Here is a 223,874-nt window from a genome sequence, read left to right as displayed (position 1 = left end):
GCAGGGGCTCACGGAGCCCCGCCAGGTGGTCGCCCGTTCCGTCGTCGCCCTGGAGGGTGACCAGAGCGAGGTCTCGACGCCCCTGATGCGCCGCGCCGTCCGCGCCGAAATTCACCGTGAGGCCAGCACCGCCGCCCGCCGCCGCCGCCGCATCCTGCTCGGCCTGGCTGGCCTGACCGTTGGTGCCGGTGTGCTCGTCGCCCTGGACCAGGTGGCTTGGTACGCCCCGGTGGTCCCGGCTGTGCTGCTGCTGGTCTTCCTCGGCCTGTGCCGCTACAGCGTGGTGAAGCTCAATGCTCGTCTGGACGAGCGCCTGGCCTCCCTGGAGCCCGACTGGCGCGAGGACACCATCAGCTTCGAGGTGCCGGCCGGCCTGCGCTCCGCCGCCGGAACCGAGGACTCCCGTGAGCTGTCGATCGAGATCAGCGCCCCGGTGGAGGGCCTCAACGGCAGCCTGTGGGATCCGATCCCGGTGACCATGCCCACCTACGTCAGCAAGCCGATGGTGCCGCGCACCGTGCGCACCATCGATCTGTCGGCGCCGGAGCCGACCCAGTCCTTCCGCCGCAACCCCGTCGTGGCCGAGGCTCCCGAGCAGGAGTACGGCTCGCTGGCCGAGCAGGTCGACGAGCGGCCGCGGGTCGTGGGGGAGTGAGCGCCGGTTTCCCTGCCCCGCCCGACGGGTGCTAGGCTGTATCCGCTGTTCACGCAGCAACAAGTTCACAAGGGGCATTGGCGCAGTTGGTAGCGCGTCTCGTTCGCAATGAGAAGGTCAGGGGTTCGAATCCCCTATGCTCCACCAGCAAGAAACCTCGCTGACTAGGAAGAACGGTTCCGGTCACGCGGGGTTCCTTCGTGTCCGGGGTCATTTCGCCATCTCTCGCGGACCCCCGGCGGACCCCAGGGCTAGACTCGCTCAGAGAGCGGGACGACCTTGAAGGTGTCCAGTAGATGCGGTTCACCGTCCTGCACAAAGGTGATCGTGCTGACAAGCTCGTGAGTCTCAGGAAGATGCTTAAGCACCTCCGAGCGCGGGTGATCGTCGATCCCCATGACCCAAGTGTTCTTGTAGATGTACTCGATTTCTTCATAGCTCATACGTCCAACTTAGATGCTGTCGCGGCACCTGTCTGGACAAACCCCGCCGAGATCATGTTCAGCTTTTCCAGCCCCGCAACGTCGGCGGTCGTGCCCAGGTAGTGGAGGTAGCGGTTCGTGGTCGCGATGGACTCGTGCCCCATCCATGCCTGCACGGTTCCCGGGTCGACGCCACGGGCCAGCCACAGGCAGGCAGCGGTGTGCCGCAGGTCGTGGATGCGACGGCCCTTGCCGGTGGTCTTCCAGTGCAGCGTCCGCACCACGGCATTGCGGTGCAGCTGGGCGCCCCGGGCGGTGGTGAGCAGCAGGTCGTCGGGGCCCTTGCCAGCGGCGAAGGCCTTGACGATGGGCAGCAGCCGGTTGGCCACCGGCACGCGACGCGAACGCCCACCCTTGGTCGACTTCACGCCCACGCCCTCGGGAGCCGAACGACGCACCCGCAGGGCAGCGGTGGGCAGCTCGACGAAATCACTGACGCGCAGTTCACGAGCCTCGGCCCAACGCAAGCCGGTCCAGCCGAGCACCAGCATCACGTCGGCCAGGGTGCTGTCGAACGCCTGCCAGTCTCGATAGGCGGCTTCCAGCTCGTCCTCGGTGAAGGGCAGCATCTCGGTGGCGGGGACGGAGCTCTTGGGCACTCGCACGTCGGTCACCGGGTTGCGGGCAATGAGCTTCTCCCGCACGCACCAGGCGAAGAAGGTCGACAGGCTGGCCCGATAGCGCACCACGGAGTTGTGGCTCAGACCGCGGGAGAGCAGCGCCTCGAAGGAGCGCGCCACCTCACGACCGGACACGGCCGACACCTGCAGCGCCATCATGCTCGTGGGGATGCGGTGCAGCAGCTCGCGGTCGGTCTGCCAGGTCTTCACGGCCACCGTCGTGCGACGGATCTCGAGCCAGCGGGGGAGCAGGTCACGCACGCGCTCCTTGCCGGCGCGAGGGTCGATGCCGCCGTCCAGGGCGGCACGTTCCCTGGCGAGCCAGGCCGTGGCCTCCCGGCGGGTGTCGAAGGTGCGGGAGGCGACCTTCACGCGTCCGCTCTTGAGGTGGGCCCGCCAGCGTCCGTTCGGGGTCTTCTCGATGCTCACGCGGCAGCCCGCCGCAGCCAGGCCTCGACGTCGGCGCGCAGGTAGCGGGGGCAGGTGGGCGACAGCCAGGTGCAGCGCTGGCCCTGCCCGGTCTTGCGCCAGCGGCACAGGGTGGACGGGGAGACGCGGATCCACGCGGCCAGCTCCTCGCTGGTCAGGTAGTCGGACACGATGCCGGCGTCCGGCTTGGTGAGGGTAGTGGTCATGCTCATGGTTCAGCTCTCCTTGGTGTGGGGGTGGGTGGTTGTGGCCTTCCACTGCGCGTACTCCCGAGCCCGGGCGGCAGCGGCCAGGGCGAGCGCCTCGTCGGCGGCGGTGTCCCAGCCGGTGCCGTCGTAGGCCCAGTCACGCAGCACAAGGGTGGTGTCGTCGTCCTCGTCGTCGGCGAGCAGGTCGACGGTGGCCCAGTCGATGGGTCGGCCGGTGCGCTGCTGGTCGGCCATGAGCGACTGGAAGCGGGCACGGGCCCGTCGCAGGGCGCCCAGGGTGATGGAGTAACGGCGGCTCTTGGTGGAGAAGTGGCCGCGGAAGCCGAGTTCGTGCGACCACTTGCCCAGGTGCGCGTACACGTCGAGGCCGTCCTTGCCGACAGGTTCGGTCAGGACGTGGCCGGTGCGGCGGAGGGCGTCGCGGCTCTTGGCGTGGCCGGACCAGATCCGGCACAGGGAGACGAGCCGGTCGAGGTGCGGGTTCGAGGCGTCGGCCTGCTTGGCAGCCGACGAGTCCTTGGTGGCGTACTTCGCGAGGTAGCCGGCCACCTGGGCGGGCTGCAGCTCACGGTCGGGATCGTCGGGACGGTGGCTGGTGCGGACGGGCTTGGCATCGATCTGCGAACCGAACACGAGCAGCACGGGGCGGATGGACGGGTGGGGCGCCGGGGCGACGTAGGAGACGGCCGCAGCCGCATCCCGGGCGATCTGGGCAAGGATCTCTGAGGCGATGCCCGGCGGGGCCGGTGCGCCAATGCCCTGGGCGGCAGGGCCGTCGAGGCGGATCAAGGCGTGGAAGTGGATTGCGCCGCGGGTCTGCATCTCGGCGACCTTGGCGAACTGCACCGAGCACGCGTCGTTGATCATGGACGGAGCCACACCGAGCGCGGTGGCGAGGTGGCGGCGCAGGGTGATGGTGAAGCGCCGCCACAGCTCTGGCGCCCACCACTGCCACATCAGGTGGTGGTCGTAGCGGTAGCAGTCGGGGCAGATCGGCTGCCCAAGCAGCGTGTCGTTCTCGTCGTGCCGCAGGTTGCACCACATGGGCCTGCCGTGCGGGCAGAGCCGTCCTTCATGGCGCGGGTGACAGGGCTTGCCGCCGCGGGTGCCGTGGACGGCGCCGAAGGACGGGGCGGTGAGAGTGAGGAAGACCAGGGGATTGTCCGCCACGGTCTCGGGGATGTTCTTGCCGCCCTGGACGCCGCAGCGGATCACCTCGAAGGTGTCGCGGGCATACAGGCGGGAGCACGACGGGCACACGCTTTCGCGACGGTTGCCGCAGCGCTGGAACAGGACGCCGAGGGGCTGGTCGGCGGAGCGGAAGACGCTCAACACCTCGCCCGTGTGCGCGTCGATGCGAGTGGTGGAACCGGACAGACGGATGGGATGGGCGCAGTGCCCGACATGGGCGGCAGCGGTGGCGAAGGCATCGAAGGTGCCGTCCTTGATGCGGTCGAGCATCTGGGTGGCCATGCGGGGGCTCAGGTCGAGGTCGAGAGGGGATGCCTCACCGAACCCGTCGAAGCGAGCCCCCGCAAGCGTGGTCATGCTGCCTGCTCCCCGAGCTTGTCGAGGGGCTGGCCACAGTCATTGAGCCTGTCGAAATGACCATCCATGCCACCGCTGCGTGGCTGGCGGGGCTTGCGCGGGGCCCGGGGCTTGCGTGCCTTGGGCATGGCGCCCTGGGATGCAGCGTTGCCGTCAGGAGCGTTGGTGATTTTGGGCGCCGGCGGCAGCGCTGCTTCCGCAACCTGCTGTTCGGTGGGCAGCTCGACCACCACGGGGGACGGATACCGGCGGGCCACCTCGCGGATGGTCCTGTCGGGCCAGTAGTCGGCGCGAACCTTGTCGAAGGTGCCGTCCTCGTCCTGGATCCAGCCGGTGCCCTGCTGCGAGCGCAGGATGCGGTGGGCGGGTGCCACGCGGGTGGTCTCGTCACCCAGCACCATGCGCGTCTCGGTGGAGCTGTTGAGGCGCAGCGCGAGGGCCTGCGTGAACAGGTTTCGCATGCCGACGATCTCTTTGCGCGGGTCCTGCACGGCGGCGAGCACGACGACGCCGAGGGCGCGGCCCTGGGTGAGCACCTCCGACAACAACCGGAAGGCCTCCTTCACGACCTCGGGCGGACCGTAGGAAGTGAGCACGGCCAGCTCGTCAATGACCAGGACGTGTAGCGGGTCGCCGGGGCGGGGCTGGTGCAGGCGCGAGACACCGGCCATCACCGCGCCGCGGGCCTCGATGACCTGCATCAACTGGCGCAACACCCCCAACGCCTGGGCGGGGGTGGTGGCCATGCAGCAGAACAGCTGCTTGCCCATGGACAGTTCGAGTCCGTGCTTGAGGTCGATTCCCCACAGCTGCACTTCTCCCGTGGGAACGGCCGGGGCCAGGTTCCCGACCACTGACCACATGGGCGAGCCCTTGCCCGACCCGGACGCACCCACGATCAGCGTGTGCCGCCCGATCACCTGCAGGCGCCACGTGGTGCCCGCCTGAGTGCGGCCAGCAGCAACGACGCCCAGGGTGTCGATCTGGTCGCGGGTGATGATCGACGCTTCCCGGCCCGTGGCGAGGGCGTTGCGCATCATCAGCTGCACCTCGACCTGGCACTCGGAGACGAACGTGCACCGGCCCGAGGTGGCCGCGGCGGCGACCTGCAACGCGGGGACCGCTGCCTCGATCTCCTCCAAGGTCTGCCCCATGCGGGCCCGGATCCGGAGCACCAGCAGGTCGTCACGCGTCTCGACACGCGACAGGTACGGCGCGACCCAGTGCGACACCTGCTGGGGTTCGCGGACGTACTCGGTGTGGTCGCCCGCGCGGACCTTGCGGGTCACCTTCTCGATGCGGGTGCGCTGCACCGACAGGCCACACTCTCGCGCCAGCTCGTCCCAGTTCTTCCGCGCCCACCGCCGCCAACCCCGCCGACGCCGCGGTCCGGCGACGAACCTGTCGAAGGTGAACGGGTTGGCCAGCGACCACCAGGCCCCACCCACCAACGGCATCAACCATGCCGCAACAGCGACCCCGAGGCCGAGGTGGGTGGTGCGGGAGTCGATACCGCACACGATGGCCAGCACGAACCAGGCGATGTAGCAGGTGGCGAACCACCACCGGCCCTGCCAGATGCCGCGCAGCAGGCGCCCCACGAACACACCAGACACCCGGAGTGGGCGCCACACGGCCCCTGCCACGGCCGCGACGTGAAGACGCCTGCGGTCGGGGCTGGGCAGCGTTGCGACGGTCATCGTCAGGCCCCCTGGGCCTCGCGCGCAGAGGTGGAACGCACGGTGCCGACCTCGGCGAAGTCGGTGGCCTTGATCGACCAGGCGAGCTTCGGGAACGAGCCGTTCTTGTCGACCCACGCCGTCACGGTCAGGCCCTCGAAGGCGACCGGGGTGAACGGCAGCCCCGAGGTGTTCTCCGGCGGGACGGGCTGGTGCTGGGCGGCGATCTTCACCACCACGGCCTTCTCCTTGCCGCGCGCCTCCGGGTCGTTGTCGAAGACCGTGATCGACCACATCGGCTGGCCCGTCTCGGCGTCGACCTGCTGCGGACGGCTCCCGTCGGGGCGCTGCGGGGCGTTGAAGTCGAAGACCGGCCGCACCTCCTCACCGGCCGGGAGGAAGGCCCCGAACGGGAACACCGTCTCCATCGACGCGTTTTGCCTGCGCTGCACTGCCATGACTACCTCCTGATGACTGATCCGGCCACCTACCGGACTCATAAGTCATCTAAGACCACCTGAAGATGTCCGGCAAGTCTTTTCAGTCATGTTCTGATTGGCGAGTTGGTCAGGTTGAATTTCTGGCGCAGAAAATAGGCTGTTTCTGTCCAATGCCATCCGGTCCCCCTGTAGACAGGGATCCGGTCCCCTACAGACAGGCAGGTGCCCCACGTGGACATGTCAGACGTCATCCGCGCGCGCCGTGCCCGACTGGGCATGTCCCAGGCGGAGCTGGCTCAGCACGTCGAAGTGGCCACCCGTCAGATCGCTCGCTACGAGGCCGGCGAACAACAGCCAGCCTTCAACGTCGCGCAGAAGATCGCCCAAGCGCTCGACCTCACCCTGGACGAGCTGGCTGGCAGCTACAGCGACGGCCTGGACCTTGCCGGGGATTGGTACATGTCCTGGCAGACGTGGAAGGACGAGGTGGAGTACTACACCGTCCAACGCGTCCACGTGGCCCAGAAGAACGACCGCCTCCTCTTGGTGGCTGAGCGCGGCGATGGAGAACTCGAAGAGGGCTACTACGCCTGGCGGGGCGAGATGCGGCTGTGGGACAACGACACACTGATGGGTTGGTACGCAGCAGCCGAGGGCGCATCCCGCTCCAAGGGCACCCTGATCTTCACCCTCAACCCCCAGGGCCTGCACGCCCACGGGCTGTGGACCGGAATCAGCTACGACGGGTTGCTGACCGGTCGCGGCGGCATGGCCCGCGACCAAGACAAGGCACTCAGCATCGCACGGAGGGGAACAGATCATGACTGACACAGACTTCGTGACCGTGACTATCACAGGGCCCAGCACCGAGCAGCTGGCCAAGCTCGTGCGGTTGCTCGTGGAGGCACGGCTGGCGGCGTGTGGAAATATCATTCCCGGCGTGGTCTCGATCTATCGCTGGCGGGACGCTATTGAGCGCGAGCCCGAAGCGTTGGCCCTAGTCCACACGCGGGCGAGACTGTTCCGACAAATAGAGAACCTCGTCACTCAGCTCCACCCTTACGAGACCCCGCAAGTCACGGCAATCCCTATCTCGGCAATCAACGAGACCTACTCGAACTGGCTGCGAGACAATACCCAACTACCTGGGTGAACACGCGCCCTCACCAGCGAGGGGGTGATCTCTACCCAAACAGCACCACGCCAGCAGAGAAGAAGCACAATGACCAAACCTGACCTCCCCAAGAGTCCAAACAGACCTGACGGGGCAGCACTCGCCGCTTCCGCCGCCGCCCTGATGACTCTGCCCCAAAATGCCGCCAACTTAGTGCGTCTCCAACGCTTGGCGGCCTTGGGATCATCTGTTCGGGAGGCCCATGAAGGGTCGGTCAGTGCGCGGACACTGACTCAGATTCTACAGGAACCCGAGTTTTCAGATCCACGAATTCTCGGAATGGAGGATCCCTTTGAAGACATCTTTGTGCAGAGTATTGCATTCACGGGGGGACCGTACTTGGCATCCCCAGGCATGGGACTATATTCGACAGCAAACGTGAAGTCTCTCCTGCAAGTCATTGCCGCAACGCAGGACTTCTCAAACGAAGATCGACAATGGGCTTACGCCTACACGCGCGCCATCCTCCAATTGAGCGACCATATTTGGCGTAAGGTCGGTTTGAGGCGCGGGACGTTACCTCAATCTCGTCCAGGCGACAAAATTCACATCCCCTCTGACGCCGAACTGACTCGCCTCCGCCAGGCTGTCACGTTTACAACGGCAGAGCTCGGGGGCATATCACCATCTCTATCCGCATTTGTCGACGCACACTCACATAACCCGGGCGACCTCACACGACCCTGCAAAGAAGACATTACTGATGATCGTCTAATTCTCAGCCCCTTCCTGAAAACAAGTCAGGGATACGTCGTCGTTCTGCCAACCGAACTCTGTACGACGCTCCGATACTATCTAATGGGTATCATCGCGAAGAATTCCGGAATTCCCTCGCTTGCGGCCAACTTTGCAAGAGTTGCGGCGGGACAAATCTCGGACGAGTTTTCCGTAGATTTGAAGTTCCGTCGCGCGGGAGGCAGCAACACAACCCCCAATTGGACGGCAACAACTGCTGATGGTCTCAAAATCAATCTCGTCTCGGCGACAGACAGGCTTGAGGGCTGGAATCAGACGGAGGTCTGGCCGCAGATCTCCACAGACCAACAGATTCGCGAAGTCACCGAAATCCTCGCTGCTGAGGACGCGACGGCGGAGGCAGCCGGAACGAAACTTCTCCACATGATCGCCATCGACAGCCCCGGACGAGAAGGTTTCTGGGGAATCCCCACCGGGTCGACCTCAAACCCCGTTCTTCTCGGAAGATCTGAGGACTTGGCACTCATTATCCGTCACCAGGAGCGCAACCCAAACGCACTATATCTCTTTGGGCAGGCACTTCAGAGACGCAGCTATTCCACGCTGTCGGCTGGTATATTAGACGACTACTCGATCTACACGGAGAATCAGAATTCTTTCTACTTGAGTGACGATGGAGTACCCACCTTTGCTGTCACGCCTCCGGGTGCTGCCCTGGCGATTCGGGCTGCTGACTTCGAGTCTCACGATTTACATGTCGTTCACACGACAACCCAGCCGCGCATGCTTACATGGGTATCTCGAGCCCTCCCTTATGATGCCCCGGAAATCTATCGTACCGATCCCCGGTCGAGCTGCTTCGGATACACTGTAGAAGACGGAGACACTTGCATCTTTATCACTCTCCATGAGAGCGTCACGCCCGACACCTGGCTCCAGCTCGAGCTGCTCCAAACAACCTCCTACTGGATCTCGCAGGTAACACAATCACTCGGCGACCTATTTTATGATCTTCCATGTATAGAAATCGAAATCGAAGACGCAATAATTTGGCTGGACCCCCATCTGCCAGTCACTAGCGATCCGCCAGTGCGCGTGCGGTCCACGAGTCGGGGTAAAAGCATCTGTTTCACACGAACATTTGCACACATGCTTAGAAGTCGAGATAACGCCGCAGAACGTGAGCTGGTGGATTGCCTTTTAGGCTCTGTCTTCGGCCTGAAAGCGAGCGATAGAGTACAAGCGCTTGATCGAATTGCACCTACCGGCTCCAAACGGATGATGCATACCTTTGCGGATCAGGATGCCCTTGAGCTGAACCCTGGACTATTGCCGGAGCCCGTCTACATTCACGAGCAGGCCGAAGCGCTGGTTCTCGACGAGTTGGGGCAGTGGCTCACCAGTCCAAGCGGTGCAGCGATGTCTGCGGGCAAGGTCCAATCGGAAGAGCGGGGCGCTGTATTGAACGCCGCCGTGGAACACCTCTTCGCCAAACTCGAACACGAGATCTCTCGCTTTGACACCAAAGATCTTCTGGGTGCTCTAATCCGCGGTAATGAATCGCTGATCAGAAGATCGAAGATCGACAGTCTTTTGCTCCCCTCCCGTCTTGCCTGTTTTGGCGCAAACTCGCGCGCCGCGACTCGCCTGGTCGAAGATCGCTCCAATAGCTCCACTGCACAACGAGCCACACGCTTTGTCATCGAATACGTCGCCGCGACTCAACCGCACGGAAATGAACGGAGCGACGGTCTGTCGTATATGAGGATTCTCTCGATCGCCAGTGAGATATGTAATCGCGGCGCCACGTCGGATCTAATTCATTACGGACTTGCTGACTATTCTGTTGAGATTCTCAACTCTGGGCGATTGGGGGTTTCACGTGAAGATCCGATGAATCGGGCGATATCGGATCACAGTCATGCAATTGGCGACCGCCTCATTCGTTCTGCCTTGGGAGAACCGATCCCTAAGGTTGACAGCAGTATCGACGTGGAAGTCTTCCTAGAGGAAAATGAGGAGGCCTTTCGCGCTGAGTTTGGCTTTTCAATGCCAGAACTGGCAGTCGTCTGCGGAGAACTGCTGTCAAAAGCGGCGCCAGATCAAATGAATACGTGCGAAGTTGATGAGTTCATCCACTCGGTGATCAATGAGACGGGACTGAAGGCCGATATAGTCAGAAACGTTATCGCTCACTTATCTCTAGAGTCGCGTGATTCATTCATGTCAATCGGCAGCGACGCATTTCCTTGGCGGTTCAACCGAGACGCCTCTTATGTGCGGCGACCGCTTGTGCGTGTTGGAAATGAGATATTCTATGGCTACAGATCAATTTTGGGGGTGGGTCCATACTGGCTCGATGGTGTGCTCTCTGCTCGACTGCAGGCCAAGGCTAAGACAAAGCAGATGAAGGCGTGTATATCTAATGTACGGACACAGATTAACGCCGATTTTGCTCATGCGGTTGCCAAGGAGGCACGCGCTCAGGGTGCGGAGGTAAAGGAGAGCGTCAAGAAACTCAATGGGCAACGCATTGTTGGCCCCACTAACCAAGATCTAGGCGACGTCGATATACTCGCCTGGGACGAGCGGGCTCACGTCGCCTATGCTATAGAAGCGAAAGACTTTGAGTTGGCGCGGACCCCCAACGAACTGTCTATGGAGATGCAGAAGATCTTCTCGGGAAAGAAAGGGAAGAAGACCACCGAGCAGCTACATTATGAACGCGTTGAGTGGTTGAAAACTCACTCCGAGGACATCAGAACGGCATTCGGATGCGATTGCACCCGGCTCGATGTTCGCGTCGTGGGCGCTATCGTCACGAGTGAGACTTTAGTCACTCCGTTCATGGCCCACAGTCGTTATCCGGTCATCGCGCTTGCAGACCTCAGTCTGGACCTGCTCATACCTCCCGCACGCGCAGTGCGAAACCCCCGGGCGGCCCGCCGAGTCTCGCGCTCACAGCGGAAGCGTAGGAAGTAGCACTGAGGTTTTCTCATCAGGGCTGCCTGTAGAACATCGGCAGTGATGCTCTGGCAAGGGGTGATGGTCGACTCGGGTGGGTTCATGCGGGTCGGGTGGTGCAGGATCGGTTTCTGCCAAGACACCCATCGTCCACCAGAATCCGAGCCCGCATGCTGTCCTATCGTGCCACCCTTGACCTTCCCGAGACCATCGTGCGCCGCATCGCAGCGTGGCTGTCGGCCCACCGACGCCGACATGACCGGCGCCCATGGCAACGAGCCGCCACCTGCTGGACCCAAGCGATCCTGCTCTGCCGCTGGATGTGTGATGCGACCCCCATCCACCGCCTGGCGCGTGACCACGGCCTGTCGCAGGCCACCTGCTACCGCTACCACCCGCGAAGCTCTCGACGTGGTCGCCGGCNTGCCACCACCGCCGTCCACACCCCTGCCGGACAAGGGAAAACCACCGATGCCTGGTACTCAGGAAAACACCACCGTCACGGCGGCAACGTCCAAGTCCTCACCGACAGCTCCGGTTTTCCGATCTGGACCTCGCCAGTGTCCCCGGGCGCGACCCACGACCTCACCGCCGCCCGCCAACACGTCCTCCCCCCGCTCTACCCAGCCGCCGCACAAGGACTGAAAACGTTGACCGACAAGGGCTACCAAGGCGCCGGGATCGGCATCTGCCACCCCATCAAAGGCCACCACCTGGCACCCGACACCCTCGCCCGCAACCGACTCATCACCCAACTCCGCGCCCCAGCCGAACGAGCCAACGCCACCCTCAAACACTTCAAGGCACTCCAGAAGGTCACCCTCGACCCCTGGCGCATCACCGCCATCGTCCGCTCAGCCCTCGTGATCGCCACCCACATGCGAGGAGCCTGGTGAGAAAACCTCACTCATCAAGTGACGCATCGGCAGTGGCGAAAGGTATTCGATGCCAAGGCGGTGTGTTGATGAGATTGTGAGAACTTTCCCGGCTCTTCACAGATGAGGGTGTAGTTCGGTAGCGGGACCCTGGTGGTGACAGGGATCGAGGTCCTTGGATGATGGAAGTTCCTACACAGCCATCGCCAAAGACCTCGACATGGACAACGCTACCTTCACCACCCCTGATCTGACCACGTTTTGCTGCCTCGACGACCTCGGCCTGGCCGTCATCGGTCAGCACCTCACCGGCAAGCGCGCGGTCCTGTTGTGTCGCCCGGTCGAGCCTGATGACTGGTGCCACCGCTGCGGCTGCCACGGCCAGCCGCGTGACAGCGTGGTCCGGGACCTGGCGCATGTCTCGTTCGGTTGGCGCCCCACCATATTGCGGGTCCGGCTGCGCCGCTACCAGTGCACCGGTTGCGGGCATGTCTGGCTGCAAGACCTGTCGAGCGCGGCGCAGCCGCGTTCCTGCTTGTCACGCGGCGCACTGCGGTGGGCACTGGAAGCGCTGGTGGTCAACCACCTGTCCATGACCCGCATCGCCGCCGCGCTCGGGGTGGCGTGGAACACCGCCAACACTGCGGTCCTCGCCGAAGGACAGCGACGGCTGATCGACAAGCCCGGCCGCCTCACCGGCGTCACAGTGGTCGGCGTTGATGAGCACGTGTGGCGCCACACCCGCCGCGGCGACAAGTACGTCACCGTGGTCATCGACCTCACCCCGGTCTCCACTGGCACGTGCCCGAGCCGGTTGTTGGCGATGGTCGAAGGCCGCTCCAAACAGGCGTTCAAGACCTGGCTCGCCGAACAACCCCAGACCTGGAGAGATGGGATCCGGATCGTGGCGATGGACGGGTTCACCGGCTCCAAGACCGCCGCCGCCGAAGAACTCCCCAAAGCGGTGACGGTGATGGACCCCTTCCATGTGATCCGCCTCGCGGGAGATGCCCTCGACGTCTGCCGACGTCGGGTCCAGGTCGAACTCCATGGCAGTCGGGGGCGCAAGCACCATCCGCTCTACCAAGCACGGCGAACGCTTCATACCGGCGCTGATCTACTTACTGACAAGCAACAACGCCGATTGGATGCGTTGTTCGCTGATGATCGCCACGTTGAGGTCGAGGTCACTTGGGGTGTCTATCAGCGGATGATCTCGGCCTACCGCGCCACCAGCCGCAAGGAGGGCAAGAAGGGCATGACCCGGCTGATCGAGGCGATCGGCACCGCAGTTCCCAGCGCCCTGGTCGAGGTCTGCAAGCTCGGCCGGACCCTGGCCAAGCGCCGATATGACGTCCTGGCGTTCTTCGACCACCAAGGTTCCAGCAACGGCCCCACAGAAGCGATCAACGGCCGCCTCGAACACCTACGCGGCACCGCCCTGGGCTTCCGCAACCTCACCCACTACATCGCCAGGTCCCTGCTTGAGGCCGGCGGGTTCAGACCCGATCTACACCCTGGATTGTGAAGAGCCGCATTCCTTGCAGTCTCCCCAGGTTTCGCTCGCCTGATCGCTGCTGAATTGACCTCTTGTGAATCAAGGCGCGGCTTCGCCGCGACGCCCGGCGTACGGGCAAGCTCCGGTCCGTGTCCTCGCTACGCTGCGGGCCGGTCCTCGCTTGCCCGTACGCTGGGCGCGTGACGATCCCGGTGATGTCCCTGGTGCATTCAACTGAAGAGGGCACGCAGCAGATGCCTGCTCGCGTGTTTCTGGCCGAGCTAGCTAGGCAGGCGGAGATCGCGTCATCTGCCATGGAACGCGCTTGGCTGCGCGCTTCCGACCCGAGGACGCCCGTAGACGATTTCCAGGTGCTTGCCGATCTGCAAGCCGCGCTCTTTGCGTGCATCGTCATCTCTCGGATCCTGAAGCCCACGGGGGTGCGCGCACATAGCGGACTCACGAAGGGGGAGGCTGTGAGTCGGGCGACTCGTCGCGGGGAGGAGCTGCGGTCCTTGTTGGGGGTGAGTGAATCCTCTCCGCTCCTCAACGTCTCCACGCTGCGCGACTCGTTGGAACACTTTGATGAGCGAATTGACGCCATCTTCGCCGAGGACTGGATGTCAGTGTCTGCCTGGTGGATCGTCCACGGTCTGTCGGTCGTCGAAATCTCTGACGAACCCGGAGGACCGGGTGGACGTTCGAGGACGTTGCGCTCGTTCTTTCCGGGGGCGGGTGTCCTGTACTTCGGAAGTGATGTCCTTGATCTGTACGCTCTGGACCTTGCGCTTGTCGAACTTTGTGCAGTGGCGGTCCCTAGGGCCTCGGCGGGTTTGGACGAGGTGCTTCCTCACGGTCTGTCGGCCTACGGTGGCATGCGCTTGGTATATCCGATGACCCTGGAGGCTGTCGGTGCTCGGCGCCAGGACTGGCTCACGCGGCGGGAATCGCTGGGCCGTGGAGTCTCAAGTCCACCGCCGTTAGCTTGGCAAGAGCATCGACGTGAACCAGACGCACCCCCGGCGCACCCCGGTGGCGCAGCCTGTGCGTCTCACTGATGTCGGATTCACCGCGTGAAACGCATGAAATGGTGGCTCTGACTACCCCTTTTGCCTTCGCAATGAGAAGGTCAGGGGTTCGAATCCCCTATGCTCCACCAGATTGGATGTACTGGAACACCTGACATCGGTTGATGTGGGTGCGAGGGCGGCGAACGGCTCGTTGAGCTGGATCGCCGCTTTTTCGTCTTCGGTGATGAGGATGCGGTGGTAGAAGGCTTGGTTGGCCAGCCGTTTCCCGTGGTCGTCGGTGCGGGCATACATCTGGGCGCAGTCGGCGAGGAGTCGTAGGGCGATGGAGGTGGGGCAGGAGGTTTCCTTGTCTGAGTGGCTAATCGGTGCCTGCGCCCCGCATCTGAGCGCCCTGATGCTCGCTCACCCATAATGGTTGTGGCAGGATTGTGCGTCGCCGAGTGTCGTTGCACGCTCTGGTTCTACGGTTGGCTGGGCCTTCGGTCAGGGCCGTGGAGGCAGTGGTGATTGATTGCGCCCTGGTGGTCCGCGTGATGGTCCGGCGGGCTTGTGGTCGGACGCTTCGGAGGGACTCCGGTTGCCCACCCACCTAGAGGGCTGTCGACCAAGCGAAGGGTGGATCCCCGCCCCCCACGTTCGGGGTTTCGGGGCACCCGGGGCCAGTGGGGCCCTGGGTGGTTCATTCGCCTCCCGGGAGCTCTCCGATTAGTCCTGTGAGACTTTCGCGCGGAACTCTTGACTCCTTCAGAAGTTCGTGATTCCTTTGCTGCGCAGGGATTCAGAGGCCTCACTGGCACCCTGTCACCCGTGCCCCAGCGACTCGTATCGTCCTTCTTCGCCTGTGCGCTTCCCAGCTGCGTGTCCCCACCACCTGAAAGGGTCATGATGTTCCCGTCGCGAAGCCATAGGTTACTTGCTACCGCCCTCGTGGGCACCTTGATGCTCAGCCCGCTAGCGAGTACGCCAGCACGCGCAGACGAGCCCGGTTCCACGATCGATACCTCCGTCATCCAAGCAGCGGAGTCTGCCGTCCTCAACACCGGCCAATACCAGCCGCGAGAGTCCGTTGCGGGGGATGGCGAGACGCTGATCAGCGCAAACGGTGAAGTGTCGATCAGTGCCGAGGGCGTCTCCATGTCTCTCGGTGACGACTCCTCCCTGACCGTCGAGATCTCCGATGCCGTCGGAGACCCGAGGCTGGATGAGTCTGGCAGCGCGCTCGTCCAGTCCGAGCGAGAGGGGCTCATGCATGTCGTCGAGCCAGTGGAGGGGGATGTGGCACGAATCCTCAACGTGGCGGAACAATCCTACTCCGACAGCCCCCTACACGAGTACGCCTACAAAGTCACCCTTCCTGAGGGAATTGATGTGGTCACCCTCACGGATGGAACGCTCGCGATGGTTCGGGATGCAGAGCCAGGCCTGGGTGAGGCCGAAGCTGCGGAGGTCCTTGCAGCGACACTCCCGGAATCGGCTCTGGTCGACCAAGCAGAGCTGGCAGAGAATGAGGCTCCAGCAGAGGTGCTGGGGGACAGCAGCCCCGATGTTCCCGATGGAAAGGTGGTCGTGGGGGGCTTCCAGAAGCCTTGGGCTGTCGACGCGGCGGGTAACCCCCTGCCCACGGAGCTGACGGTCGATTCGGCGGGGGTTGTGGTGCAGCACGTCGACACGACGGGCGCCGTCTTCCCCGTCGTCTCGGACCCATTGCCGATCATCGCTATTGCTCTGGGTGCTGCCGCCCGGGCACTCGCGCCCCACGTCGCCCGAGCCTTCGTCACGCAGGCGATTCGTGTCGGCGCGTCCGCCACCACGCGCGGAGGGTTCGCTTCCTTTGCCCGCTTCAAGGCAGCCGCTGGCGCGCCGCGCGCCGGCTATCAGTGGCACCATATCGTTGAGCAGTCCACGATCGCCAAGCGGGGGTTCAACCCATACTGGATTCACAACCGCAACAACATGGTTCAGATCCCCCGGGCGGTCCACCAGAAGTGTGTGAATTCTTGGATGGCTCGCAAGGGGGTGCGGAGCTTCGGTGCGAAAGCTGCCAGCAACCAGACCATGCGCCAGTGGGTCCAGGGGCAGAGCTTCTCCACCCAGCACCGGGTCGGCGTGAACCTGCTTCGCCACTGCGGTGTCAAGATCTGAGTACCACCTCGGGTGGCCCGACCATCGCTGGGCGGGCCACCCATCACGACCGACAACATCACTCTTGGAGGGTGGACGATGAGTTTGACCGAGCCCGAGATTCCCGACATCCGCACGCCGATCCACAGCATGCTGCCGCAGGTCCTCCTCTGGATGCAGAAATCGGGAGTGGACCCTGCAGTGGCAGCGCCGGTGCTCACACCGATGCTGAGTGAGCAGTCCTTCGACCCCGGCGACGGCGAGCTTCGCGAGCTGTGGCAGGGGGGCATCGTCTCCTCGTGGTTCGGTGGCCCCGCAATCGCGGTGGGGGCTTGGCCCTCGGACAGGTCTGGTCGTCCATTGACGCATGTCGCGTCGATCTCCTTGGCCGAGGCCCGGGGGATCGTCGACGAGGAAGGTGTCGCGAGCTGGGCCGGTGTGCAGGTTCCTCCGGCGAAGGTGTTCCCCCTGCTCCCCACGACCGGATCGCTCGAGGTCTTCCATGACCTGACGACCTGGGGTTTCGAGCCAGGCGATGCCGAACTCAACGGCTGGCTGGTGCGCTGGGTGGATGACCCCACGTCGCACGAGCTCGTCGAGGGTGGCGAGCCGCCGGAGCCGGTGTGCCAGCAAGTTATGGCTTTGCCGGGATTCTCGCTTCGTTCGTGGGAGGACGTGGCAGCCGTCGCGCCCGGCACGGATGCAGAGCGCTACCTCGACGCCTATGAGCAGTGGCAGCTCGACTGGTTGGTGCAACGTTTCCAGCGTGCGCCGCAGCACCCCGTCCCCACGTCACACGTGGGTGGCCACCCGTCGCACGGGAAGGCGGTAGCAGATGAGATCCTCGCCCTCGGGCTCCCGTTGGCCGAGGATGACGAGCACCTGCTGGTCGTCGAGATCGAGTCTTGGACGTCGCTGGCCGGATGGTTCGGCGACGCCGGCTCGTTGGAGGTCTGGATGCGACGATCCGACCTGGAAGCCGGCGCCTTCGACCGGGCGTGGTGCCTCGTCCGCACCGACTGAGGACGCCGGTGGGTCGATCCTTGGGTGCTGCTCCCACCAACGGATCACCCGCCCTCACCGTCGCAGCCCCAGCACGACCACGAGACTTGATCTCGGCCTGAGCCATGCTGACCACCCCATCCCGCCCGACCCACCATCGATGCCTCTGCAAGGGAAGGGCGACAAGATCACGTGCACCACAGGGATGAGAGTGATGTCACGCACCTCCACGAGTCGTGAGAACTTTCCCTACTGACTCATGGCGCCTTCGGCGCACGTGACCGGAGGCAGCGGGGCCCCGCGGCAGGGCCCCGCGCTCCGGTCGCTTCGCTCCCTGCGCGCACCCCATCGCACCCCACCACCACCGGTCACGTAGAAGAAGGGGACGCCCTGAGCCGTCAGGTCCAGGGCGTCCCCTTTGCTTGCAAGCTGCGGCAGCATGTGTCGGTGGGGCTTGACCCCGGGTTGTGGACACGTGGAATCCAGCATGGGCTGGAGGAAGCGAGATGATCATCACCATGGCCCAGAAGTTCTACTCGATGGAGTTTCGTCAGCAGGCCGTTGACTTGTACGAGACCACGCCCGGTGCGACGTTGAAGCAGATCGCTGGGGAGTTGGGCGTCTCCCGCGGGACCCTGTCGTTGTGGGTCAAGGACTTGGTCAACGGTGTCCGCACCAACGACGGACCGACCCCAGCCACGCCCCCTTCCGGTGAGTCACCAGTAGCGAGGATTGCCCGGCTGGAGGCCGAGAATGCCCGGTTGCGGGCGGACAAGGCCCGGGTGGAGACCGAGCGCGACATCCTGGGCAAGGCGGCCCATTATTTCGCCGGGGAGACGAGCTGGCCAACCGCTTCTGGTTCGTCGCCGACCACCAGACCACCTATCAGGTGAAGCGGTTGTGCCAGGTGTTGGAGCTGTCCCGCTCGGCGTTCTATGCCTGGCAGAAAGCCGGCCCGGCCCGCCGGCAGCGCGCCGAGGCCGACGCTGTCCTGGCTGCACGGATCTGCGCCGTGCAGGACCCGAAAGCTGGTGGGGACCCGGCCTACGGGGCGCCGCGGGTGACCGTCGAACTGAACGACGGCGCCGCCCGCGAGGATCGTGTCAACCACAAGCGCGTCGCCAGGGTGATGCGTGCCCACCAGCTGGCGGGGATCCGGCTGCGTCGCAGGGTTCGCACCACTGTCCCGGAACCGGCCGATGAGAAGTTCGGTGACCTGCTGCAGCGGGACTTCACCGCAGAGAAGCCGAACCAGCGTTACGTCGGTGACATCACCTACCTGCCACTGGCTGGTGGCGGGAACCTGTACCTGGCGACGGTGATCGACTGCTACTCCCGCACGCTGGCCGGTTGGGCGGTCGCGGACCACATGCGCACCGAACTGGTCGAAGACGCGCTGAAAGCCGCCCATGCCGAGCGGGGCAGTCTCCGGGGTGCGATCTTTCACAGTGACCATGGGTCGGTCTACACGTCGAAGGCCTACGCCAAACTCTGCAAGGGTCTCGGGATGACCCAGTCGATGGGGGCCGTGGGGACGAGCTCCGACAACAGTCTGGCCGAGTCGTTCAACGCCACCCTCCAACGCGAACTCCTCGCCGGGCAGACCACGTTCGCTGGGCCGCAGTTGTGTCGCCGTCAGGTCTTTCGCTGGGTCACCCGCTACAACACTCGCCGCCGCCATTCCTGGTGCGGCTACCTGTCCCCGAACACCTATGAGGCCTGCCGGGCCGCTACGCTGCCAACCGCAGCGTAATCAACCACCACCGTGTCCACGATCCGGGGCGAAGGCCCGGTGCCTACCAGGTCATCGATCGGACCACCAAGCCATTTGACTGCCGACCACACACATCATCGACATGCTGTCCTTGGTCCATCCGTCGTTGTAGAGCTTCCCTCCCTGAGCCTCGCAGCGGGCTACGTCCTCATCCTCGCCCCCGTTGTACGCGTACACCTTGAAGATCTTGCCCTGGGGGTCTCGGCAGACCGTGAACAAGTCATCGAACTCGCCGCCGACGTGGTCAGTGCGGCCACCTTGTGCAGAGTAGTCGCGGGAGTCATGTAGGTCTCCCAGAGCCAAGACGCCCAGTGTGATGGCCAAGACCACCAAGGCACCAATCACATTGCCAACCCAACGGCGCCGCCATCCCCGGCCCGGGGGAGCGGTCCCCTCTTCAGTGCTGGCCTCATTCCCTTCGGTCACCCAAACAGAATCGCAGGTCGCAGCTCCAAGAGACTCACGAACCCAGCGACTCGACAGGATTGGAGTGGCGCGGTGGCCCTCGCTCCGGGGGTCGACCCGCAGAGCAAGCTGGGGGTACAGCCCAAACCGGTGGGGTTCGCGAGTAGCCGCACCACCTCTCGCGGGCACCCGGCGGTCTCCAGGGTGGCGCTGAGCCTTGCCAGACCGGGAAGGTCACCGCGCCCATGACCTGCGGACCCGCATCAGTTGGGACGGCTCACTCACCAGGCACGGCGGCATGGCTCGGACGCGGACAAGACATCAGGTTCAGGAACCTTGGTCCCTTGTCGACTCCGTCTACTCCCGCTTGACCTTGATCGGGTAGACCTCCGCTCGCAACTCCTTCACGGCTTGCGTGCAGGCCTCCTCGTACTGCGTCTTGACTTCAGGCGGGTCGAACCGCCCGTCGAAGTCCACGCACTCCCACAGCACACCGCATCGCCGCAGCAGGTTGACGAGCTCGGGGGAGAGGCCATGGTCCTCGGGCGTCATGGCGTACTCGTCCATGTGGTTCTCCCTCAGGGGCCACGGGTGGCCGTGATCGAAGAAGAACCGGATCTGGCGATCCTCGGCCGGGTACTCACGTGCAGGCCACGTTGGTCCGCCCTCCCACTTCACCATGCGCTGCAGCCTTCGAGTTCCGACCGTTCCCGGCACCCGGATTGCGTTGCGAGCCCGTCGCCACCACAGCCCGTACCGGCAGCACCCGACCTGGTGACGTTCTCTCGGGTCCTTGCCGGACCCACTTCATATACCCACGCCGAGCAGCAGGGATTGACTCGGTGCGGGTTTGATTTGGTGGATGGTGACAGGAGTGGCGGCTGCGCCCCCCGGTGGACACCAACCCCAGCACTTCGAAGGCCACCTCCAGGTCCATTCTCCGGACTCCGGGCCGTCTCCGTCCATCCTTCGCACCAACCACGTCCGGGGCAGTAGCGGGCTCAATGCCCACATACTGCCCCGGACGATTTGGTCTCAGGCGTTCACCAGCTGCGCCGCCCGTGTGCTCGTCCTTCCGCTCCTTGGCGTCGCAGTGGACTCTGCGGTCTTGCGCAGCAGGCGCATCGCGTTGACGATGACCACCAGCACGGAGGCCTCGTGGACGAGCATGCCGACCGACATGGTCACCCCGCCGGCGAAGACGCCTGCCAGCAGCAGCACGACGGTGACAAGGGCGATCGCGATGTTCTGTCGCATCACCGAGACGGTCCGCTTGGCCAGACCGATGCCCTCCGGCAGCTTGAGCAGGTTGTCTCCCATGAGGGCGATGTCCGCGGTCTCCACGGCCACCGCCGAGCCGGCCGCTCCCATGGCCACACCGATGTTCGCGGTGGCCAGGGCCGGGGCGTCGTTGACGCCGTCGCCGACCATGGCGACAGTGTGACCGGCGCGCTGCAGCTGCGTGACCACGTCCAGCTTGTCCTCGGGAAGCAGGGAGGCGTGGATCTCGTCGATGCCGGTGGCCTTCCCGACGGCCTCGGCCACCAGCCGGGTGTCGCCGGTGAGCATGACCACCTTCTCGACGCCGGCCCGGTGCAGACGGGAGACCATCTCGGGCGCATCCTGCCGGATCTGGTCGGCCACGGCGACGACGCCGATCGCCGTGTCGTCGACGGCCACGATCATCGGAGTCCTGCCAGCGGCGGCCAGGCCCTGGGCGGCGCGGCTCGCCTCGGCCGTCTCGGCGATGCCGTACTGCTCCAGCAGCGGCGCGTTGCCGATCAGCACCCGACGGCCATCGACCTCGGACACGATGCCCTTCCCGGGCACCGGGGTGACGGCACCGGGGACACCCTGCGGGCCAACCCCCTCGGCGTGGGCGGTCTCCAGGATGGGACGGGCCAGCGGATGCTCCGATCCGCTCTCGGCGGCCGCCGCCCAGCGCAGCACCTCGCGGCGATCCAGCGCAAGATCCAGGACGACGACGTCGGTCAGCTCGGGACGTCCCTCGGTGAGGGTGCCGGTCTTGTCGACGGCGACGGCGGAGATCTTCGCGGAGGTCTCCAGGTACTCGCCACCCTTGATCAGGATGCCGTTGCGGGCAGCACGACCGATGCCGGCCACGATCGCCACCGGGATGGAGATCACCAGGGCACCCGGGCAGCCGATGACCAGCAGCGTCAGGGCCAGGACCACATCACCGGAGACCAACCCGGCCACCAGTGCCAGCACCATCACCGCGGGCGTGTACCAGCGGGAGAAGCGGTCGATGAAGGCCTGGGTCTTCGCCTTCGCGTCCTGGGCCTCCTCCACCCGGTGGATGATGCGGGCCAGGGTGGTGTCGGCACCGATGCCGGTGGCCACCACCTGCAGGAAGCCGCCGCGGGAGACGGTCCCGGCGAAGACCTCGTCGCCCTCGGTCTTCTCCACCGGGATCGACTCGCCGGTGATGGAGGCCTCGTCGAGGGCCCCGGTGCCGGCGACGACCGTGCCGTCCACCGGCACCTTCGCGCCGTTCTTGACCAGGACGACCTCGCCCGTCCGCACCTGCCCGGCAGGAATCTCCTGCTGCTCACCGTCGCGCATGACGACTGCGGAGTCGGGGGCGACGGCGACGAGTTCGGCCAGTGCCGAGCGCGTCTTGTTCAGCGTCGCGGCCTCCAGCGCGTGCCCGATCGCGAACAGGAAGGTGACTGCCGCGGCCTCCCAGAAGTTGCCGACGATGACGGCACCGATCGCGGCGACCGACACGAGCAGGTCGATGCCGACCACCCTGGCGGTCAGCGCCCGGATGGCCTTCGCCGCGATGCCGTAGCCCGCCACCACGGCGGCAGCGAGCATGAAGACGTCACCGAGGGTGAAGGCCCCGCCGGTGTGGGTGGCGTGGGCTCCGGCGTCGAGCCACCACTGGGGGCCGACGCGGATGTTGGCCGCCCCTTCGCCCAGCCACTTGATGGCGAAGGAGATGGCGATGAGCGCGCCGGAGGTGACGGGAACCGACCAGTTCCCGTGAACCCATCTGTGGAACTTGTTCATTTTCGCCCACGTCCTTTCTGGGCTTGTTGATTCTTGGGCTTGTTGATTCTTGGGCTTCGTGCCTTTTTGGGATCTGTGCCGAAGAACCGGCACGGATGAAATGCGGCCGGGCGGAATGCGCACCGGCCGCGGCGTCCTCAGAAGGCCGAAGGGGCGGCCTTGTAACCGGCCTTGGCAACGGCGGCGACGAGATCGTCGACGGAGACGCTGTCCCCGTCATGGGAGACCTCGATGCGGGCAGAGGCGAAGTGGACCTTCACGCTCTCGACGCCCTTGAGACGGCCGACCTGCTTCTCAATCTTGGAAACGCAGGAGGGGCAGGAGAATCCTTCCGCCCGAAGAACGGTGTGGGTGGTGGTGGAGGTGGTCATTGGCTCTTCCTTTCGTGACGGTTACTTCTTGACGACCCTCACGCTAGGTTTTTGCCGCCCGGAACTCCTTGACGCAGGTCAAGTACCGGCTGCGCGGCTGGAAATTCCCTTGCCAGAGGCTGCGACGGTGCCCCCGATGCCGGCTCCGGTAGCCTTCGGGTCATGCCTGCGAACGATTTGTGTGTCACTCGCGTCCCGATCTTCAAAGGACTCACCCACGACCAGCAGCTGCACGTCGCCGAGTTCGCCCACCCGCTGCGCGTGGACAAGGGCGAGATGGTCTACGGTCCCGGAGACCAGGTCCCGCGCGTGCTGGTCATGCACCGCGGACAGCTCAAGGTCAGCCGCACGGCCGCCAACGGACAGGAGCAGATCCTGCGCACGGTGACCGACGGCGATGTGGTGGGAGACCGCGCCTTCCTGACCGGTCACCGTTCGAACGAGCTGGTCACCGCACTCGAGGACAGCCAGATGTGCGTCTTCGACCATGCCGACCTCGCCGCCCTGCTGCGCGCTTATCCCGACATCAGCCAGGCCATGTTGCGAACCCTTTCCGACCGGCTGTCGTCGGTCGAGCGACTACTGGCCGCGATTACCTCCCACGACGTCGGCGTCCGCGTCGCCGCCTACCTCCTGGACCTTCCCGGCAGCATGCGAGACGGCCTGCCGAGCGTGCGGCTGCCGATGGCCAAGCAGGAGGTCGCCGCCTACCTGGGCACCACGCCAGAGACACTGAGCCGACGCCTCGCCGCGCTCTCCGCGTCGGGCGTCATCGAGCTGCACGGGCGGCGGGACGTCACCATCCTCGACATCGACGCCCTCGAACGCGTCGCCGCGCCCTGATAGGCCGCTGCGGGGGCACTCCGTCACGACGGGTGAAATTCCCCACCGGCGCGTGCCGCAGCTCGACACGTTCCGGGTGTCAGGGGAGTGTCGCGGGGGTCGCTCCAACCCCCGAGAGCCGCCGGGATTTCCTCCTGGCAAGCGGTGCAGCCGTTTCCGCTCCTGTTCACGAGGCCCGCCGTATACACCCTGCACCCTTCACACCAACAAGCACCCCCGCGATTCGCCACTTGAAAGAGGGTCCTATCGTCGTCCGGGTTGGATCCCATTCACCACGTTGGAAGAGGGTAAGCGCAGAGATGGACACGTCATCGCCACTGGTCGAGAAGGCAGTCGAGTGGGAGGGCTGCACCGCCGGCCCGTGGCAGGAGGCCATCGACGTGCGCGACTTCATCCAGCGACTACACCCCCTACGAGGGTGACGCCGCCTTCCTCGCCGGCCCCACCGAGAAAACCCAGCGCACCTTCGAGACCCTCGAGAAGGACTACCTGTCGGTTGAGCGCGCCAAGCGCGTCTACGACGTCGACACCGTCACCCCGGCCGAGGTGGACGCCTTCGGCCGCGGCCGCATCATCGGCGACTACCGCCGCGTCGCCCTCTACGGTGTCGACGCCCTGATCGCCGAGAAGAACCAGGCCAAGGACTCCGTCGCGGACAAGCCCTTCGACGAGCACTGGGCCCGCTTCCGCGAGGAGCACTCCGAGCAGATCAAGGCGCTGAAGAAGCTCAAGACGATGGCCGCCAGCTACGGCTTCGACATCTCGCGTTCCGGCCGCACCGCGCAGGAGGCCGTGCAGTGGACCTTCTTCGGCTACCTGGCCAGCATCAAGAGCCAGGACGGCGCCGCGATGAGCTTCGGCCGCCTGTCGGCCTTCTTCGACATCTACTTCGAGCGCGACCTGGCCGCCGGGACGCTCACGGAGGAGGGCGCCCAGGAGATCGTCGACGCCTGGTGTTGAAGCTGTGCATCGTGCGCTTCCTGCGCACCATCGACTACGACCAGATTTTCTCCGGCGACCCCTACTGGGCCACCTGGAGCGATGCCGGCCTGGATGAGGACGGCCGCACCCTGGTGACCAAGACCTCCTTCCGCCTGCTGCAGACCCTGCGCAACCTCGGCCCCGCCCTGGAGCCGAACATCACGATCTTCTGGGACCCGGCGCTGCCGCAGGGCTACAAGGACCTGTGCGCGGCGATCAGCATCGAGACCTCCTCGGTGCAGTACGAGGCCGACCGCCAGATCCGCCAGCACTGGGGCGACGACGCAGCCATCGCCTGTTGCGTCTCCCCGATGAAGGTCGGCAAGCAGATGCAGTTCTTCGGCGCCCGCGTCAACGCCGCCAAGAGCCTGCTGTATGCCATCAACGGCGGACGCGACGAGATGACCGGCACGCAGGTCGTCGAGGGCTTCGAACCGGTCACCGGCGACGGCCCGCTCGACTTCGACGACGTCTGGGCCCGTTACGAGCAGATGCTGGACTGGGTGGTCGGCACCTACGTCGAGGCGCTCAACATCATCCACTACTGCCACGACCGCTACGCCTACGAGTCGATCGAGATGGCGCTGCACGACTCCGAGATCGTGCGCACCATGGGCTGCGGCATCGCCGGGCTGAGTATCGTCGCCGACTCGCTGAGCGCCATCAAGTACGCCACCGTGACCCCTGTGCGCGACGAGACCGGCCTGGTGGTCGACTACATCACCGAGGGCGACTTCCCCGTCTACGGCAATGACGACGACCGCGCCGACGAGATCGCCGCCGTCGTGGTGCACACCGTGATGGAGAAGATCCAGCAGATCGAGATGTACCGCGACGCCATCCCCACCCAGAGCGTGCTGACCATCACCTCGAACGTTGTCCACGGCAAGAACACCGGCTCCTTCCCCAGCGGCCACACCAAGGACACCCCCTTCGCCCCGGGCGCCAACCCGGAGAACGGGGCCGACAACCACGGCATGGTCGCCAGCATGCTGAGCGTCGGCAAGCTCGACTACGAGGACGCCCTGGACGGCATCAGCCTCGCCAACACCATCACCCCCTCGGGCCTGGGCCGCACCAAGGACGAGCAGGTGACCAACCTGGTCGGCATCCTCGACGCCGGCTTCGAACCCGCACTCTGACCCACCACCCACCGAAAGGCACACACCATGAGCACCAAGACCTTCGACGAGCGCCTGGCCGACATGAACGCCAACCGTGCCAAGCGCGGCACCCGGCCGGGGCTCTACCACGCCAACATCAACGTGCTGAACCGCGAGACCCTCGAGGACGCGATGGAGAACCCGGACAACTACCCGAACCTGACCGTGCGCGTCTCGGGCTATGCCGTGAACTTCGTCAAGCTCACCAAGGACCAGCAGCGCGACGTGATCAGCCGCACCTTCCACCAGAACTCCTGACGCCTTGGCATCGGGCAACAACACCCACCCCGCCACCGGGCCCGTCCCGGCCCCGGCACCCGGATGACCGTCTTCATGGCCGGCTGCGAGCTGCGCTGCCAGTACTGCCACAATCCCGACACCTGGTTCACCGCCAAGGGCACCCCGGTGATGCTCGACGAGATGGTGGCGAGGATCTCGCGCTACCGCGGCATCTTCCGCGCCACCGGTGGCGGCATCACCATCAGCGGCGGTGAGCCGATGATGCAGGCCCGCTATGTCGGCAACCTGCTGCACGCCGCCCACGAGATGGGCATCCACACCTGCATCGACACCTGCGGCTTCCTGGGCGCCGATGTCACGGACCAGATGCTCGACGACCTCGGCCTGGTGCTGCTCGACATCAAGTCCGGCGATCCGGAGACCTATCGTCGGGTGACCGGGCAGGAGCTGGAACCGACCCTGCGCTTCGCCCGTCGTCTGGCCGAGCGGGGAATCGAGACCTGGGTGCGCTATGTGCTGGTGCCGGGGCTGACCGACGAGGTGGCCAATGTGCAGGCCGTCGCGGACTTCGTCGCCACCCTGGGCAATGTCTCGCGCGTGGAGGTGCTGCCCTTCCACCAGATGGGCCGCGACAAGTACGACTCCCTGGGCATCGACTACCCGCTGGCCGACGCCTCCCCGCCCTCGGCGGAGTTGCTGGAGCGGGTGCGGGGCCAGTTCCGCGATGTGGGCGTGACCGTCTACTGACCCCGACCCTGTGCGGCGGGAGGCCGAAATGTCCTCCCTCTGACGCCGAAGGTCAACCATCTGGCTGACATGGCGCGAACCCTTGCCGTGATGGGCTGGAGCCATGATCGAGATCGACCACCTGACCAAGCGCTACGGCGGTTTCACCGCAGTGGACGACGTGTCCTTCACGGCACTGCCCGGCCGCGTGACCGGCTTCCTCGGCCCCAATGGCGCCGGGAAGTCCACCCTGCTGCGCATGGTGTGCGGGCTCACCCCGCCCACCTCGGGCCGGGCCACCGTGCTGGGCGTCGCCTATGCCGAGCTGCCCAACCCCATCCAGCACGTCGGGGTCATGCTGGATGCCGCCGCCCAGCATCCCGGACGCACCGGCGCGGAGGTGCTGCGGCTGGCGGGCCTGATTGCCGGCGTCTCCAAGGACCGGGTGACCGAGATGGCCGAGATGGTCGGCCTCACCCAGACCGAGACCAAGCGTCGGGTCAAGGACTACTCGCTGGGCATGCGCCAGCGCCTCGGCATCGCCGGTGCCCTGATGGGCGACCCGAAGGTGCTCATCCTCGACGAGCCGGCCAACGGGCTGGACCCCGCCGGCATCCACTGGATGCGCGAGCTGCTGGCCGACTACTCCTCGCGCGGCGGCACGGTGCTGCTCAGCTCCCACCTGCTGGGCGAGGTGCAGATGATCGCGCACGACCTGGTGATGATCGGCCACGGACGCATCGTCGCCCAGGGCTCGCTGCAGGAGATGCTCGCCGCCAAGGAACTCGGCTCGGTGGTCGACTCCACCACCCGTCAGGACCTGGTGGATGCCGTGCGCAGCAGCGGAGGGCGGATCGACCAGCGCCCCGACGGCACCTTCAACGTCGACCTGCTGCCCGCCGCCATGGGCCAGCTGGCCATTGAGCGTCGTATCCCGCTGGTGCTGCTGCGCGAACGCGACCAGACCAACCTCGAGGAACTCTTCCTCTCCCTCACCCAGGACACCGCCCGCCAGGAGATCCGATGAGCACCATCACCGCCACCCACGCTGCACCCGTGACCGAGCGCCCCACCGGACGTGGCCTGTCCTTCGGGCGCCTGCTGCACGTCGAGTTGCGCAAGCAGGTCGACACCCGCGCCGGCCGCGGCCTGCTGGTGGCCATCGCCGTGCTCAGCCTGGGCGCCCTGGCAGGCGTGCTGTGGTTCTCCCGGCACGACGGAGCCGGCTTCACCACGCTGGTGCAGACGGCCGCGATCCCGCAGGGCATGCTGATCCCCGTGCTGGGCATCATCACCGCCTGCAATGAGTGGTCCCAGCGCACCGCCCTGGTCACCTTCACCCAGGAGCCGCGACGCTGGCGGGTCATCGCAGCCAAGACACTGGCCGCGATCATCTGGGCCACCGGCTTCCTGCTCCTCGCCTGGGGTGTTGCTGCCCTCGCACATGCCGCCTCGATGGGTGCGGCAGGCAATCCGGTGCACTTCGACCTGACCGGCAGGGACTACCTGGCGGGCTGGATCGAACAGGTGGTCGGTGTGCTGATGGGCCTGGCCTTCGGCTTCCTGGTCCTGGTGACCCCGGCGGCCATCGCCGCCTATTTCATCGTCCCCTCGCTGGTGACTGGCCTGGTGATGGGCGTGCCTGCGCTGCGACGCTTCCAGGAGTGGGTGAGCACCACGACGCCGCCGATGTCGGCCGACCCGATCGACCCCGTCACGGACCCGTGGGCGAGGTTCGCCACCTCGATGCTGTTCTGGGTGGTCATTCCCTTCAGCGTCGGCGTGGTGCGGGTGCTGCGCCGCGAGGTGAAGTGAGCGGGTTCACCGCTCCAGGCGGCGCTCCTGCTGCAGGAGCTCCACCGCGGTGATGCCCAGGCGCTCGATCGCGCCGCCCAGCGTGTCGTTGAGGGCGCCCTCCAAGGAGTCGAGGGCGTCCTCGCCGCCGCTGGTGGCCAGCACCTCGCGCTCACCGCGCGGTTCCAGCGCCGCACCACCGTGCAGGACGGCATCGCCGTAGCTCAACCGGCCGCGGGCGGCCTCGCGCAGCACCGCGTCGCGGCTCTCGCGCGAGTCGAAGGCCACCACCACGGTGTAGACGAGGTCGCTGGAGGTGTGCTCGTCGAGCCACTGGACGCCGGGCTGCCACAGGATCATGTGTCGGATCGTACTGGGGGTTGGGCTGCGTGGGGCTTGGTCCACGTCGGCCCAGGCAGGGATTCTCAGGCGCCGGTGAGCTCATCGACCAGCGCCGTGACGCGAGCATCGAGCTCGTCGCGGACCAGGTCCATCCGCTCCTCGCCCCCGATCCCGCGCAGCGAGGGCTCGTCGGTGAGCCAGGTCTCGACGGTGCCGCGCATGCCCTCAACCGGCTCGATGGTCGCCTCGCCGCCGATCACCACCACCCGGTCGACGCGGCGCAGCAGCTCGGGGTCGATCGGCTTGGGGTGCTCGCCCTCGACGCCGGCGCCGATCCGGGCCAGGCTGGCCACCGACTCGGCATTGAGCTTGGTGCCTGGGATGGTTCCGGCCGAGTGCACCTCGAGCCGGTCGCCAGCGCGGTGCCGGGCCAGGGCGGCGGCCATCTGGCTCTTGCCGCCATTCTTCACACAGACGAACAGGACGCTCGGACGATCGCTCACGGTAGTTCTCCCAGGAAGGTTCGCAAGGCCTCGAGGCCTTCGGGTCGGGGGGTGTAGTGGGCCCAGCGGCCTCGCATCTCGCGGTGCACCAGGCCGGCCTGCACCAGCTTCTTCAAGTGGTGCGAGAGCGTCGGCTGGCTCACGCCGAAGACCTCGGGCAGGTGGCAGGCGCACACGCTGGAGCAGGAATTGGCGGCGATGTGGTGGAAGATGCGCAGCCGCACCGGATCGGCCAGGGCCTTGGTGATGACCACGAGGTCGTCGACTCGCCCGGGTGGCAGGGGAGTGCTCGAGGGCGGGCACTCGTCGATGGGGTCGGCCTCGGTCATGGTGGCATCCTAGAGGACCATATTGACGGTTCTCGATGTGCAGCGAGGGGCCTGGCGCCCCTCCATGGGATGATGCCCCTCCAGCGTGAAGGAGCCCGGATGCTGACCTCGCCACCCGACCTGCCCATCCCCGACGGCGTGCTGCGCATCGGGGACGTCTCGACCCTGACCGGACTGAGCCTGCGCTCGATCCGCCACTACGAGGACCTCGGTCTGGTCCAGCCCGCCCGACGTACTGCGGGCGGTTTCCGGGAATATGACGCCGAGGCGGTGCAGAGGCTTCGTCTGGTGATGCACTTGCGGCTTGCCGGGCTCGGGCTGGAGGAGCTCGGGGCCGTGGTCGACCTGTGCCGGCAGTTCGAGCTGGGGCACGAGGGCGTCGATCCCGCCGCCCTGGACAACTGCCTCGACGTGGTGGACCAGGCTGCACGCGAGCTGGAGCTGAGGCTCGAGGCGACCCGCCGGGTGCAGCAGCGGCTTCGTCGCGCACGGGGCGGTCGCGCCACCACCTGAGGCGGCAACCCCCCCTCCGAAACCTCACATCGTGTGAGGTTAGGATGGGCGCTTGCGTCAATCTGCCCTGGGTCGGCCTGTCCTGGGGCAACTTGCCCAGGGTCAATGTGTCCTGCGCACAGCTGCCCGCGTGAGTCTCCCGCGGCATCGAACCTGAACGGAGTCACGTGCCCCACCACGTCCCTGCCCGCGAGGGCCACGCCGCCCCGGATGCCGACCTGCGACGCCAGGAGCAGGGCTTCCCGCTTGTGCCCGAGGCCGGCGGGGGAGCCGATTCGGTGATGGCCGCGCTGCGCGACCCGCGCCGGCTCAGGACCGAGGTGATGGCCGGCCTGGTGGTGGCGCTGGCGCTGATCCCCGAGGCCCTCAGCTTCTCCATCATCGCCGGAGTCGATCCGCGCCTGGGCCTGTTCGCCTCCTTCACCATGGCCTGCACCATCGCCATCGTGGGTGGGCGTCCCGCCATGATCTCGGCCGCGACCGGCGCCATCGCGCTGGTCGTCGCACCCATCTCTCGCGGACATGGCGTCGACTACCTGATCGCCACCGTCCTGCTCGGAGGCCTGATGCAGGTGGCCATGGGGCTGCTCGGCGTCGCCAAGCTGATGCGCTTCATTCCCCGCATGGTCATGGTTGGGTTCGTCAATGCCCTGGCCATCCTGATCTTCATCGCGCAGCTCCCGCAGCTGGTCGGCCCGAACATCCCCTGGATCGTCTACCCGATGGTGGCGCTCGGACTGGTCATCATGGTGGGCCTGCCCCGGATCACCACGGCCGTGCCGGCGCCGCTGGTGACGATCGCCGTCGTGATGGGGCTGGCCCACGTCGCCGGCTGGACGATGCCGACGGTGGGCGACCAGGGTGAGCTGCCCACCTCGCTGCCCAGCCTGGTGCTGCCCACTGTGCCGTTCACCCTGGAGACCCTCGAACTCATCGCGCCCACCGCCGTCGCCGTCGCCCTGGTGGGGCTGCTCGAGTCCTTGATGACGGCCAAGCTGGTCGACGACGTGACCGACACCCATTCGAACAAGTCCCGGGAGGCCTGGGGGCAGGGCATCGCCAACATCGTCACGGGCCTGTTCGGCGGCATGGGCGGCTGCGCGATGATCGGCCAGACCATGATCAACGTGAAGGCCTCGCGGGCGCGCACCAGAATCTCCACCTTCCTGGCGGGCCTCTTCCTGCTGCTGCTCGTCGTCGGTGCCGGGCCGCTGGTGGCACGGATCCCCATGGCGGCGCTGGTGGCGGTGATGATCATGGTCTCGGTGGGCACCTTCGACTGGCACAGCATCCACCCCGCCACGCTGCGGATGATGCCCTGGAGCGAGACGATCGTCATGCTGGTGACCGTCGTGGTCACCGTGGGAACCAACAACCTCGCCTATGGCGTCATCACCGGCGTCAATGTCGCCTTCGTCGTCTTCGCCCGCCGGGTGGCGCACTTCTCGCGTGTGGAGAAGGTGGACGAGCGGGACGTGGACGGTGACGGGGTGCTCGACCAGCGGGTCTACCGGGTCCACGGGGAGCTCTTCTTCGCCTCCAGCAATGACCTGGTCTACCAGTTCGACTATGCCGGCGATCCGGCCCATGTGGTGATCGACCTGTCCGGCTCCCATGTCTGGGATGCCTCCACGGTGGCGGCGCTCGACGCGATCCAGTCGAAGTACGCCAGCAAAGGCAAGAGCGTGGAGATCATCGGCCTGAACGAGGCCTCGGCGGCCCGCCACGGCCAGCTGACCGGGCGTCTGGGCGTGGGGGACTGAGCCACGGATTGACGCGTGTCGGCGTGCCCTGCGATGCTTCATATCGACAACCGTCAATCCATCTGGAGTCGTCATGAACCCACCCGAGAGCACCCCCGTCGCTGCCAGGCTCTCCACCCTGGACCGCTTCCTGCCCGTCTGGATCGGGGTGGCCATGGTGGCCGGGCTCCTGCTCGGACGCCTCGTGCCCGGTCTGGGCGACGCGCTGGCCGCCGTCGAGCTCGACGGCGTCTCGCTGCCCATCGCCATCGGACTGCTGGTGATGATGTACCCGGTGCTCGCCAAGGTGCGCTATGACCGCCTCGACACGGTCACCGGCGACCACCGGATGCTCGGCGCCAGCCTGGTGCTCAACTGGCTCGTCGGGCCCGCCCTGATGTTCACCCTCGCATGGCTGCTGCTGCCCGACCTGCCCGAGTACCGCACCGGGCTGGTCATCGTCGGCCTGGCCCGCTGCATCGCCATGGTCATCATCTGGAATGACCTCGCCTGCGGCGACCGCGAGGCAGCCGCCGTGCTGGTGGCCATCAACTCGATCTTCCAGGTGGTGGCCTTCGCCGCCCTCGGCTGGTTCTACCTCACGGTGCTGCCCGGCTGGCTGGGCCTGGAACAGACCGGCCTGGAGGTCTCGCCCTGGCAGATCGCCCGCAGCGTCCTGGTCTTCCTCGGCATCCCCCTGCTGGCCGGCTACCTCACCCGACGACTGGGGGAGCGCCGCTGGGGCCGCGAGGCCTATGAGCGCTCCTTCCTTCCCAGGATCGGGCCCTGGGCGCTCTACGGGCTGCTGTTCACCATCGTCATCCTGTTCGCCCTGCAAGGGGAGCAGATCACCACCCGCCCCCTGGACGTCGCCCGCATCGCCCTGCCGCTGCTGGCCTACTTCGCCCTCATGTGGGGGCTCAGCTACCTGCTGGGGCGCGGCTTGGGCATGGGCTACGAGCGCACGACGACGCTGGCCTTCACCGCCGCCGGCAACAACTTCGAGCTGGCCATCGCCGTGGCCATCGCCACCTTCGGTGTCAGCTCCGGCCAGGCCCTGGCCGGGGTCGTCGGACCGCTGATCGAGGTGCCGGTGCTCGTCGGCCTGGTCTACGTCAGCCTGTGGCTGCGCCGGCGATTCCCGCACGCCGCCGACGCCCGGTGAGCTGCCTGGCCAGCGACGACCCAGCGCCCGGCCCGCCTCGCGAAGACCGGCAGATCGGGCAGGATGACTGACGTGGACGACGCACTCTTCCCCTTGCCGCAGGACCAGCCCGGCACCGCGTCGGCCGGCCTGCCCGAGGGCGCCCACCACCTGTCCGGCTTCCTCGACCTGCAACAGCAACGCTGGCTGGTCGCACGCTTCCACGAATGGACCGACGGCCCGGTGCCGATCCGCGCCGCCAGCATCCGCGGCCACCAGATGAGCGTGCGCACCGTCTGCCTCGGCTGGCACTGGCGGCCCTATGCCTACAGCCGCGAGGCCGTCGACGTGAACGGCAACCGGGTGCTTCCCGTGCCCGACTGGATGGTGCGCCTCGGCCGCCGGGCGCTCGCGGCCGTCGGGGACCCCGACGCCGGCCAGTACACCCCCGACACCGCCCTGGTGAACTTCTACGAGGACACCGCCCGGATGGGGATGCACCAGGACAAGGACGAACGCTCCTTGGCGCCGGTGGTCTCACTGTCCATCGGGAACTCCTGCACCTTCCGGCTGGGCAACACCACCAACCGCAACCGGCCCTGGACCGACCTGCGGCTCGACTCCGGCGACCTGTTCGTCTTCGGCGGTCCGGCACGTCTGGCCTACCACGGCGTGACGAAGGTGCACCCCGGCACCGCCCCCGAGGGCTGCGGGCTGGCGACGGGCAGGATCAACATCACCCTGCGCGTCACCGGCCTGGACGGCTGAGGGCACCCGGCGTGTTGGCTGGGACAGGAGCTCAGCGCGCCGGGCTGGCCAGCAGCCGGTCGACCACCGCGCTCAGGCGCCCATGGGCCACGCCCAGACAGGTGTCGGCGGCGCCGTAGTAGAGTCGCAGCTCGTCACCGTGGACGGTCAGGCCGCACGGGAAGACCACCCCTGGGACATCGCCGGTCACCTCATAGGGTTCCTGCGCCGAGAGCAGCCACTCCTCGCAGCGGTGCGTCACCACCGTCGGGTCATCCAGGTCCAGCAGCACCGCCCCGGCACGGTAGAGGTCACCCGAGACGGCCCTGCGCACCCCGTGGTAGAACATCAGCCAGCCATGCTCGGTCTCCAGCGGGGGAGCGCCGGCACCGATGCGCAGGCTGTCCCACCAGTTGCCCTCGCGCGGGGCCATCACCCGATCGCCCTGCTCCCAGGTCTGCAGGTCATCGGAGTACTGGGCCCAGACCGACGGTTTCTCGTCGGCGCGGGCCGGTCGGGTGAACATCACGAAGCGCCCACCGATGCGGCGAGGGAAGAGCACGGCATTCTTGTCGTCCGACGATCCCACCACGGCGATCCGCTCGGCGCTGCGGAAATCGGTGGTGCGCGACAGCGCCACCCGCGCCCCCGTCGGGCCGTAGATGGTGTGGGTGATGACGAAGGCGTCCAGCTCGTCGACCCAGGTGACGCGCGGGTCCTCGACGCCCCACTCGGCGCCCGCATCGCCACCCTCGAGCAGCGGCTCGGGATCGACCTGCCAGCCGGTGGTGCCGTCATCGCTGCGGGCCACCGCCAGGTGGGAGAAGCCACGCCGGTCCTCCACCCGGCAGACCAGCACGGTCTGCCCCTCGTGCACCACCGCGCCCGCATTCATCACCGCATTGACCCGGTAGGGCCACTGGCTGGCGACCAGGATGGGATTGTGGGCACTGCGGACCAGCAGGTCCTCGTCGTCTCGCTCATGCGGCATGGCTGTTCCGTCACCTCGGGGGTGCGAGCCCCGCCTTCTCCAGCGCCACGGCGGCCTGCAGGAAGGCCAACGTCGACTCGGCACCCTGGTTGTCATTGAGAACTTCGACACCGAGCCCGTCATGGCACCCGGCAGTGACCGAATCGTACAACGACAAGCCCAGACGGTTGCCGCCGAGGAACCAGTCGAAGGCGCCGACGGCGGCCTCGGCGCGCCCGGCCTGCCCATCGCAGACGAACTCCGCCAGGCATTCGCACAGCGCCGCGACGTCGATCGGCTGCTCGTCGCCGGTGAAGCCGCTGGAGTCCTGCCCGGGGAAGAGCCAGTGGTTGCCCACCGCCTGCACCTGTTCGTCCTGCCAGAAGTGCGACTGCAGCCAGTCCAGCACCACGGTGGCGCGCTCCACCAGGTCCTCGCGGCCCAGGACGCGCCCGGCAGCCAGCAGCGCCTGCGGGAAGCGGGCATTGTCATAGCTGAGCCGCTCCAGGGGCCACGGCCAGTCCTCGCGCTCGTGCGCCGCCCAGTGCTCATCCAGGCGCTCCAGCACCCGGCCGAGCGCGGCGCGCACCTCGGGCAGTTCCTGCCCCTGCAGGGCACGGGCCAGCCCGAGGGCCCAGTAGGCGCACTCGTGCGGCGAGAGCCCGGCAGCCGCCAGCGGCAGCAGGGCCTGCAACTGGAGCCGGGCCGGGGTGCGCATCGCGGGCGTGTCGCCGAAGGCGGCCAGCACCTCGCCCAGTGCCCACACCGCCCGGCCGATGTGGTCGCCGGGGTGGGGGTCGTCGAGCCAGCGACGCTCGAAGTCCATGAAATTGCGCAGCCCCCGGCCGTCGGAGTTCTCAGCGGCGGCCCGCAGGAAGGCCAGCCCCTGCAGCACCATCCTGCGGCTGTCCCGACTGGGACGGCGACGGTGCAGGCCGCAGCCCACCACCACCATGCGGGCGACGTCGTCGGTGCAGTAGCCGGTGCGCCAGGCCGGCACCGCGCCGTCGGCGTGCTGCACGATCCCGGTCGAGTCCTGCAGGTCCAGCACATGGTCGGGGCGCAGGTAGTGCTGCCAGTCGCGCGCCACCTCAGGCCTGCCCGTCCGGATCGCCCAGCAGGTCGAGCACGGTGCGCCCGACCGTCGGCCAGGCCATCTCGGAGCCGATGGCGCGCGCCGCGCTGCGGGCGGCGGCCAGCTTCTCGGGATCATCCAGGGCCACGTTGACGGCCCGTGCGATCGCCTGTGGGTCGTCGAAGTCGACCAGCCAGCCGGCACCGCCGGCGAGCATGTCCTCGGCATAGAGGTAGCGGGTGGCCACCACGGCGCAGCCGGCGGCCAGGGCGAAGGTCAGCGCGCCCGAGACGATCTGCTCCCGGCCGCGATAGGGGGTGACGAAGATCTGGGTGCAGCCCAGCAGGGACTGCAGCTGCTCGTCGCTGAGGTAGCCGTCGGCGAAGGCGATGTGCTCGCCCATCCCCAGTTCCTCCACCAGGGCGACCAGCTCCTCGCGGTAGGCCTCCCCGTGGCGTCGCACGATCTCGGGATGGGTGCGTCCGGCAATCACGTAGAGCACCTCGGGATGGCGCTCGACGATCGTCGGCATCGCCCGGATCGCCAGCTCCAGTCCCTTGCCGGGCGAGAGCAGGCCGAAGGTGGACAGCATGGTGCGGCCCTCGGTGTCCAGGCCCATCTCCTCGCGCAGCACCCGGCGCTGTTCGTCGGAGTCGACGCCCTCGCCGGGCAGCAGCTCGGTGGGCGCCCCGTGCGGCACCACGTGGATGCGCGGCGCCAGTTCGGGGCGGGCGGCGGTGAGGATCTGCTGGGCCCGCGGGGAGAAGACCAAGATCCACCTGGCCTGGTCCAGCAGCGCGTCGAGCACCTCGCGCTGGTGGGGGCTCGGCTCGCTGAGCACGGTGTGCAGGGTGACGGCCAACGGCACCTCCAGCCGGCTGGCCAGTTCGACCACGTCCTGCCCGTCGGGCCCGCCGTAGATGCCGTACTCGTGCTCGATCACCACCGCATCGGGGCCGAGCTCGTTGAGCTTGCCGGCGACGGCGGGGTAGTCACCCGACTCGGCCTGCCAGAAGGTGGCGAGCACCTCCTCACGCTGCTGGTCCGGGTCGGCGTCGGGCTGCAGCGAGGCCACCAGGTCCACCGTCGCCGCCGGGTCGGCAGCCAGCATTCCGCGGCGCAGGTCGCGGGAGAAGGTGGCGATCCCACACTGTCGGGGCGGGTAGGTCGAGATGATGATGACGTGCATGTGGTCCCCTTCGTGCATGGTGTGCCGCGGGTGCGGTGGACACATTGTCCTACACCGCAGCCCGCGGCAACACACACTAGGGGGTTGATGCGCCGGCCCGGAATGACCGGACCCGTGCGACCTTGGTCAGGCCAGCGCGTCCTCGATCGGCGTGGAGCCGTCATTGAAGGGCAGCTCGCGCCCGGCCAGCCCGGTGCCGCGACGCACCGTCTCGGCCAGAACGGCGGCCACATTGGCACGGCTGACCTGCCCCGCCTCGGCGGCGCCGAGCTCGATCGTGCCGGTCGGCTCGTCGAGGGTCAGGGTGCTCGGCATCAGGATGGTCCAGGCCAGTTCGCTGCCGCGCAGGTGCTCGTCGGCGGCCGCCTTGGCCTCGGCATAGGCGAAGAAGGAGTTGTCGGGGCTGATCCCGTGGTCCTTCCTCGCGCCGAAATAGCTGACCATCACGTAGTGGCCGACCCCGGCCTGCTGGGCGGCCTCCATGGAACGGATCGCCGCGTCCTGGTCGACGGCCCTGGTGCGCTCGGGGCTGCCCCCGCCGGCGCCGGCTGACCAGACCAACACATCGGTGCCGGCGAAGAGCTCGGCCAGCTCCTCGGTGCCCAGCTGCTCCACGTCGGCCACGACCGGCTCGGCGCCGGTGGCGGCCACGTCCTCGGCCTGCTCGGGATTGCGGATCAGGCTGCGCACCTGGTGGCCGGCCTCGACCAGCAGGGGAGCAGCGAGCAGGGCCACCTTGCCGTGGCCTCCGATAATGGTGATCTGGGACATGTGGTGCCTCTCTTGTGGTCGGGCTACATCTGTCCTGTGGACAACGCTGACGGGCCCATTCCTATTCCCCGGCGGCCATCCGGCTCAGGCCCAGACGCCGGAGCTGCCGCGTCGCCAGGAGCCCACCAGGTGGGTGTCGACGATGCCCACCGCCTCCATCAGTGCGAACATCGTCGTCGGGCCCACGTGCGCGAAACCCGCCCTCTTCAAGGCCTTCGACAGGGCCAGCGACTCCGGCGAGGTGGTGGGCACCTCGCCGGAGCTCCGCGGCGCGGGCGTCCGGGAGGGCTGGAAGCCCCAGACGAAGTCCGCCAGGCCACCCTGCTCGCGCAGCGCCACCGTCGCGCGGGCATTGGTGATGGTCGCGTCGACCTTGCGGCGGTTGCGCACGATGCCGGCATCGGCCATCAGGCGCTCCCGGTCGGCGTCGCTGAAAGCGGCCACCGCGTCGGGATCGAAGTTCGCGAAGGCAGCGCGGAAGTTCTCCCGCTTGCGCAGGATCGTCGCCCAGCTCAACCCCGACTGGAAGGCCTCCAGGCTCAGCCGCTCGAACTTGCCGCGCTCGTCGCGCACCGGCAAGCCCCACTCGGTGTCGTAGTAGTGGCGCAGCAGCTCGTCGTGCGCCGCCCATGCCGGACGTGCCAGGCCGTCCTCACCGGTCACCAGGTCACCCATGCCCCCATGGTGACAGGCGGCACCGACAATTTTCGTCGGTCAGCGACGACGGTTGCGCAAAGCCAGCGCGATGCCTCCGGCCACCAGCGCCAGTCCGCCGGCACCGAGAACGACGGGCAGCGCCGACGAACCCTGCTCGGCCGAGGCGGTCTCCGAGGAGGTCTCCTGTGTGGCAGAGGATTCCGCGGAGGCGGACGCCGAGCCTTCGCTCGAAGGCGCCGGACTGGTGGTCTCGACGTCGCTGGGGCTCGCGCTGGACGAGGGCGCCAGCCCTTCGGCGGCGTACTCGGGTGCCGGGGTGATCGAGCCGGTCACGTCGGTGGCGAAGGCGAAGGGCACGGCGGGGGTCTTCTTGCCCGCGGGGCCTTCAAGGCTGACGACGACGGTGTAGTAGCCGGCCAGCCAGTTGTCCGGCACATTGTTCGCGAGGTTGCGGGTGGCTACCGTGCCGGTGCCGACCTCGGCCGTCGCGTCGATCGATCCGAGGTAGAGGGTGACATCGCGGCCCACTCGCCTGCCGTCGGGGGAGAGCACGGTGATGGTCGAACGCCATGACTGATCCAGGGGGAGGTCATTGAAGGGGGCCGCGAGCTGGTCGGAGATCTTGGGGAACTTCAGAGTGGTGGCCAGGCGCTGCCCATTGCCCACCGGCACCTTGAAGGTCTGCACGTCATTGCCGGCGATGGTGCCGGAATAGGTCTTGCCCGCCTCGACGGCGGCCGCACTCGAGAGCGACTTGCCTCCCGTCATCGGCGTCGGCGTGCCGATGGCGGGCGCCTTGGCCAGACCATCCCGTGGCGCCTCGGGGAGTGGGGAGATGTTGGTGACCGGGGGGACCTCCGTCACCTTGAGCTGCACCTTGCGGGGCTGTTTGGCCGCGTAGAGCTCGTCATGGGAGACCTCCACCACCATCTCGCCGCCGGCGCACCCCTCGTCGCGCAGTCCGGTCACTGCGGTGGCGGAGGAGAAGGCCCCCGACTGGTGGTATCCAGTCCCGGAGGCGCAGACGCGGCCGTTCGCGCTGGTCAGATCGACGTCCGCCATGTCCTCTACATTGGTCTCGGGCTGGTAGATGGCGGAGACGGCCATGGTCGAGCCGGGGATGGTGCGCTTCAGCCGGTAGTACTTGGTGGCGTCCTTGCCGCCCTTGGGGCCGACGGTGTCCGTCCAGTCGCCGGCCTGGATGGTGGGGGCCTCGGTGGAGACCAAACCGCCCTTGACCGGTTTGCCCTCGAGCTGGGCCGGGTGGCGGTGTGCTTCTTGGTCTGCTCCAGGGCAGTGCTGAGCTGGTCTGAGTTCTTCACGTCGTAGTACTTGCCCTTGCCCGCGGTGGCGATGCACTGCAGCTGCTTGCGGGCCTGCTCGTCGACGCTCATCCCCACCACGTCGATGGTGACGTCGACGCCCTGGGCGGCCACCTGCTTGGCCGCCTCGCACGGGTGCGGCTCACAGGTGGCCACACCGTCGCTGACCAGGACGATGGAGCGCTTGCCCTTGTCTCCCAGGTCCTTGGCAGCCTCGGTCAGGGCGAAGCCGATCGGGGTCTCGCCGTAGGGCGTGTAGGTGGAGACCGCCGCCCGCAGCGCCGCCCGGTTCCCGGTGCCGGCCGGGACCACCAGCTGGGAGTCGGTGCACGCCCCCGCATCACCCTGGTTCTCGACGGTGGCACCGAAGACCCGCAGCCCAACCCCGGTGTCGACGGGCAGGCCACCGACCAGCGACGTGAGGGACTTCTTCGCCGCGTCGATCTTGGTCATGCCGCCTTGGGCGGGTTCCTTCATGGAGCCCGACGAGTCGAGCACGAGCATCATGGTGCCGCCCTGGTCGTCCCCCTCGCCGCGTGCCGGTGCGGACATCGTCGTCGTGCCCAGTACGGCGAGGACGGCCAGTGCTGACAGGGTCCTGGTGGTGTTCATGCTGCATCTCCCAGAGGTTGACCGCGGGGCGGTGTCAGGGCTTTTCAGGCCAGGGTCGGGTCGTCCGTTCATGACTTTGCAATAGCAAATATTGCACAGTGGTGGGTCTCAGTCAAGAGGCGTGCCGCAGTCAATGAGCGCCTCTCCAGGTGGCATGCTGGTGCCGACATGGGACAGACCTTCGGCGCGCGCCACGAACTCGTCGACCCGATCGCCGCAGGGGCATCGGGTGCCGTCTGGCGCACCTGGGACCACCGTGAACGCGCCTACCGGGCCGGGAAGGTCCTGCGACAAGCCGATTCGGTCTCGTTGCTGCGTTTCATGCGGGAGAGTGGCCACCGCATCGACCATCCGCACGTCGTCGCCCCGCTCACCTGGACGGGCGAGGACGACCGTGTCATCTTCGCCATGCCGCTGGTGCGGGGCGGCACCCTGGCCACCGTCATGGCCGACCATGGCCCGCTGCCCGTCTGGTTCACCGCCGCCGTGGCCGACCAGCTCCTCGACGCCCTGGCCGCCGTCCACGCCCACGGCCTGGTGCACCGCGACGTGAAGCCCGGCAACGTGATGCTCGAGCCGACCGGCACCGGCAGGCCCTTCGTCCGGCTGGGTGACTTCGGCATTGCCGTGCCAGTCGGGGATCCCCGTTTCACCGCCGTGCACCACGTGGTGGGAACGCCCGGCTACCTCTCACCCGAAGCCTTGGCCGGCGCCGATCCCGACCCACGCCAGGACGTCTACGCCGTCGGGGTGGTGGTGCTCGAGATGCTCACCGGCCGGCGCCCCAGCGGCCCCGAGATCCCCGTCGATGGGCTCGACTCCCCGCTGGCGCAGTGGGCGCTCGGCCTGTTGCAGCCGAGCGACCTGCGCCCCGACGCCGCGCAGGCGCGCTCCCGGTTGGCGGCGCTGCGGCTGCCGCTGGTTCCTTGCATCGGCGACGAGCCGGTGGAGGTCTTCGACCAGCTGGGAGACCTCCCCGACGGGTGGGGGCCGGACGGCCCCCGGCCCGGCCTCGAGGAACCGTCCGGGTCCAGGCCCGACGAGGTGGTCGCGCCAACCCTCGTCGGTCCTGCTCAGGTGCCGAGTGGGGCGACCCCGGCTGAGCCCCCGGCGAGCCGCTCCGTCGGGCTGCTACCCGCGGCGCTGGTGGTGCTCGGTCTGGTGCTGCTGGCCGTCGCCGTTCTGTTGTGGTGATCTTTGCAGCTGCAAACTTGTTAGCCTGTGGGCGTGGATGACGTCAGTGCGAACCGGGCCCAGCAGGCAGCCCTCTACGGTGCCCCGCTGGGCGAGGTGATCGGCCACTGCGCCGGAGTTCTCGGCTTGCGGCAGCAAGAGGTTGCTGCCCTGCTCGGCCTGTCGGCTCCCATGGTCAGCCAACTGATGAGTGCTCGTCGCATCAAGATCGCCAACCCGGTGGCCGCCGAGCGCCTGCGGATGATGGTGGAGCTCGTCGCCCAGGTGGACGACGGACTGCTCGACGTCGAGGAGGCCATGGCACGGATGAACGAGCCCACCGCCCCGCTCACCAGCACCACCCGTACCGGCACCCGCGCTGCCCAGACCAGCGACGAGGTGCAGGCCCTCTTCCGCGCCACCGCCCCGGCCGCCGACTACCTTGAGGCCGCCCGACGCCTCGACGACGACTTCCCGGGCATCGCCACCCTGTTGCGGGTCTACGGCACCGAACGCGCCGACCGGGCCCAGGAGCACACCCTGCACCTGCTGCAGGGCTGACTGGAGCCCGTTCACCCGGCTGCCGGCGCGCGAGCCCCGGTGATGGGATCATCGCCGTCGTGCTCGGCCAGCCAGCGCGGCGGGATGTAGGCACAGGTGGGATCAGAGGCCAACAGGTCTCCCGTGACGGCGTAGGCATGTGAGCGAGACCCACCACAGACCTGGTTGAACGGGCACACCCCGCACTTGCCGTGGAATTCGTCGGGGCGTCGCAGCGAGAGCATCACCGGCGAATTGCGGTAGATCCCGCGGAAGGATTCGGATTTCACGTTGCCGCAATGGTGGGGCAGGAATCCAGAGGGGTAGACGTCGCCCACATGGTCGATGAAGACGAAGCCGCGCCCGGAATTGGTGGCCAGTGGCGGCCGCGGGCGCCGATTCTCCAAGTCTGCGGGGGTCACCAACTCCAGCGTGCGGGCCATCAGCTGGTCATAGAGCGCGCCGTGGGGTGGGGCGTCGTCGGTGTCGCGCTGCATCGCCACCCGCCGGTAGGCCTGTGCCTCGGTGGTCTTGATCGCGATGTAACCGCTGACGTCGTGGGCCCACTGCAGCACGTCCTCGTTCTCCTGCGCATCCAGCGCCTGCAGGGCCTGGCCGCGTCCGGTGGGCACCAGGAAGAACAGCGACCACAGGTGGGTACCCATCTGTTTGACCTGCACCATCAGGTCTGGCAGTTCGGTGACGGTGCGACGGGTGATCGTGGAGTTGATCTGCAGCCGGAATCCGGCCTCGTTCACCACCAGTGCGGCCGCCAGGGTGGCGTCATAGGTGCCGGAGAAGCCGCGGAAGGCATCGTGCAGTTCGGCGTGGGCGGCATCCAGTGACAAGGAGATCGCCTTGCCGCCCGCCGCACGCAGGCTCGCCAGCCGCTGGGCGGTGAAGTTCGCGGTGACCGAGGGTGACAAGGCCATCGACAGGCCCAGTCGGTTGCCGTGGGCCACCAATTCCTCCAGGTCGGTGCGTTCGAAGGGGTCTCCGCCGGTGAGGATCACGATGGGGGTCGGCTTGCCGAACTGGGCAATGTCGTCCAGCAGGGCCCTTCCCTCGGTCGTGGTGAGTTGATCAGGGTGGAAGCGCTGCTGGGCATCGGCGCGGCAATGGGCACAGGCCAGCTGGCAGGCCCGAGTCACCTCCCAGATCACGATGAAGGGCCGGTCGTCGGGATCGTGACGCAGCTCCCGCACGGGGGAGCGACGGGCCCCGGTGGCTCGTGTCGTGACCGGGGAGGTGGATTGGCTCATGGCTTTCCTGACGAGATGAGGGAAGGAGGGTTGGTCGTGACGCTCAGGCCCGGGCGTGGATCTCCTCCTCCAGCTGCAGCACCTGGGGGAAGAGCACGTTGTTCTCCTTGTGGATGTGAAGGTGGAGGTCCTGTTCCATCTCGTCCAGCCCGGAAAGCATGGCCCGGTAGGAATTGCAGGCGCCTTCGGGAGGGGTGAAGCCGTCGGTGAGTGAGCGCATCTCCTTGAACAGGTCGCCGACTACGTCGTGCTCGGCCATCATCTGGCGAATGGGATTGGCCAGGTTGCCGAAGGGGAATGCGACTGGCGCCTGGGTCTTCTCGAGCTTGCTGATGGCCGGGAAGAGCACTCGCTCCTCCTTGGTGAGGTGTGGCTCCAGATCGGCGACGGCCGCGGTGTAGGCCTCGCGGACCCGTGCCAGCTCGGGATGCTTCTCGCCGTGCACCTGGAAGACCTTGTCCACCAGAGCCTGCAGCCGGGGCATCTCCTGCCACAGATAGGCGTGGTGGGTGTCGACGATGTCGTGGGCCAAGGCGGCATTGGCCAGTGGTTGGGTGGTGTGGGCTGTGGGGGCCTCGGGCAGGTCGAGGTCGCGGGCAAGGGCGTCTACGTCCAGTCCCGCTTCGGCGGCGGCCTGGGCCAGGCTGCGCTGACCATTGCAGCAGTAGTCGAGCCCGTGCTGCTCCAGGAGGCGAGCTCGCCTCATGTCCTGTGCGACGAGGTCTCCGAGGGTGGTGCTGGTGTCGATCATGGCTCTCCTCGTGTGTGGTTGCTGGGGTTGGGATCCCCAACACCTCCGACTATACAAGGAATATTCCGTGTAAAAACGTTGGGGTGGTCGTTCACCCTCCCGTTGCTCGAAAGCCCTAGCCTGCCGCGCATGACCAGCGCTTCCCCCGCCCTTGCTCGTCGGCTCGGCCTGACCGACGCCGTCGCCATTGGCCTGGGCTCCATGCTCGGTGCCGGCGTCTTCGCCGCCTTCACCCCGGCGGCACGGGTCGCCGGTCAGTGGTTGATGGTGAGCCTGGCCATTGCTGCAGTGGTCGCCTTCTGCAATGCCACCAGCTCGGCCCAGCTGGCCGCCCGCTACCCGACCAGCGGCGGCACCTACTTCTACGGACGTGAGGAACTCGGGCCCTGGCCGGGCTTCCTGGCCGGTTGGTGCTTCGTGATCGGCAAGACCGCCTCCTGCGCCGCAATGGCACTCACCGCGGCGCACTACCTGGTGCCACACGCCTGGCAACGTCCGGCCGCAGTGCTGCTGGTCTGGGCGCTGGCGAGCGCCAACCTGCGGGGCATCACCCGCACCGCGAAACTGACGCGAGCCCTGGCCGCGGTCGTGATCGTGGTCCTGGCGCTGGTGGTCCTTCTGGGCTGGACGGCAGAGGCGCCGGTTACGTCCGACGCGCCGCGGCAGATCGGCGCCTTCGGCGTGCTGCAGGGCGCGGGACTGCTCTTCTTCGCCTTCGCCGGTTACGCCCGCATCGCGACGATGGGTGAGGAGGTCACCGAGCCCGAGCGCACCATTCCCCGCGCCATCGTGCTGGCACTGGGCATTGCCTTGCTCATCTACCTGGCCGTCGCGCTCACCCTGTTGCACGTGCTGGGTGCCGGGGCCCTGGCCAGCAGCAACGCACCCCTGGCCGCCGTCGTGCAGACGGTGGGGGCCTCCTGGGCGAGCCCGGTCGTCCGTTTCGGGGCCGGAGCTGCCGCGCTGGGGGCCCTGCTGAACCTGATGACCGGCATCGGCCGCACCTCCTTGGCGATGGCTCGCGGGGGCGACCTGCCCCGAGCCCTGGCCACGATCGAGCCGAAGCACCAGGTGCCACGCACCGCCGAGTTGACGCTGGCGGTGGTGGTCACCGTCCTGGTGCTCACCACCGACCTGCGTGGGGCGATCGGCTTCTCGAGCTTCGGGGTCTTGCTCTACTACTTCGTCGCCAATGCCGCTGCCTGGCACCAGAGCGAGGGGCGTCGCTATCCGCGAGCCCTGCAGGGATTGGGCATGGTGCTGTGCCTGGTGCTGGCGGCCGCGCTGCCTGTCGGCTCGGTCGTCGCTGGCCTGGCGGTGCTGGCCATGGGCGTCGGGATCCGGCTCGTGGCCCGGCGCTGACGTCCTCAGCGGTGCTCTGAGGAGTCCCCTCCCGGCTTCCACTCCGTCTGGTAGGGCAGTCCATTGCCGGACGGGGCCGCATCGGGCCGGTTCCTGCGGCGCCGGGTCAGGCCGAGCACCACTCCGCAGGCGGTCAGGATGATGCCCAGGACGCCCAGCAGCACCGGCCAGGGGCTGATCCCGTGCGACTCGGTCACTGGTGCCGGTCTGCGAGCCAGCCTTGTCCTGGCTGGTCTGGTCCGAGCCAGAACCACCGGCGACCGCAGCCGGGCTGCCGGAATCACCCGACGGCGCAGCCGTCGCGCTCGCGGACGGGCTGGGGGAGACCCCGGCCACCGTGCCATAGGCGGGTACGCCCTGCACCTTGCCGTCGACCTTGGTCACGAACTGGTAGGGCACCTCCACCTTCGGCGCATCGGCGGGGCCGCGCACGCCGATCGCCACCCGGTAGTGGCCGGCGACCCACGGGTGCTTGAGCGGCTGCCCCTCGGGGAAGTTGAAGGTGACGTCTGCGGCCTGCATCTTGCTGGAGTAGCCGTACTGGGTGAGCCGGATGGGGTGCTCGGCCACCTTGCGCCCGGCCGGGTCGAACAGTTCGGCGTCAAGCACCATCCGCTGTTCCCGGAAGAGCTTGGCCAGCTGCGGCCCGGGCTTGGGCGACTGCACCTGCACCGACAGGCTCTGCCCCCACCCGACGGGGACCTTGTAGGTGTGCATCTGGCCCGGCGCCAGGACGTGCTCGTAGGTGGCACCGCCCACGATCGGTGCCGCGGCCGCCAGGGTGCCGCCGGGCTGGACGCTGGTGCCCGGCCCGAAGGCTGGCGCGGGCAGGGTGCGCCTGGCTGGCGCCTCGGGCAGCTGGTCCAGGTTGGTCACCGGCGGGACCTCGCTGACCACGAGCTGGAGCGGGGGGTGCCGGTGCCCTTGCGCACGCCCTTGCGCTTCACCTGGAGGACCAGGTCGGTTGCCGAGGCGCAGTCCTCGTCGCGCTGGTCGGCCACGGCCGTGGCGGAGACCATCATCTGGTCGCCCCCGGGGTGGCCGTTGGCGGTGTCGACGCCACACTGCGTCTCGCCCGCGCTCAGCGTCGCCATGACAGCGTCCTGCTGCTCGGCATTCGGGTGGACGATCGCGGTGGCCAGCAGCGTCGAGCCGGGGATGGTGCGGCGCAGGCGGTAGAAGCGCACACCGTCCTCGGAGCCGTCGGGCCCGATGTCGTCGATCCAGTCGCCGACCCGGATGCTGGGTGCCCCCACGATGGTGCGGGTGCCCTTGACCGGTTTGCCGTCGACCATCTTGGGCGGCAGCAGGGTGCGCTGGGCCCGGTCGACGGCCTCGGCGAGCTGGGTGGCGTCCTTGGCGTCGTGGTAGGTGCCCTTGCCCTTGTCCGCGATGCACTGCAGCTGCTTGCGGGTGGTGGCATCGACGCCCAGCCCCACCACGTGGATGGCCAGGTCGACCCCCTTGCCGGCCAGCTGTTCGGCGACATCGCAGGGATCGGGCTCGCAGGTGGCGACGCCGTCGCTGACCAGCACGATGGAGCGCTTGCCGCTCTCGCCGAGGTCCTTGGCGGCCTCCTGCAGGCCGTGGCCGATGGGCGTCTCGCCATAGGGCTTGTAGTTGGCGGCGGCGGTCTCGAGTGCGGCGCGGTTGTCGGTCCCCACCGGCACCACCAGCTGGGAGTCCTGGCAGGCGCCCGGGTCGCCGGCATTCTCGACGCTGGCGCCGAAGACCCGCAGGCCGGTCGCGGTGTCGACGGGCAGGTCTGCGATCACCGAGCTGAGCGCGGTGCGGGCCGCCTCGATCTTGGTCATGCCGCCCTGGGCGGGTTCCTTCATGGAGCCCGAGGAGTCGAGCAGGAGCACCATGCGGGGCTCGTCGGCGGGGGCGGTCGCGGTGGTGGTGGGCTGGGCGACGGCCAGGGCGAGGGTGGCGGTCGCCAGCAGTGCGGCGCCACGGCGTGCGGTGGTTACGATCGATCCTCCAGGACGACGAGGTTTGCAGTTGCAAACTTTGCACAGGGTTGGACGACTGTCAAGGTCCCCGTCATCATCGCCCACACCACCCCCGGCCGACACATCCGGGTGGCATGCTGGGGCTCGACATGGGACAGATGATCGGTGGCCGGCACGAACTGGTGGACCTGCTCGGCCAGGGCGGTTCCGGCGCCGTCGGGCGCGTCTGGGACCACCGCGAGGGCGCCTACCGGGCCGGCAAGCTGCTGCAGCAGGCCGACGCCGCCAGCCTGGTGCGCTTCGTGCGCGAGACCGGCTGGCGCGTCGACCACCCGCACGTCGTGGCCCCGCTGGGATGGGTGGCCGAGGACGACCGCGTGCTGTTCACCATGCCCCTGGTGCGCGGCGGATCACTCAGCACCGTCCTGGGGGACCACGGCCCGCTGCCCGTCGGCTGGGCCCTCGACGTCGCCGCGCAGCTGCTGGAGGCGCTGGAGGCCGTGCACGCCGCCGGGCTCGTGCACCGCGACGTCAAGCCCGCCAACATCCTGATGGAGGCCACCGGCACCGGCCCTCCCACCATCCGGCTGGGCGACTTCGGGATCGCCGTCGCCATCGACGAACCCCGCCTGACCAGGACCAGCCAGGTGATCGGCACGCCGGGTTACCTGCCACCCGAGGCCTTGCACGGTGCCGACCCCGACCCCCGGCAGGACCTGTGGGCCGTCGGCGCCGTGGTGCTGCGCATGCTCACCGGCGAGCGCCAGCCCTACCCGCCCCGGGTCCCCGAGGCCTGGCGGCACACGACCCTTGGCCGCTGGGTGGGCTCCCTGCTGGCCGAGGTCGACGCCCGCCCCACCTCGGCCACCGCCGCCAGAGCCCGCCTGGCCGCCGTTCAGATCGACGACCTGCTCGGCACCGGCCTGGTCCTCGACGAGGTCGTGGAGGTCTTCGACCAGGTCCCCGAACTGCCCGCGGGCTGGGGGCCGGACGGTCCGGCCCGCCCCTTCCAGCCTGCTCCCTCCGTCCAGCCCACCCGGTCCGCACGGCGCGACTGGCCCGATCTCGCCGAACCGTCCCATCCCACCGAACCGTCCCGGACGGCAGGGTTCCCCGTGGAGGCAACGATCCCCGCCACGACGGTGGCGCCCGTCGCGCGCGTGGTTCCCCGGGCCGGCGCGAACACGCACCCCGGACTCCTCGACGGCATCGGCGCCCTCCCGCTCGTCCTGCTCGGCCTCGGGCTGCTGCTGCTCGCCCTGGCACTGGCCCTGTGAACGCGAGACGAACTTTGCACCTGCAAAGAAATGGCTAGTCTTCTCCCCATGGACGAGACCGAGCACACCCGGGCACAGCAGGCCGAGCTCTACGGGGCGCCGCTGGCCGACATCCTGGGGCACTGCGCCGCCGTGCTGGGGCTCAACCAGGGCGGCATCGCCTCGCTGCTGGGCATCTCGGCCCCCATGGTCAGCCAGCTGATCAATGGCCACCGCATCAAGATCGCCAACCCCACCGCCGCGGCCCGGCTGCGCCAGGTGGAGGAGGCCGTCGCCGAGGTCGAGGCCGGACGACTGACGGTCGAGCAGGCCCTCACCCAGCTGCGCTCCCAGCCCGCGGCGGCCTTGACCGGGACCCTCACCCGCAGCCGGAGCCTCGGCGCCGAGGTGCAGGAGCTCTTCCGGGCCGCGGCCCCGGCCACCGACTACCTGGCCGCCGCCGAACGGCTCGCCGAGGACCTGCCCGCGGTGGCCGAGCTGCTGCGCGTCTACGGCGCGGAGCGCACCGACAGGGCAGAGGCCCTCACCCAGCGCCTGCGCGCCGGTTGAGGGCCCCCGTCCGGAATGCCCGGGCCCGGGGCTTGCCCCGGGCCCGCAAGGGCTCAGTTGCGGTGCGAACGCTTGGCCGGGTCGTACTTCTCGTAGGGCTGGTCCTGCTCCCCGTCGACGGTGTAGATGCCGGGGGCGTCCAGCACCAGGTTGGAGCCGCCGGCGGTGTCGGAGAGGTAGCGCGGGGCGACGGCGCGCGCCACGTGCCACAGGATGACGGTGGCCATGGTGCCCAGTGCGATGCCGCCCAGGGTGAAGTTCTCGCTGAAGCGCAGCGAGACGTCGCCCACGCCGATGATGATGCCGGCGGCCACCGGGACCAGGTTCACCGGGTTGCCGAAGTCGACCTGGTTCTCCTTCCAGATCTTGGCGCCGAGCAGGCCGATCATGCCGTACAGCACCACGCAGATGCCGCCCAGCACACCACCCGGGGTGGCCGAGATGACGGCCCCGAACTTGGGCGAGAAGCCGAAGCCGATCGCCACGAGGGCGGCCACCACATAGGCGGCGGTGGAGTAGACGCGGGTGGCCGCCATCACGCCGATGTTCTCGGCATAGGTGGTGGTGGGCCCGGCGCCCGCGCCGGTGGCGATCATCGAGGTGAGGCCGTCGGCCATGATCGCGCGGCCCATGGTGTCGTCAAGGTCCTTGCCGGTCATCTCGGCCACCGCCTTGACGTGGCCGGTGTTCTCGGCGATCAGGGCGATCACCACCGGCAGCGCCACCAGGATGTAGGACAGGCCGAAGTGCGGCAGGTGGAAACCGAGCACATTGTCGGCGGCACCGTGGCTCCAGCCAGCCAGGTCGGTCACCGGGGGCAGCCCGAACCAGTCCGCCCGGCCCACCGCGCTCCAGTCCACCCGGTAGGCGTGGCTGACGGTCCCGTCGGCTGCCGTGCGGGCCACCGGCCCGAGCAGCCGGTCGAGCACCGCCGAGAGCAGGTAGCCGAAGACCAGCGACAGGAAGATGGCGATGCGGCCCAGGAAGCCACGCAGCCCCACCGACAGCAGCACCACCACGAGCATCACGACGAAGGCCGTCCACTGGTCCTGCGGCCAGTAGGTGCGGGCCACCACCGGGGCCAGGTTGAAGCCGATCAGCATCACCACCGCGCCGGTCACCACCGGCGGCAGAACCCGGTGGATCACGCGGGCACCGGCGACGTGGATCACCAGGCCGACCAGCAGCAGTGCCAGGCCCACCACGAGCAGGGCACCCGAGACATCGGCCGGGTTGCCGCCCATGGTGTAGATGGCCGTCGCCACCCCGACGAAGCTGGCCGAACTGCCCAGGTAGCTGGGCACCCGGTTCTTGGTGAGGAAGAGGAAGAGCAGGGTGGCGATGCCGCTCATCATCACCGCCAGCTGCGGGTTGAGCCCCATCAGCAGCGGGAAGACGAAGGTGGCGCCGAACATGGCCACCACGTGCTGCGCCCCCAGACCGACGGTCTTGCCCCAGCTGAGGCGCTCGTCGGGGGCCACCACGGCCCCCGGTGCCAGTTGTCCGTTGCCGTGCAGCTTCCAGATCACGCGATCGTCCTTTCGTCCGGCCAAGTCTACGAGCCGGACGAGGGACTCAGATCCACGAGCGGAACCACATGCGCGCCATCCACTGCTTGCGGGTGAGCAGACCGTCAGTGAGGATCGGGTAGATGAAGGCGAAGTTGGCCGCCACCAGCGCGACGGCGCTGCCCGCGATCCACGCCCCGCGCCGGCGATGGGGGCCGTCGGCCGGCCCGATGATGCGGCCGAGCCACAGCGCCAGGATCGTGACGGTGAAGGGGATGATGCAGATCGCGTAGAAGAAGAACAGGGGACGGTCGGCGTACTTGAACCAGGGCAGGTAGGTGCTGGCCATCGCCACGATCGGCAGCCCGAAGCGCCAGTCGCGCCCGGCCACCCACACCACCAGGCCGGCCAGCAGCGCGACCAGCGCCATCCACCACAGCACGGGGGTGCCGGCGCCGGAGATGACCCGCAGGCAGGTGTCGTTGACCGCCTGGCAACCGTCGACACCGGGCTTGATGTCGTTGACCGCGTCGATGCCGATCGGGCGCTGCATCACCAGCCAGCCCCACGGATTGGCCTCGTAGGTGTGGGTGGCGGTCATCATGCCCTCGCCGGTGTGGAAGTCGTACATCTCGGAGTGGTAGTGCATCAGCGAGGCCAGCGGCGCACCGAAGACCCTGGTGGTGAAGGCATCGGGATTGTCCGCGCCCCAGCCGCGGCTCCAGCCGCCGTGCGTGACCAGCCAGCCGGTCCAGGTGACCAGGTAGGTGGGCACGGCCAGCACCACCATCTGCACGAAGGCGGGGATACCGTCGCGCAGCAGCGCGCTCCAGCTGCGGGAACCGGCGCCGGCCAGGCGTCGCGCGTCGACGTCCCACAGCACCGACAGGATTCCCATGGCCGCCAGCATGAACAACGAGTTCCACTTGACCGCCGTCGCCAGCCCGAAGCTGAGCCCGGCCAGGATGCGCCACGGCCGCACGTACAGTGCCGGGCCGAAGGCCCCGCCCAGATCGGTCAGCCCGGCACGCTGCAGGTGCAGACCCAGGCGGTTGCGGAACCAGTCACGGTCGGCGGCCACACAGGCAACGCCCGCCACCAGGAAGAAGGCCTGGAAGATGTCGAGCAGGCCGATCCGGCTCATCGTGAAGGCCAGCCCGTCAAGGGCCAGCAGCACCCCGGCGATGGCGCCCACCAGCGTCGAGCGGCTCAGGCGCCGGGCCAGGCGGATGGTCGCCAGCACCAGCAGGCTGCCGAAGACCAGCGAGCTGAAGCGCCAGCCGAAGGAGTTCATGCCGAACAGGTGCTCGCCCGCCGCGATCAGCCACTTGCCCAGCGGCGGGTGCACGACGAAGGAGGCATTGGCATTCCAGCCCTCGACCATGCCCTGCGCGATGGCGTCATTGGCCTTCAGCTTGGTGCCCGGCATGGTCTCGGGCCAGGTCCCCTCGTAGCCCAGGTGCAGCATCGTCCAGGCCTCCTTGGGGTAATAGGTCTCGTCGAAGACCAGTCCCTTGGGGCGGCCCAGGTCGACCAGGCGCAGCACGAAGGCGAAGGCGGTGATGCCGAGGGTCACCAGCCAGCCGGTCAGCCGGTCGGCCGGAGGGGCGTCGAGCAGGCGGTCGACGACGGTGCGCTCGGCCCTGAGCTGGGCGGCGGCGGAGGGGACGAGGGCGGTGCTCACCCGCACATCCTAGGTCTCGGGGGACAATGGGTCGGTGAACCACGACACCAGCCCCGCCGCCACCCCTGCCGTGGGCGGCCCCGAGGCCGCCACGCCCCGCCAGCTCGAGCCCGACTCCCGCGGCCGCGGCCGGGTGGTGCTGGCCGCCACCCCGATCGGTTCCTCGCTGGATGCGTCGAAGAACCTGCGCAATGTGCTCACCGATGCCCGGGTGATCGCCGCCGAGGACACCCGCCGCCTGCAGACGTTGCTGCGGCGCCTGCACGTGACCACTGGTGCCCGGATCGTCAGCTACTTCGAGGGCAATGAGAACTCCCGCACCCCCGAGCTGCTCGAGGAGCTGCGCTCGGGACGCAATGTGGTGGTGGCCACCGATGCCGGCATGCCCTCGGTGAGCGATCCCGGCTACCGGCTGGTGCAGGCCGCCGTCTCGAATGACTTCGAGGTGACCTGTGTGCCCGGCCCGAGCGCCGTGCTCACCGCGCTGGCCGTCAGCGGGCTGCCCGTGGACCGCTTCTGCTTCGAGGGTTTCCTGCCCCGTCAGCAGGGGCCGCGCCGCCGCCGGCTGGAGGCACTGGCCGCCGAGGAGCGCACCATGGTCTTCTTCGAGGCGCCGCACCGGCTGGCCGACTTCCTGTCCGACTGTGCGGCGGCTCTCGGTGACGACCGCCCCGCCGCTGTCTGCCGCGAGCTCACCAAGCCCCACGAGGAGGTCCGCCGCGGCGGGCTGGCCGAGCTGGCCCAGTGGGCCGCCGAGCACGCCCGCGGCGAGATCTGCGTGGTGGTGCAGGGAGCGGAGCAGGCCGTCGACGCCGAGGATGCGCTGGCGCTGGTACAGCGGCGCATCGGCGAGGGGGAGAAGCTCTCGGCGGCCGTCGCGGAGGTGGCGAAGCTGACCGGGGCCAACAAGAAGCAGCTCTACCAGGCGGCACTCGACGCGCGCTGAGCCGATCGCAGGTTCTGGTCAGGGTTGTGTTGCACCGGCGCCACACAAGTCTGACCAGGACCGGCGCAGTCGGGGACGCCGCGTCGACAGCCCCGCCGAACGTGCAGGACAATGTGACCCATGGACATCGCCGCACGGCTCGCCGAGCTCAACCTCCCCCCGCTGCCAGACCCCCTGCCCGGCCCGACCGTCGACTCGCACACCCACCTCGACTCCACCCGCGAGTACTCCGGGCTCGACGTCGAGACGAACCTGGCGGCCGCCCGCGCCGTCGGCATCGACCGCCTGGTGGAGGTGGGCTGCGATGTCCCCAGTTCCCGGGTGGCCGTCGAGATCGCCCGCCGGCACCCCGAGGTGGTGGCCGCCGTGGCGATGCACCCCAATGACGCCGCCCGCAGCACCACGCTGGATGCCGACATCGCCACCATCGACGAACTGGCCGCAGACCCGGTGGTGCGTGCGGTGGGGGAGACCGGGCTGGACCACTATCGCACCACCGACGAGCGCCTGCAGTCGGTGCAGGAGGAGAGCTTCCGTGCCCACGTCGAGATTGCCCGGCGACGCGGCCTCACCCTGGTGATCCACCACCGCGACGCCCACGACGACCTGCTCCGCGTGCTGCACGAGGTCGAGCTGCCCGAGCGCACCGTGATGCACTGCTTCAGCGGTGACGCCGACTTCGCCCGCGACTGCCTGGCCGCGGCCGGCGCCCAGGACATGTGGCTCAGCTTCCCCGGGGTGCTCACCTACCAGAACGCCCCCTACCTGCGCGAGGCCCTGCAGGTGGTGCCCCGCGAGCGCCTGCTGGTGGAGACCGACGCCCCCTACCTGACGCCGGTGCCCGCCCGGGGCAAGGCGAATGCCCCCTACCTGCTGCCGCACACCCTGCGCTTCATGGCCGACCAGCTCTACAGCAGCCTGGACGAGCTGTGCCTGCAGGTGCGCAGCAACACCTTCGAGGCCTTCGGCGGAAGCTGGGGAGAGGACGACCATGCCTGAGACCGGACTGCTCGACCCGCGCAGCGTGCGCGCCCTGGCCGACGAGCTCGACCTGAAGCCCACCAAGCAGCGCGGGCAGAACTTCGTGATCGACCCCAACACGGTGCGCCGCATCGTGCAGCTGTCCGGGATCGGCGCCGACGACACCGTGCTCGAGGTGGGCCCCGGCCTGGGCTCGCTCACCCTGGGCCTGCTGGAGACCGGCGCGGCCGTCACCGCCATCGAGATCGACGAGAAGCTCGCCCCCCGCCTGGCCCGCACCGTGGCTGAGCGGATGCCAGAGGCCTCCGGCCGGATGGCCGTGGTGCACTCCGATGCCCTGCGCGTGGACAGCCTCGACGGTGATCCGGTCACCGCCCTGGTGGCGAACCTTCCCTACAACGTCTCCGTGCCGGTGCTGCTGCACCTGCTGGAGTGTTTCGACTCCTGGCGCACCGGCCTGGTGATGGTGCAGCTGGAGGTCTGCGACCGGCTCGTCGCCCAGCCCGGCAGCAAGATCTACGGCGTGCCCAGCGTCAAGATGGCCTGGTATGCCGAGGCCACCCGGGTGGGCACGGTGCCGCCGCGGGTCTTCTGGCCGGTGCCCAATGTGGACTCGGGCCTGGTGCGGATCATCCGGCGCGAGCCGCCGGCCACCACCGCCACCCGCGAGCAGGTCTTCGCCGTCGTCGACGCCGCCTTCGCCCAGCGACGCAAGATGTTGCGCGCCGCCCTGGCCGGCATGTGCGGGTCCTCGGCCGCTGCCAGTGCCGTGCTGGAGGCTGCCGGGGTGGACCCGCAGGCGCGCGGTGAGGTGCTGGGCATCGAGGACTTCGCACGAATCGCCGAACAGCTGCCCCAGATGTCGCCGGGGCAGCCGGTGGGATAGCTTCGGCGGGTGCAAGCAATCGACCAGACCGCGCCGGTGCGGGTGAGGGTTCCGGCCAAGGTGAACCTGGCCCTGTGCGTCGGGGACCTCGACCAGGACGGCTACCACCCGCTGGGGACCGTCTTCCAGGCCCTGGGCATCTACGACGAGGTGGTCGCCAGTCCCGCCCCCGACGGCCACACCTCGCTGACCATCTCGGGCGAGGGCGCCGACGAGCTCCCCACCGACGAGCGCAACCTGGCCTGGCGGGCCGCACGCCTGCTGGCCGGGCGCCACGGGGACCCGGCGATGGGCGTCGCCCTGCACCTGAAGAAGCAGATCCCGGTGGCCGGCGGCATGGCGGGCGGATCGGCCGATGCCGCCGGTGCGCTGCTGGCCTGCTCGGTGCTGTGGGACCTGGACACCACGCCCGACGACCTGCACTCCCTGGCAGCGGAACTGGGCTCCGACGTGCCCTTCGGCCTGCTCGGCGGCACCGCGATCGGTCGGGGCCGGGGCGACCAGCTGGTGCCGATGATCACCCGCGGCACCTACCACTGGGTGCTGGCGATGGCCCACGAGGGCCTGGGCACCCCCGGCGTCTTCAGGCGCTTCGACGAGTTGCAGGCCCGCCCCGGTGCCCGGCCGTCGAGCACCGACATCCCTTCCGGAGTGACCGCCGCGCTGGCCTGTGGCGACGTGCGGGCGTTGGGAGCGGCACTGTGCAATGACCTGCAGGAGGCTGCCCTGGACCTGCGCCCGGAGCTGCGTGAGACCCTGCAGGCCGGGCTGGACGCGGGCGCGCTGGGCGCACTGGTCTCCGGTTCCGGCCCCACCTGTGCCTTCCTGGCGGCCAACGAGGCCGCCGCGATGGACCTGCGTGCCGCCCTGGGCCAGGCGCCCACCGTGCGGGCCACCCGGCGCACCACCGGGCCGGTGCCGGGCGCCAGCCTGATCGGCTGAGGCCGGCCGCCGTCCGGATTCGTGGTGCAGCGGTGGGGCCGGGATCTGGTTTGATTGCCTCCATGACCACCTCCTCGCAGGCCGACCCGACGGCCCCCGGCGACGAGGTCGACGAGCTGTTGGAGGCCTGGCACCGCGAGCGCCCCGACCTGCCCGTCGAGCCGATGGGCATCTGGTCGCGCATCCTGCGCCTGGCGCAGCACCTCGACCTGGCCCGTCGCCACGCCCACGACAGCTCCAGCCTGGAGGGCTGGGAGTTCGACGTGCTGGCGGCGCTGCGCAAGGACGGCGAGCCGTACACGATGAGTCCCGGCCAGCTGCTCAAGCAGACCCACGTCACCTCCGGCACCATGACCAACCGGGTGGACCGTCTGGTGGCCCGGGGACTGGTGGAACGCCAGGCCGACCCGAGAGACGGGCGCTCGGTGCGCGTCGTGCTCACCGCCGACGGCAAGCAGGCCGTCGACGCCGCCCTGGAAGGTCTGCTCGAGACCGAGGACCGCCTGCTGGGAGACCTCGACGAGGACGAGCGCGAGGCCCTCTCGGCGGCGCTGCGGCGGTTGCTGGTGGCCCAGGAGCGGCACCAGCACGACTAGGGCACGGGCCTCTTCACAGCCCCCTCTTTGCCTGGCTGTCTAGTCTGAGCCGGACGGATCACCCCTACGGACGGACCAGCATGCACCTCGGCCCCATTCTCCTGCAGACCAGCGTCATCTCCCGCTTCATGGACTGGCTGACGGGACTGATGTCGACGATCGGCGCGCCGGGCGCTGCCCTGGCCGTCTTCCTGGAGAACGTCTTCCCGCCGATCCCCAGCGAGGTCATCCTCCCGCTGGCCGGCTTCACCGTCGCGCAGGGCCATTTTGGTTTCCTGTCCGCGGTGCTGTGGACCACCGCCGGCTCGGTGGCCGGCGCCTGGCTGCTCTACTGGCTGGGCATGGCCCTGGGCGTCGATCGTCTCAAGGCGATCGCCGACCGGATGCCGCTGGTGGACTCCAATGACGTCGACACCGCCGTTGGCTGGTTCGAGCGCCACGGCGGCAAGGCCGTCTTCTTCGGCCGCATGATCCCCGGGGTGCGCTCGCTGATCTCGATTCCCGCCGGGCTGGACCGGATGAACCCGGTGCGCTTCACCCTCTACTCGGTGGCCGGCACGCTGATCTGGAACACCCTGTTGATCTACGCCGGCTACGCGCTGGGCGACAACTGGACCCGCGTCGAGGGCTGGGTGGGCAATGTGCAGAACGTGGTGATCGTGCTGATCCTGGCCGCCATCGCCTGGTTCGTCATCAAGCGCGTGCGCAACCGCAGCGACAAGCAGTACGCCGATGCCGCCTCCACGCAGGAGCCGCACGAGCGCGGATGAACATGCGGGCCCGATAGGCTCGGGCGCGTGAGCGAACCCATGACAGTCCTCGTCGTCGGCTCCGGCGGCCGTGAGCACGCCGTGGCCCTGGCCCTGAGCAAGGATCCCGGCGTGGCCGCCGTGCACGTGGCCCCCGGGAATCCCGGCACGGCCACCTGTGCCACCAACCATCCGGTCGACCAGGCCGACGGTGCCGCCGTCGCCGCGCTTGCGGGCGAACTGGGTGCAGACCTGGTGGTCGTCGGGCCCGAGGCGCCGCTGGTGGCCGGGGTGGCCGATGTGGTGCGCGAGGCTGGGATCGCCTGCTTCGGACCCGGTCGGGAGGCCGCCCGCCTGGAGGGCTCCAAGGCCTTCGCCAAGCAGGTGATGGAGGACGCCGGCGTCCCCACCGCCGCCGCCCGCGTGTGCACCACCCGTGCAGAGGTGGAGGCCGCCCTCGACGAGTTCGGCGCCCCCTACGTGGTCAAGGAGGACGGGCTGGCCGCTGGCAAGGGAGTGGTGGTCACCGAGGACCGCGAGGCGGCTCTGTCCCACGCACTGGCCTGCCAGCAGGTGGTCGTCGAGGAATACCTGGACGGTCCCGAGGTGAGCCTGTTCGCCGTCTGCGACGGCACCACCAGCCGCTGTTTCGAGCCGGCACAGGACTTCAAGCGGGCCGCCGACGGCGACGAGGGCCCCAACACCGGCGGCATGGGCGCCTACACGCCGCTGCCCTGGGCGCCGGCCGACATCGCCGCACAGGTCGACGAGCTGGTCATCCAGCCCACCCTGCGCGAGATGGCCCGTCGCGGCACCCCCTTCACCGGGCTGCTCTATGCCGGCCTGGCGCTGACCCGTCGCGGCATCCGCGTGGTGGAGTTCAACGTGCGCTTCGGCGACCCGGAGACCCAGGCCCTGCTGGCCCGGCTCAAGACCCCGCTGGGCGGGCTGCTGCACGCCGCCGCCACCGGCACTCTGGACCAGGCCCCGTCGCTGGAGTGGGGCAGTGGTGCCGCCGTCGTGGTCGTGATGGCGGCCGGGGGCTACCCCGGTGTCCCCGTCAAGGGCGGCCGGATCGTGCTGGCCGAGGACACCGCCAGCGCCCACACCATCCATGCCGGCACCGCGCAGGGCCTCGATGGCGAGCTGGTCGCCGCGGGTGGACGGGTGCTGGCTGTCGTCGGCACCGGCGACGACCTCGCCGCGGCCCGCCAGGCTGCCTACGGCCAGGTCTCGGCCACGGATTTCGAGACCGGCTTCACCCGCACCGACATCGCCGAGCGCGCCGCCAATGGCCAGGTCGAGCTCGACAGCAGCTACACCGCCACGAACCCCACGCAGGAGAACTGACATGACCGTCCCCAATGTGCTCGCCAACCGCTATGCCTCGCAGGCCATGCGCGAGATCTGGTCGCCCGAGGCCAAGATCGTGATGGAGCGCACGCTGTGGATCGCCGTGCTGGAGGCCCAGCGCGATCTTGGCGTCGGCTTCGGCGGCGACGATCCCCAGGCCGTCATCGAGGCCTACAAGGCGCACGTCGACGAGGTGGACCTGGACTCGATCGACGCCCGCGAGCGGGTCACCCGCCACGACGTGAAGGCGCGCATCGAGGAGTTCAACGACCTGGCCGGCTTCGAGCACATCCACAAGGGGATGACCAGCCGCGACCTCACCGAGAACATCGAGCAGCACCAGGTGCTGGCCAGCCTGCAGCTGGTGCGCGAGCGCATCGTCACCGCCCTGGCGATGACCAGCGCCCTGGCGGTGCAGTACACCGACCGTGCCCTGACCGGCCGCAGTCACAATGTCGCCGCCCAGGTGACCACGTTGGGCAAGCGCTTCGCCTCGGCCGCCGATGAGATGCTCATCGCCCACGCCCGCATCGACGAGCTCATCAAGCGCTACCCGGGCCGCGGCATCAAGGGACCGGTGGGCACCAGCCAGGACATGCTCGACCTGCTCGACGGCGATGCCGACAAGCTCGCCCAGCTGGAGCAGCGCGTGGTCACCAGCCTCGGCTTCGCCTCCGTGCTCGACTCGGTGGGCCAGGTCTACCCGCGCAGCCTCGACTTCGACGCGGTCAGCGCCCTCTACCAGGTCTCGTCGGGCCCCTCCAGCCTGTGCACCACGCTGCGTCTGATGGCCGGCAACGAGCTGGTCACCGAGGGCTTCAAGCCCGGCCAGGTGGGCAGCTCCGCCATGCCGCACAAGATGAATGCCCGCTCCTGTGAGCGCGTCAACGGCTTCAGCGTCATCCTGCGCGGCTACGTGGCGATGACCGAGGGCCTGTCGGGCGTGCAGTGGAATGAGGGCGACGTCTCCTGCTCGGTGGTGCGCCGCGTCGCCCTGCCCGACGCCTTCTTCGCCCTGGACGGCATGTTCGAGACCTTCCTGACGATCCTGGCCGACTTCGGGGCCTTCGGTGCCGTGATCGACGCGGAGCTGGAGCGTTACCTGCCCTTCCTCACCACCACCAAGGTGTTGATGGCCGCCGTCCGCAAGGGCGTGGGGCGTGAGGACGCCCACGAGGCGATCAAGACCAATGCGGTGACCGTCGCGCTGGAGATGCGCGAGCAAGGCCTTCGCATCAATGACCTGTTCGACCGGCTGGCCGCCGAGCCCGCGCTGGGCCTGTCGCGCGACGAGCTGCAGGCCCTGGTCAGCCAGCCCCTGGAGCTCACCGGCGATGCCGGGACCCAGGTGGCCCGGGTGGCCGGGCGGGTCGCCGAGCTGGTCGAGGCCAACCCGCAGGCTGCCGCCTACCGTCCTGGCCACGTGCTCTGAGGCCAGTCGCCTGAGGCACCGGGGTCGGTGAAGGACCTTGCCAAGCCGACCCCGGCGTGGGAATCTGTGGAAAACCGCGAGGAGCCCACGATGACCAGCCCCAATGCCGTCTTCCTCGGTCTGACCACCCTCGACGTGGTGCAGCGCGTCGACGGGCCGCCCCGGCGGGGCATCAAACAGGTGGTGGAGTCCACCGAGCTGTCCGCCGGAGGCCCCGCGGCCAATGCCGCCGTCACCGCCGCCGCGATGCTGGGCGAGGCCACCCTGGTCACCGCCATCGGTCACGGGGCGGCCGCTGCCACCGTCCGCACCGACCTCGAGGCGCACGGCGTGCGGATCATCGACCTCGCAGCAGGCCACGGGCCCGGCGCGGCTGCCTTCTCCCTGCCGGTCAGCACCTGCGTCGTGGAACCCGACGGCACCCGCACCGTCCTGTCCACCAGCGCGCTGCGCTCCCGGCTGCAGCTCGACGACGCCGCCCGGCAGGCGCTGGCGGGCGCGCACGCCGTCATGCTCGACGGGCACCACCCGGTGGCGGCCGGCATGGCGCTGGGCCAGGTGGCCGACACCGGCTGCCTGCTGGTGCTCGACGCGGGCAGCGTGAAGCCGGCCGCCGAGAGCTGGCTGAGCTGGATCGACGTGGTCGCAGGATCTGCCGACTATGCCGCAGGACTGGGGACGGACCTGGCGGGGGCGGTGCGCCACGTGCTGGAGGCCGGCGCCACCTCGGCGGTGATGACCGACGGGCACCGGCCGACGCTGTGGCAGTCGGTCATCGAGCGGGGGAGCGTCACGCCGCCGCAGGTCCGTGCCGTCGACACGCTCGGTGCCGGCGACGCCTTCCACGGAGCGCTGGTCGCCAGCCTGCTGCTCGACGGGGGACAGCTCGCCCATGCGGTGGAGCGTGCCACCCGCGTCGCCAGCCTGCGCGTCCAGCATGCCGGCGCCCGCGGCTGGCTCAGGCACCTGCGCTGAGTCAGTGCTCTGGGGTCGCTGCTTTGGGGTCGCTGCTTTGGGGGCACTGCTTCGGGGGCACTGCTTCTCGGCCACTGCGCTGTCGGGCATGACCTCACGCACCCAGCCCCCCAGTGGTCACCCACCAGGTCGTGGCCCACACCCCACCGCGACGCTCCGCGAGCCGACCACCGTCGGGCAGGCCAAGGGCCACCCGACGGTGGAAGCGCCTCAGCCCTTCCAGCTGTAGACCAGCATCGCGTAGGGCGCCAGCTCCACCGTGGCAGAGTGCTCGAAGCCGTCGATGCCTTCGTCCTGCGCCGTCAGGTCGAAGGCATCGGCGCTGCCGAAGTTGGGGGAGTAGACGCTGGAGTCGGAGTTGAACTTCAGCTCCCAGTGGCCCCCGGCCGGCAGGCCGATGCGGTAGTTGCCGCGCACCTCGTCGGTGCCGTTGATCACCACGACGACGTCATCGCCGACGCCGTGCTCCTTCCAGCGGTGCCAGGCCATCACCTTGGCCTGGTCATTGCAGTGGAAGACATTGAGCCCGCCGCCGCGCAGCCCCGCGGTGTCGTCATTCCAGTTGCGGCGCAGCTGCGCCAGGTCTGCGTGCAGCTGCACGATGCCCTGGTGGTCCTCGCTGAGGTTCCAGTCGAGCGGCACCTCGTCGGTGAACCAGCCGCCCTGCAGGAACTCCTGGCCCTGGAAGAGCATCGGGATGCCCGGGCTGGTCAGCGCCACCATCGTCCCCAGGGTGGCTCGCTTGGTGGCATACCAGCCCTGCTGGTCGTGCGGGTTCACGTCGCTGACGGCGCGCTGCTTGCCATTGGCCACCTCATCATGGCTCTCGGTGAAGATCACCCGGCTGAAGGCCTCGCCGTCGTAGCCGTGCTCGATGGCGCCCTTCACCTCTTCGAGGCGGCGATCCTTGTCGGCGTAGGCCTTGATGAAGCGGCGCAGCGGATGCACGAACTCGGCATCCCACTGGGCGTGGAAGGCGGCCTGGCCATAGCCCTCGCCCACCATGTCGTCGAGGCCGTGCATGTCCTCGGCGATCATGATCGCGCGCGGGAACTTCTCGCGCACCTCGCGGTTCACCTCGCCCATCAGCTCGAAGCCCTCGGGGATGTCATTGGTGGAGGCGTCCTTGGAGCGGATGTAGGCCGTCATGTCCCAGCGCAGGCCGTCGGCGTGGTACTGCTCCAGCCACATCATGGCGTTGTCGCGGATGAAGCGTCGCACCTCCTGGCGCCCGTAGTCGGGCCGGGAATCGCCCCACGGGGTCTGGGAGCGCCAGTCGTTGTAGAAGTAGATGCCGCCCAGGCCGTTCTCGCTCCAGCCGTCGAACTGCCACAGGTCCAGGTCGCTGGGTCCGAAGTGGTTGTAGACGACGTCGATGATCACGGCGATGCCGTGCTGGTGGCAGGTGCGCACGAAACGCTTGAGGGCGTCGGGGCCGCCATAGCTGCTCTCGACGGCGAACAGGTGTGCCGGGTTGTAGCCCCAGGAGAAGTCGCCCGCGAATTCCATCACCGGCATCAGCTGGATGGCGTTGACGCCCAGGCGCACCAGGTGGTCCAGCCGCTCCAGGACTCCGTCGAGGGTGCCCACCTGGCCCTGCTCGGTGTTGAAGGAGCCCACGTGCAGCTCGTAGATCACCAGCTCGTTGTGGGCGGGGCACTCGAAGGAGTCGTCCTGCCAGTCGAAGGCGTCGTGGTCGTAGATGATCCCGTTGCCGATGGAATTGGTGACCTGATTGGCATAGGGGTCGATCCGGTCGAATGCCTGGTCACCATTGGTCAGGTGGAACTTGTACTCCTGTCCCTCCTTCGCGCCGGGCACGTCGACGTACCAGTAGCCGTCGCCCTCCTGCTGCAGGGGATGGGCCTCCCGGGACCAGTCGTTGAAGTCGCCGACAACACTGACCGTGCTGGCGTGGGGTGCCCACACCCGGAAGGCGACACCGCCGTCGTGGCAGGTGGCTCCCATGCCCTGGACTGTCTGGCTCATTGATTTCCTCTCACTGGCTCACCGGGCTGGACGGGGGTCCATCGATCGCCACAGGGTACCGGTTTGACAGCGTTCGACTCGATCCGGCGAGGCATTGTTAATTCTTAACCGCACCTGCCCCGGCCCATGGGGCGGGGCAGGTCCTTGCATGTGGCATATTCATATCTGTCCACTCCCCCGATGGACAGTGGTGCGACCCGAGTGGAAGCCGACTGGCTGCCCCGAGATCACTCGGGTCGCACCATGCACCTTCCTCCACACAGCCCGCCCCCGTGGCCATTGCCGCCCGGTCGGGCCGGCTGGCATGCAGGACCAGGTTGCCGGGGCAGTTCGGGACAACAGGTGGACGGGGGGACAGTGGAGGACCAGACCGCGGGCGGGGACCTGGCGGGTACCTTGAGCGAGGCGATCCGTGCCAGGGGGCTGAGCCTGGAGCGGATCAGGCACCGGCTCCAGCAGCTCGACGTGACGGTGAGCGTCGCGACCCTGAGCTACTGGCAGAACGGGCGCTCACAGCCCACCCGGGCCCATTCGGGGCGCACCCTGAGCGCCCTGGAGCAGGTGCTGGAGCTGCCGCCGGGTTCGCTGACCTCGCTGGCGCCGCTGGCACCCACCCGTCGGCGCAGTGGCAACGGGCGCGGGCCGATGCGGCTGCCGGAGACCGTCGAGCAGGTGCTGGCCCAGACCGGCCTTCGCCCCTCGGACCTGCGCAAGGTGAGCACCCACGTGCAGGTGGGTCTGGACGAGAACCGCTGCCAGCGCATCGAGGTGGTGCGCAATGTGGTGCAGTGCCTGCGGGCCGGCACCCGCAGCTTCCCCGTCGTGGCCCAGGCCGAGCGCGACGGTGCCTTCGCCGATGTCGTCACGGGCCTGAAGAACTGCAGGCCCGGGCGTCGCATGGTGGCCGAAGCCCAGGAGCTGGCCGTCACCGAGATGCTGCTGCCACGGGCGCTGCGCCAGGGCGAGCTGATGATGCTGGAGTACCAGACGGTCTTCGGCTCCCAGACGGAGGTCTTCGACCACCTGGGCATGGTGCTGCCCAAGATGCAGAACATGGTGTTGGAGGTCGCCTTCACCCCCCACGACCTGCCCAGCAAGGTGGTGGCCTGGTCCTCTCCCGACTCACACAGTGCCGCCGACGGCCGCGAGGATGCCGAGACGATCCCGGTCGACGGGTCCGTGGCCCAGTACGTCCTGGTCGACCCGCCCGCGGGTTTCCACTCCGTGGCCTGGCAGTGGAGCGAGGACCTGCCCGCACGCTGAGGCAATAGGCTGTCGGGCGTGAGCGACTTCGATCCCGGACTGCCCCTGATCCACCGCGGCAAGGTGCGCGAGCTGTACGCACTCCAGGCCGCCGACCGGCTGCTGATGGTGGCCACCGACGCCATCTCCGCCTATGACTTCGTGCTGGAGCCCGGCATCGACGACAAGGGCGTCGTGCTCACCCAACTCTCGCTGTGGTGGTTCGACCAGTTGGCCGGCATCGTCGACAACCACGTCATCAGTGCCGATCCCGCCACCGTACTGGCGCCCGAGCAGGCCCGGACGGTCGCCGGACGTGCCCTGGTCTGCGAGAAGCTCGAGATGGTGCCGGTGGAGTGCGTGGTGCGCGGCTACCTGACCGGCTCCGGCTGGGCCGAGTACCAGGTCAGCGGCACCGTGTGCGGCATCGCCCTGCCCAAGGGGCTGCAGGACGGCTCGAGGCTGCCCGAACCGATCTTCACCCCCGCCACCAAGGCGCCGATGTGCGAGCACGACGAGAACGTGGACTTCGAGTCCATGTGCCGCACCACCGGCCGGGAGCTGGGGGAGCGGCTGCGCGAGCTGAGCCTGGAGGTCTATGCCAGGGCCGAGCAGGTGGCGCGCGAGCGGGGGATCATCCTGGCCGACACCAAGCTGGAGTTCGGCCGTCGCGCCGACGGCACCCTGGTGCTGGGCGACGAGGTGCTCACGCCCGACTCCTCGCGCTTCTGGGACGCGTCCACCTGGGCGCCGGGCGGCAGTCTGGACAGCTTCGACAAGCAGTATGTCCGCAACTGGCTGACCCGCGAGTCCGGGTGGGACCGCAGCAACGACAATCCGCCGCCCTCGCTGCCCGCCGACATCGTCGAGGCCACCCGGATGCGCTACCTGGAGGCCTTCGAGCGCCTCACCGGCACCCCACTCGTCCTTCCCTGAGTGCTTTGCTGACGGGTGCGCCTGGTGTGCCTGGTGCGCCCGGGATCTGGAGCGGGATGTCTGGTGCTGCACCCCGCCGTGGCGGCCACCCCGAGCCAGCCCAGCACCACGAGGTTGCGTGGTTGGGTGACGAAGGTGAGGTCCTGCTGCAGCAGGGGCACCGCCAGGACAAGGGCTGCCACCAGGAAGATCCAGCTGCTCAGCACCAGCGGTTCGTCTCCCTCACTGGCTGCACGTCGACTCGCCACGGAGTAGCTGCCGAAGCTGATGCCGGCAGCCACGGCGAGCAGGAGACCCAGCACGTCGAGCGGTGCGGAGCTGCCGGATCCCAGGACCAGGAGCGAGGCACCCGCCAGGCTGGTCAGGGTGGCCGTCGTCCACCGGCGGGACGGGCGCCGTCCCTCGAGCCGCCAGCCCAGCAGCCCCGCGACCAGCGGCGTCGTGGCCAGCATGACCAGGGTTCCCACGGCCACCCCGGTCCGGGCGATGGCCGCGAAGAAGGTCAGCTGGTAACAGGCCACGGACAGGCCGGCAGGAAGGATCCACCGCCAGCTCCCGTGTCGCAGCGGCGCCACCCAGCCCCGAGCTCCGCCGGCCAGGGCGATGCCGGTCAGCAGGACGGCGGCCACCAGGGTGCGCAGGCCTCCCACGGCCACCGGGCTGTGCTGTCCGGTGAGCAGGGCCTGCTAGGTGCCCGTGGTGCCCCACAGACAGGCGCCGGCAAGGGCGAGCACGGCTCCGTGGCGGTGTCCGGAGTGCGCCGTTGAGGGGCTGGTCACGGCACGACGATAGGCGAGACCGGTTGGGTCGCCGGTCCCATCTTCCCGATCGAGCGATTGTGGGTCCTTGGCACGTTCAAGATGCGCTGGAGACCTGAACCCGCTCGATCGTGACAGGCTCGCTACCGGTGGGGTGGGTTCGTGGGCACCCGAGGTTCGATAGGATCACGAGCATGGCCCGTGTAGTCGTCGATGTGATGCCCAAGCCCGAGATCCTTGACCCCCAGGGCAAGGCTGTGACCGGAGCACTCAACCGCCTTGGATATGACGGTTTCACCGTGCGCCAGGGCAAGCGTTTCGAGATCGAGGTCGACGGTGAACTCACCGACGAGCGCCTGGACCAGATCCGTGACGCCGCCGAGAAGTTGCTGGCCAACACCGTGATCGAGCAGTTCGACGTGCGCGTCGAGCAGGGCGGGCAGGACCACTGATGGTGCGCATCGGTGTGGTGACCTTCCCGGGCACCCTGGACGACCAGGACGCCCTGCGCGCCGTGCGCATCTCCGGTGCCGAGCCGGTGCCGCTGTGGCACGCCTCCGACTCCCTCGAGGGCGTCGACGCGGTGATCCTGCCCGGCGGCTTCAGCTACGGCGACTACCTGCGCTGCGGCGCCATCGCCCGCTTCTCGCCGGTGATGAGCTCGGTGATCGAGGCCGCCAACCAGGGCATGCCGACGCTGGGCATCTGCAATGGCTTCCAGATGCTGTGCGAGGCGCACCTGCTGCCCGGCGCGATGATCCGCAACGAGAAGCGCCATTTCGTCTGCAAGGACCAGCGGCTGCGCGTCGAGACCAATGACACGACCTGGACCTGCGCCTTCGAGCCCGGTGACGAGATCACCATCACGCTCAAGAACGGCGAGGGCAACTACCAGGCCAGCCCCGAGACGCTGAAGATGCTCGAGGACAACAACCAGGTGGTCTTCCGCTACATCGACGGCAACCCCAACGGCTCCAACCACGACATCGCCGGCATCACCAATGGCCGCGGCAATGTCGTGGGCCTGATGCCGCACCCCGAGCACAACGTGGAGGAGCTGACGGCCTCGAGCCTCGACGGCCTGCCCTTCTTCGCCTCGGTGCTGCAGTTCCTGGAGTCCCGCGTCTGACGCACACCGGCAACGAGCCACGAGGGCGCCTCCCGGATGGGAGGCGCCCTCGTGTGTTGCTGCCCGGCAGGTCAGCTGCGGGGGCGGCGGGCGCGCTTCTTGTAGACCTGCACCACCGAGGGGCGGGCCACGGTCTTGTCGTAGTCGGGGAACTGGCTGTGCTGCTCGGCGAAGGAGCCGTCCTCACCGGGGTGTTGCACCGAGACGAAGACCGTCTGCTCCTTGTCGCGCACGATCGGGCCGCAGGTCTCGGCCTCGGTCGGCACCGACAGGAACTGGTCGACGCGGCCACGGGCGTGGCCCTCCAGCGTGACGCGGAAGAGGCCGTCGTTGTAGCCCATGCCGTCGGGCGCGCCGTCGGTGGAGATCCACAGGTTGCCGACCGAGTCGAAGGCCAGGTTGTCGGGGCAGGAGATCGGCGAGACGTGCTCGCGCGGGTAGCCGGCGAAGTAGGTGTTCTCGTCGGTGGCGGGATCACCGCAGACCAGCAGCAGGTTCCAGGCGAAGCGGGTGGAGGTCTGGCTGCCCAGCTCGTCGATCTCGACGACGTGGCCGTCGCGATTCTGGGAGCGCGGGTTGGCCTCGTCGACGCCCGCCTTGCCGGGCTTGGCGCGGTCGGCGTTGTTGGTGCAGGCGACGTAGACGCGGCCGGTCTTCAGCGAGGGCTCGACGTCCTCGCAACGGTCCATCTTGGTGGCGCCCAGCTTGTCGGCGGCCAGGCGGGTGTAGACCAGCACCTGCTCGACGCTCATGCCCTCCACCATGGACTGGCCGTCCTTGACCAGCGGCAGCCAGCGGCCGGTGCCGTCGAAGGCGCCGTCGCTGGGCAGGGCGCCGGTGCCGTCGATCTCTGCGGCAGGCGAGTTGCCGGAAAACTTGGCGACGTACAGGTCACCATCCTCCAGCAGGCGCATGTTGTGGCGGCGGTCGTTCTTGCGGTACTTGCGCTTGCTGACGAACTTGTAGAGGTAGTCGAACTTCTCGTCGTCGCCCGAATAGGCGACCACGTGCCCGTCCCGGGCGACGATGACATTGGCGCCCTCGTGCTTGAAGCGGCCCAGGGCGGTGTGCTTGCGGGGGGTGGAGGTGGGGTCGAAGGGGTCGACCTCGACGATCCAGCCGAAGCGGTTGGTCTCGTTCTCGAAGCCCTCGTTGCGGGTGTCGAAGCGGGGATCGCTGTGCTCCCAGCCGCGCACGGTCTCCTTGCTGGTGATGCCGTAGCGCTTGTCCTCGGCGGAGGTGCCCTTGCCGACGAAGTAGGAGTGGAAGTTCTCCTCGCCCGAGAGCAGGGTGCCCCACGGGGTCAGTCCGCCGGAGCAGTTGCCCAGGGTGCCCAGCACCTTGGTGCCCGAGGGGTCGGCCTTGGTCTTGAGCAGGTCACTGCCGGCGGCAGGGCCGGTCATGCGGTAGGCGTCGTCGATGACGATGCGACGGTTCAGGCGGGCGCCCTTGACGTAGCTGTAGGGGCTGGCCGGGTTCTTGCGCTGCAGCTCCACCACCGTCAGGCCGTGGTTGATCATGCCCAGCTCGCGCTTGGTCTCGATCGGCATGTCCTCGGGGAACATGATGTTCTCGTTGGTGTACTCGTGGTTGACGAACATCACCGCGCGGCGGCCGTTGCTGCCCGGGATCTCCTGGATCTCGGTGTAGTCGTTGTTGTAGCCGAACTGGCGACGGGCGGCCTTGGCGGTCTGCTTGTTGGCGTCGAAGGCGGGGGCGTCGTCGAAGAGCGAGTCGCCCCAGCGGATGATCGGCTTCCAGGCGTAGCCGGTGGGCACGTTGAGCTCGTCGACGGTGTAGTCGACCGGTGCGATCGGGTCGAAGTTGAGCGGGCTCCTGCTGCCGCGGCGGTTGCGACGGCCCTCGGCCAGCCCGGCGGGGGCGGCGGCGGCAAAGTCGGCGTGGGAGGCGCCGAACAGGGCCACGGCACCGGCGGAGCCGGCCAGCACGCCGCGACGGCTCACCGCGGCCGAGGCGACGTCACGGAAGTAGTCGTTGTCGGTGGTGTTGCAGGTCTCGCCGAGGCACTGGTTGTCGCACTTGAGGGCGCAGGTGACGGCGGAACGCTTGCCGCGCACGTGGTCGATCATCGGGAGCAGACGCTTGGAGTCCATGGGGTTCCTTTCGCACCGGCCCGGGGGCCGTTTCCTGTGGGGCCGCGGCCGTGGGGCCAGCGGGGATGCACGGGAGACTCAAACAGGCGCCGGTGGACTCCAACCGACGCCCGTCTGAACGCGACGTGAACGCCTCTCAGCTGGCCTTGCGGCTGGCCGACGGGCGCATGCCATGCTCCAGGCCCCAGATCACTGCCTGGGAACGGCTCGTGGCACCGATCTTGCGATAGGCGGAGCGGATGTAGGACTTGACCGAGTTGGGGCTCAGGAAGAGGTCCTGGGCGATTTGTTCATTGCTCAGACCCTGGCAGATCAGCGTGATCATCTCCGATTCGCGCATGCTCAGGCCCTCATTGCGCCCGGGCCAGTCGCGACCCTTCACGCCGTGGTCGGGGTCGAGGTCTGCCGCCACCGCCGAGGCGCCGCGCTCCACGACCCGGTGGCCCTGTTGGATGGTGCGCAGTGCGTGTGCGAGCTCCTGGGCGGTCAGGGCCTTGGACAGCACCCCGCTGGCCCCGGCAGCGAGGCTGTCGTGGACCAGGTCGTCGTCCACCTGCCAGGCGTAGACGGCCAGCCGCGAGGCCGACTGTTCGCTGAGTCGGCCCCGGACGGTCTCGTCGATCGGCAAGGACGAGGCATAGGTATCGAGCAGGAGGATGTCGACGGGGCTGGCGACCGGCACGAGGGTGTCGAGCTCCACCACCTCGATCCCCTCGGCATCTGCCAGCAGGCTCGCCAGACCCTCGATCACAAGGGGGTGGTCATTGACAAGTGCAACACGGACAGGTGGGTTCACCACTGCATTATGCACCCCGGACCGCCGCCGGACCGCCACTCCCGGCCCTGCCCACGTCGCGTCGCAGCGCCGAGCCCGGGGACAGCAGTGGCAGGCGTGCCGCACCGCGCAGGCCGTCGGTGGTGGTGCGCGTGGGCCAGGCGCCCACGCACTGCTCCTGCACCGTCCGTGTGAAGGACTCGCGCACGTGCGGCGAGTCGAAGACCTTCCCCACCATTCCCACCGGCACCTCGACGGTGCCGTCCAGACCCACCCCGTCCGAACCCACCCCGCTCAGGCCCACCCTGCGCAGTCCCGCCAGCGCCGAACAGGCGAGCTCCTGCCCGGCCCGCTCGCAGATGTCGCGGCAGACCTCGTCGTCGGCGGCCAGCTCGGCGACGGTGCGCGACCAGGCGGCGATGTGGCGCACCCGGTACGGATCGGCCTGCAGCACCATGTAGGCGCCCTCCAGATCGCCGTCGAAATGCTCCTGGACCGGCGCGGAGAGGGCCGTGGCCGGGCCCCGGCCATCGTGGGCGCGCATCACCGCGTCCAGGCCGGCGCGGCCGATCCAGTAGCCCGAGCCGGCATCCCCGATGAGGTTGCCCCAGCCGTCCACCCGGGCCACCTGCTCGTCCCCGACGGCCAGGGTCACCACGCCGGTACCGGCGGCCACCACCACCCCGGTCCGGTCGCCCAGCGCGCCCAGGTAGCTGGTGATCGAGTCGTGCGCCAGCAGGACCTCGTGCACGCCGACGCCGACCGCCTCGGCCAGTTGGCCGGCGTCCTCACCGGGGGTCAGGCCCGAGCTGCCAACGGCCAGCACCACCGGTTCCCGGCCCAGCAGACCCTGCGCCGTGGCCCGGTCGAGCACCTCGCGGGCCATGGCAGCCAGCTGCGGCACCACCGGCCGGTCGGTCACCACGCCCTCGCCCTCGTGGTGCAGCAGCACCCGGTCATCGACGGTGAGCTCGGCGCGCACGCCGGTCTGGCCGGCATCCATCACCAGTACCGGGAGGGGGGATGTCGTCGCCATCATGTCCCAAGCCTAGGCTGGGTGGTTGGTATGGCCGTGACAAGGGCCGCAAGTGCTTGCGCCCTGCGGCGAGCAGTGTTTGGCTGGCACGGTGACCACTACCAACATCGCCCGTGACGAGGCCGCCCGACGTAGTGCCGGCCTGACCGTCGAGAGTTACCACACCACCTTGGACCTGCTGGGGGCAACCGACCCCGAGCAGGCCCGTTTCGGGGTGTACTGCGTGGTGCAACTGGAGTCCAGTCTGGAGCAGACCTTCATCGACTTCGTCGACGGCGCCGTGAACCGCCTGGTCGTCAACGGCGAGGTTCAGAAGGTCGACTACGACGGCGCCCGGCTGCAGCTGTCCCTGGAGCAGGGGCGCAATGTCGTCGAGATCCACGCCGAGGGCACCTATTCACGCTCCGGGCAGGGCCTGCACCGCTTCGTCGACCCCATCGACCAGCAGACCTACCTGTACACCCAGTACGAGCCGGCCGATGCCCGTCGCGTCTTCCCCAACTTCGAGCAGCCCGACCTCAAGGCAGTGCACCACATCACGGTGCTCGCGCCCGAGGGCTGGCAGGTGCGCTCCAACCAGCCGCGGGTATCCGGCGGCCCGGTCACCAATGACGACGGAGTGACCGGCGTGCGCCACGCCTTCGCGCCCACCCCGAGGCTGTCGACCTACCTCACCTGCGTGGCCGCCGGACCCTGGGCAGAGCAGACCGACCGATGGAGCTCCGGCGACGGACTCGAGGTGGAGCTCGGTGCCCTGTGCCGCCAGAGCCTGGCCGAGCACTTCGACGCCGAGGCGATCTTCACCCTCACCAAGCAGGGCATGAACTTCTACCATGCTGCCTTCGGCTTCCCGTACCCCTGGGGCAAGTACGACCAGGTCTTCGTGCCCGAGTACAACCTGGGCGCCATGGAGAACCCGGGCCTGGTCACCTTCACCGAGCACTACATCCACCGCTCGGCCGCCACCCGTGCCCAGTACCAGAACCGCGCCAACACGATCCTGCACGAGATGGCGCACATGTGGTTCGGCGACCTGGTGACCCCGGCCTGGTGGGACGACCTGTGGCTCAAGGAGTCCTTCGCCGAGTTCATGGGCGCCCATGTCAGCGTCGAGGCCACCGAGTTCACCGACGCCTGGGTCGCCTTCGCCGGACGCCGCAAGGACTGGGCCTACAACCAGGACCAGCTGCCCACCACCCACCCGATCGTCGCTGACATCCCCGACATCGAGGCCGCCAAGCAGAACTTCGACGGCATCACCTACGCCAAGGGTGCTGCGGTGCTCAAGCAGCTGGTGGCCCACGTCGGCATCGACGACTTCTTCGCCGGCGCCCGCGACTACTTCCAGGCCCACGCCTTCGGCTCCGCCCGCCTGGCCGACCTGCTCAAGGCCCTGGAGCAGGCATCCCAGCGCGACCTGCAGGAGTGGTCGCGGCGCTGGCTGCAGACCGCCGGGCCCGACAGCCTGGTGCCCCAGGTCGAGTGCGCCGACGGGAAGATCACCCGACTGGCCGTGCGCCAGCACTCGGTGGACGCCCGCGACGGCCAGCACGTCGGCCGCCCGCACACTCTGGTGGTGGGGCTCTACCGGCTCGACGGCGACCGCCTGGTGCGCAGCGACCGCATCGACCTGGAGCTCGACGGCCGCGAGCTCACCGAGGTGCCCTCCGCCGTCGGCCTGGCCGAGCCCGACCTGGTGCTGGTCAACGACGAGGATCTCACCTACGCCAAGGTGGGCCTCGACGAACGCTCCCTGGCCACCGTCAAGCAGCACCTGGGAAGCCTCGACGACGCCCTGGCCCGCGTCCTGGTCTGGTCCTCGCTGTGGAACCAGACCCGCGACGCCGTGCTCCCGGTCGTCGACCACCTGGACGCAGTCATCGCCCACGGCCTGGCCGAGAGCGACATCGCCACCTTGTCGGTGCTGCTGGCCAATGCCGAGTTCGGCATCAACCACTACCTGCCCGAGCAGCGCCGCGAGGAGCAGGCCGGCCGCCTGGCGGAGGCCGTCTGGCAGGCCCTGCAGGGCGCCGAGCCCGGCAGCGACCGCCAACTCGCCCTGGCCCGAAGCCTCGCCTCGCTGGCGCGTCGCGTCCCGGCCGCCACCGACCACGTCGGGGCACTGCTCGACGGCAGCGAGGTCCCCGACGGGCTCGAGGTCGGCTCGGAGCTGCGCTGGATGCTGGCCACCGCCATGGCGGCACAGGGCCGCTGGGGCGTCGCCGAGCTCGACGAGGAACTGGCCCGCGATCCCGGCAAGGACGGCGTCACCGCCCGCCTGGGTGCCCTGGCCGCCCGCCCCGAGGCCCAGGTCAAGGCCGAGGCCTGGCAGCAGCTGCACACGCCGCTGGCGCTCAGCAATGACCACGTCGACGCGATCATCGCCGGGCTCAACGCCCCCGGCCAGGGGCACCTGCTGGCCGATCGCGCCGACGGCTACTTTCACGGACTGCCCACGGTCTGGCAGCAGCACGCCATCGAGATCGCCCAGCGCCTGGTGCGCGGCCTCTTCCCCGACACGCCCGATGCTGCCGACCGTGCCGATGCCTGGCTGCAGGCGCATCCGCAGGCACCCGGTGCGCTGCGCCGGCTGCTGCTGGAGGGCGCCGATGCGGCCCGTCGCTCCGCCGGGGCCCAGGACTTCAACGCCTGACCCGAAGCACCACGGGATGGTCCCCGGACCGCTCCGACGATGCCCGCCGCCCCACCCGGGTGCGGCGGGCATCACTGCCTTGTCTAGAGTCGAGCCCAGGAACCAGTGGCGGTTCCCGGCCAGTGCGGCATCCTCGTCGCGGCCCACCCCTTCCCCTGAGGTAGACATGAGCACCGTCATCCCCAGCAAGGCCCGCACCGACATTCCTCCCACCTCGCTCGACGAAGAGGTGATCAGCCGGGAACGGCGCCTCACACCCCGCCAGATGGTCGTGTGGGGTCTGATCGCCCTGCTCGGAGCAGTGGCCTGGGTGGAGATCGCCATCCTGCGCGGCGAACAGGTCAACGGGATCTGGTTCGTCTTCGCTGCCGTCTGCAGCTACCTGATCGCCTACCGCTTCTACTCCACCTTCGTCGAACGGGTGCTGATCAAGCCCGACGACCGTCGCGCCACCCCCGCCGAGTACAACTACAACGGCCACGACTACGTGCCCACCGACCGGCGCATCCTGTTCGGCCACCACTTCGCCGCCATCGCCGGAGCCGGGCCGCTGGTCGGCCCCATCCTGGCCGCCCAGATGGGCTACCTGCCCGGCACCATCTGGATCATCGTCGGCGTCATCTTCGCCGGCGCCGTGCAGGACTACGTGGTGCTGTTCGCCTCGATGCGCCGCGGCGGACGATCCCTGGGACAGATGGCCAAGGACGAGCTCGGGCTGGTCGGGGGCTTCGCCGCCCTGCTGGCCACCCTGTCGATCATGCTGATCATCGTCGCCATCCTGGCGCTCGTGGTGGTCAACGCGATGGGGGAGAGCCCCTGGGGTGTCTTCAGCGTCGGCATGACCATCCCGATCGCCCTGTTCATGGGCCTCTACCTGCGCTTCATCCGTCCCGGACGGGTGATGGAGGTCTCGGTGATCGGCTGCGTGATGCTGATGGCCGCCATCATCGGCGGAGGCTGGGTGGCCAACACCGGCTGGGGCCAGGCCTGGTTCCACCTGGACCGCCCGACCCTGGCGTGGATCGTCATCGGCTACGGCTTCATCGCCGCCGTGCTGCCCGTCTGGCTGCTGCTGGCCCCGCGCGACTACTTGTCCACCTTCATGAAGGTGGGCGTCATCGTCATGCTCGCCCTGGCCATCATCGTGGTGCGCCCCGAGATCACCGTGCCGGCCGTCAGCGAGTTCGCCAGTCGCGGTGACGGGCCGGTCTTCAGCGGCAAGATCTTCCCCTTCCTGTTCGTCACCATCGCCTGCGGTGCCCTGTCCGGCTTCCACGCCATGATCGCCTCGGGCACCACGCCGAAGATGGTGGAGAAGGAGCGCCAGACCCGCCTGATCGGCTACGGCGGCATGCTGATGGAGTCCTTCGTCGCAATCATGGCCCTGGTCGCCGCGGTCAGCATCGACCGCGGCATCTACTTCGCGATGAATGCGCCCGCCGCCGCCACCCAGGGGACTGTCGAGGGGGCGGTGCAGTTCGTCAACTCGCTGGGCCTGTCCGGCGTGCACGTGGATGCCGCGACGCTCACCGAGACCGCTGAGAACGTCGGGGAGCACTCCGTCGTCTCGCGCACCGGCGGCGCCCCCACCCTGGCCGTCGGCCTGGCACACATCATGCACCAGGTCTTCGGCGGCAAGGCGATGATGAGCTTCTGGTACCACTTCGCCATCATGTTCGAGGCCCTGTTCATCCTCACCAGCGTCGACGCCGGCACCCGCGTGGCCCGCTTCATGCTGCAGGACGCGCTGGGCAACGTCGCGCCCCGCTTCCGCGACCCCGGATGGACGCTGGGGGCCTGGCTCACCACCGCCGTCATGGTGGCCGGCTGGGGCTCGATCCTGGTCATGGGCGTCACCGACCCGCTGGGTGGCATCAACACCCTGTTCCCGCTCTTCGGCATCGCCAACCAGCTGCTGGCCGCGATCGCCCTGAGCATCTGCACGGTGATCTTCGCCCGCAAGGGGGCCCGCGGCACCCTGCTGGTGCTGGTGGTGCCGACCATCTTCACGGCCGTCATCACCGTCTACGGATCCTGGCTGAAGATCTTCTCCAGCGACCCGAAGGTCGGCTACTTCGCCAACCACCGGCTCTACGCCGACGCCATCGCCGCCGGCAAGACCTCGCTGGGAGGGGCCAAGACCCCCGAGGCGATGCAGGCGGTGTCCAACAACACCATGGTGCAGGGCAGCCTGTCGGTGCTCTTCGTGCTGTGCGCCCTGGTGGTCTTCGCGGTGTGTGCGCTGCGCACCGTCCAGGCCCTGCAGGCAGGACGTGGCGGCGAGCAGCTCGACACCGAGGACCCGGCGCTCCCGGCGCAGCTCTACGCACCCGCCGGCCTGGGCGCCTCGGCGGCCGAGAAGGAGCTGGAGGCGCAGTGGAGTGCCTTCCACGCCGCCAATCCCGACGCACACCTGGTCAGGTCGGGGCACTGATGGACTGGCTGCGACGCCTGTCCCGGCTGGCCAACGGCGTGCTGGGCGCCGACCGCTACGAGCGCTACCTGCAGTGGCACCACACCACCGGTCAGGCCGGGCCGCCGATGGAGCGCGGCGAGTTCTGGCGCCACGAGTACCACCGCCAGGAGCACAACCCCGGCAGTCGCTGCTGCTGAGGCACACCGGTGGCCCTGCACCGACGATGGCGCCGCCCCACGGCGGGGGCGGCGCCATCGTCGGGCAACCGGTAGATTGGACCCGTGGCCGACACCGTTGACAATGCCAAGAACACTCCTGACGTCCAGCAGCCCTGGGCCGAACTGGGACTCAAGCAGGACGAGTACGACTCGATCCGCCAGATCCTGGGACGCCGCCCGACGGGTGCCGAGCTGGCCATGTACTCGGTGATGTGGAGTGAGCACTGCTCCTACAAGTCCTCCAAGGTGCACCTCAAGCGCTTCAGCGTGCTCGAGCAGACCACCCCGCGGGGCCCGCTGCTGGCCGGCATCGGAGACAACGCGGGCGCCGTCGACATCGGCCAGGGCTATGCCGTCACCTTCAAGGCCGAGAGCCACAACCACCCCTCCTACGTCGAGCCCTACCAGGGCGCCGCGACCGGCGTCGGTGGCATCGTGCGCGACATCCTCGCCATGGGCGCCCGCCCGATCGGCGTGATGGACCCGCTGCGCTTCGGCCCGCTGGATGCCCCCGACACCAAGCGTGTGCTGACTGGCGTCGTCTCCGGCGTCGGCGGCTACGGCAACTGCCTGGGCCTGCCCAACATCGGGGGCGAGGTGGTCTTCGACAAGACCTACTACGGCAACCCGCTGGTCAACGCCCTGTGCGTCGGCCTGATGCGACACGAGGACCTCAAGCGTGCCCAGGCCACCGGCGCCGGCAACAAGGTGATCATGTACGGCGCGGCCACTGGCGGCGACGGCATCGGTGGCGCCTCGATCCTCGCCTCGGAGACCTTCGACGCCGACGGCCCCGTCAAGCGTCCCAGCGTGCAGGTGGGCGACCCCTTCATGGAGAAGCTGCTCATCGAGTGCACCCTGGAGCTTTTCGAGGCCGGCGTCATCAACGGCCTGCAGGACTTCGGCGCGGCCGGCATCAGCTGCGCCACCAGCGAGCTCGCCTCCGCCGGTGACGGCGGCATGCACGTCGAGCTCGACGTCGTCCCGCTGCGCGACTCCAGCCTCTCGCCGGAGGAGATCCTCATGAGTGAGTCGCAGGAGCGCATGATGGCCGTGGTCGAGCCCGGCAAGGTCGAGCGCTTCATGGAGATCTGCGCCAAGTGGGACGTGCTGGCCACCGTCGTCGGCGAGGTCGTCGAGGGCGACCGGCTGACCATCACCTGGCACGGGGAGACGATCGTCGACGTCGACCCCAGGACCGTGGCCCACGACGGCCCCACCTACAACCGTCCGATCGAGCGTCCCAGCTGGATCGACGAGGTCAACGCCGACGATGCCAACCGCCTGCCGCGCGCCGCCAGCGGTGAGGAGCTGGCCCAGACGCTGCTGCGCATGGTCGCCTCACCGAACCTGTGCGACAAGTCCTGGGTGACCAACCAGTACGACCGCTTCGTGCGCGGCAACTCGGTGCTGGCCCAGCCCGAGGATGCCGGCATGCTGCGCATCGACGAACAGACCAACCTGGGCATCGCGCTGGCCACCGACGCCAATGGCCGCTTCTCCTACCTGGACCCCTATGTGGGTGCCCAGCTGGCGCTGTGCGAGAGCTACCGCAATGTGGCCGTCAGCGGCGCCGAGCCGGTGGCGATCACCGACTGTCTGAACTTCGGCTCGCCGGAGGACCCCGAGGTGATGTGGCAGTTCCAGGAGACCATCGAGGGCCTGGTCGACGGCTGCCGGGAGCTGGGGACCCCGGTCACCGGCGGCAATGTGAGCTTCTACAACCAGACCGATGGCACCAACATCCTCCCCACCCCGCTGGTGGGCATGCTGGGCGTGATCGACGACGTCACCAAGCGCGTCCCGTCCGGCTTCGCCTTCGAGGGCGACGCGGTGCTGCTGCTGGGCACCACCAAGGAGGAGATGGGCGGTTCGGTCTGGTCGCAGGTGATGCACGACGACCACCTGGGTGGACGCCCCCCGGCCGTCGACTTCGCCGCCGAGAAGAACCTGGCTGCCGTGATGCTCACGGCCAGCCGCGAGCAGCTGCTGTCCAGCGCCCATGACCTGGCCGACGGCGGCCTGGCCCAGGCGCTGGTGGAGTCCTCGCTGCGCAAGGACAAGGGCGTGGCCCTGACCCTTCCCGAGGGCGATGCGTCCGTGCAGCTGTTCAGCGAGTCGGCCGCCCGCGCCATCGTCAGCCTGCCCGCCAGCTCCCTGGCCCGGATGCAGGAGCTGTGCGACGAGCACCAGGTGCCGCTCTTCCGCCTGGGCGAGGTGACCGGCGCCGCCGAGATCGAGATCCGCGGACACTTCACCCTGCCGCTGGCGCGGGTGCGAGAGGCGTGGAGCTCCACGATCCCCGCGGCCATGGACACCCCGGAAGTGGTGGCCGCGGAGGCCTGATCCTGGACAAGGTGACGCAGTCAGTGGCCCAGCCCCCGACATCGGGGGCTGGGCCACTGACTGCGTCTGGTTCCAGGGCATCGCCGTGCACGACGGGCAGGGATGGGCCCCGCTCACCAGTCCGAGGCGACGTAGCACGGCATCCAGCTGGCGGGCGGTCTCGCACGGCCGGTACCAGCAGTCGGCGTGGCCATAGCGCAGGGTGAGCAGGCCGTCGACCGCCGCGCCGTTGTCACGGGCCATGTCGCGGAATGTCTCGGCCGCAGCGGCGTGGCCGAGCCGCCCGTCGAGTTCCACCAGGACAGGGCCCAGCCTCAGGTCGTGGCGGTGTGCCCCGCGCCGGATCTGGCGCTCACCACGAGGCAACCCGTGGGGACGAAGCACAGTCGTGCGAACAGGTGCTCCAAGGGGGATTCGAGCCCATCGGCCTCGTCCAGCAGGAGCTCCAGGCGGCGGCGCACCTTCGGACCGGCCGGCAGCTGGGCACGCTTGTCGAGAGCCGCCCGCAACCGCCGAGTGGTGGTGCATCGTCGGCGAAGTGCCATGGTCACCCACTCCACCAGTCGCTCTGGTTCCAGTGCACACAGTTCCAGCACCGTCCATTCGGGGCTCGGGCAAGGCATCACGCCGTGACCCGTGGGGAGGTGGCGGCGTCGCTCGAAGCGCACGCCCGGCACGCGGGCGCCACCACAGGTCTGCGGTACGAGGATGGGCACTGGGGCGGGAGCCTGCGTCACGAGTCCGAGCCGATGTCCGGCTGCCGGGCCACCCAGGATCGCCTGGTCGCCGCCGGCCAGCAGGCCGAGCCACGCGGTCGACTCGAAGTCGCATCGTGCAGGGGTCGTGGTGTAGATGCCGCGGGCGGCGCGCTGCCAGTGCCCCTGGCGCACCAGCCTGTCGATGGCATTGGGCGGGAAGCCGCAGCCCAGAACCTGCTCTCGTGTCACCAAGCCGGCCTGGAGACCCGCGAGCTGGTGGACGGCGGCCGGGGCCGGGGCAGTGAGGTGCATGGTTCGATGCTGCGGCGTGGCCGGGGCGCGTTCAACCGGAAATGTGGAGCCTGTGGATGGTTCCTCGACACGTGTTGGGCTGTGGAAAACGGCCCGAGGCATGAAGTGTGTGGCCCAGCCCCCCGATGTCGGGGGCTGGGCCACACACTTCTCGTGTCAGCCTCAGATGACGCCAGCGATCGCCTCGCAGACATAGTCGATGTTCGCGTCGTTCAGGGCGGCGATGCAGATGCGGCCCTTGTCAGTGCCGTAGACGCCCCACTTCTCACGCAACTGGACCATCTGCTCCTTGGTCAGTCCCGAGTAGCTGAACATGCCCACCTGCTCGGCGATGAAGCCCATGTCGCGCTTGCCGTTGGCGGCGGTCACATCGTGCTCGGCCAAGCCGTCGACCAGACGGCGACGCATCTGCTTGATCCGGTCACGCATCGCGGCCAGTTCGTCGACCCACTGGGCGCGCAGGGCGTCGTCGGACAGGATCTTCGCGACGACGGTGGCGCCGTGCGTGGGGGAGGAGGAGACCATGGTGCGGATGAGCACCTTGAGCTGGCTCAGCACCCGGGCCGCCTCGTCGGCGTCGGTGCAGGTCACCTGCAGGGCTCCGACGCGCTCGCCGTAGAGGCCCATGTTCTTGGCGAAGCTGACGGTGTTGAGCACCGGCCGGCCGGTGGCGACGAACTTCTTGATCGCCTTGACGTCCTGCTCGGGTCCGTCGGCGAAGCCCTGGTAGGCCATGTCGACCAGGGGGACGAGCTCGCCGTCGGTGATCACCTGGACGACCTGGTCCCACTGTTCGTCGGTCAGGTCGTAGCCGGTGGGGTTGTGGCAGCAGGCGTGCAGGACGACGACGGTGCCGGGCTGGGCGGCGCGCAGGTCGGCGAGCATCCCGTCGAAGTCGATGCCGTCACGGTCGGCGGCCTTGTAGCGGTAGGTGCCCACCTCGAAGCCGGCCCTGGTGAAGACGCCCTGGTGGTTCTCCCAGCTGGGATCGCTCAGCAGCAGGGTGCCATTGCCCAGCGGGCGCAGGAAGTCACCGGCCACGCGCAGGGCGCCGGTGCCCGAGAGGGTCTGGACGGTGACCAGGCGGCCGTCGGCAATGGTGGCGGCATCCTTGCCGTGCACCAGCTTGGCGACCTCGGTGGTGTAGGCGCGAAGGCCATCGATGGGCAGGTAGCCGCGCGGCTGCGGATCGACACTGATCTGCTGCTCGACGGTGCGGACGCAGTCGAGGACCGGCAGCTTGCCGTTCTCGTCCTGGTAGACGCCCACGCCCAGGTTCACCTTCTTGGGGTTGGGGTCTGCCAGGTAGGCCTCGGTGAGCCCCAGGATGGGGTCACGCGGTGCCATGTCGACAGCGGAGAGGACAGACATTCACGTGCCTTTCGTCAAAGCGGTGTGCTCGCCCCATCCAACCACGCGGGCCATGTCCAGTCCTAGGCTTGCCCCATGAGCCAGATCCACGAATTGGAGGCCCTGCAGCTGGCCGGCGCTGTCGCCGACGGGCAGTTGACGGCGGTGGAGGCCTGCGTCGCGGGGCTGGAGCGCGCCGAGCAGGTGGGGCCGTCGGTAGGGGCCTTCGTGTACCTGGCCCACGAGCACGCCCTGCGGGAGGCGGCGTTGCTGGACGCCGACCCGTCGCGCGCGGCGGGTCAGGTGCTGCGTGGCGTGCCCTGCCCGGTGAAGGACCTTTCCATGGTCAAGGGCCTGCCCTTCGAGGCCGGGTCGGTGACGATGGCCGGCCACGTGGCTCCCGTCGACGACGGCACGACGCAGCTGCTGCGGGCCGCCGGCACGGTGATGGTGGGCAAGACCTCCACCCCCGAGTTCGGGCTTCCCTGCTACACCGAGCCGGAGGGCCAGGAGCCGGCGCGCACCCCGTGGGACCTGCGACGGTCGGCCGGTGGTTCTTCGGGCGGGGCGGCGGCTGCGGTGGCGGCGGGCATCGTCCCGATCGCGCACGGTTCGGACGGAGGCGGCTCGATCCGCATTCCCGCCAGTGTCTGTGGGCTGGTGGGGTTGAAGCCTTCCCGGGGCCGCATCTCGCCGGGGCCCCATGGCACTGACGGCGTCGCCCTGGCCACGCAGGGGGTGCTGACCCGCACGGTGCGCGACACCGCAGCCGGTCTGGACGTGCTGCGCGCCCACTGGCCCGGCGACGGCTACTTGTTGCCCGATCCGCGTGACGGCTACCTGGCGCGGGTGGACCAGCCGCCCCAGCCGCTGCGGGTGGGGCTGCTGCTGGAGCCGTCGAATGTCAGCACCGTGGTGGATCCGGCCTGTGTGCGGGCGGCCGAGGGGGCGGCGCGGCTGCTGGAGGATCTTGGCCACCACGTCGAAGTCGCGCCGCCGCCCTATGCGCCCCAGCGGTGGGAGGCCTTCATCGACCTGTGGTCGGTGATGGCGCTGCAGGCCCTGGTTGCGGAGGAGGACGAGCACCGGCTGCGCCCGTTGACCCGCTGGCTGCGGGGGATGGGGCGCGAGGTGACCGGTGTGCGCCATGCCCGGGCGATCACCGCGGCGCAGACCCTGGCCCGCGACACGGCCGGCGCCTGGGAGGGATGCGATGTGGTGCTCTCCCCGACGCTGGCGCAGCCGCCGGCGCTGGTGGGGCAGTTGCGCAATGACGACGACCCCGAGACCGACTTCTGGGACCAGACCCGGTTCACGCCGTGGACCAGCACCGCGAACCTGACCGGGCGGCCGTCGATCAGCCTGCCGCTGCACCGGGAGGTGGTCGACGGGGTGGAGCTGCCGATCGGGGTGATGCTCACCGGGCAGCTGGGGCAGGACGAGACGCTGCTGCGGCTGGCCCGCCAGTTGGAGCTGGCCGCGCCGTGGCCGCCGACTCCTGCCAGCAGCTGATTCCGTGTGGCTGCTGGCCTGGGGGACGGTATCCCTGGACACGAGCCCGGGTCGTAGTCACAGCCGTCTTCCCCGGCCGCCGGGGCCGGTTCCCGTCGACCGGGGGCCTCGCTAGCATCAGCACATGAGTGTCGATGAAGCAGCCCTCCGTTCCGCCGTCGAGTCCGTCCTGCCCCAGATGCGCCAGGACTGGTTCGACCTGATCCGCATCGAGTCGATCAGCTCGATGCCCGAGAAGGACGCCGAGACCCAGCGCAGCGCCGAGGCCGTCGCCGAGAAGCTCCGCGAGATCGGCTGCCCCGACGTCAAGGTGGTCGCCGAGGGCGGCAAGCCCGCCGTCATCGCTCACTTCCCGGCCCCCGAGGGCCAGCCCACCATCTGCCTGTACTCGCACCACGACGTGCAGCCCACCGGCGACCCGTCGCTGTGGCAGAGCCCGCCCTTCGAGCCCACCGAGCGCGACGGCCACCTGTACGCCCGCGGCTCCAATGACGACAAGGGCGGTATCGCCGTCCACCTGGGTGCGCTGCGCGCCTTCGACGGCAAGCTGCCGGTGGGCGTCACGCTGTTCATCGAGGGTGAGGAGGAGATTGGTTCCCCGAGCCTGGCGCGGCTGATCGAGACCTACCACGACGAGCTGGTCAGCGATGTCTTCGTCATCTGTGATGCCACCAACTGGGAGGCCGGCCAGCCGTCCTTCACCACCACCCTGCGCGGTGTGGCCGACTGTGTGGTGGAGCTGCGCACCCTCGACCACGCCCTGCACTCGGGTGGTTTCGGCGGCGTCGTGCCCGACGCGCTCACCTCGATGTGCCGACTGCTGGCCACGCTGCACGACGAGAAGGGCAATGTGGCCATCGAGGGCCTCAAGACCCACCCGGCCCCCGACCTGGACTACCCGGAGGACCGCCTGCGCAGCGAGTCGGGCATCCTCGACGGGGTGCACTGGCTGGGCGACGGCTCGGCCGTCAGCCGCCTGTGGACCAAGCCGTCGTGCACCGTGCTGGCGATCGACTGCACCAGCGTCGCCGACGCCTCCAACACCCTGGCCCCGGTGGCGCGCGCGAAGGTGAGCGTGCGCGTGGCCCCCGGTGACGACTCGACCGATGCGCTGGAGGCGCTGGTCAAGCACCTGGAATCGCATGCCCCGTGGGGTGCGCAGGTGAGCGTCACCCGCGGCGAGACCGGCAACCCGGGCCTGGTGCCCTTCGAGGGGGAGCTCGCCGAACTGGCCCAGGGTGCCTTCCGCGATGCCTGGGACGGCACCGACCCGGTGCAGGTGGGGTGCGGCGGATCGATCCCGATGATCGCCGACTTCCAGCAGGCCTTCCCCGACGCGCAGGTGCTGGTGACCGCCGTCGCCGATCCTGATGGCCGCCCGCACGGCATCGACGAGTCGCAGAACCTGGACGACCTGGACAAGGCCTGCCTGGCCGAGGCGCTGCTGCTGGCCCGGATGGCCCGCTGAGCACAGGCCTGAGGGACCTCAGATCGCGGGGTCGGCGCTGGTGAGCAATTCCAGCGTCGACCCCGTCTGCGTGCGGGTGAGCCGCACCTGGTCGGGGATGCGGGTGCGCAGTTCGGCGACGTGGCTGATGATGCCGACGGCACGGCCGCCCTCGCGCAGCCCGTCGAGGATGCCCAGCACCTGTTCCAGCGCCTGCTCGTCGAGGGTGCCGAAGCCCTCGTCGACGAACAGGGTCTCCAGACTGGTGCCGCCGGCCTCGTGACGCACTGCGTCGCCGAGCCCCAGGGCCAGCGCGAGCGAGGCCATGAAGGTCTCGCCGCCCGAGAGCGTGGATGTGTCGCGGGGTCGTCCGCTCCAGGCGTCGACCACCTCCAGTCCCAGGCCGCTGCGGGCGCCGCGTCCGGCCAGGGCGTCGGTGTGCTGCAGGGTGTAGCGTCCGCCGGTCATCACCACCAGGCGCTGGTTGGCCAGTTCCACCACCTCCTCCAGCCGCGCGGCGAGCACATAGGTGGGAAGGCTCATCCGCAGGTGATTGTTCGCCCCAGTGCCGGCGGCGGTGTCGGCCACCTCCTTGACCACGGCGGCGCGTTCCAGCTGCGGTCCCAGCTCCTGCAGCTGGGCGAGCGCGGTCTTGCACCGCGTCACGGCGGTGCGGTGGGCGGTGCGGGCCGTGCCCAGTTCCTGCGCGGCGGACTGGGCAGCTTCGCGTCCCTCGGCGACGGCAACCGCCAGCGCCTCCAGGTCGGGCAGGGCCCGTTCCTGGGCCTGGACCACCTCCGGGTCGGCGAGCACCGCGCGTGACTCGGCCAGCGCCGTGTGGTGCGCCTCCACCCGCTGCTGCAGGTCCTGGCGCACGGCCGGTGCCAGCACCGCGGCCAGGGCCTGCTCGGCATCGGTGAAGTTCTGCTCGGCCAGTGCAATGGCCTCGGCCGAGCGGGCCTCGTCGAGTTCCTTCACGGCGGAGGCGAGCTGCTGGCGGCTGCGCTCCAGTGCGGCGACGGCCGAGCGTGCCCGGTCGAGCCGGTCGCGCACCTGGCCGAGCCAGTCCGGTGAGGCCTGGTCACCCTCGGCATCATCCTCGGGGAGCAGCACGACCGGGTGCTCCCGCAGGTCGCCCACAGCGCTGGAGGACCGCTCTTCCAGGTCGGTGACGGACTCGGCGGTGGTACGGGCCAGGGTGGCTGCCTCGGCATGCTGGCGCTCCGCCTCCTGCTGCGCCAGCCGGGCCGACTCGTGGCCCTGCTGGGCGCGGGCCAGGTCACGCTCCCGCTCCTGGACGGCCTGGCGTGCGCGTCGGGCCTGCTCCAGCGCCGCCCTGGCCGAGGCATGGGCCTGGTCGAGGTCGGCTGTGGACTCCAGCCCCGGCACGGACTGCGCCTCGCGCAGCACAGCCATCCGGTGCTCCACCGCTTCCTGCGCCGCCACGGCGGTGGCCCGCGCCGCCTCCACCCGGCCCAGCGTGGCACTGGTGCGGGAGGCGGCCTCGGCACGCTCCTGTTCGGCGGCTTCCAGTTCCTCGCGCGAGACCAGGTGCTGGGCGCCGGCATCGGCGGGCGAGGGGTGATCGGCGGAGCCGCAGACCGGGCACGGCTCGTCCTCGGCCAGCTGCTGGGCCAGCTCGGCGGCCAGGGTCTGGGAGCGGCGTCGTGCCAGCTCTGCGGCCCGGGCGGTGACTTCCTGTTCCGTCTGGAGCGTCGCGCGATGGGCCTGGGCGGCTGCTTCGACCGATGCCTCCTGCTGTTGCGAGCGCGCCACCAGGGATCGCGCTTCTTGCAGGTCGGCCACCAGGCGTTCGGCGGCGGCTTCGTCACCGACGGCGGCGTTGGCGCTGGCCAGTTCCTGCTGGGCCTGGTCCAGCCGGGCGGTGGCTGCGGCGAGCTCCCGGTTGCGTGCGTCCCTGCGCCCCTCGGCCTCCTCGAGGGCACAGGCGGCGGCACGCCCCGAGGTTCGCGCGGAGGTGAGCTGTGTGGTCAGGTCAATGGCGCGCAGGGCCTGGTCTCGGGCCGTCCCCAGCCGTGTGGTCAGTTCGTCGGTGTCCTTCGCCCACCTGGTGCCGTCCTCGGGCAACAGTGCCGCGACGGCCGCCTGCTGCTCGTCCACGGCGGCGTGTGACTGTTCGTGGGCGACGGTCCGCTGGCGGGTCTGCTGCACCAGCTGCACCACCAGCGCAGCCCTGCCGGCCGCCTCCAGTCTTTCCCGGTCCTGGGCGACCTGTCCCGACTGGGCCTGCAGCTCGTCCAGGCGCTCCCGGGCGGCCGCGGCCCGCCGATGCAGGCCCTGCAGCGCCAGGGCCTCCCGCTCCGCCTCCACCCCCTGCTGGTGCGCCAGGGTGGCACTGCGGTGGACCTCTTCGCGCGCATCGTGCTCACGCTGGGTGGCGGCCAGCAGAAGGGCGAGGGCCTCGGGCAGTGTCGGTCCTTCGCTCGGGGTCCTGCCAACCTGTTCTGCGTCGAGGAAGTGCTCCGGCAACCGGGCGGGATCGTCGTGCGCCAGCAGCGGGTCGGCGGCATCGCACAGCCGCTGCAGTTCGCCGCGCAGTTCTTGGCGTGCGCTGGTCACCTGCTTGTCGAGCTCACGGCGGCGGTTCTCGAGCCAGTGCAGGAGTTGGTCGAAGCGTTCGGTGGAGAACAGCCGCTGCAGGATCTCGGCCCGGTCCTCGGTGCGGGCGCGCAGGAAGCGGGCGAAGTCCCCCTGGGGGAGCAGCACGACGGTCTTGAACTGGTCCAGGCCCAGGCCCACCGCGTCGCTGATCACGCGACCCACCTCGTCGGCGCGGCCCGATCCGCGGTCGAGCCAGGCGCCGTCGACCAGTTCGGTGAGCACCACCGTGTGCTGCTGTTTGGTGGTGCCGGTGCCGCGCAGCTTGGGCCGCTGGTACTCGGGGGAGCGCACCACGCGGAAGCGCCGCGCCCCCACGCTGAAGACCAGCTCCACCTCGGGCTTGGCGGTGGGGGCGGCGTGCTGGGAGTGCAGCGACTTGCTGCTTCGCACCCCCGGCAGGTTGCCGTAGAGCGCGAAGCAGACCGCGTCGAGCAGGCTGGTCTTGCCCGACCCGGTGGGGCCGTTGATCAGGAAGAGCCCGGCCCGGCCGAGCGCGTCGAAGTCGATCTCGACGGTGCCGGCGAAAGGCCCGAAGGCGGTGGCGCGCAGGTGGTGCAGCTTCATCGGACGGCCTCCGCTCGCTCGATCCGGCTCTGTTCGATCGCCTCGGCCACGACGGCCCGCTCCCGCTCGTCCGGGCCGCGGCCGCGACGCACGTGGGTGAGGAAGCCGTCGACCAGTTCGGCATCGCTGGCGGTGCGCACCCGGCTGGCGTAGCTGTGCTGGGCGGTGGGGGAGACGTGGGCGGGTTGGTGTTCCAGCACGACGGTGTACGGGAATCGTTGCCGCAGCTGGTTCATGGCATCCAGCGGCCGGGCGTCGTCGGTGAGGATGACGCGGCACCAGGCCTCTTCGGCGTGCTCGTGGACGGGATCGGCGAGCAGGTCGAGCAGGTCTCCGCGCAGCGTCGCCAGCGGCCGCAGCACCGGCGCCTCCACCGCTTCGACATGCAGTGCACCGCCCCGCTGTGGGGGCAGCTCCACCAGCCAGCTGGACTTGGTGTGTGCCTGCTCGGAAAAGCTCATCGCCACCGGGGATCCGGAATAGCGCACATGTGGCCGGATCTCCTGCCTGCCATGGATGTGGCCGAGCGCCGCGTAGTCGAAGCCCTCGAACAGGCTCGCGGGCACGTCGCCGATGCCGCCGACGCTGATGTCTCGTTCGGACTCGCTCTCGACGGCTCCGGTGACGAAGGCGTGGGCGCTGACCACCACGGGGCCGTCGAAGCGCTCGGCATCGGCGGCCACCCGCCGCAAGGCCTCACCGAGCACGCCCAGGTGGCTGGCGGCCACGTCCTCGCCGAGCAGGGGAGCGGCCACCGACGGTTCCAGGTAGGGCAGGGCGTAGATCCGTGCACCATCGACCTCGACGGGGCGCAGCATGTCGTCGACGCCGGTGCGCAGGTGCACCCCGGAGGCCTCCATCAGCCTGCTGCCGAAGCCGAGCCGCACCGCCGAGTCGTGGTTGCCGCTGGTCAGCACCACTTGGGCGCCGGCCGCGACGATCCGGGCCAGGGCATCGTCGAGCACCTCGACGGTCTGGGGCCCGGGCAGGGCGCGGTCGTAGACGTCGCCGGCCACGAGCACCGCGTCGACCTCACGCTCGGCCACCTGATCCACGAGGTGGCCGATGAACAGCTGCTGGGCGGGCAACAGGCCCACCTGATGGAAGGAACGGCCCAGGTGCCAGTCGGAGGTGTGCAGGATCCTCATGCCGACGACCCTAGGGGTCGGCTCCGACAATTATCGTGGAGCCATGCGTGACCACGAGCCGATCGTCTTCGAGAGCTGGGTGGATCGCCAGATCCGCGAGGCCACCGAGCGGGGCGAGTTCAGCAACCTGCCGGGCGAGGGCAAGCCGCTCACCGGGCTGGGGCGGCCGGACCCGCCGGACTGGTGGGCGCAGCGCAAGATGGCCTCCGAGGACCTGCGCGCCGTGATGCCCGGCCCGCTGGCGGTGCGACGCGAGAAGCAGGACCTGCAGCAGACCCTGGCCGACGTGCGGGACGAGGCGACGGCCCGGGCGATCGTCGAGGACCTCAACCAGCGGATCAAGGAGCACAACCTCACCCGGATCGCGGGCCGTCACATCATCACCGGGCTGGTCGATGTGGAGCAGGCCGTGCGCCAGTGGCGCTCGGGTCGTCGCTGACCATCTTGAGCCCGGCCAGGGTGGCCACCAGCGCCAGGACGACCAGGATGCGCACGGCACCGCCGGGTTCACCGAAGGCCAGCAGGCCCACCGCAAAGGTGCCCACCGCCCCGATCCCGGTCCAGATGGCATAGGCCAGGCCCAGGGGGATCGTCGCCAGGGCCCGCGCCAGGCATTCGAAGCTGGCGATGGCGCAGGCAAGGAAGACCAGGAACCAGCGCGGGTCCTGTTGTTCGAGCTTGAGGGCCGTGGTGAATCCGATCTCGAGGAGTCCGCCCAGCAGGACCCAGGCCCAGCCATTCATGACGCCACCTTGAGCATGAGGATCAGGGTGATGGCCAGCGCCATCAGGCTGAGGGTCGCGGGGCGGGGCCGGTGCCCGAACAGGAGGGCGTCGACGCCGATGGTGCCCACCGCCCCGATCCCGGTCCAGATGGCATAGGCGGTGCCGAGGGGAATCGTCTGGATGGCGGTGGACAGCAGGTTGAAGCTCACCACCGCACAGGCCAGGAATCCCCAGCCCCAGTTCTTGTTGCGCTGTTCGAGCTGGAGGCAGGTGGTCATGCCGACTTCGAAGACGCCGGCCACGGCGAGGGCGATCCAGGGGTCCATGGGGATCCTTCCTTCAGAAAGCACGAGTGTGTTAAATGAAGGATTGCCCCCGTCTCCAGTGCTGTCAATACAGTTGTGCGAAAAAGATCCGCCATGATGGGCTCCGAGCCAGTCCACAGGAGAGGGGGCAGTGGTGCCTCGAGTCGTCGACCATGACGAGCGCAGGATGGAACTCACCCGCGCCGCCATGGCCCTCGTGCGCGATGAGGGCTTGGCGGCCCTCAGCGTGCGGGGTCTCGCTGCCGCGAGCGGCTGGTCGCCCGGAGCGGTGCGGCACTACCTGCCCACCCACCAGTCCATGGTCGACGCAGTGGTGGAGGCTGTGCGCAGCGGCTTCGAGGCCCGACTCCTGGCCGTCGAGCCGCAGCCGGACCCACTGGAGCATGCCCGGGCCCTGCTGCGTGCGGCACTGCCACTCGACGACGAGTCGCGGGAGCTCTCCCGGGTGTGGTTCGCCTTCCTGGGTTCCCGGGCGCATCTCGCGGATGGAGCCGGGCTGATTGCCTACGACGAACTGGCCGGGCTCCTGCAGGACATGTTCGCGGGATTCCAGCGGGCGGAAAGGCTGCGGTCGACCACCCCCCGGGGTGCGGCGGTCACCCTGCAGGCAACCCTGGACGGGTTGACCATCCACCTTCTGATGGAACGCGTGGATGCCGACGAGGCCATCGCTGCACTGGACCGGGCCCTCGACCAGCTGGTCGACAGACCCTGAAGTCGGGGCGAGTCCAGGGCCCAGACCGCGATAGTGTGGCGGCGTGCCTCTTCGCCCGGATGGACTGCTGACCCACGAACTCAATCCTGATGACCCCCACCCGCAGGACCACTGCGGCGTCTTCGGCGTCAGTGCCGCGGGTCAGGAGGTGGCCAAGCTCACCTACTTCGGCCTGTTCGCCCTGCAGCACCGCGGGCAGGAGTCGGCCGGGATCGCAGTGAGCAATGGCAGCCGCATCATGGTCTTCAAGGACATGGGCCTGGTGAGCCAGGTCTTCGACGAGCCCACCCTGAACAGCCTCGAGGGCAACCTGGCCGTGGGCCACACGCGCTACTCGACCACGGGTGCGAGTGTCTGGGGCAATGCCCAGCCCACGCTGGCAGCGCACAGCGACGGATCGCTGGCGCTGTGCCACAACGGGAACCTGACCAACACCGACGAGCTCGAAGCCCTGCTGGCCGAGCGGATCGGCGCCAGGAAGGTGCCGCACAAGAAGCGGATGGACTCCTCCTCGGACACGATGATCCTGTCGGCTCTGCTGGCCAGCTACGAGGACCGCTCGCTGGAGCAGGCCGCGCTCGAGGTGCTGCCCACGCTGCGCGGTGCCTTCTGCCTCACCTTCATGGACGAGGGCACCCTGTACGCCGCCCGCGATGCGCAGGGCATCCGTCCGCTGTCCATCGGACGCCTGCCCGAGGGGGGCGTCGTGATCGCCTCGGAGACCGCCGCGCTCGACATCGTCGGGGCTGTCTACGAGCGTGACGTGCTGCCCGGCGAGATGGTGGTCGTCGAGGGCGAGGCGATCCGGTCGCACCGCTTCGCCGAGGCCAAGCCGAAGCACTGCCTGTTCGAGTACGTCTACCTGTCGCGCCCCGACACCATCCTGACCGGTCGCCGCGTGCACAACATGCGCGTCAAGATCGGCAAGCTGCTGGCGCGTGAGTTCCCGGCCGATGCCGACCTGGTCATCCCCACGCCTGAGTCGGGCATCCCGGCCGCGATCGGTTTCGCCGCCGGCTCGGGCATTCCCTACGGCCTGGGCCTGGTGCGCAATGCCTATGTGGGCCGCACCTTCATCCAGCCGTCCAATGCGATGCGCCAGATGGGCATCCGCATGAAGCTCAACCCGCTGCCCGACGTGGTGCGTGGCAAGCGCATCGTCGTGGTGGACGACACCATCGTGCGGGGCAACACCCAGCGCCAGGTGGTCGCCATGCTGCGCCAGGCCGGAGCCAAGGAGGTGCACGTGCGCATCTCGGCCCCGCCGGTGGAGTGGCCGTGCTTCTACGGCATCGACTTCGCCACCCGCGACGAGCTGATCGCCCCCGGCATGAGCATCGAGGAGATCGCCGAGGCGATCGGTGCCGACTCGCTGGGCCACATCTCCCTCGACGGCCTGGTCAAGGCCACCCACGTGGACAAGGACGACTTGTGCCGGGCCTGCTTCGACGGCCAGTACCCGGTGGGTCCGCAGGACCTGCCGCTGGCGCAGCTGCGCACCATGCCCATCAAGAAGAACGAACCCCCGAAGAACGAACCGCTGAAGAAGGAATCCTGATGAGCCAGTCCGCCTATGCCCGCGCCGGTGTGGACATCGAGGCCGGTGACCGCGCCGTCGAGCTGATGAAGGAGCACGTCGCCCGCACCCGCCGCCCCGAGGTGCTCGGGGGCCTCGGCGGCTTCGCCGGATTCTTCGACGCGAGCGCCTTCAAGAACTACCGTCACCCGGTCCTGGCCACCTCCACCGACGGCGTCGGCACCAAGGTCGCCATCGCGCAGGCCATGGACAAGCACGACACCATCGGTTTCGACCTGATGGGCATGCTGGTCGACGACCTGGTGGTCGCTGGTGCCGAGCCGCTCTTCGTCACCGACTACATCGCCTGCGGCAAGGTGGTGCCCGAGCGTATCGCCGCGATCGTCAAGGGCATCGCCGAGGCCGCCGAGGTGGCCGGCTGCGCCCTGCTGGGTGGCGAGACCGCCGAGCACCCCGGCCTGCTGGGCCCTGACGAGTACGACATCGCCGGCGCCACCACCGGCGTGGTGGAGCGTGACGAGATCCTGGGTGCCGATCGCATCCAGGAGGGCGACGTGGTGCTGGCCATGGCCGCCTCGGGCCTGCACTCCAATGGCTACTCGCTGGTGCGTCAGGTGCTGCTGACCGATGCCGGCTGGGCGCTGGACCGTGACGTGCCGGAGCTGGGCACCACCCTGGGCGAGGCGCTGCTGGTGCCGACCAAGGTCTACGCCAAGGACGTCCTGGAGCTGATCCGTGGCACCGAGGTGCACGCGCTGAGCCACATCACCGGCGGAGGCCTGGCCAACAACGTTGCCCGGGTGGTGCCCGAGCACCTGACCGCCGAGCTGGAGCGTCCCAGCTGGACGCCGCCGGCCGTCTTCCAGCTGGTGCAGCAGGTGGGCAAGGTGCCGCAGGCCGACATCGAGGCGACGCTGAACATGGGCGTCGGCATGGTGGCCATGATGCCCGAGGCAAGCGTGGAGGCTGCCCAGCGCATCCTGCAGGCGCGCGGCGTCGATAGCTGGATCCTGGGCCGGATGGTCGCAGATCGCGGCCAGCGCGTGGACCTTCGTGGAGGCCATCCCGCCGCATCCTGACCCCTCGCGCCCCACAGCCGCACCAGTCGTACGGTTTGCGGGGTGCGCCCCTTTTGGAAGCACCCGACAAGTTCGGTAGCCTGTGTTCCACGAAAGCTATACACACATTGCCGCGGCATAGCCGCGAGGGACAGAGCGAGGGGGTCGACCCAATATGGGGCGCGGCCGTGCAAAGGCGAAGCAGACCAAGGTTGCAAGGGATCTGAAGTATCGCCCGATCAACATGGATGTGGCATCTCTTGAGCGTGAGCTCGGGATCAAGGGTTCGTCGTCGAGCCGGTACGAGGACGACGACGATCCGTACGCAGATCTCGCTGCCGTCTACAACGACGACTACGACACCGACGGTGACGATGGGGAGCCTCGTCGCGTCGGCTGACGTGAGCCATCATGTCGTCGCCGTCCACCCCGATCAGTGACCATCGTCGTGATGGATCATGGGTTGACGACTCGATCCTGGATGGCTTCCAGCAGTTGACGATTCCGCTCCCTGGTGCGCGCATGGCGCCCGGGGAGCCGGAGTCGTCCCCGCTCACGGGAACCTTGGTGCGTAGGCACCCTCCGCAGCGTCGCAGCGCCTTGCTGTACCTGCACGGGTGGAGTGACTACTTCTTCCAGTCGCACCTGGCTGAGGCCGTGGAGCGGATGGGCCACGACTTCCATGCCCTGGAACTGCGCCGTTACGGGCGCAGTCTTGCTCCGGGGCAGCTGGCGGGATTCGTCGGCACCCTGGACGACTACTTCGAGGAGCTCGACCGTGCCGTCGGGATCCTGCGCGAGGACCACGACCAGGTGGTCCTGATGGGGCACTCGACGGGCGGGCTGACGGCCAGCCTGTGGGCCGATGCCCGGCCCGGGGCCATCGACGCCCTGGTGCTCAATTCGCCGTGGCTCGACCTGCAGGCCTCGTGGGTGGTCGCGGTGTTGACCGGACGGGTCACCAGGATGCTGTCCGTCTCCCGCCCGACGGCGGTGCTCAAGCTGGCCGACAACGGCTTCTACCTCCGGAGCCTGGATCCGGCCACGGGAGGGGAGTGGGAGGTCGATCCCGCACTCAAGGGGCCGGAGAACTTCTTCGTCCGGGCCGGGTGGCTGGCGGCAGTCCTGGCCGGGCACGACCGTGTGGCCAAGGGCCTGTCGATCGAGGCGCCGGTCCTGCTGCTCACCAGTGGGCGCAGCGACTTCAGGCGCGTCTGGGACGAGGCGATGCGTGAAGCAGACACCGTGCTGGATGTGGAGAGGATCATGGCCCGGGGTGCACAGCTCGGGGACCATGTCACCCTGGTGCGCCTGCCCGGTGGCATGCATGACCTGGCCTTGAGCCGCGGTCCGGTGCGCGACCGGTACTTCGACGAGGTTGAGCGTTGGCTGACGGCCTACCTGGGGCTGGGGCGCGAGGCGCACTGAGTGGTGGCCTTGCTGTACGTCCCGTCCAGGGCGATTCGGTGGCCCGGCAGGGAAGTGCCGGAACCAAAAAGACCCACCCCGGCGAAGGGTGGGTCGAGTTGGTGGCCAGGACCGGGATCGAACCGGTGACCTTTCACTTTTCAGGCGAACGCTGCTACCAGCTGAGCTACCTGGCCAAACGGTCGGAACACCAGTGGAAGTGATGTTCCAACACAAAAGCGGTGATGCGAACATCACCGCTTCCGCGACCCCGACGGGACTCGAACCCGCGACCTCCGCCGTGACAGGGCGGCGCGCTAACCAACTGCGCTACGGGGCCTTGCGGCCCTGCTGGATCGTTTCCGATCCGGCCGGCTGCCCGTTTCAGGCAGCTCGAAAAATATAGCGCGTTTCGGGTGCAAAAGTGAAATCAAGCTGTCCAGACGCTTTCAAAGTTCTCTGACTAGGTGTTTTGTCACCGTGGGATTGGCTCGGGGGCTCTGGAGGGCTGCTGGCATGCCCCAGACAGTTGTGTTCAACGTTAACTTGTGTTCATGGGGGTCGGCGCGGGAGGATTGGAGCCGTGCGCGGCGTCGCTCGGGGGAGCTTGATGCCGCCGCACAGTCGGCGCCGGGGCGCACCTGTTGATCGGGGGATTGCGGGAGTTCCCGGCGTCGGCCCGTGTCTGGAGGCGGGTGCGATGGGCGTCGGCGTGGAAAAAGTTCCCCACTCGGGAATATTTGGATGAACTTTCAACTTGTACTGGGCAACTGACCTCTCGACGAAGGAATTTCCATGAGCAACCGCGCCCTGCGTACCCTCCTTGCCACTGCCAGCCCCATCCTGATCGGTTCCGGCGGAGCCGCCTGGGCCGCCATCACCAAGCAGCTCAAGGACCAGGACATCACCGTCCCCGAGGACGCGGACCGTCTGGCCGGCAAGCCGGTCGCAGGACCGCTGACCGCCTACATGCAGGCCGAGACCGTCGCCAAGCACGCGCACCACATGGGCGGAGGACGTACCTTCGCCGACGTGAGCGCCGAGTTCATGAAGGCGAGCGCCGAGGGTGACACCGAGCGGGCCGAAGAGCTGTCCGGCCCCCGGGACCTGCTCATGCAGGCCAACTTCACCCGCGCATCGCTGTTCACCAGCGTCCTGGCCTATGGCGTCTCCGCCCTGGTCATCGGCATGGGTGCCCTCACCGGCCTGGCCGCGGCCGCCATCGACAACGACAACTGAGTCCGGCGCCGGCACGACCGCACGGCAGGACCCGCCCCGCAGCCATCGCGGGGCGGGTCCTGCCATGGTCGGCAATGATGGGCACCGGTAACCTCACGGATGGTCGTGGAGCTCGTGGTCGAGTAGGAGGAGTGCGGATGAAGGTCCTGGTGGTCGGCGCCGGTGTACTCGGCAGCCTCCATGCCGTGCGCCTGCACGATGTGGGCCACGACGTCAGCCTCCTGGCGCGCGGCAGCCGGCTGGCTGCGCTGCGTTCCAAGGGCCTGCTGATCGCTCGCGGCAACGGCCCGGTGCGACGCCTTGCACTGCCAGTGGTCTCCGAGGTGGAGGACGTCTACGAGCTCGTGGTCGTCGCGGTTCGCGCCCAGGGCATGGAAGCGGCCCTGGCGGGCCTTCGGACGCTGGCCGCCGACGTGCTGACGCTGGGCAACTGGGCCGGATCACCGCAGGCGCTCGAGCTGGCGCTGGGCCGTGACCTGCTGCTCGCCTTCCCGATGGCGGGCGGGGTGATGGACCAGGGGGTCGTCCGGTGGACGGCACCGTTGAAGCTGGGCCGCCTGGCCGCCATGCCCGTGGGTGAGTCCGGGTGGGGGAGCAGTGTGCGGGCCGAGCGGATCGTCGACGTCTTCAACAGCGCCGGATTCCCCGCCCAGGTGCAGCAGGACATGCCCGGCTGGTTGCGCACGCACGCCATCCTGGTGGCTCCTCTGGGGCTGGCCGTGAACCGCGCTGGTGGCGCCGCCGAGCTGGCCGCCGATGCCGGGGCCGTGCGGGGCGTGGTCAGTGAAGTCCGCAGCCGCCTCCGTGCGCTCGAGGATGGCCCCGTTCCGCGCAGCATGGGCATCCTGAAGCGCACCCCCACCCGCACCGCCGCAACCGCCCTGCGACGCTTCCTGCACACCCCTGCGGCCGCCTTGGCGCTGGATGTCAGCAGTCCCGCCGCGCGTGCGGAGATGGATCTGCTGGCCCGGCAGCTGGGGGAGTGACGGCCCGAGGAGGAACCCTTGGGCTGGGAAGTGCGCATGGATCGCCGAGACAAGGCTGACAATGCCATCGTTCGGCTCGCGGCATCTCTGGGGCAGGGCCTACTCCCAGCGGGAGTGATCCTGATGATGCGAGCGAAGTTCGACGCACCGGCGAAGGACCCGTGGCAGTGTGAAGACCTGACCGGGTGCCGCCGCGCTGACGCGATGGCGGGTGGGGATCTGCAGACCGCCTCAGGTTGGGGCGGCGCCCTCGGATGAAAGGCAGGGGCTTACGGCGGTCAGTCGCGCAGGTTCTCTTCCCACTCGGCCAGAAGGTCGGGGTGGAAGATGCGACTGGCCTCGAGCACCTCGAACATGATCACGCGGCCCTGCTCGTCGAGGTCAACGTTGATGCCCATGGTCAGGTCGTCGTCCTGCAGGAAAGCGGTGTGGTGATAGCTCTGGTCTGGGTGCACCTGGTTTCCCGGCCAGAAGGCCACGGCATCGGCCTGCGGATCGTAGGTGGGTCGTTCTGCGTGCAGCTCGGACATCGTTGCTCCCTGATGGGTCTGGCTCAGCGAGCACGGGCTCGCATGCGACCCCACGAAGTGGGTTGACCCCATCATCTCCGACGTGATCACTGACGCGGCCACAATGTGTCGAGGTCGACGACGCCACAGGCGCGAAAAAGCCCTTGGCGAGCATTGCTGCTGGTCAAGGGCTTCTTTCGTTTGGTATCCCCAACGGGATTCGAACCCGCGCTGCCGCCTTGAAAGGGCGGTGTCCTGGGCCGCTAGACGATGGGGACCCGACCGGGCAAGTCTAGTGGCCTTCGGGCGCTGCTCAAAACCGCGTCCGCGCTGACCGTGGCTCAGTGGACGGTCACGTGCACGTGGTCGTAGTGGTTGACGGTGTCACCGCCACGGTCGGCCATCGGGCGCCAGCCCTCGTTCGCGCGGCTCACCGACCAGATGTGCTGGCGCCAGATGATGTACTTCACGCCGAGCCGTCCGGCATTGGCCTGCAGGTCAGTGGCAATCTGCGTCCCCAACGCCCGGTTGGACCGGTAGTTGGGGATCATCAGGTCCACCGTGTGGCCGCTCGGATGGTCGGGCAGGGGATCGGGCCGCACTCCGTAGATGGTGCGCACCTGCGGGTAGCGGGCGCGGGCGAAGCCGACGATCACCTCGGCGCGGCCATTGCGCACCCTGCCCGTCACCTCCAAGCGGGTGCCGGCGGGCACCTCGTAGAGGTAGCGGGGCCCGACAGAGGAGGGACGGATCGCGAGCTTCGTCGTCGTCCAGCGCGAGCCGATGGTGCCCGGCACCTTGGGTGCGGGAGCCCCGGAGGTGCCACCCACCGGTGTCAGGAAGTGGGAGTTCACCCAGCGCAGCTGGCCCTGCCACAGGATCTGCGAGACGCCGTTCCTCTTCACCCCGGTCAGGTCGAGCAGGCTTCCCTTGGGGATGTCGCCCAGGCTGCGGAAGTCGCTGCCTGCGCTGGTGCGGATCATCAGGGCGGTCGTGGCGCGGGCCCGCGAGGTGACGGCGGCCGTGCTCACCGGGCGGGTGGCGGCCGCCCCGCCCGTGATCCAGGCATTGTTCACCCACAGGGAGCGCCCGTTCAGGTTGATCTGGCTCCAGTCGCCTTGGGTGCGTCCGGTGAGGGTGACGGTGGTGCCCCGGGGCAGGGTGGTGACCACGGGATTGTCGATCCCGGCACCGGTGCGGACATTCACACCGGCCAGGGTGCGGGCCTGGGACCGCGATCCGGAGGCAGCGACGGTCGCAGTGCCGCGCACGCCGCTGAGGTACTGGGCGGCGACGAAGGCGCGGCGGCCCTGGTACAGCACCGGGGCCCAGCCCTTGGCCGAGGGGCCGGTGACGGTGACGGTCTCGCCGCGGGCAAGTCCGCCAATCACCGGATGGTCCAGGCCCGGACCGGAGCGGACGTTGAGGCCAACCGAGGCCGTCATGATCGAATTCTTGGCCTGGGCCATCTGGCCCACCACCAACTGGGTACCCCCAAGGAGCATGCTGGCGGTCACGGCCGAAGCCGAGGCCACCCTGGCAAGGCGCAGGACAGACACTGTGGTTTTCCTTCCGACGCGGCTCTTCCCCAGCCGCGTTGAGACAAGAAGGGCGACACCTGCCCTGACGCTTCCCCACGTCGTTGGCCGGTGTCGCCCCGATGAGGTGGACACTAGGGCCGGCGTCATGGAGTGGGTCAAAGCGCCCTCGAGGGTTGACAGATCGCCAAGAAATGCCCAAGTGCCTTTTCAGGAAGGGGAAAGGTCAGCATTCCGAAGCGTCTGCCGGTGTCGCTGTCGCCACCATTTCATCCCGTCGCCACCAGGGAATATGTGTTTAGGCATAGATTGAGCCGAGGGCTTTACCCAGACCTGTGCCGGAACCTCCAGAAGTCCTCAGGAGGGGCCTCGCCAGAACCCTCAAGGGTGGGTGAACCGAAAGTTGAGCTTCACCCTTGGGGTTGAGGGTTGAGCACCCAGCACGCGGTCTCGTCGGCGACAAGCCGCGCCACGTGACCAAGCGCCCGGCCTGCCAAGCCGGCCTGCAGGTCGCCGCGCCCGATCGGTGTCGCCCCTGCCAGCTCGGCCAGCTGCCGGCAGGCGTCCTCGTCGCCCACCAGTACCGGCATCGTCAGCCCCGGGGTGGCGCACAGCAGGGCCAGCTCGTCGTCCGGGATCGAGGTGAGCGCCACCAGCAACGACCGCGACAGGGCGCGGGCCGCGATGCGGGCATTCAGCAGCTCGCGCTGGGAACCGATCCCCTCGGGGCAGCAGAGCACCGCCGCATCGGCCAGTTCCAAGCAGTCGGGGGAGCGCCAGGTGGCCATCGACGCATCGGCCAGCCCCAGGGCCAGGCTGGGCTGCTCGGCACGGAAGAGCTCCAGGGCGCGACGCTGCTCCTCATCAGGCTCCGAACGGGCCGGGGCGACGGTCCGCGCCGGAGGAAGACCCACCACCTGCTGGGCCCGTCGTGCCGAGCGTCGGTCGGCCAGTGCCGCCAGCGCGAACAGGACCAGCCCCACCCCGAGCACCACAATGAATCCCTGCATGGGCCGAGCCTAGCGGCGTGACCCAGGCCGTCCGGTGCAGAACCAAGGGGGTGCTGCACGCGCACAAGACCGACCTGCCTAGGATTCGCACATGACCGGTTCGAGTCCTGCGCGTCCCCACCTGCTCACCGCCCCCCGCGCGAAGATCCGCGACTGGCCCGCCTTCAGCCTGTGGGCACTGTCCGGCGCCATCGTCGCCCTGGCCGGTTTCTCCCCGCTCAGCTGGGGACTGGTGATCGTGCCGGCCGGCATGCTCGTCGGGTTGGCTGCCCTGCTGCTGACCCGCGGCAATGGGCTTTGGGGCCTGCTCGTAGGCCCCGCCGCCATGATGTTCGCGCTGGCCTGGCTCAACCGTCGCGGCCCCGGCTTCGACTGCCAGCGCGTGGCCTACGAGTGCGTGATGGACGCCAGCCCCTGGCCATGGCTGCTCGCCGGACTGGCTGTGGTGGTCCTGTCCGCCCTGCTGCACCGGTGGAGCACCCGGCGCGTCGTGACCGCCTGAACCCCGCTGGGCCTCAGCAATACCCGGGAACACCAGAAGGGCTCCGAGGAGAACCTTGGAGCCCTTCTGCGTACCCCCAGTGGGGATCGAACCCACGACCCATGGATTAAAAGTCCACTGCTCTGCCAACTGAGCTATAGGGGCAACCCGACAAGGATAGCCGCCCCGAACGGCCAGGCCGCGCCCAGGCGCGCCCGGGCGCACCCCCGGACCGTCCGGCTCAGGCCTTCCGGCAGTGGACGCGGTGCTCAGACCAGCCAGGGCGGGTCCATCTCCACCGGCACCGCATGGCCCTCCCACTCGCGCCACCACGACTCCGCCCCCTCGGGCCTGATCTGGTCGCGAACCCTCGGCACCTGGTCGCGCAGGTCGTACTTGAGACGGGCCAGTAGCAACAGCTCGCGCTCGTCGTGCTGGCCCTGCTCACTGAGGTAGGTGCGCTCCAGCTCCCAGATACGGCGCCGGGCGGTGATGATGCTGCGCCCCAATGCCACCTCGGCCGTCGTCGCCCCCAGGTGCACCTCGGCGGCACGCATCCAGCCGTAGTCGCGAAAGATCCGCAACAGGCCCGGATCGATCGTCATCGCATCGTGCACGTCGAACTCCGGCTCCACCACCAGCGCACCGTGACGACGCGCCAGGGTCGCCTCGTCACGCTCGGTCTCGTCGGACTGGATCTCGGTGGCGCGCAGCATGATCGAGAACAGGTCCTTGGTGGCGAAGGACTCGCTCGGCGCGATCGAGGGCGCATTGCAGGTGACCACCCAGGTGGTGGTGCAGTCCAGCGGCCCCATCGCCATCTCGGCGGGCAGGTTCTCGCGCACCCCACCGTCGACGTAGTTCTCGTCGTCGATCGCCACCGGGGTGAAGACGGTCGGGATGGAGCAGGAGGCCAGCACCCCACGCGAGATGTCGTGCGGCTCGCCGGGCACCGGGATGTCGTCGCGGTTCACCAGGCGGCCGTCCTCGCGCATGAAGCGCAGCTCACCGCTCTCCAGCCCCACCATCGCGATGCGCAGCGTCATGCCTGATCCGGGCACCCGCGAGGAGTCGAACAGGCCGCCCTCGCCCAGCAACTCGCGCAGGATCGGGCCCGGAATGTACATCGAGCGCGTCTTCTCGGCGCCGGTGAGGATGAAGGCCAGGTCATTGCCGACGCCGCGCAGCCGACTCAGACCTGCCAGCAGCGTCACCACCTGCGTGGGGCTGAGTTCGGGGGTCTCGACGAGCGGGTCGCTGGTGGCCATCGCCAGCGTCTGCATCTGCCCAGTCAGCTCCTCCTGGGCCTCCTCGGGGTTGCCAGGCTCGGCCAACTCCTCCTGTGGCTCGTCCTCGGGCGCCAGCTGGACGCCGCGGGTGAAGGGCAGGGGCAGCTTCGGCAGGCTGCGCGGGGTGCTGCGCCGCGCCTCGCGTTCGCGCTGCAGCAGTGCCTGGATCTCGGGACCGCGCGCCCGGAAGCGGCGAAACCACGCCCGCTCGGTGAACATGTCGCCCTGGCGGCACATCCCCAGCCACAGCTCCTCGAGCTGCGCCACCAGTTCCACCTGCTCGCGGGGATCGTCGCTCTGGGCCAGCAGCGCGGCCAGGATGGAGCCCGCGGAGGTGCCGACCACCACCGTCGGGGCGAGGTCCGCGTGCTGGTAGAGATAGCGCAGCGCGCCCAGCTGGAAGCTTGCCTTGGAGCCGCCGCCCGAGAGCACCAGCCCCTGCCTGTCCTGGGTGGGCAGGCCCAAGGGCCTGCCCAGTGACTGCCAGACCGAACGTGCCATGCCTCCCAGACTAGGCGCCCGCCGGGCCGGGGCCCGGGCGGACGCTCTGGGCGCACTGCCAGAAACAGTGGGGGAGAATGAGGCCGTGCAAGAAGCCTCGATGACCTCCCCCTCCCCCCGGACGTCCGCCCCCGTCGACCTCACCCGCTTCGCGTGGCTGTCGATCGCCGCGGCCCTGGGGACCATCGCCCTCAAGACCTTTGCCTGGCAGGTCACCGGATCGGTGGGCCTGCTGTCCGATGCCGCCGAGTCGCTGGTGAACCTGGCCGCCGCCATCATCGCCCTGATGGCGCTGCGCCTGGCGATCAAGCCGCCGGACCGCAACCACAACTTCGGCCACTCCAAGGCCGAGTACTTCTCGGCCGCCGCCGAGGGCGCCATGATCTTCGTCGCCGCGGGCGTCATCATCCTCACCGCGGTGCAGCGCTTCATGGAGCCCCAGCCGCTGGAGAATGTCGGGATCGGCCTGCTGGTCTCGGTGCTGGCCTCCTTCCTCAACGGCGGGGTCGCCTGGGTGTTGCTGCGCGCCGGACGGAAGTACCGCTCCATGACGTTGACCGCCGACGGCAAGCACCTGCTCACCGACGTGTGGACCTCGGTGGGCGTGGTGCTGGGCGTCGCGCTGGTCTGGCTCACCAAGTGGCCGCGGCTGGACGCGATCGTGGCCATGGCCGTCGGCATCAACATCCTGTTCACCGGCGCCAAGCTGATGCACGAATCGGGCATGGGACTGATGGACGTCAGCCTGCCCAAGGCGGAGAACAACCGCATCCGCGAGATCCTGGAGGGCTTCACCGCCGACCACGTCATGTTCCACGGGGTGCGCACCCGCGAGTCGGGCAACCGCCGCTACATGGACATGCACCTGCTGGTGCCCGGCGCGTGGAGCGTGCAGCAGGCCCACGACCTGGTGGAGGAGATCACCGAGGCGCTGGTGGCGGAGTTCGACGACCTGCACGTGATGATCCATGCCGAGCCGATAGAGGATCCCCGCTCCTACGACGACTACGACTTCGGCCTCAACTGATCCGAGGTCCAGGCCGTGGCGGGCTCCGACGGCCTGCCGCGCACGCGCCCTAGGATGACGCTATGAGCGAGATCGCAGCACCCGTGAGTGTTCCGGGATGGGACGAGTACTTCCTGGGGATCAGCGCCGCGGTCAGTGCCCGTGCCAAGTGCACCCGGCGACGGGTCGGTGCAGTGCTGGTGATCGACAAGCGCATCATCGCCACCGGCTACAACGGCGCCGCGCCGGGCCATCCCGACTGCCTCGAGGGCGCCTGCCCGCGGGGCCAGCTCTCCTATGACCAAGTGCCCGGCCTGGGCGACTACGACCGTCCCGGCACGCCCGGCTTCTGCATCGCCATCCACGCCGAGGTCAACGCCCTGCTGTTCAGCACCAGGGACACCAAGGGTGCGACCGCCTACATCACCGATGAACCCTGCCCCGGCTGCCGCAAGGCGCTGGCTGCCGCCGGCATCGTGCGGGCCGTGTGGCCCGACGGCGAGCTGGACGCAGGCTCCCTGGTCAGTTGGTGAGGCTGCTGTCCCCTGAACGGGTGACAAATTGACCCTTGAACCTGAGCTGATCCTGACCGAATGTCGGATTTTCGACTTCAACTCGTGTTCACATTTCACAGCGCGCATGATGGACACAGCGCCGCAGGTTCGGGGGAACCCGGTGGTAGAGGCACTTCGGGGGAAGTGCCATCCCAAGCCGTGGGACCGCATCGGGGGATCGGTCGGACGCTGGGAACGGAGGGCCCGCCGGCACGGCCGACGGGTCCTCGTCCGTTCCCCGGCAGGAGCTGCCCGGATCATTCCAGGCCGGATCATTCCAGGCCGGATCACTCCAGGCCGGATCACTCCAGGGCGAGCAGGAGCTCCCGAAGCACCGCCGCCACGTCGGGGGCCAGCTCCATCTCGGCCAGCGTCGCCACCCTGGCCCCCACGCCAGGGTGCTCCATGAGCAGCTGACGGACCCTCTCCTTGGTGAAGATCGGCATCTGTGCCTGGTCGAGGAAGGCCAGGGCCCGTTCGTCGACGCGGTTGTCGGCCTCCCGCGCGCCCTCGAAGACGGCCCGGGCACCGGTCTCGGCGCCCACCTCACCCAGCTCGACCACCTGGTCGACCCCGGCCCCCACCAGCACCAGCCGGTAGCGGCGATGTGCCGGCACCAGCTCCACGTCGCCGGTGGCACCGTGGATGCGAACCTCACCCGTCGACTGGGTGTACTCGAAGACGGTGCGCGCCTGGCGGCCGCCGCTACGGTCGTCGTCCTCCACCAGCTCATAGCGGCCATCGGCCCCCGCGACGATCCGCAGCTCCAGGCTCTCGGGCAGCTCCACCCGCAGCCAGTCCTCGCCGGTGAGCGGGATGATCGCGCCCGCGCGGGCCATCACCGGGATCTGGCTGATCGGCCGGTGCATCGTCACGGCGCGGCCTCCGGTGTAGGCCAGGCCCGTGAACAGGTCCACCCACCGCCCGGCCGGAAGCCAGGTCGTCACCGGCGCGTACTGGCTCTGCTGCTCCACGGGGCAGGTGATCGGCGCCACCAGCAGGTCGCGTCCGAACCAGTACTGGTTGCGGGCGGCATAGGCCTCGATCCGCTCCGGATCGCTCCAGTAGACCGGGCGCACCAGCGGGCGCAGCTCCTGCGACCCGACGAGGTTCTCCGTGAACAGCCACGGCACCATCCGGTGGCGAAGCCGCAGGAAGTCACCCATCACCTGCTCCGCGACGGGATTGAAGCGCCACGGCTCCTTGCCGCTGAAGACCCCATTGGACGCGTGCAGCCGGTTGACGGGGGAGAAGGCCCCGAACTGCACCCAGCGGGTGGCCAGCTCGTCGTCCTTGGTGCCGAACATGTGCCCGCCGATGTCATGGCTCCACCAGCCGTAGCCGATGTTCGAGGCCGTCGAGGTGAACCAGGGCTGGAAGTCCAGCGACTCCCAGCTGATCACCGTGTCGCCGCTGAAGCCCACCGGGTAGCGGTGCGAGCCCGGCCCGGCATAGCGGCTGAAGGTCAGCGGGCGACGACCGTCGCGGCCCGAGTCGAGGAAGTGCAGGTGGTTCAGCATCCACAGCGGGTCCAGCCCGGGGATGCGGGAATGGCTGCCCTGCTGCCAGTCCAGCCACCAGAAGTCGACGCCCTCGGTCTCCATCGGGTGGTGGACGTGCTCGAAGTAGGCCCGGATGAAGGCGGGGTCGGCGAAGTCGAAGGAGGCCGGCAGCTCGCTGTCCGGGTCGATGCCCAGGGCCTCGGCCATCAGCGGGTAGGCCTGCTCGTAGGCGCGGATGCCCTCGGCCGGGTGCACGTTGAGGCTCACCTTCAGTCCGCGCTCGTGCAGCCAGGACAGGAAACCGACGTGGTCGGGGAAGAGGTTGCGGTTCCAGGTGTAGCCCGTCCAGCCAGCCCCGAAGCGCGGGTCGATCTCGGTCAGGTGCCAGTCCATGTCCACCACGGCGACGCTGAAGGGAAGCCGCTCGGCCTCGAAGCGCTCGATGAGCTGCTGGTACTCCTCCTGGGTGTAGGCGTGGTATCGGCTCCACCAGTTGCCCAGGGCGTGGCGGGGCAGCACCGGCTGCGGGCCGGTGATCCGGTAGAAGTCGCGCACGGCATCGGCGAAGTCATGGCCGTGGGCGAAGACGTAGACGTCGACGGCGCCCGTCTCGCGCTGGGCCACCCAACCCTGGTCGTCGAGGGCCAGCGAGGAGCTGTCGTCCAGGCTCGCCACGCCCAGCGTGTTGGCCAGACCCGGCTCCACCTCGGTGGCGCCGTCGACCGCGTCCAAGGTGCGGGCGGTGCCGCCCAGCTGGGTGGGGATGCCGACGAAGCCGGCGAACTTGCTGTCCGGCTCCTCACCGGGGCGCCAGACGGAGTGGTAGCCGCCGGTCAGCTCCTGCACCTTGAGCGTCTGCGGGGTGAACTCGCCGCCGCTGTGGTCCAAGTGGAAGGCGCTGGTGAAGATCTGGGTGCGCTCCCCGTCGCGGTGCACGCGGAAACGGGGCGTGGGCAGGTCGCGGTGCAGCACCACCTGGGTGGCGCGGTCCTCGAAGCTTCCGCTGGGCGACCACTCGATGCGCACCAGGCGCTCGGTCAGCACGGTGAAGCGGGCATTGCCGCTGGTCACCACCGACTCGGCGGGTGCGACGGGGCTGGTGGGCAGGCGCAGGTGTGCGGGCAGCGTGGGCATGCCATCCACTCTACGAGGGCTCGTGCCGCCTCTCGGGGCGGAGCCGGAAGCGTCGCCACCAGCTCTCGACCACTGTGCCCAGCGTGGCGCCGGTGCCGCACACCAGACTGAGTTCGGCGGCCCGCCGGGCGGCCAGCGGCCATGACTCGTCGAAGGCGAAGCGGCGCAGCAGCACGAAGGTGACGAGGGCGAGCAGGGCCGTCGACACGAAGGTCACGGCCAACTGTGCTGTGCCGGGCCGCAGTGGGCGGGAGCGTTCGGGCTCGTCCCTGGCACCACTGTAGGGCCGCGGTCAGCTCCAGGGGCAGGTGATGCCATTGGTGTGGTGGGCCAGGTCGTAGCCGCACTCGCGGCAGTCGTCATAGCCGTCGGAGGCGACGAACTCGGTGATGTGGCGCTGGCCGAGCTGCTGCACGCGCTCGGGCTGTGGCGCGCGGACGGTGATGACGTCGCGGCCGTTGCCGTGGCCGGCGCTGGTGACGACGAGCTCGCTGAGCTCGGCCTCGAAGACGCTCATGGCGGCCTGCAGCTCGGCAAGGGTGCAGGGCAGCTGGATCTGGGTCGAGGCGTCCTGCGGGAAGGTGGCCTCCCAGTCGAGGCTGGTGGCGCTGTCGGTGTGGATGGTGGTGCTCATGGTTCCCCCTGTTGCTCCTGCGCGGCGGACCCCCTGCCCGTCGTGATGGAGTGCGTTGGACGCTAGTCCGGGCTTCCGACAAAACCCAGCCAGACAGTCGTCATAGTCGCCTTCCTCAGCCCCGCTTCAAGACCAGGGGCCGGATTGTCACGAGGATGGGGGACAGGGGCACGGCAGGGGCCGTCCAGAAACCACATTGTGGGTGGCCCATGGTGTCGATGCTGCAGTGAGTGCTCCTCACGATGTGGTTTGTGGACGCTGCGGTCGGCATCCCTGCGCTGACGGGGCAGTGAACACTCGGTGAAGCGCCGCCGATCGGCCGGTCCCCGCGCACGGGCGCGCCCTAGCGTGGCAGGCATGGACGCCCCGACGACCGGCAACGAGACCTCTCCTGGCCGCAAGAGCTATGTGGTCGACACCTCCGTACTGCTGAGCGATCCTCGCTCGCTCACCCGCTTCGACGAGCACCACGTGGTGCTGCCGATCGTGGTGATCACGGAGCTGGAAGGAAAACGCCACCACCCGGAGCTGGGCTACTTCGCCCGCACCGCGCTGCGCCTGCTCGACGACCTGCGCATCAGCCATGGCCAGCTCGACACACCCGTCCCGGTCAACGACGCCGGCGGCACCCTGCACATCGAGCTGAACCATGCCGACCCACAGCTGCTGCCGCCCGGCTTCAGGCTGGGCGACAATGACTCGCGCATCCTGGCCGTCGCCCTCAACCTGGCCAGTGAAGGCCACGAGGTGGTGGTGGTCAGCAAGGACCTGCCGATGCGCGTCAAGGCCTCCGTGGTGGGGCTGCAGGCGCAGGAGTACCGCGCCGAGATGGCCGTGGAGTCCGACTGGACCGGCGTGCGCGAGCTCGACGTCCACGACGCCCAGGTGGACGCACTGTACGAGCAGGGGCACCTGGTGCTGTCGCAGGCCGACGGGCTTCCGGTCAACACCGGACTGGTGCTGCACGCCGACAGCGGAGGCTCCGCCCTCGGTCGGGTGCTGCCCGACGGCAGCGTCCGCCTGGTGCGCAGCGACCGGGAGGCCTTCGGAGTGCGTGGCCGTTCCGCCGAGCAGCGCATCGCCCTGGACCTGCTCCTGGACCCCGAGGTCGGCATCGTCTCGCTGGGTGGCCGGGCCGGCACCGGCAAGAGCGCCCTGGCCCTGTGCGCCGGGCTGGAGGCGGTGCTGGAGCGTCGCCTGCACCGCAAGGTGGTGGTCTTCCGGCCGCTCTACGCCGTCGGCGGCCAGGACCTGGGCTACCTGCCCGGCACCGAGAACGAAAAGATGTCGCCCTGGGGCCAGGCCGTCTTCGACACCCTCGGGGCGGTGACCAACAAGTACGTCATCGACGAGGTGCTCGCCCAGGACATGCTCGAGGTGCTGCCGCTGACCCACATCCGCGGACGCAGCCTGCACGACGCCTTCGTGATCGTCGACGAGGCCCAGAGCCTGGAGCGCAATGTGCTGCTGACCGTGCTGAGCCGCATCGGGCAGAACTCACGGGTGGTGCTCACCCACGATGTCGCCCAGCGCGACAACCTGCGGGTGGGACGTCATGACGGGATCGCCGCGGTGGTGGAGAAGCTCAAGGGCAATCCGCTGTTCGCCCACGTCACCCTGACCCGCTCGGAACGCTCGCCGATCGCGGCGCTGGTCACCGAGATGCTCGAGGACGGAATCTGGGGCGAGAAATGCCACGACACCTCATTCCACACGGCACAATGTGAATCCTCGCCGTGGAAGTCCACGGCGAACAGCCCCCAGGAGGACCCATGGCCCCGCGCCCCACCCGTATCGGACCCGACCTGGCGCGCAGCTGGTTGCTCGTCAACGCCCTGCATCCCGAGGACTTCGACGCGGCCGTCGAGAGCGAGGCTGACGTGGTGGTGCTCGACATCGAGGACTCGGTGCCCCCGGCCCGCAAGGAGGAGGCACGCGCCAATGTGGTGGCCTTCTTCGAGCGCGGCGGCGAGGCCTGGGTGCGCATCAACGGCTTCGGCACCACCTGGTGGGAGGCCGACTGTGACGCGCTCGCCCCGCACGAGAAGATGCGTGGCGTGATGCTGGCGATGGTCGAGACCAGCGAGCACGTGCAGAAGACCGCTGAGCGCCTGGGCTCGCAGAAGCTGGTGGTGGCGATGGTGGAGACTGCCCGCGGCATGATGCTGGTCGACCGCATCGCCCAGTCGCGCTCCACCTTCCGGATCGCCTTCGGGCTGGGGGACTTCCGTCGCGACACCGGCATCGGCGACGACATCGTGGCCCTGGCTCCGATCCGTACCCAGCTGACGGTGGCCTCGCGCGCCGCCACCCTGCCCGGCCCCATCGACGGTCCGGCCGTCGGCGCGATGGGTGCCAAGCTGGCCGCCTCGGCTGACGTGACGCAGAAGTTCGGCATGCGCGGCAAGATCTGCCTGCTGCCGGAGCAGTGCCCGATCGTCAACGAGGTGCTCTCGCCCTCGGCCGAGGACATCGAGTGGGCCACGGGTTTCCTGGCGGACTTCGACGCCCACGGTGGCGAGATCCGCAGCGCCTCGGACACCCCCAAGCGTGCCCGGGCCCGTCGCCTGATCGGCCTGGCCGAGGCCTTCGGCATTCCGTCGGGGGTCTCGAGCGTGGTCGACTGACATGTAGGTCCTTCCTGTCACTGGCAGGTCAGGCGCGCCCGTGCTGGTTGCGCGGGGCCCCTGTTCGTTGCCCGGGCAGGCATCAACTCACGAGCCGATTCCTGCGCGATCGTGGGAACACGCACCGCGGTCAGCTCGTCCATGCGCAGCATCCGGGCAGCCTCGTGGGCCACCGCCGCGATCCCGACGTCCCGCTGCCCGCACCGAGCGGGCATGCACGTCCAAGACAATCGTCGTGTGCTCTGTGAACACCGGGGCCGCCGATTGCATGTCGGCATCCACCAGCCCAATCTCGGAGATGATCCACGAATCTGCACTTCTGGGCCCTGGCCCACACGACCACAGCAACCCGCCGTCCTCATGGGATCTGAGGTGGTGCGCGCGCGGCTCGCGTAGGATGCGCGGGTGCGTAACCCGCGAGCTGCCGTCTTCGACATGATCATGTCCCTTGCCGTGATCATGGTGCCCTGCGTGCTGATCTATGCCCTGTTCACCCGCACCCCCGACGAGCCGGAGGTGCCGGTGGCGCAGTGGGGGCCGGTGGTGGCCGAGGCGCGCAAGTCGGCGCCCTACCAGGTGATGGCCCCCACCGCTCTTCCCGACTCGTGGAAGCCTGTGCGGGCGCGCTTCCACGGCAATGAGCTGCAGCTCGGCTTCCTCGCGCCCGGCGACGTCTACCACGAGGTGAAGCAGCGCCCCGGCGCCACGCAGCCGGGTTTCGTGCGCGACATCACCCGCGGCGGCATCGAGGAGGGCACCAGCACCGTCCAGGGCCGCACCTGGACCCGCTACCTGAGCGAGGACGAACGTAGCCGCTGCCTGGTCAGTGTCACCGGCAAGGACGGCGACCCGGCCAGCAAGCCGTCCACGACGGTGGCCTGCGCGGACCTTCCCTACGAAGGCGTCGAGGCCTTCGTCGGTAGCTTCGGCTGAGGGCTGCCAGGGCCGGGCGGTGTCGGCGGCCCGCCTCGACCACCTCGGACCATACGAACACGAGGCGGGGTGTGAGGGAAAGCCTCACACCCCGCGTTGCTTCTTTGACCACGCCCCGTCTCAGATGGAATCGGGCGGTGTCGGTGCGCCCTTCGGGGGCGCGATCTTCGGGTAGCTGCCCGTGGCGGCCGGGCGGGCCTGGCTGGCGTCGACGGGCTGCTTCGCCGCCATCCGGTACGGGGCAGGGACCCACCCGGTCTCGACCAGCTTCTTCTGCACCAGGATGGCCACGGCCATCAGCATGGCACCGACGGCCAGCATGGCGAGGATCCCGGCGACGGAACCGAGCTTGGCCGCGCTGCCCACGAGGGCGCCGAACCAGCCGAAGTCGGCATCACCGAAGGTGGTGTTGGCATCACCGAAGCTGCCCAGCACGCCCAGCAGCACGGCGGGCAGGAAGGTGATCAGCAGGCCATTGGTGAAGGCGCCCAGGATCGCTCCGCGACGACCACCGGTGGCATTGCCGTAGACACCCGCGGCACCGCCGGTGAAGAAGTGCGGAACCAGACCGGGCAGAATCAGCGCCATGCCGAAGGAGGGGCTGAGCCAGGCGCTCTGCAGTGCCAGGGCGGTCAGGCCGCCGACGAAGCTCGACATGAAACCGACCAGCACGGCGTTCTGGGCGTAGGGGAAGACGATCGGGGCGTCGAGGGCGGGGATGGCGCCGGGCACCACCTTGGCTGCGATGCCCTGGAAGGCGGGCACGAGCTCACCGAGGATGGTGCGCACGCCGAACAGGATCACCGCGACGGCCACGCCGAATTGCAGGCCCTGGGTGACCGACTTCATCAGGTAGTTGCCGACGTTGAGGGCGCCACCGTCGAAGGACTTGTAGGCAGCGTCCCGTCCGGCGCGGGCCAGGAAGAGCACGGCCAGCACCAGGTACATCAGCACCATCGACAGGGCGGTCGAGACCATCGAGTCGCGCAGGAAGCGCAGTGACTCCGGCAGGTTCATCTCCTCGGTGGAACGGCTCTTCTTGCCCACGGCCTTGCCGACCGCGCCGGAGGCGATGTAGCCGGCGGTGCCGAAGTGGCCGATGGCGATGGAGTCGTCGCCGGTGATCTGGCGGGTCCACGGCTGGCTCAGCGCCGGGAGGCTGACCATCAGGATGGCCAGCAGCAGGCCGCCGACGCTGACCACGATCGGCGCACCATAGCCGGCGCTGGCCAGCACGATGGTGAGCATGGTGGCCATGAAGAGCATGTGGTGGCCGGTGAGGAAGACGTAGTGCAGGGGAGTGAAGCGGGCCAGGACGAGGCTGAGCAGGAAGCCGAGGATCATCAGCCAGCTCACCATGCCGCCGTACTGCGCCTGGGCGATGCCCGCGATCGCCTCATTCGTGGGGATCACGCCGTGGGCACCGGTGGCACCTTGGATCATGATGCCGAGCGGGGCCAGCGAGCTGACCACCAGCCCGGCGCCGGCGCCGATCAGCAGGAAGCCGAGCGTCGCCTTGAGGGCACTGCCGACCACCTGCCCGCGGCTGCGGCGCATGGCGGCGAGGCCGACTGCGGTGATGATGCCGATCAGGAATGCCGGCACGCTGAGGATCTCGTTCACCAAGAACTGGGCGAACGCCATCACGAAATTCATGGGTGGACCTTTCTCGGGCTCGCACGCGGCGAGGATCAAATGTCGTAGACCTCGCGCAGGGCGGCGTCGATCTCCTGCTCGCTGGTGAAGTTCTCGATGATGACCATGGGCACTCCCAGGTCACCGAGGGTCTTGCCGATCTCGCCGGAGGTCATGATCAGGTCGCACTCCTTGGCCTTGCCCTTGGCCGAGACGGTGTCGGTGGCCTCCACCGTGATGTAGGGACCCCATCCCCACTTGCCGAGAACGCCCTCGAGGGTGTTCTTGAGGAAGAGGCTGGTGCCCACGCCGTTGCCGCAGACCGTCATGATGTGGTCCTTGGTGCGGGGCGGCCCCGAGGTGCTGCGCTGGCTGGTCGTCGGGGTGGGTGCCGGTGTGGCGGCCGGTGTGGCGGCCGGGGTGGCGGGCGCCTTCTTGGGTGCGGTGACCTCGCGCAGGATGTCCAGCACCGCCTCGGCATCGGGCGCGGTGCGCAGCCGCTCCATGGTCTGCTTGCTGCTGACCACCTTCGCGAGCTGGGCCATGGCGTCCTGGTGCTCGGTGGTGTCGGCCGCAGCCATGGCCACGACGAGCTCCACCGGGTCATTGCGCTTGTGCCCGAACTCCACGGGCTCGGCCAGCCGCAACCAGGACAGACCCGTGCGCTTCACGGCCTCGGAGGGGCGGGAGTGGGCGAAGGCGAAGCCTGGTGCCAGGACGATGTAGGGGCCGTTGGTGTGGACGCTGTCGACCATCGCCTGGGTGTAGTCGCCGGTGGCTACTCCCTCGGCCTCCAGCAGCGCGCCGGCCTGTCGGATGGCGTCCTCCCATCCCTGGGCCGTGGCATCCAGCCGGATCGCGGAACGGCTGAGCAGGCTCACCACCGTCTTTGCTTCATCTGCTTGTGGACTCGTCATGGTGCCATCACACTCCTGGTCGCTGGGCCGTCAGTGGCTGGGAATGACAGTACGGAGTGCTGGGGATATCCGCCCAAGATCTGGCATGTGTCCAGCCTCCCACCCCGGATCTGTTCGGCGTGCGCTCGCACTGCGGGAATGGGAATCCCTGGCCATGCTCCCAGAGTCACTCAGCCTGACGGAGTCATTCAGCCTGACGGGGTCATTCAGCCTGACGGGGTCATTCAGCCTGACGGGGTCATTCAGCCTGACGGGGTCATTCAGCCTGACGGGGTCATTCAGCCTGACGGGGTCATTCAGCCTGACGGGGTCATTCAGCCTGACGGGGCTGCTCGGCCCTGGCCCGCGCCGCGTCGATGCGTGCCTTGGCGCCGTCGAGCCATTGCTGGCAGATGCCTGCCAGCAGCTCACCGCGCTCCCACAGCGCCATGGAGTCGGCCAGGGGGACGCCGCCGGACTCGAGTTTGCGCACCACCTCGGCCAGCTCCTCGCGGGCCTGTTCATAGCCCATCGAGGGCGTCTGGTCGGGATTCTGGTTCTCGCTCATCGGGGTCCTCAGTTCTCATCGGGGTCGTCGAAGCCGAAGTCGTCCATGCTGGCGCTCAGGTTTCCTGTGGGGTCGTCGATGCCGGTGATCGACAGGGTCAGCTTGCCGTCGGACAGGTAGGCCATCACGTCGTCGTCCAGGTCCACCTCGGCGATGGAGGTGACCGAGTTGCCCTCGCCGTCGGCCAGGATGGCGTAGCCGCGCTCAAGCGTTGCCTTCGGGCTCATTGCCCGCACCCGGCTCAGGTCGTGGGCCAGGGAGGTCTGGTGCTGCGTGACGGTCTGCTCGGCCGCCCGTTCCAGCCGCATCCGCAGCATCTGGAGCCGCTCGTCGTGCACCTCGAGGCTGCCGCCCGGGTCGCGCATGACCGGCCGGCTGGTCAGCTGGGTGAGCTGCTGCTGCTCCTGGCCGACCTTGGCGACGATCGCCTGGCGGATCCGGGCCAGCGCCTGCTGCACCCGCTCTGACTCCTCCCGGGCATCGGGCACCACGCGCTTGGCGGCGTCGGTGGGGGTGGAGGCCCGCAGGTCTGCGGCCAAGTCGACGATCGGAGTGTCCGGCTCGTGCCCGATCGCCGTCACCACCGGGGTTCGCGCCGCCGCAACGGCCCGCACCAGGCCCTCGTCGCTGAAGGGCAACAGGTCCTCCAGGGAGCCGCCGCCACGCGCGATGATGATGACGTCCACCAGCGGGTCGGAGTCGAGGACGGCCAGTTGCTGCATCACCTCGGCCGCCGCCTTGGGGCCCTGCACCAGCGCATGGCGCACGTCGAGGCGCGCCGCAGGCCAGCGGCCCAGGATGTTGGTGACGACGTCCTTCTCCGCAGCCGTGTTCTGCCCGGTGACCACGCCGATCACGCGCGGCATGAAGGGCAGCCGCTTCTTGCGTTCGGGGGCGAACAGGCCCTCGGCCTGCAACAGGCGCTTGCGTTGTTCCAGCATGGCCAGCAGCTGGCCCTCGCCGGCGATGCGCAGTTCGGCACACTCGAAGCTGAGACGTCCGCTCTTGGCCCACACCGTCGGCCGCACCAGGGCCGAGACGGTCATGCCCTGCGAGAGCGGGCCGGCGGAGTCGAGGACGGCCGAGGAGATGGTGACCGAGGCAGAGACCTCATCGTTCACGTCGCGCAGGGTGAGGAACTGCGTGGCACCACGCGTGCGGCGCATCTCGATCACCTGCGCCTGCACCCACACCTGGCCGCAGCGCTCCACCCATCCCTTGACCGCGCGCACCACCTCGCCCAGTGCCTTGGGGGTCTCCGGTGAGCTCTGCATCGCCATGACCACGAGCCTAGGGGGTGACTGTGACAGTTCTCCGGTGCCGGTGCCGGTGCCGGTGCCGGTGGCGGCGCGGGGGTGGGTTGTGCGCGTCCTGCGTCCGGCCCCTCCGTCGCACTGGGCACGTCGAAAGCTGACTGTGCCGGCGATGGAGCAAGTGCCCCGTCGGTCTTGGACGTGCGGAGTCGGGGTTTGGGTGGCTGGTGCGCGTGCGGGGTGGGCTTTGGACGTGCGCGGTGGGGGCACCGTCGCCCCACAGCGGGCTCTGGGAGTCAGCTCATAGACTGGGGGCATGAGCGAATCTGCCAAGCATGTCGTCGTCGCCGCCCCGCGCGGCTACTGCGCCGGAGTCGACCGTGCCGTCATCACCGTGGAGAAGGCGCTGGACACCTACGGCGCCCCCGTCTACGTGCGCAAGCAGATCGTGCACAACAAGCACGTTGTGGAGACGCTGGAGAAGCGGGGCGCGATCTTCGTCGAGGAGCTGTCGGAGGTGCCCGAGGGTGCCACCGTGGTCTTCAGCGCACACGGGGTCAGCCCGATGGTGCACTCGGAGGCTGCCGAGCGCCAGCTCAAGACCATCGACGCCACCTGCCCGCTGGTCACCAAGGTGCACCACGAGGCCAAGCGCTTCGCCAAGCAGGACATCCCGATCGTGCTGATCGGCCACGCCGGCCACGAGGAGGTGGAGGGCACCATGGGCGAGGCGCCCGAGCACATGACGCTGGTGCAGCACCCCGACGACGTGGAGTCCGTCGAGCTGCCCACCGACGAGCCCGTGGTGTGGCTCAGCCAGACCACGCTCAGCGTCGACGAGACGATGCAGACCGTCGATCGGCTGCGCACCAAGTTCCCGCTGCTGCAGAGCCCGCCCAGCGACGACATCTGCTACGCCACGCAGAACCGCCAGCTGGCCGTCAAGCAGATCGCTGCCCATTCCGACCTGGTGATCGTGGTCGGCTCGAAGAACTCCTCCAACTCGGTGCGCCTGGTCGAGGTGGCGCTGGAGGCCGGGGCAAAGGCCGCCTACCGCGTGGACTGCGCCTCCGAGATCGACGAGTCCTGGCTGGAGGGTGCCGACCGCATCGGCGTCACCAGCGGTGCCTCGGTGCCCGAGGAACTCGTCGACGGGGTGCTCGAACTGCTCGAGGGCAAGGGCTACCCCAAGGCCGTCGAGGAGCGCCTCATCGAGGAGTCGCTGACCTTCGCGCTGCCCCCGGAGTTGCGCAAGGACCTGCCGAAGAATGCCGCCCGCCACTGACCCGATTCATCACCGTCCCCGCAGTGAGCGGGGCAGCCGAGGAGCCCGTCGAGAGTACAACGACGGGCTCCTCGCATCTCGGGTTCACTCTGCGCTGAACCCACTGCTCAGACGCCCATCAGAGCGTCGATGTGGCCATGACAAGCAGCGATGAAGTGTACAGCAGCTGCGTCGCGGGTGTGGGTTTGGAGGGTTTTTGCACCCTTCAATGCCCTTGAGGAGAGATTCATGGCCCCATCACGACTCCGGCGACACATTCGTCGCCCCTGCCGTCGCAGGCTTGAAGTTGATCACGTGACGGTGGTGGAGAAGCAACCGATGAAGAAGGCCATCACCGGCGCCCTGGTGGGCAATGCGATGGAGTGATACGACTTCGGCATCTATGGATGTCTCACCGCCACCATGGCCGTGCTGTTCGTGCCCAATGTGCCCGAGCAGTGGCGCATGGTGGTCGTGCTGGCCGGTTTTGCGGTCAGCTTCATCGCCCGCCCCATCGGTGGACTCGTCTTCGGGCCACTCGGTGACAAGATCGGCCGGCAGAAGGTGCTCGCCATCACCATGATCATGATGTCGGTGGCCACCGCGGCCATCGGCATGCTGCCCACCAGCGCCACGATCGGCAACTGGGCCTTCGCCCTGCTGATCGCCTGTCGCCTGGTGCAGGGCTTCTCGACCGGCGGCGAGTACGCCGGCGCCACCACCTTCGTCGCCGAGTACTCGCCCGAGGCCCGCCGCGGCTTCCTGTCCAGCATCCTCGACGTCGGTTCCTACATGGGCTTCGCCATCGGCGCAGCCACCGTGGTGGCCTGCCAGGTGCTGCTCGGCCCCGACACGATGATGTCGTGGGGCTGGTGCATCCCCTCCTGATCGCCCTGCCGCTGGGCCTGATCTCGCTGTGGTTCCGGCTGCAGATCGACGAATCGCCCACCTTCGAGCAGACCCAGGCCATGGAGGCCGCCACCGAGGACGACGAGAACGCCCCCAAGGGGGCGCTGGCCGTCATGAAGGCCCACTGGCGTCCGATCCTGATCGCCATGGCCCTGGTGGGTGCCACCAACACCGCCGGCTACTCGCTCACCTCCTACATGCCCTCCTACCTGGAGACCAGCCACCACTACTCGACGGTGCAGGCCGCCCTGGCCACCATCCCGGCCCTGGTGGCGCTGTCGATCGGCGTGCCCTTCATCGGCATGCTGTCGGACCGCATCAGCCGAAAGCCGGTCTACGCCGTGGCCATCGTCTACCCGGTTCCATGCCGACGGTCTCCTCGGTGGAGGAGGCGCACGAACTGGTCGCCACCCAGGAGGAGAACCCCGACCTGGTGCTGGAGGAGCTGCCCTTTGCGGAGCACGAGCAGCTGGTCGCCGCCCGTAGCGGTGCCGGCAGCGGCGCCACCATCGCGGCGCCCAGCGCCTGAGCGTCCACCACACTCCACGCGCCGCACGCCCTGCGACGCACCCTGCGATGAGCCCGCCGACAGACCGGCGGGCTCGTCGCACGTCCGGGGGCAGTGCCCGGATGCCCGCAGCGGCCTCAGACCAGCAAGCGGTAGAAGGGGGAGTCGGGATTGACCACCTCGGTCTGGATGCCGCTGGTGGACATCCGCTCCAGAAGCGCACGGTAACTGGCCGGGTCACCGAGCTCGATGCCCACCAGGGCCGGCCCGATCTCGCGGTTGGACCGCTTGACGTACTCGAAGTAGGCGATGTCGTCGTCGGGGCCGAGCACCTCGTCGAGGAAGCGCCGCAGCGCCCCCGGCTCCTGCGGGAAGCTGACCAGGAAGTAGTGCTTGCGGCCCTCCTGGATGAGGGAGCGCTCCACGATCTCGGCATAGCGCGAGACGTCGTTGTTGCCGCCGCTGACCACCACGACGACGTCCTGTCCGGGCTCGACGGTCACGGCCGGGGTGTGGGTGGCCGAGCGCAGGCTGGCGGCGGCAAGGGCCCCGGCAGGCTCGGCGATGATGCCGTCGGTCTGGTACATCGCCAGCATCTCGGTGCACACCTCGCCCTCGGGCACGTGCACCAGCTCGACACCGGCCTCCTGCACCAGCGGGAAGGTGACGTCCCCGGCGCGCGCCACGGCGGCGCCGTCGACGAAGGTGTCGATGCCCTGCAGCGCCACGGGATGGCCCTCGGCGATGGCGGCGGCCATGCAGCGGGCGCCGCTGGGTTCGACCCCGACGATCCGGGTGCCGGGATGGTTGGCCAGCCAGGCGGCGCAGCCGGCGAGCATGCCCCCGCCGCCGACGGGCACCAGCAGCACGTCGGGCACGTGCCCGAGCTGCTCGACCACCTCGCGCACCACGGTGCCCTGGCCGGCGGCGGTGCGGATGTCGTCGAAGGCTGGCACCATCGTGGCGCCGGTGGCCTCGGCAGCCTGGCGGGCCGCGGCGGCGGCTTCGTCATAGGTGTCACCGGTGACCACCAGCTCGACCCACTCGCCGCCCAGCGCCTTCATCCGGTCGCGCTTTTGCCGGGGCGTGGTGCTGGGGACGAAGATGCGGCCCTTGATGCCGAGGGTGGCGCAGCTCCACGCCACCCCCTGGCCGTGGTTTCCGGCGCTGGCGGCGATGACGCCCGCCTCGCGCTCCCGGGTGGGCAGCTGGCTGATCAGGTTGTAGGCGCCGCGCAGCTTGTAGGAGCGCACGGGCTGCAGGTCCTCGCGCTTGAGCCAGACCTGCGCGCCGGTCGCCTCACTGAGCCGGTCATTGCGCTGCAGCGGGGTGCGCACGCTCACGCCGTAGAGGCGGGTGGCGGCGTCGTCGACGAGGTTGGAGAGCTCGGCAAGGGTGGTCATTGCGCCAGCCTAGGAGTCGTCTCGCGGTGTGGGACCGCTGTCCGGATCGTGACGGGGGTCAGGCCTGCCACGGATTGACCAGGGCGACGCCCATCGGGGAGAAGTCCTTGGTGTTGCGCGTGACGACGGCCAGGCCATGCACGGCTGCCGTGGCGGCGATGAAGCAGTCTCGTTCCGGGCGCGGATCGGGCACCTGCATCGCTGCCGACTGCAGGGCGACGGCGGCGTCCACGGGCAGGATGCGTCCGTGGAACTGTTCGAGGATGCCAGAGGTGAACCACTCCCGCAGCCGCCTGCCCTGGTCCTTGTCCCGACGCTCGACGCGGCGGACTCCTATCTCGATCTCGAAGACGGTGATGGCGCTCAGGTGCAGGTCGACCGGCTCGCGCCGCGCCATCCAGCGCACCACACCCTGGTCGGCCGACGGCTTACGGTACTCGCTGAGGACATTCGTGTCGAGCAGGTACATCAGAGTTGCGGGACTCGCAGTTCGATGCTCACCGGCGGGAAGTCCACGTCGATCTCCTCGTCCATGCGCAGACGGGACAGGAACTCGGTGTTGCTGCGCTGCAGTCGGCGGTAGTCGTCGATGGTGAGCAGTACGTAGGCGGGTTCGCCGCGATCGGTCACGGTGACGGGTCCGTCGTGGGCGGCGCGCTTGGCGGCGCTGACGTCCTGGTTGAACTGGCGCGCGGACAGTGTGGTCATGCCGCCTCCTCGTAGGTACGTGCCTACAAGGCTAGGCGGGTATTCGGGCAAGTACAAGACCCGTCCTGCACCCAGGTCACGACAGGTGCTCAGCCGGCGGCACTGTCGCGGCTGCTGCGCGGCTCGCGAGCGATGATCGTCTCCACCTGGCCGGCGTCCTCCACCAGCTCCGGCGCGGAGATCTGGCGCAGGGGCTCGTCGATGGCGCCGGGGGAGCGCAGCTCGGTGTCGGTCACCTGCAGGTCGCGGAAGCGGCGGGCCGTCACCATGACGCGACCCTCCATGGAGGCGACGGCGGCGTTGTAGTTCTTGAGCGAGCTCTGCAGGGAACGGCCGAGCTTGTCGAAATTGCTGCCGAGCGTCCCCAGGCGGTCGTAGAGCTCGCGGCCCAGCACGAAGACCTCCGCGGCCGAGTCGGCCAGGGCGGCCTGCTTCCACGAGTAGGCCACGGCCCGCAGCAGCCCGATCAGTGTGGTGGGGGTGGCCAGGATGATGTTCTTGCCGGCCGCGTACTCGTGCAGGTCGGGCATCTGGGCCAGGGCCTCGGCGGCGAGTGCCTCCGAGGGGATGAAGAGCACCACGAACTCGGGCGTGCCGACGTCGGCGGTCCAGTAGCGCTTGCCGCTCAACTGGTCGACGTGGGCCTTCACATTGCGCGCGAAGGAGGCCAGGCGCTCGTTGCGGGAGGCCTCGTCGCGCGCCTCCTGGGCGTCGAGGAAGGCGGCCAGCGGCACCTTGGAGTCGACGTAGAGGAACTTGCCCTCCCCGAGCATCACCTTCATGTCGGGCCGGATCGTGGCATCGCCCGAGGTGGTCGTGGTGGTCTGTTGCAGAAAGTCGCAGTGCTCCACCATGCCCGCGATCTCGACCACCCGCTTGAGCTGCAGCTCGCCCCAGGCGCCGCGCACCTGCGGCTTGCGCAGCGCGGTGGACAGCACATTGGTCTCGCGTCGAAGGTTCTCGCCGGTGACGGTCACCGAGCGCACCTGTTCACGCAGCTCGGCGGTGAAGCTGGCGCGCGACCTCTCCACCTCGGCCAGGCGCTCGTTCATGGCCTGCAGCGACTCCTTGACCGGCGCCAGCACCTGCTCGGTGGCCTGCAGGCGCTGCTCGGCCGAGGCCTCGACGGTGCGCGACTGCTGCGCCAGCGTCTCGGCGCTGAGCACCTTGAAGCGGTCGAGCAGGGTGTCGCGGTCGGCTGCCAGGTCGGCGGCGCGGTGCAGGGCGGCGTCGCGCTGGGCCTCCATCGAGGCCAGGCGGGAACTGATCTCGGAGGCGTCGGCCTGGGCCTGGGCGGCCTCCAGCCGGCTCTCGGCCACCTGCGCGTCGACCTCGGCGATGGTGGTGCGCAGCCGCTCCAGGTCGGCGCGCGCCCGCTCGGTCTCGGCGCGGGCATCGGCACTCTGCTGGTGGGCCCGGGCGGCGTCCTCGCGGGCCTGGGCCGCGCCCGTCTCGTCCTGGGCGCGGGCCACCAGGCGTGAGGCGGCGAAACCGACCAGCAGGCCGACGACCAGCCCGGCCAGGAGAGCGACGACTGCGGTGGTGTCCATGCCCGCCACTGTGCCGCATGGCTCTGACAGTTTTCGCGCACGCTCACCCGCGATGGGCATTCGCGCACCCCGACAGTCCACTTCGAGCCCTGTGGACTGAGCCCTGACTAGGGTGGGGGCATCGAGTGGAGTGTCACGGTGCGCTCCCGGACAGGAAGGCAGGTCGAGGTCATGAGGGTGGTCGTCACGCAGTCCGAACAGGAACTGGGCGCGCGGGCCGCGGATCGGGTGACCGAGGTGGTGCGCGCCTGCCCGGAGGCCGTGCTGGGCGTGGCGACCGGCTCCAGCCCACTGCCGCTCTACCGGGAGCTCGGCCGTCGCGTCGAGGCCGGTGAGATCGCGCTGGCCGGATGCAGCGCCTACATGCTGGACGAGTACGTCGGGCTGGCCGAGGACCATCCGCAGCGCTACCGCCAGGTGATCCTGCGCGACCTGGTGCAGGCGACCGACATGGACCCCGACAAGGTGCACGGCCCCGACGGCCTGGCCGAGGATCCGCACCAGGCGGCGCGCGACTACGACCGCCAGATCCGTGAGGCGGGCGGCGTCGACGTGCAGGTGTGCGGCCTGGGCACCGACGGGCACATCGCCTTCAACGAACCCGGGTCGTCGCTGGCCTCCCGCACCCGGGTGATGCCCTTGGCAGCCCAGACTCGCAAGGACAATGCCCGCTTCTTCGACGGTGACGAGGACGCGGTGCCGCGCCAGTGCATCACGCAGGGGGTGGGCACCATCATGGAGGCCCGCCGCGTCGTGGTCATGGCGCAGGGGGAGCAGAAGGCCGAGGCGGTGCGCCAGCTGGTGGAGGGTGCGGTCTCGGCGATGTGGACCTGCACCGCGCTGCAGTGGCACCCGGACGTCGTGGTCGTCGTGGACGAGGCCGCGGCCAGTCGTCTGACCTTGCGGGAGCACTTCCGGGCCGTCGAGCAGGACGTGCCAGAGTGGAGGCCATGAGCCTGCTGCTGCGCGCCCGCCGGGTGCTGACCCCCGAAGTCCTCGAGAACGCCTGGGTGCTGGTCGAGGCCGACCGCATCACGCAGGTGGGGCAGGGCGAGGCACCGCAGGCCGACGAGGTCGTCGACCTGGGCGAGCGGCTGCTGGTGCCGGGCTTCGTCGACATCCATGCCCACGGGGGCGGCGGGGTGGCCTACACCGAGGGCGCCGAGGCAGCCCACACGGTGCTGGCCACCCACCTGGCGCACGGCACCACCAGCCAGATGGCCTCGCTGGTCACCGACAGCATCGACAACCTGGCCGAGCAGTGCCGGGCCCTGGCACCGCTGGTGCGCGAGGACGAACTCCTCGGCATCCACCTGGAGGGCCCGTGGCTCTCCGGCCAGCACTGCGGCGCCCACGACCCGGCGCTGCTGCGCGATCCCGAGACGGCCGACATCGCCCGGCTTCTGGAGGCCTCGCAGGGCACCATCCGGATGGTGACGCTGGCCGTCGAGCGGTCCGGCGGCCCCGAGGCCGTCGCCCAGCTGGTCGCGGCCGGAGTGATCGCCGCCCCCGGGCACTCGCACGCCACCTATGACCAGGCACGGGCCGCGATCGAGGCGGGGGCAGGGGTTGCCACCCACCTGTTCAACGCCGAGCGGCCCATCCACCACCGGGAGCCGGGGCTGGTGACGGCCCTGCTGGAGGACGAGCGGGTGGTGGCCGAGGTGATCGCCGACGGCGTCCACCTGCACCGCGCGATCGTGGCCGACATCGCCCGCATCAAGGGCGAGCGCATGGTGCTGGTGACCGATGCGATGGCGGCGGCAGGTAGCGACGACGGGGACTACCAGTTGGGCCCGCTGCGGGTGGAGGTGCGCGATGGCATCGCGCGGCTGGCCGGCGGGGGAGCGATCGCCGGCAGCACCCTGACCCTCGACGCGGCGGTGCGCTTCTGCGTGCAGCAGGCTGGCCTCGACCTGGTCGATGCCGTGCGTGCCGCGACCCTCACCCCGGTGACGACCCTCGGACGGGAAGACCTGGGCCGCATCGCGCCGGGCGCGCTGGCCGACCTGGTCACCCTGGACCAGGGTCTCGAGGTGTGCGACGTCTGGCGCAGGGGAGTGCGCCAGGTCTGAGACCGCGGACGGATGTGCCGTCCCCGCCTCGCGATCGAGGATGGGGACATGACTTCCCTTGGACAGATGCGCCGGTCCGCAGGGCCCTTGGCATCCGCGGCGCTGCTGTCGGCCCTGGCGCTGGCTGGTTGTGGCTCGGGGCCCGACACCTACGCCTTCGCCGACCAGTGCCGCATCGACGTGGACCGGGATGCCAAGATCGGGGCTGTCCACACGCAGGACAGTGGCTTCGCCAGTGACAGCAGCTGGGTTGCCCAGGCGGGTTCCCAGCGATGCGGTGCACCTGGAGGGGCCTGCCGTCAGGATGCCGTCGAATCCCGAGACCTGTGAGCACCTGGATGTGGTCCTTTCCGACCTCGGCCTGCCACAGCGCTGCGCCGACGTCGCCGATTCGACGATCACCCAGGTGGCGGAGGTGAACAATCCCTGCTTCGTCATCGACCACCCGGACCACACGTCGACCCTGGTGCTCTCGGGCTGGAACTGCGTCGACGACGAGTGCACGGAAGACCGGCTGAAGCACTCAGCCGCACAGGCTGCCTCGCAGTCTCCGCGCTGAGGCCGATGGGCCATACTGGCGCCATGTCCACCGATGCCGCCGCAGACTTCATCGGCTCCTTCGCCGATTTCATCACCGCCTCGCCCACCAGTTACCACGCCGTCGCCGAGATGGCCGAGCAGCTGCGGGGTGCCGGCTTCGAGCAGCTGGACGAGGGCCAGCGCTGGCCCCAGGTGCAGGGGAGCCAGTTCGTCGTGCGCGACGGCGCCCTGATCGCGTGGACCATCCCCGAGGATGCCGACGCCACCTCGGGCTTCCGCATCGTCGGCTCCCACACCGACTCGCCGAGCTTCAAGCTCAAGCCCAATCCGACCAGCACCACCGCCGGCTGGCAGCAGGCCGGCATGGAGGTCTACGGCGGCGGGCTGAACAACTCCTGGCTGGATCGTGAGCTGGGCCTGGCCGGCCGCCTGGTGACCCTCGACGGCGAGGTGACGCTGGTGCGCACCGGTCCGATCGCCCGCATCCCGCAGCTGGCGCCGCACCTGGACCGCAGCGTCAACGACCAGCTGAAGCTGGACCGCCAGCAGCACCTGATGCCCTTCTACTCGCTCGACCAGCAGCTCGACATCGAGGACTACCTGTGCCGGGTGGCGCGCATCGACCCCAGCGAGCTGGCCCACCACGACGTCTACGCCTTCCCAACCGAGGCGCCGGTGGTCTTCGGGCCGGACAGCGAATTCTTCGCGGCCTCGCGGATGGACAACCTGTCGAGCGTGCACGCCAGCCTGCAGGCCCTGCTCGAGGCGGAGGTGGGCCACGACGTGGCCGTGCTGGCCGCCTTCGACCACGAGGAGGTGGGCAGTGCGACCCGCTCGGGTGCGTGCGGGCCCTTCCTGGAGGACATGCTGGTGCGCATCGCCGAGGGCATGGGCGCGACTGGTGCGGCCTACCGGGCGATGCTGGCCCGCTCGTCATGCCTGAGCGCCGACGCCGGCCATGCCGTGCACCCCAACTACGTGCACATGCACGACCCGAACAACCATCCGCAGCTCAACGGGGGCCCGCTGCTCAAGATCAACGCCAACCAGCGCTATGCCACCGACGGGATCGGGGCGGCGCTGTGGAAGCGGGCCTGCGAGCAGGCCGACGTGCCCACGCAGCCCTTCGTCAGCAACAATGCGGTGCCCTGCGGCTCCACCACCGGGCCGCTGACGGCGACCCGCCTGGGCATCACCACCGTCGATGTCGGCATCCCGCTGCTGAGCATGCACTCGGCCCGTGAGCTGTGCGGAGTCGAGGACCCCTGGTACTTCAGCCGCGCCCTGCGTGCCTACTGGGCCGGAGCCTGACCGGCGCCGAAGCTTCGCGAGGCCCTGGCGCCCATTGATCACGATGCGAACGTTCAGTAGCATCAATTGATGTGACCGTATGATCACATTCGTCGATGTAATGGAGCGTGCACATGGACATCGCCAACCACATCGAACTGGGCCGAGAGGTGCAGCGCGTCCGAACGCAGCAGGGACTCACTCAGGCTGACCTTGCCGCGGCTGCCGGGGTGTCGAGACGGTGGCTCGGCCAGCTCGAGTCGGGTCATGGTGGGGCACAGGTGGACAAGGTCTTCGCCGTCCTGCGCGCTCTGCAGGTACGGCTTCGATTCGTCGAGAACGTCGTCCCAGCCGACTCCAGCGACCTCGCAGCCCTGCTCGACAACCAGGAGTGGTGAGCCGTGGCCATGGATCTGGCAGTCTTCGTCGGAGGTCGGCGCGCGGGGACCATCCGTCAGGGATCCGGGATGGAATTCATCTATGACGAGGACTATCTCGATGCGCCGGATCCGACACCACTCAGCCTGTCGATGCCAATGACCGATAGGCGTCACGGTAACCGCGTCACCCGTAGTTGGGTGGAGGGCCTGCTTCCCGGTTCTGCGCCAGCTCTCCCCGATCGACATGGAAGTCACCCTGTCGCAGCACTGGGATGGCGATTGTGCCCACTTGGATGTCAGCGGCGATGCGCTGCGCTTGGGCCCGGAGGTAGGGGAATGCCGTCATGACAGAGACCTTCTCGATGAACTCGGCCCCAAGGTCGGTGGAAATCTCGGAGCTTGAGTCTCGGTCATAGATGACGGCAACCCCTACTCGCATCTCCGAGGTTGCACTGGTCAAGGTCATGCGGAACCACGTCTCGATTCGTGAGTGCCACGTGACCGGGTGGACCTCGATGTCGAGGCTCCCTTCGGAGGGGGCCTCCACCTCGGTCACACGACCCCCAGGAAATTTGGCCGCGCCGTAGGTTTCCACGATCCTCACTTCCGTGAGGGTGACCGACTGCACCAACTCAAAGATGTCCACGGCAGAAACCTATCCGGCCAGTGCGAAGTCACTGCGGTTGGTGTCACTGGCACTGCTCATCGAGCTTGGAGGATCCGAGACCAGGTGTAGTACGGTTGCGCCTCCGCTGGACTGGTTCCACGTAACGGACAGCGCGTTGCGGGTGGTCTGCTGGACGAACGACGTCCCTTCGCCATCTTGAGCGGTGACGCGCGCGCTCATCGTGGTGCTGACCCAGTCCGTCGCCCGATCATCGTCCAGTTGGCCTGCCTCCGCTTCAACCTTGTGGCAGTACAGCGCCTGGATGGCGTTTGCGTAGCGGCGAATGGTGGCAAGTGTGGGATTGCCTTCAAGGGACTCGAACTTCGAGACCACCGGCTGCGACACCTGCATGATCTCGGCGACCTCGCTCTGGCTGAGTCCTCGCTGCTCACGGACGGCGATCAACGCTTCGATGAACTGCAGATCATTCTCGGACAGCTGGTCCGACAGCTGATCGAGCGTCCGGCTTTCGTCGGCGGTGAGACGTTCACCGCGCGCTTCCCGTAGCGTCTTCATAACCTTGAGTCTATAGATGCGGCGGCGGGAGGCAAGCCACCGCAGTGCGGGGTAGGGCTGTTACTTGAGAGGCGCAACGTCCAGCAGGCGTGACACGGCACCCCATGGCGGAGCCATGGTGGCGTACTGCTGGAGCCAGTTCGCGGCTGTCTTCATGTGTCTGGACTGTGCGTCGTTGATGGATTTCTGGGTGCCGACGGTGCTCTTCTTGTGGGCGTACAAGACCACGGTGAAGTCGACCGCATCTGGCTCGGCGTAGTAGATGCGACACTCGATCTGCCCCGCCGTGGGAAGTCGCGGCCGCGCGCCCTTCTTGCCCTTCTTTGCCCGGGTGCCGTCGAATTGCCATTTGAGCTCCCATACGAAGGGGGCTGTCAGCTTCTGCCTTGACCACTTCGACTCTTGAGGCTTCAGGGCGCCTTGTTCCGCCCTCTTGATCAGTGCGCGAAGGTCGCTACGGCGGCCACGTACGATGCCGGGGTGGGGCTCCTCTTGCCAACCGTGGCGTGCTTTCAGCAACTCGTCAATGCCACAGAAGACACTCGTGTGGCCCGGCACATCCAAACCACGCCACTCCCGCGCGATCCCACTCATGGCTCCGGGATGGATCTCTGAACCCGTGGCTGGGTCAACTGGCCAATTCATTGGGCAGGCCCGGGTGTCGTAGCTGCATCACTGGAGCCCGTCGCCATGGGTGCGAGCGTACCGGATGGAGATTCCGCGTGGTCGGCTGACCAGCCGCATGTGGTGAGGTGGCCCGGCTTGGCACATGTGCCCCCGCAAGCCGTTGCTGGGGCAGACATCTCCGGCCTCGTGCTCCATCGAGTCGGTCATCACTGTCGGGGCGGGCCCGGCCGCATGCATCGGCCGGGCCCGTCGAGGCACTGGCTCAGGGCTGGACGAGGATGCGGATGGGATTGCCCTCGCGGCTCTCGAGCATCTTGATACCCCGCTCCACCTCGCGCAGCGGGACGACGGCCGAGATCGACTCCGACAGGTCGAGGCGCTTGTATGCCACGAGCTCGGCCAGCATCGCGATGTCCTGCACCTTGTAGCCCAGGTGGCCCATCACCTGCTTGCGTCGCAGCCCGACCTCGTTGAAGGTGCCGATGTTCATCTCCTGGCCGCTCAGGCCGACGCTGACCAGCTTGCCGTTGACGTCGAGGGTCTTCATCGCCTGGGCCGTGGTGGCGGTGATGCCGACCGCGTCGAAGGCGACGTCGATCATGCGGCCCCCGGTGGCCTGTTCGATCTTGGCTACCAGGTCGGGGTCGTCGGCGCGGAAGGCAAAGTCGGCTCCCAGACGGGTGGCGCGCTCCAGGGCGGCATCGTTGATGTCGACGGCGATGATCGGCACCGCGCCGGCCAGCTTTGACAGCTGCGCGATGTGCGTTCCCACACCACCCAGGCCCCACACGCCCACGGCATTGCCCAGGTGGACCTGTGCCGTGCATACCACGGCGCCGAAGGGGGTGGAGACGGCATCGGCCAGGATCGCGGCCTGGTCCATCGGCACGCCGTCGGGCACTCGGGTGAGTCCGGTGGCGTTCACCACCAGGTACTCGGCCCAGCCGCCGTCGAAGTCGAAGGCCATCAGCTGCAGGTTGAGGCAGTCGGCGAAGTTGCCGCGGCGGCAGTTGCGGCAGGCCAGGCAGGCGCGGCCAGCGCTGGGGATCACGGCATCGCCCTCGGACCATCCGGTGACGCCGGGGCCCAGCGCGTCGATGTGGCCGCTCACCTCGTGGCCCTGGGTGACCACGGGGATCCGGGCCGGGAAGTTGCCGTCGATCAACGACAGGTCGGAGTGGCAGATGCCGCAGTAGGCGACCTTGATCCGCACCTGGCCCGGGCCGGGAACGGGAATGGGCAGCTCCTCGAGCGTGATCCTCCTCTCGTCGGCGTAGAAGCGTTCGGCGAGCATCGTGCGGGTCATGGAGCCTCCTGGAGATCGGGGGTCGCGTCGTCGTCGGCCCTGTGTCACAGTTCTACCGCGACCCTTGGATGCTCGCCGATCGGGTGTGTGGATCCTTGGACAATCCTCAGCCCCCGAAGCCGCTCTTGGGCGAGACGTCGTCGGTGTAGCCCTGCATCGAGTCGGTCTGCAGGGCGGTGGCGAGCTTCTTCAGCTGGGGCTCGCTGGCGTTCACGATGGCCATGCCGTGCGGACCGGGGCCTGCCGAGGTCCACGGGGCGGTGTGCATGGTGAGGCGTTCGCCGTTGACGTCGTCGAGGCTCTGGGCGAGCTTCTTCAGCTCGGCGGGCGGTAGGGAGTCGTCCACGACGACGTTCTCGGCGGTGACGTCGATCAGCTTGCTGGCCTGGGAGGCGCTGTCGACGCCGCTGCGGCCCAGGTACTCCATCATGACGGCGCGGATGAACTGCATCTGGCGCTGGCCACGGGAGATGTCGCCCTGGCCGAGGCTCTTGCGCTCCCGGACCCACGTGAGGGCCTCGTCGCCGTTCATCCGCACGCGCTGGCCGTCGACGGGCAGGTTGACCCCGCCCAGCGCGTCGACCATGTTCTTGAAGCCTTCGAAGTCCACCTTGGCGACGTGGTCGATGGGCACGCCGAGCAGTGGCTGCAGGGTCTGCACCAGCAGGCCGGTGCCGCCGCTGGCGTAGGCGGCGTTGATCTTGTTCTTGCCGTGGCCGGGGATGGTGACGTAGTAGTCGCGCGGCACGTGGATCAGGTCGACGCGCTTGCGGTCGCTGGAGATGTGGGCGACGACGATGACGTCGCTGCGGGCGCTGCCGCCGTCGGCCTTGTCGGTGCCGACCACCAGGAAGTTGAGGGCCTCGCCGGCGCTGGCCGCCTTGCTGGGCTGGGCGGCGGCATTGCTCCTGACGCCCATCAGGTACTCGCCCTCCTGGTCCTCACTCATCTTGGGCAGCGCGGTGCCGTCGAGCACCAGCAGCGGCCGGTTGCGGGCGTCGGCGACGCGCCCCTCGGCGTCGACGTGCAGGGTGGAGGCGTCGATCGGCTGGCCCTGGTCGTCGGCGAGCATCTGGCCCTTCGGGTCGACGAGGTTGCCCTGGTCGTCCTGGGGGACGACGAGCGCGGCGGCCTGGGTGCTGGGCAGCAGGCCCTCCTGCTTGACGTTGTTGTAGGCGCTCTGCTGGCGGTAGACGTAGTAGCCGCCGCCAGCCAGTGCCAGGACCAGCAGACCGATGAGGGCGATGAGGAGCGGGCGCGGTCGGCGGGGGGCTGCCGTGCCGGTGGGGGAGTCGGACATCATAGATCGGATTCTACGGCTGGGCCTGGCTCAAGGCCGGATTGACCCCCTGTGCGGCACACCATCGGCCGAAAACCATTGAATCCGATATGGTGGTCGTGCTGCATAACTTGCCGGGGGGCGAGGACATGCTGCTTCTCGGGGGAGAAGACCCCGGCCCTGCGGGGCCGGTCCGTCCGGCGTGGCCCACCCTCGTGCGCGGGACGGTTCAGTCCTTGCGTCACGAGAAAGCAGAACCCATGAACCCCCGTGTCCTGGTGATCTACGGAACCCGCCCCGAGGCCGTGAAGGTGGCCCCGCTGGTGCGGGCGATGCAGCAGACCTCCGTCCTGGAGTGCGTCACCGCCATCACCGGCCAGCACCGAGAGATGCTCGACCAGGTCAATGAGGTCTTCGGCATCGTCCCCGCCCACGACCTGAACCTCTTCGAGCCCGGCCAGAGCCTCAACAAGCTCTCCAGCAAGGTCTTTGCCGCCATGGACGAGCTGATCACCCAGGTGCAGCCCGGCGCCGTCGTCGTCCAGGGCGACACCACCACCGTCGCCGCCGCCGCGATCGCCGGCTTCAACCGCCGCATCCCCGTCGTGCACCTGGAAGCCGGCCTGCGCTCGGGCGACATCGACTCGCCCTTCCCCGAGGAGGCCAACCGCAAGCTCGCCGGGCAGGTCGCCCGCCTGCACCTGGCCCCCACCCACGAGGCCCGCAAGAACCTGCTGGCCGAGGGCGTGCACAACGAGCAGATCGTGGTGACCGGCAACACCGTCATCGACGCCATGCTCAAGACCGCCGAGATCGATGCCAGCTTCGACGACGAGCGCCTGACCCGTGCCGTGCAGGAGGGGCGACGCATCATCGCCCTGACCGTGCACCGCCGCGAGAACCTGGGCGAGCCGATGAAGGCCATCGCCGCCGCCGTCAGCCGCATCGCCCAGCGCTACCCGGATGCGGTGGTGGTCTTCCCGATGCACCGCAACCCGGCCGTGCGCGAGGTCTTCGTGCCCGTGCTGGAGCAGCACCCCAATGTCATCACCATCGAGCCACTCGACTACGTGCAGTTCATCCACCTGCAGAAGGCCGCCCACCTGGTGCTCACCGACTCCGGCGGCGTGCAGGAGGAGGCCCCCAGCCTGGGCAAGCCCGTGCTGGTGCTGCGCAAGAACACCGAGCGCCCCGAGGCCGTCCACGCCGGCACCGTGAAGCTGGTCGGCACCGACACCGAGCGCATCGTCAACGAGGTGGCGCGCCTGATGGACAATCCGATCGCCTACGAGGAGATGGCCCACGCCGTCAACCCCTACGGCGACGGCCTGGCCGCCCGCCGGGCCGTGGCCGCGATCGAGCAGCTGCTCGGGGTCGGCACGCGTGTGGCCGACTTCGTGCCGGAGCTGGTCGGTGAGGTGGAGGAACTGGAGGAGGCGGTGGCCGAGAGCCTTCCCAGCGTCGGCGTCACCTCGCCCTACGCCGTCGCGCAGCAGTAGTCCGTCAGGGCCGGGGTGGCATTTTCCACCCCGGCTGCCCGCGTGGCTCTGTCTCGAAGCTGAGGAATGGCAGAAGAATGGAGCTCGGGCCTGGTGTGTTGGTCCGGGAGTGTGTTGCACCCCATCAATCAGGAGGAGACGCCGGTGACAGGCAAACAGGAACCGGTCTCGGTGGCCATCATCGGGAGCTGCGTCACCCGGGATGCCTTCGCCTGCGCGGAGGCCAGCGGCTACACGATCGAGCACTACAGCGCGCGCACCGGGCTGGGAAGCTTCCTGGGTCCGGCCACTCGTCAGCTGGGGGCGGACTTCGATCGCATTCCCTCGGCCTTCCAGCGACGTGTCGTGCGCTGGGACGTGGAGAAGTTCGGTCGCTACTGGCTGCGCACCAATTCCCCCGATGTCATCGTCTACGACCCGATCGACGAACGCTTTGCCCTCGCCGTCCTGCCCGATGACGGGGTGGTGACCCTGTCCAACGAGTTCGGACACCTGGGGATCGAATCCGGGCAGTACCGACGCATCCTGCCGTGGAGCGAGGAGCACTTCACACGGTGGCGTCGTGGCTGGGCCACGCTCCTGCGCCTGCTGGACGACGCCGGGCTCAGGGACCGGCTGGTGGTGCACCTGGCCTACTGGGGAACGACCGTCGAACAGACCGGGGACTCGCCCGGCCGGCCGGAGGAGATTGCCAGGGCCAATGCATGGCTGGCGCGGGCGGAGGAGGTCATGCGCAGCTCCCTGCCCCCCGATCGCTTCATCAGGGTGCCGAATGCCCTGACCGTGGCGGACGGGGGACACCGCTGGGGCGTCAGTCCCTTCCACTACGTGCACCCCTACTACCTCCACTTCCTCCAGGAACTTGACCGCTGTGTCGCCGCCATCACAGGTACGGCGGGCGCCCCGTCGTCGGTCCTTGCCGCAGAGGTTGACGCATGACCCGGTCCCCGGACGGGAATGGCCCCGGTGAGCACGGGACCCGCCTCCACCCGGTGAGGGTGGGCGAGGTCGGTTACCGGATGCACCTGCCGTGGGCCGAGACCGACTCGATCCAGCACCACGTCGCCAGTACTGCCCAGCCCTATGAGCAGGAGATGGTGGAGGACCTTCTCGCCCGCACGCGAGAGGGAGACCTGGTCGTCGACGTCGGCGCCAACATCGGCAACCACAGTCTGGCCTGGGGCGCACACGGGCGGGACGTGATCGCCTTCGAGCCGCACCACGAGCTGGCCGAGGCGCTGCGCGTGTCGGTGGAGGCGAACCAGCTGACGGGCCGGGTCGAGGTGGTCGAGCAGGCACTGTCCGACCATGACGGCCGCTCCCGTCTGGTGGGCATGACCGAACAGAACATGGGCATCGGGCACCTGGACGAGGGGTCGACAGGGATCGAGGTCACGGTGGGCATCCTCACCGATCCCGGGCGCGCCGTCGCAGCCATCAAGGTGGACACCGAGGGGACCGAGGTGGAGGTGCTGCGCGGAGCCATGCCGGTGATCGAGCGTCACCACCCCCTGCTCTACGTGGAATGCCTCGACGAGCAGGCCTTCGCCGATGTCTGGGCCCTCCTGGAGCCGTTGGGCTATCACTACGAGCAGACCTTCAATGCCTCGCCGACCCACCGTTTCGCATGGTCCGCCGAACCGCGCGACCAGTCCGGGGTCACCGGGCTGCTGCTGCGCTACCACCAGGCGCAGGTGGGGTGGACCACGTCACGCGAACACCTGTACGAGGCCAACGCCAAGTATCGCCAGGCCACGGCCCTGGTCAGCGACTTGCAGCAGCAACTGCTGGACCTGAAGGGGGAGCACGCGGCCCGGCTGCGGGAGGCCCGCGCCGCAGCGGACACCCAGCTGCGTGCCCAGCGACAGGCTGCAGACCGGCAGCGCGAAGGTCTCCTCCAGGAGCTGGCGGACAGGGCCGGGCGACTCGGGTGGGCGCGCGAGCGCGAGGAGGCCCGGCGCATCATCGCCTCGCTGGAGCGCCCCGGCATGGCGCCTGCGTGTCCCCAGCCAGAGGCCGTGCACATGCACGTCGAGGACCTGCAGCACCTGCGCACCTGGATCGGGGAACGGCAGGCAGCAGAGCGGGAGATGACTGGACGGCTGGCCGAGCTGGAGGGTGTGCATCGGCAGCTGGAGGAGGAACAGAAGGGCAGACGGATCGCCGAGGGGCTCGTGGCACGCCAGCTTCGCCAGTTGGACGGTGCGCAGAAGGAGCGAGGAATCGCCGACGGGCTCATTGCACGCCTACGTCGCCAGCTGGAGGGACTGGAGGGCCGGCACAGGCGCGAGAAGCAGGCCCTCCAGGACCGGTCAGCCGCCCTGGAGCAGGAGGTGGCCGACATGCGAACCCGGGCACGCGAGCTCGAGGGCGACCTCGCCAGGATGAACACCGTCCTCCAGGACCATGCGCTGGTCATCGACCGCCAGGCCGGCGAGGCGCAGCAGTGGGCCGGTCAGGTCGATCGGCTCGCCGGGACCGTCCAGAACCTGGAACAGCAGAATCGCCAGCTGCGTCACGAACTGTCCTTGCTGCGACGCAGTCGCACCATGCGCGTCGGCAAGGAGTTCGGGCGCACCCGCGGGCCGGTCACAGTCCTGACCCTGCCATGGCGGCTCTACACGGCAGGACGCACGGCAGGCTCGCCCACCACAAAGGAGATCAACCCGTGAGCGACGCACCGCAGTTCATGACGCAGCGGCGCCTGTCGCGCCCGGAGGTTCCCCTGCGGCAGCGCTCGGGCCGAGCCGGCGGACTCACCGTGGCCTGCATCCTGGACGACTTCTCCGCCGCGTGCTTCGATCCGGAGGTCGACCTGGCCCCCCTGACGATGCGCGACTGGCAGGTGGAACTGGCTGCTGCCCAGCCGGACATGCTGCTGGTGGAGTCGGCCTGGCGCGGCGCCCACCAGACGTGGTGGAACGAGGTCTTCCGGATGGGACCGGAGATCCGAGGGATCCTCCAGTGGTGCCGGGAGCGGGGTGTCCCCACCGCCTTCTGGAACAAGGAAGACCCGGTGCACTTCCGGACCTTCCTGACCCTGGCGCGAGAGTTCGACGCCATCTTCACCACCGATCTCGACGTGGTGCCCCGCTACCGCGCAGCCGTCGGCCACGACAATGTGCACTTCCTGCCCTTCGCGGCACAGCCGGCGGTGCACAACCCGGTGGAATCCTTCCGCCGGATCGAGGGATGTGCCTTCGCCGGTGCCTACTACCGCAGGTATCCCGAACGCATCATCGACCTGGAACACCTGTCGGCAGCATTGGCCGACAGCGGCCCCTTCCACATCTACGACCGCAACTTCGGCCAGCCGGAGGGGGACTACAGCTTCCCCGAGGACTACCGGCAGTTCATCGTCGGAGGCCTGACGCCCTCCGAGATCGACATCGCCTACAAGGGCTACACCGCGAACCTCAACCTGAACTCGGTGAAGCAGAGCCAGTCGATGTTCGCGCGGCGCGTCTACGAGCTGATGGCCAGCAACACGCTGGTGATCAGCAATTTCTCCCGAGGCCTGCGCGCCATGTTCGGCGACCTGGCCCTGGCCTCGGACTCGCCCGCCCAGACGGCCAGCCGTCTGGCGTGGCTGGAGGCACAACCCAATGGGGTCCAGCGCCTGCGCACGATGGCGCTGCGCAAGGTGATGCGGGAGCACACCTATGCCGAACGGACCGATTTCATCGCCCGGCAACTCGGGCTGCTGCCGGACGTCGATGACGTGCCCGACGTCTTCCTGCTGGCGACTGTCGAGGACGGCGAACAGGCCCGTGTGGTGCTGGAGACGGTCCAGGGGCAGGACCATGCACGGTGGCTCCTGGCCCTGGTGGGGGACTGTGACCAGCCCGAGGATCCTCGGGTGCGGGTTTTCGCCTCCGTCCCGGCCGCACTGGACTGGGCAGGGGTGGAGGGCTGCACCCATGCCGCAGGGGTCAACGCCGCGGACTGGTACGGACCCCACCATCTGTCCGACCTGGGGCAGGCCCTCGGGTGGGCCGAGGTGGACTGTGCCGGGCTCGACGAGCACTGGGAATTCACCGACGGCCAGCTGCGCCTGCAACGGGAGGGTCACAGCTGGCAGATGAGCTCCACCCTGGTGCTGCACCGCGGGATGATCACCGGCGCTGCCTGGCAGGCTGTGGTCGAGCAGCGGTCCTGGCCCGACGAGATGGCCGGACTGGCCGTGGGATCCCTGGGCCACTGTGCCGGTGGAAGCGCGGCACCGGCCACGATCCTGGCAGCACTGGACGACCTGGACGTGGACGAGGGTGCGAGCCTGGCTGAGCTGCGTGACCATGCCCAGGACCTCGAGGTGCCGGAGGACGAACTGACCGACTGGGAGTTCGACCTGGTCGCGACGGCATCGAGCGTCGACCCCGTCGAGGGATGGGAGTTCAGCATCCACGAGACCGGCCAGGTGGAGATCAGATCCTGGCTGGAGGCCGGGGCGCACCTGTACGGCTACGGTCAGGCGATGCCCATCGAGGGCCTCCTCGACCCGCAGGAGCCGGCCGTCCACTTCCGGGTGGGCCCCGGACTGGATGTGACGCTCGCCGTCCTCTTCCAGGACGACCAGGGCAACCGTCTGGGCCACGTGATGGTCAACAATGGCCGTTCCGTGCCCCTGGAACTGCCGCAGGGGGCCACCCACCTGCGTCTGGGGTTCAGGGTGAAGGGGCCGGGGCAGGCCGTCCTGGAGCGTCTGGCCGGCACCCGGGTGCCCGCCGCCCCGATGCCGGTCCGTATGGCCGGTGACACCTTGGTGATCAGCAACATCTACCCCAGTCACGACAATCTCTACCGCAATGCCTTCGTGCACTCCAGGGTGCGGGCCTACCACTCGCAGGGTCTGGAGTCCGAGGTGATGGTGGTGGACCCGCACCGTGTGGGGCGTGAGTTCCGCGAGTTCGAGGACGTCGACGTCACCGGGTGTGACCCAGCGACCCTGGCCGCCACCCTGGCGCTGGGGCGGACCCGGAGGGCCATGGTGCACGTGCTGACCCCGCCGCTGTGGAAGATCCTGCGCCAGCAGACCTCCCTCGAGAAGGTGGTCGTCTGGGTCCACGGCTTCGAGATCCAGCCGTGGTGGCGTCGGGCCTTCAACCTGCACACCGAGGCAGACCGCGAGGAGGCGCAGCTGCTCTCGGCCAAGCGGGAGAAGTTCTGGAAGGAGGTCTTCGACCATCCTCCGGAGAACTTCCACTTCGTCTTCGTCTCGCGCCAGTTCGCCGAGACGGTCTTCGACGACATCGCGCCCCTGCATGAGGACCGCTACTCGATCATCCACAACCCGATCGACACCGACCTGTTCGCCCACCATCCGAAGTCGGCTGCCGATGCCCGACGGATCCTGAGCATCCGTCCCTATGCCAATGCGACCTATGCCAACGACCTGAGCGTGAAGGCGGTGGTGGACCTGTCGGGGCGCGAAGGTTTCGATGACCTGCACTTCACCTTCTGTGGGGACGGCCCCCTCTTCGAGGAGACGCTCCAGCCCTTGCAGGAGTTCGGCAATGTGGACATCAGGCAGGGCTTCCTCACCCACCCCGAGATCGCGGAGCTGCACCGGGACCACGGCATCTTCCTGGTGCCGACGCGAATGGACACCCAGGGCGTCTCCCGTGACGAGGCGATGTCCTCGGGGTTGGTGCCGGTGACGACCGCCGTGGCTGCCGTGCCCGAGTTTGTGGACGACAGCTGTGGGGTCCTGGTGCCGGGGGAGGACCACCATGCCCTCGCCGAAGGGGTGTGGCAGTTGGCCCACGACCCGGAGGACTTCCTGCGGCGTTCGGCCGCCGCTGCGGCACGGGCCCGTGCACAGGTGGCGCTGGACAAGGTCATCGCGCAGGAACTGGCCCTGGTGCTGGACTGAGCCGAACGCCCACGGGCCCATGACGGGCAACGATTGACATGACAGCAGGGCAAGCGCGAGCGAAAGGCACACGACGTGGGGTTGAGGGCACTGGTGATAGGAAGTGGGCAGAGCCTGGCGGCCCTACGGGCGATCCAGTGGGTCGATGTCGACCTCGCCAGCTCGGTGACGCGCACGTCCTTGACCAGCCTGCTTTCGTCGGACTCCGCTGACCCTCACCGTCAGGGAGAGCCCCCCTCGCCGGTCGCAATGGGCGACGATGGGCAGGGTCTGCGCACCGCCGTCGAGGTCGGAACCCACGACATCATCCTGCTCGACTGCCTCGAGGAGCGGCTACCAGGACCATCGGGGAGCGGTCAGGCGCCGGTGGCCCTTGGACAGCCAGGCCACCTGGAGCTCTGGCGCCGGGGATGGATGACCTTCATGGACCAGTTGCGTGCCAGCGGGAAGCTGGACCGCCTGTTCGTCCACGAGGCCTACTTCGCCCTGATGGACGACCACGGCACTGCCCATCCCAAGGAGGCGTGGCTCCAGACGCAGAACGACTGGCTCGCGGCGCTCCACGGCATCATCCGGGAATCCCTGCCGCCCGAGCGGATCATCACGGTGGACCCACGTCATCGATGCTTTCGTGCCGACAGGCAAGGTGATCCGATCACATGCGTGGGGAGCTTCCCCCGGGCCTTCGAGAAGGAGCTGCTCGCGGCGCTGGCAGCCAGCCGCCCCGAGCTGGTTCCCGCGGGCGTCACCGTGGAGCCGGTGCCGGTCCTGCAAATCCCGCCTCCCCGACAGTCCACGGACCAGTGCAACCACGAGCGGATGAACCTGGAAGTGGTCCACCACGAGGCAGGCCGGTCCTGGGCCGAGTCGGGTGACTGGCAGGCCGGGGTCCACGTCTTCCGCCTGTCCGACGGCAACCACGTGGACATCCTGGTGAACGAGGAAATCGCCCACGATGGTCCGGAACCGATCGTGGTCTTCCTCAACGGCGCCATGAGCAAGCGCGCCGGCACCACGCCTCCCTACTTCTCGGGACGGTCGGTGTCCGCAGCGCTCGGCACCACATGGGTGGCGGTGAGCGATCCCACGCTGCACCTCGACGAGGAACTGGTCCTCGGCTGGTATGCCGCGAACAGGGAAGTCCAGGAGACGATCGCCTCGCTGCTCGGTGAACTCTCCCGACACTTCGGCCGGAAACTGCTGCTGGCGGGGGGATCGGGTGGAGGTCTTGCCGCACTGCACTTCGCCTCGGTCCTGGGGGGTGGTACGCAGGCCTTCGTCTGGAATCCCCAGACCGACATCCTCGACTACGCGCCCATCTTCGTCCGCAAGTACCTGACCCACGCGATCCCGGGCATCAGCGTGCGGCTGCCCGAGCGCCGCCACCTGGAGAAGATGCTGGCCGCCCGGGGCATCACACACCGCGTCTCGGGTCTGGCCGCGGCTGGAGAGGTGCTGATCCTGCAGAACGCGGCGGACTGGCACCTGGACAAGCACCTCAGACCCCTGATGGCTCGCGAGGGCTGGTCCGAGCGGGACGGCCAGTTCCTGGCGCCGTCGGGCGGGGGAGTGGCACGAGTGCTGGCCTGGGGTGACGGCCACGCGCCATTGCCCGCAGGGATCGTTGTCCAGGGCCTGACCCACATGGTCGCGGGCCACTCGGCTCGGGAGACCGGGGAGCTCGTGGCGCGCCTCGTGTCCGGCTGTGCTGCCCCCGCCGAGCAGGATGGACCCAAGGATCCCGGCCCGCGAAGGATTGCCATCGTGGGCAGCTGCGTCACCCGCGACGCATTCGAGGTCGCCGAGCCGAACCACTACGAAATCTCCCGGTACCTGGCACGTACCGCGCTGGGCAGCATGACGGGCCCTGCGCCCCGAGGACTGGACCCCGACTATGGCCCTCTGGCCTCCGCCTTCCTGCGCCGTACCGTGCGCGACGACATCGAGAAGGGGGCACGTGCCTGGTTGGAGGGTGGTGACTTCGAGACCATCGTCTACGACATGGTGGACGAGCGGTTCCCGGTCCTGGAGTACCCGGACGGGGGACTGGTGACCGCGTCGTGGGAGTTCGGCCAACTCGGGGTCGACACCTCCACGGCCACCGTGCACGAGTTCGGCTCTGCACGTCACACATCCTTGTGGGAACAGGGGTGGACAGACTTCCTCGCGCTCCTCGACCGGATCGGTGCTCGATCGCGACTGGTCGTGCATGCCGCCCCCTGGGTGGCGACGGTCCAGGGCAGTGACCAGCCGGCAGGGGAGGCCACCGAGATCATCGAGGCCAACAGCTGGCTCGCCGATCGTCTGGAACGGATCGCCGGCGACGTCCCGCCCGAGCGGATCATCATGGTCGACGAGCGGCACTGGGTTGCGGACCCGAGCCATCAGTGGGGCGTCTCCCCCTTCCACTACGTCCCGGGGTACTACCGCGACTTCCTGGCCCGGCTGGAGAAGGTCACCTGATCCCTTCGGCGCCGTGGGGACCAAGGGCCCCCACGGCAGCCTGGCCGTGGTGGGCCGGGGTCAGTCGATCGGTTCGACGGCGTAGGTCCTGCCTCCCCCGGCCGGGCAGGAGACCACTGCCTCCGCTCCACCCTTCGAGGCACGCACCTGCGCCGCAGAGCACTCCTCGAGGGAGCTGTTCGCCTTCTGGGCCGCGAGACCCAGGGCGCGGCTGACACGACCGGGATCAAGCTGGGAGAGGTCGACACTGCCACGGGCTGAGTAGAAACGGTCGGCGCGGGGATCCTTCGCGGTCCTGCACGTCTCCGGCGCCACCTGCCCCAGCTCGTGCCCGGGCACGGGAACAGTCACCGTGGGCTGGTGGCACCTGGTGCCTCCAGCAGCGATGGTGGGCACGATGAGCGAGACCGTGTCCTCGGGCCCCAGATTGAGGGCCAGTGGCCCGCCCTGGGGCGCCACTGTTCGTGCGGCTTCAAGTGCCCAGGCGATCCCCTCGGGGGAGAAGCGGTCGGGGGAGGGCGGCAACTGCTTGCCATCCACGAGGACTGCCCTCACCTGCGTGTCGTCCCCGCACTGCACCGAGGTGACCGCGTGACCGGTGGCGACGACCGTGGTCACCATTCGGGAGACGCCATTGCACGCCCGGGAGGCGAGTTCCTGCTGGGAGGCCATGTCGAGCCTGCCCAACGGCAGGGTCGCCACCGGGGTGTAGGAGGCGACATCGATCGCCTTCGGACTGCCTCCCTGGGTGATGGCCCATCCCGTGATGCGTGACTTCTTCGCCAATCGGGCCGTCATGCTGGTGCGGGCACTGACGATGGTGGACACCTCTTCGGTGCCGGCAGCCCTGGTGAGCTGCTGGGCACGCCATGCGATGGTCGACGGGTGGGCGGGGTCCTGCGGGTTGTCGGGGTCAGGGTTGGAGCCACACGCGCCCAGCAAGGGCAGGGTGATGGCCAGGCAGAGCACGGTCAGTCGGGGGATCGGGCGCATCGAGGATTCCTTGTCCGGTTCGGGGATTGGTCGGCGGGGGCCGGTAGCCGTGGCAAGCCGCGGCCGTCAGTGGGTGGGGGTGGGGCCGACGGCCACGTCCACCAGCAGTGGCAGCAGCACGCGGGCGTCGTAGTGCTCGCGCACGAAGGCTTCCTCGTCGCGCGGCATCCGCTGGCGGGCCAGGATCGAATCGGCCAGCTCGGCCGGCGTGGCGGCCAGCCATTCACGCGGGTAGAGCAGGTCGGCACCAGGCCACTCCAGGCAGGCCGGCAGCGCACCTGAGGCGGCGCCGTCGGCCACCGTGAAGTGGAAGGACTCGAAGTCCGAGGTGGACAGCGCGATCCCGATGCCGCGGAACCACTCGGGCATGTCGTCACCGTGGGGGTCGAAGGTGACGGCACCGGGATGTGCCGCATTGATTGCGTCGATGCGGGCGTAGACCTCCTCGTACCAGGCCATCTCCTCGGGACGTTGCGCCATCCACGGGTAGTCGGAGGGCTGCTTTCCCTTGACGCGAAGCCGGTAGCGTCTGTCTCGCCCCAGGACTTCCTCCAGCACGTCGAGGGCGCGGTCCAGTCTCTTGCTGCGCGGCACGATCCCGACTAGGCCCAGGGTGTGCTCGGCCCCCGGCAGCTTGGGCAGGGCCAGCTCGTCCGCACGCACCAGATTCGGCACCACTTGGCAGGAGCCGGCCGGCAGGCCGTGGCTGGCGATCGCCGCGGCCATCACCAGCGGACCCACGAAGACGAAGCGGTCCACCCTCTGGGCGACGATCCGCGACAGGTAGGGGCGGAAGAGCTCCTGGGAGTGCACCCGCACCACCAGCCGCTGACCCGGCCTCACGTGCTGGGAGTACCAGACGGCATTGCCCAGCCCCCACTCGCAGAAGACGACGTCGGCCTCCTCCAGCAGCTCCAGCGAGCGTTCCTCGTCGTGCCGGGAATGGTCCTGCCACTGGTCCAGCAGGACGGTGTGTCCGGCCTCCTCCAGCGCGCCGACCAGTCCGGTGGCGAACTTGAGGTCGTGGCCGGCCACCAGCACGGTCCGGGGCGTGGCCCAGGGCGCCGACTGCTCGACCACGGCCTCCGGTCCGGCCGTCCGGACGGGCGCCAGGAGCAGCTCCACCGAGCTCTCCCGCTCGGTGCGCAGGGCCTCGGCCAGGTCGTCGGCGCCGGTGACGAAGCCGCTGAGGACCAGGCCCTGTGTGGAACCGGCGACACTGACCGGGCGGGCCATCGGTTCGCCGGCACTGGTGCCGGTGGCCACGCGCCAGCCGATGCGCTCCCAGTCGCCATAGGCGGTGGCGGTCAGCAGGTCTTCGAAGTGGGTGCGCGCCACCGGCCGGTCGAGATGCCCGATCCACTCGGCCGAGCACTGGCCCAGCTCGGAGAGGGGACGCACGGCAATGCGGGAGCCCGCCAGGACCGAGGCCTGGTCGACATCGTCGACGAAGACCTCCAGCGGGGGCTGCGACTGGTCCAGCACGGCCTCCAGCAGGTCCTGCTTCCCGTCCACCACCAACCCGTAGGAGGGACGCTCGGGAGCGGCCACCGCCAGGCCCATGGTGCGCAGCATCACGGTGATCGCCGTCGCGATGGTGTGGGAGCGGTGCACAGCGCGCAACTGCCGCCAAGCCTCGGCGACCCGTTCCTGCGGATCGTGCTTCCACGCCCCCAGCAGGGTGCGTGCGGTGAGCGGATCACCCGTGGTGGGGATCAGCCCGGCAAAGGTCTCGTCCACACCGCGACCGGGTCCGGACAGCACCACGCCTCCGCAGGCGGCGATCTCCACCACGCGGCGCGAGTACATGGACGGCGAGTTGCCCACCGAGTTGACGTTCAGGTGGGCCAGATGGGCCTTGTAGGAATGGATCACCTGGTCATAGGGCAGGCTGCCGACGCTGTGCTGGTCCAACTCGGCCGGGAAGCGGTAGGGGGAGTCGGGCAGGGAGGCCTGACGGTCATAGATGGTCAGTCCCAGCGGCTGGGCCACCTGCAGCAGGGTCAGCAGCTGCCGAGAACGGTCCTTGTACCGGTCGCCGTAGTAGGTCCCCGCATAGGCCACGGTGTCGTGGTAGGCCATCTCGGACGGCAGGGGATTGTGGATCAGCGGCTGCGCGTAGAAGGGCATTGCCGAGGCGGTTCGGCTCACCGCCCCCGGCGTGGCCAGGTAGTGGGGCACCATGTCCGCGTCGGTGGTGAAGACGTGGTCGCACAGGCTGGCGGTGGAGCGGAAGCGGTCGAAGTGGACCGGGTCCTCCTTGTTCCAGAAGGCGGTGGGGATGCCGCGCTGCCGGCAGGCCTCCAGCAGCGCCACGATGTCTGCGTGCTCCTCGTCGCCGTAGTCACCGATGCCCCGGTGCCACTGTCCGCCGTTGCCCGACCATGCCGACTCGATCAGCACCGCATCGAGGGACGACTCCTCGAGCTGGTCGGCCCATCGGTGCCGGTCCAGCGGTGTCACGTCGAGCGAGGCCGACAGGGTGCTGGTGGTGAACTCGTCCGCCACGAGACCGACGCGCACCTCGCCCAGGCGAGTGGCGGGGCAGGCGATGGCCAGACTGCGATGCACCTCACGGGCCTGTCGCTGGGCCTCGGTCATTGTCTGCGCCACATGGCTCCAGCGGCGCTCGTCCAGTGTCCAGAGCCTGGCTGCACGACCCAGGTCCTGGCGAAGGCTCGGCGCCTCGACCAGGCGTTGCAGGGCGTCGGCCAGCGCCTCGGCGCTTCCGGCGGTGAAGAGCAGTGCCCGGTCCTGATCGGGGCCCGCCAGGTCACGGTGCGGGGCGACATCGGACATGACCACGGCCTTCATCGAGGCGAAGGCCTCCAGCGGCTTCAAGGGCGAGACCATCTCGGTGACGGGCAGGCTGTGGCGGGGCAGGGGCATGATGTCGAAGGTGCTGATCAGGCGGGGCATCTCCTCCTGCGGAAGACGTCCCAGGAAGAGCACCTCGCGCAGACCGCGCTCGTCACGCAGCTTCTTGAGCGCCTCCAGTTCCGAGCCCGAACCGGCGATCACCACCTGGTGCTCGACCTCGCGTTCCTCCAGCAGGGCGGAGGCCTCGAGCAGCGTGTCGAGTCCCTCGTAGCCCACCAGGCTGCCCGCGAAGCCGATCACCGGCACGTCGGTGCGGATCTTGCGCTGCTGCGCGTACCGCACGTCGCGCGGCAGGGGCAGGAAGACCTCGGGGTTGACCGCATTGGGGGCCACATGGATGCGCGCGGCGTCCACCCCGCGACGCACCAGGTCGTCCTTCACCTGGTCGGTGATGGCCAGCACGACGTCTGCCTCCCGGGCCACCAGGGTCTCCAGCTGCGACTGCAGTTCAAACTGTTCACTGCCCAGGAAGTCGGGCTTGGCGGCGGCAGCGGACAGTTCCCAGAATCCGCGCACCTCGTAGACGAAGGGCACCCCCACCCGTCGGGCGGCGACCAGGGCGGGCAGGGCAGTGCGGAAGTTCGACGCTGCCTGCACCATTTCGGGACGCTGCCGCAGGGCCTCGCGGGTGAAGGCGTCTGCCGCCTCCACCAGGTATCGGTCGGCGGGGGCGGTGGCGAGCCCCGAGCCGGGGAGATGCACATAGGACACCCCGTCGAGCACCCGCTCGGTGCGACGCTGAGGCGGCTTGGCGATGTCGGCCTTGCCGTCCCACGGGTAGCCGGCGCGCGCCACCACACGCAGGTCCACCTCGGTGGACAGAGCTTCGCACACGCCCTTGGTGCGCGTGGAGTACCCGTTGGAGTTGAAGACGGGGGTGGAGTGGACGCAGTACATCACCCTGCCCGGCTCGGGCAGGTAGGCCGTCCTGAGGCTGCGTGGTGGGACGGGGAAGGCTCCGTCACGCAACCGCGCCTCTCCGAGGATCCGCTCGGTGAAGAGGCGGTCCCGATCCGACAGGCCTGCGACGAGTTCGGGCTCGGACTGCACCAGCTGGGCAGCGGCCTCGACCTGGCCGTGCTGGTACCACCGGCGACTCAGCACCCTTTGCAGGGTGACGGGCGAAGGATGGGTGCCGAACTCCTCCAGCAGGGTGGCCAGCGAACGCTGGCCGACCGGCAGTGCCGACTCCCCGTCGAACCGGTCCGCACCCGGCGACGGCTCGGGACGTGCCGGGCCGACGTGGGCGGCAGCGGTCGGCTCGGTGCCCCCACGCCCGCCCCGGAGTCCGCCCAGGGCATGCACGGGGGACAGGACCGCCCTGCCGACCTTCATGCTGCGTGAGGCACGCACCCGGGCAAGGTCCTTCTTGAGCCGCTGGTACTCCTTCTTATAGGCCTCGAGCTTGCCGTGGGCCTCTCCCAGGCGACGGCGCAGGTCGTCGGCCTCCTTCGCCCTGGGGCGTGCCTTCTTCAACTCCGCTTCGAGCAAGGCCACCTTGCGCCGCTGCGCCAGCTCGGCCGTACGCATCCTGAGGAACTCGTCGCGGAAGGCAGCAGGATCCCCCGCGATGGCGTCCACCAGCAGTTGGTCCAGCTCGTCGGGGGTGCGTGTCTCGTCGTCATGGGGCACTGGCCAGTCACCTTTTCGTCTCACCCGTTGCCGGGATGACAGCGCAGCCCCCGCAGGCGGCACCTCGTGCGGTGCCCAGCGCTCATTCGTCTGGGAGCAATGATGCCACCTCCACACAGGCGCGCCAGGCCATCCTTCCTCGGCCGCGCGGTGGTGTCGCCCGGGGATGGAGGCACTGGCGGCCCTAGGCTGAATTCCATACCTGGTTGGAGCAGCGAGAGGTGTGGACAGTGACTGACCCCGAAGACATCGACGTCGTCGACTAGCGGCTTCCCGACCTGCCCATCACCTACAAGCGCACCCGTCGTGAGGAACCGGCGGGGTTGATGGTCTTCATGCCGTCCGCCTTCGTCGGGGCATTGCCGGAGCACGCCCACGCCCCCCAGATTCCCTCGAGGTTCAAGTGGCGCCACTTGGTCCCACGCCAGGAGGTCCTGGCCTTCGCCGATCCCGCGATGCTGCAGCACCCGCGGCTGCGCGGAGCCTGGTACATGCATCCCCGGCACGATGTCATCGAGGCCTTCGCGCAGATCGTCACCGAGATCCTGGACGAACTTCGGCTGGATCCCTCACGCCTGACCATCTATGGATCCTCGCTCGGCGGCTTCGGTGCGATTAGTCTGGCGTCGAGCCTGCCCGGGTCGCGGGCGCTGTGCGAGGTGCCCCAGCTCGATTTCGCCGGATGGTTCCCGACCGCGGTGAAGGAGGTCGAGACCTACATCACCCGCATGCCCATCGAGGACTATCGAGTGCTGCACCCCGAACAGGTCAGCGTCTTGTCGAGGATGGAACGCTCTGGCCACATCCCGGCGATCACGATCATCACCAATCCGGGCGACCGGCTCTTCGAGCAGCAGAAAGGTCTGCTCGACTGGGTCCGGCAATCCGATCTCCCGTCCCAGGGGGAGGTCAACCTGGTGGTGACCACACTCACCGACGGCCACGCGGTGCTGAGCATGAAGCAGGCGACCTCGCTGGTGAACCTCAACGCCTTGGTGGACCAGGTCTGACCTGGGGACACCCCGGCCGACGCAGTTCGGCTGGTCCGGTCGGGGGCGCTGCCGAGGCGGATCAGACCATGACCCGTTTCAGCTGCAGCCCCGCCACCTGCCGCTCCGCCTTCAGGAAGTGGTCGTCGGCCACGTCCCAGGAGTGGCCGCCGTCGGCACCGGAGCGCATCTGCACGAAGTTGAAGGGGTCGGTCGCGATAATCGTCCCGCCGGCCTCCCGCGCCGCGCGCAGGAAGCCGGTGTCCTCGCTGCGGTTCAGGGCCGGGAAGCCCACCTCGCGGAAGACCTCCCGTGTGCCGGTGATGGTCGGGCCGGCGACGAAGTCGGTGCGGCGCCAGGCCATGCCGGGGCTGGCGAGCACCGTGAGGTCGCGCTGGGCCAGGTGCACCCACCGCTCATACTTGCCCACCACCTCGGCGCCGGTGATGCGCTGCGCCGCCAGCAGGTCGGCCAGGTAGTGCGGCAGGTAGAGGTCGTCGTCGTCCATCTTGGAGACGACCGGGGCATCGGCCCGCTCCACCAGGGCATTGAGCACGTCGCCCAGCTGCCAGTCCTGGGGTGCCTCGACGACGTCGACCACCAGGCCGCGCTCCCGTGCCCGCTCGATCCAGGCCTGCTCGGGGGCGAAACCGTGCGCGCCCACCAGGAGCTGCACCTCGACCCCGGACTGCTGCGCGACCTGGCCGAGGGCGTGGTCGAGCTGGTGGGGCCGCTTGGTGGCCAGCACCACGCTCACCTGGCGGTTGGTGCCCACCACCCCCGGCAGTCCGGTGGCGCGCAGCACCTCGTCCACCCGGTGCGAGTAGGTGTGCCCGGCCCACAGCCGGCGCTGCCCGCGATGCACCATGCGGGCGGCATGGTCGGGATCGTCGACGACCAGGCGCAGCTCCCGCACCGCCTCCTCGGTGGAGGCCACCTGCGCCACCCCGTCGCCCAGGAAGTGCTCGATGGCAGGGGTGGGGGTGGTGACCACCGGGGTGCCGCAGGCGGTGATCTCCAGCAGCCGACGGGCGAACATGGTCTGGGAGTCGGTGACCGTGTTGACGTTCAGGAAGGCCTTGTAGGCGCGGTAGGCCGAGAGCATCTGGTCATAGGACAGGCTGCCGACCACGTGCGAGGCATAGGGCTCGGGGAACTGGTAACGCTCGTCGCCGCCCAGGAAGCGGGAGAAGACCTCGAAGCGGCAGTCACCCTGCGGCCCGCCGTGCTCGGCCTCGACGGCCAGCGCCGCGTCGAAGAGCAGCCGCATCTGCTCGCGACGCTCCGGGTACTTGTGCGCGAACCAGGTGCCCGCAAAGGCGATCCCGCGCTCGTGCGCCCCGTCCTGGCGGCGCAGCGGATTGGTCACCCGCTCCTGCACTGCAAAGGGCAGCACCGCCACCCGGTCGTGGCCCAGCGCCTCGCGGTAGCGGGGCAGGCAGGCCTCGTCGGTGGTGAAGACGTGGTCGAAGAGGCGGGCACTGCCGAGGAAGTCCTCGAAGTGGGTGGGGTCCTCCTTGTTCCAGAAGACCGTCGGGATGCCGCGCTCCCGGCAGGCCGCCACCAGCGCCCGCAGCTCGTCCGACGGCGCCTTGCTGCCGGTGAGCTGGTACTGCCAGGTGTCGTGGTTGCCGTGCCAGGCGCTCTCCACGAAGAGCAGGTCGATCTGGTCGACCTGCTCGCGCCAGGTGGACGGCCTCAGCACGACGCTGCGCCACTCGTAGGCGAAGGCGGCGCGGGTGAAGTCGTCGGCGATCGTGCCCACCCGAAGATCGCGCCGCGGCTCGGCCTCCGGCCAGACGAAGGGCCGCACGTCGAGCCCCGACTCGTCGGAGAACAGGCGACTCTCGAAGCGCACGCCCACGCTGCCGCGACGCTTGCGGCGACGATGCTCCCGCAACTGGTCGAATCCGCCGGCACGCAGGTGCCACAGCGCCCGACGCAGGTCGTCGACCATCTGCTGGATGCTCACTGCGTGGCCTCCAGCGAGGCCACCAGGAAACCGTCACGGGCCTGCGAGAGCACCCGGTCGGCGATCTCGAACTCCTTCGAGGCGGTCTTCCACGCCCACCAGCGGTAGGTGCGGGCCACCGTCCTCGCATCGCCGTCGGCAATCAGCTCACCCATGTGCAGCCAAATCGCCCGGGTGCACATCGTCTCGATGGTCTGGGCGGCGTGCGAGACCAGGAAGATGGTGCCCGCGCGCTCCCGGATCCTCTCGATGGTCTCCTCCGAGCGCTTCGCGAAGGCCGCATCACCAGTGCCCAGCGCCTCGTCGATCAGCAGGATCTCGGGTTCGGCGGCCGCGGCGATGGCGAAGGTGAGCCGGGCGCTCATGCCCGACGAATAGGTGCTCATCGGGCGGTCGATGGCGGTGCCGATCCCGGCCAGTTCCACCACCTCGGGCATCAGCTCGGCCGCCCTCTCGGGCGAATGGCCCAGCGCCAGCAGTCCCAGGGTGACATTGCGTCGCCCGCTCAGCTGGTTCACCAGTGCCGCCTGCACGCCCAGCAGCACCGGCGTCGCCGTGGCACTCACCTGGCCCGCATGCGGTGTCTGCAGACCGGCGACCACCCGCAGCAGGGTGCTCTTGCCCGAACCGTTGGCCCCCAGGATGCCCAGGTGCTCACCCTCGTGCACGGTGAAGGAGACACCCTTCAGCGCCTCCACCACCTCGGTGCGGCGGCTCGGCAGCACCAGCTCGGCCATCCGCCCCAGGCCGCGACGCTGCGTCGCGCGGCCCATCTCGGAGCGGTAGCGCACCACGACGTCCTCCACCACCACCGACGGATGGCCGAGCTGTGCATCACTCGGGACGGCCATAGGACACCTCCCCGCGCCAGAACCAGACGAAGCCCAGCACCAGCACGCCCACGGCCCAGGCCGAAAGCTCCAGCCAGTGGCTGGCCGCCGGCACCTGGTCGAACAGCAGCAGCTGTCGGTAGCCGTCCACCAGCAGGAAGAGCGGATTGTGCCGGATGATCCGCGCCAGCCACGGAATGGCGTCATAGCGGTCGATGGAGAACATGATCGCCGAGCCGTAGAGCAGGAAGCGGAAGAAGACCGGGATCACCTTCTTGAAGTCCGGCACCATCGAACACAGCCGGGCGGCGGCGAAGACCAGCCCGGCATTGAAGAGCACCTGCAGCGCATAGAGGGCGGGGAAGAGCAGCACCGCCGCACCGGGCAGCCCGACGAAGGGGATGGTCAGCAGCGCCATCACCACGATCGAGGGCACCGACTCGATCATGTTGCGCACCAGCGAGGCCAGCGGCAGCGCGGCCCGCGGGAAACTGAAGGCCCGCATCAGCCCACGGTTGGCGGCCATCACGCTGGCCGCCGAGGTGACGTCGCGGCTGGTGATGCCGAACATGAAGATGCCGATCACCAGATAGGCAGGAAAGTTCGGGATGTTCGAGGCGAAGAGGAAGCCGAAGATCACCATGTAGATCGCGGCATCCAACAGCGGGTTCAGCACCAGCCACAGGTTGCCCAGCAACAGGCCCCGGTTCTGCGTCACCGCCAGGCTCCACGCCCGCTCGCCGATGAAGTGACGACTCTCCCACAACTGCTGCAGGTAGACGCCCAAGGGGGGCCTGCCGCTGACGGGACGAAGCGGCCGGGGCTCGGCGCTGCGGCGTGGGGGGATCCGCGGTGCCGGCCCTGCATCGGCCGCTGAGCGCAGGGGGGTGCTCATCGATTGCCTTCCAGGGTTCGGTACAGGCGATCGTAGACCTCCGCCGCGTGCTGCCAGGTGCGGCGCGCGGCCCAGGCCCTCGCCTTTGCGACGTGCTCCTGCGTGGCCTGCGGATCGTCCAGCAGGCCGGCGACGGCCCCAGCCAGCGCAGCCGCATCCCCGGCCGGCACCAGCGGCAGGCCGCTCGGCTCCAGCAGCTCCCGCAGCGCCGGCAGATCACTGGTCACCACAGCGCGGCCCAGCGCCATCGCCTCCACCGGCTTCATCGGCGTCACCACCCGGCACACTGGCGTGTCCATCCGCGGCACCGCCACCACGTCGAGCGCCTCCACCCAGGACAGCGCCTCCTCGCGCCCCACCCGTCCGGGAAAGACACAGACATCGGCGATGCCCAGCTCACGCGCCCGCTGCTGCAGCGCCGGACGCTCGGTGCCGTCACCCACCAAGGCACAGCGCACGTCGTGGCCCTCGGCGCGCAGCAGCGCCACCGCCTCCAGCGTGGTGCCGAAACCCTCATAGCCCACCAGCGAACTCACCGCACCGATCCACGACGCGTCCGGCTCGATGCCCAGCCGCTCCCGGGCCTCGCGCCGACTCGTGCTGCGCTGCAGCAGGTGCTCGTCGACGGCATTGGGCACCACGCTGATCCGCTCGGCCGGCACGCCCCGGGCCACCAGGTCGTCCTTCTGCACCTCGGAGAGCACCACCACCGCATCGGCCGCCAGCGCACAGGCGGTCTCGCGGTCGCGCTGCAGCCGCAGGAAGTCACTGTGCTCGGCCCGCTCCCGCACCTGCTCGGGACGCTTCGAGAGCCAGGTGAGCTCCAGCTGCCCGCGCATCTCGTAGATCCACGGCAACCCGAAACGCCTCGCCACCGCCTCGGTGACCAGGCCATTGGTGTAGTCCGTGGTGGTGTGCAGCACCGCCGGGCGCGAGCGCTCCACCAGCCGGGCCAGCCGACGGGCCTGCTCCGCCAGGCGCTGCGGGGTGGCCGCCGGCATCTGCCACGGCACCAGGCGGTGCACCAGCACACCGTCGACCAGCTCGCGGCGCGGCGCTCCCAGACGGCCAATCGTCACCGGATAGCCGAGCCGGGTGACCGCCTCCACCCGCCAGCCCGCCCGCTGCTGGGCCTGCATGATCGCCTGGCTGCGCAGCGTCGAACCCGAGCGGGTGTGCGGCAGTGAGTTGGTGAGCACGTGCAGCACCCGTCGCTGGTCGGGCCGCCAGCCAGGCCGCGGGCCCCGCGCCGGGGGAGCCAGGTGCCCCGGCTGCAGCGCATCCAGGGTGCCCTGGATCCGTCGCCCCAGCCGCGTCGACGGACCCGCCTCGGCCAGCGCGGCGTGGAGGTCACCGGCCTGCAGCTCACGCCGGGCCCGGTCATCGGGGCCCACCAGGCGCTTCGGCACCAGGTCGTGGTGCCCGTGCGCCAGGGCAGCCGCCGCCGCAAAGCGGTCCAGCGGGCCGGTGCCGGGGGAGTGCTCGGCCCAGGCGGCAACCGTGCGCTGCAGCTCGTCGGGACGGTCGGCCAGGTGCGCCGCCACCACCTGCCAGGCCCGCGGACCCCGCCCGGTGCGCACCCGCCGGGCCAGACCGGTGCGACGGGCCAGCTGCACGAAGAAGGTGGCACTGTCGCCGTCCAGGTGCGATGCGATGGTGCCGAGGGTGAGCGCCGCATCCTGCAGCAACGGGCCCAGCCTGTGGGTACCCCGGGACCCTGCGTGCTGCCCGTGCTGGTCAGCGGCCAGTTCCAGCGCCTGCAGCATCGTCGCGGCGCCGCGCTCGGGCGTCGCCCACTGCTCCACCCAGCGACGGCCACCCTCGCCCACCCGCAGGCGCGACGGATCGCTCGCCAGCCCCTGCCACAGCGCCGCCAGCGCCTCGGCATCGTCGGGGGCCGTGACGTCACCGGCACCGGACTCGACGACGATCCGGGCCGCCTCACCCGTCACGCTCGCCGAGACGTGCCGGCCACTGGCCAGCGCCTCGTACAGCTTGGAAGGCACGGTCAGCTCCATGCCGCTCCAGCCGCGCAACATCACCAGCACCGAATCGGCCCAGGCATAGTGCTCGGCGACATCCCCGCCGTGCACCCGCTCGACGAAGTCCACCGGCGCACCCAGCCGCTCGGCCAGGCGGCGCAGCGGCACCTCGTGCACACCGCTGCCCACCAGCCGCAGCCGCACCGAAACCCCCGCCCGGTGGGCGATCGCCGCGGCCCGCACGGCTGTGGCCAGCTTCTGGGCCCGGCCGAAACTGCCCAGGTAGAGCACGTGCAGCTCACCGTCGGGCTCGCGCAGGGGCACCGGCCTGCCCGGGCGCAGCGCCACATTGCGCGCCAGCAGCACCGGGGCGAAACCGTCGGCCTCCAGCCCCGTGCGCAGCGACTCGCTGGTCACCACCACCGCGCTGGCATGGCGCTCCATGCGCCACATCAGGCGCGCCAGCGGCCCGGCGAGCACCGCAGTGCCGCCCGGTGCCGGCGGGCGGCTGGTGGTGCCGTCGTCATTCCAACTGGCCATCTCATCCAGCAGGTGCGGCCAGGCGTCACGCAGCTCCAGCAGCAGGGGGGCGCGCCGCAGGTGTGAGACCGCCCAGCCCAGCGGCAGCGTCGACAAGGCCGGGACGGTGGCCAGCACCACGTCGGGACGGGGGGTGCGCAGGGCCAGCAGCAGCGACTGCGCCAAGGCCAACGCCTCATTGGTGATGCGGCGGCGAATCCCCAGGCCCGGCACCAGGGCGCGCACCTCATGCACCTCCAGACGGGGGTCGTCGACGGTCAGCCGCGGCTGGTTGCGCCACAGCGGCACCACCACGTCGAGCTCGTGCCCGGCCTCGCGCAGGGCCCGGCCCATCCACTCCCAGCGGTCGGCGTGGACCCCCGGCTGCGGCGGGAAGTGCTGGGTGAGCAACAGGATGCGAATCTCGACTCCTCGGAGAGTTCATGACGAGCGTGCGACCCTGAACAAAACACTTTCCTGAATGCTGGCTGGAAAGCAGAAGGCCCCTCGCGTCGGTCCCCCCGAACCTATGCAAGCGATGATAGCGTCACCGACGCCCCCGCATCGCTCTCACCCCCGGAGAAGACCTCGTGGACTCGACCATTGCCGTCATCGGCCTGGGTTACATCGGACTCCCCACAGCAGCCGTCCTGGCCCGCGCCGGACTCGACGTCATCGGCGTCGACGTCAGCGACCGCCACGTCGAGGCCGTCAACCGCGGCGAACTGCCCTTCGTCGAGGAAGGGCTGGGCGAGGTCGTCGCCGAGGTGGTCAAGGCCGGCAAGCTCACCGCCACCAAGCAGACCCCCAAGGCCGACGTCTACATCATCGCCGTCCCCACCCCCTTCGCCGAGGGCCACAAGGGCGACCTCAGCTACATCGACGCCGCCACGACGGCCATGGCTCCGCAGCTGGAGGGCGACGAGCTGGTCATCCTCGAGTCCACCTCGCCCCCCGGCACCACCGAGCACGTCCGCGAGGTGCTGCTCGCCGCGCGCCCCGAACTCACCGGCGTCCAGTTCGCCCACTGCCCCGAGCGCGTGCTGCCCGGCCGCATCATGGTGGAGATGGTCACCAATGACCGCATCGTCGGCGGGCTCACCCCCGAGGCGGCCCAGCGAGCCTGCGACCTCTATGCCACCTTCTGCGAGGGCACGCTGCACCAGACCGACGCCATGACCGCCGAGATGGCCAAGCTCACCGAGAACGCCTTCCGCGACGTCAACATCGCCTTCGCCAACGAGCTCAGCCTGATCAGCGACCGCCTCGGGATCGACGTGTGGGAACTGATCGAGCTGGCCAACAAGCACCCGCGCGTCAACATCCTGCAGCCCGGGCCCGGCGTCGGCGGCCACTGCATCGCCGTCGACCCCTGGTTCATCGTCTCCAGCACGCCCGAGGAGGCCCAGCTCATCCGCACCGCCCGCGAGGTCAACGACGCCAAGCCCGAATGGGTCGTCGGCCAGGTGCGCCAGGCCGTCGAGCAGCTCGTCGCCGGCGGCACCCAGCAGCCGACCGTCGCCTGCCTCGGCCTGGCCTTCAAGGCCGACATCGACGACCTGCGCGAGTCGCCGTCGGTGGGCATCGTGCAGACCCTGGCGCGCGAGCTCGACCAGGCCACCGTCCTGGCCGTCGAGCCGAATGTGGACGAGCTGCCCAAGAACCTGGCCGGCCGCGGCGTCACCCTGACCAGCCTCGACGAGGCACTCGAGCAGGCCGACATCGTCGTGCTGCTGGTCGACCACGCCCCCTTCCGCAGCCTGGACCGCTCCCGCCTGGAGGGCCGCACGGTCATCGACACCAAGGGCCTGTGGCGCTGATCCGATGACCCGTCGCCTGTTGAGGCCGCGCGTCCTGGCCGTCGTCGGGGTGGCCTACCTGGTGCTGGCCGGCGCGGTGGCCGGCAGCTGGTTCCCGCTCTTCTTCGGCGGCCTGGTGCTGGCGGTCTGGGGCGTGCTTCGCAACCTCTCCGCCGTCGAGCACGACCGGCGACGCACCCGGGTGCTGCTGGTGGCCGGCCTGGCGATGGCCTGCCTCGGTGCCGTGCTCGGAGCACAGCCCGCCTGGACCGACTGGTTCCGCAACCAGCCCCTGCGCGCCGTGCCCGCCAGCGCCCCGCCCAGCCTGGTGCTGGAGCCGAGTCAGAGCCCCACGCCGACGCCGTTGCCCAGCGCGTCGCCGAGCCCCAGCCGCTCGGCCAGCACCAGGACCGGGTGGACGGCCGAGGAGGGCGCCGGCGCGACGGCGGGGAACCAGGGGCTCTGGACCCGTGGGCCCGGGGTGGTGGAGCAGCAGGCGGAGTCCGGCCAGGGGGCCACGACGGCGCCCCACACCGAGCAGCCCCACACCGAGCAGCCCCGCACCGAGCAGCCCCGCACCGAGCAGCCCCACCCCCGGGCCCCGGCGACGCGCGAGCCCGTCACCCGTGAACCGGTGGAGCACGATCCGCCCACCCGCGCCCCTGCGCGAACCCAGCGGCCGGTCCAGACGCAGCGGCCGGTCCAGACGCAGAGGCCGGTCCAGACCCAGCGACCGGCACCGACGCGGGAACCCGTGCAGACCCAGGCGCCCGCGCCCGCGCCCACCGCCCCCGCCCAGACCCAGGCGCCGGAGCGTGAGCCGGTGGAGCCGAGCGGCACCACCGAGGCACAGGCGGCACCCACCGCCTGACCGCATCCGACGGACAGTGTCGTCCGCTCTTCCTGGCGCTCCATGGCGCCCTGATTCCTTGATGTCCTGGCTCGTTGACGCCTTGGTCCACCGTGCGGGCAGGGCCCCAACCTGTCCCCATGGCGGGCCTCCCAGGCGGGCTCGACGCGTCCCGAACCACCCCAGATCCTGCGGATAGGAATGACGACAGGCATAGAAGGGCACTTCGCCCCTCCTGTGCCCAAACACCCATTCCCAGCACGCAGGAGACCACCATGTCCACCCGCAGCAAGTCCATCCGCACCATCGCCACCCCCGCCCCCAGCCAGGTCATCGTCGGCGTCACCGACCCGGTCCCCACACCGCAGGCCAGCACCAGCCCCTACTACGCCAGCGCCCGCACCGCACAGACGAAGGCCCTCAAGAGCCAGTCCCGCGGCCGGACCCGTCTACAGCGACGCCAACATTGCACGCACCTACTTCAACCTGTTCGGCTGGACCAGCGCCACCGGCAAGGCCTACCTGCAACGCGTCCTCGACCAGCAGCACGACGACGGCGGCTGGGGCCTCGGCTACGCCTGGGACGCCTTCGGTGACGGCACCAGGAACCCCGCCACCACCACCTACACCGTGACCACCGCCGACCACGTCGGACCCCTGCTCATCGGCGCCCTCAATGCCGTCGCCCACCGCGAGAGCACCGGACGGCAGGCCTTCGGCCACCGGTCCGTCCGGGCCACGATGTACACCAAGCAGACCGTCAACCCGGCCACCGGACGGCCCGACCCCACCGACAACCTCGCCCTGCTGCGGCTGACCGCCTACATGCCGACCCGCTGCCAGCGCAACGAATCGGCGGCACCGGCGATGATCGCCGCCATCGTCGCCACGGGCGACGCCCGCACCGCCACCATCCGCCACTCGCAGGTGGCGCTGTACTCGTCGATCCTGGCCACCAGCTGCCGGGGCAACTGACCCATCCGACGCCACAGGGGCGCCGCGCACGATGCGCGACGCCCCTGTGGCATCCGGCCGATCCCGAGCTGTCCAGACAGGGCTCAGGACTCCAGCACCGCCGCGAACTTCTGCTCCAGCTCGGCTGTCGTGTTCAGCGGCGCCGCCTGCTGGCCGGTCGCCGTGGCGATCTTCTGCAGGCTGGCATGGTCGGCGTCCGGGCCGATCGCGGCATAGGTCACCTTGATCGGCTTGGCCGGGTCCTTCTGCTGCAGCGTCTTCATCATCACGTCGTAGGTCACCTTGCTCCTGGCGTCCTGGTCGGCGCCGTCAGTCACCACGATGATCCGATTGGTGCGACCCTCCTGGTAGTTCGCCATGTTGTGTGTCCAGGCAGTGTCGATCGCCTCGTAGAGCGGGGTGCCGCCCTCGGGCTTGATGCCCGCGAGCGTCGCCAGGTACTTCGGCTCGGCCGCGATCCACTGCTTGGTGTCGTCCGGCTGCAGCGCGATCACCGTGGTCACCCGCGGCGTCTGGGCCGCGTCCTCGGTGGCATTGAAGGTGATGATGCCATTGCTCATACCGGGCGGGAAGGCGCCGAAGGACTTCAGGATGTAGTCGGTCATCACCTTGATGCGCGGCGGGCCGCCGGCACCCAGCGGCTTGAGCATCGAGCCCGACGTGTCGATCACCAGCAGGACGCTGTCACGCTTGGCCAGCTGCTGGTGCACCTGACGGGTGGTCTCCACCCGGGTGCGGTCAGCCGCCGTCACCGCCGGGACGGTGCCGCTGAGACCCACCTGGCCCAGCGACATGGCACTCGGCTGCTCCTGGCCTGCGCTGACGCCCGCCTCCGCCAGCGCCTTGCGACCGTCGGGACCCTTCAGTCAAGTGGTGAAGGCCGTCACGTCCTCGTCGGTCTCCGACGAGATGACACCCATGGACAGCCCGGCCGACGGCTGCAACCAGCTCGCCCTCACCGGCGTCTTGCTCGCCAAAGCCAGCGCCAGCGCGGTGACACCCGCGCGGGGGCCAACCGCGGTCAGGCCATTGGCGTCGGCAGGATCAGTGGCCAGCTTCTGGGTCACCTGGGCCAGCGGCACCTGGTCGACGATGCGCTGCTCGGCCTTGGTGAGGTCCACCTGCGCCGGGGTGGCGGTGTTGAGGCTGGTGGGCGGCGCCTCGCCCTGCAGGGGCTTGCCGAGGGCCTCGTGCGCCTCGGGCGTGTTCACCAGCACCAGCGGCGAACTGCCGACAGTCGTGCTCGCGGCCTTCACCGGGGCCGGGTCCTTCGCCTCGGCAATGGCGCTGGGGTCCTCCGGAATCCACGCGTCGGTGCTGCCCAGCCCCTTGGACAGGGTGGTGGCCGTCGCCTGCTCGGCGACCGTGACCGTCCCGCAATCGGCCTGGCCCAGCGACTCGCCCCAGGCCTTGCCCGCCTGCCGCACGCTCTCGGCCCAGGCCGGATCGGCCAGCACGGTGATGGAGGTGCTGCAGCTGCTCGCGCTCGGCCTGGCCCCGGTGGTCGCCTGGTCGTCATGGTTCAGTGCGGTGGCCACGGTGGCGATGACGGTGACCGTCGCGAGTCCAACGGCGCCAACCAGAAGAGGCGTCCGCGAACGTTGCTTGTTTTCGACAAGTGCGCGCCTGGGCGTGCTGCTGCTCATTGTTCTGTCTCCCCCGAGTATGAATATGCCGTCAACCATAGAACTTTGGGGGGGGGTACGTGCACGGCCGAGTCGTCCGGTTGGTGGGGGATCGTGCCCGGCCAGTAGGCTGTCGCCGTGGCACTCACCATTGGAATCGTCGGTCTCCCGAATGCGGGCAAGTCGACGTTGTTCAACGCTCTCACGCGGAACAACGTCCTGGCAGCGAACTACCCGTTCGCCACCATCGAGCCGAATGTCGGCGTCGTCGGGGTCCCCGACGCGCGGCTGCCGGAACTTGCCAAGGTCCACGGCTCCAAGGAGATCCTTCCGGCAACGGTCAGCTTCGTCGACATCGCCGGCATCGTGAAGGGCGCCAGCCAGGGCGAGGGCATGGGCAATGCCTTCCTGGCCAACATCCGCGAGGCCGACGCCATCTGCCAGGTGACCCGCGTCTTCGTCGACGAGGACGTCACCCACGTCGACGGCGAGGTGAACCCCGGCAACGACATCTCCACCATCACCACCGAGCTGATCCTGGCCGACCTGCAGACCCTGGAGAAGGCGCTGCCGCGCGTGGAGAAGGAGTCGCGCATCAAGAAGGAGTCCAAGCCGAAGGCCGAGGCGATGCAGGCTGCCATCGACGTGCTCAACTCCGGGCAGACCATCTTCAGTTCCGGCATGGACACCGAGCACCTGCGCGAGCTGATGCTGCTCACCGCCAAGCCCTTCATCTACGTCTTCAACTGCGACCAGGACGAGCTCGCCAATGAGGAGCTCAAGCAGCAGATGCGCCAGGTCGTCGCCCCCGCCGAAGCGATCTTCCTGGACGCCAAGTTCGAGGCCGAGCTGGCCGAGATGGAGCCCGAGGACGCCGCCGAATTCCTTGCCGATGCCGGTGTCTCCGAGCCTGGCCTGGACCAGCTGGCCCGCGTCGGCTACGAGACCCTGGGCCTGCAGAGCTACCTGACCGCCGGCCCCAAGGAGACCCGCGCCTGGACCATCAAGAAGGGCGCCACCGCCCCCGAGGCCGCCGGCGTCATCCACACCGACTTCCAGAAGGGCTTCATCAAGGCCGAGGTGATCAGCTTCGACGACCTGGTGGCCCTCGGCTCGGTCAAGGCCGCCCGTGACGCCGGCAAGGCCCGCCTGGAGGGCAAGGACTACGTCATGCAGGACGGCGACGTGGTCGAATGGAGATTCAGTTTGTAAGATGCCTGGTCAGAAGCATCTTTTGGTCCAGCTGGTAGAAGGAGTTCGGTTCCGCTCTGGCATCTGAGTCCGTGTCTCGTCGCGCGGGTGGGTGGGGCTGTTGTGTCGATCACCGGCCTCAGGCGTTGAAGGTGAATGCCATCTCGCGTACACTCTGGAGTACTAAGACCGGTTCCGCCTACTTCGGTAGGTCCAGGGCCGGTCCTCATTTTTTCCGGGGCGGTGGCGTGTGGCGGAGCAGGTGAAGTCGTACAAGACCTACGACGAGCAGGTTGACCTCCTGCTCAGGCGCGGCATGCTCATCGAAGACCGCGCCGTTGCTGCCAAGACACTGGCGCGGGTGAACTACTACCGGCTCAGCGGCTACTGGTACCCCCTTCCGCGTTAAGTGCGAGGACGGCCGCGCTGACGACTTCTATCCAGGCACGAGATTCGACGACGTTGTTGCGCTCTATGAGTTTGATGCCAAGTTGCGAGGCGCAACGTTTGAAGCGCTCATGCCGATCGAACTCGCAATCCGCACTCTCCTCGGCCACGAACTAGGGCGTGTCGACCCGAGTGCCCATCTGGATCCCACCCTCTTGGGGCCAGTTGCCCGGCGTGGTGACGCCCACGCAAAGTGGTTGCGGCGCTACAACGAATCGCTTCGCCGCTCGCGAGAGGACTTCGTTGCTCACCACAAGAAGAAGTACGGCGGGCAGGTTCCCGTGTGGGCGGCCGTCGAGCTGTTGGATTGGGGCAGCATCAGCCGCCTGTTCGAGTTCGCTCCGCTTGGCGTGCAGGAGGCGGTCGCTGATGCTTGTTCGCTGCGTGCGCCGCAGCTGGGTAGCTGGCTCAAGGTGCTCAATGTTGTGCGGAACACCTGTGCTCACCACGGGCGATTCTTCAACAGGGTGCATGCCATTACTCCGAAGCTGCCGGCGGCGGGGCTGCACCCCGATCTCGACGCAGTCAATGCCGACTACAACCGCACCTTCGGCCTCCTCACGCTGATCCAGTTCCTGCTCGATCGTCTCGACGCGGGCCCAGGCGATCTGCTCCCTGACGTAGTCGCCGCCTACCCTGACGTCCCGGCCATACCGATCACGCACATGGGAGCACCTGGTGAATGGCGCGGAAGTAGCCGGTTGTGGAACGGTGGTCAGTCGCCGGAAGCCTGACCGTAAAGAGCGACTGCTCCTGCGGCCGATCCGGTGGTGGAGTCGGCGTGGTTGGCCAGGCTCACGCGGCTTGCGATCCCTCCATCTGTGCTTTGACCAGCGGAGGCGCTGCTCGTAGCGCCCCTATCGCATGATGGCCGTATCCATCGGAACTCGGTGGAATTCCGCTTCAATAATTAGTTGACTAGGGATTTCAGATGCCTATCGTTGTCTCGTGGACCATCTGAACTTCGTCGAGTCGACGCTGCCGCTGGACGGGAATCGGCCTCGTTCCCAGTATCTCGACCTCGTCGTGAACGGCTCATCCCTGCGCGCTTCGATCGGTGAAGATTTGCTGGGGTGGACTTCCACTCCGTTGCGGTCTGGATGGGATCTGGAAGCCGGGATTGGCTGGATAGCGTCCTTGTCCCTAGGGCTACAGGACAGTCTTCCTGGTGGCCGGGTGGAGCTGTACGTGTGTCGCGAGTGCGGCGACCTGGGCTGTGGGGCGCTGACGGTCAACATCGAACGATCCGGGTCAGTGGTGCGATGGAGCGAGTTCGGATGGGATGACAGCCTCAGTGATGAGCCGTACGACGCCATCGGGGACCCCTTGGAATTCACCTTCCAAGCGGCGTCCTATGACGAGACACTCCGCGCCGTGGGGGAGCGGCTGCTCGCGAGGCAACGTCCGCCAGCTCCGACCGGGCCTCAGTGGCGGCGTGACCCAGGCTTCGTTGCGATCGATCTGTGACGCCTATTCCCAACGCAATGAGGTCGAATGGAGATTCAATTTGTAGAAGAGCTGGTCAGAGCTGTTGGGCGCGAGCTGGTTGCGCGGCATGGGGGAGTGTTCGCGTCAACAACTGGCCTCGCGCTTGGGTTGGGGCATGACGCCGGACTCCGGGGTGCGGAAGATCTGCCCTGTCGCGGGGAGACCCTCGACCGTCTCTGCGACAGGTTTCTTCGGAGCCCAGTGGGGATCGGGATCCGGCTCGATCGTGAGCGGGGACCACCGGAACGGCAGGCCGGCGGCCATGGCCGCTTGGGGCCGGTCCATCAGCTGGAAGTGGAGATGGGGTTCGCTGGTATTCCCGGTGTTCCCGACCGCTCCCAGGACATCGCCGGCCCGGACTTTCTGCCCGACGCACACGGCTTCAGATCCGTGCTTGAGGTGGGCGTACATGCTGAACGTGCCGTCGCTATGGTCGAGGATCACGTGATTGCCGATGATGGAGCGGTGCCCGGCCAACTCTCGACCGAAGGCCTCGAGCGACATCATGTAGATCAGGCCGGGCCAGGTGTTCCGGGCGCGATGGTCACGCTTGCCGTCATGGGCAGCGATCACGGTGCCGGAGCCCGCTGCCAGGACAGGCTCCCCGAAGCTTGGGAACTCCTGGGGCTCGGCCTGTCTCCATTGCCAGCCGGGGGCGCTTTCGCGGGGAGAGTCTGATGCCTGCAGGATGTCGACTGCGAATGCCTGACCGAGCGTGCGAACGCCGTGGCTGGGGACCTTCGTCGCCGGGCTGTTGATGGCGACCCAGCGGCCTGTCACGGGAGCATGCATGGTCTGGGGAGACTCGTCGTCTGCACGTGGAGAAGGGACTGCGATCGCCAGGCCCAGCGGCGCGAACACGAGCCACACGGGGACCTCGATGACGAAGCTCAGCGCCACGAGCAGGACGAAGGCTCGAAGGAGCCAGGGGGAAGCCGCCTTGAGCATGCGCATCATCGGCGCGCCCCCAGAAGGGTGGTGAGCAGGGGGACGACTCGTTCGGCCGGCACCGTGTGTCTGCCCCCGGAGCCCGGCCTCAACCACCCGGCCGAGGTGAGGGCGCGAAGGTGGTGATAGACCTGCCCGCTCGACCCCATGGACTCCAGTTCTGCAAGTTCGCGTGCGGTGCTGTTCTCCCCGGTGAGCACCTCTTTGAGGATGCGCAGGCGGATGGGGTGCGCCAGTGCGTCCAGCACAGCAGTGACCGTGTCCCACTCGTCGGAAAGGAGCTCGTCAGCGTGCGCTCCGATCTGCCAGGAGACGGGGCCGCTGCCCGGAAGCTCGACGGAGCCCACGAGCATGACGGTGCCGCCCTCGCTGTCATCCTCGTACTGCTTCAGGCCGCGAAGGGCCCAGAGGTGATCTTGTGTGCTTGGTGAACTGCCTTGCGCGCCGTTCGTATTTCCAGTGTCACCAGCGGCGGGGGTGGCGTGCGCCTCGACCGCGACCATCCGCTTCTCGAGTGCAGCTACTCGACTGGCCAGTGAGTCAGGTGCGTCCGGTGTCGTCATGGATACATAATTCCAGAATTACGGAATACTGTAAGATCGCACTACGGACCTGCCGCGGGGGCGAGTAGGCGACCTCTGGGTGACGGATTTCGGTGGAGTCCGCTTCAACGTGCGAAGGTCCCTCTGCGCCCCAGGGCGGGCATGAAGGGCGAGGACGTTCTCGTAGGCAGTGCTTGACCGGGATTTCGCTCCCGCGCATTGCTGGCCTGGGTCATGGCGGTGATCCACAGGGGGTCTGTCGGGTCGGCCTTGCGGGCGGCGGGGAAACTCGTGAAGAGCTGCGAACCGCGATCATCACCTGGATCGAGCGGACCTACCGACGCCGCCGGCGGGCCCGCCTGGGTCGGTTGGCCCATCGAGTACGAGCCCCTCATGAACCCGAGCCTCAACCTAGTGGCCTAGACCCAGCTGCGCCTGCCCGTTCATTGGTCCCGTCGCGCCGATGTGCACCCAGATGGTTCTATCCATCGGAACGCGGTCGAGTTCCGGTTTAATGTCTAGCGTTAATGACGCGCTGCGTTATATGATGGTCGGGTGATCGTCTCCTTTGCCGACCGCGATGCCGAACGCCTGTTCCTGCGACAGCGCGTCAAGCGTCTCGACTCTCGTCTGCACAAGAAGGCGCTCACAAAGCTGTTGCTACTCGATGCTGCCCACGAGCTTGATGAACTCCGCGTTCCACCGGGGAACCGGCTGGAAGCACTCAAGGGCGACCGGATCGGTCACCACAGCATCCGAATCAACGACCAGTGGCGGATCTGCTTCGTCTGGACTCCTGCGGGCCCCAGCGAGGTTGAGATTGTCGACTATCACTAGGAGGTGCGACATGGATGACAAGATTCCCCCGATCCATCCGGGCGAGATCCTCATGGAGGAGTTCCTCGTTCCAATGGGCGTAACTCAGAACCGGCTGGCAGTATCCATCGGCGTTCCGCCGCGTCGGATCAACGAGATCGTGCACGGCAAGCGTCGGATCACGGCGGATACGGCTCTGCGTCTGGGGCGCTTCTTCAGCATGAGTGCGCAGTTCTGGATCAACCTGCAGGTGCGCTATGACCTTGAGGTCGAGATGGACGCCCTCGGGGACGCGCTGGACAGCATTCAGCCGCCACGGACTGCATGAGCGCCCGGTCACTTCGAGGACGAGCGGCACTCGTGACGGGGGTCAGTCGTCGGCAGGGGATTGGGTTCGCGATTGCGTCGAGGCTGGTCCGAAGCGGGGCTGACGTGCTCGTGACGCACCATCGGCCGCATGACCTGGACCAACCGTGGGGTGGGGACGACCTGGGGGCAGTGATGCAGGAGCTCGACGCGAATCGTGCTGACTCCAGCCAGCGCGTCGTCGACCTTGCGGTTGATCTGGCTCAGGACGGTGCTCCCGAGGCTGCCGTGCATAGAGCTGTGACGGAGCTCGGCCATCTGGACATCCTCGTCTGCAACCACGCCCGATCGGGCGGCGATGGGGCCCTCGGCGACCTGACCGCCGAGATGCTCGACGCCCACTGGACCGTCAACGCCCGCTCGTCCCTCCTGCTGGTGCAGGCGTTCGCCGCTCAGCACGATGGACGCCCGGGTGGTCGCGTCGTCCTGATGACCTCGGGCCAGGGCCTCGGACCTATGCCGGGCGAGGTGGCCTATGCGGCGTCTAAGGCAGCACTCGCGGGTGTCACGGTGACCTTGGCCGACCAGCTTGCCGATGTCGGCATCACCGTCAACACGGTCAATCCAGGGCCAGTCGACACGGGATACATGACCCCCGAGATCATGGCTCGGGTCGCGCCGATGTTCCCATTCGGGCGGATGGGCGAACCGGATGATCCCGCTCGCTTGGTGGAGTGGCTGGTCAGCGATGAGGGCCGTTGGGTGACGGGGCAGGTGCTCAACACCGAAGGTGGGTTCGCGCGCTGGCGTCCTCCTGCTGACGGTCGGCCGCCGGAAGCCTGAGGCGTACCTCCGTGCTGCTCCGCAGTGAACCGAAGCGCCTACGTGCTGATTGACTGGTACAGGTGCTGCTCGTTGTCTGATTCGGATGCTGCTGGTGTGATCCCCCTCGCGCTGTTGGCGCCCTGGCGGCCGTTCAAAGACGTGTTTCCTACTCAGAAGGCCCCGACGGACCGGTGTGCACCGATGTGCCGTGATGGTTACAAGTGGCGGAACGTGGTGGAATTCCGGTTCAACGTGTGATCAGCACGCTCGATCGTTGATCCGGATCGCCCCGGTCGCCTCGTCATCAAGGGTCGGGCCAGTGTCGTTTCGAAGGGCGGCGCAAAGACGAGCTGGCTCAGAGGATCGGGCAAGCAGTAGCGCCGTATCGGGGGAGCCGGTCGGTGCTCGCATTCGATGCTGACGCGGCGGAGCGATACGCGGAGGTGCTCGCATTCGATGCTGACGCGGCGGAGCGATACGCGGAGGTGCTCGCGTCGCGCGAGGCAGCAGGTGCGCCTGTCAGCACGGCCGACGCCCAGATCGCCGCGATCCGCCTGGCGCACGGGGCAACCTGCGCTACGCGCAATGTGAAGGATTTCCAGCACACCGGGGTCGAACTCGTGGACCCGTGGAATGCGGACGCGTGAGGCGTCATTCGATCGAGGCCCTCGTCCACCAAGAGCTCACTGAGGCCGATCTGCGTGGGCTTCGACAGTTCTTCGAAAGTAGATATCTCAAGGGGTTCGGAGAATCGGATCCGCAACAGCCCTACGGCTATGCATCACATGATGTCCGCATCATGGCGCGAATCGAGGGTCGCGTCGTCGGCCATGTGGGATGGGCGCCCGCGAGAGTGACAGGGGCACCGCGCGGGTACAAGCTCACGAAGCAGGCCTCGATGCCGTCATCAGTGACCAGTGGGCGCGAATCCTCCGCGCCGAAATGAAGTACTCGGGCGTCAAACCTCCACCAGTCATCGACAACGCGAAGGAGGCGGCCCCGTCTGCTCGTCCGCGGTCGCTTCGGTGAACTGTGGAGCAAGGTCACTAGGATTGAGCTATGAGTACGTTCGAACCACCTGCTGGATGGACGCGCCGGTCGGTCCTCGGGGGGTTGCTGACGGTCCCGGTCGCCGGGCTGGTGAACGGGTGCGCACCAACCAGCACGAACGAGCGCGGAGGTTCGGACGGGCGAATCGCCCTTGTGTACCGCGGCCCCGCAGGGTGCGCAGGATGCTCGGAGGTTCTTGCAGAGCGGCTGTCCCGACCACCGCTTGGCCTGGACGTTGCGTTTATCGGCCCACACGAACAGGTCCCTCTCGAAGCGAGTGCCCTATCTGGAGCCACCCTCTACGCTCAGCCAGGCGGTGGGGACGACATCAGTGGTGCGGCCCAGAGTTTTCCTGCGGATTTCATCCGCGGGCTACGTGACTATATTGCTGCCGGTGGAAGCTACCTCGGAATCTGCATGGGCGCATATCTCGCCGGGAGCGAGGGCTTCGGTTTGCTTGATTCTTCCGTTGAGGGGGAGGTAAGCGTTCCCGGCTTCCCTGTGGAAGATAGCAGTGATCAAGTGGTGGCAGTCACGTGGGGTGAGACCTTGCGTTGGACCTATTTTCAAGAGGGTGCGCGGCTGCCAAGAGATGGTGCGGAGGAATATGCGCTCTATGAAACAGGCGATCTCGCTGCCGCATATTATCGGTGCGGCAATGGAAATGTGGGCTTGATTGGGCCTCATCCGGAGGCAGACGTGACCTGGTTCGAGGACGCCGATCTCGTCGATCCCGACGGCGACGACTGGCAATATGCGCTGCCGCTCGTCAAGCGGATTCTCAGTTGATCGCTGGGAAGGCTACGTGCAGCACATCTGCCGAGATCAAGCTACTGGAGGTGGCATGACCAACCGCACGGTGCTACGCCCTGACGGTGTCTCGATCGCGGTCACTGACCTCGGTGGCGATGGCCCCGTCGTCGTACTGCTGCACGGTCTCGCGGGGAGCTCGCGCGAGCTGCTGCCAACGGCGCAAGCGTTACCGGGATATCGGGTGCTACTCGTGGACCAGCGGGGGCACGGTGCGAGCACACGGCTTCCCAATGACCTGTCGCGCGATGCCTTCGTCGGAGACGTCGTCGCAGTGCTCGAGGAGCTCGCCCCTGGGCAGCGCGCGGTGCTCGTCGGGCAGTCGATGGGAGCCCATACCGCGTTCCTCGTCGCGGTGGCGCGACCAGACCTGGTCAAAGGGCTCGTGATGCTGGAAGGGCATGTGAAGGGCAGCGATGATCCGGGCGAGGCCGCACAGCTCGGCAGGTATTTCGCGTCGTGGCCAGTGCCGTTCGAGGACGAGGCCGCGGCGAGAGAGTTCCTCGGCGGGGACGCGATCGTCGATGCCTGGGTGGCAGACTTCGAACTGGCGGATCATGGCCTCGTGCCGCGCTTCGACGCCGCCGTCATGCAGCGCGTGATCGAGGTGGTGCACGAGCCCCGCTGGGACGAGTGGGAGGCTCTGACGGTCCCGACACTCGCGGTGTTCGCGAAGCATGGGATGTTCGGCAACGACGATCGGGAAGCATTGATCCGGCGCAGGTCCCAGACAGACAGGATTGATCTCGATGGCGGTAGCCATGACGCGCACCTCGACGCCTTCGATATGTGGATCGACGTGCTCAGTCGCTGGCTGGCCCGCGAGCGAATCAACGGGACGCACGCCAGTGGGCGCTGATGGTGCGCCGTGCCGGAACGTCATGACCAACTACACCTAGAGCGCCATGTCGACGTGCTGCCAGGCCCAGTACCCCGGAAGCATGTCTGAGACCGTCATGGCACCCGAGAAGCTCTCGCTGCGCGAGCTCCTCGCTGCGCGTTGTGAGGAGTTCCAGGTGCTCCTCGACGGGTACGGCGCGGCCAACCCGAAGCTGTTCGGTCCCGTTGCGCGGGGCACCGCGTCTGCCGGATCGCGCATCGACATCCTCGTCGAGATGGATCCCGCCGAGGGGGATCTGCTGATGCGTGCGTCCGGTCTGCTCGCGGAGACCCGCGCGCTGTTCGGGTGTGATGACATCGACGTGTTCCCTCTCCAACTGCTCAAGCATCCGGTTTCGGCCTCAGTGCCCCCGAGGCGGTGCGTGGGTGCGTTGTTACCGACTGACGGCGCGGATCCAAAGCTTGTTCGGCTACGGAACGTGGTGGAGTTCCGCTTCAACAACTGATCCTGGCTGCTTCGCCTGGGCCCGGCACTGTGGTGCCGGGCCCACTTGCGTTCCTGTGGATGCCGAAACAGACGATCTGGGGCGTTGGAACCTTCAAAGCAGGTTGGGATGCAGGATTTCGTCTGTTTTGGGGCGCTGGTTCCTGGGTGAGCCCGTCAATCACAGCTCCAGCAGCAGGCCGAGCACCTTGCCGCGGGTGCTGCCGTCCAGCATCTGCTGCATCGCGTCCAGGGTCTGTTCGAAGGGGGCACCCGATCGAGGACCGGCTGGAGCACACCATCGTTGACGCCGAGGGGATCAGCGCACCCGTGCTTTCACGTCGCCTCACCGACCTCGTGGCTGCCGGATTCTTCACCAAGGACGAGGTTTGCCGCAGCAAGCAGGGCCGCTACACCCTCACCGAACTCGACCCGGCCACCGACGACCGCGAGGCGCCACTGGATGACCTCGACACCCAGCTCGACAAGCTCCGCGCCGAGCATCTCGGTTGAGCTGGCACTGCAGACGGCTCAGTGCCCTCGACGTACCTTCGGCGGATGGGAGCGCCGGTCGCGGGAGCGGGGGCGGGCCGGTGCCGGCCTGGTGCGCGAGGTGGCCCGCTCCTTCTGGGTGCGGGAGCTGTCGGCGCTGCGGCCCCGCACCACGCCGACGAACTCGTCGATCAGCGGATGCTCCGAGTCGACGCGCCAGGCCAGGGCGACGGGGGAGGGCTCGGCATCGGTCACGGGCCGGAAGACCAGGTCTCGGCGGCTGGCGCCACGGGCGATCGACATCGGCACCACCAGCACCGCGCCGGCCAGCACCCGGTCCAGGGCGATGGCGTCCAGCTCGGTGAGCACCGTGTCGTCCAGTTCGGCGATCTCGGCGAGCGTCACCTCGTCGGCGGCGGCGATCGCATGGTCCTTGACCACCCACGCCACCATCTGCTCCTCGTAGAGCGGGATGGCGTGCAGGCCGTCGCGGTCGATCGGCAGGCGCACGAAGCACATGTCGAGGCTGCCGTCGCGAAGGCCCGAGAGCTGGTCCTCGTCGGGCACCTCGCTGATCAGCAGCGGATTGCGGAAACGCTCCTCCCAGGTGCGCTGCCACTTGTGCAGCACGACCCCGCGGACGTGTCCGATGCGCAGCTCTGGCAGAGGGGTGGTCTTCTCGCTCACCCGTGCAGGCTAGCGCGCGGACCGCGGCTCCGGCTCGGCTCGACTAGCCTTGCCGGGTGAGCCAGAACATGAAGCCGTCCACCGCCGCCCAGAAGCTGGGCATCCTGCTGTCCGCCGCGCCGGAGGAGTTCCAGCAGAACCCGATCAGCCGCGAGGACCTCGACGCGCTGCGCGCCGACCCGCCGCAGTGGCTGACCGAGCTGCGCAAGAACGGCCCCTTCCCGCGCGAGGTCATCGCCCAGAAGCTCGGGGTCTCCAATTCCGGGCTGGCCCGTGGCGGCCTGACCGAACCGCTGGATGCCGAGCAGGTGGGCGCACTGCTGGCCGATCCGCCCGCCTGGCTGGAGCACGAGCGTTCCGTGCACCGCAAGGTGGTTGCCGAGAATGAGCGGCTGAAGGCCAAGAAGGCCGGCTTCGACTACTGAGCCGACATAAAGCGTACGAAGTGAGGGCGTTTTGATCCGATGTCGGATGGAGATGCCCTCACTTCGTGTCTGGGGCAGCGCAGAGTCAGCGCGCCTGCTTCCCGAGGGCCTCGGCCACCTCGCGGGCGGCCTGCCGGGCATGGGGCCCGACGCCGGTGATCGTCGCCGAGCCCGGCCCGCTCCAGTCGCCGTAGCCCACCAGGAAAAGGCCCGGGAAGCGCGGCCGACCATCCTCCAGCAGATGGCGGATCGGGCGAAGCGCCGGGCGGTAGCCGGTGCACCAGATGAGGTGGTCCGCGTCGACCTCGTCCAGCGAGCCCACCATGGGCGTGGCCCGCAGGGCGCCCGAATCGCGGGCCCGTCGCACCTCGGGCAGCACGACGATGTCACCCAGCGACGAATCGGCGCCCGGATCGTCCTCGCCGCGCATGATCGCCAGGAAGCGCTGCCGGTTGCGGGCGAACAGCACCCGGCCGTCCACCTCGTCGGGCATCCAGCGCGGGGGATGGCGGGTGTACCAGGTGACATCGGCCACGGCGGTGAGCTCTGCGGCGATCTGGGCGCCGGAGTTCGCCCCGCCCACCACCGCCACCCGCGACCCGCGGAAGGGCTCGACGCCCGGATAGTTCGCCGAGTGCCACTGCCGGCCCGCGAAGTGACCGGGCAGGGTGGGGACGAAGGGCGCAGACCAGGTGCCGGTGGCCGCGACGACCGTGCGAGTGCTCCAGTGGCGGTCACCGGCGTGGACCAGGTAGCCGTCGTCGACGTGCTCCACCCGGTCCACGCGCACCGGGCGCTCCACCGGCACCGTGTAGCGATCTTCGTAGCGGGCCAGGTAGTCCACGACGTGCGAGGCGGGCGGGAAGCCGTCGAAGGGCGGCATCAGCCAGCCGGGCAGGTTGGAGAAGTCCGTGGTGGAGAACAAGGTCAGCGACGGCCACACGTGCCGCCAGGCGCCGCCCGGGCCGTCCTGGTCGTCGAGCACCAGGACGTCGACGCCGGCGCGCAGCAGGTAGTAGGCCGTCGCCAGCCCCGCCTGGCCGCCGCCGATGACGATGGCCTCGTGAGGGTTCACAGCATCTCCAGCGGCACCGGTCGTGCCGGGGCGGGGAAGGCGCGGTCGAGCTCGGCGAGGTCTTCTGCGGTGAGCTCCAGCTCCAGAGCGGCGGCATTCTCGCGGGCCCGCGCCGGATCGGCGGTCTTGGGGATGGCCAGCACATTGCCGTCGCGGATGGTCCAGGCCAGTGCCACCTGCGCGGCGGTGGCCTCGTGGCGCCGCGCGATGCTGGTGAGCGCCTCCGCACCGGGGGCGTCGAAGAGGCGGGCCTGCTCCAGTGGCGAGTAGGCCATGATCGACATCCCCGCCTGGGCCGCGACGGGGAAGGGGTCGAGCTCCGGGCCGCGTCGGGTGAGGTTGTAGAGCACCTGGTCGGTGACGCAGGCCCCGCCGCCGGGAACCTGGCCCAGCTCGCGCAGGTCATCGGCGTCCAGGTTGGAGACGCCCCAGCTGCCGATCATCCCCTCGCGCACCAGCTCCTCGAAGCCGGCGACCGTCTCCGACAAGGGGTGGCGTCCGCGCCAGTGCAGCAGGTAGACATCGATCCGGTCGGTGCGCAGACGGGCGAGGCTGCGCTGGCAGGCCTGCCGGACGCCCGTGCGGGAGGCATTGTGCGGGTAGACCTTGCTGACCAGCACCGCCTGGTCGCGCCGTCCGGCCAGGGCCTCGCCGACGACTTCCTCGGCGCCGCCGTCGGCATACATCTCGGCCGTGTCGACCACCACGAGCCCGGCATCGAGCCCGGCGCGCAGCGCGTCGGCCTCCCGGGCCTTGGGCGCGTGGCCCTCGCCCATGTACCAGGTGCCCATTCCGATGGCCGGCACCGACCGCCCCGCAAAGTCGAGAGTCCTCATGCCCGCCAATCTAGCCAGCGTTGACCTGGGGCGTGTCGAGGACGGTGACGTGGTGGTCGAGGTAGGCCAGCGGGGCGACGTCCGGGTCACGGTGGTGTTCGACCACGTCGATGAGAGCCAGGCATGTCGGGAAGGCGGCCAGGGTGTGGCGCAGCTGCGTCCGCTCGAGCGCGGTGGTCATCGGCGGTCTCCTTCGAAATGACCTAGACTGAACTTTGTGGAGAGCGTCTCCGTTTGCTTCAGCAAGGACATGGAGGCAGTCTCCGCCATGCCAATGAAGGACCCCGGGCAGTGGAGGAGCGTACAGATGGCTGGCGTGGCAGGCAGGGCTGATGCCGTGCGCAACAGGCAGAAGATCGTCGAGGCCGCCAGGGAGTCCTTCTCCGAGCTCGGGCTGGAGGCGCCCCTGGATGGCATCGCCAAGCGCGCCGGCGTCGGGGCGGGCACGCTCTACCGGCACTTCCCGGCCCGCGAGGACCTGGTCGGCGCCGTGCTCGCGACGCAGATCGTCGGGCTCGAGGAGTCGCACGAGGCGCTCCGGGCCAAGGGGCTGGGCGCCGGGGAGGCCCTGGAGGAGTGGGGCATCGTGCTCCAGCGTTGGATGACCAGCTATGTGGGACTTCCCGAGCCGCTGCGCCAGGCGCTCGACGGTGGCTGCGGCAGCCTGGGCGTCGGCTGCGAGCGGGTGATCGGGTGGACCGACGAACTGGTGCAGGCCGCCAGGCAGGAGGGCGTGGTGAAGGATCACGTCACCGGCCGCGACTTCTACCGCACCATGCTGGGGCTGGCCTGGGTGGCGACCGCTGGAGGTGCGGGCTGCGAGGACGTCGCGCCGCTGTCGCGGATCGCGCGCGAGGGCTGGCGGGCGGCTCCGGTGGCCTGAGCCCACTGCGGAGGCAGCGGGCGCTTGATAACTGGAGAAGTCTCCCTATCCTCGAAATGGATGGTCTCTCCACTTCAGTGGGCCTCTCGACGCACCCTCGGGGACCCAGAACCGCACCACCTCGCACCACACCGTTCTCAGAACCACGAAGGGCAACCCATGAGCGTCTCCGTCCCCCTGTCCGTCCTCGACCTGGTCCGCTTCGACCCCACCGCCGAGGGCCCCGCCGAAGCCATCGCCCGCAGCGTCCGGCTCGCCCAGACGGCCGATCGCCTCGGCTACCGCCGCCTGTGGTTCGCCGAGCACCACAACGCCGCGTCGATCGCCTCGTCGGCCACCTCGGTGCTGATCGAGCACGTCGCCTCCCAGACCGAGCGCATCCGCGTCGGCGCCGGCGGCATCATGCTGCCCAACCACTCGCCGCTGGTGATCGCCGAGCAGTTCGGCATGCTCGCCTCGCTGCACCCCGACCGCATCGACCTGGGCCTGGGCCGCGCTCCCGGCACTGACCAGACGACCATGCGGGCACTGCGCCGCACCGGCCGCGAGTCCGACAACTTCCCCAGCGACGTGGTGGAACTGCACGGCTTCCTGTCCGACCAGTCGCGCATCCCCGGCGTCGCGGCCCACCCCGGCCAGGGCACCAAGGTGCCGCTCTACATCCTGGGATCCTCGCTCTTCGGCGCCCGCCTGGCCGCCCAGCTCGGCCTGCCCTACTCCTTCGCCTCGCACTTCGCCCCGGCGATGCTGCAGCAGGCCGCGCAGGAATACCGCGAGGGCTTCGATCCGAACGGACCGCTCGCCCCGGCCGACGCCAAGCCCTGGTTCATCGCCGCCGCCAACGTGATCGCCGCCGACGACGAGGACGACGCCGCCGACCAGCGGCACCGCGCCGAGGCCCGGTGGCTGCGCGACTTCCTCTCGCGCGGCGGCAGCAATCCCAGCGACGCCGACATCGCGGCCGCACGCCAGCACCCGCAGGGCCAGCAGCTGCTGTCGATGCTGGAGTGCACCTTCTCCGGCACCGGCCAGCAGGTTGTCGCCGGCCTCGACGGGTTCGCCCAGCAGGTGCAGGCCGACGAGCTGATCGTGGTGAACATGGCCATCACCGAGGAGCAGAAGCAGCACACCCTGGAGCTGCTGGCACCCCAGCAGCAGTGATCCGGGCCGCTGGTGCCGGCACCGGGCCTGCACCAGTGACAGCCTGTCGGAGCGTGGGTCCTCAGTGCTTGCGCCGCACCGCCCCGATGACCTTCTGGACGGCCGCCACCGTGTCGACGATACGCAGCACCACCGCCGCCCCACGGCGTGCCGGGTCGGTGCTGGAGATGTTGTCGCGCAGGGTCCAGGCGTACTCGACCAGCGCCTGCAGGTCGGGCAGGCGCCGGGCCTCGAGGTCTGCGAACCAGTGCGCTGATCCCGAGGCGCCGTGCTCGGCGAGCAGGAAGCCGTCCTCCAGGCCGGAATTGACGCCCTCGCCGGTGGGCGGCAGGACGCTGTGCGCGGCATCCCCGATCAGCAGCAACCACTCGTCGAAGGCCAGCCGGTCGCACACCACCACCGCGCCGCCGAAGGGCTTGCGGCCGAAATAGTCGACGAGGTCGTCATGGTTGAGCAGGGGAGCGGCCAAGGGCGCGTTGCGCTCGATGTGGGCGCGCAGCCCCGCAATCGCCTGCCCGGTGGGGTCGTCGGACAGCAGCAGCTCGGCCGACTCGTCGCCGTCGATGGCGCTCAGCATCACGCCCCAGACGCCGTCGGACAGCGTGGCGGTGTAGATGCCCTTGGGACCGAAGATGTGGTGGATCGACGGGTCCAGCCCGGGCGCGCTGGCGCGCGGCCCGGAGAAGGCGACGCGGAAGTGCACGCCCCAGTCGCCGATGCGCGGTTCGAAGCCGGGGACCTGCTCGGCCAGTGCGGTGCGGGCGGTCGACCACACGCCGTCGGCGGCCAGCACGCGGGCTCGCCGGCCTCGACGTGCACCTGTCCCTGCTGGGTGGAGAAGGTGAGGGTGCGCCCGGCCAGGTCGAGACCGACCAGCCGGTGGCCGGGGCAGTAGGTGATCCGTTCGTCGTCGAGCACCCGCTCCAGCAGGATCTCGGTGAGGAAGGCGCGGGTGGTGGCGACCAGCTTGCCGCTGTCCAGGTGGGCGACGCGGCGGTGGCCCGAGTAGATGCGGAAGGCCTCGACCACCTCGCCGTGCTCCCGCAGGCGCCCCAGGAGCGTCGGGTCGATGCGGCGAAGCGCCTCCTGGCCGCGGGTGTTGACCCCGATCGGATAACTGTTGGCGCTCGAGAGGTCCAGTTCCTCGTGTGCCTCGTGGAGGGTGACGCGGTGGCACTGGGCGGCCAGCAGCAGACTGGCGGCCAGTCCGACCGGCCCGGCGCCCAGGACGATCGTGTGCGGGGTGGTCTCGGTCATGGGTTCCTCCGGATGGTCGTCCGGCAAGTCAAGAACACGGGGCAATCGGTGGGCAGAAGGGTGGGTAGCGTGGGCCGGGTGAAGATCCTCGTGACTGCCTTCGACCCCTTCGGCGGCGATGCCGTCAATCCGGCACTGGAGGCGGTGCGGCTGCTGCCCCCGACGATCGCCGGCGCCGAACTGGTCACCCTCGAGGTGCCCACCGTCTTCGGACGCTCCATCCGCACCGTCACCGGGGCCATCGACGCCCACCAGCCCGATGCGGTGCTGTGCGTCGGCCAGGCCGGTGGGCGCAGCGGCGTCACCCCGGAACGGGTCGCCATCAACGTCGACGACGCCCGCATCCCCGACAACGAGGGAAACCAGCCCATCGACCAGCCCGTCGTCGACGGCGGGGCACCCGCCCACTTCTCGAGCCTGCCGGTCAAGGCCATGGTGCAGGCCATCACCGAGGCAGGCCTTCCCGGCGAACTGTCCAACACCGCCGGCACCTTCGTCTGCAACCACCTGATGTACGGGGTACTGCACCACCTCGCCCGCCAGCGTCTGGACCAAGTGCGCGCAGGCTTCGTGCACGTCCCCCTCATCCCCGAACAGGTCACCGGAGGCGAAGGACCCTGCCTACCGCTGTCCGACATCGCCCGGGCCCTGACCGTCGCCATCGAGGCGGTCGTCGCCCACGACGGGGACCTCCGCCTGGCGATGGGCGCCACGCACTGACCCCCTCTTCCGGCAGCCAGGAACGGTGACATCGGCCCATGATGGAATGGGATCCATGCAGACCCAGACCATTCCCGCCGCCCGCGCCACCCAGGCGCTCGCCGCCGCCTCCACCGTCTTCGCCTGGTATGCGTTGCCGGACGTGGTGCGCTCCCGGGCGGTGCGTGGCTGGGCCAAGACGGCGCTGATCGCCGGCTGTGTCGGCACCGTCGTCGCCACCGACGACGGCTCGATCGACCCGAGGCGGGCGCAGCAGGCGATGGAGAAGGCCGACCTGGGCGACATCGTTCCCTGGATGGTGGCCGTCGGCGGTGTCCTGCTGGCAGGCTCCACCGCACTGTCGGTGGTGGTGGAGAAGAAGATCTTCGCCCGGGGCGAGCGTCGTCGTGCCGCCGGCGTACGGGGCGCGCACACGAGGCTGGCCGTCGTCGCAGCCGTGGTGACGGGCCTGCTCAGCCTGGTCGACGAGGACCGTCTGGTCGGCGAGGACTGATCCAGTCCCGGCGAACCCCCGCGGCTCACTCCTCGGGGACGGTTCCCACCTGCTTGGCGGGCAGGCCCACCATGATCGCCCGCGCCGGGACGTCCTTGGTCACCACGGCACCGGCACCGACCCCAGCACCGTCGCCGATGGTGATGCCAGCCTGGTCCTGAAAGTGGCAGCCAAACCGATCGTCTCGCCGGCGTTCAATGCGTCCAGCAGGGGCTGGAGTCCGGGGATTTCACTCATGGGTCTGCCTTTCGGGGGCCCTCCAGAAGGGGTGGGACTGCAGCCTGCCACGGCCGCGCGTGTTCCCGGCTGACGCACCCGTCACGGGACGGTCGGCAACCCGCTCACCCGGGCGCGGGGCCGCTTCCGGCCAGTGGGACGCTCACCCGCACGAAGTCGGGGTCGACATCGCAGCTCACCTGGCAGGCTTCGGCCAAGGCGCTCCACCGCGCCTGCTGTTCGAGCGAGGGGGAGACCACCAGCGCCACCAGCTGGGTGGAGGTGCCGCTCAGGGTGAGCAGCTGTCCAGCGGTGGCGGGCAGCCCGGCATGGTCCAGGACCTCACCCAGCTCCGCCAGTGAGCCCGGGTTGTGCTCGTCGTCCAGGGTGGAGTTCACCGTCCAGCCCGCCTGGCGCAACCGGCCCAGCGAGTCGAGGAAGTCCTCGTGCCCGGGGCCGAGCACCAGTTCGTCACGCAAGGTGGCCTCCAGCCGTCGCGCTTGGCCCTCCAGCACGGGGTAGCCCGGGTCATGGCTTCCCTCGGCCACCGTGCGCAGCAGCGGCAGCGCCACGTCGGTGACCCGCTCCGACCAGTACTGGGCGACGTGGGTCTCGGCCTGCAGGTGGCTGGCAGCACGCCGCATGGCCTCGGCCACCTGCGCCTGGGAGGCGTTCTCCTCGGCGACTGCGCGGGCCACCTGCAGGGCCACCAGGGCGATGAGGCCCTCAGCGATGCCCGTGGTCAGGGAGATGTGCAGATACAGGAAATCGCGCAGGCCCACCGAGTAGACCAGCGAGCCCTCCTGCACCAGTCCCCACAGCCCCAGCATCACAGCGCCGCGGGCGAGGGGCACCTGCAGGACGGCCAGGTGCACCAGCCCGGCGGCGGTCCAGCCGATCCACAACGGGTAGACGGTCTCCATCTGCTCGGGGGCCAGCCACAGGTTCAGCCACCAGGCGAGGGTGGTGCCGACGAAGATCGCCACCTGCCCCCAGATGGTCATCTGGTGGTGTCGCAGGCGTCGCAGCCACCACACGCCCCAGACCACCAGGAGGGCGGCCACCGTGCGCATCGGCCAGGCGGGCTCCAGCAGGCTGCCGGCGAGCACCGCCATGAACGGGGTGATGGCCAGTGCCGGCCAGGAAGTGCGGGCCAGCACCCAGGCCAGCGAACTCGACCCCAGGCGGGGCCAGGCCGCTCCGACGCTCCGGTCGTCCAGCGCGGGCCAGACCAGGCGCACCGTGGTGCCCTGCCCCGGTGAACTGACCACCGAGGAGGCGCCGCCGGCATCCTCCAGTCGCTCCTGGACCGAGTGGCGAAGCCCCAGGCGGCCCTGGGCCAGGGCGCGGGTGGGGTCGAAGCCCCGCCCGTCGTCACGAATGGTGATGTGCCACTGGAAGCCGTGCTCGGCCACGTCCACCTCGGCGTGCGTGGCGTGGGCGTGCCTGGCGACGTTGACCAGCGCCTCGTGGGTGGCTGCGACCATGGCGCGGGCCACCTCCTTGGGGACGGGGTCGCTGTGGCCGGACAGCCGCGCACCGGCACGAACCAGGGCAGGATCGGTGACCAGCAGGTCCTCCAGGCGCGCGGTCACCTGACTGTCGCGGACCTGGTCGATGGCCGCGACCGCGGTGCGGCACTCCTCGACGACCATCGCGTGCGGCACTGCGCCGGAGCCGCGGCTGATGGCGTGCAGGGCGTGCAGGACGTGGTCGTGCAGCAGGCGGGCAGCCTCCCGGCTGGCATCCTTCTCGGCCCGCTCCACCTCCCTGCTGTGCTCGGCGCGCAGCCGTCGGGCCATCTGGTGGTCGGCCTGGCGGGCGAGCAGGTCGAGCCCGTAGCCGAACAGGGCCATCATCGCCACGGGCATGGTGAACCACGGCACCGGGGCCAGGCGCTGGGCGGTGATCTGGATGCCGTCCAGCCACAGCATGAGCGGGTCGAGGACGGTCAGCAGGCCCAGGACCAGCGCGTTCACCACGGCGAAGGTGCGGCGGGTGACCAGGGTGACCGACCAGCAGACCCAGGGGATCGCCCAGAAGCCGGGGGCCCACCAGTTGAGGGCGTGCAGCTGGACTCGCAGCGGCATCCACCACAGCGTCGCCGCCAGCAGCAGCGCACCGCAGAACCACATGCCCAGCCTGCTGCGGGGTCGCAACCACAGGCCCACCAAGGTGGCCACTGCGCTGGCGATGACCGCCCAGGTAGCCGGACGGATGTGGCCGACGCCGCGCAGGTCGGCCTCGGTCAGCGGCACCATGGCCAGCGGGATGATGAGCAGTGCCGCGGTGATCCCCATGGCCCGCATGCCCGCGGCGACGCCTTCGCGCGAGGTGCGCATCCGGGTCTCGGGCCCGCGGGAGGTCTGCAGTCCACCGAGTTCCGGGGGCGCGGCGAGCGCCCCGGGCATGTCTGTGAGGAGGACTGGGGGAGTCACGGCGGTCCCGGGGAGAGGGGTGGTTGAAGGGGCGAGCACCACGCGGGCCCTCGCGGGACGAGTATCGCACGCCGCAATTCACTGTGGGGCATGCCCTGCGGGGCGGTCAGCAGGCCTTCAACCAGCCCGTCGGATAGCCTCGGTCCCCATGGACCAACTCGATGACTTCATGGTCGGCGCCCTGCTCGGGATGACCGTCGGCGCACTCAACCACGTGGACCCCAGCAAGGCCCCCGAGAACGAGGCGGCCCTGATGCGCCTGCTCTCCATGCCGGAGCCGCAGCGAGGGGCCGAGGCTGCCACCCTGGTACGAGCCCTGGACTGGGACGAGTCGGTCACCGACGTCAACGACCAGGGTGTGCAGCAGCTGGTGGCCTGGGGGCTGCTCCTGCGCGACCTGTGACCCATCCCTGGTAGGGCGAGGACCCCTGGGGCCGGCTGTTGCGGGCACATCAGCCATGCGCATAAGCCATTTCCTTGCGTGCGCCCTGCTCGCGGGCTAGCGTCGAGGGCATGACGAACCAGAAGAAGATCCTCATCGTTTCCACCGACTTCGGCGTGGAACAGCCCGAGATCGTCGTGCCCGCCACCAAGCTCAAGGAGCTGGGCCACGAGGTGGTCGTCGCAACCCCCTCCGGCCAGGACGTGCAGACCTTCGTCAACGACAAGGACCGTGGCGAGGTCTTCCCCGTAGACACGAAGCTGGCCGACGCCCAGGGTGACTTCGACGTGGTGCTGCTGCCCGGAGGCACCCTGAATTCCGATGCCGCCCGCATCGACGGCGAGATCCAGCAGGTCGTCAAGGCCCAGGCCGAGGCCGGACGCACCGTCGCGGCCATCTGCCACGCCCCGTGGGTGCTGGTGGAGACCGGCCTGGCCAAGGGCAAGACCCTGACCGGCTACGAGTCGATCCGCACCGACCTGGCCAATGCCGGCGCCACCGTCGTCGACGAAGAGGTGAAGGTGTGCCCCGCCAACGGCTGGACGCTGATCACCTCCCGTACCCCCGACGACCTGGACGCCTTCGTCAAGGCCGTCGACGAGGCCTGAGCCGCCGCTGACGATTGCAGCACAGGGCCGCCGCACCCGATCGGGTGCGGCGGCCCTGCTGCGTCCGGACGTCAGTCCGGTCGCCTCACAGGCTGCTGCGGAAGCGGCGCAGCCGCAGGCTGTTGAGCACCACCGAGACCGACGAGAAGCCCATCGCCGCTCCGGCCAGCATCGGGTTCAGCAGACCCGCTGCGGCCAGCGGGATCGCCGCCACGTTGTACCCGAAGGCCCAGAACAGGTTGCTGCGGATGGTGCGCAGCGTCGCCCGGGAGAGCCGGATGGCGTCCACCGCGACCCGCAGGTCTCCCCGCACCAGGGTGAGGTCGCTGGCCTCGATGGCCACGTCGGTGCCGGTGCCCATGGCGATGCCCAGGTCTGCCTGGGCCAGGGCGGCGGCATCGTTCACACCGTCACCCACCATGGCCACGGTGCGTCCCTGCTGCTGCAGCTGGGACACCACTGCCACCTTGTCCTGCGGCATCACGTCGGCGCGCACGTCGCCCTCGTCGATGCCGACCTGGGCTGCGACGAAGCGGGCGGCCCGCTCGTTGTCGCCGGTGAGAAGCATCGGGCGAAGCCCCAGCTCGCGCAGCTCCCCGATGGCGCGGGCGGAGCTGTCCTTGATCCGGTCCTCGACCACCAGCACGGCCCGGGCGCGGCCCTGCCAGCCGGTCATCACGGCGGTGAGGCCACGCGACTGTGCCTGGTCGACGGCCTCGTGCAGCTCGGCCGGGATGGCCAGGCCGTGGTCGGCGAGGAGCCGGGGGCGGCCCACCAGCACGTCCAGGCCCTCGACGGTGCCGCGCACACCCAGCCCCTCGACATTGGCGAAGCCGGTGACCGTGGGCAGTTCGCCGGCCTCGCGGGCGCCGGTGCTGATGGCGCGGGCGATCGGGTGCTCCGAGGAGTCCTCCAGGGCACCGGTCAGGCGCAGGGCCAGGGCCTCGTCCTCGCCGGGGGCGACGTGGACGGTGCCCAGCGTCATCTCGCCGGTGGTGACGGTGCCGGTCTTGTCCAGCACGATCGTGTCCACGCGACGGGTCTGCTCCAGCACCTCGGGGCCCTTGACCAGGATGCCCAGCTGGGCGCCCCGGCCGGTGCCCACCATCAGCGCGGTGGGGGTGGCCAGGCCCAGGGCGCAGGGGCAGGCGACGATCAGCACCGCCACGGCGGCGGTCAGGGCGGCGGACAGGCCTGCCCCGGTGGCCCACCAGTAGCCGAAGGTGGCCAGCGCGATGACGATCACCACCGGCACGAAGACCCCGGAGACCTTGTCGGCCAGCCGCTGGATGTCGGCCTTGCCGGCCTGGGCATCCTCCACCAGCCGGGCCATCTGGGCGAGCTGCGTGTCGGCTCCCACCCGGGTGGCTCGCACGACCAGCCGTCCGCCGGCATTCACCGTCGCACCCACCACCTGGTCGCCGACGCCCACCTCGACCGGCACGGACTCGCCGGTCAGCATCGAGGCGTCGACGGCGGAGCTGCCCTCGGTCACGATGCCGTCGGTGGCGACCTTCTCACCGGGGCGCACGACGAAGTGGTCACCGGCGGCGAGCTCCGCGATCGGGACGCGGACCTCGCGGCCGTCGCGCAGCACGGCGACGTCCTTGGCGCCCATGTCCATCAGGGCGCGCAGTGCCGCACCGGCCCGTCGCTTCGAGCGGTGCTCGATGTAGCGGCCGAGCAGGATGAAGGTGATGATGCCGGCGGCGGCCTCCAGGTAGATGTTGGCGCTGCCGTCGCCGCGTTCGATGGTCAGCTCGAAGGGGTGCTTCATGCCGGGCATGCCCGCCTCGCCCCAGAAGAGCGCGTAGACCGACCAGCCGAAGGCGGCCGAGGTGCCCATCGAGATCAGGGTGTCCATGGTGGTGGCACCGTGGCGCAGGTTCTTCCACGCCGCCCGGTGGAAGGGCCAGGCACCCCAGACCACGACGGGGGAGGCCAGGGTGAGGCTCAACCACTGCCAGTGGGTGAACTGCAGTGCCGGGACCATCGCCATGGCGACCACCGGGATGGTCAGCACGGCGGAGACCAGCAGGCGGGTACGCAGGGAGTCGAGGGCCCGGTCGGTGGGCTCCTGACCGGCCTCGGACGGGGAGTCGGCGGCGCCGGTCGCCGTCTCGGTGGCCGGAACCCGGGCCTGGTAGCCGGCCGCCTCGACGGCCGCCACCAGGTCCTCGACGGTGGTGCCGACGGGCATCTGGACCCGGGCCTTCTCGGTGGCGTAGTTGACGCTGGCCTCCACGCCGTCGAGCTTGTTGAGCTTCTTCTCGATCCGGTTCGCGCACGACGCGCAGGTCATGCCCACCAGGTCCAGTTCCACCTCGCTCGAGCCGGCCTCGGGTGCCAGGTCGATGGTGGTCCGCGGGAGTGCGGGGGTGGTCATCAGTGCCCTCCTCGGGGCTCGTCCTTTGCAAGTACCCCAGCGGGGTATATGTATAGAACAGTACCCCCCATGGGTACCGGTATCAAGTACCCATGGGGGGTATGGGCGGGAGGGGTTGCCCGGATGCTCGCCGCGAGCCTGCTCAGCCGATCCGGCCGCCGCGCATCGCGGCGATGACGCCGCCGTCGCACAGGATGTCCGAGCCGGTGACGAAGGCGCCGCGCTCGTCCATCAGGAAGGCCGCCAGGCCACCGATCTCGGAGGGGGTGCCCATCCGCCCGGCGGGGGAGCGGTCCAGCATGACGCGGTAGGCCCCGGCCTGCGGGCCGTTCATCTCGTGACGGCCCAGCGGCGTCGAGATGATGCCCGGGCTCAGGCAGTTGACCCGCGCCCCCCGGTCGCCCCAGGCCAGTGCAGCCGCCTGCACGCGCAGCGGATTGGCGCGCTTGGCCAGGATGTAGGCCGCGCCGGAGTCGTCCACCTCGGCCAGGGCAGGCAGGGCCGCCAGCTCGTCCAGCCCGGCGAAGGCCAGCTGCTGCTCCAGCTCGGCGTCGAAGGAGCCCATGTGGCCCGCCTGGCTGGCGATCACGATGCCCGAACCTCCCTCGCCGATGACCTTGCCGAAGGCGTCCAGCACGAAGGCCGTGCCCATCAGGTCCACCGCGACGATGGCCTCGGGCGGTGCCTGGTTGGGGGAGACGCCGGCGGCGTGGACGACGCGGGTGACGGTGCCCAGGCCGTCGGCGAAGGCGGCCAGCGCCTCCACCTGGTCGCGCCTGCTGACGTCGACGAGGTGCGTCTCGACGGTGAAGCCCTCATTGCGGAGCTCCTCGGCGCGGGTGTCGAGCTGTTCCTGCTTGAGGTCGGCCAGCACGAGGGTGCGGCCCACGGCGCACTGCCGGGCGATGGCCACGCCGATGCTGCCGGTGCCGATCAGGACGGCGATCTGGTCAGTCATGTCTCCTCCTGTGGGTGCTCGGGGTACGGGTCAGTCGTGGATGCGCAGGCCGTTGAGCATCTCGACGGTGTTGGGGCTGCTGTGGTCGATGATCTCCGAACGGCCCAGGTCGAGCCCGGCGATCTCGTCCATCTCGGCCGCGCTGAGCTCGAAGCCCCACACGTCGGCATTGGCCTTGATGCGCTCGCTGGTCACCGACTTGGGCAGCACGCTGACGCCGCGCTGGATGTTCCAGCGCAGGGCGACGTGGGCTGCGCTGACGCCGTGGGCCTCTCCGATCCGGCTGAGGACGTGGTGGGTGAAGATGCCGTGCTGGCCCTCCGCGAAGGGGCCCCAGGCCTGCGGGGCGACACCCAGCTTGCTCATCGTGGCCAGGGCGTCGGCCTGCTGGAAGAAGGGGTGCAGCTCCACCTGGTTGACGGCCGGCACGACGCTGGCGTTCAGCGCCAAGTCCACCAGGCGCTCGGGGTAGAAGTTCGAGACGCCGATGGCGCGCACCAGGCCCTCGTCGAGCAGCTGCTCCATGACGCGCCAGGAGCCGTAGTAGTCGTTGAAGGGCTGGTGGATCAGGTACAGGTCGAGCCGGTCGAGGCCGAGCTTCGACAGCGAGGTCTCGAAGGCGGCGCGGGCGGCCTTCTCGCCGGCGTCCTGGATCCACAGCTTGGTGGTGATGAAGACCTCGTCGCGGGCGATGCCGCTGGCGGCGATGGCGCGGCCGACGGCCTCCTCGTTGCCGTAGGCGGCGGCGGTGTCGATCAGCCGGTAGCCGGCCTCCAGGGCCTCGCTGACGACGCGCTCACACTCGGCGGCGTCCGGGACCTGGAAGACGCCGAAGCCGAGCAGGGGCATCTCGACGCCGTTGTTCAGGGTGACGGTCTGCTGTGCAGTCATGGTGTTCGTCCTTGCTCTGGGGTGCTGTGCCGCCAGTCTGCGTGCCGCTGTGGCAGGAGAACAGTGCCGATCGGTCAGACTGGCATAACCTTGGTGCATGGTCACCGTTGAGCAGCTGCGTCACTTCCTTGCCGTCGTCGAGCACGGGACGCTGACTGCGGCCGCCGACGAGCTGCACCTGTCGCAGCCCGCCCTGTCGCGCTCGATGCAGCGCTTCGAGCGGGCCTTCCCCTCGCCGCTGTTCGAGCGCAGCGCCAACCAGGTCGCCATCACCGAGGCCGGGGAGCTCGCCGCCGTCCATGCGCGACGGGTGCTGGCCGAGCTCGACGAGCTGCACGCCGCCGTGGCCGAGCTCGACCGGCGCCGCCGCACCATCGACGTCGTCTCCTGCGCCCCGGCGCCGCTGTGGCGGCTGCTGCCCCGCATCGAGGCGGCCTGCCCGGGGCTGACGATCACCTCCCGGCTTGGGAGCCTCGACGAGGTCTCGCGTGCGCTGGCCGAGGGCGAGGTCCACGTCGGGATCAGCACCGAGCCGCCGCCCGACGACGTGCCGGGCTTCCGCTGCGGCGTCGAGCACCTCTTCCTCTCGGTGCCACCCGCCCACCCGGCCGCTGCACTGCCCGGCATCCGGCTGGACCAGCTCGACGGCGAGACCATGCTGCTGCACTCCCGGATCGGCTTCTGGGCAGAGCTGGTGCGCTCCCGAATGCCGCGCGCCCACTTCCTGGTCCAGGAGCCCGACGCGCTGGTTGAGATCGCCCGCACCTCCAGCCTGCCGGTCTTCAGCACCGACCTTGCGCTGGCCGAGCTCGGCGCGGACCCGCACCGCGTCCAGGTGCCGGTGCTGGACGAGCAGGCCAATCCCACCTACTGGTGCCACCTGTCGCCGCGGGCCGACGAGCGGCTGTTGCGCCTGGCCCGCACCATCGGGACGAGGGGGCTCTGGCGCAATTGAGGGGGTGCGGCAGGACGGGCTGATCGTCATCTCTGGCAGCATGTCGGCATGACCAGTGCCGGTGACCAGCCCGCCCCGCCGCGTCCCCTGACCGCAAGGGAGCGCGAGACACTCCAGTGGATGGTCCTGCACGGCACGGCCGATCCCCAGCCCACCGACGAGGAGCGCCGCGCGTGGCTCGTCCAGGTCCCCGGGGCCATGGTGTACAGGACTTGCGGTTGCGGTGCGTGCCCGAGCATCGAACTGGATCCCGGGGACCCGTCAGGGCCGCGGACGGTGCTGGCCGGCGAGGCCGAGGGGCTGGGCCTGGCGCTGTTCATCGACGACGGCAGGCTCTCCTACCTGAAGGGCTTTCCCGTCGAGGAGGGCGTCTTCCCGGTCTTCCCGCCGGTCGAGGAGCTCAGCTGAGTCTCCGGATCGGAGGGGTGACCATCCCGGGACAGGCGTGGCCACCAGCTGGTTCGATGGGCCCATGTCGATGCACTTCTACCGTCCCGCCGACGGCCACGGCCTGCCCCACGATCCCTTCAACGAGATCGTCGCTCCCCGCCCCATCGGCTGGATCGGCACCCGGGACGCCGACGGCCGCCGCAACCTGGCGCCCTATTCCTTCTTCAATGCCTTCAACCACCGTCCGCCGATCATCGGTTTTGCCAGCATCGGCTGGAAGGACACCGTCGCCAACTGCGCCGCGACAGGCGAGTTCACCTGGAACCTCGTCAGCCGTCCGCTGCTGGAGCAGATGAACCAGACCTGCGCCCCGACCGACGAGGACGAGTTCGAGCGCGCCGGACTGCTGGCCGCCGAGTCGGTCGAGGTGTCCGCGCCGAGGGTGGCCGCGGCCGGGGTCAACTTCGAGTGCCGCGTCACCCAGCAGCTCGAACTCACCGACCGTGCCGGCGACGGGGTGGGCACGTGGGTCACCTTCGGCGAGGTCGTCGCCGTCCACATCGACCAGGCCCTGCTGCCGGACGGCATCTTCGACACCGCCGCCGCCCTGCCGATGCTGCGTGCCGGTGGCCCGGCGGCCTACTTCGGCGTCGACCCCTCGACCCGCATCGACCTGCACCGGCCCTGGGACTGAGTCGCCGCGTCACCTCGCCGACGGATTCCTCAGGCGCGCTCGTCTTGCAGCTCCTGCGCCGCGCCGACCAGCCCGGGCCGGTCATCGGTGACGGTGGCCAGCAGCAGCGCGCCATCCACCTCGGGCGCCTTCGCGGCCCGCAGCACCTCGGCCGCCTTGTGCGAGAAGTCGCGCCCGGCGCGTCGCTCGGCGGTGCCCGCGCGGCTCGGGTCGGCGAAGGCGACCAGCACCTCCGCGGCGTGCGAGCGCACGGCGGCGTCCTCGCTGTCGAGGGCGGTGGCCAGCGCGTCGATGGCCGGTTCGCCGTACTGCAGCAGCGCCCGGGTCAGGCCGTGGCGGAGCTCCGCCTTGTCCGAGCCCAGGTGCCCGACGAGCACGGCCAGGCTCTCGGCCGATGCGATGCGGCCCAGCGCCCACCAGGCCTTGGCGGCGACCACCGGATCGGGGTCCGAGGCGTGGGGGAGGATCGCGGGCGTGGTGGCCGGGTCACCGATCTTGCTCAGCGCGTGCAGCACCGGCTCCTTGGGGACGCCGTCGCGCTCCAGCGCCGCGACGAGCACCGGCGTCGCTGCCTGTGGCCGGGCCACGACCGCCCAGATGAGGGTCTCACGGACGAAGTCGTCGGGCTCGGCGGCCATCTGGTCGACCAGCTCCCACATCAGCGGGCTGGCATCGGCCATCCCCAGGTGCAGGGCTGCCTGCTGGCGCACCGGCGCCTCCTCGGAAGTGAGGGCGGCCATCAACGTCTCGAGCGTGTTCACACTGCCAGAGTAGGTCGCCGAGCCAGAGACACCTGTGTGGATGTCCCGGGTTTCCTGCCCACTGGGCACGTCGGGACCCCACCGGGCACGTGCTGCACGACCTGCCCGGTCGGCCCCCCACGTGCGCAGTGGGACCGGGGTCCTGTGCGGGCGTGGCGGGTACCCCGGATTTGAGCGCAAAGTAGGATCTTTGTGCCCCGACACATGCACGAAGGAAGCGCCATGAAGGTCCTGCCCACACACACCCACCATGCCCGCCTCGCGGCCCACGCCCTGTGACCGTCGGTGACGGCCGTCCCTCCGGACGCACCGCGACCTGGTGGACCATCCTGTGCCTGCTGGCCGGCCTGCACCTGATCGGCCTCGGTGCGCTGGTGATGTCGGTCGGGCAGTCCGACGACTCGCCCGGCCTGGGCGGTTTGGGTCTGGTGAACGCCATCATCGGCCTGGTGGTGCTGGTGCGGGCAGTGCAGGGACGCAGACGGTGAGCGAACAGTCCGCGAGCACTCCCGCGGCCCCCACCGAGATGACCCGCGAGGCGAAGCTCGCCGTCGGGGTGCTCGTCTTCGGCGCCTTCGCCATGATGCTGAACGAGACGACCCTCGCGGTCGCGCTCCCGGCGATCATGGCCGATTTCGGGGTCGCCGCCAACACCGCGCAGTGGCTGATGACCGGCTTCATGCTCACCATGGCCGTGCTGATGCCGGCGATGGGCTGGGTGATCGACCGCTTCACCACGCGGACCAACTTCATGGCCTCGCTCGGCCTCTTCCTGGCCGGCACCGTCGCTGCCGCCCTGGCCCCGAGCTTCGCGGTGCTGCTGCTGGCCCGCGTGCTGCAGGCAGCCGGAACCACCATCCTGATGCCGCTGCTGATGACCATTGTGATGCGCGTCGTGCCGGTGAACCGGCGCGGCACTGTCATGGGGTTGATCTCCGTGGTGATGGCGGTGGCCCCGGCGCTCGGCCCGTCCGCGGCCGGAATGGTGCTCTCCTTCTCCACCTGGCACACGATCTTCTGGCTCATGGTGCCGCTGGTGGGAGGCGCCGGCCTGGTGGGGCTGGGCGTGATGCCGAGTGTCGGCGTCACCAGGCGCTCCCGCTTCGACATCGTCTCCATGCTGCTGTCCGCCGTCGCCTTCGGCGGGCTGATCTATGCCATCAGCTCGATCGGGGCCATCCTCGGGGGCGGACCCAGCGGACGCATCGCGCTGGGCCTGTTCGCGCTCGGTGCCGCCAGCCTGCTGGTCTTTGGACGGCGCCAGGTCCGTCTGGGGCGCACCGACGACGCCCTGCTCGACCTGCGCCCCTTCACCGTGCGCAACTACTCCCTCTGCCTGGGAGTGTTGCTGCTGGTGCACGCCGCGCTGCTGGGTGCGCTCAACGTGCTGCCGCTCTACATCCAGCAGTCGCTGCTGGCCACTGCACTGGTCTCGGGGCTCGCCGTGCTGCCGGGCGGTCTGCTGGAAGGCCTGCTCTCGCCGCTGTTCGGACGCATCTACGACCGGGTGGGGCCGCGGCTGCTGGTGGTCCCCGGGGCCATCATCGTCGCCGCATCGCTGCTGGTGCTCGCCACCGTCGACCACCGCAGCTCCCTGGCCTTCGTCATCGCGGTCCACGTGATCTTCTCGGTGGGCCTGTCGATGGTCTACACGCCGCTGATGACCACCGGCCTGGGATCGCTGCCCCACGAATTGCACGCCCACGGCTCGGCCATCCTCAACACCCTGCAGCAGCTGGCCGCCGCCATGGGAACCGCCTTCATGATCGCCACCTATTCCGGGGTGGCCGCCGGTCGGATCGCCCAGGGGATGGGGGCGCCCGAGGGACTGGGGGAGGGGGCCGCCACCACCTTCCTGGTCACCGGCCTGGTGGCATCGGTGGCTGCCGTCGGCTCCTTCTTCGTGCGGCCCGTGCCCTCCACGGCCGGGCACTGAGATGCCAGCGGCCGGCCCCGTTGCCGTCACCAGGGTCGGCATCTCACTGCGGCGCAATGGCGACCGCCGGTTGGCCGCGGCTTGTAGAATTGGTCCGACAGCGCGTCGGACGGGCCGCCGCGTCGCCCCGGGAGATGATGAATGCTGACGGTTCTGGCACTGCACCTGCTCGCGGCCGTCACAGCACCTCTCCTGATCACGCACCTCGGTCGGCGTGCCTTCTGGTTGCTCTCCCTACCCTCCGTGGCCACCGCAGCCTTCGCCGTCGCCCACCTCAGTGCCGTGAATGCCGGCCAGGAACCCATCTACCGCCGCCCCTGGGTGCCTTCCATCGGCCTGGCGATCGACCTGCGCATCGACACCCTCGCCCTGGTGATGAGCCTGGTCGTGGGCATCGTCGGCGCCATCGTGCTGGCCTACTGCAGCGCCTACTTCGACGCCGATGAACCCCACCTGGGACGATTCGCGGCGCACCTGACCGCCTTCGCCGGGGCGATGACCGGCCTGGTCTGGTCGGACAACCTGCTGCTGCTCTACCTGTTCTGGGAGCTCACGACGATCCTGTCCTACCTGCTGGTGGGGCACTACATCAAGAGTGAGGACAGCCGCAATGCCGCCACCCAGGCGCTGGTGGTCACCACCGCCGGCGGCCTGGCGATGCTGGGCGGCATGGTCCTGCTGGCCGTCGAGGCCGGCACCTGGGACCTGGCCGAGCTGGTTGCCGCCGCCCCGCGGGGCCCGCTGGTCAGTGTCGCCGTCGTGCTGCTGCTGGTGGGGGCCATGACCAAGTCGGCCCAGGTGCCCTTCCACTTCTGGCTGCCCGGCGCGATGGCCGCACCCACCCCCGTCTCGGCCTACCTGCACGCCGCGGCGATGGTGAAGGCCGGCGTCTACCTGGTGGCCCGGCTGGCCCCCGGCTTCGCCACCGCCGACGCCTGGCGCCCCACCATCCTGGTGCTCGGCGGCGCCACCATGCTGATCGGTGGCTACCGCGCGTTGCGCCAGGTGGACCTCAAGCTCGTGCTCGCCTACGGCACCGTCAGCCAGCTCGGCTTCATGATGGTGCTGGTCGGCACCGGCACCCACGACGCCGCCCTGGCCGGCATCACCATGCTGATCTCCCACGCCGTGTTCAAGGCGGGGCTCTTCCTGTCGGTCGGCACCATCGACCACGCCACCGGCACCCGCGACGTGCGCTCCCTGTCCGGCCTGGCGCGGCGGATGCCGTGGCTGGTGGTGGCCACCACACTGTGCTGCGCCTCCATGGCCGGGCTGCCCCCGATGGCCGGCTTCGTCGGCAAGGAGGCCGTCTACGAGACCTACCTGCACGGGGCTGAGCCGTGGTCCCGCTGGATGCTGGCCGTCCTGGTCCTGGGCTCGGTGCTCACCTTCGCCTACAGCGCCCGCTTCCTGTGGGGTGCCTGGTTCGACAAGCAGGACGTCGAACCCACCGAGCTGCACCCGCCGAAGGTTGCCGCCACCGCCCTGCCCCTGCTGCTCGGCATCGGCAGCCTGGCCCTCGGATTCGCCGCCGCCCCCATCGAGGCACTGGTGCGCCCCTACCGGGAACTCTTCGAGCCCTCCGACCACCCCATCCACCTGGCGCTGTGGCACGGCTTCGGCCCCACCCTGCTGCTCACCGCCATCACCATCGCCGCCGGTGCCGTGATGGCCTGGCAGCGACGGCGCGTCGCCCGCCTGCAGGGCGCCCTGCCGCACCCGCCGGCCGCCGTCTCCGCCTACCGCCTGGGCATGCGCGCCCTCGACCGCATCTCGGTCGAGGTGACCGGCTTCATGCAGCGCGGCTCCCTGCCGTTGTCCCTGGGCCTGATCCTGGGCGTCTTCGTCGTCTCCTCGGCCCTCGGCCTGGCCGGCACCCGGCTCCGGATGGACCCGCTGGCCTGGGACGAGTCGGCCCAGCTGGCCGTGGTGCTGGTCGCGGCCGTCGCCGCCTTCAGCAGCGTGCGCTCCCACCGACGGATGCGCGCCGTGATCCTGGTCAGCATCACCGGCTATGCCTGCGCCATGGTCTTCCTCATCCAGGGCGCGCCCGACCTGGCGCTGACCCAGGTGCTGGCCGAGACCATCTCGTTGGTCATCTTCGTGCTGGTGCTGCGCCACCTCTCGGCCCGCTTCAAGGAGGAGCCGCCGGCCTGGGAGCGCGGCCTGAGGGTGGCCTTCGGGATCGCCTCCGGCCTGGTGGTGGCGCTCGCCACCCTGGTGGCCGGATCGGCCCGCACGGCGCCGCCGTCCTCGATCGGCTGGCCCGACGGCGCCCTCACCTTCGGCGGCGGCGGCAACATCGTCAACGTCGCCCTGGTGGACATGCGTGCCTGGGACACCATGGGCGAGATCTCGGTCGTGCTGGTGGCCGCCACCGGCATCGCCAGCCTGGTCTTTCGCAACAGCAAGCGCGTCGAGGCCAACCGTCGCGACGTCGCCGCCATCCGCGACGAGCGCGGCAACAACACCGGCGCCCGATGGCTGGCCACCGGAACCGACACCGAGGACCGCCGCGCCTCGCTGATCTTCGCCGTTGTCACCCGGATCGTCTTCCACACCATCATGATGTGGTCGCTCTACCTGCTGTTCACCGGACACAACGCGCCCGGCGGTGGCTTCGCGGCCGGCCTGGTGGCGGGCATGGGACTGGTGGTGCGCTACCTGGCCGGTGGCGCCCAGGAGCTGCGCGCCACCGCCCCCGTGATGCCCGGTGTGCTGCTCGGCTCCGGGCTCTTCCTGTCGGCCGGCTTCGGCCTGGTCTCGATGATCGCCGGCGGCGACGTGCTGCAGAGCTGGACCTTCGACTTCCACCTGCCCCTGGTCGGCGACCTGCACCTGGTGACCAGCGTCTTCTTCGACATCGGCGTCTACCTGGTGGTCATCGGCCTGGTGCTCGACATCCTGCGCAGCCTCGGCGCCGCCCTGGACGAGGATCCGGGCCGTGACCTCCAGTACGTGCAGGGTGGCGGGGTCATCGGCGCCGTCGAACCGAAGGAGTACCGCCGATGAGCCCCAACCTCGTGCTCTCGCTGCTGGCCGGGACGCTGTTCGGCTGCGGCGTGGTGCTGCTGCTCTCCCGAAGCCTGGTGCGTGCCCTGCTCGGCATCATGCTCATGGGCAATGGCGTCAACGTGGTCTTCATGGTGGCATCGGGCCCTTCGGGCAAGGTGCCGCTGATCACCAAGGACCAGCTCGGCAAGGTCGTCGTCGGGCCCGGCGGGATCAGCGACCCGCTGCCGCAGGCGATGGTGCTCACCGCCATCGTCATCACCCTGGCCATGACCGGCTTCGTGCTCGCGCTGGTGCACCGGCAGTGGCAGCTGGCCGAGACCGACACCGTCGAGAACGACCCCGAGGACGAGCGCATCGCACGGATGGCGGAGACCAACGACACCTCCGGGTCCGACTACACCGACACCGCCGACCCGCACGCCCTGGCCGACGACGTCGAGGACGCCCCGCCCGAACCCATGCCGGACGGCGACGAGCCCGGCGAGCTCGAGGAGATCGAACGATGACGGCCGCCTGGCTCGTCCCGCTGCCCGTGGTGCTGCCCCTGATCGGTGCCGGCCTCACGGTGGTCGCCGGACGTCGCACCGTGCTGCAGCGCATCATCACCGCCACCATCTTCCTGGCGGTGGTGGCGATCGCCGCGACCCTCCTGGTGACCGCCAGCCATGGTGAGCGCCTGACCGTGGCCGTGGGCGGCTGGCACCCGGTCGACGGCATCGTCCTGGTCGTGGACCGGCTCAGTGCCCTGATGCTGCTGGTCAGCTCGGTGGTGACCACCGGCGTCATGTTCTACGCCATGGGCCAGGGCGTGGCCTCCGACGACCTCGAGGACGGGGGAGCTCCGCTGCCGATCTTCCACCCCACCCTGCTGGTGCTGTCGGCGGGCGTCTCGACCACCTTCCTGTCGGGTGACCTGTTCCACCTCTACGTGGGCTTCGAGATGCTGCTGTTCGCCAGCTTCGTGCTGCTCACCCTGGGCGGCACCGAGTCGCGGGTGCGCGCCGGTGCCAACTACGTGGTGGTCAACCTGGTGAGCTCGATCATCTTCCTGCTGGCCATCGGCCTGGTCTATGCCGCCACCGGCACCGTCGACATGGCCCAGCTGGCGCAGCGCCTGGACGACCTTGCGCCGGCGACCAACCTGATGCTGCACGCCATGCTGCTGGTGGGCTTCTGCATCAAGGCGGCCGTCTTCCCCATGTCGGGCTGGCTTCCCGACTCCTACCCGACCGCCCCGGCGCCCGTGACGGCGGTCTTCGCCGGCCTGCTGACCAAGGTGGGCATCTACTCGATCATCCGCACCGAGACCCTGCTCTTCCCCGACGGCCGCCTGGACGAGGTGCTGCTGTGGGCGGCGCTGCTGACGATGGTCGTCGGCATCCTCGGCGCCGTCGCCCAGGACGACATCAAGCGACTGCTCTCCTTCACCCTGGTCTCGCACATCGGCTACATGGTCTTCGGCCTGGCCGTGGGCAATGTGCAGGGCGACTCGGCCGCGATCTTCTACGCCGCCCACCACATCACGGTGCAGACGGCGCTCTTCCTGGTGATCGGCCTGATCGAGCTGCGGGGCGGCTCCACCTCTCTGGACCATCTGGGTGGCCTGCTGAAGATGGCGCCCGGGCTGGCGCTGCTCTTCTTCCTGCCGGCCCTCAACCTGGCCGGCATCCCGCCGCTGTCGGGCTTCCTGGGCAAGGTCGGCCTGCTGGACGCCGCCGCCCAGCAGGGCGGCTGGCTGGCCTGGACGGTGATGGCCGGGGCACTGGTGACCAGCCTGCTCACCCTGTACGCCATCAGCCGCGTCTGGGGCCGGGCCTTCTGGCGCACGCCCAGGGCCCTGGTCACCGCCGCCGACGGGAGCTCCGCCGACGTCACCGGCGAGCAGGCCGAGGCGCTGGTGGCCTCGCGTCCCCTGCCGCGCAGCGTGGTGCTGCCCAGCGCCGCGCTGGTGCTGCTGAGCTGCCTGTTTACCGTGGTGGCGGGGCCCCTGTTCGGCTACACCGACGGCGCCGCCCGCCAGCTCGCCGACCGGGCCGGCTATGTCTCCGACGTGATGACCACGGGAGGTCGCTGATGGCTCGCCCGCGCCTGTCCAACCATGGACGCAATGCCTCCACCGTTGCCCTGACGGTGGTGTGGGTGATGCTGATGGGCCAGGTCACCTGGATGAACGTGATCAGCGGCCTGCTCCTGGCCATGCTCATCCAGTGGCTCTTCCCGATGCCCTCGCTCACCGCTCAACTTCGGGTGCACCCGTGGAAGACAGCGGTGCTGCTGGCACGCTTCGCCTTCGACATGGTGCGGGCCAGCTGGCACGTCGCCTGGCTGGCGATCCGCCCCCGGCCGGTGGGGCGGGGCAGCCTGGTGGACGTGCAGCTGCACCTGCACGATGACCTGCGACGCACCATCGTCGCCGAGTTCACCTCGCTGGTGCCGGGAACGGTCGTCATCGACGTGCACCCCGAGACCAGCATCCTGACCATCCACGTGCTCGACATCACCGACGAGGACCTGTTGCGGCGCGAGCAGGAGAACATCTGGGCGCTGGAGCAACGTGTCGCCGCGGCGCTGGAGGTCCGTCCCAAGCCCTTGGACGACCAGCACGACCAAGCAGACCAGGACAATCAGGAGGGGGACCGATGAGTCTCGAGGCGGTGATCGACGTCCTGCACGTGCTCAGCGTCGTGGTGCTGACCATCTCTGCGCTGCTGGCTGTGGCACGGATCGTGGTGGGCCCCACGGTGCTGAACCGGGCGCTGGCCAATGACGTGCTGGTGGCCACCCTGGTCTGCACGCTCGGCCTGGAGGCGGTCATCAGCGACCACTCCAGCACCTTGCCGATCCTGATCAGCCTGTCCCTGCTCGGCTTCATCTCGACGGTGGCGATCTCGCGCTTCGTGGCGCGCGACATCGACAAGGACGAAACGGCGGTGGCCGCCCCCGGCCTGCCGGCCGAGCCGGGCGGGGCACGACGGAGGGATGGGCGATGACCGGGCAGCTGCTCGACCTGTTCAGCGCACTGTTGCTGCTGGCCGGCTCCCTGCTGTGCCTGTGCGCGGCGGTGGGTCTGGCCCGCTTCCCCGACCTGCTCAGCCGGATGCATGCGGCGACCAAGCCACAGGTGTTGGGCCTGGTGCTGGTGCTGCTGGGCACCGGCCTGGGGATGCGTTCCGGCCTCGACGTGGGGATGCTCGTGCTGGTGGCGGTCTTCCAGCTGCTCACCACGCCCGTGGCCTCGCACATGATGAGCCGCAGTGCCATGCGGGCCGGCCAGGTCTCCGTGCCCAAGGACTTCCGTGACCTGTCGCACGAGGAGATTTCGGGGGCGGATGCCTCTGCGAAGGGCCTGCCCCGCGACCGGTGAGTTGACTTTGCCTGAGCTCGTGGAGTCCGAGGGGAAGCACACTGTGGCGGCTCCAGCACGATCCCGACCATGAGGTGCGCGACGAGGACCACCAGGCGATGCAGCAGCTCTTCCTATGGCTGGGCTAGGCGCTACGAGCGTGGGAGCAGTCCTCCAGCAGCTGGCGGGCGCTGGGGCCGGGCTCGATCACGAGGACGTCCGATCCAGTCTTCACCCCGTGGGTGCGAAGGGCCGTCAGCACCGCCAGGATGACGTCGTGGCGGGCTGCTCTGGCCTCGAGCTGGAGTGCTCCCGACCAGAAGCGCAACTCCAGGCGTACCGTCGTGGTGCCCACCTCTGCCAGCAAGGCATCGGGGGCCGGCTCGTCGAGCACCGAGGGCAGTTGGCGCATGGCCGCCACCGCCACGCCTCGGGCAAGCTCGAGGTCCGCGGCGTCGTCGATGTCGATCGCCACTGTGGTACGGATGTGTTCGAAACCGGTCTGCACGGTGACCACTTTGGAGTGCAGGACTCCGTTCGGGACCACCACGAGCCGACCGTCATAGGTGCGCAGAGTGGTGGATGTGATGTCGATGCGCACGATGCTGCCGGCGTGGTCCCCAACGGCGATCTGGTCGCTGATGCGGAACTTGTCGCGGCTGACCAGGATGATGCCAGCGAACATGTTTCCCAGGACGGTCTGGAAGGCGATACCGGCGGCGATCGACACCACACCCACCCCGCCCAGCACGTCTACGGGTCGGATGCTGGGAAAGGTGATCGTCAACCCGGCGCCCACGAAGAGGAATATCACGCCCCATCCGGTGAGGCGGCCGAAGACGGCGGCAGAGCTGGGACTGCGGTGCCTCCAGACCAGGAGGTGGGCGACCGTGGCTCGGGCCAGATGCGCGACCATCCACCCCAACAGGACGACGGCGAGTCCGGCGAGGATGCCATTGGCAGTCACCGGTGGCAGCCCCTTCACCGCGTGCCGCCACTGATGTTGGCGGTCCGCTTCCCGTGAGCGTCTGGGAGCTCCTGGGCGATGGTCTGCTTCGGGGTGATCGTCGTGGACACGGGGCCTCCTGGGTGTGGGGGCAGTTGGGCAGGGGTACGGTCATGGTAGCTGCGGGGATGCGCAGCCCCGCCACGACTCTGACGTGTGCGGCCGACCGACGAGAAGGTGCGATCATGCCCAGCTCTTCCATGATGCTGTGCATCCTGCTCACCACTGTGCTGGCCTACGTGGTGGTCGTCGGCGTGCTGCGCCTAGCGGGCCCACGGGTGCTGTCCAAGCTCAACGCCTTCGATCTGGTGGTGACCGTCGCGGTCGGTTCCCTCCTCGCCAGTGTCATCACCCATCCCGGGCCGCAGGCGGTCACGGGGCTGCTCGCGCTGGTGACCCTCATTGGGCTGCAGGTCCTGCTCACGCGGTGGACCTCGAGCCATCCGGGCCGTGACGGGGTCATCAGGGCAGAGCCGGTGGTCGTGGTGCGCAATGGTGAACTGTTGGAGGAGTCGCTTCTCCAGGCGCGGCTCACTCCACGGGAGGTGAACCAGGCGGTGCGCTCGAGCGGTTTCGGCGGCCTCGATGTCGTGGCGGCGGTGTGTCTGGAGACCGACGGGACGCTCTCGGTCATCGGCCGCGCATCGGTGGGTGACGGCTCCGCCCTGGATGCCCTGCACTGACCGGACCTTCCGGGGGGCTCACTTCGGGGAGTGAGGGTCCCCGGGCCACCAAGGTGCCCGCTCGAAGAGGTGGTGGAGTCCCGGTCATGGCTCGGTACGCATGCGGTCGCAGGATTGCGTCCGACCAAATGGTCAGTGCGTTCGCTCCCGCGTCGCCACCCAGGCCACCAGCAACCGGGCCGTGGCCTCGCCCTGGTCGATGGCCAGCTCCCAGGGCTGGCGCAGCATCATGGCCAGCGTTCCGCAGTAGGTGACCATGAGGGCCTCTGCCAGCTCCGGGGAACGCTCGCCGCCAACGGGGGTGGCAAGCCGGACCAGACGCTCGCGCAGCAGCTGGGTCTCCTGCTGCAGGACGCGGGAGATGCCCTCGGTGGGGTGGGGCAGCGTTGCCGCTGTGCCGCTGAAGGCACACCAGCGCTCGGTCATCCGGTCGGTCTGGTAGCTGCGGAGGGCGGTGAACACGGCGAGCAGTCGGCCCGTGTCGTCCGAGGCCTCCTCGATGGCCGCATCCCACACCTCGGTCCACTCGGCCAGGCGTCGCTCCAGCGCTGCCTCCAGCAGCCCGTCCTTGTTGCCGAAGTGGGCATAGAGGCTCGCGGGGGAGGCCCCTGCCTGGGCAAGGATCCGGTCCACCGGCGTGGCGACGGCGCCCACCTGGAAGAAGAGCTCGTCGGCGGCGTCCAGGAGGCGCTCGCGCACGGGGGTCCGCGCGGGCGTATGAGCGGTCATGGAGCGAGTGTAACGTGCGTTTTCCTGAAACGACCGTTACTGTCGAGGGGTCGGCGAGCGACGTCGGCACCCCCTGACCGCCGATCCCAGGAGAGCCATGCCCCAGCTGTACATCGACGGACGCTGGCAGGACGCCGCATCCGGCGCCACCCGCGAGATCCACTGCCCGGCCGACGCAGAACTCGTCGCCACCGTCGCCGAGGGCGACGAGCGCGATGCCGAACTGGCCATCGCCGCCGCCCGCGCCGCCTTCGACGAGGGCACCTGGCCCAGCACCCCTGGCCCCGAGCGCGGCCTGCTGCTGCACCGCCTGGCCGACCTGCTCACCGAGGAGAAGGAGGAGGTCGCCCGCCTGGAGGCCCTCGACACCGGCAAGCGCATGGTGGAGGCCCGCCTCGACATGGACGACATCATCAGCGTCTTCCGCCACTTCGCCACATTGGCCGCGGCCGAGGCCGGACGCGTCGTCGACCCGGGGATGCCCGGCATCAGCTCCCGCGTGGTCACCGAGCCCGTCGGCGTCTGCGCCCTGATCACCCCGTGGAACTACCCGCTGCTGCAGACCTCCTGGAAGGTCGGCCCGGCCCTTGCTGCCGGCAACACCTTCGTCCTCAAGCCCAGCGAACTCACCCCGTCCACTGCCATCTGGCTGGTCGACGCACTGGATCGCCTCGGCCTGCCCAAGGGCGTGGCCAACCTGGTGCTCGGCCCCGGCGCCACGGTCGGCGCCACCATGACCAGCCACCCCGACGTGGACCTGGTCAGCTTCACCGGCGGACTCGAGACCGGTCGCGGCATCATGGCCGCCGCCGCCCCCACGGTGAAGCGCGTCGCCCTCGAACTGGGCGGCAAGAATCCCAATGTCATCTTCGCCGATGCCGACATGGACGCGGCCATCGACAATGCGCTCACGGCCGTCTTCCTCGACTCCGGCCAGGTCTGCTCCGGCGGCACCCGCCTGGTGGTCGAGGAGTCGGTGCACGACCAGGTGGTCGACGAACTGGTGCGACGTGCCCGCCAGATCCGGCTGGGCGGCCCCTTCGACGAGCAGGCCGAGACCGGCCCGCTGATCAGCAAGCAGCACCGCGAGAAGGTCGAGGCCTATGTGGAGGCCGGCATCGCCGAGGGCGCGAAGCTCCTGGTGGGCGGCGAGCGCCCCGCCGATCCCGAGCTGGACAAGGGCTTCTACTACCTGCCGACCATCCTCGACGGCTGCACCAGCGAGATGAGCTGCGTGCAGGACGAGTCCTTCGGGCCGGTGCTCACCGTCGAGACCTTCAGCGGCGAGACCCGCGAGGCCGCCGAGGACGCCGCCGTGGCGATCGCCAATGACACCATCTACGGCCTGGCCGGTGCGGTGTGGAGCCAGGACGCCGGACGCGCCGAGCGCGTCGCCAAGCGCCTGCGCCACGGGACCATCTGGATCAACGACTACCACCCCTATGTCGCGGGGGCCGAGTGGGGCGGCATGAAGCAGTCCGGCATCGGCCGCGAGCTGGGCCTGGCCGGCCTGCACGAGTACCAGGAGAGCAAGCACATCTGGCACAACACCTCCCCGGCACGCGCCGGCTGGTTCAGCGACGACCAGGCCTGAGCCACCACACCCCGGTGGCGACGCACACTGCGCGCTGCCGCTGGAGCACGATCCACACAGCAGTACGAACGAAGGAATGAGGAAACCCATGAAGCGTTACGACTACGTCATCGTCGGCGGAGGATCCGCCGGCTCCGTGATGGCCAACCGGCTCTCGGCCGACAAGAAGACCTCCGTGCTGGTGATCGAGGCCGGACGGGCCGACTGGCGCCTCGACCCGCTGGTCCACATGCCCGCCGCGCTGATGTTCCCCAGCGGCAACCCGCTCTACGACTGGGCCTATGAGTCCGAACCCGAGCCGCACATGGGCGGCCGGCGCGTCAAGCACGCCCGCGGCAAGGTGCTGGGCGGATCCAGCTCCATCAACGGCATGATCTTCCAGCGCGGCAACCCCGGCGACTACGACAAGTGGGCCACCAACCCGGGCATGGAGCACTGGAGCTATGAGCACTGCCTGCCCTACTTCAAGCGCATGGAGACCTGCACCGCCGGCGCCGACGACTGGCGCGGCGGCTCCGGCCCGCTGCACCTGGAGCGCGGCCCGGCCAGCAGCCCGCTCTTCCAGGCCTTCTTCGAGGCCACCCGCCAGGCCGGCTTCCCGGCCACCGACGACGTCAACGGCTACCGCCAGGAGGGCTTCGCGCCCTTCGACCGCAATGTGAAGGACTCGCGCCGCTGGAGCGCCTCGCGCGCCTACCTGACCCCGGTGCGCAACCGCAAGAACCTCGACGTCGTCACCCTCGCCCAGGTCACCGGCCTGCGCATGGACGGCAACCGCGTCACCGGCGTCGACTACGTGCGCACCCCCGGCCGCAAGGCCGAGAGCGTCGAGGCCGGCGAGGTGGTCCTGTGTGGCGGCGCCTTCAACTCCCCGCAGGTGATGCAGCTGTCCGGCATCGGTGACCCCGCCGCGCTGGAGAAGGCGGGCGTGACGACGCGCGTCGAGCTGCCCGGCGTCGGTCAGAACCTGCAGGACCACCTGGAGGTCTACATCCAGCACGCCTCGGTGCAGCCGGTCTCCATCGCGCCGTGGCTGAACTACTGGAAGGCCCCGATCATCGGCGCCCAGTGGCTCTTCGGCAAGACGGGCGTCGGCGCATCCAACCACTTCGAGGGCGGCGGCTTCATCCGCACCGACGACCAGGTGGCCTACCCCAACCTGATGTTCCACTTCCTGCCCATCGCGGTGCGCTACGACGGCACCGCCGCCGGCGGCGACCACGGCTACCAGGTGCACGTCGGACCCATGAACTCCGACGTGGTGGGCGACGTGACGATCAAGTCGTCCGACCCCTTCGAGCACCCGGCGATCCGCTTCAACTACCTGTCCACCGAGCGCGACCGGCAGGAGTGGGTGCAGGTCATCCGGGCCGCCCGCCACATCCTGGCCCAGCCCGCCTTCGCCGCCTTCGACGGGGGAGAGCTCTCGCCCGGGCCGAGCGTGCAGACCGACCAGGAGATCATCGACTGGGTGGCCAAGGACGCCGAGACCGCACTGCACCCCTCCTGCACCGCCGCCATGGGCACCGGTGAGATGTCGGTCACCGATCCCAGCACCATGAAGGTGCACGGAGTGGAGGGGCTGCGCGTCGTCGACGCCTCGGTCTTCCCGTCCATCACCAATGGCAACATCTACGCCCCGGTCATGATGGTGGCCGAGAAGGCCGCCGACCTGATCGCCGGCAACACGCCGCTGGCTCCCGAGCCGGTCCCGGTCTACCGTGCCGGCGCTGGCCTGCCCGTCTACCCCGAGGGCGACCCGCGCAATGCCTCCTGGAATGCCGTCGACGACATCCCCACCGCGATGCAGTCGATGGAGCGTGCCGGCCAGACCGAAGCCAGCGCATGAGCAGCTCAGTCAACGCCCTCCACCACCACGGCCTCGACAATCCCGACGCCGTGGTGGTTGATCGTCCCCGACCCAAGTGGCCGGTGCTGGGAGTCTCTGCCCTGGTGACGATCGTCATCGCCGCCTGGGGTCTGGGCGCTCCCGACCACGCCCTGCGCGTCCTGGGCCGGGTCGTGGGCCTCATCTCGGACTGGTTCGGCTGGTTCTACATCGCCCTGGCCACGGCCGTGCTGGCCTTCGTCATCGTGATGGGGATCAGGCACTCGCGGGTACGCCTGGGCCATGACACCGACCGGCCCGAGTTCAGCACCTTCGCCTGGGCCTCGATGCTCTTCGCCGCAGGCATCGGCACCGACGTGATGTTCTTCGCCGTCGCCGAGCCGGTGAGCCAGTACATGCTGCCGCCCCAGATGAAGGGCGAGACCTTCGAGGCGGCGCGTGAGGCGACCGTGTGGACGATGTTCCACTACGGCATCACCGGATGGGGCATGTACGTGCTGATGGGAATGGCCCTGGGCTACTTCGCCCACCGCAAGGGCCTGCCGCTGGCGGTGCGCTCTGCCCTGCACCCGCTGCTGGGAAGGCGCATCAACGGGGCGGCCGGCGATGCAGTGGACGTGGCCACCGTGGTGGGCACCATCTTCGGCGTGGCCACCAGCCTCGGCATCGGCGTGGTCATGCTCAACGTCGGTCTGGACATCATGTTCGGCGTGGACCAGGGACTCACCGCCCAGGCCCTGCTCGTGGTGCTGGCCGTCGGGGTCGCCACGATCTCGGCGCTCACGGGCGTCGACAGGGGCATCCGTATCCTCAGTCAGCTCAACGTGCTGCTGGCCATCGCGTTGGCGGCGTGGGTGCTGGTGACCGGCGACACGACCTTCCTGTTGCGGGCCATGACGATGAACATCGGTGACTTCATCGCCATGTTCCCCGGCATGACGCTCGACACGATGGCCTATGACCACCCGGCCGACTGGATGGGCGCCTGGACGCTCTTCTTCTGGGCCTGGTGGATCGCCTGGGCCTCCTTCGTCGGCATGTTCCTGGCACGCATCTCGCGCGGTCGCACCATTGGCCAGTTCGTGCTGGGCACCCTGACCATCCCCTTCTGCTACATCGTGATGTGGGTGACCATCTTCGGCAATGCCGCGGTGAGCCAGATCCGCAATCGTGGTGACCAGGAGTTCGCGAAGCTGGCCATCGACAGCCCAGAACTGGGCTTCTACCACCTGCTGCAGCAGTACCCGCTGCCGATGGTGATGGTGGGGCTGGCCACCTTCGTCGGCCTGCTCTTCTACGTCACCAGTGCCGACTCCGGCGCGCTGGTGATGGCGAACCTGTCGAGCCACCTGCCCGACAGCGAGAGCGATGCCCAGCCGGTGCTGCGCATCTTCTGGGCCGTGGCCACAGGCGTGCTGACCGTCGCGATGCTGGCGGTGGACGGCATCGCTGCTCTGCAGAATGCCACGATCATCATGGGGCTGCCCTTCGCCTTCGTGATGGTGATGGTGATGGTGGGCCTGCACCGGGCTCTGGAGGGCGAGCGGGTGCGTCGTGACGCAGCCCGGGCCTCCATCACTTCCTCGCTGGTGGGACGCGAGAGCACCGCGGCCCCGGGTTCGTGGCGCACCCGGCTGGGTGTGAGCTTCGGCGCCGTCACCGATCGCCAGGCCGGTCGCCACCTGGAGAAGGTGGTCGTCCCGGCGCTGGAGGCGGTGGGCATGGAACTCGAGGACCGCGGGGCGCTGGCCCGAGTCGTCGAGGAGGAGGCGGTCCCCGAGCGGCGCGTGTTGCGGCGGATGACGCTCGAGGTCGGCGAACCCGACTCCGAGACCCTCTTCCGCTACCCGGTGCGGCTTCGTCGCGTGCCGGCGCCGGCCTACGGTGCCCGCATGATCGAGGCCGACGACACCTCCACCCGCGTCGAGGTGGCCCTGCCCGGCGTGGCCGCCTATGACCTGATCTCCTACAACGAGGACCAGGTCTGCCACGACGTGCTGGATGCCTACGAGCGTCACCTGGAGGCGAACCGCGCCATCGTGGAGGCCTCCTTGGTCTGAGGCCAGTCAGGACGCGGTTTCAGCGCGAGAAGCGCACCAGGAGGGCGCTGCCCGGTTCGACCACGGTCGGGCCGGCGGCGCCCTTTCGCGTGCCCGGGCGCGCCAGGGGCTGCATCGTGGTGCCCGAGCGGGAATCCAGTGCGGTCCCGCGCAGCGACGAGCTGTCGGTGGCGCGCAGGCCCTTCGGTGGGGTCAGGGCCAGCGTGGACGGACGGCTGCTGGCCGGGTCGTGCAGGTTCACCAGCACCAGGTCGATGCCGGAGCTGGAGGTGACGGTGTAGGCGATCACCGCCGGATCACTGGTGGTCACCTGGCGGATGGTGCCCGGACGCACCTGGGCGGTGAAAAGCATCGCGGTGAAGGTGCTGCTGCCGGTGATGCTGCGGGTGCCCGGGGGAGTGCAGACCGGGCTCATCGGGTTGCCCCTGCCGCACTCGGCCAGGGTGCTGTGCAGGTTGGTGCGACGGGACCCGTTGCGGGCGGCGTTGAGCAGGAAGTCGACGCTCCACAGGGCATGGGCGTGGCTGCGCGAGACGGCGGCGCCGCCGCAGGAGGTGGGACCGGCCTCCTCCAGCCACAGCGGAAGCTCGTGCTCGGCGGCGGTGCGGCGGGCCCGCTGCACCATCTCGCTGGCCCTGTCGTGCAGTGCGGGCGAGGTCAGGTTGGCGACGGTGGGGGCGGCCCGCCCATCGCGCTCACCGACCCGGTCTGGGCAGGACCACAAGGGGTACCAGTGCTGGCTCATCGCCACCGTGCCGGGAAGGTCGGCATCCCCGAAGGCCCGCCACCAGGTGGCGTCATAGGCGCCGGGCCCGGCCACCGGCAGCCCACGCACCCGCCGGTGGATGGCCGTCACGTACTGCCGTGCCTCGCGCACCCACTGCTGAGGCGACCAGGAGTCGTCGCGCAGCCGCAGCTGCTCCTGGGAGGCGAGCGCGTAGCCATTGGGCTCGTTGCCGATGCTGACGCCCAGCAGGCGCTTTCCCAGGGCGCGACGGGCATGCAGGGCCATGTCGGCGGCTCGCTCGGGATCCTTGTGGCCCAGGGGGAGAACGAGGGTCACGGTGGCGTCGACGGCCTCGGCCATCCGGCCCAGTCGCTGCAGGTCTGCGGGGGTGACGGTCTGCGTCGCCCAGGCGGGGCGGGCTTCCTGACGGGAGGTCCACCACAGGCTGCGGTCCACCCGGTTCCCGCCAAAGCGCAGGGAAGGGCCGTCCAGGCCGTGGAGCAAAGTGGCAAGTGGCGAACCCTCCGGCTCCCAGCGCGGGTCGGCCAGTTCCGTGGCCTCGAAGCTGAGCCCGATATTGGCATGGGTCCACTGGCCGACGGTCTGGTCTGCCGGGCGGGTGAGGTCGATCCGCAGGCTCGTGCCGGTCGACGGGGACTGGCTCTGGGTGGGGGCATACGGGCCGAGGGGTCCGACGGAGGATCCAGTCGGCAGGAGGGCGGGAACCAGTGCGCGCAGTGCCGCCGTGGGATCAGGGGTGGCGGTGGCGCTGGGGGGCTTTGGTGCGGGCGTGGGTTCCGGGGTGGGGGAGCAGGCGCCGAGCGCCAGGGCCAGCGACATCGCCAGTGCGGCAGTGGCGGCGAAATTCCTCACACGCTCCAATCTATAGGAGTCGTCATAGCTCACGTCGGGGGCGAGGACCGGCTGCCGGAGCCAGTTGGGGGGGGGGGAGCCCGGCTTGCGCGCTCCCGAGGGGGGTTGCCTCAGGCGGCGAGGTTGTAGTGGCGACGGACCATCCGGTCGCTGGGATGGACCGCAGGGAGTTCGTGGACGTCGGCCGGTTGCGCGTCGAGGCGGCCCGGCGCCGAGCGCCTGAGCAGGGCCAGCACCACCCGGACCACGATCGCGATCACCACGGACACGATGCCGAGGGCTGCTGCCATGCCGAGGATTTCTGCCATGGCCCAAGTCTCCCGCCCAGGCCGCGGGGGCCGCATCGGCTCGGTGGCTGGACTCCGCTGGTACCACAGGACCACCCCGAGGCCCCGGGCATCATCCTCCGGTAGCAGACCCCCGACGCAGCAGCGCCGCCTCACCGAGCACCAGGGGTGCGAGCAGGATCGGGACGAGGATGAAGATGCCGAGGCTGATGGCAATGAGCAGGGCGATACCGAGAAGGGCTGACATGCTCCAAGGACTATCTCCCCCTGGGGCCGAAAAGCCTTGAATTCCTTGGTTGTTCAGGGATTCTTTGCCTGTCTCAGGAGCTTCTTGGGTCGCTCTCCAGGCCCTCTCAGCTGACCACCGCCCACGGGGTGAGGTGGTTCACCGGGCCATGGCCCTTGCCACTGCCGACCCGCAGCTGGTCCGCGTCCTCCAAGGCCCGGGTGAGCCACTCACGGGCCTGCCAGACGGCCTGCGCGAGGGCCTCCGGGTCGTCGCCGGCCCGCGCCAGGCCGCAGGCCAGGGCTGAGCTGAGGGTGCATCCGGTGCCATGGGTGTTGGACGTGGTCACCCGACGACCGGTGAATTGTTGAACGGTCTCGGCGGAGACCAGCAGGTCGGTCAACGGGCCCTCGCCGGCCAGGTGGCCGCCCTTGACGAGTGCCGCCCGCGCCCCCATCTGGACCAGTGCGCGGCCCTGCGCCTCCATCTGGACCAGTGCGCGGCCCTGCGCCTCCATCGCGTCGAGTCCATCGGCCTGGGCCGTGCCGGTCAGCTGCGCCGCCTCCGGAAGGTTCGGCGTCACCACCGTGGCCAAGGGAAGCAGCTCGGCGATCGCCTCCTGGACGCCCTCGGCGGCCAGGCTGTCGCCGCTGGTGGCCACCATCACCGGGTCGAGCACGACGGGGACGCCCGCCAGGCCACCGCGCAGGTGACGCGCCACCACCCGGGCCACCTCGGCCGAGCCGAGCATGCCGATCTTGACCGCGTCGATGCGGACGTCGTCCAGCAGGGTGGTGAGTTGTTCGTCGACGAAGCCGGCCGGGGTCGGCAGCACGCCGGTGACCCCGCGCGTGTTCTGGGCGGTCAGCGCGGTCACGACGCTGGTGGCGAAGCAGCCTGCGGCGGTGAAGGTCTTCATGTCGGCCTGGATGCCGGCACCACCACTGGGGTCGGAACCCGCCACGGTGAGCACGTTCGGGATCGTCATGGCCCACAGACTGCCACCCTGCTTGAGCTTCGCCAAGGGTGGGGTCTAGGGTCGGTGACATCCCACGGGAGCCCTCGGCAGAGGGCTGAGATCGAGCTGTAGCCGCTCGGACCGTCCGAACCTGACCGGGTCATGCCGGCGAAGGAAGAGAGATGTCATGGCAGAAATCCATCCGCAGCACCGTGCCCACACGATCGTCGACGGCGATGTCGCGGTCCCCGTCACGGCGATCAGCCTGGCCGACAGCCCCGACGGCAGCAGCAACGAGGACGTGCTCGTCTACCGCACCTGCGGTCCCGACTGCGACGTCACCGTCGGGCTCCCGCCGCAACGCCTCGACTGGATCCGCGAGCGCGGCAACGTCGAGACCTACCAGGGCCGCCCCCGCAACCTGGCCGACGACGGCCGCAGCGCCCAGCGTCGTGGCGAGGCGTCCAAGGCCTGGAAGGGCGAGAAGCGCCCACCGCTGCGCAGCACCGAGGGACGCACCGTCACCCAGATGCACTATGCCCGGCAGGGGATCGTGACGCCCGAGATGCGCTACGTCGCCCTGCGCGAGGGGGTCGACGTGCAGCTGGTGGTCGACGAGGTCGCCGCCGGCCGCGCCATCATCCCCGCCAATGTCAACCATCCCGAGAGCGAGCCGATGATCATCGGCAAGGCCTTCCTCACCAAGGTGAATGCCAACATCGGCAACTCGGCGGTCACCAGTTCCATCGAGGAGGAGGTCGACAAGCTGCGCTGGGCCACCCGCTGGGGCGCCGACACCGTGATGGACCTGTCCACCGGCGACGACATCCACACCACCCGGGAGTGGATCATCCGCAACTCGCCCGTCCCGATCGGCACCGTGCCGATCTACCAGGCACTGGAGAAGGTCGACGGCCAGGCCCACGAGCTCACCTGGGAGATCTTCCGCGACACCGTCATCGAGCAGGCCGAGCAGGGCGTCGACTACATGACCATCCACGCCGGCGTACGGCTGCAGCACGTGCCGCTGAGCGCCAACCGGCTCACCGGCATCGTCAGCCGCGGCGGCTCGATCATGGCCGGCTGGTGCCTGGCGCACCACCAGGAGTCCTTCCTGTACGAGAACTTCGACGAGCTGTGTGAGATCTTCGCCCGCTACGACGTCGCCTTCTCCCTGGGCGACGGCCTGCGGCCCGGATCCATCGCCGACGCCAATGACGAGGCGCAGCTGGCCGAACTGTGCACCCTGGCCGAGCTCACCGAGCGCGCCTGGAAGTACGACGTGCAGGTGATGGTGGAGGGTCCGGGCCACATCCCGCTCGACCTGGTGGAGGAGAACGTGCGCCTGGAGCAGGAATGGTGCCACGGCGCGCCCTTCTACACCCTCGGGCCGCTGGTCACCGACATTGCCCCCGGTTACGACCACATCACCTCGGCCATCGGCGCCGCCACCATCGCCATGGGTGGCACCGCGATGCTCTGCTACGTCACGCCCAAGGAGCACCTGGGCCTGCCCAACCGTGACGACGTGAAGACCGGCGTGATCACCTACAAGATCGCCGCCCACGCCGCCGACGTCGCCAAGCACCATCCCGGGGCGCAGCAACGCGACGACGCCCTGAGCAAGGCCCGCTTCGAGTTCCGCTGGCACGACCAGTTCGCGCTCTCGCTCGACCCGGAGACCGCGATCGCCTTCCACGACGAGACCCTGCCCGCGGAACCGGCCAAGACGGCGCACTTCTGCAGCATGTGCGGGCCGAAGTTCTGCAGTATGCGCATCAGCCAGGACATCCGCGACGCCTACGGCTCCGGGGTCGCCACAGCGAACGAGGGGATGGCGCAGAAGGCGCAGGAATTCCTCGAGCTGGGCGCCAGCGTCTACTTGGACGCCGCCGAAAGGACCTCATGACCCACCGCCGCTCGGCGGTCACCGGTGGGGTGGTGGGCAACTACGTCGACCAGGTCAACATCTTCCTGCCCGCGCTCGCGCTGGCGCCGGCGATGAAGACCCTGGCGGGCGATGCCGCGGCCGCCTCCGGCACCGCGATCGTGGTGATGGCGATGCTGCTGGGCCGCCCGGTCGGTGCGATGGTCTTCGGGCGCATCGCCGACCGGGCGGGCCGCACCCGCACCACGGCGCTGGCCATCGCCGGCACCGCCGCCTGCTCACTGTTGATCGCCTGCCTGCCCACGCACCAGGTGCTCGGCGGCGGCACCTTCGCGCTGCTGGTGCTGCTGCGCTTCGTCGGCGGCATGTTCATCGCGGGGGAGTACTCGGCGGCCGTGCCGCTGGCGATGGAGTGGTCCAGCGCCCGTCACCGGGGCCTGTTCAGCGGGCTGATCATGGCGATGGCGCCCTGCGCCCAGGCCACGATCGCCTTCCTCACCGCCGCCATGCTCGCGGCGCTGGGGCCCGAGGACTATGCGGCCTGGGGCTGGCGGCTCGCCTTCGTCGCCGGCGGTCTGGCCTCCTGCGCCATGTTCGTCTTCTACCGGCGCCGCGTCGCCGACGCCGTGCGCGCGGTGCAGCCGGGAGTGGACGAGGCCCGCACCCGCGGCAGCCTGCGCGAGGTGGTGCTGGGGCGTTGGGCGGGAGCCTTCTGGCGGATGTTCTGCCTGATGAGCGGGCTGTGGCTGATGACCCAGATGGTGGTGCTGCTGCTCGGCCAGCGGCTGGTCACCGACGCCGGGCTGTCCGCCGGAACCGCCTCGGTGGTGATGGGCATCGCCTCGATCGGGCAGGCCGTGGTGATGGCGCTCACCGGGCACCTGTCGACCCTGATGGGGAGGCGCCGCTACTTCGTCGTGGCGACGGTGGTGGCGGCCATCGGCGGCTCGGCCGCGTGGCTGTGGATGATGGGTGCGCGGCCCGGCGTGGTGGGCCTGGCCGTCGGGGCGGTGCTGGCGCAGGTGCTCACCGTCACCGCCTACGGCCCGGTCGGTGCCTACCTGAGCGAGGGCTTCCCTGCCCATGTGCGTTCCACCGGCTACGGCACCGCCTATTCGGCCTCCATCGCGCTGCCCGCCCTCTATCCCTATTGGCTTCCGGCGCTGTCCGGTGCGGCGGGGAGGAACACCGCGGTCGTGCTGGTGATCGTGGCCGGTTCGCTGCTGGTGGCGGCCGGTGCTGCGCTGGGCCCGCGCCTGGCACCGTCCGAGATCGAGCAGGTGGAGGTGTGAGCGGCCTCGACTGCGCCGCCGTCGTGGAGCGTATGCGCCGGCGGGCGCCGCTGGTGCACTGCCTCACCGCCGCGGTCAGCATGAACCTGGTGGCCGATGCGACGCTGGCTGCAGGGGCGCGCCCGATGATGACCGAGACCGAGCAGGAGGCGCCCTTCGTGGTGCGCCGGGCCGATGCCCTGCTGGCCAACCTCGGCACCCTGAGCACCGACGGCATGGCCGGGATTCCTGCCACGGTGCGGGTCGCCGTCGAACGGGGAATTCCGTGGGTGCTGGACCCGGCCGCGATCGGCCCCTCGCCCGTGCGCATCGAGCTGGCCCGCGAACTGCTGGCGCTCGGCCCCACGCTGGTGCGGGCCAATGCCTCCGAGGTGCTGGTGCTGGCCGGGGTGGGGGCCGGCGGGCGCGGCGCCGATGCCAGCGACGGCGTCGACGCGGCCCTGCCCGCCGCCCTCGACCTGGCCCGTCGCCACGGCTGCGTCGTGGCGGTCTCGGGCGAGGTCGACCTGGTCACCGACGTCACCCACGTGGTGCAGGTGGCCAATGGGCATCCGATGCTGACCCGCGTCACCGGAACCGGCTGCGCCCTCGGGGCGCTGAGCGCGGCCTGCCTCGCCGTCTCCGACGAGCCGCTGGAGGCCGCCGTCGCCGCCACCGTGTGGATGGGACTGGCTGGCCAGCAGGCAGCCGGCCGGGTGCGCGGACCGGGCAGCTTCCGCGCCGCCCTGCTCGACGAGCTCCACGCCCTGACCCCCGACGAGATCGCTGCGGGGGCCCTGATCGAGGAGACATCATGACCACCACCCACCCCGGTCCGGAGCTCGACCTGTCGCTCTACCTGGTGACCTCCGGTCACGCCCGGCACACCGTCGAGACGGCCGCTGCCGTCGCCCGGGCCGGGGCCGGGATCGTCCAGGTGCGGTGCAAGGAGGTCACCGACCGCGAGCTCTACGGCCTGGTCGTGGAGGTCTCCCGGGCGGTGGCGGCCGCCAACCCCGCCACCCGCGTCGTGGTCGACGACCGACCCGACATGGCCTGGGCCGCCCGTCATGCCGGCGCGCCGGTGCACGGCGTCCACCTGGGCGCCGACGACCTGCCCCCCGAGCACGCCCGGGCCCTGCTCGGCCCCGAGGCGATCGTCGGCTGGACCACCGGCACCCTCGCCCTCGTGCAGGAGGCACAGAAGTATGTCGGCATCGTCGACTACCTGGGTGCTGGGCCCTTCCGCCCCACCCCGACCAAGGACTCCGGTCGCCCACCGCTGGGCGTGGCCGGGTACGCGCCGCTGGTGCAGGCCAGCGCCATCCCGATCGTCGCGATCGGCGACGTCACCCCCGACGACGTGGCATCACTTGCCACCACCGGCATCGCGGGAGTGTGCATGGTGCGTTCGCTGATGCAGGCCGACGATCCCGAAGCCGTCGCCCGGGCAGTCCTGGACACCTGGGGCCGCGAGGTGCAGCACTGAGCCAGCCCGTCCGGCGTCGCGCGGCGTCGGCTCGGCCCAGGGCTGCGCCGAGCTAGCGTGGAGGGCATGGAATTTCGTGTGGCAAGGATTCGCGACGCCCAGGGCGAGCCCGGCCTGCGGGTGCTCGTCGACCGGCTGTGGCCGCGCGGCCTCAGCAAGGAGGCGGCTGCCCTCGACAAGTGGGCCAAGGAGCTGGCCCCGTCTAATGACCTGCGCAGCTGGTACCACGACGACAAGGAGTCCCGGCAGGAGGACTTCCGCCGCCGCTACCGTCGCGAACTCGACGAGGCCGACCACGACGAGCTGCTCGACCAGCTCCGCGCCGGCGCCGGCCGGCACAACGGTCTGGTGCTGCTGCTCACCGACGCCAAGGACGTCGAGGGATCACACGTGCCGGTGGTCAGGCAGTGGCTCGGCAAGCACCTGTGAGAGGCCCCGTCAGCTGGCCTGCAGGCGCACGTGCACCTCGGCGGCCACGACCACGTCGCGCGGGCTGAGCTCCAGTCCGTCGCCAGCGCCGCGGCCCATCGCCCCGGCCATCGCCATCGGTTGCCCCAGATGGTCGCCGCCGCTGGGCACCAGCAGCCCCGGGTCGGCGACGTCGGTGACCTCCACCTGCTGGGCGCCCGCCGCCCGCGCCATCACCCGGGCCCGGTCCACGGCATCCTGCACCGCGGCGGCCAGCACCTGCTCACGCACCGTGGCGCGGGTCTGCTCCGAGAGCTCCCAGCGCACGTCGGTCACGTCCAGTCCGTCGGTGGCGCTCCACCGGGCACAGGCCGCCGACAGCTCGAACGCATCGGTGAAGGTGGCGCTGGCCCACACCTCGGTGGAGTGACGCAGCGCCGCGAGGCTGCCGTCGTGGGTGTAGGGACGCGAGCTGCGCGAGACCGGCGCCTCCAGCCGGAAGTCGGCCAGCGGTGAGGGCTCGCGGTCGCGGAGCTCCACCAGCTGGGTGCGCAGCTGGTGGGTGGCCTGGCTGGCGGTGGCGGCGTCGTCGTCCTCGAAGGCGACGTGCAGCTGCACCACGCCCTGTTCCGGTGCGATCTCCTGCTGGTTCCTGCCCGTGACGGTGATGATCATGGTGCGAGCGTAGCCACACGAGCTTGGGCTGCTCACCTACTGTAGATCCATGCCAGCTCTTCGTTCCCGCACCACCACCCACGGCCGCAACATGGCCGGTGCCCGCGCCCTGTGGCGCGCCACCGGCATGACCAATGACGACTTCGGCAAGCCGATCGTCGCCATCGCGAACTCCTTCACCCAGTTCGTGCCCGGCCACGTCCACCTCAAGGACATGGGCCAGCTGGTCGCCAGGGCCGTCGCCGAGGCCGGGGGAGTGGGCCGCGAGTTCAACACCATCGCCGTCGACGACGGCATCGCCATGGGCCACTCGGGCATGCTCTACTCGCTGCCCAGCCGCGAAGTGATCGCCGACAGCGTCGAGTACATGGTCAACGCCCACCAGGCCGACGCGCTGGTGTGCATCTCCAACTGCGACAAGATCACCCCCGGCATGCTGCTGGCGGCGCTGCGGCTGAACATCCCCACCGTCTTCGTCTCCGGCGGGCCAATGGAGGCCGGCCGGATCCTGGGCGAGCGGGTGGTCCCCGGCGCCCCCGACGAGGCCGGCACCGAACGCCTCGACCTGATCGACGCGATGATCAAGGCGGTGGACAACAACGTATCCGACGCCCAGATCGACGCCATCGAGCAGAATGCCTGCCCCACCTGCGGCTCCTGCTCGGGCATGTTCACCGCCAACTCGATGAACTGCCTCACCGAGGCGCTGGGACTGTCGCTTCCCGGCAACGGCTCCACGCTGGCCACCCATGCCGCCCGCAAGGATCTCTTCCTGGAGGCCGGCCGCCTGGTCGTCGACCTGTGCAGGCAGTACTACGAGGGCGACGACGACTCGGTGCTGCCCCGCTCGATCGCCACCAAGCGCGCCTTCGAGAACGCCATGCGTCTCGACATCGCCATGGGCGGCTCGACGAACACGATCCTGCACCTGCTGGCCGCCGCGCAGGAGGCCGGCGTCGATTTCGACCAGGACGACATCGACGCTCTGAGCCGCACGACTCCGTGCCTGTGCAAGGTGGCGCCCAACACGACCAACTACTACATGGAGGACGTGCACCGCGCCGGCGGCATCCCCGCCATCCTCGGCGAGCTGCGCCGCGGCGGACTGTTCAACGAGGACGTCCGGGCCGTGCACTCCGCCAGCCCCGAGCAGTGGCTGGGTGCCTGGGACATCCGCTCCGAGCAGGCCAGCGCGGAGGCCGTCGAGCGCTTCCAGGCCGCCCCGGGCGGGGTGCGCACCACCGAGGCCTTCAGCACCTCCAACCGGTGGGAGTCGCTGGACGTCGACGCCGAGCAGGGCTGCATCCGCAGCGTGGAGCACGCCTACACCGCCGAGGGCGGCCTGGCCGTGCTCAAGGGCAACCTCGCCCCTGACGGCTGCATCGTCAAGACTGCCGGCGTTCCCGAGCACCAGTGGCAGTTCAGCGGCCCCGCGAAGGTCGCCGAGAGCCAGGACCAGGCGGTCGAGATGATCCTTGGCGGCAGGATCGTCGAGGGTGACGTGGTGGTGGTGCGCTATGAGGGCCCCAAGGGCGGGCCTGGCATGCAGGAGATGCTGTACCCGACCAGCTACCTCAAGGGTGTGGGCCTGGGTCCGAAGTGCGCGCTGATCACCGACGGCCGCTTCTCCGGCGGCTCGTCGGGGCTGAGCGTCGGGCACGTCTCGCCCGAGGCCGCCAGCGGCGGTGCGATCGGGCTGGTGCGTGATGGGGACATCATCACCTTCGACATCCCGGGCCGCAGCGTCCACGTCGAGGTCTCCGACGACGAACTTGCCCGCCGCCGCGCCGAGCAGGACGAGCGGGGCTGGCAGCCGGTCGACCGTGACCGGCAGGTCTCGCAGGCGCTCAAGATCTTCGCCCGCTTCGCGCAGTCGGCCGACAAGGGTGCCGCCCGCAAGGTCGAGTGAGGCAGGTCTGGTCAACGGGTGAGGGGCCCTGCGTCGATGACGCAGGGCCCCTCGCGTGCGGGCCAGGGAGTGGTGACGAATCCGGCCCGAGCATCCCGCTCCACTGTCCGACCGACACGTACGTCACCCTGCCGGTGCCCATCATCGTGGGCCAGGGATGGATCCACCCCCGCAGACGTCCTTCCTTTGTAGGTGCTGGGGCCCCTCGCGTGCAAGGTGAGGGCCCCGCGGTGGCGGGTGATTTCGCCCGTCCACCTGCCGGTCCACACCCCGCACGGCGTTTCCCACAAGCTACCGGCAGTTGTGCACAGCAGCCTGTGGACAACCTCAGATGCCGTCGAGGCCGGTGCGACCCATCACGAGCGTGGTGCACACCAGCATCAGGCCAGCGGCGGAACAGTGGGCGGCGGCCCACCACATGTCGACGCCCAGGGTGGCCATCAGCTGGCCCACGATGAGCTCGACCACGAAGAGCACCACGATGGTGGCGAGCACGGGGCGCAGCGAGGCATGGCCCCATCCGCGCTTGACAAGCAGGGCGAGACCCACCGCGACCGCGACCGCCAGGACCATCCGTGCCACCTGCAGCCACACGGCACCGTCGGCACCGACCAGGCGCCACATCGGCCAGCCGACCACGGCGGTGAAGGAGCCCTTGCCGGCCACCACGATGCCGCCCAGGTAGAGCGCGTAGAGCCCGGCTGTGCAGGCCGTGGCCAGCCGTGACAGGGGAGTCCACTGCCAGAGCGGCGCGCCGCGGTTGATCGACAGGCTGGCCAGCGTCGCGGCCACCAGCACGGCGAGTGCGCCGAACAGGTCGAACAGCGCCAGCGGCTTGGCAACGCCGAGGTTCAGCACCACCAGCCGGCCGACGACGGCAGCGACGATCGCGCCCGCGACGGATACCCAGGGCAGCCAGCGGGCCATCCACTGCACGCGCGGCAGCCGCAGCGCCACCAGCGCCGCGGCGAGCAGCACGAAGCCAGTGCTGCCCGCGATGAGGCGGTGACCGAACTCGATGATGTCGTGCACCTCACGCTCGGGCCCGAACTGGCCCGGGTAGCAGCCCGGCCAGGTGGGGCAGGCGAAGCCCGAGCCGGTGGCGGAGTTGATGCTGCCGGTGATGATCGTCGCGATGCCGAAGACGGCGGCCAACATCAGCATCATCCGGGTGCGCGGGTGCGGTTGCGGATCGCGCGGCACAGGGGCGACGCGATGGTCGCTGGTCGGGGCTTCGACGTGGTCGGGAGGTGACTGGAGCGTGCTGGACATGGCTCTTCTCAGGAAGCAGGCGGTCAGTGATGCCGTCAATCTAGTCAGCCCGTGCCGCCCGCCCGGCGGCGGGGTCAGACCTCGCGCGCGGCCACCTCGCGGCGCAGCTCGGCCAGGGCGTCGTCGACCTTCGCCTTGCGACGCTCGCGCAGCGCATGACCGACCAGTACCAGGGCGATGCCCAGCGCCCCGCCGATGGCGGTCTCCACACCCCGGTCGAAGAGCAGCTGGGTGATCGGGCGCGGATGGGCGAGCTGCCCGTTGAGCAGCGCCAGCGGTGTGATGCACAGCATGGCCGCGGCGTAGTTGCTACCCACCAGGACCTCGGCGCCGAACTGCAGCAGGCCGATGACCAGCACCGCCAGGACGGGTTCGAGGTGCACCCCGAGCAGAAGCCAGGAGGGCATCAGCCCGGTGGTGGTGCCCACCACACGCTGGATGCCCTTGGCGACCTGCTGGGTGACGTGCGGCGCGCTCATCGGCGCCACCGCGGAGACCATCGCCCAATAGGGGTGCCCGATCTGCAGCAGCACCGCGATGGAACCGGACAGGAGCACCGCCAGGGCCAGCCAGGCCGGCTTCCAGCTGCGGGCGAAGACGAGCCGCAAGGGCTGGGCGGCGCGCAGTGCCCCCCCCGCACGCCACACGGGTCCCGCAGGATCCCCAAGGCACCCACCAGGACAGAGAACAGTGCCGCGCCCCCGGTCACCAGCACCGCGGTGCGCAGGTCGGCCAACCGGTGGGGTGCCGAGGAGATGGCGCCGAAGGCGAAGATGAAGAACAGCGGGCCGCCCGGGTGGTAGCTGTGGGCGCGGGCGAAGGCCTCGCCGGTGGTGGCGATCACGGCCGCCACCAGAACCTGCACCCAGGGGGAGTGGTCCAGTGATCCCACCAGGACCCCGGTGAGCACCGCGGCGGTCATCGTCACCGCCGCGGAGAGCTGCATCTGCATCCGCGTGGTGTGCTCGCTCGCACGGCCATAGAGGGAGGCGAAGGCGCCGAAGCAGGCATAGGGCGACCACTCGACGTGTCCGAGCAGGATCACCACCGCCAGCGGCACCGCCACGCTCACCCCGGCCCGCAGCACGACGCGGTGGGCCCCGTCCACCTTCTGGTAGCCCACGAGGTCGCTGGTGCGGGGCAGGACGGGTGTGGACACACTTCTCCTCGGGAATCGTCGTCGGGAACCAGCGCCTTGTCCCACGACTAGGCTGGCGGCCATGTCCGCACGTGAACTCGCCCTGCCAACCCTTCGTCCCCGACGCACCACCCAGTCCGTCGAACTGGACCTGCCAGAGGGCTGGGAGCCGGGCGAGGGCAAGGTGGCCATCGTCACCGGAGCCTCCTCCGGGATCGGGCGGGCCAGCGCCATCGCCCTGGCCCAGGCCGGCTTCGAGGTGTGGGCCGGTGCCCGCCGGGTCGCGCGGATGTCCGAGCTGAACTCCCATGGCATCCGCACCCTGCCCCTCGACGTCACCGACGAGGACTCCCGCACGGCCTTCGTCGAGACGGTGCTGGCCGGCAGCGGACGCATCGACGTGTTGGTGAACAATGCCGGCATCGGCAGCTTCGGTTCGGTTGAGGACACCCCGATGCAGGCCGGACGCGAGCTCTTCGAGGTGAACCTGTTCGGCGCGGTGCGCCTGGTGCAGCTCGTGCTGCCGACGATGCGCGCCCAGAAGTCGGGGCGCCTCGTCAACATCTCCTCGGTGGCCGGCCACACCTACGAGCCCTTCGGCGCCTGGTACCACGCCAGCAAGCACGCGCTGGAGGGCTTCAGCGACTCGCTGCGCCTGGAGGTCAAGCCCTTCGGGATCGAGGTCAGCATCGTGCAGCCCGGGCTGGTGAACACCGACTGGAGGCGCACCGCGCGCAAGGACCTGCTGCGGCTGAGCCGGGGCGGCGCCTACGAGAAGGCCGCCAAGCGGCTGTCGAAGGTGCTGGCCGTGGCCGACAAGCGCGGCGTGGGCAGCAACCCGTCAGTGGTGGCCCAGGCGGTGCTGGCGGCCTGCGTCGCGCCGAAGCCGCGCACCCGCTACGCGGTGGGTGCCGGGGCACGGGCCGCGCTGACCGCCCGGGCGGTGCTGCCCGATGCGGCCGTCGACCGTGTGCTCAGCGCAGTTGGTCCGAGGTGACCACCTGGATCTGCGGGGCGTAGAGGCCCATCACCTGCAGGGCTGCGGCGTGGTTCTCGTCGCTGGAGCCCGCGCAGGCGTCGGCCACGACTGTCACGGTGCAGCCGGCATCGGCCGCCGCCAGCGCCGTGGAGATGACGCAGCAGTCGGTGGAGACGCCGGCCAGCACCAGATGGGGATGCTCGCCGGTGACCGCAGCCAGTTCCGGGCCCCACTTGCCGAAGGTGCTGACGTCGACGGTCGGGCGCTGGGTCAGGGCGGTGGCGCTGGGCACCAGTTCGAAGAGCGCGTCGTCGTCGGGCCGGTCGGCGAAGGACCAGGTGTCGAAGTAGGCCTTCCAGGAGCCGCGACGGTCATCGCCCGGCAGCCAGCGGGTGGCGACGGTGCGTTCGCCGAAGCGGGCAGCAAGGCGCGCCACCACGGGCACGGTCTGTTCGAAACGCGGCGCGCACCACTGGCTGGCGGGGTCGGCGAAGATGCGCTGGTGGTCGATCACGACCAGCCAGGCCTCCCCCGGCACGGTGACGGTGCTCATGCGCGCTCCTCCTGCCGCTTGATGGTGCCGCCGTTGAGCAGTGCGTGGCCAAGCAGTCCGATCAGCAGCGAGCAGATGACGCCCAGGTTCGCCCACGGCCAGGTTCCGTCCCAGTAGCTGAAGACGCCATCCTTGAAGACGCGGGTGCCCAGGCCGAGCGGCTCCAGCAGGTAGCCCTGCCAGTTGTTCCAGCTCTCGCTGCTGAACTGGTTGATCACCAGGCCCCAGCCGAGCACCGAGGCGGCCACCATGATGGCGATCGACTTCCAGTTGACCGAACCGTAGCGGCCGCGCGAGTCGAACAGGGCGGCCTCGTCATAGGGGCGCTTGCGCAGCAGGATGTCGGCGATCATCACACCGGCCCAGGCGGCCAGCGGGACGCCGAGGGTCACCAGGAAGCTCTGGAAGGGGGCCAGGAAGCTGGTGGCGAAGAAGACGACGTAGATGGTGCCGGCAGTCAGGATGATCCCGTCGAGGGCCGCCGCTGCCGGGCGCGGAATGTCGATGCCCAGGCTCAACAGCGTCAGGCCGGAGGAGTAGATGCCCAGCACGGCACCCGAGATCAGCGTCAGCACAGCCACCAGCAGGAAGGGCAGCAGCACCCAGGTGGGCAGGATCGAGGCCAGGGCGCCGATCGGATCGTTGGGGATCTCGGCCTTCAGCTTCTCGTCGGAGCCGGCCAGCAGCAGGCCGAAGACCACCAGCAGCACCGGTGCCACCGAGCCGCCGAAAGTGTTCCAGAAGACGATGCCGGCCGCCGACGCGTCGCGGCGCTGGTAGCGCGACCAGTCGGCGGCGATGTTGATCCAGCCCAGCCCGAAGCCGGTCATCACCATCACCAGGGCGCCCACGCACTTGGCGAAGGAGCCGGTGGGCAGCGCGCTCACCGCGGACCAGTCGATGTGGCTGACCGTCAGGGACATGAACAGCAGCGTGAAGGCACCGGTGACCCAGGTCAGGATCGACTGCACCTTCATGATCGTGTGGTAGCCGAGCACCGAGCACAGCACCACGATCGCCGCGATCACCACGCAGGCGATGACCTTGGTGGTGGTGCCGTGGCTCCAGCCCAGCCGGTCGAAGACGGTCGCGGTGGCCAGGGTGGCGGTGATCGTCAGCGAGGTCTCCCACCCAATGGAGGTGAGCCAGCTGATGATGCCCGGCAGCTTCTGCCCCTGCACACCGAAGGCCGAACGGCTGAGCACCATCGTGGGCATCGAGCCGCGCTTGCCGGCGATGGCGATGATCCCGCACAGCGCGAAGCTGAGCACGATGCCCAGCAGTGCGACCCCGGTCGCCTGCCAGAAGGAGATGCCGAAGCCCAACAGGTAGGAGCCGTAGGTCATACCGAAGACCGACACATTGGCGGCGAACCAGGGCCAGAACAGGTCGCTGGGCCGCGCGGTGCGTTCCGAGTCAGGCACGACGTCGATGCCCTGCACCTCCACCAGGCGGCTGCCCTGCGGTGTCGCCTCCGGGAGGCCTGGCGTGGTCACGGGTGTGGACATGGACACATCATGTCACCCGGCCCCGACAGTTCCGGGCAGCATCAGGCGGTGTGCGTCACCGGCGGCTCGGCCGACCAGGGGAAGACGATCCACTTGTCGGTGCGACGCCACACGTAGTCCGGTTCGACGACGGTGGTGGGCTTGGCGTAGAGCACCACGCTGCGCACCTCGGCCTCGAACTTCTCCAGCAGCTCGATCACCAGCTTGAGGGTGCGGCCGGAGTCGGCGACGTCGTCAACCACCAGCAGCTTCTGCTTGCGGATCGACTCCGTGTCGAGCATCGGTGCCAGCAGCACCGGGTCGGGCAGCGTCTCGTGCACGTCGGTGTAGAACTCGACGTTGATCGCGTCGGTCAGCTTGGTGCCCATGGCATAGGTCAGGGCGCCGCCGGGCAGCATGCCGCCGCGGGCGACGGAGATGATGATGTCTGGCTCGTAGCCGGAGTCGACCACCTGCTGGGCGAGTTCGCGGCTGGCGTCCCCGAAGCCCTGCCAGGTGAGGACCTCCTTGTCGACGAGGTCACTGGAATCGGCGTGGTAGGCAGTCATGCGCGAAGCCTACCCAGCGGGGCGCGCGGGGCCGAGTCGGGTGCATCGAGCATCAGCTGCACGAGCACCGCGTCCAGCCAGCGGTCGAACTTGCGCCCCACCTGGCGCAACCGGCCGGTCTCCTCGAAGCCGAGCCGCCGGTGGAAATTGATCGAGGCCTCGTTGTCGGCATCCAACACCCCCACCATGGTGTGCACGCCGTTGCCGCGGGCCAGGTCCACCAGGGCCAGCATCAGCAGCCGGCCCACGCCCAAGGCGCGCGCCCCGTCACCGACGTAGACGCTGTGCTCCACGGTGTGGGCATAGCCGGCCTTCTCGCGAAAGACGCCGTAGCCGGCAAAACCCAGCACCTGGTCGTCCACGGTGGCCACCAGCACCGGGTGGCCGTCGGCGTGGTGGCGTTCCAGCCACTCGCGGCGGTTGTCGACGGTGACCGGCTCCAGGTCATAGCTGGCGGTGGTGCCCACCCCGGCCTCGTTGTAGATGGCGGTGATCGCCGCCAGGTCCTCGGATCTGGCGGTGCGGATCACCACGGACGAGTCGGGGGCGATCGACTGCGGGGAGGGGGAGAGAGGCTGTGAAGGGTTGGGTGACGGCGCAGGGCATGAGGCAGTGGCCATGTCAGCAGCCTAGTGCGGCCCGATGGCCCCCGGGCGCTAGATTTCCACTGTCCAGACCACCGCCCCGACGGGAGCCGAGATGTCCACCAGCACACTGCCAGGGCCCGACGGCGCCAGTCGCTCGCAGCGGTTGGAGGTGCTGCGCTTCGGTTCGGAGCACCGTCGCCTGCTGCTGGGCTCGGGCATCGGCTGGGCGTTGGACGCGATGGACGTCGGGCTGATCAGTTTCGTGATGGCCGCCCTCAAGGTGCAGTGGGAGCTGTCCGACACCACCACCAGCTGGATCGGCTCGATCGGCTTCGTCGGCATGGCCATCGGCGCCTCGCTCGGCGGCCTGCTGGCCGACCGGATCGGCCGGCGTCAGGTCTTCGCCCTGACCCTGCTCGTCTACGGCGTGGCCACCAGCGCCTCGGCCCTGGTCGGCTCGGTGGCCGCACTGATGGTGCTGCGCTTCATCGTCGGCCTCGGGCTGGGCGCCGAGCTGCCCGTCGCCTCCACCCTGGTGAGCGAGTTCGCACCGGCTCGCATCCGCGGCCGCATGGTGGTGGCGCTGGAGTCCTTCTGGGCACTGGGCTGGATGCTGGCCGCACTGATCGGCTACCTGGTGGTGCCGTCGGGCGACGACGGCTGGCGCTGGGCCCTGGCCGTCGGGCTGGTGCCGACGGCCTATGCCGCCTGGGTGCGCCACAAGCTGCCCGAGTCGGTGCGCTTCCTGGAGTCCAGGGGTCGCCACGAGGAGGCCGAGGCTGCCGTGCGCAGCTTCGAGGCCGGCAGCCCCGGACGCGATCCGCTGCTCGACGCGCCCGTGGAGGAGGCGGTCGAGGGCGGCATCTGGCACCCCCGCTTCGCCCGGCGCACCGCGGCGCTGTGGACCATCTGGTTCTGCGTGAACCTGGCCTACTACGGCGCCTTCATCTGGATCCCGTCGCTGCTGCTCAAGCAGGGCTTCGGGATCGTGCGCTCCTTCGGCTTCACCCTGGTGATGACGCTGGCCCAGCTGCCCGGCTATGCGCTGGCGGCCTGGCTGATCGAGGTCTGGGGACGCCGCCGCACCTTGGCGGTCTTCCTGGTCGGCTCGGCCCTGGCTGCGCTGGCCTACGGGCAGGCCTCCAGCGTCACCGCGATCCTGGTGGCCGGCTGCGCGCTCAGCTTCGCCAACCTGGGCGCCTGGGGAGCCCTCTATGCCGTCAGCCCGGAGGTCTACCCGACCGCGATCCGCGGCACCGGAACCGGCGCGGCGGCAGGATTCGGCCGGATCGCGTCGATCATCGCCCCGCTCAGCGTGCCCCTGCTGATCGGCTGGGGCGGCAACCCGCTGGCCTTCGGCGTCTTCGCCGCCTGCTTCGCGACGGCAGCGCTGGCGGCCCACTTCCTGCCGGAGACGATGGCGCGGCGGGCGGGCTGATCCAAGGACCGTCGGGCCAGCCCGCCGGTGCCGCCACCTGCGGGAGCGGTGTCAGCGACGGGCCAGCCGCCTGGCCAGGGCATCGGCCGAGGCGAAGGCGCCACACTGGCCGATCGTCTCGTCATCGGCCAGCAGCGAGCAGTTGTTGTCCTGCCCCTCGGTGTGGACCACCAGCCAGGTGAGGCGGTTGCCCGTCTGGACCACGGCGGCGTCCTCGAAGGCCCCCCACTCACGCTCGGTGTACCGCATCGACGCGCTGGCCGCGGTGGCCCGGACCGGGGCCGCCCGGAGGCGCTTCACCGCCGATCGCTCCAGGGGCAGGGTGCCGTCCACAGAGCCGATGGTGGAGTTGGTGTCGGCGTCGATGACGCAGTTGCGGTAGGCCTCGAGGATGCGCGCCCGGGCCGCGGAGGCCTGGCGGGCTGTGCCGAAGCCCAGCACCACCTGGGAGCTGTCGATGCGGGCGAAGTCGCGCACCAGCAGGGTGCGCTGTCCCAGGGCCTTCGGCTCGTCGCACAGCGAGAAGTCCTCGGGGAGCGCGGTGGCCCGGCGTGTGGTGGCGGGGCCGACCGGCTGGTCCTGCCGGGCGACCGGCGCCAGGTCGGCGGCGGTGGCCAGGTTCGCAGTGGTCGGTTGGGGGAGCGTGGTGGGGCGGGCAGCCGCCGGTGCCTGTGGGGTGGCCATGATGCTGCTGGCGAGCAGGGCCAGGCCTGCCAGGCCAGTGGCGGTGTGCCGTGCGATGGAGCTGGTCATGGTGACCTCCTGGGGGGTGGGGTCCGGCCTTTCCGGACCCTGTACCCACCTCCCACGAAGCAGCGGGCCAAAGGGTTGAGCGCTCGACGAGATTTCTTGTGGGAAAGGATGCCAGGGGCTTCTCGGCTCAGCTGGCCAGGCGATCGGCGATGGCCTGTGCCGAGGCGAAGGGCCCGCAGGCCCCGATCTCCGTGCTGGCCTCCAGGCCGCAGTTCTGCTCCTCTCCGTGGGCCTGGGCGACCCAGGCGATCCGGTTCCCGGCCTGGACGACCACGGCCTCCTCGTGCCGTCCCTGCGCCGTCTCGCTCGGTTCCCAGTAGGGATTGGCCGCCACCGCCACCACGGGCTCGACCCCGCGGGGCTTGACTGCCAGCCGGGCGCCGGTCCACTCGTCGACCTTGCCCTCGTGCGGGGCGCAGTTGCGGTACCAGCCCAGGATCTTCTGTCTGGCGGCGGTGGCCTGGGCGACGTCCTGGAAGCCGAGTACCGCTGCCGTCACCCGGGCATCGGTGAACTCGCGCACCTGCAGCGAGGACTCCCGCAGGTCCGGGTGGGGCTGGCAGAGCGTCGGACTGCCGGCCCAGGTGCCCGCCGGCAGGTCCACCTGGGGGCGCAGCGGGAAGTTGAACGTGTTGATCGGCGCCAGGTCCTTCTCCGTCGGCAGCTGCGCCGTGGTGACGGCGGGCAGCGGATGGGGCGTGGGGGAGCCGAGGGGGTCGCGGTCCTCCGGGCGCGCTTCCCGCAGCGCCCTGACCGCCACCAGCGCCCCGGCCAGCAGCGCCAGGCTCAGCACCAGTGCCAGCAGGGCGGTCAGGCCCCGACGGCGACGCCGCGAGCCGGCCTGCTGCATGGCGACCGCCGCGACATCGGTGGTGTCCAGGGGTTCCACGGATCGCAGCAGCCGTCGCAGCTCGTCCTCGTCGATCGGGCTCATGCCGTCCTCCCTGCTGGTGCCTGCTGTGGACTGCGCAAGCGGGCCAGGGCCTGCGAGCAGGTGGACTTCACCGTGCCGCGGCTGACCCCCATCTCCTGGGCCACCTCGGCCTCCGACAGGTCCGCGTAGTAGCGCAGCACCACCATGGTGCGCTCCCGCTCGGTGAGCCAGGCGAGCTGGCGCACGATGTCGTCCCGGTCGTCCACCTCGTGGTAGCCGCGGGCCGAGCGCGGGTCGTCGTCCCGGTCGGCCTCGTGCCCACCGACCGGCTCGTGGCGCGAGCGCCGCCAGCGGTCCGTGGCGAGGTTGGTCATGGTGCGCCGGGCATAGGCGAAGGCGGTGTCGTGGTCGATGCGGTGCCAGGCCAGGTAGACCCGCACCAGCGTCTCCTGCAGGAGGTCCTCGCCCGCGTGCCGGTCGCGCACGAGCATGACGGCCAGGCGTCCCAGCCATTCCCGCTCTGCCTCGACGAAGGCGGTGAAACCGGCCTCGGGGGAAGTCTCCATGACCACTCCTACGAATGAACCGGTTGCGAGGTTGCGTCCGCGCCGGGGAAGAGACTACCTGCGGCGGTCGATTGCAGCGCCTTGTGCAAGGAAGCGGTCCAGTGGGGCTGGGGGTGATCCCTCGTCGGCCGTTAGCTTGTAGGAGAGGTCCCACGCCGAGGTGAGCCCACCGCGACAGGGATGACCGTCCAGACTCTTGAGAAAAGGAAGATCCCATGGCAACTCTCGTCGTGCTCGGCGCCGGAATCATGGCCACGGCCCTGGCCACCCCCTTCTGCGACAACGGCAACACGGTCCGTCTGGTGGGAACCCACCTCGACCGCGAGATCATCGACTCGATCCAGAAGACCGGCATCCACCCCACGCTCGGCCTGAAGGTCCCCGAGGGCACCGAGGCCTACCAGCTGGAGGATGCCGCCAAGGCCTTCGAGGGCGTCGACCTGGTGATGAGCGGTGTCAACAGCTTCGGTGTCGAGTGGGCCGGTGAGCAGCTGGCCGC

At 69.2% G+C, this 223,874-nt stretch carries 212 protein-coding genes, 5 tRNA genes, 8 pseudogenes and 1 riboswitch (2 of these 226 cut by a window edge); of the genes and pseudogenes, 125 read left to right on the top strand and 100 right to left on the bottom strand.

The window, feature by feature from the left end:
* Both ACYVKA_RS03985 and ACYVKA_RS03980 read left to right on the top strand, forming a co-directional pair.
* Positions 1-655, top strand: the 3' portion of a protein-coding gene (locus tag ACYVKA_RS03985) for a hypothetical protein (RefSeq protein ID WP_460703142.1). The gene continues 107 nt to the left of window position 1, outside the view; the window shows 655 of its 762 coding nt (coding positions 108-762); its start codon lies beyond the left edge, outside the window; its stop codon occupies positions 653-655.
* A gap of 71 nt (positions 656-726) precedes the next feature.
* Positions 727-802, top strand: a tRNA-Ala gene (locus tag ACYVKA_RS03980).
* Between the two features lie 104 nt (positions 803-906).
* Here ACYVKA_RS03980 and ACYVKA_RS03975 read toward each other — a convergent pair.
* Genes ACYVKA_RS03975 through ACYVKA_RS03950 form a run of 6 tightly spaced genes read right to left on the bottom strand, consistent with a single transcriptional unit; the run spans position 907 to position 6,080 of the window.
* The gene (locus ACYVKA_RS03975) at positions 907-1,098 is read right to left on the bottom strand and encodes a hypothetical protein (RefSeq protein ID WP_460703140.1); all 192 of its coding nucleotides are present in this window, start codon (positions 1,096-1,098) and stop codon (positions 907-909) included.
* The gene (locus tag ACYVKA_RS03970; protein ID WP_460703138.1) at positions 1,095-2,186 is read right to left on the bottom strand and encodes a tyrosine-type recombinase/integrase; all 1,092 of its coding nucleotides are present in this window, start codon (positions 2,184-2,186) and stop codon (positions 1,095-1,097) included. Before ACYVKA_RS03970 ends, ACYVKA_RS03975 begins: the two co-directional genes overlap by 4 nt.
* Positions 2,183-2,398: a helix-turn-helix transcriptional regulator gene (locus tag ACYVKA_RS03965; RefSeq protein WP_460703136.1), complete on the bottom strand. Its 216-nt coding sequence runs from the start codon at positions 2,396-2,398 to the stop codon at positions 2,183-2,185. The genes ACYVKA_RS03970 and ACYVKA_RS03965 overlap by 4 nt, the downstream gene beginning before the upstream one ends.
* Positions 2,399-2,401: 3 nt before the next feature.
* The gene (locus ACYVKA_RS03960; protein ID WP_460703134.1) at positions 2,402-3,943 is read right to left on the bottom strand and encodes a replication initiator; all 1,542 of its coding nucleotides are present in this window, start codon (positions 3,941-3,943) and stop codon (positions 2,402-2,404) included.
* Positions 3,940-5,643 (bottom strand): FtsK/SpoIIIE domain-containing protein, encoded by a 1,704-nt coding sequence (locus ACYVKA_RS03955; protein WP_460703133.1) that lies wholly within the window; start codon positions 5,641-5,643, stop codon positions 3,940-3,942. Before ACYVKA_RS03955 ends, ACYVKA_RS03960 begins: the two co-directional genes overlap by 4 nt.
* Positions 5,644-5,645: 2 nt before the next feature.
* Positions 5,646-6,080, bottom strand: coding sequence for a plasmid replication, integration and excision activator (locus ACYVKA_RS03950; protein WP_460703131.1), 435 nt, complete (start codon positions 6,078-6,080; stop codon positions 5,646-5,648).
* A 219-nt stretch (positions 6,081-6,299) separates the two neighbouring features.
* On the opposite strand from ACYVKA_RS03950, the gene ACYVKA_RS03945 reads away from it, so the two are divergent.
* From ACYVKA_RS03945 to ACYVKA_RS03920, 6 genes are all read left to right on the top strand, one after another.
* Positions 6,300-6,890 carry a helix-turn-helix transcriptional regulator gene (locus ACYVKA_RS03945; protein WP_460703211.1) on the top strand — a complete coding sequence of 197 codons (591 nt, stop codon included), beginning with the start codon at positions 6,300-6,302 and terminating at the stop codon, positions 6,888-6,890.
* The gene (gene cutA, locus ACYVKA_RS03940; protein WP_460703129.1) at positions 6,883-7,215 is read left to right on the top strand and encodes a divalent-cation tolerance protein CutA; all 333 of its coding nucleotides are present in this window, start codon (positions 6,883-6,885) and stop codon (positions 7,213-7,215) included. The genes ACYVKA_RS03945 and cutA overlap by 8 nt, the downstream gene beginning before the upstream one ends.
* A 69-nt stretch (positions 7,216-7,284) precedes the next feature.
* Positions 7,285-10,914, top strand: a complete 3,630-nt coding sequence (locus ACYVKA_RS03935) for a hypothetical protein (RefSeq protein WP_460703127.1) — start codon at positions 7,285-7,287, stop codon at positions 10,912-10,914.
* A gap of 152 nt (positions 10,915-11,066) precedes the next feature.
* Complete coding sequence (locus ACYVKA_RS03930; protein WP_460703125.1) at positions 11,067-11,792, top strand: transposase family protein; 726 nt, start codon at positions 11,067-11,069, stop codon at positions 11,790-11,792.
* Positions 11,793-11,991: 199 nt separating this feature from the next.
* A complete protein-coding gene (locus ACYVKA_RS03925; RefSeq protein ID WP_460703209.1) occupies positions 11,992-13,299 on the top strand; it encodes an ISL3 family transposase in 1,308 nt (435 codons plus the stop codon).
* 170 nt (positions 13,300-13,469) lie between these two features.
* Complete coding sequence (locus tag ACYVKA_RS03920; RefSeq protein ID WP_460703123.1) at positions 13,470-14,327, top strand: hypothetical protein; 858 nt, start codon at positions 13,470-13,472, stop codon at positions 14,325-14,327.
* Positions 14,328-14,369: 42 nt separating this feature from the next.
* Here the strand turns inward: ACYVKA_RS03920 and ACYVKA_RS03915 are convergent, their stop codons facing one another.
* Positions 14,370-14,591: a hypothetical protein gene (locus tag ACYVKA_RS03915; protein ID WP_460703121.1), complete on the bottom strand. Its 222-nt coding sequence runs from the start codon at positions 14,589-14,591 to the stop codon at positions 14,370-14,372.
* An 843-nt stretch (positions 14,592-15,434) separates the two neighbouring features.
* Between ACYVKA_RS03915 and ACYVKA_RS03910 the strand changes: the two genes are divergently transcribed.
* The 3 genes from ACYVKA_RS03910 (at position 15,435) to ACYVKA_RS03900 (ending at position 19,176) form a co-directional block, all read left to right on the top strand.
* Complete coding sequence (locus ACYVKA_RS03910) at positions 15,435-16,442, top strand: hypothetical protein (protein ID WP_460703119.1); 1,008 nt, start codon at positions 15,435-15,437, stop codon at positions 16,440-16,442.
* A gap of 78 nt (positions 16,443-16,520) precedes the next feature.
* Positions 16,521-17,444, top strand: a complete 924-nt coding sequence (locus ACYVKA_RS03905; RefSeq protein WP_460703116.1) for a DUF1963 domain-containing protein — start codon at positions 16,521-16,523, stop codon at positions 17,442-17,444.
* 497 nt (positions 17,445-17,941) lie between these two features.
* Positions 17,942-19,176 (top strand): IS3 family transposase gene (locus ACYVKA_RS03900; RefSeq protein WP_460703207.1). Its coding sequence is split into 2 segments (ribosomal slippage): positions 17,942-18,251 and positions 18,251-19,176, totalling 1,236 coding nucleotides; the frame shifts between segments, so codons are not numbered across the junction.
* A 51-nt stretch (positions 19,177-19,227) separates the two neighbouring features.
* On the opposite strand, the gene ACYVKA_RS03895 is transcribed toward ACYVKA_RS03900, so the two are convergent.
* From ACYVKA_RS03895 to ACYVKA_RS03880, 4 genes are all read right to left on the bottom strand, one after another.
* Positions 19,228-19,623 (bottom strand): hypothetical protein, encoded by a 396-nt coding sequence (locus ACYVKA_RS03895; RefSeq protein ID WP_460703115.1) that lies wholly within the window; start codon positions 19,621-19,623, stop codon positions 19,228-19,230.
* Between the two features lie 336 nt (positions 19,624-19,959).
* A complete protein-coding gene (locus ACYVKA_RS03890) occupies positions 19,960-20,283 on the bottom strand; it encodes a hypothetical protein (protein ID WP_460703113.1) in 324 nt (107 codons plus the stop codon).
* Between the two features lie 354 nt (positions 20,284-20,637).
* On the bottom strand, positions 20,638-22,638 hold the full coding sequence (locus ACYVKA_RS03885; RefSeq protein ID WP_460703111.1) for a heavy metal translocating P-type ATPase: 2,001 nt from the start codon (positions 22,636-22,638) through the stop codon (positions 20,638-20,640).
* A 137-nt stretch (positions 22,639-22,775) separates the two neighbouring features.
* The gene (locus ACYVKA_RS03880) at positions 22,776-23,009 is read right to left on the bottom strand and encodes a heavy-metal-associated domain-containing protein (protein ID WP_394275997.1); all 234 of its coding nucleotides are present in this window, start codon (positions 23,007-23,009) and stop codon (positions 22,776-22,778) included.
* Between the two features lie 162 nt (positions 23,010-23,171).
* Here ACYVKA_RS03880 and ACYVKA_RS03875 point away from each other — a divergent pair, with 162 nt between their 5' ends.
* The 6 genes and pseudogenes from ACYVKA_RS03875 to ACYVKA_RS03850 all read left to right on the top strand — a co-directional run bounded on the left by ACYVKA_RS03875 (position 23,172) and on the right by ACYVKA_RS03850 (position 28,777).
* A complete protein-coding gene (locus ACYVKA_RS03875) occupies positions 23,172-23,852 on the top strand; it encodes a Crp/Fnr family transcriptional regulator (RefSeq protein ID WP_394275998.1) in 681 nt (226 codons plus the stop codon).
* A 299-nt stretch (positions 23,853-24,151) separates the two neighbouring features.
* The gene (locus ACYVKA_RS03870; RefSeq protein ID WP_394275999.1) at positions 24,152-24,274 is read left to right on the top strand and encodes a hypothetical protein; all 123 of its coding nucleotides are present in this window, start codon (positions 24,152-24,154) and stop codon (positions 24,272-24,274) included.
* Positions 24,275-24,341: 67 nt separating this feature from the next.
* Positions 24,342-26,254: pseudogene (grcA2, locus tag ACYVKA_RS03865) on the top strand (autonomous glycyl radical cofactor GrcA2).
* 9 nt (positions 26,255-26,263) lie between these two features.
* On the top strand, positions 26,264-26,983 hold the full coding sequence (pflA, locus tag ACYVKA_RS03860; protein ID WP_460703205.1) for a pyruvate formate-lyase-activating protein: 720 nt from the start codon (positions 26,264-26,266) through the stop codon (positions 26,981-26,983).
* 103 nt (positions 26,984-27,086) lie between these two features.
* Positions 27,087-27,989 (top strand): ABC transporter ATP-binding protein, encoded by a 903-nt coding sequence (locus ACYVKA_RS03855; RefSeq protein ID WP_460703109.1) that lies wholly within the window; start codon positions 27,087-27,089, stop codon positions 27,987-27,989.
* Entirely contained in the window at positions 27,986-28,777 is a 792-nt protein-coding gene (locus tag ACYVKA_RS03850) for a hypothetical protein (protein WP_394277202.1), read from the top strand. The genes ACYVKA_RS03855 and ACYVKA_RS03850 overlap by 4 nt, the downstream gene beginning before the upstream one ends.
* 6 nt (positions 28,778-28,783) lie before the next feature.
* Here ACYVKA_RS03850 and ACYVKA_RS03845 read toward each other — a convergent pair whose 3' ends face one another.
* The 3 genes from ACYVKA_RS03845 to ACYVKA_RS03835 form a co-directional block, all read right to left on the bottom strand.
* Complete coding sequence (locus ACYVKA_RS03845; protein WP_460703107.1) at positions 28,784-29,116, bottom strand: hypothetical protein; 333 nt, start codon at positions 29,114-29,116, stop codon at positions 28,784-28,786.
* A 65-nt stretch (positions 29,117-29,181) separates the two neighbouring features.
* The gene (locus ACYVKA_RS03840) at positions 29,182-29,601 is read right to left on the bottom strand and encodes an arsenate-mycothiol transferase ArsC (protein WP_460703104.1); all 420 of its coding nucleotides are present in this window, start codon (positions 29,599-29,601) and stop codon (positions 29,182-29,184) included.
* Positions 29,598-29,930 (bottom strand): ArsR/SmtB family transcription factor, encoded by a 333-nt coding sequence (locus ACYVKA_RS03835; RefSeq protein ID WP_460703102.1) that lies wholly within the window; start codon positions 29,928-29,930, stop codon positions 29,598-29,600. The genes ACYVKA_RS03840 and ACYVKA_RS03835 overlap by 4 nt, the downstream gene beginning before the upstream one ends.
* Positions 29,931-30,029: 99 nt before the next feature.
* On the opposite strand from ACYVKA_RS03835, the gene ACYVKA_RS03830 reads away from it, so the two are divergent.
* The 4 genes from ACYVKA_RS03830 to ACYVKA_RS03815 all read left to right on the top strand — a co-directional run bounded on the left by ACYVKA_RS03830 (position 30,030) and on the right by ACYVKA_RS03815 (position 34,097).
* Entirely contained in the window at positions 30,030-30,443 is a 414-nt protein-coding gene (locus ACYVKA_RS03830; RefSeq protein WP_460703100.1) for a helix-turn-helix domain-containing protein, read from the top strand.
* A gap of 167 nt (positions 30,444-30,610) precedes the next feature.
* Positions 30,611-32,206, top strand: a complete 1,596-nt coding sequence (locus ACYVKA_RS03825) for a SulP family inorganic anion transporter (protein ID WP_460703098.1) — start codon at positions 30,611-30,613, stop codon at positions 32,204-32,206.
* 73 nt (positions 32,207-32,279) lie between these two features.
* Positions 32,280-33,350 carry an ACR3 family arsenite efflux transporter gene (gene arsB / locus ACYVKA_RS03820; protein WP_460703096.1) on the top strand — a complete coding sequence of 357 codons (1,071 nt, stop codon included), beginning with the start codon at positions 32,280-32,282 and terminating at the stop codon, positions 33,348-33,350.
* 72 nt (positions 33,351-33,422) lie between these two features.
* Positions 33,423-34,097 (top strand): alpha-ketoglutarate-dependent dioxygenase AlkB family protein, encoded by a 675-nt coding sequence (locus ACYVKA_RS03815; protein ID WP_460703094.1) that lies wholly within the window; start codon positions 33,423-33,425, stop codon positions 34,095-34,097.
* Positions 34,098-34,128: 31 nt separating this feature from the next.
* Here the strand turns inward: ACYVKA_RS03815 and ACYVKA_RS03810 are convergent, their stop codons facing one another.
* The 7 genes from ACYVKA_RS03810 to ACYVKA_RS03780 all read right to left on the bottom strand — a co-directional run bounded on the left by ACYVKA_RS03810 (position 34,129) and on the right by ACYVKA_RS03780 (position 40,672).
* The gene (locus tag ACYVKA_RS03810; RefSeq protein ID WP_460703092.1) at positions 34,129-35,067 is read right to left on the bottom strand and encodes a glycoside hydrolase family 130 protein; all 939 of its coding nucleotides are present in this window, start codon (positions 35,065-35,067) and stop codon (positions 34,129-34,131) included.
* 10 nt (positions 35,068-35,077) lie between these two features.
* On the bottom strand, positions 35,078-36,136 hold the full coding sequence (locus ACYVKA_RS03805) for a hypothetical protein (RefSeq protein WP_460703090.1): 1,059 nt from the start codon (positions 36,134-36,136) through the stop codon (positions 35,078-35,080).
* Position 36,137: 1 nt separating this feature from the next.
* The gene (locus tag ACYVKA_RS03800) at positions 36,138-37,310 is read right to left on the bottom strand and encodes a glycosyltransferase (protein WP_460703088.1); all 1,173 of its coding nucleotides are present in this window, start codon (positions 37,308-37,310) and stop codon (positions 36,138-36,140) included.
* A 126-nt stretch (positions 37,311-37,436) separates the two neighbouring features.
* The gene (locus tag ACYVKA_RS03795) at positions 37,437-38,081 is read right to left on the bottom strand and encodes an SDR family oxidoreductase (protein ID WP_460703086.1); all 645 of its coding nucleotides are present in this window, start codon (positions 38,079-38,081) and stop codon (positions 37,437-37,439) included.
* Positions 38,082-38,165: 84 nt separating this feature from the next.
* Complete coding sequence (locus ACYVKA_RS03790) at positions 38,166-38,756, bottom strand: DNA-3-methyladenine glycosylase I (RefSeq protein WP_460703084.1); 591 nt, start codon at positions 38,754-38,756, stop codon at positions 38,166-38,168.
* 39 nt (positions 38,757-38,795) lie between these two features.
* On the bottom strand, positions 38,796-39,965 hold the full coding sequence (locus ACYVKA_RS03785) for a hypothetical protein (protein ID WP_460703083.1): 1,170 nt from the start codon (positions 39,963-39,965) through the stop codon (positions 38,796-38,798).
* The gene (locus ACYVKA_RS03780) at positions 39,869-40,672 is read right to left on the bottom strand and encodes a vWA domain-containing protein (protein ID WP_460703081.1); all 804 of its coding nucleotides are present in this window, start codon (positions 40,670-40,672) and stop codon (positions 39,869-39,871) included. Before ACYVKA_RS03780 ends, ACYVKA_RS03785 begins: the two co-directional genes overlap by 97 nt.
* Positions 40,673-40,840: 168 nt before the next feature.
* Here ACYVKA_RS03780 and ACYVKA_RS03775 point away from each other — a divergent pair, with 168 nt between their 5' ends.
* Both ACYVKA_RS03775 and ACYVKA_RS03770 read left to right on the top strand, forming a co-directional pair.
* Positions 40,841-41,866: a serine/threonine-protein kinase gene (locus ACYVKA_RS03775; RefSeq protein ID WP_460703079.1), complete on the top strand. Its 1,026-nt coding sequence runs from the start codon at positions 40,841-40,843 to the stop codon at positions 41,864-41,866.
* 33 nt (positions 41,867-41,899) lie between these two features.
* Complete coding sequence (locus tag ACYVKA_RS03770) at positions 41,900-42,406, top strand: DNA-binding protein (protein WP_460703077.1); 507 nt, start codon at positions 41,900-41,902, stop codon at positions 42,404-42,406.
* An 11-nt stretch (positions 42,407-42,417) separates the two neighbouring features.
* On the opposite strand, the gene ACYVKA_RS03765 is transcribed toward ACYVKA_RS03770, so the two are convergent.
* Together ACYVKA_RS03765 and ric are read right to left on the bottom strand one after the other, a co-directional pair.
* Complete coding sequence (locus tag ACYVKA_RS03765; protein ID WP_460703075.1) at positions 42,418-43,647, bottom strand: TIGR04053 family radical SAM/SPASM domain-containing protein; 1,230 nt, start codon at positions 43,645-43,647, stop codon at positions 42,418-42,420.
* Between the two features lie 43 nt (positions 43,648-43,690).
* Positions 43,691-44,398, bottom strand: coding sequence for an iron-sulfur cluster repair di-iron protein (gene ric, locus ACYVKA_RS03760; protein ID WP_394277221.1), 708 nt, complete (start codon positions 44,396-44,398; stop codon positions 43,691-43,693).
* Positions 44,399-44,527: 129 nt separating this feature from the next.
* Here ric and ACYVKA_RS03755 point away from each other — a divergent pair, with 129 nt between their 5' ends.
* Positions 44,528-45,760, top strand: coding sequence for an APC family permease (locus ACYVKA_RS03755; RefSeq protein ID WP_460703073.1), 1,233 nt, complete (start codon positions 44,528-44,530; stop codon positions 45,758-45,760).
* Between the two features lie 5 nt (positions 45,761-45,765).
* On the opposite strand, the gene ACYVKA_RS03750 is transcribed toward ACYVKA_RS03755, so the two are convergent.
* Both ACYVKA_RS03750 and ACYVKA_RS03745 read right to left on the bottom strand, forming a co-directional pair.
* Complete coding sequence (locus tag ACYVKA_RS03750) at positions 45,766-45,957, bottom strand: hypothetical protein (RefSeq protein WP_460703071.1); 192 nt, start codon at positions 45,955-45,957, stop codon at positions 45,766-45,768.
* A gap of 675 nt (positions 45,958-46,632) precedes the next feature.
* A complete protein-coding gene (locus tag ACYVKA_RS03745; protein WP_460703070.1) occupies positions 46,633-47,820 on the bottom strand; it encodes a vWA domain-containing protein in 1,188 nt (395 codons plus the stop codon).
* A gap of 29 nt (positions 47,821-47,849) precedes the next feature.
* On the opposite strand from ACYVKA_RS03745, the gene ACYVKA_RS03740 reads away from it, so the two are divergent.
* Both ACYVKA_RS03740 and ACYVKA_RS03735 read left to right on the top strand, forming a co-directional pair.
* Entirely contained in the window at positions 47,850-48,992 is a 1,143-nt protein-coding gene (locus ACYVKA_RS03740) for a serine/threonine-protein kinase (protein ID WP_460703068.1), read from the top strand.
* A 48-nt stretch (positions 48,993-49,040) separates the two neighbouring features.
* Entirely contained in the window at positions 49,041-49,541 is a 501-nt protein-coding gene (locus ACYVKA_RS03735; protein ID WP_394277225.1) for a DNA-binding protein, read from the top strand.
* Positions 49,542-49,594: 53 nt separating this feature from the next.
* Here ACYVKA_RS03735 and ACYVKA_RS03730 read toward each other — a convergent pair whose 3' ends face one another.
* Both ACYVKA_RS03730 and ACYVKA_RS03725 read right to left on the bottom strand, forming a co-directional pair.
* Positions 49,595-51,070, bottom strand: a complete 1,476-nt coding sequence (locus tag ACYVKA_RS03730; protein WP_460703066.1) for a uracil-xanthine permease family protein — start codon at positions 51,068-51,070, stop codon at positions 49,595-49,597.
* A 46-nt stretch (positions 51,071-51,116) separates the two neighbouring features.
* Entirely contained in the window at positions 51,117-52,667 is a 1,551-nt protein-coding gene (locus tag ACYVKA_RS03725; protein WP_394276268.1) for a dolichyl-phosphate-mannose--protein mannosyltransferase, read from the bottom strand.
* A 136-nt stretch (positions 52,668-52,803) separates the two neighbouring features.
* On the opposite strand from ACYVKA_RS03725, the gene rsmI reads away from it, so the two are divergent.
* The 9 genes from rsmI to ACYVKA_RS03680 all read left to right on the top strand — a co-directional run bounded on the left by rsmI (position 52,804) and on the right by ACYVKA_RS03680 (position 61,593).
* Positions 52,804-53,679: a 16S rRNA (cytidine(1402)-2'-O)-methyltransferase gene (gene rsmI / locus ACYVKA_RS03720; RefSeq protein WP_394276269.1), complete on the top strand. Its 876-nt coding sequence runs from the start codon at positions 52,804-52,806 to the stop codon at positions 53,677-53,679.
* Between the two features lie 120 nt (positions 53,680-53,799).
* Positions 53,800-54,678 carry a TatD family hydrolase gene (locus ACYVKA_RS03715; protein ID WP_460703064.1) on the top strand — a complete coding sequence of 293 codons (879 nt, stop codon included), beginning with the start codon at positions 53,800-53,802 and terminating at the stop codon, positions 54,676-54,678.
* Positions 54,671-55,546, top strand: coding sequence for a 16S rRNA (adenine(1518)-N(6)/adenine(1519)-N(6))-dimethyltransferase RsmA (gene rsmA, locus ACYVKA_RS03710; RefSeq protein WP_460703062.1), 876 nt, complete (start codon positions 54,671-54,673; stop codon positions 55,544-55,546). The genes ACYVKA_RS03715 and rsmA overlap by 8 nt, the downstream gene beginning before the upstream one ends.
* Before the next feature lie 9 nt (positions 55,547-55,555).
* Entirely contained in the window at positions 55,556-56,488 is a 933-nt protein-coding gene (locus tag ACYVKA_RS03705; protein WP_460703060.1) for a 4-(cytidine 5'-diphospho)-2-C-methyl-D-erythritol kinase, read from the top strand.
* A 62-nt stretch (positions 56,489-56,550) separates the two neighbouring features.
* Positions 56,551-57,084: a MarR family winged helix-turn-helix transcriptional regulator gene (locus ACYVKA_RS03700; RefSeq protein WP_460703058.1), complete on the top strand. Its 534-nt coding sequence runs from the start codon at positions 56,551-56,553 to the stop codon at positions 57,082-57,084.
* A gap of 80 nt (positions 57,085-57,164) precedes the next feature.
* The gene (locus ACYVKA_RS03695; RefSeq protein ID WP_460703056.1) at positions 57,165-57,854 is read left to right on the top strand and encodes a DedA family protein; all 690 of its coding nucleotides are present in this window, start codon (positions 57,165-57,167) and stop codon (positions 57,852-57,854) included.
* Between the two features lie 39 nt (positions 57,855-57,893).
* The gene (gene purD / locus ACYVKA_RS03690; protein ID WP_460703203.1) at positions 57,894-59,183 is read left to right on the top strand and encodes a phosphoribosylamine--glycine ligase; all 1,290 of its coding nucleotides are present in this window, start codon (positions 57,894-57,896) and stop codon (positions 59,181-59,183) included.
* A gap of 1 nt (position 59,184) precedes the next feature.
* Positions 59,185-60,618, top strand: coding sequence for an adenylosuccinate lyase (gene purB, locus ACYVKA_RS03685; protein ID WP_460703054.1), 1,434 nt, complete (start codon positions 59,185-59,187; stop codon positions 60,616-60,618).
* A 90-nt stretch (positions 60,619-60,708) separates the two neighbouring features.
* On the top strand, positions 60,709-61,593 hold the full coding sequence (locus ACYVKA_RS03680) for a carbohydrate kinase family protein (protein ID WP_460703052.1): 885 nt from the start codon (positions 60,709-60,711) through the stop codon (positions 61,591-61,593).
* Positions 61,594-61,803: 210 nt separating this feature from the next.
* Here the strand turns inward: ACYVKA_RS03680 and ACYVKA_RS03675 are convergent, their stop codons facing one another.
* On the bottom strand, positions 61,804-63,582 hold the full coding sequence (locus ACYVKA_RS03675; RefSeq protein WP_460703050.1) for an alpha-amylase family glycosyl hydrolase: 1,779 nt from the start codon (positions 63,580-63,582) through the stop codon (positions 61,804-61,806).
* A gap of 396 nt (positions 63,583-63,978) precedes the next feature.
* On the opposite strand from ACYVKA_RS03675, the gene ACYVKA_RS03670 reads away from it, so the two are divergent.
* Both ACYVKA_RS03670 and ACYVKA_RS03665 read left to right on the top strand, forming a co-directional pair.
* Complete coding sequence (locus ACYVKA_RS03670; protein WP_460703048.1) at positions 63,979-64,845, top strand: hypothetical protein; 867 nt, start codon at positions 63,979-63,981, stop codon at positions 64,843-64,845.
* A gap of 18 nt (positions 64,846-64,863) precedes the next feature.
* A pseudogene (locus ACYVKA_RS03665) lies at positions 64,864-65,739 on the top strand (phosphoribosylaminoimidazolesuccinocarboxamide synthase); the annotation flags it as partial.
* Here ACYVKA_RS03665 and ACYVKA_RS03660 read toward each other — a convergent pair.
* Positions 65,709-66,440: a DMT family transporter gene (locus tag ACYVKA_RS03660; RefSeq protein WP_460703201.1), complete on the bottom strand. Its 732-nt coding sequence runs from the start codon at positions 66,438-66,440 to the stop codon at positions 65,709-65,711. The pseudogene ACYVKA_RS03665 and the gene ACYVKA_RS03660 sit on opposite strands and share 31 nt — an antisense overlap.
* A 257-nt stretch (positions 66,441-66,697) precedes the next feature.
* Here ACYVKA_RS03660 and purS point away from each other — a divergent pair.
* Together purS and purQ are read left to right on the top strand one after the other, a co-directional pair.
* A pseudogene (gene purS / locus ACYVKA_RS03655) lies at positions 66,698-66,970 on the top strand (phosphoribosylformylglycinamidine synthase subunit PurS); the annotation flags it as partial.
* Complete coding sequence (purQ, locus tag ACYVKA_RS03650; RefSeq protein WP_460703046.1) at positions 66,970-67,647, top strand: phosphoribosylformylglycinamidine synthase subunit PurQ; 678 nt, start codon at positions 66,970-66,972, stop codon at positions 67,645-67,647. The pseudogene purS and the gene purQ, both read left to right, overlap by 1 nt.
* A gap of 71 nt (positions 67,648-67,718) precedes the next feature.
* On the opposite strand, the gene ACYVKA_RS03645 is transcribed toward purQ, so the two are convergent.
* The 3 genes from ACYVKA_RS03645 to ACYVKA_RS03635 form a co-directional block, all read right to left on the bottom strand.
* Positions 67,719-69,761: a PhoX family protein gene (locus ACYVKA_RS03645; protein WP_460703044.1), complete on the bottom strand. Its 2,043-nt coding sequence runs from the start codon at positions 69,759-69,761 to the stop codon at positions 67,719-67,721.
* Between the two features lie 136 nt (positions 69,762-69,897).
* Complete coding sequence (locus tag ACYVKA_RS03640) at positions 69,898-70,557, bottom strand: response regulator transcription factor (RefSeq protein ID WP_394276121.1); 660 nt, start codon at positions 70,555-70,557, stop codon at positions 69,898-69,900.
* Between the two features lie 7 nt (positions 70,558-70,564).
* A complete protein-coding gene (locus ACYVKA_RS03635) occupies positions 70,565-71,575 on the bottom strand; it encodes an N-acetylglucosamine kinase (RefSeq protein WP_460703042.1) in 1,011 nt (336 codons plus the stop codon).
* An 88-nt stretch (positions 71,576-71,663) separates the two neighbouring features.
* On the opposite strand from ACYVKA_RS03635, the gene pepN reads away from it, so the two are divergent.
* From pepN to purL, 4 genes are all read left to right on the top strand, one after another.
* The gene (pepN, locus tag ACYVKA_RS03630; RefSeq protein WP_460703040.1) at positions 71,664-74,225 is read left to right on the top strand and encodes an aminopeptidase N; all 2,562 of its coding nucleotides are present in this window, start codon (positions 71,664-71,666) and stop codon (positions 74,223-74,225) included.
* A gap of 166 nt (positions 74,226-74,391) precedes the next feature.
* Positions 74,392-76,659 (top strand): carbon starvation CstA family protein, encoded by a 2,268-nt coding sequence (locus ACYVKA_RS03625; RefSeq protein ID WP_460703038.1) that lies wholly within the window; start codon positions 74,392-74,394, stop codon positions 76,657-76,659.
* Positions 76,659-76,838, top strand: coding sequence for a CstA-like transporter-associated (seleno)protein (locus tag ACYVKA_RS03620; RefSeq protein ID WP_394276117.1), 180 nt, complete (start codon positions 76,659-76,661; stop codon positions 76,836-76,838). The genes ACYVKA_RS03625 and ACYVKA_RS03620 overlap by 1 nt, the downstream gene beginning before the upstream one ends.
* Before the next feature lie 84 nt (positions 76,839-76,922).
* Complete coding sequence (gene purL, locus ACYVKA_RS03615) at positions 76,923-79,205, top strand: phosphoribosylformylglycinamidine synthase subunit PurL (RefSeq protein WP_460703036.1); 2,283 nt, start codon at positions 76,923-76,925, stop codon at positions 79,203-79,205.
* A gap of 314 nt (positions 79,206-79,519) precedes the next feature.
* Here purL and ACYVKA_RS03610 read toward each other — a convergent pair whose 3' ends face one another.
* Together ACYVKA_RS03610 and ACYVKA_RS03605 are read right to left on the bottom strand one after the other, a co-directional pair.
* Positions 79,520-80,215, bottom strand: a complete 696-nt coding sequence (locus ACYVKA_RS03610) for a type IV toxin-antitoxin system AbiEi family antitoxin domain-containing protein (protein WP_460703034.1) — start codon at positions 80,213-80,215, stop codon at positions 79,520-79,522.
* A 162-nt stretch (positions 80,216-80,377) separates the two neighbouring features.
* Entirely contained in the window at positions 80,378-81,586 is a 1,209-nt protein-coding gene (locus tag ACYVKA_RS03605; RefSeq protein WP_460703032.1) for an amino acid aminotransferase, read from the bottom strand.
* Between the two features lie 75 nt (positions 81,587-81,661).
* Here ACYVKA_RS03605 and ACYVKA_RS03600 point away from each other — a divergent pair, with 75 nt between their 5' ends.
* Together ACYVKA_RS03600 and ACYVKA_RS03595 are read left to right on the top strand one after the other, a co-directional pair.
* Positions 81,662-83,077 carry an amidase gene (locus ACYVKA_RS03600; protein ID WP_394276499.1) on the top strand — a complete coding sequence of 472 codons (1,416 nt, stop codon included), beginning with the start codon at positions 81,662-81,664 and terminating at the stop codon, positions 83,075-83,077.
* A 124-nt stretch (positions 83,078-83,201) separates the two neighbouring features.
* A complete protein-coding gene (locus tag ACYVKA_RS03595) occupies positions 83,202-84,545 on the top strand; it encodes a M20/M25/M40 family metallo-hydrolase (RefSeq protein WP_460703030.1) in 1,344 nt (447 codons plus the stop codon).
* 18 nt (positions 84,546-84,563) lie between these two features.
* Here the strand turns inward: ACYVKA_RS03595 and ACYVKA_RS03590 are convergent, their stop codons facing one another.
* The gene (locus tag ACYVKA_RS03590) at positions 84,564-87,710 is read right to left on the bottom strand and encodes an AAA family ATPase (protein WP_460703028.1); all 3,147 of its coding nucleotides are present in this window, start codon (positions 87,708-87,710) and stop codon (positions 84,564-84,566) included.
* On the bottom strand, positions 87,707-88,858 hold the full coding sequence (locus ACYVKA_RS03585) for an exonuclease SbcCD subunit D (RefSeq protein WP_460703026.1): 1,152 nt from the start codon (positions 88,856-88,858) through the stop codon (positions 87,707-87,709). The genes ACYVKA_RS03590 and ACYVKA_RS03585 overlap by 4 nt, the downstream gene beginning before the upstream one ends.
* Before the next feature lie 43 nt (positions 88,859-88,901).
* On the opposite strand from ACYVKA_RS03585, the gene ACYVKA_RS03580 reads away from it, so the two are divergent.
* Positions 88,902-89,297 (top strand): DnaJ family domain-containing protein, encoded by a 396-nt coding sequence (locus ACYVKA_RS03580; RefSeq protein ID WP_460703024.1) that lies wholly within the window; start codon positions 88,902-88,904, stop codon positions 89,295-89,297.
* Here ACYVKA_RS03580 and ACYVKA_RS03575 read toward each other — a convergent pair.
* Together ACYVKA_RS03575 and ACYVKA_RS03570 are read right to left on the bottom strand one after the other, a co-directional pair.
* Entirely contained in the window at positions 89,239-89,601 is a 363-nt protein-coding gene (locus ACYVKA_RS03575) for a DMT family transporter (RefSeq protein ID WP_460703022.1), read from the bottom strand. The two genes, ACYVKA_RS03580 and ACYVKA_RS03575, sit on opposite strands and share 59 nt — an antisense overlap.
* Positions 89,598-89,909, bottom strand: coding sequence for a DMT family transporter (locus ACYVKA_RS03570; protein WP_460703020.1), 312 nt, complete (start codon positions 89,907-89,909; stop codon positions 89,598-89,600). The genes ACYVKA_RS03575 and ACYVKA_RS03570 overlap by 4 nt, the downstream gene beginning before the upstream one ends.
* Before the next feature lie 133 nt (positions 89,910-90,042).
* Here ACYVKA_RS03570 and ACYVKA_RS03565 point away from each other — a divergent pair, with 133 nt between their 5' ends.
* The 5 genes from ACYVKA_RS03565 (at position 90,043) to ACYVKA_RS03545 (ending at position 94,647) form a co-directional block, all read left to right on the top strand.
* Positions 90,043-90,624, top strand: a complete 582-nt coding sequence (locus ACYVKA_RS03565) for a TetR/AcrR family transcriptional regulator (RefSeq protein ID WP_460703018.1) — start codon at positions 90,043-90,045, stop codon at positions 90,622-90,624.
* A 43-nt stretch (positions 90,625-90,667) separates the two neighbouring features.
* A complete protein-coding gene (gene purF, locus ACYVKA_RS03560) occupies positions 90,668-92,182 on the top strand; it encodes an amidophosphoribosyltransferase (RefSeq protein ID WP_460703016.1) in 1,515 nt (504 codons plus the stop codon).
* Positions 92,179-93,240, top strand: a complete 1,062-nt coding sequence (purM, locus tag ACYVKA_RS03555) for a phosphoribosylformylglycinamidine cyclo-ligase (protein WP_394276302.1) — start codon at positions 92,179-92,181, stop codon at positions 93,238-93,240. The genes purF and purM overlap by 4 nt, the downstream gene beginning before the upstream one ends.
* A gap of 154 nt (positions 93,241-93,394) precedes the next feature.
* Positions 93,395-93,619 (top strand): DUF3073 domain-containing protein, encoded by a 225-nt coding sequence (locus ACYVKA_RS03550; protein WP_394276300.1) that lies wholly within the window; start codon positions 93,395-93,397, stop codon positions 93,617-93,619.
* A gap of 11 nt (positions 93,620-93,630) precedes the next feature.
* A complete protein-coding gene (locus ACYVKA_RS03545) occupies positions 93,631-94,647 on the top strand; it encodes an alpha/beta hydrolase (protein WP_460703015.1) in 1,017 nt (338 codons plus the stop codon).
* Between the two features lie 99 nt (positions 94,648-94,746).
* Here ACYVKA_RS03545 and ACYVKA_RS03540 read toward each other — a convergent pair.
* Both ACYVKA_RS03540 and ACYVKA_RS03535 read right to left on the bottom strand, forming a co-directional pair.
* Positions 94,747-94,823, bottom strand: a tRNA-Phe gene (locus ACYVKA_RS03540).
* 69 nt (positions 94,824-94,892) lie between these two features.
* A tRNA-Asp gene (locus tag ACYVKA_RS03535) sits at positions 94,893-94,966 on the bottom strand.
* Positions 94,967-95,421: 455 nt separating this feature from the next.
* On the opposite strand from ACYVKA_RS03535, the gene ACYVKA_RS03530 reads away from it, so the two are divergent.
* The gene (locus ACYVKA_RS03530; protein ID WP_394276298.1) at positions 95,422-95,865 is read left to right on the top strand and encodes a hypothetical protein; all 444 of its coding nucleotides are present in this window, start codon (positions 95,422-95,424) and stop codon (positions 95,863-95,865) included.
* Between the two features lie 137 nt (positions 95,866-96,002).
* Positions 96,003-96,851, top strand: a complete 849-nt coding sequence (locus ACYVKA_RS03525; protein WP_460703013.1) for a ketopantoate reductase family protein — start codon at positions 96,003-96,005, stop codon at positions 96,849-96,851.
* 278 nt (positions 96,852-97,129) lie between these two features.
* Here the strand turns inward: ACYVKA_RS03525 and ACYVKA_RS03520 are convergent, their stop codons facing one another.
* The 4 genes from ACYVKA_RS03520 to ACYVKA_RS03505 all read right to left on the bottom strand — a co-directional run bounded on the left by ACYVKA_RS03520 (position 97,130) and on the right by ACYVKA_RS03505 (position 99,908).
* The gene (locus ACYVKA_RS03520) at positions 97,130-97,381 is read right to left on the bottom strand and encodes a DUF2283 domain-containing protein (RefSeq protein ID WP_460703011.1); all 252 of its coding nucleotides are present in this window, start codon (positions 97,379-97,381) and stop codon (positions 97,130-97,132) included.
* A 181-nt stretch (positions 97,382-97,562) separates the two neighbouring features.
* Positions 97,563-97,638 (bottom strand) — tRNA-Glu (locus tag ACYVKA_RS03515).
* A 63-nt stretch (positions 97,639-97,701) separates the two neighbouring features.
* On the bottom strand, positions 97,702-98,919 hold the full coding sequence (locus ACYVKA_RS03510) for an SH3 domain-containing protein (RefSeq protein ID WP_460703009.1): 1,218 nt from the start codon (positions 98,917-98,919) through the stop codon (positions 97,702-97,704).
* A gap of 389 nt (positions 98,920-99,308) precedes the next feature.
* Positions 99,309-99,908 carry a hypothetical protein gene (locus tag ACYVKA_RS03505; protein ID WP_460703007.1) on the bottom strand — a complete coding sequence of 200 codons (600 nt, stop codon included), beginning with the start codon at positions 99,906-99,908 and terminating at the stop codon, positions 99,309-99,311.
* A 91-nt stretch (positions 99,909-99,999) separates the two neighbouring features.
* Here ACYVKA_RS03505 and ACYVKA_RS03500 point away from each other — a divergent pair, with 91 nt between their 5' ends.
* Complete coding sequence (locus ACYVKA_RS03500) at positions 100,000-100,410, top strand: hypothetical protein (RefSeq protein ID WP_394276203.1); 411 nt, start codon at positions 100,000-100,002, stop codon at positions 100,408-100,410.
* Between the two features lie 71 nt (positions 100,411-100,481).
* Here the strand turns inward: ACYVKA_RS03500 and ACYVKA_RS03495 are convergent.
* A tRNA-Lys gene (locus ACYVKA_RS03495) sits at positions 100,482-100,554 on the bottom strand.
* A 104-nt stretch (positions 100,555-100,658) separates the two neighbouring features.
* Entirely contained in the window at positions 100,659-102,179 is a 1,521-nt protein-coding gene (locus tag ACYVKA_RS03490; protein ID WP_460703005.1) for a patatin-like phospholipase family protein, read from the bottom strand.
* Positions 102,180-102,279: 100 nt separating this feature from the next.
* On the opposite strand from ACYVKA_RS03490, the gene ACYVKA_RS03485 reads away from it, so the two are divergent.
* Positions 102,280-103,206, top strand: coding sequence for a cation diffusion facilitator family transporter (locus tag ACYVKA_RS03485; protein ID WP_460703003.1), 927 nt, complete (start codon positions 102,280-102,282; stop codon positions 103,204-103,206).
* 62 nt (positions 103,207-103,268) lie between these two features.
* Positions 103,269-103,718 carry a deoxycytidylate deaminase gene (locus ACYVKA_RS03480; protein ID WP_460703002.1) on the top strand — a complete coding sequence of 150 codons (450 nt, stop codon included), beginning with the start codon at positions 103,269-103,271 and terminating at the stop codon, positions 103,716-103,718.
* Positions 103,719-104,041: 323 nt separating this feature from the next.
* On the opposite strand, the gene ACYVKA_RS03475 is transcribed toward ACYVKA_RS03480, so the two are convergent.
* From ACYVKA_RS03475 to ACYVKA_RS03465, 3 genes are all read right to left on the bottom strand, one after another.
* Positions 104,042-106,375 (bottom strand): glycoside hydrolase family 31 protein, encoded by a 2,334-nt coding sequence (locus tag ACYVKA_RS03475; RefSeq protein WP_460703001.1) that lies wholly within the window; start codon positions 106,373-106,375, stop codon positions 104,042-104,044.
* A gap of 10 nt (positions 106,376-106,385) precedes the next feature.
* On the bottom strand, positions 106,386-106,592 hold the full coding sequence (locus tag ACYVKA_RS03470) for a hypothetical protein (RefSeq protein ID WP_460703000.1): 207 nt from the start codon (positions 106,590-106,592) through the stop codon (positions 106,386-106,388).
* A 75-nt stretch (positions 106,593-106,667) separates the two neighbouring features.
* The gene (locus ACYVKA_RS03465) at positions 106,668-107,009 is read right to left on the bottom strand and encodes a hypothetical protein (protein ID WP_460702999.1); all 342 of its coding nucleotides are present in this window, start codon (positions 107,007-107,009) and stop codon (positions 106,668-106,670) included.
* 357 nt (positions 107,010-107,366) lie between these two features.
* On the opposite strand from ACYVKA_RS03465, the pseudogene ACYVKA_RS03460 reads away from it, so the two are divergent.
* Both ACYVKA_RS03460 and ACYVKA_RS03455 read left to right on the top strand, forming a co-directional pair.
* A pseudogene (locus tag ACYVKA_RS03460) lies at positions 107,367-108,683 on the top strand (PhoH family protein); the annotation flags it as partial.
* Between the two features lie 98 nt (positions 108,684-108,781).
* Positions 108,782-109,636 (top strand): HpcH/HpaI aldolase/citrate lyase family protein, encoded by an 855-nt coding sequence (locus ACYVKA_RS03455; protein WP_394276210.1) that lies wholly within the window; start codon positions 108,782-108,784, stop codon positions 109,634-109,636.
* Between the two features lie 17 nt (positions 109,637-109,653).
* Here ACYVKA_RS03455 and ACYVKA_RS03450 read toward each other — a convergent pair whose 3' ends face one another.
* Positions 109,654-109,851, bottom strand: coding sequence for a hypothetical protein (locus ACYVKA_RS03450; protein ID WP_460702997.1), 198 nt, complete (start codon positions 109,849-109,851; stop codon positions 109,654-109,656).
* Positions 109,852-110,041: 190 nt separating this feature from the next.
* On the opposite strand from ACYVKA_RS03450, the gene ACYVKA_RS03445 reads away from it, so the two are divergent.
* Entirely contained in the window at positions 110,042-110,569 is a 528-nt protein-coding gene (locus ACYVKA_RS03445; protein ID WP_460702996.1) for a DUF4245 domain-containing protein, read from the top strand.
* 120 nt (positions 110,570-110,689) lie between these two features.
* Here ACYVKA_RS03445 and ACYVKA_RS03440 read toward each other — a convergent pair whose 3' ends face one another.
* From ACYVKA_RS03440 to xseA, 4 genes are all read right to left on the bottom strand, one after another.
* A complete protein-coding gene (locus ACYVKA_RS03440; protein WP_460702994.1) occupies positions 110,690-112,225 on the bottom strand; it encodes a PTS ascorbate transporter subunit IIC in 1,536 nt (511 codons plus the stop codon).
* Positions 112,226-112,260: 35 nt separating this feature from the next.
* Positions 112,261-113,121, bottom strand: coding sequence for a PTS sugar transporter subunit IIA (locus ACYVKA_RS03435; RefSeq protein WP_460702992.1), 861 nt, complete (start codon positions 113,119-113,121; stop codon positions 112,261-112,263).
* A 310-nt stretch (positions 113,122-113,431) separates the two neighbouring features.
* Positions 113,432-113,668, bottom strand: a complete 237-nt coding sequence (locus ACYVKA_RS03430; RefSeq protein WP_394276214.1) for an exodeoxyribonuclease VII small subunit — start codon at positions 113,666-113,668, stop codon at positions 113,432-113,434.
* Between the two features lie 8 nt (positions 113,669-113,676).
* A complete protein-coding gene (gene xseA / locus ACYVKA_RS03425; protein ID WP_460702990.1) occupies positions 113,677-114,948 on the bottom strand; it encodes an exodeoxyribonuclease VII large subunit in 1,272 nt (423 codons plus the stop codon).
* A gap of 289 nt (positions 114,949-115,237) precedes the next feature.
* Between xseA and ACYVKA_RS03420 the strand changes: the two genes are divergently transcribed.
* From ACYVKA_RS03420 to ACYVKA_RS03400, 5 genes and pseudogenes are all read left to right on the top strand, one after another.
* Positions 115,238-116,206: a 4-hydroxy-3-methylbut-2-enyl diphosphate reductase gene (locus tag ACYVKA_RS03420; protein ID WP_460702988.1), complete on the top strand. Its 969-nt coding sequence runs from the start codon at positions 115,238-115,240 to the stop codon at positions 116,204-116,206.
* Positions 116,207-116,434: 228 nt separating this feature from the next.
* Entirely contained in the window at positions 116,435-116,572 is a 138-nt protein-coding gene (locus ACYVKA_RS03415; RefSeq protein WP_460702986.1) for a hypothetical protein, read from the top strand.
* A gap of 12 nt (positions 116,573-116,584) precedes the next feature.
* Entirely contained in the window at positions 116,585-117,073 is a 489-nt protein-coding gene (locus ACYVKA_RS03410) for an MFS transporter (protein WP_460703199.1), read from the top strand.
* Positions 117,049-117,387 (top strand): annotated as a pseudogene (locus ACYVKA_RS03405) (MFS transporter); the annotation flags it as partial. The gene ACYVKA_RS03410 and the pseudogene ACYVKA_RS03405, both read left to right, overlap by 25 nt.
* Before the next feature lie 71 nt (positions 117,388-117,458).
* Positions 117,459-117,623 carry a hypothetical protein gene (locus ACYVKA_RS03400; protein WP_460703225.1) on the top strand — a complete coding sequence of 55 codons (165 nt, stop codon included), beginning with the start codon at positions 117,459-117,461 and terminating at the stop codon, positions 117,621-117,623.
* A gap of 116 nt (positions 117,624-117,739) precedes the next feature.
* Here the strand turns inward: ACYVKA_RS03400 and ilvA are convergent, their stop codons facing one another.
* The 4 genes from ilvA to ACYVKA_RS03380 form a co-directional block, all read right to left on the bottom strand.
* Complete coding sequence (gene ilvA, locus ACYVKA_RS03395) at positions 117,740-119,005, bottom strand: threonine ammonia-lyase IlvA (protein WP_460702984.1); 1,266 nt, start codon at positions 119,003-119,005, stop codon at positions 117,740-117,742.
* A 58-nt stretch (positions 119,006-119,063) separates the two neighbouring features.
* Positions 119,064-119,474: a PIN domain-containing protein gene (locus tag ACYVKA_RS03390; protein ID WP_460702983.1), complete on the bottom strand. Its 411-nt coding sequence runs from the start codon at positions 119,472-119,474 to the stop codon at positions 119,064-119,066.
* Positions 119,474-119,713, bottom strand: a complete 240-nt coding sequence (locus ACYVKA_RS03385; protein ID WP_460702981.1) for a type II toxin-antitoxin system Phd/YefM family antitoxin — start codon at positions 119,711-119,713, stop codon at positions 119,474-119,476. Before ACYVKA_RS03385 ends, ACYVKA_RS03390 begins: the two co-directional genes overlap by 1 nt.
* A gap of 89 nt (positions 119,714-119,802) precedes the next feature.
* Positions 119,803-121,263: a DNA recombination protein RmuC gene (locus ACYVKA_RS03380; RefSeq protein WP_460702979.1), complete on the bottom strand. Its 1,461-nt coding sequence runs from the start codon at positions 121,261-121,263 to the stop codon at positions 119,803-119,805.
* A gap of 171 nt (positions 121,264-121,434) precedes the next feature.
* Between ACYVKA_RS03380 and nagB the strand changes: the two genes are divergently transcribed.
* From nagB to ACYVKA_RS03345, 7 genes and pseudogenes are all read left to right on the top strand, one after another.
* On the top strand, positions 121,435-122,217 hold the full coding sequence (nagB, locus tag ACYVKA_RS03375) for a glucosamine-6-phosphate deaminase (protein WP_460702977.1): 783 nt from the start codon (positions 121,435-121,437) through the stop codon (positions 122,215-122,217).
* Positions 122,214-123,338, top strand: coding sequence for an N-acetylglucosamine-6-phosphate deacetylase (gene nagA, locus ACYVKA_RS03370; RefSeq protein WP_460702975.1), 1,125 nt, complete (start codon positions 122,214-122,216; stop codon positions 123,336-123,338). Before nagB ends, nagA begins: the two co-directional genes overlap by 4 nt.
* 48 nt (positions 123,339-123,386) lie before the next feature.
* On the top strand, positions 123,387-123,668 hold the full coding sequence (locus tag ACYVKA_RS03365) for a hypothetical protein (protein ID WP_460702973.1): 282 nt from the start codon (positions 123,387-123,389) through the stop codon (positions 123,666-123,668).
* Positions 123,643-123,897 carry a hypothetical protein gene (locus ACYVKA_RS03360; RefSeq protein ID WP_460702971.1) on the top strand — a complete coding sequence of 85 codons (255 nt, stop codon included), beginning with the start codon at positions 123,643-123,645 and terminating at the stop codon, positions 123,895-123,897. Before ACYVKA_RS03365 ends, ACYVKA_RS03360 begins: the two co-directional genes overlap by 26 nt.
* Before the next feature lie 23 nt (positions 123,898-123,920).
* A complete protein-coding gene (locus ACYVKA_RS03355) occupies positions 123,921-125,189 on the top strand; it encodes a M18 family aminopeptidase (protein WP_460702969.1) in 1,269 nt (422 codons plus the stop codon).
* 113 nt (positions 125,190-125,302) lie between these two features.
* Positions 125,303-125,566 (top strand): helix-turn-helix domain-containing protein, encoded by a 264-nt coding sequence (locus ACYVKA_RS03350; RefSeq protein ID WP_460702967.1) that lies wholly within the window; start codon positions 125,303-125,305, stop codon positions 125,564-125,566.
* A gap of 9 nt (positions 125,567-125,575) precedes the next feature.
* Positions 125,576-125,707, top strand: a pseudogene (locus ACYVKA_RS03345) (HipA N-terminal domain-containing protein); the annotation flags it as partial.
* 25 nt (positions 125,708-125,732) lie between these two features.
* Here ACYVKA_RS03345 and ACYVKA_RS03340 read toward each other — a convergent pair.
* From ACYVKA_RS03340 to ACYVKA_RS03320, 5 genes are all read right to left on the bottom strand, one after another.
* On the bottom strand, positions 125,733-126,194 hold the full coding sequence (locus ACYVKA_RS03340) for a hypothetical protein (protein ID WP_460703223.1): 462 nt from the start codon (positions 126,192-126,194) through the stop codon (positions 125,733-125,735).
* Between the two features lie 9 nt (positions 126,195-126,203).
* The gene (locus tag ACYVKA_RS03335) at positions 126,204-126,731 is read right to left on the bottom strand and encodes a helix-turn-helix domain-containing protein (protein ID WP_460702965.1); all 528 of its coding nucleotides are present in this window, start codon (positions 126,729-126,731) and stop codon (positions 126,204-126,206) included.
* Positions 126,732-126,791: 60 nt separating this feature from the next.
* On the bottom strand, positions 126,792-127,325 hold the full coding sequence (locus ACYVKA_RS03330; protein WP_460702963.1) for a hypothetical protein: 534 nt from the start codon (positions 127,323-127,325) through the stop codon (positions 126,792-126,794).
* Between the two features lie 295 nt (positions 127,326-127,620).
* On the bottom strand, positions 127,621-128,664 hold the full coding sequence (locus ACYVKA_RS03325; RefSeq protein ID WP_460702961.1) for a zinc-binding dehydrogenase: 1,044 nt from the start codon (positions 128,662-128,664) through the stop codon (positions 127,621-127,623).
* 106 nt (positions 128,665-128,770) lie between these two features.
* A complete protein-coding gene (locus ACYVKA_RS03320; RefSeq protein ID WP_460702959.1) occupies positions 128,771-129,967 on the bottom strand; it encodes an LCP family protein in 1,197 nt (398 codons plus the stop codon).
* A gap of 236 nt (positions 129,968-130,203) precedes the next feature.
* Between ACYVKA_RS03320 and wecB the strand changes: the two genes are divergently transcribed.
* The 5 genes from wecB (at position 130,204) to ACYVKA_RS03295 (ending at position 139,777) form a co-directional block, all read left to right on the top strand.
* Positions 130,204-131,442 carry a non-hydrolyzing UDP-N-acetylglucosamine 2-epimerase gene (gene wecB / locus ACYVKA_RS03315; protein WP_460702957.1) on the top strand — a complete coding sequence of 413 codons (1,239 nt, stop codon included), beginning with the start codon at positions 130,204-130,206 and terminating at the stop codon, positions 131,440-131,442.
* A 144-nt stretch (positions 131,443-131,586) separates the two neighbouring features.
* The gene (locus ACYVKA_RS03310; RefSeq protein WP_460702955.1) at positions 131,587-132,381 is read left to right on the top strand and encodes a DUF6270 domain-containing protein; all 795 of its coding nucleotides are present in this window, start codon (positions 131,587-131,589) and stop codon (positions 132,379-132,381) included.
* On the top strand, positions 132,378-134,114 hold the full coding sequence (locus ACYVKA_RS03305; protein WP_460702953.1) for an FkbM family methyltransferase: 1,737 nt from the start codon (positions 132,378-132,380) through the stop codon (positions 134,112-134,114). The genes ACYVKA_RS03310 and ACYVKA_RS03305 overlap by 4 nt, the downstream gene beginning before the upstream one ends.
* A complete protein-coding gene (locus ACYVKA_RS03300) occupies positions 134,111-137,314 on the top strand; it encodes a glycosyltransferase (RefSeq protein ID WP_460702952.1) in 3,204 nt (1,067 codons plus the stop codon). Before ACYVKA_RS03305 ends, ACYVKA_RS03300 begins: the two co-directional genes overlap by 4 nt.
* A 249-nt stretch (positions 137,315-137,563) precedes the next feature.
* On the top strand, positions 137,564-139,777 hold the full coding sequence (locus tag ACYVKA_RS03295; RefSeq protein WP_460702950.1) for a DUF6270 domain-containing protein: 2,214 nt from the start codon (positions 137,564-137,566) through the stop codon (positions 139,775-139,777).
* 60 nt (positions 139,778-139,837) lie between these two features.
* On the opposite strand, the gene ACYVKA_RS03290 is transcribed toward ACYVKA_RS03295, so the two are convergent.
* Both ACYVKA_RS03290 and ACYVKA_RS03285 read right to left on the bottom strand, forming a co-directional pair.
* A complete protein-coding gene (locus tag ACYVKA_RS03290) occupies positions 139,838-140,770 on the bottom strand; it encodes a hypothetical protein (RefSeq protein WP_460702948.1) in 933 nt (310 codons plus the stop codon).
* A 66-nt stretch (positions 140,771-140,836) separates the two neighbouring features.
* Entirely contained in the window at positions 140,837-145,282 is a 4,446-nt protein-coding gene (locus ACYVKA_RS03285; protein WP_460702945.1) for a glycosyltransferase, read from the bottom strand.
* Positions 145,283-145,695: 413 nt separating this feature from the next.
* On the opposite strand from ACYVKA_RS03285, the gene ACYVKA_RS03280 reads away from it, so the two are divergent.
* Positions 145,696-146,292 (top strand): hypothetical protein, encoded by a 597-nt coding sequence (locus ACYVKA_RS03280; RefSeq protein WP_460702943.1) that lies wholly within the window; start codon positions 145,696-145,698, stop codon positions 146,290-146,292.
* Between the two features lie 61 nt (positions 146,293-146,353).
* Here the strand turns inward: ACYVKA_RS03280 and ACYVKA_RS03275 are convergent, their stop codons facing one another.
* Genes ACYVKA_RS03275 through ACYVKA_RS03260 form a run of 4 tightly spaced genes read right to left on the bottom strand, consistent with a single transcriptional unit; the run spans position 146,354 to position 152,880 of the window.
* A complete protein-coding gene (locus ACYVKA_RS03275; protein ID WP_460702941.1) occupies positions 146,354-148,243 on the bottom strand; it encodes a glycosyltransferase family protein in 1,890 nt (629 codons plus the stop codon).
* A complete protein-coding gene (locus tag ACYVKA_RS03270) occupies positions 148,240-149,094 on the bottom strand; it encodes an ABC transporter ATP-binding protein (protein ID WP_460702939.1) in 855 nt (284 codons plus the stop codon). The genes ACYVKA_RS03275 and ACYVKA_RS03270 overlap by 4 nt, the downstream gene beginning before the upstream one ends.
* Positions 149,078-149,968 carry an ABC transporter permease gene (locus ACYVKA_RS03265; protein WP_394277420.1) on the bottom strand — a complete coding sequence of 297 codons (891 nt, stop codon included), beginning with the start codon at positions 149,966-149,968 and terminating at the stop codon, positions 149,078-149,080. Before ACYVKA_RS03265 ends, ACYVKA_RS03270 begins: the two co-directional genes overlap by 17 nt.
* Entirely contained in the window at positions 149,965-152,880 is a 2,916-nt protein-coding gene (locus tag ACYVKA_RS03260; protein WP_460702937.1) for a glycosyltransferase, read from the bottom strand. Before ACYVKA_RS03260 ends, ACYVKA_RS03265 begins: the two co-directional genes overlap by 4 nt.
* 179 nt (positions 152,881-153,059) lie before the next feature.
* Here ACYVKA_RS03260 and wecC point away from each other — a divergent pair, with 179 nt between their 5' ends.
* The 4 genes from wecC (at position 153,060) to ACYVKA_RS03240 (ending at position 156,093) form a co-directional block, all read left to right on the top strand.
* Positions 153,060-154,289, top strand: coding sequence for a UDP-N-acetyl-D-mannosamine dehydrogenase (gene wecC, locus ACYVKA_RS03255; RefSeq protein WP_460702935.1), 1,230 nt, complete (start codon positions 153,060-153,062; stop codon positions 154,287-154,289).
* 4 nt (positions 154,290-154,293) lie between these two features.
* Positions 154,294-155,139: a hypothetical protein gene (locus ACYVKA_RS03250; protein ID WP_460702933.1), complete on the top strand. Its 846-nt coding sequence runs from the start codon at positions 154,294-154,296 to the stop codon at positions 155,137-155,139.
* Positions 155,140-155,393: 254 nt separating this feature from the next.
* On the top strand, positions 155,394-155,714 hold the full coding sequence (locus ACYVKA_RS03245) for a hypothetical protein (protein WP_460702931.1): 321 nt from the start codon (positions 155,394-155,396) through the stop codon (positions 155,712-155,714).
* Between the two features lie 34 nt (positions 155,715-155,748).
* Entirely contained in the window at positions 155,749-156,093 is a 345-nt protein-coding gene (locus tag ACYVKA_RS03240; protein WP_460702929.1) for a hypothetical protein, read from the top strand.
* A gap of 83 nt (positions 156,094-156,176) precedes the next feature.
* On the opposite strand, the gene ACYVKA_RS03235 is transcribed toward ACYVKA_RS03240, so the two are convergent.
* Positions 156,177-156,887 (bottom strand): vWA domain-containing protein, encoded by a 711-nt coding sequence (locus tag ACYVKA_RS03235; RefSeq protein ID WP_460702927.1) that lies wholly within the window; start codon positions 156,885-156,887, stop codon positions 156,177-156,179.
* Positions 156,888-156,959: 72 nt separating this feature from the next.
* Positions 156,960-157,631 (bottom strand): hypothetical protein, encoded by a 672-nt coding sequence (locus ACYVKA_RS03230; protein ID WP_460702925.1) that lies wholly within the window; start codon positions 157,629-157,631, stop codon positions 156,960-156,962.
* A gap of 225 nt (positions 157,632-157,856) precedes the next feature.
* On the opposite strand from ACYVKA_RS03230, the gene ychF reads away from it, so the two are divergent.
* The 4 genes and pseudogenes from ychF to ACYVKA_RS03210 all read left to right on the top strand — a co-directional run bounded on the left by ychF (position 157,857) and on the right by ACYVKA_RS03210 (position 160,823).
* Positions 157,857-158,930 (top strand): redox-regulated ATPase YchF, encoded by a 1,074-nt coding sequence (ychF, locus tag ACYVKA_RS03225; protein ID WP_460702923.1) that lies wholly within the window; start codon positions 157,857-157,859, stop codon positions 158,928-158,930.
* Positions 158,931-159,171: 241 nt separating this feature from the next.
* Positions 159,172-159,318 carry a hypothetical protein gene (locus ACYVKA_RS03220; RefSeq protein ID WP_460702921.1) on the top strand — a complete coding sequence of 49 codons (147 nt, stop codon included), beginning with the start codon at positions 159,172-159,174 and terminating at the stop codon, positions 159,316-159,318.
* A 58-nt stretch (positions 159,319-159,376) separates the two neighbouring features.
* Positions 159,377-160,090, top strand: a pseudogene (locus tag ACYVKA_RS03215) (Abi family protein); the annotation flags it as partial.
* 214 nt (positions 160,091-160,304) lie between these two features.
* Positions 160,305-160,823 carry a hypothetical protein gene (locus ACYVKA_RS03210; RefSeq protein ID WP_013161559.1) on the top strand — a complete coding sequence of 173 codons (519 nt, stop codon included), beginning with the start codon at positions 160,305-160,307 and terminating at the stop codon, positions 160,821-160,823.
* 105 nt (positions 160,824-160,928) lie between these two features.
* On the opposite strand, the gene ACYVKA_RS03205 is transcribed toward ACYVKA_RS03210, so the two are convergent.
* Together ACYVKA_RS03205 and ACYVKA_RS03200 are read right to left on the bottom strand one after the other, a co-directional pair.
* The gene (locus ACYVKA_RS03205) at positions 160,929-161,801 is read right to left on the bottom strand and encodes a M23 family metallopeptidase (protein ID WP_460702919.1); all 873 of its coding nucleotides are present in this window, start codon (positions 161,799-161,801) and stop codon (positions 160,929-160,931) included.
* Positions 161,798-162,355, bottom strand: coding sequence for a winged helix-turn-helix domain-containing protein (locus ACYVKA_RS03200; protein WP_460702917.1), 558 nt, complete (start codon positions 162,353-162,355; stop codon positions 161,798-161,800). The genes ACYVKA_RS03205 and ACYVKA_RS03200 overlap by 4 nt, the downstream gene beginning before the upstream one ends.
* Positions 162,356-162,621: 266 nt before the next feature.
* Between ACYVKA_RS03200 and ACYVKA_RS03195 the strand changes: the two are divergent.
* The 9 genes and pseudogenes from ACYVKA_RS03195 to ACYVKA_RS03155 form a co-directional block, all read left to right on the top strand.
* Positions 162,622-162,757 (top strand): annotated as a pseudogene (locus ACYVKA_RS03195) (IS3 family transposase); the annotation flags it as partial.
* 132 nt (positions 162,758-162,889) lie between these two features.
* Positions 162,890-163,171, top strand: coding sequence for a type II toxin-antitoxin system RelE/ParE family toxin (locus ACYVKA_RS03190; protein WP_460702915.1), 282 nt, complete (start codon positions 162,890-162,892; stop codon positions 163,169-163,171).
* Positions 163,172-163,181: 10 nt separating this feature from the next.
* Positions 163,182-163,478 (top strand): HigA family addiction module antitoxin, encoded by a 297-nt coding sequence (locus tag ACYVKA_RS03185; protein ID WP_460702913.1) that lies wholly within the window; start codon positions 163,182-163,184, stop codon positions 163,476-163,478.
* Positions 163,475-164,299 carry an SDR family oxidoreductase gene (locus ACYVKA_RS03180; RefSeq protein ID WP_460702911.1) on the top strand — a complete coding sequence of 275 codons (825 nt, stop codon included), beginning with the start codon at positions 163,475-163,477 and terminating at the stop codon, positions 164,297-164,299. Before ACYVKA_RS03185 ends, ACYVKA_RS03180 begins: the two co-directional genes overlap by 4 nt.
* A gap of 383 nt (positions 164,300-164,682) precedes the next feature.
* Positions 164,683-164,928: a PIN domain-containing protein gene (locus tag ACYVKA_RS03175; protein WP_460702909.1), complete on the top strand. Its 246-nt coding sequence runs from the start codon at positions 164,683-164,685 to the stop codon at positions 164,926-164,928.
* 412 nt (positions 164,929-165,340) lie between these two features.
* Positions 165,341-166,120, top strand: a complete 780-nt coding sequence (locus ACYVKA_RS03170) for a BPL-N domain-containing protein (protein ID WP_460702907.1) — start codon at positions 165,341-165,343, stop codon at positions 166,118-166,120.
* Between the two features lie 55 nt (positions 166,121-166,175).
* The gene (locus ACYVKA_RS03165; protein WP_460702905.1) at positions 166,176-167,000 is read left to right on the top strand and encodes an alpha/beta fold hydrolase; all 825 of its coding nucleotides are present in this window, start codon (positions 166,176-166,178) and stop codon (positions 166,998-167,000) included.
* Between the two features lie 82 nt (positions 167,001-167,082).
* Positions 167,083-167,487, top strand: coding sequence for a nucleotidyltransferase family protein (locus ACYVKA_RS03160; protein WP_460702903.1), 405 nt, complete (start codon positions 167,083-167,085; stop codon positions 167,485-167,487).
* A 308-nt stretch (positions 167,488-167,795) separates the two neighbouring features.
* Positions 167,796-167,978: a hypothetical protein gene (locus ACYVKA_RS03155; RefSeq protein ID WP_460702901.1), complete on the top strand. Its 183-nt coding sequence runs from the start codon at positions 167,796-167,798 to the stop codon at positions 167,976-167,978.
* Between the two features lie 18 nt (positions 167,979-167,996).
* Here the strand turns inward: ACYVKA_RS03155 and ACYVKA_RS03150 are convergent, their stop codons facing one another.
* Entirely contained in the window at positions 167,997-168,644 is a 648-nt protein-coding gene (locus ACYVKA_RS03150) for a LysR substrate-binding domain-containing protein (protein WP_460702899.1), read from the bottom strand.
* A gap of 56 nt (positions 168,645-168,700) precedes the next feature.
* Here ACYVKA_RS03150 and ACYVKA_RS03145 point away from each other — a divergent pair, with 56 nt between their 5' ends.
* Positions 168,701-169,069, top strand: a complete 369-nt coding sequence (locus ACYVKA_RS03145; protein WP_460702897.1) for a DUF5997 family protein — start codon at positions 168,701-168,703, stop codon at positions 169,067-169,069.
* Between the two features lie 85 nt (positions 169,070-169,154).
* On the opposite strand, the gene ACYVKA_RS03140 is transcribed toward ACYVKA_RS03145, so the two are convergent.
* From ACYVKA_RS03140 to ACYVKA_RS03130, 3 genes are read right to left on the bottom strand one after another with little or no spacing between them, the layout of a single operon-like run.
* Positions 169,155-170,144 carry an ArsO family NAD(P)H-dependent flavin-containing monooxygenase gene (locus ACYVKA_RS03140; RefSeq protein ID WP_460702895.1) on the bottom strand — a complete coding sequence of 330 codons (990 nt, stop codon included), beginning with the start codon at positions 170,142-170,144 and terminating at the stop codon, positions 169,155-169,157.
* Positions 170,141-170,980, bottom strand: a complete 840-nt coding sequence (locus ACYVKA_RS03135) for an aldo/keto reductase (RefSeq protein ID WP_394275046.1) — start codon at positions 170,978-170,980, stop codon at positions 170,141-170,143. The genes ACYVKA_RS03140 and ACYVKA_RS03135 overlap by 4 nt, the downstream gene beginning before the upstream one ends.
* Positions 170,981-170,990: 10 nt before the next feature.
* Positions 170,991-171,161, bottom strand: a complete 171-nt coding sequence (locus tag ACYVKA_RS03130; RefSeq protein WP_394275045.1) for a hypothetical protein — start codon at positions 171,159-171,161, stop codon at positions 170,991-170,993.
* A gap of 126 nt (positions 171,162-171,287) precedes the next feature.
* Between ACYVKA_RS03130 and ACYVKA_RS03125 the strand changes: the two genes are divergently transcribed.
* Complete coding sequence (locus ACYVKA_RS03125) at positions 171,288-171,863, top strand: TetR/AcrR family transcriptional regulator (protein WP_460702893.1); 576 nt, start codon at positions 171,288-171,290, stop codon at positions 171,861-171,863.
* Positions 171,864-172,022: 159 nt separating this feature from the next.
* Positions 172,023-173,024 (top strand): LLM class flavin-dependent oxidoreductase, encoded by a 1,002-nt coding sequence (locus ACYVKA_RS03120; protein ID WP_460702891.1) that lies wholly within the window; start codon positions 172,023-172,025, stop codon positions 173,022-173,024.
* Between the two features lie 61 nt (positions 173,025-173,085).
* On the opposite strand, the gene ACYVKA_RS03115 is transcribed toward ACYVKA_RS03120, so the two are convergent.
* Entirely contained in the window at positions 173,086-173,817 is a 732-nt protein-coding gene (locus tag ACYVKA_RS03115; protein WP_460702889.1) for an FAD-dependent monooxygenase, read from the bottom strand.
* Between the two features lie 542 nt (positions 173,818-174,359).
* Between ACYVKA_RS03115 and pcp the strand changes: the two genes are divergently transcribed.
* Complete coding sequence (gene pcp / locus ACYVKA_RS03110; RefSeq protein ID WP_460702887.1) at positions 174,360-175,001, top strand: pyroglutamyl-peptidase I; 642 nt, start codon at positions 174,360-174,362, stop codon at positions 174,999-175,001.
* Positions 175,002-175,056: 55 nt separating this feature from the next.
* Positions 175,057-175,494 carry a hypothetical protein gene (locus ACYVKA_RS03105; protein ID WP_460702885.1) on the top strand — a complete coding sequence of 146 codons (438 nt, stop codon included), beginning with the start codon at positions 175,057-175,059 and terminating at the stop codon, positions 175,492-175,494.
* A 341-nt stretch (positions 175,495-175,835) separates the two neighbouring features.
* Here ACYVKA_RS03105 and ACYVKA_RS03100 read toward each other — a convergent pair whose 3' ends face one another.
* Positions 175,836-178,121, bottom strand: coding sequence for a sensor histidine kinase (locus ACYVKA_RS03100; protein ID WP_460702883.1), 2,286 nt, complete (start codon positions 178,119-178,121; stop codon positions 175,836-175,838).
* A 175-nt stretch (positions 178,122-178,296) separates the two neighbouring features.
* On the opposite strand from ACYVKA_RS03100, the gene ACYVKA_RS03095 reads away from it, so the two are divergent.
* Positions 178,297-178,551: a hypothetical protein gene (locus ACYVKA_RS03095; RefSeq protein WP_394275038.1), complete on the top strand. Its 255-nt coding sequence runs from the start codon at positions 178,297-178,299 to the stop codon at positions 178,549-178,551.
* Between the two features lie 110 nt (positions 178,552-178,661).
* Positions 178,662-179,198, top strand: a complete 537-nt coding sequence (locus tag ACYVKA_RS03090) for a DJ-1/PfpI family protein (protein WP_460702881.1) — start codon at positions 178,662-178,664, stop codon at positions 179,196-179,198.
* Between the two features lie 85 nt (positions 179,199-179,283).
* Here the strand turns inward: ACYVKA_RS03090 and ACYVKA_RS03085 are convergent, their stop codons facing one another.
* The 3 genes from ACYVKA_RS03085 to ACYVKA_RS03075 all read right to left on the bottom strand — a co-directional run bounded on the left by ACYVKA_RS03085 (position 179,284) and on the right by ACYVKA_RS03075 (position 183,433).
* A complete protein-coding gene (locus ACYVKA_RS03085) occupies positions 179,284-181,584 on the bottom strand; it encodes a heavy metal translocating P-type ATPase (RefSeq protein ID WP_460702879.1) in 2,301 nt (766 codons plus the stop codon).
* Between the two features lie 142 nt (positions 181,585-181,726).
* Positions 181,727-182,542, bottom strand: coding sequence for an SDR family oxidoreductase (locus ACYVKA_RS03080; protein ID WP_460702877.1), 816 nt, complete (start codon positions 182,540-182,542; stop codon positions 181,727-181,729).
* Between the two features lie 30 nt (positions 182,543-182,572).
* Positions 182,573-183,433, bottom strand: coding sequence for an aldo/keto reductase (locus tag ACYVKA_RS03075; protein WP_460702875.1), 861 nt, complete (start codon positions 183,431-183,433; stop codon positions 182,573-182,575).
* A gap of 97 nt (positions 183,434-183,530) precedes the next feature.
* Between ACYVKA_RS03075 and ACYVKA_RS03070 the strand changes: the two genes are divergently transcribed.
* From ACYVKA_RS03070 to ACYVKA_RS03060, 3 genes are all read left to right on the top strand, one after another.
* The gene (locus tag ACYVKA_RS03070) at positions 183,531-184,388 is read left to right on the top strand and encodes a LysR family transcriptional regulator (protein WP_460702873.1); all 858 of its coding nucleotides are present in this window, start codon (positions 183,531-183,533) and stop codon (positions 184,386-184,388) included.
* 48 nt (positions 184,389-184,436) lie between these two features.
* Positions 184,437-184,796 (top strand): hypothetical protein, encoded by a 360-nt coding sequence (locus ACYVKA_RS03065; RefSeq protein ID WP_460702871.1) that lies wholly within the window; start codon positions 184,437-184,439, stop codon positions 184,794-184,796.
* 64 nt (positions 184,797-184,860) lie between these two features.
* Complete coding sequence (locus ACYVKA_RS03060) at positions 184,861-185,472, top strand: flavin reductase family protein (protein WP_460702869.1); 612 nt, start codon at positions 184,861-184,863, stop codon at positions 185,470-185,472.
* A gap of 29 nt (positions 185,473-185,501) precedes the next feature.
* Here the strand turns inward: ACYVKA_RS03060 and ACYVKA_RS03055 are convergent, their stop codons facing one another.
* Positions 185,502-186,233 (bottom strand): HEAT repeat domain-containing protein, encoded by a 732-nt coding sequence (locus ACYVKA_RS03055; protein ID WP_460702867.1) that lies wholly within the window; start codon positions 186,231-186,233, stop codon positions 185,502-185,504.
* Between the two features lie 275 nt (positions 186,234-186,508).
* On the opposite strand from ACYVKA_RS03055, the gene ACYVKA_RS03050 reads away from it, so the two are divergent.
* The 8 genes from ACYVKA_RS03050 to mnhG all read left to right on the top strand — a co-directional run bounded on the left by ACYVKA_RS03050 (position 186,509) and on the right by mnhG (position 194,548).
* Positions 186,509-186,721 (top strand): hypothetical protein, encoded by a 213-nt coding sequence (locus ACYVKA_RS03050; protein ID WP_460702865.1) that lies wholly within the window; start codon positions 186,509-186,511, stop codon positions 186,719-186,721.
* Positions 186,718-188,169: a DHA2 family efflux MFS transporter permease subunit gene (locus ACYVKA_RS03045; protein WP_460702863.1), complete on the top strand. Its 1,452-nt coding sequence runs from the start codon at positions 186,718-186,720 to the stop codon at positions 188,167-188,169. Before ACYVKA_RS03050 ends, ACYVKA_RS03045 begins: the two co-directional genes overlap by 4 nt.
* A gap of 141 nt (positions 188,170-188,310) precedes the next feature.
* Positions 188,311-191,181 (top strand): Na+/H+ antiporter subunit A, encoded by a 2,871-nt coding sequence (locus ACYVKA_RS03040; RefSeq protein ID WP_460702861.1) that lies wholly within the window; start codon positions 188,311-188,313, stop codon positions 191,179-191,181.
* Positions 191,178-191,690: a Na(+)/H(+) antiporter subunit C gene (locus tag ACYVKA_RS03035; RefSeq protein ID WP_460702859.1), complete on the top strand. Its 513-nt coding sequence runs from the start codon at positions 191,178-191,180 to the stop codon at positions 191,688-191,690. The genes ACYVKA_RS03040 and ACYVKA_RS03035 overlap by 4 nt, the downstream gene beginning before the upstream one ends.
* Positions 191,687-193,258 (top strand): Na+/H+ antiporter subunit D, encoded by a 1,572-nt coding sequence (locus tag ACYVKA_RS03030; protein WP_460702857.1) that lies wholly within the window; start codon positions 191,687-191,689, stop codon positions 193,256-193,258. The genes ACYVKA_RS03035 and ACYVKA_RS03030 overlap by 4 nt, the downstream gene beginning before the upstream one ends.
* A complete protein-coding gene (locus ACYVKA_RS03025) occupies positions 193,258-193,827 on the top strand; it encodes a Na+/H+ antiporter subunit E (protein ID WP_460702855.1) in 570 nt (189 codons plus the stop codon). The genes ACYVKA_RS03030 and ACYVKA_RS03025 overlap by 1 nt, the downstream gene beginning before the upstream one ends.
* Positions 193,824-194,174, top strand: a complete 351-nt coding sequence (locus tag ACYVKA_RS03020) for a monovalent cation/H+ antiporter complex subunit F (protein WP_460702853.1) — start codon at positions 193,824-193,826, stop codon at positions 194,172-194,174. The genes ACYVKA_RS03025 and ACYVKA_RS03020 overlap by 4 nt, the downstream gene beginning before the upstream one ends.
* On the top strand, positions 194,171-194,548 hold the full coding sequence (gene mnhG / locus ACYVKA_RS03015) for a monovalent cation/H(+) antiporter subunit G (protein ID WP_394277802.1): 378 nt from the start codon (positions 194,171-194,173) through the stop codon (positions 194,546-194,548). Before ACYVKA_RS03020 ends, mnhG begins: the two co-directional genes overlap by 4 nt.
* A gap of 124 nt (positions 194,549-194,672) precedes the next feature.
* Here mnhG and ACYVKA_RS03010 read toward each other — a convergent pair whose 3' ends face one another.
* On the bottom strand, positions 194,673-195,494 hold the full coding sequence (locus ACYVKA_RS03010) for a mechanosensitive ion channel family protein (protein WP_394277801.1): 822 nt from the start codon (positions 195,492-195,494) through the stop codon (positions 194,673-194,675).
* Between the two features lie 224 nt (positions 195,495-195,718).
* Between ACYVKA_RS03010 and ACYVKA_RS03005 the strand changes: the two genes are divergently transcribed.
* A complete protein-coding gene (locus tag ACYVKA_RS03005) occupies positions 195,719-196,216 on the top strand; it encodes a DUF421 domain-containing protein (RefSeq protein ID WP_460702851.1) in 498 nt (165 codons plus the stop codon).
* 132 nt (positions 196,217-196,348) lie between these two features.
* On the opposite strand, the gene ACYVKA_RS03000 is transcribed toward ACYVKA_RS03005, so the two are convergent.
* A complete protein-coding gene (locus ACYVKA_RS03000) occupies positions 196,349-196,945 on the bottom strand; it encodes a TetR/AcrR family transcriptional regulator (RefSeq protein WP_394277799.1) in 597 nt (198 codons plus the stop codon).
* 97 nt (positions 196,946-197,042) lie between these two features.
* On the opposite strand from ACYVKA_RS03000, the gene ACYVKA_RS02995 reads away from it, so the two are divergent.
* The 3 genes from ACYVKA_RS02995 to betT all read left to right on the top strand — a co-directional run bounded on the left by ACYVKA_RS02995 (position 197,043) and on the right by betT (position 202,448).
* Complete coding sequence (locus ACYVKA_RS02995; protein ID WP_460702849.1) at positions 197,043-198,539, top strand: aldehyde dehydrogenase family protein; 1,497 nt, start codon at positions 197,043-197,045, stop codon at positions 198,537-198,539.
* Between the two features lie 88 nt (positions 198,540-198,627).
* Complete coding sequence (gene betA, locus ACYVKA_RS02990; RefSeq protein WP_460702847.1) at positions 198,628-200,388, top strand: choline dehydrogenase; 1,761 nt, start codon at positions 198,628-198,630, stop codon at positions 200,386-200,388.
* Complete coding sequence (betT, locus tag ACYVKA_RS02985) at positions 200,385-202,448, top strand: choline BCCT transporter BetT (RefSeq protein ID WP_460702845.1); 2,064 nt, start codon at positions 200,385-200,387, stop codon at positions 202,446-202,448. Before betA ends, betT begins: the two co-directional genes overlap by 4 nt.
* A gap of 19 nt (positions 202,449-202,467) precedes the next feature.
* Here the strand turns inward: betT and ACYVKA_RS02980 are convergent, their stop codons facing one another.
* The 4 genes from ACYVKA_RS02980 to thiD form a co-directional block, all read right to left on the bottom strand.
* Entirely contained in the window at positions 202,468-204,048 is a 1,581-nt protein-coding gene (locus ACYVKA_RS02980; protein WP_460702843.1) for a hypothetical protein, read from the bottom strand.
* A gap of 110 nt (positions 204,049-204,158) precedes the next feature.
* Positions 204,159-204,356: a hypothetical protein gene (locus tag ACYVKA_RS02975; protein WP_460702841.1), complete on the bottom strand. Its 198-nt coding sequence runs from the start codon at positions 204,354-204,356 to the stop codon at positions 204,159-204,161.
* A gap of 91 nt (positions 204,357-204,447) precedes the next feature.
* Positions 204,448-204,582, bottom strand: coding sequence for a hypothetical protein (locus tag ACYVKA_RS02970; RefSeq protein ID WP_460702839.1), 135 nt, complete (start codon positions 204,580-204,582; stop codon positions 204,448-204,450).
* Positions 204,583-204,688: 106 nt separating this feature from the next.
* Complete coding sequence (thiD, locus tag ACYVKA_RS02965; protein WP_460702837.1) at positions 204,689-205,549, bottom strand: bifunctional hydroxymethylpyrimidine kinase/phosphomethylpyrimidine kinase; 861 nt, start codon at positions 205,547-205,549, stop codon at positions 204,689-204,691.
* 54 nt (positions 205,550-205,603) lie between these two features.
* A riboswitch (TPP riboswitch) is annotated at positions 205,604-205,713 on the top strand.
* Between thiD and thiC the strand changes: the two genes are divergently transcribed.
* The 5 genes from thiC (at position 205,707) to ACYVKA_RS02940 (ending at position 210,596) form a co-directional block, all read left to right on the top strand.
* On the top strand, positions 205,707-207,428 hold the full coding sequence (thiC, locus tag ACYVKA_RS02960) for a phosphomethylpyrimidine synthase ThiC (RefSeq protein WP_460702835.1): 1,722 nt from the start codon (positions 205,707-205,709) through the stop codon (positions 207,426-207,428). It overlaps the preceding riboswitch by 7 nt.
* Positions 207,425-208,699: an MFS transporter gene (locus ACYVKA_RS02955; protein ID WP_460702833.1), complete on the top strand. Its 1,275-nt coding sequence runs from the start codon at positions 207,425-207,427 to the stop codon at positions 208,697-208,699. Before thiC ends, ACYVKA_RS02955 begins: the two co-directional genes overlap by 4 nt.
* A complete protein-coding gene (gene thiM, locus ACYVKA_RS02950) occupies positions 208,696-209,496 on the top strand; it encodes a hydroxyethylthiazole kinase (RefSeq protein ID WP_460702831.1) in 801 nt (266 codons plus the stop codon). The genes ACYVKA_RS02955 and thiM overlap by 4 nt, the downstream gene beginning before the upstream one ends.
* Positions 209,493-210,167: a thiamine phosphate synthase gene (locus tag ACYVKA_RS02945; RefSeq protein WP_460702829.1), complete on the top strand. Its 675-nt coding sequence runs from the start codon at positions 209,493-209,495 to the stop codon at positions 210,165-210,167. The genes thiM and ACYVKA_RS02945 overlap by 4 nt, the downstream gene beginning before the upstream one ends.
* Positions 210,168-210,233: 66 nt before the next feature.
* On the top strand, positions 210,234-210,596 hold the full coding sequence (locus tag ACYVKA_RS02940) for a DUF488 domain-containing protein (RefSeq protein ID WP_460702827.1): 363 nt from the start codon (positions 210,234-210,236) through the stop codon (positions 210,594-210,596).
* Between the two features lie 9 nt (positions 210,597-210,605).
* Here ACYVKA_RS02940 and ACYVKA_RS02935 read toward each other — a convergent pair whose 3' ends face one another.
* Complete coding sequence (locus ACYVKA_RS02935; RefSeq protein WP_460702825.1) at positions 210,606-211,250, bottom strand: SIMPL domain-containing protein; 645 nt, start codon at positions 211,248-211,250, stop codon at positions 210,606-210,608.
* 49 nt (positions 211,251-211,299) lie between these two features.
* Between ACYVKA_RS02935 and ilvD the strand changes: the two genes are divergently transcribed.
* Positions 211,300-213,159, top strand: coding sequence for a dihydroxy-acid dehydratase (gene ilvD / locus ACYVKA_RS02930; protein ID WP_460702823.1), 1,860 nt, complete (start codon positions 211,300-211,302; stop codon positions 213,157-213,159).
* A gap of 327 nt (positions 213,160-213,486) precedes the next feature.
* On the opposite strand, the gene ACYVKA_RS02925 is transcribed toward ilvD, so the two are convergent.
* From ACYVKA_RS02925 to ACYVKA_RS02915, 3 genes are all read right to left on the bottom strand, one after another.
* Positions 213,487-214,431 carry a COX15/CtaA family protein gene (locus tag ACYVKA_RS02925; protein ID WP_460702821.1) on the bottom strand — a complete coding sequence of 315 codons (945 nt, stop codon included), beginning with the start codon at positions 214,429-214,431 and terminating at the stop codon, positions 213,487-213,489.
* A 74-nt stretch (positions 214,432-214,505) separates the two neighbouring features.
* Positions 214,506-214,931 (bottom strand): FUSC family protein, encoded by a 426-nt coding sequence (locus ACYVKA_RS02920; RefSeq protein ID WP_460702819.1) that lies wholly within the window; start codon positions 214,929-214,931, stop codon positions 214,506-214,508.
* The gene (locus tag ACYVKA_RS02915; RefSeq protein ID WP_460702817.1) at positions 214,907-215,590 is read right to left on the bottom strand and encodes a hypothetical protein; all 684 of its coding nucleotides are present in this window, start codon (positions 215,588-215,590) and stop codon (positions 214,907-214,909) included. Before ACYVKA_RS02915 ends, ACYVKA_RS02920 begins: the two co-directional genes overlap by 25 nt.
* A 61-nt stretch (positions 215,591-215,651) precedes the next feature.
* Here ACYVKA_RS02915 and ACYVKA_RS02910 point away from each other — a divergent pair, with 61 nt between their 5' ends.
* On the top strand, positions 215,652-216,566 hold the full coding sequence (locus ACYVKA_RS02910) for an oxidoreductase (RefSeq protein WP_460702815.1): 915 nt from the start codon (positions 215,652-215,654) through the stop codon (positions 216,564-216,566).
* On the opposite strand, the gene ACYVKA_RS02905 is transcribed toward ACYVKA_RS02910, so the two are convergent.
* Genes ACYVKA_RS02905 through ACYVKA_RS02890 form a run of 4 tightly spaced genes read right to left on the bottom strand, consistent with a single transcriptional unit; the run spans position 216,544 to position 219,777 of the window.
* Positions 216,544-217,101, bottom strand: a complete 558-nt coding sequence (locus ACYVKA_RS02905) for a cysteine hydrolase family protein (RefSeq protein ID WP_460702813.1) — start codon at positions 217,099-217,101, stop codon at positions 216,544-216,546. The genes ACYVKA_RS02910 and ACYVKA_RS02905 overlap by 23 nt on opposite strands.
* A complete protein-coding gene (locus ACYVKA_RS02900) occupies positions 217,098-218,609 on the bottom strand; it encodes a purine-cytosine permease family protein (RefSeq protein WP_460702811.1) in 1,512 nt (503 codons plus the stop codon). Before ACYVKA_RS02900 ends, ACYVKA_RS02905 begins: the two co-directional genes overlap by 4 nt.
* 41 nt (positions 218,610-218,650) lie before the next feature.
* On the bottom strand, positions 218,651-219,157 hold the full coding sequence (locus ACYVKA_RS02895) for a phosphoribosyltransferase (RefSeq protein ID WP_460702809.1): 507 nt from the start codon (positions 219,155-219,157) through the stop codon (positions 218,651-218,653).
* Positions 219,154-219,777, bottom strand: coding sequence for a GNAT family N-acetyltransferase (locus ACYVKA_RS02890; protein WP_394276770.1), 624 nt, complete (start codon positions 219,775-219,777; stop codon positions 219,154-219,156). Before ACYVKA_RS02890 ends, ACYVKA_RS02895 begins: the two co-directional genes overlap by 4 nt.
* Before the next feature lie 79 nt (positions 219,778-219,856).
* Between ACYVKA_RS02890 and ACYVKA_RS02885 the strand changes: the two genes are divergently transcribed.
* Positions 219,857-221,182 (top strand): MFS transporter, encoded by a 1,326-nt coding sequence (locus ACYVKA_RS02885; protein ID WP_460702807.1) that lies wholly within the window; start codon positions 219,857-219,859, stop codon positions 221,180-221,182.
* Between the two features lie 51 nt (positions 221,183-221,233).
* Here ACYVKA_RS02885 and ACYVKA_RS02880 read toward each other — a convergent pair whose 3' ends face one another.
* From ACYVKA_RS02880 to ACYVKA_RS02870, 3 genes are all read right to left on the bottom strand, one after another.
* Entirely contained in the window at positions 221,234-221,935 is a 702-nt protein-coding gene (locus ACYVKA_RS02880; RefSeq protein ID WP_394276768.1) for a hypothetical protein, read from the bottom strand.
* Between the two features lie 127 nt (positions 221,936-222,062).
* Positions 222,063-222,869: a hypothetical protein gene (locus ACYVKA_RS02875; protein ID WP_460702805.1), complete on the bottom strand. Its 807-nt coding sequence runs from the start codon at positions 222,867-222,869 to the stop codon at positions 222,063-222,065.
* Positions 222,866-223,375, bottom strand: a complete 510-nt coding sequence (locus ACYVKA_RS02870; RefSeq protein ID WP_460702803.1) for a SigE family RNA polymerase sigma factor — start codon at positions 223,373-223,375, stop codon at positions 222,866-222,868. The genes ACYVKA_RS02875 and ACYVKA_RS02870 overlap by 4 nt, the downstream gene beginning before the upstream one ends.
* 215 nt (positions 223,376-223,590) lie before the next feature.
* On the opposite strand from ACYVKA_RS02870, the gene ACYVKA_RS02865 reads away from it, so the two are divergent.
* Positions 223,591-223,874, top strand: the beginning of a protein-coding gene (locus tag ACYVKA_RS02865; RefSeq protein ID WP_460702801.1) for an NAD(P)H-dependent glycerol-3-phosphate dehydrogenase. Its footprint extends 799 nt past the window's final position; the window shows 284 of its 1,083 coding nt (coding positions 1-284); the start codon lies at positions 223,591-223,593; its stop codon lies beyond the right edge, outside the window.

It is taken from the genome of Luteococcus sediminum, from assembly GCF_054783495.1.
The sequence above is the reverse complement of the archived record's forward strand: the minus strand, read 5'-3'. Positions and strand labels throughout refer to the sequence as shown.

Coding starts and splice junctions, on each gene's coding strand:
- ACYVKA_RS03975 (WP_460703140.1), bottom strand. CDS start 1,098: ATGAGCTATGAAGAAATCGAGTACATCTACAAGAACACTTGGGTCATG.
- ACYVKA_RS03965 (WP_460703136.1), bottom strand. CDS start 2,398: ATGAGCATGACCACTACCCTCACCAAGCCGGACGCCGGCATCGTGTCC.
- ACYVKA_RS03960 (WP_460703134.1), bottom strand. CDS start 3,943: ATGACCACGCTTGCGGGGGCTCGCTTCGACGGGTTCGGTGAGGCATCC.
- ACYVKA_RS03955 (WP_460703133.1), bottom strand. CDS start 5,643: ATGACCGTCGCAACGCTGCCCAGCCCCGACCGCAGGCGTCTTCACGTC.
- ACYVKA_RS03950 (WP_460703131.1), bottom strand. CDS start 6,080: ATGGCAGTGCAGCGCAGGCAAAACGCGTCGATGGAGACGGTGTTCCCG.
- ACYVKA_RS03945 (WP_460703211.1), top strand. CDS start 6,300: ATGTCAGACGTCATCCGCGCGCGCCGTGCCCGACTGGGCATGTCCCAG.
- cutA (WP_460703129.1), top strand. CDS start 6,883: ATGACTGACACAGACTTCGTGACCGTGACTATCACAGGGCCCAGCACC.
- ACYVKA_RS03935 (WP_460703127.1), top strand. CDS start 7,285: ATGACCAAACCTGACCTCCCCAAGAGTCCAAACAGACCTGACGGGGCA.
- ACYVKA_RS03925 (WP_460703209.1), top strand. CDS start 11,992: ATGGACAACGCTACCTTCACCACCCCTGATCTGACCACGTTTTGCTGC.
- ACYVKA_RS03915 (WP_460703121.1), bottom strand. CDS start 14,591: ATGTATGCCCGCACCGACGACCACGGGAAACGGCTGGCCAACCAAGCC.
- ACYVKA_RS03910 (WP_460703119.1), top strand. CDS start 15,435: ATGTCTCTCGGTGACGACTCCTCCCTGACCGTCGAGATCTCCGATGCC.
- ACYVKA_RS03905 (WP_460703116.1), top strand. CDS start 16,521: ATGAGTTTGACCGAGCCCGAGATTCCCGACATCCGCACGCCGATCCAC.
- ACYVKA_RS03890 (WP_460703113.1), bottom strand. CDS start 20,283: ATGGTGAAGTGGGAGGGCGGACCAACGTGGCCTGCACGTGAGTACCCG.
- ACYVKA_RS03885 (WP_460703111.1), bottom strand. CDS start 22,638: ATGAACAAGTTCCACAGATGGGTTCACGGGAACTGGTCGGTTCCCGTC.
- ACYVKA_RS03880 (WP_394275997.1), bottom strand. CDS start 23,009: ATGACCACCTCCACCACCACCCACACCGTTCTTCGGGCGGAAGGATTC.
- ACYVKA_RS03875 (WP_394275998.1), top strand. CDS start 23,172: ATGCCTGCGAACGATTTGTGTGTCACTCGCGTCCCGATCTTCAAAGGA.
- ACYVKA_RS03870 (WP_394275999.1), top strand. CDS start 24,152: ATGGACACGTCATCGCCACTGGTCGAGAAGGCAGTCGAGTGGGAGGGC.
- ACYVKA_RS03855 (WP_460703109.1), top strand. CDS start 27,087: ATGATCGAGATCGACCACCTGACCAAGCGCTACGGCGGTTTCACCGCA.
- ACYVKA_RS03850 (WP_394277202.1), top strand. CDS start 27,986: ATGAGCACCATCACCGCCACCCACGCTGCACCCGTGACCGAGCGCCCC.
- ACYVKA_RS03845 (WP_460703107.1), bottom strand. CDS start 29,116: ATGATCCTGTGGCAGCCCGGCGTCCAGTGGCTCGACGAGCACACCTCC.
- ACYVKA_RS03835 (WP_460703102.1), bottom strand. CDS start 29,930: ATGACCGAGGCCGACCCCATCGACGAGTGCCCGCCCTCGAGCACTCCC.
- ACYVKA_RS03830 (WP_460703100.1), top strand. CDS start 30,030: ATGCTGACCTCGCCACCCGACCTGCCCATCCCCGACGGCGTGCTGCGC.
- arsB (WP_460703096.1), top strand. CDS start 32,280: ATGAACCCACCCGAGAGCACCCCCGTCGCTGCCAGGCTCTCCACCCTG.
- ACYVKA_RS03810 (WP_460703092.1), bottom strand. CDS start 35,067: ATGCCGCATGAGCGAGACGACGAGGACCTGCTGGTCCGCAGTGCCCAC.
- ACYVKA_RS03800 (WP_460703088.1), bottom strand. CDS start 37,310: ATGCACGTCATCATCATCTCGACCTACCCGCCCCGACAGTGTGGGATC.
- ACYVKA_RS03795 (WP_460703086.1), bottom strand. CDS start 38,081: ATGTCCCAGATCACCATTATCGGAGGCCACGGCAAGGTGGCCCTGCTC.
- ACYVKA_RS03790 (WP_460703084.1), bottom strand. CDS start 38,756: ATGGGTGACCTGGTGACCGGTGAGGACGGCCTGGCACGTCCGGCATGG.
- ACYVKA_RS03780 (WP_460703081.1), bottom strand. CDS start 40,672: ATGAACACCACCAGGACCCTGTCAGCACTGGCCGTCCTCGCCGTACTG.
- ACYVKA_RS03775 (WP_460703079.1), top strand. CDS start 40,841: ATGGGACAGACCTTCGGCGCGCGCCACGAACTCGTCGACCCGATCGCC.
- ACYVKA_RS03765 (WP_460703075.1), bottom strand. CDS start 43,647: ATGAGCCAATCCACCTCCCCGGTCACGACACGAGCCACCGGGGCCCGT.
- ric (WP_394277221.1), bottom strand. CDS start 44,398: ATGATCGACACCAGCACCACCCTCGGAGACCTCGTCGCACAGGACATG.
- ACYVKA_RS03755 (WP_460703073.1), top strand. CDS start 44,528: ATGACCAGCGCTTCCCCCGCCCTTGCTCGTCGGCTCGGCCTGACCGAC.
- ACYVKA_RS03740 (WP_460703068.1), top strand. CDS start 47,850: ATGCTGGGGCTCGACATGGGACAGATGATCGGTGGCCGGCACGAACTG.
- ACYVKA_RS03735 (WP_394277225.1), top strand. CDS start 49,041: ATGGACGAGACCGAGCACACCCGGGCACAGCAGGCCGAGCTCTACGGG.
- ACYVKA_RS03715 (WP_460703064.1), top strand. CDS start 53,800: ATGGACATCGCCGCACGGCTCGCCGAGCTCAACCTCCCCCCGCTGCCA.
- rsmA (WP_460703062.1), top strand. CDS start 54,671: ATGCCTGAGACCGGACTGCTCGACCCGCGCAGCGTGCGCGCCCTGGCC.
- ACYVKA_RS03700 (WP_460703058.1), top strand. CDS start 56,551: ATGACCACCTCCTCGCAGGCCGACCCGACGGCCCCCGGCGACGAGGTC.
- ACYVKA_RS03695 (WP_460703056.1), top strand. CDS start 57,165: ATGCACCTCGGCCCCATTCTCCTGCAGACCAGCGTCATCTCCCGCTTC.
- purD (WP_460703203.1), top strand. CDS start 57,894: ATGACAGTCCTCGTCGTCGGCTCCGGCGGCCGTGAGCACGCCGTGGCC.
- purB (WP_460703054.1), top strand. CDS start 59,185: ATGACCGTCCCCAATGTGCTCGCCAACCGCTATGCCTCGCAGGCCATG.
- ACYVKA_RS03680 (WP_460703052.1), top strand. CDS start 60,709: ATGACCAGCCCCAATGCCGTCTTCCTCGGTCTGACCACCCTCGACGTG.
- ACYVKA_RS03675 (WP_460703050.1), bottom strand. CDS start 63,582: ATGAGCCAGACAGTCCAGGGCATGGGAGCCACCTGCCACGACGGCGGT.
- purQ (WP_460703046.1), top strand. CDS start 66,970: ATGGTGCGCATCGGTGTGGTGACCTTCCCGGGCACCCTGGACGACCAG.
- ACYVKA_RS03645 (WP_460703044.1), bottom strand. CDS start 69,761: ATGGACTCCAAGCGTCTGCTCCCGATGATCGACCACGTGCGCGGCAAG.
- ACYVKA_RS03635 (WP_460703042.1), bottom strand. CDS start 71,575: ATGATGGCGACGACATCCCCCCTCCCGGTACTGGTGATGGATGCCGGC.
- ACYVKA_RS03625 (WP_460703038.1), top strand. CDS start 74,392: ATGAGCACCGTCATCCCCAGCAAGGCCCGCACCGACATTCCTCCCACC.
- ACYVKA_RS03620 (WP_394276117.1), top strand. CDS start 76,659: ATGGACTGGCTGCGACGCCTGTCCCGGCTGGCCAACGGCGTGCTGGGC.
- ACYVKA_RS03610 (WP_460703034.1), bottom strand. CDS start 80,215: ATGCACCTCACTGCCCCGGCCCCGGCCGCCGTCCACCAGCTCGCGGGT.
- ACYVKA_RS03605 (WP_460703032.1), bottom strand. CDS start 81,586: ATGTCTGTCCTCTCCGCTGTCGACATGGCACCGCGTGACCCCATCCTG.
- ACYVKA_RS03600 (WP_394276499.1), top strand. CDS start 81,662: ATGAGCCAGATCCACGAATTGGAGGCCCTGCAGCTGGCCGGCGCTGTC.
- ACYVKA_RS03595 (WP_460703030.1), top strand. CDS start 83,202: ATGAGTGTCGATGAAGCAGCCCTCCGTTCCGCCGTCGAGTCCGTCCTG.
- ACYVKA_RS03590 (WP_460703028.1), bottom strand. CDS start 87,710: ATGAAGCTGCACCACCTGCGCGCCACCGCCTTCGGGCCTTTCGCCGGC.
- ACYVKA_RS03585 (WP_460703026.1), bottom strand. CDS start 88,858: ATGAGGATCCTGCACACCTCCGACTGGCACCTGGGCCGTTCCTTCCAT.
- ACYVKA_RS03580 (WP_460703024.1), top strand. CDS start 88,902: ATGCGTGACCACGAGCCGATCGTCTTCGAGAGCTGGGTGGATCGCCAG.
- ACYVKA_RS03575 (WP_460703022.1), bottom strand. CDS start 89,601: ATGAATGGCTGGGCCTGGGTCCTGCTGGGCGGACTCCTCGAGATCGGA.
- ACYVKA_RS03570 (WP_460703020.1), bottom strand. CDS start 89,909: ATGGACCCCTGGATCGCCCTCGCCGTGGCCGGCGTCTTCGAAGTCGGC.
- ACYVKA_RS03550 (WP_394276300.1), top strand. CDS start 93,395: ATGGGGCGCGGCCGTGCAAAGGCGAAGCAGACCAAGGTTGCAAGGGAT.
- ACYVKA_RS03545 (WP_460703015.1), top strand. CDS start 93,631: ATGTCGTCGCCGTCCACCCCGATCAGTGACCATCGTCGTGATGGATCA.
- ACYVKA_RS03530 (WP_394276298.1), top strand. CDS start 95,422: ATGAGCAACCGCGCCCTGCGTACCCTCCTTGCCACTGCCAGCCCCATC.
- ACYVKA_RS03525 (WP_460703013.1), top strand. CDS start 96,003: ATGAAGGTCCTGGTGGTCGGCGCCGGTGTACTCGGCAGCCTCCATGCC.
- ACYVKA_RS03520 (WP_460703011.1), bottom strand. CDS start 97,381: ATGTCCGAGCTGCACGCAGAACGACCCACCTACGATCCGCAGGCCGAT.
- ACYVKA_RS03505 (WP_460703007.1), bottom strand. CDS start 99,908: ATGCAGGGATTCATTGTGGTGCTCGGGGTGGGGCTGGTCCTGTTCGCG.
- ACYVKA_RS03500 (WP_394276203.1), top strand. CDS start 100,000: ATGACCGGTTCGAGTCCTGCGCGTCCCCACCTGCTCACCGCCCCCCGC.
- ACYVKA_RS03490 (WP_460703005.1), bottom strand. CDS start 102,179: ATGGCACGTTCGGTCTGGCAGTCACTGGGCAGGCCCTTGGGCCTGCCC.
- ACYVKA_RS03485 (WP_460703003.1), top strand. CDS start 102,280: ATGACCTCCCCCTCCCCCCGGACGTCCGCCCCCGTCGACCTCACCCGC.
- ACYVKA_RS03480 (WP_460703002.1), top strand. CDS start 103,269: ATGAGCGAGATCGCAGCACCCGTGAGTGTTCCGGGATGGGACGAGTAC.
- ACYVKA_RS03475 (WP_460703001.1), bottom strand. CDS start 106,375: ATGCCCACGCTGCCCGCACACCTGCGCCTGCCCACCAGCCCCGTCGCA.
- ACYVKA_RS03465 (WP_460702999.1), bottom strand. CDS start 107,009: ATGAGCACCACCATCCACACCGACAGCGCCACCAGCCTCGACTGGGAG.
- ACYVKA_RS03455 (WP_394276210.1), top strand. CDS start 108,782: ATGGCCCCGCGCCCCACCCGTATCGGACCCGACCTGGCGCGCAGCTGG.
- ACYVKA_RS03450 (WP_460702997.1), bottom strand. CDS start 109,851: ATGCCCGCTCGGTGCGGGCAGCGGGACGTCGGGATCGCGGCGGTGGCC.
- ACYVKA_RS03440 (WP_460702994.1), bottom strand. CDS start 112,225: ATGAATTTCGTGATGGCGTTCGCCCAGTTCTTGGTGAACGAGATCCTC.
- ACYVKA_RS03435 (WP_460702992.1), bottom strand. CDS start 113,121: ATGACGAGTCCACAAGCAGATGAAGCAAAGACGGTGGTGAGCCTGCTC.
- ACYVKA_RS03430 (WP_394276214.1), bottom strand. CDS start 113,668: ATGAGCGAGAACCAGAATCCCGACCAGACGCCCTCGATGGGCTATGAA.
- xseA (WP_460702990.1), bottom strand. CDS start 114,948: ATGGCGATGCAGAGCTCACCGGAGACCCCCAAGGCACTGGGCGAGGTG.
- ACYVKA_RS03420 (WP_460702988.1), top strand. CDS start 115,238: ATGAGCGAATCTGCCAAGCATGTCGTCGTCGCCGCCCCGCGCGGCTAC.
- ACYVKA_RS03415 (WP_460702986.1), top strand. CDS start 116,435: ATGGCCCCATCACGACTCCGGCGACACATTCGTCGCCCCTGCCGTCGC.
- ACYVKA_RS03400 (WP_460703225.1), top strand. CDS start 117,459: ATGCCGACGGTCTCCTCGGTGGAGGAGGCGCACGAACTGGTCGCCACC.
- ilvA (WP_460702984.1), bottom strand. CDS start 119,005: ATGACCACCCTTGCCGAGCTCTCCAACCTCGTCGACGACGCCGCCACC.
- ACYVKA_RS03390 (WP_460702983.1), bottom strand. CDS start 119,474: ATGTACCTGCTCGACACGAATGTCCTCAGCGAGTACCGTAAGCCGTCG.
- ACYVKA_RS03385 (WP_460702981.1), bottom strand. CDS start 119,713: ATGACCACACTGTCCGCGCGCCAGTTCAACCAGGACGTCAGCGCCGCC.
- ACYVKA_RS03380 (WP_460702979.1), bottom strand. CDS start 121,263: ATGGACACCACCGCAGTCGTCGCTCTCCTGGCCGGGCTGGTCGTCGGC.
- nagB (WP_460702977.1), top strand. CDS start 121,435: ATGAGGGTGGTCGTCACGCAGTCCGAACAGGAACTGGGCGCGCGGGCC.
- nagA (WP_460702975.1), top strand. CDS start 122,214: ATGAGCCTGCTGCTGCGCGCCCGCCGGGTGCTGACCCCCGAAGTCCTC.
- ACYVKA_RS03365 (WP_460702973.1), top strand. CDS start 123,387: ATGACTTCCCTTGGACAGATGCGCCGGTCCGCAGGGCCCTTGGCATCC.
- ACYVKA_RS03360 (WP_460702971.1), top strand. CDS start 123,643: ATGCCGTCGAATCCCGAGACCTGTGAGCACCTGGATGTGGTCCTTTCC.
- ACYVKA_RS03355 (WP_460702969.1), top strand. CDS start 123,921: ATGTCCACCGATGCCGCCGCAGACTTCATCGGCTCCTTCGCCGATTTC.
- ACYVKA_RS03350 (WP_460702967.1), top strand. CDS start 125,303: ATGGACATCGCCAACCACATCGAACTGGGCCGAGAGGTGCAGCGCGTC.
- ACYVKA_RS03335 (WP_460702965.1), bottom strand. CDS start 126,731: ATGAAGACGCTACGGGAAGCGCGCGGTGAACGTCTCACCGCCGACGAA.
- ACYVKA_RS03330 (WP_460702963.1), bottom strand. CDS start 127,325: ATGAGTGGGATCGCGCGGGAGTGGCGTGGTTTGGATGTGCCGGGCCAC.
- ACYVKA_RS03325 (WP_460702961.1), bottom strand. CDS start 128,664: ATGACCCGCACGATGCTCGCCGAACGCTTCTACGCCGACGAGAGGAGG.
- ACYVKA_RS03320 (WP_460702959.1), bottom strand. CDS start 129,967: ATGATGTCCGACTCCCCCACCGGCACGGCAGCCCCCCGCCGACCGCGC.
- wecB (WP_460702957.1), top strand. CDS start 130,204: ATGAACCCCCGTGTCCTGGTGATCTACGGAACCCGCCCCGAGGCCGTG.
- ACYVKA_RS03305 (WP_460702953.1), top strand. CDS start 132,378: ATGACCCGGTCCCCGGACGGGAATGGCCCCGGTGAGCACGGGACCCGC.
- ACYVKA_RS03295 (WP_460702950.1), top strand. CDS start 137,564: ATGGGCGACGATGGGCAGGGTCTGCGCACCGCCGTCGAGGTCGGAACC.
- ACYVKA_RS03290 (WP_460702948.1), bottom strand. CDS start 140,770: ATGCGCCCGATCCCCCGACTGACCGTGCTCTGCCTGGCCATCACCCTG.
- ACYVKA_RS03270 (WP_460702939.1), bottom strand. CDS start 149,094: ATGGCCGTCCCGAGTGATGCACAGCTCGGCCATCCGTCGGTGGTGGTG.
- ACYVKA_RS03265 (WP_394277420.1), bottom strand. CDS start 149,968: ATGAGCACCCCCCTGCGCTCAGCGGCCGATGCAGGGCCGGCACCGCGG.
- ACYVKA_RS03250 (WP_460702933.1), top strand. CDS start 154,294: ATGACCCGTCGCCTGTTGAGGCCGCGCGTCCTGGCCGTCGTCGGGGTG.
- ACYVKA_RS03245 (WP_460702931.1), top strand. CDS start 155,394: ATGTCCACCCGCAGCAAGTCCATCCGCACCATCGCCACCCCCGCCCCC.
- ACYVKA_RS03235 (WP_460702927.1), bottom strand. CDS start 156,887: ATGTCGCTGGGCCAGGTGGGTCTCAGCGGCACCGTCCCGGCGGTGACG.
- ACYVKA_RS03205 (WP_460702919.1), bottom strand. CDS start 161,801: ATGATGCGCATGCTCAAGGCGGCTTCCCCCTGGCTCCTTCGAGCCTTC.
- ACYVKA_RS03200 (WP_460702917.1), bottom strand. CDS start 162,355: ATGACGACACCGGACGCACCTGACTCACTGGCCAGTCGAGTAGCTGCA.
- ACYVKA_RS03185 (WP_460702913.1), top strand. CDS start 163,182: ATGGATGACAAGATTCCCCCGATCCATCCGGGCGAGATCCTCATGGAG.
- ACYVKA_RS03180 (WP_460702911.1), top strand. CDS start 163,475: ATGAGCGCCCGGTCACTTCGAGGACGAGCGGCACTCGTGACGGGGGTC.
- ACYVKA_RS03170 (WP_460702907.1), top strand. CDS start 165,341: ATGAGTACGTTCGAACCACCTGCTGGATGGACGCGCCGGTCGGTCCTC.
- ACYVKA_RS03165 (WP_460702905.1), top strand. CDS start 166,176: ATGACCAACCGCACGGTGCTACGCCCTGACGGTGTCTCGATCGCGGTC.
- ACYVKA_RS03160 (WP_460702903.1), top strand. CDS start 167,083: ATGTCTGAGACCGTCATGGCACCCGAGAAGCTCTCGCTGCGCGAGCTC.
- ACYVKA_RS03135 (WP_394275046.1), bottom strand. CDS start 170,980: ATGAGGACTCTCGACTTTGCGGGGCGGTCGGTGCCGGCCATCGGAATG.
- ACYVKA_RS03130 (WP_394275045.1), bottom strand. CDS start 171,161: ATGACCACCGCGCTCGAGCGGACGCAGCTGCGCCACACCCTGGCCGCC.
- ACYVKA_RS03125 (WP_460702893.1), top strand. CDS start 171,288: ATGGCTGGCGTGGCAGGCAGGGCTGATGCCGTGCGCAACAGGCAGAAG.
- ACYVKA_RS03120 (WP_460702891.1), top strand. CDS start 172,023: ATGAGCGTCTCCGTCCCCCTGTCCGTCCTCGACCTGGTCCGCTTCGAC.
- ACYVKA_RS03105 (WP_460702885.1), top strand. CDS start 175,057: ATGCAGACCCAGACCATTCCCGCCGCCCGCGCCACCCAGGCGCTCGCC.
- ACYVKA_RS03100 (WP_460702883.1), bottom strand. CDS start 178,121: ATGCCCGGGGCGCTCGCCGCGCCCCCGGAACTCGGTGGACTGCAGACC.
- ACYVKA_RS03095 (WP_394275038.1), top strand. CDS start 178,297: ATGGACCAACTCGATGACTTCATGGTCGGCGCCCTGCTCGGGATGACC.
- ACYVKA_RS03090 (WP_460702881.1), top strand. CDS start 178,662: ATGACGAACCAGAAGAAGATCCTCATCGTTTCCACCGACTTCGGCGTG.
- ACYVKA_RS03085 (WP_460702879.1), bottom strand. CDS start 181,584: ATGACCACCCCCGCACTCCCGCGGACCACCATCGACCTGGCACCCGAG.
- ACYVKA_RS03080 (WP_460702877.1), bottom strand. CDS start 182,542: ATGACTGACCAGATCGCCGTCCTGATCGGCACCGGCAGCATCGGCGTG.
- ACYVKA_RS03075 (WP_460702875.1), bottom strand. CDS start 183,433: ATGACTGCACAGCAGACCGTCACCCTGAACAACGGCGTCGAGATGCCC.
- ACYVKA_RS03070 (WP_460702873.1), top strand. CDS start 183,531: ATGGTCACCGTTGAGCAGCTGCGTCACTTCCTTGCCGTCGTCGAGCAC.
- ACYVKA_RS03065 (WP_460702871.1), top strand. CDS start 184,437: ATGACCAGTGCCGGTGACCAGCCCGCCCCGCCGCGTCCCCTGACCGCA.
- ACYVKA_RS03060 (WP_460702869.1), top strand. CDS start 184,861: ATGTCGATGCACTTCTACCGTCCCGCCGACGGCCACGGCCTGCCCCAC.
- ACYVKA_RS03040 (WP_460702861.1), top strand. CDS start 188,311: ATGCTGACGGTTCTGGCACTGCACCTGCTCGCGGCCGTCACAGCACCT.
- ACYVKA_RS03035 (WP_460702859.1), top strand. CDS start 191,178: ATGAGCCCCAACCTCGTGCTCTCGCTGCTGGCCGGGACGCTGTTCGGC.
- ACYVKA_RS03030 (WP_460702857.1), top strand. CDS start 191,687: ATGACGGCCGCCTGGCTCGTCCCGCTGCCCGTGGTGCTGCCCCTGATC.
- ACYVKA_RS03025 (WP_460702855.1), top strand. CDS start 193,258: ATGGCTCGCCCGCGCCTGTCCAACCATGGACGCAATGCCTCCACCGTT.
- ACYVKA_RS03020 (WP_460702853.1), top strand. CDS start 193,824: ATGAGTCTCGAGGCGGTGATCGACGTCCTGCACGTGCTCAGCGTCGTG.
- mnhG (WP_394277802.1), top strand. CDS start 194,171: ATGACCGGGCAGCTGCTCGACCTGTTCAGCGCACTGTTGCTGCTGGCC.
- ACYVKA_RS03005 (WP_460702851.1), top strand. CDS start 195,719: ATGCCCAGCTCTTCCATGATGCTGTGCATCCTGCTCACCACTGTGCTG.
- ACYVKA_RS03000 (WP_394277799.1), bottom strand. CDS start 196,945: ATGACCGCTCATACGCCCGCGCGGACCCCCGTGCGCGAGCGCCTCCTG.
- ACYVKA_RS02995 (WP_460702849.1), top strand. CDS start 197,043: ATGCCCCAGCTGTACATCGACGGACGCTGGCAGGACGCCGCATCCGGC.
- betA (WP_460702847.1), top strand. CDS start 198,628: ATGAAGCGTTACGACTACGTCATCGTCGGCGGAGGATCCGCCGGCTCC.
- betT (WP_460702845.1), top strand. CDS start 200,385: ATGAGCAGCTCAGTCAACGCCCTCCACCACCACGGCCTCGACAATCCC.
- ACYVKA_RS02975 (WP_460702841.1), bottom strand. CDS start 204,356: ATGGCAGAAATCCTCGGCATGGCAGCAGCCCTCGGCATCGTGTCCGTG.
- ACYVKA_RS02970 (WP_460702839.1), bottom strand. CDS start 204,582: ATGTCAGCCCTTCTCGGTATCGCCCTGCTCATTGCCATCAGCCTCGGC.
- thiD (WP_460702837.1), bottom strand. CDS start 205,549: ATGACGATCCCGAACGTGCTCACCGTGGCGGGTTCCGACCCCAGTGGT.
- thiC (WP_460702835.1), top strand. CDS start 205,707: ATGGCAGAAATCCATCCGCAGCACCGTGCCCACACGATCGTCGACGGC.
- ACYVKA_RS02955 (WP_460702833.1), top strand. CDS start 207,425: ATGACCCACCGCCGCTCGGCGGTCACCGGTGGGGTGGTGGGCAACTAC.
- ACYVKA_RS02945 (WP_460702829.1), top strand. CDS start 209,493: ATGACCACCACCCACCCCGGTCCGGAGCTCGACCTGTCGCTCTACCTG.
- ACYVKA_RS02940 (WP_460702827.1), top strand. CDS start 210,234: ATGGAATTTCGTGTGGCAAGGATTCGCGACGCCCAGGGCGAGCCCGGC.
- ACYVKA_RS02935 (WP_460702825.1), bottom strand. CDS start 211,250: ATGATCATCACCGTCACGGGCAGGAACCAGCAGGAGATCGCACCGGAA.
- ilvD (WP_460702823.1), top strand. CDS start 211,300: ATGCCAGCTCTTCGTTCCCGCACCACCACCCACGGCCGCAACATGGCC.
- ACYVKA_RS02925 (WP_460702821.1), bottom strand. CDS start 214,431: ATGTCCAGCACGCTCCAGTCACCTCCCGACCACGTCGAAGCCCCGACC.
- ACYVKA_RS02920 (WP_460702819.1), bottom strand. CDS start 214,931: ATGGTCTCCGCGGTGGCGCCGATGAGCGCGCCGCACGTCACCCAGCAG.
- ACYVKA_RS02910 (WP_460702815.1), top strand. CDS start 215,652: ATGTCCGCACGTGAACTCGCCCTGCCAACCCTTCGTCCCCGACGCACC.
- ACYVKA_RS02905 (WP_460702813.1), bottom strand. CDS start 217,101: ATGAGCACCGTCACCGTGCCGGGGGAGGCCTGGCTGGTCGTGATCGAC.
- ACYVKA_RS02900 (WP_460702811.1), bottom strand. CDS start 218,609: ATGTCCACACCCGTGACCACGCCAGGCCTCCCGGAGGCGACACCGCAG.
- ACYVKA_RS02895 (WP_460702809.1), bottom strand. CDS start 219,157: ATGACTGCCTACCACGCCGATTCCAGTGACCTCGTCGACAAGGAGGTC.
- ACYVKA_RS02890 (WP_394276770.1), bottom strand. CDS start 219,777: ATGGCCACTGCCTCATGCCCTGCGCCGTCACCCAACCCTTCACAGCCT.
- ACYVKA_RS02885 (WP_460702807.1), top strand. CDS start 219,857: ATGTCCACCAGCACACTGCCAGGGCCCGACGGCGCCAGTCGCTCGCAG.
- ACYVKA_RS02880 (WP_394276768.1), bottom strand. CDS start 221,935: ATGACCAGCTCCATCGCACGGCACACCGCCACTGGCCTGGCAGGCCTG.
- ACYVKA_RS02875 (WP_460702805.1), bottom strand. CDS start 222,869: ATGAGCCCGATCGACGAGGACGAGCTGCGACGGCTGCTGCGATCCGTG.
- ACYVKA_RS02870 (WP_460702803.1), bottom strand. CDS start 223,375: ATGGAGACTTCCCCCGAGGCCGGTTTCACCGCCTTCGTCGAGGCAGAG.